The sequence below is a fragment of the Methylophilus luteus genome, from assembly GCF_042676265.1.
Taxonomy (GTDB): Bacteria; Pseudomonadota; Gammaproteobacteria; order Burkholderiales; family Methylophilaceae; genus Methylophilus; species Methylophilus luteus.
On sequence record NZ_JBHTKB010000001.1, the window covers coordinates 498,739 to 728,407 of the forward strand.

Consider the following 229,669-nt stretch of genomic DNA (forward strand, 5'->3'; position numbering starts at 1 on the left):
ATCACCATGGTGAATGGCCGCTTTTCCATACGCGTGCAACCTGAGCAGTTGGCGGCATTCAACAGCATGCAGGCCAAGCGCAGTGAGCTGGCCGTGAATCTGCAGTCGGTAGGGCTGAACCTGGAATCACTGCAGATCACCAGCGAGACGCATGAAGCAGACAGGCAACACTATGCAGCCGGATAAGCCTTTGACCCAGTCGGCCATCGCGCTGGCATACGAAGCAGGTGACCTGGCACCGCGCGTGGTGGCTAAAGGCAACGGCTTGCTGGCCGAGCGTATCATCGCCATCGCCAAAGAACACAATGTCTATGTACATGAATCGCAAGCCTTGCTGGGATTGTTGATGCAGGTGGAACTGGATGCGCATATACCGCCACAGCTCTACCAGGCCATCGCCGAGATCTTGGCCTGGCTGTATCAGCTGGAGCAGGGCGTAGTGCGCGAAGCGCCCGCAGTCTAACTAAAAGGTGCGCGAAGCGCCGCTAGTATGATTTTATGATTTAAGGTGCGCGAAGCGCCTTTGGTGTAGAGGCTAGACCCTAGTTGCGGCTAAGCTGACGCAGGTTTTACACCTGCATATTCATCATATCCTGGTAGGCACTGACCAGTTTATTACGTACTTGCACTGTGGCCTGAAAGGCGATGTTGGCTTTCTGGCCCGAGATCATGACATCAGACAGGCTGACGTTATCGTTGCCCATGGCAAAGTCCTGGCCCAGCTTTTCTGATTGCAGTTGCATATTGTTGACTGAATCCAGCGAGGATTTGAGGGCGTCGCTAAAGCTGACCTGGCTGGTGGGGCTGGCAGCGGTGGGTTTATTGACCGCGTTGAGTGCCTGGGTCGCACCACTGCCCAGACCTTCAGGCTTTTGTGCTGCTGCACGTAATTGTGCCAGCATGGACGAAATGCGTTGTGCATCTATACCGCCTACGCTCATGTTGGTCTCCTTTCCTTAAATCGGGTGTAAGCACCCTTTAATGACAATGGAGCCACTTTAACATTGCGATCTCTGACTCGCTCTCAAAAATAGGCGAGATTAAGCCGTCTTATTTGCCAATTTGAATTTGGCAGTCAGGCGCATAATGTGTTCCATGGGTGAATGCTGTATTTCCGGCATTCAGTTTCAAGACATACGACATGCTGCTGTGCAGGTCGTAAACATGGAGAGTTAGATGGCTGCTGCTGATGCCGCACTGGCGACAAATATAGAACCTGGGAGCGTTGCGCCGAATATGTTCGGTCAACTGGGCCAGAAGTTGATGCTTGTTGCCGGTATAGCCGCTGTGGTTGCGGTCATGGTGGTGTTCTGGCTATGGAGCCAGAAACCGGACTACCGTGTGCTGTTTTCCAACTTTGCCGACAAAGATGGCGGTGCCATCGTTGCCGAACTCGACAAACTGAATATCCCTTATAAATTCTCCGAAGGTGGCAGTGCCATCATGATCCCGGCCGACCAGGTGCATCAGGTACGCCTGAAACTGGCGGCACAAGGTTTGCCTAAAGGTGGCAATATAGGCTTTGAATTGCTGGAGAACCAGAAATTCGGCGTCTCGCAATTTGTAGAACAGGTGAATTTCCAGCGTGGCCTGGAAGGTGAGCTGGAGCGCAGCATACAGTCTATCTCGGCAGTGCAGGCAGCCCGTATCCACCTGGCTATCCCTAAACCCAGCGTGTTTGTACGCGAACAGCAATACCCGACTGCTTCTGTATTATTGAATCTGCATAATGGCCGCCGCCTGGATGGCCAGCAGGTCGCTGCCGTGGTCCACCTGGTGGCCAGCAGCGTGCCTAACCTTTCGGCAGACCATGTCACCGTGGTCGACCAGAACGGCAACCTGCTGTCTGATAATGCCAACAAGGCGAAACAGAACGGGCTGGACCCCGAGCAGATGGCCTATGTGGAAAACATGCAAAGCAGCATCGCCAGACGTGTGGAATCTATCATCACACCTATCGTAGGTGCCAAGAATGTACACGCTGAAGCCAGTGCCGAAATCGATTTTTCAAACACCGAGCAGGCCAACGAAAGTTACAAACCTAACAGCAAGCCTGAAGACATGGCTGTGCGTAGCGCGCAGAATCATGAGTCACAAAGCAGCAGTGGTGCCAACGGTGCTGTGCCTGGTGCTGTGTCTAACCAGCCACCGGGTGAAGCGACCGCGCCTATCAATGCGCCAGGTGCCCAGGTGGATGGTGAGAATGCGCCGCCTGCTGCTGCGCCGGCACCGCCACAAAACACACAAAAAGACACTACCACTAACTACGAGCTGGATAAGACCATCAGCTATGTGCAGCAAGCCAAAGGTGGCGTGAAACGCTTGCATGTCGCTGTCGTGGTCAACCATATCCCGGTCGTCGACAGCACTGGCAAAACCACTTTCCGTGCCCTGAATGCGGCCGAAAAACAACAGGTGAGTGACCTGGCCATGCAGGCCATGGGTTTCAACCGCGAGCGTGGTGACACTATCTCTGTGGTGAACACGCCATTTGTCAGCGAAGCGCAGGAAAAACTGGTCGAACCGCCATTATGGAAAGACCCGATAGCGATAGAGTATGGCAAGGACGCCTTGCGCTTTATCGCTGGCATCATCGTCTTGCTGATGATCTACAAAAAATTGCTCAAGCCTTTGTCCAATAAACTGACAGGCAAAGATAAAAAACAACTTGAACTGGTGGCAGGTGCGCCTGCGCTGCCAGGTGCAGAAGGTGCTAGCGAAGAAGATGCACTGGTGACGCTGAGCGGCGAATCGCCAGCATTACCTGGTGCCAGTACTTTGAACCAGACACTGGAGGCGGCAAAACAGGTGGCGAAAGATAATCCGCGCATGGTAGCCAATGTTGTTTCTAACTGGACTTCGGCGGAGAAATAGTCATGGCGACTGATGGTTTAACAAAAAGCGCTATTCTGATGCTGGCACTCGGCGAGGATGAAGCGGCCGAAGTGATGAAGCACCTGTCGCCCAAAGAAGTACAACGGCTGGGCATAGTCATGGCTTCCATGAAGCCGGTGCCTAAAGAAGAAGTGGAAGAAGTGCTGGAGAAATTCATGCTCGACTTTGCCGGCAGCAGCGACTTTGGCCTGGATTCAGACAGCTATATCCGCTCGGTGCTGGTGAAAGCCTTTGGCGATGACAAAGCTTCCAACCTGCTCAACCGTATCCCGCAGTCACAGGACGCGGCCGGTATTGAGAGCCTGAAGTGGATGGATGCATTCAGCGTGGCTGATTTCATCAAGAACGAGCATCCACAGATCATTGCTACTATCCTGTCACACCTGGAAGCAGAGCAGTCTGCCGAGATCCTCGGCCATTTCACCGAACGACTGCGCCAGGATGTGATCTTGCGTATCGCCACCCTGGATAGCGTCAAGCCTACCGCATTGCGCGAGCTCAACGAAGGCATGCTGAAAATGCTGGCCGGTAACGATAACCTCAAACGCCAGACCATAGGCGGCGTGAAAACGGCGGCCGAGATCATGAACTTCCTCAGCGGCGAGAACGAAGCCAAACTGATGGATGGCCTGAAAAGTTATGACGATGCCATGGCGCAGCAGATCATGGATCAGATGTTTGTGTTTGACAATATCATTGATATTGATGACAGGGGCATACAGGTATTGCTGCGCGAAGTGCAGTCCGATGTATTGATCGTCGCCCTCAAAGGCACCTCTGAAGAGATGCGCGAAAAATTCTTCCGCAATATGTCTTCACGCGCTGCCGATATGATGCGTGAAGACCTGGAAAGCCGCGGCCCGGTCAAACTGTCTGAAGTAGAGACACAGCAAAAAGTCATTCTGCAAACGGTTAGACGCTTGTCCGATGAAGGCCAGATCATGCTGGCCGGCAAAGGTGACAGCGAGCAGTATGTGTAAAGCATTCTTGAAGGAAACTCAACCATGGTAGCCTCTGCAACCCCCAAAGAACAATTGACCGCTTATCAACGCTGGGAAATGGCCAGTTTTGACGATGTGTCTTCCAGCGAGCGTGTCAGGCGTGACCGGGTGCAGGCAGAGGAGAACGCACGCACGGTCAGCCATATCCTCAAGCAGGTCAGGCAGGAAGCCTACGAAGCAGGTTTCAAGACCGGCTATACCGACGGCCTGGGCAAAGCGCAGACTGAGATTGAAACTGAGCGCGCGCAATTGCTGCAATTGTCAGCCAATTTCCAGCAGGCGCTGTCCATGCAGGATGTAGCGATCGCCGAATCGGTGCTGACCCTGGCGCTGGAACTGTCCAAAGCCATGCTCAAAAGCAAGCTGCAAGCCGATGCTAACAGCATATTGCCGGTGGTGCTGGATGCCATGCAATACCTGCCACAGGTCAAACAGCCAGCGCGCGTGATCGTGCATCATGAAGATGCCAAGATCCTGCGTGCCAGCATCGCCGAACAGTTGAAAGACCAGGGCTGGCAGCTGGTGGAAGATAGCCAGATCGAACGTGGCGGCTGTCTGGTAGAAACCGCCGAGAACCAGATAGACGCGACCAACGAGATGCGCTGGAAACGGCTGGTGCAAGGTTTGTCACGCTATGATGACTGGCACAAACCAGTAGCAGGCAATGAGTAACAAACGCATACTAGCCACCCCTGATGTTGTCCCGCACTAAGAGTGATATAAAACATGACCACTGCACCCGATGCTGACCTGCAATCTGAAGTTCCCGCTGCAGTGGACCCTGCCGCCCAGCCTGCCGCTGCTGAAGCCCAGCCTGCCACGCCTGAGGCACCGAACAAAACACCGCAAAGCAACACCGCCAACATAGACCCGGATAATATACACAGCCAGCGCTGGCAAAGTTATCTCAAAGATTGCCGCGAGATCATCAATCTGGTCGAACCGCTGGAAGTCGCCGGACGTATCATCAAAGTCACCGGCCTGGTCATGGTCGCTACCGGCATCAAGATGCCTATAGGCGGCGCCTGTTATATCCCCTTGCAAGATGGTGGCCGCGTTGAAGCCGAAGTGGTCGGCTTTGATGGCGAAAACCTGCTGCTGATGCCACAAACGGCAGTGGAAGGCGTGGTGCCTGGCGCCAAAGTATTCAGTATGGATGTGACCGATACGCTGCCTAAACCGCAGTTCGGCCGTCCGCCGCGTCGCCGTGCGCAAGACCGCGCACGCCACTTTCCGGTCGGGGATGGCCTGCTGGGCCGTGTCGTCGATGCCGCCGGCATTCCGCTGGATGGCTTGGGGCCTATAGTGACTGATATCACCGCACCTTTGAGTGGCCGTGTGATCAACCCGCTGATGCGTGCACCTATAGAAGAAACCATGGACGTAGGCGTGCGCGCCATTAACGCCATGCTGACAGTAGGGCGCGGACAGCGCCTGGGCCTGTTTGCCGGTTCCGGCGTCGGTAAGAGCGTGCTGCTGGGCATGATGGCGCGTTACACTACAGCTGATGTGATCGTGGTCGGCCTGATCGGTGAGCGCGGCCGTGAAGTACAGGAGTTTATCGAACAGATATTAGGCCCTGAAGGCCTGGCCCGCTCAGTGGTGGTGGCTGCCCCGGCCGACGTCTCGGCATTGATGCGCTTGCAGGGTGCGAGCTATGCGACCACCATTGCCGAACGTTTCCGCCAGCAGGGCAAGAATGTTTTGCTGATCATGGATTCACTGACCCGTTATGCCATGGCCCAGCGCGAGATCGCCTTGGCCATCGGTGAGCCACCGGCCACCAAAGGCTATCCGCCTTCTGTCTTTGCCAAATTGCCGGCGCTGGTCGAACGCACCGGTAACGGCGCACGCGGCGAAGGTTCTATCACCGCTTTTTACACGGTGCTGACCGAAGGTGATGACCAGCAGGACCCAATCGCCGATTCTGCGCGCGCCATTCTCGATGGCCACATCGTGCTCAACCGCACGCTGGCCGAGAGCGGGCATTATCCGGCCATTGATATCGAACAGTCTATCAGCCGCGCCATGCACAACATCACCAGCAGCGAGCACCAGCAGCAGGCACGCTTGCTCAAGCAGCTGTACTCACGTTATCTGCGTAACCAGGACCTGATCGCCGTGGGTGCCTACCAGGCCGGTGCCGATCCCATGCTGGATATCGCGATCAAAAAACGTGACCAGATCAATGACTTTCTGCAGCAGGATATACACGAATGTGCAGATATGCAGTTCAGCCTGCAGCATCTGGCGCAAGTGGTGTCTTAAGTAAGCAGCAGCCATGGCCAGACAATCGACACAGACATTGACCCTGCTCAGCCAGCTGGCTGGCGATGAGGTAGAAGCAGCCATGCAGGCCCTGGCCCAGGCCATGAAGCAGCTGGAACAAGGCCAGCAGCAGAAAACATTGCTGGGGCAATATCAGCAGGAATACGAGCAGCAGTGGCAGCACGTCGTGCAAAAAGGACTCAAAGCCGATTTGTACCGCAATTTTCAGGGCTTTTTCTCGCAATTGGAAACGGCGGTGCAGAGTCAAAATGCTCAAATCGAACAATTACAGTCTGTGGTACTGCACCGGCAACAGCTGTTGCAGGAAAAACAGCGTAAACAAAAGTCGTATGAAGTGCTGATATCGCGTGCAAACACCCTGCATGAGAAAGTCGAGCGCAAGCGTGATCAGAAAATGATGGATGAGTTTGCCAGCCGTGCCAAGCGCACGACTTTATAACCTTGCATCGTAGCGGAGAAAACTATGGCATTTTTAAATTCTGCAAGCTTATTGAACCTGGCCGCGGCGGATGCAGCGAAAAAGGCATCCGGCAATACGCCAGTGCAGGAGAATCAGGCAAACCAGTCTGATGAGTTCGCCCAGGCTTTACGCAAGCAATTGCAGCAGGCCAACAAGCCTGCCAGCAACCCGGCGACGCCTGCAGTTGCCAAGAACAACCCGCCGGTAAAAGAGACCATGCATGCGCAATCGGCACAGGAATCTGCCAAGCTGGCCAAAAAAGATGCCTCTAAAGAACCAACTGTCGCTAAAGAGCCAGCCAAAGCCGGCGCTGCCAAAGCAGAAGATAAAAATGCCAAGGACCAGGCTGCGGTTGCCAACGACCCGGTAGACGAGGCGGCTGTCAGCACCGAGACCGTGGCTGCCCTCAATGAACCCCCTATAGATAAAAAACGCCTGATTACCGACCTGCAAGCGACCGACCCGGCTGCGGTAGGCCTGACACCGTGGATGCAGACCATGCTGGCGATGCGCCAGCCTGCAGGCCAGACTGCCGTCAGCGAGCAGAGCGCGTTAACCAGTGTGGCAGATGAAGCCACTTTGCAACCCGCCGAACTGCAACTGGATACAACCGCCAGCGCGGTGACGGTGCCGGCTGATACCAGCGTGGCCACCGGTGTGGCTGCACAGATCAGCCCGGAAACTAAAACAGCAGGCGTAGGCACCGAGCTGCCTGCGGCTGACAGACAATCACAATTCTCTGAAACTCTGGACATCGCCAAATCGGTGGCCGAAGCGGTGCAGGAAACTGTGGCTGCTGATAAAGCGGTCGATAGGGCAGGTAATATAGATACGCAGTCAGCAAGCACGAATAGTATTACCCAGCCAGCGGCACAGGCTTTGCCTAATAGCCCATGGTTGAGTGCAGCTGGCGTGACGCAGACTTCAAATGTGCTGATGTCGCAAGTGGCGACCCCGTTTGGCAACGAGCGCTGGCAGACCGCGATGAATCAGCATGTGCTGAATATGGTCGGTAGCGGCGACGATGTGGCCAGCCTGACCTTGTCACCACCTGACCTCGGGCCTATTCAGGTCGTACTGAAAGTGGATAACCAGTCAGTGAACACCAGTTTTATAACCGATAACCCATTGGTACGCCAGGCGCTGGAAGATGGTATGCAGGATCTGCGTGACCGTATGCAGTCACAAGGCCTGGAACTGGGCAACACCTTTGTTGGCAACGGCCAGCAGGCAGAACAGCATTTTGAACAGCAATCCGCCAGAGGCAACGGCAGGGTGGCCGAGGCTGGTACTGACACTGAAGCCGCAGCCGTTGCGCAGACAGCAGTGAAAACCAGGGTCGCACGCGGCCTGGTCGATACTTTCGCCTGATAGTCATCCAGCAAGTGCGCCAGTCTGCGGGCTGGCGCTGCACAAAGTCTGATTAAGCACCGAATTCTGCCTTTTATTCAGCGATCCCTCCCGCCCGGCCATGGGCATAATGTCACAAACTCTCACGCTATTTTGAAGTTCACATGAAAGGTTTTGTGCAATGGCTCAAGAACCCGCTAAGGCGGAAGCTGCAGCAGCAGCCCCCAAGTCGAAGAAGAAATTAATCGTCATTCTGGCGGTGGTACTGGCATTGGCCGCTGCCGGCGGCGGTGCTGCATTCTTTTTGATGCAGAAAAAGGAAGATCCCCATCACGCCAAAGCTAAACCTGCCCATGAGGGTGAAGAGGCTGAAGCAGAAGCTGGCGAGCATGAAGAGGAAGCCGAGGCTGAAGGCCATGCGGACCCTAAAACCGCTTTGACTTATGTGCAATTTGAAACATTTACCGTGAATCTGTTGCCTGACCCGGATGACAAGTTTTTACAGCTGGACCTGACCGTGGAAGTCAAAGGTGCCGAGCTGGCCGAGAAATTCAAGACGCAGATGCCGGTGTTACGCAACCGCGTACTGTTGTTGCTGACCAGCAAGAAAGCCACCGATATTTCAACACCGGAAGGCAAGACGCAGTTAAGCGCGGAGTTGCTGGCAGAGTTGAAAAAACCGTTGACCGCCAGTGGCAAGCCACTCAAGGTGACGCAGGTGCTGTTCACTTCTTTTGTGATCCAGTAACTAAGCCATTGTTTTTAATGATCAGTTTAAGCCCAGTTTTATAGCGAGTAACCATGTCAGCTGACAAGTTTCTATCACAGGATGAAATCGACGCGCTCCTCAAAGGTGTTGAGGGTGATGACGATAGTGACACGTCGGATAAAGACGAGGCCAGTGTACGTGACTACAACCTGGCGACGCAGGAACGTATCGTGCGTGGCCGCATGGCGACGCTGGAGATCATCAATGAACGCTTTGCCCGCCTGTTGCGTGTGGAGCTGTTCAACTTTTTGCGCCGCACTGTAGAAGTGTCGGTAGGGCCGGTCAGGATCATCAAGTACACCGACTTTATCCGCAACCTGGTGGTGCCCACCAATTTAAACCTGATCCACATGAGCCCGTTGCGTGGCACCGGCGTCATGGTGCTGGACCCTACACTGGTGTTTCTGGTGGTGGACAATATGTTTGGTGGCGATGGCCGCTTTCATACTCGGGTAGAAGGCCGCGATTTTACGCAGACCGAGCAGCGCATCATACAGCGCATCCTGAGCCTGATGTTTGATTCTTATGCCAAGGCCTGGGCACCAGTCTACCCGGTGCAGTTTGAATACCTGCGCTCGGAAATGAATACCCAGTTTGCCAATATCGCCACGCCTAACGAAGTGGTGGTGGCGATCACTTTCAATATCGAGCTGGGGCCGAATAGCGGCGAAATGCATTTCTGCGTGCCGTATTCCATGGTCGAGCCGATCAAGGATCTGCTGACTTCACCGTTGCAGGGCGAAAACCTCGGTGGTGACAAGCGTTGGGTCAAAATGATGACCCAACAGATACAGGCAGCAGAAGTAGAGATAGTCGCCAACCTGGCGACACGCCGCATGACGGTGGCAGATTTACTGGAACTGAAAGCAGGCGATGTGATTCCTATCAATATCAGTGACACCATTGAAGGACAGATAGACAATATCCCGGTGATGGAATGTCGCTATGGGGTATTTAACGGGCAGTACGCCCTCAAAGTTGAAAAATTAATTCGAGCTGACGGTAGTCAAGAGCAATTGCAAGGAGAGTCATAATGGCTATGGATCCCGCCACTGGTAACAGTGCTGATGATGATATGGAAGCAGCGATGGCTGCAATGGGTGTGTCTGATAGCGGTGATGTGCAAACCATCGCCGAAGATGACTGGGGTGCGGCACTGGCTGAGCAGACTCAGGCCGAGTCTTCAGCCCTGCAGGAACAGACCAGCAAGACTGCCGTATTTAACGAATTCAGTGCCAACAATAAACTGGAAGGCACGCAGAATGATATTGATTTCATCCTTGATATCCCGGTACAACTGACGGTAGAACTGGGCCGTACCAAGATCTCGATCAAGAACCTGCTGCAACTGGCGCAGGGCTCGGTGGTTGAGCTCGATGGCATGGCCGGTGAACCTATGGATGTACTGGTCAATGGTTGCCTGATCGCACAGGGTGAGGTGGTGGTGGTGAATGACAAGTTTGGTATCCGTCTGACCGATATCATCACGCCGGCCGAACGTATCCGTAAACTCAACCGTTGATCCTGCAAAATATGAAGCATTACCAGTCATTCGCATACGCCACACTCAGCCTGTTGTGGCCTGCCGCCGTGTTTTCGGCTGAGGCGGTGCAAGCTGCGGCAGCACCTTCTGCCAGCGATAGCCTGGGCCGTATGGTGTTTGGCACCGTGGTCGTGTTGCTGGTGATCGCCGCGATCGCCTGGGTGTTACGGCGCGTGTTGCCGGGGCAGGGTCTTTCTAATTCTGGCGTGATCAAACAGGTCGGCGGCGTACAGCTGGGGCCACGCGAGCGGGTAGTGGTGCTGGAAGTGGCCGGGCGCTGGCTGGTAGTCGGCGTAGGCCAGGGGCAAATGACCGCACTCGGCGAAGTCACGCCATTGTCCAGCGAGCCTGTGGCAGAGAATCAAAGCCATGCGGCAAGCAGCTCACCTGTCGATATGCAAGCCTCATTCGCGGTGCGCCTGCAACAAGCCATGCAGCACACCGTCAAATCCTTCAAAAACAAGCCTTAGAGTCGCTTAGTTCCAGCCTTTGAAACAGCGCAGGCTGGCGTACACTGTCTCCATCTTTTGAATCATGCCAGGCCATGGGCGGCATGACTTAACTCCGGGTGTGCTGATCATGCGTGTAATCTCTGTATTGAAATTCATATTATTCCCCTTGCTGCTGGGCCTGATCTGGCTGTGGCCAGCACATGCCTGGGCGGCAGAAGGCTTGTCCATAGGCTCAGTCACGCCAGCGGCAGGCGGCGGCCAGGATTACACCCTCAGCCTGCAAACCCTGATCCTGCTCACTTCGCTGACCTTTATTCCGGCTGCGATCCTGATGATGACAGGATTCACCCGCATTGTGATCGTACTTTCTTTACTGCGCCAGGCTTTGGGCACGCAGTCGGCACCTTCTAACCAGGTGCTGATCGGGCTGGCGCTATTTATTACCTTTTTCGTCATGGGCCCGGTGTTCGATAAGATTTATGTCGATGCTTACCAGCCTTTATCCGAGAGCAAGATCACCATGCAAGAGGCGCTGGACAGAGGTGCCTTGCCGCTCAAAGGCTTTATGCTCAAGCAGACCCGCGAGAATGACCTGGCCATGTTTGCCAATATGGCGCATACCCAGGCCATCAATAACCCGGAAGAAGTGCCGTTGCGCATCCTGGTGCCTGCATTTATGACCAGTGAATTGAAAACCGCTTTCCAGATCGGCTTTGCCATTTACATCCCTTTTCTCATTATAGACATGGTGGTGGCCAGTATCCTGATGGCCATGGGCATGATGATGGTCTCGCCGGCGATCGTGTCCTTGCCTTTCAAGCTGATGCTGTTTGTGCTGGTTGATGGCTGGCAGCTGATCCTGGGGTCATTGGCGCAAAGTTTTGTCATGTAATGGCGCGTGCTGGCGCGTTCATCGATAGCGATTTAAGGAGTAACCATGAGTCCTGAACAAGTATTAACCATAGGCAGTGAAGCCATGCAGACCACACTGATGGTGGCAGCGCCTATCCTGGGTACCGCACTGGCGATAGGCCTGGTGGTCAGCATTTTCCAGGCGGCGACGCAGATCAACGAACAGACCCTGTCGTTTATTCCCAAGCTGGTGGGGGTGATGGCCATGCTATTGCTGGCTGGTCACTGGATGCTGATGACATTGGTGGATTATATGCACCATGTGTTCACCATGATCCCGCAGCTGGTCAATTAAGCCTGACATTGCTTTAAGCAGCATTCTTACCCGCCCGCAAATCACATCATGCTGACCATCCATGCTTCTGACCTGCAACAATGGATAGTGCAGCTGCTATGGCCTTTGACCCGCATCCTGGCCTGTATCGCAGTGGTGCCGCTGTTCAGCCATCCTTCTATCCCCAATCGCATGAAACTGGGCATAGGTTTCGTCATCACGCTGGCTATCCTGCCTTCTATCAAGGTGCCAGCCATCGATGTCATGTCCTGGCAGGGCCTGCTCTCATTACTGGCGCAAATGCTGATAGGTATCAGCATGGGCTTTGTCATGCGGCTGATGTTCACCGCTGTTGAGATGGCAGGTTTTATGATGGGTATGAGCATGGGGCTGGGTTTTGCCAGCTTTTATGATCCGCAATCCGAAGGCCAGACCATGGCGGTGGCGCAGTTTCTGACCATGTTGACGCTGATGGTATTTATGAGCCTGGACGGGCATCTGATGGTAGTCGCGGTGATGTTGCAGAGTTTTGAAACCATGCCCATCCTGCTCGAACACTGGCAACTGAACAGTCAGGTGATCGCCGAACTCGGCGGCCATATCTTTTCGCAGGGCCTGTTATTGTCATTGCCGGTGGTGGCCAGCTTGCTGATCACCAACATGGCGCTGGGCATACTGACCAAAGCCGCCCCGCAGTTCAATATCTTTGGTATCGGTTTCCCGATCACCATCTCGGTCGGCCTGGTGATGACTTTGCTCAGCCTGCCGTCACTGGTCAGCCCAGTCAACCGCTGGCTCATAGATGCACAGCAACTGATGCTGCAAGTGATACGCTGACGCGGCTGCCGCCGCTGTCACAAACACGCTTTCTCAGCATTCCCCAAGTCATTGTTTCAGCAGGGTTTTATCTGCCATGATAGTGACGTCGCTGCTAGTCAATACGGGTACTAGCTAATCCATATAATGTGTGTCAATATACTCGTCTGCCAGGCATTAGTCCGTTTCGGCAATCGCTCAGTTAATAATGGGGCACCTGTCAGAGTTGCCAGCGATGCACTTTCAATATCAACACGCTGGTACTTCACTATGAAGCACTTTTTCGGGGAGATGTGATGAAAGTTCTTTCAAGCATGATATTGGCTGCCTCTATCAATGCCATAGGCATTGGTTCTGCGTCAGCTGCAGTGGTTTTTTCCGATGATTTTGAGTCTTACAGTGCAGCAATACCTTCCGCAAGTAGTTTTGGTGGTTGGAATGTCACAGGTGGTACAGTGGATATCATAGGGGATACTCCTTATGATTTTTTTCCTAGCAACGGTAAATACATCGATCTGGACGGCTCTAACTCTAGTCCTGGTCTTTTGTCTACCAATGCTATTTTTGCAGCGGGCACCTATGTCATCAAGTTTGATCTCGCCGGCAGTCAAAGAGGCGATTCAAATACTGTGACCGTGAACTTTGGTGGCCAGTCATGGCAATATACCTTGGCAAGTACTGCCGTGTTCCAGCAGTTTTCTCAAACAGTTTCCTTTTTATCACCGACTAATACAGCGCTATCGTTTCAAAATGGTGGCGGTGATAACATAGGGGCTTTGCTGGATAACGTGCTTGTGACCTCAGTACCAGAACCAAGTACTTATGGCATGATATTTGGCGGCCTGATCATGGTTGCCGGCATGGTAGCCAGGAAATCCAGAAACGCTTGAGTCGTATGACTAGCAGCAAACAAAAAAGACCCGCAAGGGTCTTTTTTGTTTTGGGCTACTCGTTTATTTGAGGCTGGGCATAAATTGCTGTTAAATAAAGGCGAACAGCGAAAGCTGCGAGGTCTGCACATATGACTTTTGTGCCGCTTCCAGTATGGTACTGCGCTTGGACAGATCTGACAGTGCTTCGGTGTAATCCAGGTCTTGCAGTTTGGAGATGGAAGCAGTGTATTGCAGGTCCATGTCGCTGCCGGTCACATCGAGGGTGTCTATCTCATTCAGTTTGCTGCCCAGGTCTGCACGTACATTCAATACCTGGTCAAGCACGCCCTGCACCTTGGTGATGGTGTCTGCCAGCCCGTCACTAAAGGTTTTCTGGGTGGTGGCGTCGGTGATAGGGGTCTTTAACAGGGTGATCATGTCTTTCAGGTTGGCAAACAGGTCGTTGCCGTTGGCCTGGAACAGCTCACTGCCGCTATAAGTGATAGGCATCTGGCGTTGTACATCGACTTGCAGCGCGCGTTTTGCGGTGTCACCCTGAAAATCCATGTCACCGGTCCCGGTATTCAACACGAATGGCACGGTGTCGGTCTTGTGACCGGAATACATATAATTGCCCTGTGCGTCTTTGGTATTCGCCAGGCCGATCAGGCTATCCAGGCGGCCTTGCAGCTCACTGGCGATATTCTGGCGTTGCTGGTCGCTATAGGCACCATTACCGGCAGCGACTAAAGAAGCCTGCGCGTCCAGGATCACGTTGGTGATGCTGGTCATATTGGTTTCGTAGGTTTCCAGCGTTGTTTTAGCCACATTGCGCGTGGCAGCATAGGTGTTATTCAGGTTCTGCGAGTTGGTCAGTTCGAGAATACGCGCGGCGGCGACCGGGTCATCTGCCGGAGTGCGCACTTTTTTGCCCGAAGAGATCTGCTCGTTGAGTTTGCTGAGGTCGTTCTGCAGATCCATCAGGCGGTTAGTGCCGGTCTGGTAAATGGTATTGGTGCTGATTCTCATGATTCACTATCCTTCACAATGTTACTGGCCAAGCTGCAACAGCACATCAAACAACTGGCTGGCGATCTGCATCATTTTGCCAGCGGCCTGGTAGGCTTGCTGGTAGCGCAACAGGTTGGCGGCTTCTTCATCAATGTTGACGCCGGATTCAGACTGCATGGCGCTGGTAGCGCCTTCAAGCGCAGACGCATCTGCCTTGCTGGTGACCATCATCTCGTTGGTTTTGGTACCGACTGCGCTGACCATCAGCGCAAACGCCTGCGCATAAGAGCGGTTGGCATTGCTGCCTAGCAGACGCACGCTGGCGGCATCCTGCAATTTGGCCAGGCGCAGACCATTAGTATTGTCACCGGCACCTTTAAAGGCGACCACGTTGCCATTGCTATCTACGCGTTCGGCCAGTGCCAGTTTTTCAACATCATCAAAAGCCAGAGTGATCTTGCTCGCCGCACCCTGGGTAGGGCGTATCATGTACTCGTCACCTTCAGCCGGGGTAGTGGTGTTGACATTGAATTCAATGCCATCGACAGTCACCGGCAAGGTCGCGCTGCTGGTCACCACTTTATCGCTATTGCGGATGATATTGTACTGACCACCGGTATATTTCAGCGTGTAGTCGCTACTGGTCAATTGCTGCGATTGCCCCGGCACAAAAGTCGCGGTGGCCAGCTTGGATTTATCCACGTTATTGGTGCTGCTGGTGGTTTGCGGTTGCGGGATGTTGAACATCGCCACCCCGGCAGTGCCGTTCAGGTCGTAACCATTTTGCTGCATCTCGTTAAACTGTGTCGCCAGCGTGATCGCCAGCTGGCCGATCTGGTTCTGTACCGTATCCAGCGTTTCGTTCCTGAAAGCCAGGATACCGCCCAGTGCACCACCAGCCAGCGTGGAGCTGTCTATGATCTTGGGTGTGCTTTTATCGCCATAAGCGATCTCAAGACGGTTGGGCGAGGTGTAGCTCGATTGCGCATACAGCGGATAGGTATCATCACCCACCACCAGCGGCATGCCGTTGCCTATGAATACATCGTAATTGCCATTGCTCTGCTTGACCACGGTAGTTTTGACCTGCTCGCTGAGCTTGGTCAGCAACAGGTCGCGCTGGTCCATGAGGTCGTTAGGCGGGTTGCCGGTGGTACTCATGGCCTTGTCTATCACCAGGTTCAGTTGCGAGATCTGAGTCGCATAGCTGTTGATGGTGTTCACACTGGCTGAAACCTGTGTATTCAGGCTTTGGCGGATATCATCGAGCCGGTTGTTGACCGCTGAAAAACGGTTCAGCAGCGAGTTAGCTGAGGACAGCACCGTTTGCCGCGTAGCGACATCAGTCGGGTTGGCGGCTGCCGCACTGACCGCACTGAAGAACTTGGTCATGACCGGGCTTAAACCGGCATTCGAGTCGGACAGCAAGCCGTTGATCTCGTTGATGCTGTTGTAATAAGCGCTACTGGCACTGCTGGTAGAAGTAGTATTCAGTAATTGTTTGGCCAGCGTGTCGTTATAGACGCGGTTGATACCGGTGATGTCGGTGCCCTGGCCGACAAAACCGTAGCCAAAGTTCTGCGCTTGTGACGCCGCCTGCACGATCACCTGCCGCGTATAACCCGGGGTGGACGCGTTAGCAATGTTGTGCCCGGTGGTGGAGATGCCGATCTGGGCTGCATTTAAAGCACTTTTGCCGATATTTAATATGTTGGACATACTTGAAAGCCCTCATGTGCCTACGTCCTGCAGAACGGTAGACACCAATGTAAAGTTACAATTAATAAGCCTAACGGCAGTTTTTTCTAATTCTTTAGGAAGCACGGAATAAATGTCTGCGCGAGCGAATTGCTGCGTTACACGCTACTCGTAGCCTCGCCGTATACTCATACTGTGGTTACGGCCGCTACGCTTAACATCGCTACGCGAGTTAGCCTGCACCGCAACACTTCGTTAGTTGTCTCGGCTCCTGCGTTGCGTGCGCCTTGCACTTCATCTCGCTCGCTCAATTATTCCGTGCTTCCTTCATACTAACTTTGCAGATTCTTGAGCACCTGGGTCAGTTTCTTGCCGTATTGCGGGTCAGTGGCGTAGCCTGCACGTTGCAGTGCATGGGCATACGCACTGGCATCGTGGGTATTGTTCATGGCTTGTTCATAGCGCGGATTCTGCGAGATCAGTTTGGCATAATCTTTAAAGGCGTCGCTGTAACTGTCATAGGCACGGAATTTCTCCACCCGTGTCTCCTTGACGCCATTGACATATTCGGTGGTGACGCTATTGGCGACTTTACCTTTCCAGCTGGCATCGGCCTTGATACCGAACAGGTTATGGCTGTTTTGGCCGGTGCTGGTCTTGATCTCGTGTTTACCCCAGCCGCTTTCCAGTGCTGCCTGGCCTACCATGAATTTAGCCGGGATACCTGAACCGCTGCTGGCCGCTTGCGCATGCGGCAACATGCGTTGTATGAATTGCTGGGTCTTGTTGGCGACTTCACGCATGGCGGTGGTCAGCGGTGCTTGCGGTACCACCAGGTTCTGCACGTTCTGTTGTGCTTCTTCTATCAGGGGTGGTAATTCCTGTATGCCACGCGCCCAGGCGGTATCGTCATCTGTCTTGCTGGTGTCCGGCGTGGTGGCGTCCCATTGCTGGTAGGCTTCGCGTATCTTCTGTGCCGCCTGCATCAGTACCGCTTTGCCTGAAGAAGGGTTGCTCGAAGACAGGCCATTCACCAGGTTGTTTTTAGAGTCATGCAGTTGTGTCTTGCTCTTGTCAGCCTCTTCAGCCGGTTTGGGGCTGAACTTGCTCAATTGCCTGACCAGTACTTCGGTCAGGCCCATGCCTTTCTGGCTGAGTTGGGTGGTCAGCTGCTGGTCCAGCATGCCCATGAACATCTTGCTTTGTTCGTTATCGGTGATGCCATCCTGCGGTACGGTGTCGCGCATGCTTTTCAGCATCATGTTCATCAGCACGCCTTCAAACTGGCGCGCGACGGCGCGTATGGCTTCAGGTGAATCGCTCTTCGCGTTCTTCAGGCCGTTTAGCGCGCTGCCATCTATGGCCAGGCTGTTAGGGTCGACACGTGGTTGCATGGCGGACTCGTTTAGATGACCTCTAGCTCGGCGTTCAGCGCACCTGCGGCTTTCATCGCCTGCAATATCGCCAGCAAGTCTTGCGGCGTAGTGCCTATCGAATTCAACGCTTTCACCACGTCTGCCAGGTTGGCACCATTGTTCAACTTGAGTACTTTGCCTGGTTCCTTGTTGATATTGATCTCGGAAATAGCCGTGGAGACGGTCTGGCCATTGGAGAATGGGCCAGGCTGTGAAATCACCGGTGAAGTATTCACCACCACAGACAGGTTGCCATGCGAAACAGCGCAGCTATCCAGCGTCACTGCCTTGTTCATCACCACCGAACCGGTACGTGCATTCATGATGATCTTGGCCGGTGTTGCCGCCAGTGACACGTTGATGGTTTCGAGGTTGGCCAGAAAAGAGACACGGCTCATGGTTTCCGGTGGACGCACCTGGATCACGCGGCCGCTTTCAGCCTGCGCAGTCATAGGGCCGAATTTCTTGTTGATGGCTTCTACCACATTATTGGCAGTGGAGAAGTCACTATCTTTCAGTTCGAGTTTGACCAGGTCCTGATTCAGCAAGGTATTAGGCAGGGCACGTTCAACCGTGGCACCATCTGAAATACGGCCTACACTCAGGTGATTGATCTGTGCCGAGCTGCCATTGGCTGCAGCACCGACGCCGCCTACCACCAGGTTGCCCTGGCCCATGGCATAAATCTGTCCATCAGCACCTTTGAGCGGTGTCATCAGCAAAGTGCCGCCACGCAGGCTCTTGGCGTTACCCATGGATGAAACCGTCACATCCAGCGTCTGCCCAGGCTGGGCGAAGGCGGGCAGGGAGCTGGTCACCATCACGGCAGCCACGTTTTTCAATTGCAGGTTGGTGCCAGGCGGCAAGGTGATACCCATCTGGTTCATCATGCTGATGATACTTTGCACGGTGAAGGGTGTTTGCGTGGTCATGTCACCGGTGCCATCCAGGCCAACGACCAGACCGTAACCGATCAGCTGGTTGGCGCGTACGCCCTGGATATTGCTGATGTCCTTGATGCGTTCTGCGTGCGCCACAGGCGTGGCCAATACCAGGCTGCTAGCCAGCAGCAGGCTGAGCAGGCGCTTGGCAGTACGGGTGTATGTGTTAAACAGGCTAGGCATGTTCAACTCTCCTATAACGGGATCATGCTAAGAAAAAAGCGGGCAAAGATGGAGAAAGCCTCGGCAGCATCCAGTTTGCTGGCGGACCTATACTCGACACGCGTATCTGCCACTTTGGTAGAAAGCACTTCGTTGCCGAGAGTGATGGTGTCCGGGTTAACTACACCGGAGAACCTGACATACTCGGTGGCTTTATCAAAGCCGATCTGTTTTTCGCCGCTGATGACCAGGTAACCGTTAGGTAATACGTCGACCACGGTGGCGGTGACAGAACCACTGAAGTTGTTGCTGGCATCGGCACTGGCTTTGTCTTTGAACGACAGGCCAGAGGTGGCGTTAAAGGCTGATTTTGGTACGTTATGACCAAACAGGCCGGTGATAGAAGCGCCGACTGAACCATCCTTGCTCTGACCGTTGTCAGAAGCCTTGTTAGCGGTGGTGTTCTCGGTGATGCGTACTGTCACGATATCACCGACATAACGTGGTCTGCGGTCTTCAAACAAAGGGCGATAACCGGCAGTATTGAAAATGGCGCCTTCGGTGCGTGCATCGGGTCGTGCCAGCGTGGTGCGTGGGGTTTCCGGTTTTTGCACGATGGTGGAAGGCGTGACTGCGCACCCACCCAGCAGGGAGAGTGCCAGTAAAAACAATACGCTGATAATCGATCTGGGTATCATGGTGCTCGTCTTTAAAAGAGTAATAGCCTTCAAACAAAGATTACATTTGTGACAGTTTTTGCAGCATCTGGTCCGAGGTGGTGATGGCCTTGCTGTTGATCTCGTAAGCACGCTGGGTCTGTATCATGCTCACCAGTTCTTCGACCACATTCACGTTGGATGTTTCCAGGTAGTTCTGTTGCAGCAAGCCTGCGCCGTTAGAGCCAGGGGTGTTGGTGTTAGGGTTGCCCGAAGCGGTGGTCTCTACATAGAGGTTCTCACCTTTAGACTGCAAGCCGGTCGGGTTGATAAAAGTCGCCAGCTGGATCTGACCGATCTGGGTCGAAGCAGTGGAGTCCGCTGTGGTGATAGAAACCACGCCATCACGGCCTATGGACAATGTTTGCGCATTGGCAGGGATAGTGATGGAAGGTTGCACCGGAAAGCCGCTGGAAGTCACCAGCTGGCCCTGGCTATCCATCTGGAAAGAGCCATCGCGCGTATAGGCAGTGCTGCCATCCGGCATCAGAATCTGGAAGAAACCATTACCCTGGATAGCCACATCTTTGCTGTTATCCGTCTGTTGCAGGTTACCCTGGGTAAAGATACGCTCTGTTGCCACCGGTTTTACGCCGGTACCCAGTTGCAGGCCGCTGGGTAACTGGGTCTGCTGTGAGGACTGCGCACCCGGCTGGCGGATGTTCTGGTAGAGCAGGTCTTCAAATACAGCGCGTGATTTCTTGAAGCCACTGGTGCTGACGTTGGCCAGGTTATGTGAGATCACGTCCATTTGCGTTTGTTGCGCATCCAGACCGGTTTTTGAAATCCATAATGAACGTATCATTGTTTGCTCCTTGAGGGGTCACCCATTTTCATACCTGAATAGTAATACAGGCATTAGCCATTCAAACTGAAGAGTTGATCGGCTTTTCCGGCGTTGTTTTGCGCGTTTTCCAGCATCTTCATTTGCATTTCAAAACCACGTGCCAGGCTGATCATATTGACCATGGTTTCCACTACGTTGACATTGCTGCTTTCCAGCGCGCCACCGGCAACTGTGACATTGGCGTCAGCCGGTGCTGCCTGACCAGTGCTGGTCACGAACACGCCATCGTCAGCGCGTTTCATGGTGTTAGGCGGCGGGTTGGTCAGCTTGATCCTGGCGATGATGGTGCTTGGGCTGGGAGTGGTTAAATTGCTGACCGTGGAAATAGTGCCGTCTTTGCCTATGGCAATGGCTGAATCCGGCGGAATGCTGATAGGGCCGCCATCGCCCATCACATTGAGGCCGGTAGAGGTCTGCAGCTGGCCGTTTTCATTGATCTTCAACGCACCGTTGCGGGTATAACCTTCGGAACCGTCGGCACGCTGCACCGCGATCCAGCCTTCGCCGGTGACGGCGACGTCCAGTTCGCGGCCGGTCTGCTGGATGGCACCGGATTTGTAGTCGGTGCCTACCGTGGCATCCACCACAAAAGCGCGGGTAGGCAGGCCGTCGCCGAGTACCGGCACCGCCCTGAAACTATCTACCTGTGCCTTAAAGCCGGTGGTGGTCGCGTTTGCCAGGTTATGGGCAGTCGTGGCCTGTTGCTCAAGAATATGTTTGGCCCCTGTCATTGCAGTGTAAATCAGGCGATCCATACCAGCTCCTCAGTCATTCAATATTAAGATTCAGGGTTAAGTCAGTGTCTAGTTAACGAGTTATCTCAGGTTGACCAGGGTCTGTAATACCTGATCCTGGGTCTTGATCGTTTGCGCGTTGGCCTGGTAGATACGTTGCGCGGTGATCATGTTCACCAGCTCGCCAGTCAGGTCCACGTTAGAGTCTTCCAGGGCAGACGATTGCAGCACACCCATGGTGCTGGTGCCAGGTGCGCCTATCAACTCAGCGCCAGATTCGTTAGTCGCCTGCCATTGGTTGCCACCCAGGGATTTCAAGCCATTTGGGTTGGCAAAGTTGGCCAGCACCACACGACCCAGTTGCTTGGTTTCATTGTTGGTATAACGGCCGAGGATGACACCGTCATCGCCCACGCTAAAGCTGGCGATACGGCCAGAAGTGTAGCCATCCTGGCTTTGTTTGTTGACGCTGAATGTTGCACCGTATTGTGAGCTGTTGGAATAATCCATAGCCACAGTGACCGGGCCTGAACCTGTAGTCGGCGTGAAAGTGATGTTGCCAACCGTGGAGGTGGCAGTGTCATAGACACCGGTGCCGGAGAAGTTCATGACCGGCACAGGGGCAGGGGTGATGTTGGTGCCATCAGCCGTGGTGTATAAACGCCAGCTATTCGATGCAGTTTTCACGAAATAGCTCTGGATATTATGCGCATTGCCGAGGTCATCATAGACTTTAATGGCGGTGGCGTTGGTATAGCTTTGTGGGTCTTGCGGATCAAAAGGGCGCACGGTTTGATCGATGACCGGGCTTTCGGAGTTCAGGTTGAATTGGCCGGTGATCTCGGTGGTGGTCACTGGTTTCAGGTCGCTGGTATCGATCTGCAGTTCGACCGGGGATGAACCGTTCATGCTGCCGGCAGGGTTACCCATCAGGCGGTTGCCATCACTGGTCTGGATAAAACCGTTTTTATCGAGCTGGAACTGGCCGTTACGGGTATAAGACACCGCACCGTTGTTGCTCAGACGGAAGAAACCGCCGCCGTTGATGGCGATATCCAGGGTGTTGTTGGTCGCAGTGATGTTACCTTGGGTAAATTGCTGCGCCACATTGGCCAGCTTGGTACCGATACCGATCTGTGCCGCACCACTGCCTATCAGCGAAGCGGCGAACATATCTGAAAACTCGGCGCGTGACTGTTTAAAACCGACGGTGTTAGCGTTGGATACGTTGTTACCTATGACTTCCAGCTGTTTGGAAGCTGCGTTCAAACCACTTAGACCTTGTTGAAAACTCATGATGTGATCTCCTGGAGAAAGACTAAATTCTGCAAATAAAAATTAAAATATCGATTAGAAGATTTCGACGACGTCAGACACCGCGACTGCCGAGTTGTTACTCAGGTTCAGTTTGATGCCGCTGCTGCTGTTAGACACACTTTGTACCTGCGCCAGGCTCAGAGCGGTGGCGGTGGTGGTAGCGTCGCCTATCTTGGCGGTGATCTCATAGGTGTAGTCGCCACTTGGTGCAACAGTGCCATCGGTGGCCTTGCCATCCCAGCTCAGCGCGTTCACGCCTACATCCTGTTTGCCAAAGCTCAGGGTACGCACGACCTGGCCTGCGCCATCTTTAATATTCACTGATACCGTATCTGCACCGTTAGGCACGTTCACACCAAAGTAGCCGCCTTTGTCGGTATGGCTCAGGCTATTGCCGGAAACCAGTACGCTGTGGCCTATCATGCTGGTCGCCTGGTAAGACTGGCCGAGTTGCACACTGCTGATCAGGCTGCTCATGGTGTCATTCAGTTTGTTGATGCCGGTCACCGTGTTCAGTTGCGCCATCTGGCTGGTCACCTGCGCGTTATCCATAGGGTTGAGCGGGTCCTGGTTCTTCATCTGGGTCACCAGCAGTGTCATGAAGCGGTCTTGCGCTTCATCGACAGTGGTACCCTTGCTGCTGCTTTTTTTGTTGACCGCATCGAGAATGTCCTGCGATACCTGGTTGTTGGTGTTGACGGTTGTCATGTTAAAGAATCCTTATATAAGGTTATTGACCGATATTGAGTGTTTTGAGCAGCATGGACTTGGCAGCATTCATGGTTTCCACGTTGTTCTGGTAGGCACGCGATGCTGAAATCATATTCACCATTTCTTCGGTGACATTCACATTAGGCATGGTGAGGTAACCATCACTGTTAGCCATAGGGTTCTTGGGGTCGTAGACCATCTTGCCGGGCTTGGTATCTTCGATCACGCGGTCTACCCGCACCGTGCTGGTGTTGCTGGCTGCGTCCTGCACCGCTTTAAACACCACTTGCTTGGCCTGATAAGGTTTGCCATCCGAGCTGACCACGCTATCGGCGTTGGCCAGGTTGCTGGCTACGGTGTTGAGGCGCAGCGATTGCGCACTCATGGCCGAGCCGGAAATCTTGAATACATTGAATAAAGACATATGCTTGCTCCTTTAACTTACTGGCCGGTGATCGCCGACAGCATCTTCTTGATCTGGCCAGACATCATGGTCAGGCTGGCTTCATAACGGATGCCGTTATCTACATAGGCATTACGTTCTACGTCCATATCTACCGTGTTGCCATCTACCGAGCCCTGCAGCACAGAGCGGAACAGCACGTCGCTGGAAGACAGGTTGCCATTGCCGCCAGCCGCACCCATATGGCCGTTGCTGGTCTGTTGTAACAGGCCGGCCGGCTGCTGCGCAGGCTGGCCGCCTGTGCTCTGCTGCAATGCCGCCTGCATGGTAGATTTAAAGTCTATGTCGCGTGCCTTGTATTGCGGTGTATCGGCGTTGGCGATGTTAGAAGCAAGCAGTTCCTGACGCTGATTGCGCACGCGCAGGGCCGTCTGGTGAAAACTCAGCGCAGCATCCAGTTTGTTGATCATCGTCTTTTCCTTTCCCCGGGTGTTCCCGAAAAAAACTCTTAAAGTTTTGCCATCTGCCGTCGTTAACCCTGATAAGCGGGCCTGCTTTCACGCACACATGACTTTTACTAGCTGTGCTAAGTGTACGCGGCGAAGACAATAATGATTGTTGGATTAAGAGGGGGAAATAGCCTCTATTTCATGAATGACTTACGCCCGTGATGCGTAGAATGTGTCTCCATGAAACCTCGTCTGCCTAACATTCTTGCTGCAGTGGTCCCTGGCCTGATCTGGCTGTTTGTCAGTGATGCCCAGGCTGCTGAGCGTCTGCCCAACAATGCAGTTGCGACTAACCAGCGCGTGGTGGCTACGGCTGCCAGCGATATGCAGTCGCGTGTCTACCAGACGGTGATGCAGTATGTGCAAGGCCAGACCCAGGGTTATCCGGGTAAAGTGAATATTGAGATCCAGCCGCTGGATAACCGCATCCGCATTGCGGAATGTGAGTTGATGGAAGCGTTTACCGTGCAGGGTGCACGCCTGTGGGGCAAGACCCATATCGGTGTGCGCTGTCTGCAGTCTGCCAGCAAGCCATGGACTTTATATGTGCAGGCTGATGTGCAGGTATGGGGCGAATTCGCCGTCACCGGCTTACCGGTCAGCCAGGGTTCACCCGTGCAGGCTTCAGATGTGGTGATGCAGACCGGTGACCTGACCAAACTACCGTCAGGGATCATTACCGACCTGTCTATGCTGGAAGGTAAAAAAGCTTCATTGAATATGCCATTGGGCACTGTATTAAGACCTGAGCTGCTGAAAGCGATGCCGGTGATCATGCAGGGGCAGATGGTGCAGTTAAACAGCCGTGGTGAAGGATTCGTCATCTCGGCAGATGGCACCGCCATGCAAACAGCCAATGTCGGCCAGGTGGTAGATGTGAAAGTCAGCAGTGGCCAGGTGATCAAAGGTGTGGCGCAGGCTTCCGGAAAAGTCGATGTGCGTTTTTAGATCGTTTGAGAGCCAAAAAATGCTTAGTGATCATAAACTTGAGATAAAAAGTATATTAAGCACTAAAGTTCGCTTAAACTATGTCGTTAGTACTGTTAACAATTGAGGGTTTAGACACCCTTACATCCAGACAAACAGAGACAGAGGTTCGGCATGAATATTTCAGACTCCATTAAGAAACTTGGTACCGTGGATAAACCGGTACTGGATAAAAGCAGCAACAGCAAAAGCAGTGAAAAAACAACGGGCACAGCGGGCAGCGCATCGTCAGATAATGTGACTTTGTCAGCGGCTTCGGTACAGTTGCAATCACTGGAAGCCGGTCTGGCTAACGGTGAAGTCTTTGACACCAATAAGGTGGAAGAGATCAAAGCGGCCATCGCACGTGGTGATTTTTCTGTAGACACTGCCAAAGTGGCGGATGGTTTGCTGCAAACCGTCAAAGATTTGATACAACCGAATAAAGGATGACCTTATGAGTAATGCAAATCGCAGTTCAGTTCCGGCCATTAGTTTTGAAGCCGATGCCACGCTGGTGGCCGAGTTGATACAGGATTTGCATAACGAGCAGACGGCACTGGTCTCTGCTGACCTGGATACCATAGAACAGATGGTAGACAAGCGGGTAGAGCTGCTGCAAGCCTTGGGTGAGGCCGCAAATGTGCGCTATGCCGCGCTGGCAGCTGCAGGCTTTGAGGCGAATGAAAACGGTATGTCCAAATGGCTGGAGCTACGTTCCAGCCCTGTCATGGATGATGCTTGGATCAAATTTCAGAAACAATTGGCACAAGCCAAAGAGCTTAACCGCCTGAACGGCGTGCTGATCAACAAGCATTTTCAGCGCAACCAGGAAAAACTGGATGTATTGCAGGGTAATACCAGCAACAGCACACAAATGTATGGCAAAAATGGCCAGTCACGCGGTGGCAATAGCTCACGCGCCAGTTTTTCTGTCTAAGCCGCTCTGCGCAGCTACTTATCTATTTAATAAAAAAGCCGAATCTATCTGATTCGGCTTTTTTCATGTGGCTCGCTAAATAAGCTGGGCTACAAATATTCCATGTTGTTGCTGGCTTATTGCTGCTTTTCCAGTGCTTCCCAGCGTTCCAGTTTCTGCAAGATCAATGTTTCAATTTCGCTGAGTCTGTCCTGCAAGGTCTTTGCCTGGGCTGGTGCCTGTTTGTAAATATCGCCTTGCGCCAATTGTGTCTGGATAGACGCTTGTTCCTGTTCCAGCAGTTCTATCTCAGCCGGTAACGACTCCAGTTCACGCTGCTCCTTATAGCTCAGCGTTTTGCGCGCGGCGCTTGCAGCAGGCTGTGATGCTGGTTGTGATGCTGGCGCGGCAGCTGCCTTGGGCGTGGCTGCGGCTTTGCTGCTTTTGTCCTGGCTGAATCTCAGCCAGTCATCGTAGCCACCACCGAATTCGGTTAATTTGCCTTGCCCTTCAAACGCGATCACCTGGGTGACGGTGTTTTCAAGAAACGCGCGGTCATGGCTGACCAGGAACAGGGTGCCAGTGTAATCCTGTAGCAGGTTTTCCAGTAACTCCAGCGTATCAATATCCAGGTCATTGGTCGGTTCATCGAGCACCAGCACGTTGGCCGGGCGGGCAAACAGGCGCGCCAGCAGCAAGCGGTTGCGTTCGCCACCAGAGAGCGATTTGACCGGTGAGCGTGAGCGTTGCGGCGGGAAAAGGAAGTCTTCCAGATAGCTGATCACATGTTTGCGTTCATTTCCGATCTCGACAAAATCTGAACCCGGGCTGATGGTGTCGGCCAGCGTAGCCTCTTCATCTAGCTGCTCACGCATCTGGTCAAAGTAAGCGACATTGACTTTGGTGCCGCGCTGGATATCGCCGCTGTCTGCTTCGATATCGCCCAGGATAAGCTTGAGCAAGGTGGATTTGCCTATGCCGTTGGGCCCCAGCAGGCCTATCTTGTCGCCACGCAAGATACGGGTGCTGAAACCTTTGATCAATGCCTTGTCGCCATATGACTTATAGACTTTATCCAGTTCTGCCACCAGCTTGCCACTACGTTCGCCAGCATCCAGGTTGAGCTTGACATCGCCCTGACGCTCGCGCCTGGCGGCACGGTCCAGGCGTAACGCCTCCAGCCTTCTCACGCGCCCCTCATTACGGGTACGGCGGGCCTTGATGCCCTGGCGTATCCAGACTTCTTCCTGGGCCAGAAATTTATCGAATTTGGCGGCATGGGTCTCTTCAACGGCGAGCAGCTCTTCTTTTTTAACCTGATATTGAGAAAAGTTACCGACAAAGTCGGTCAGATTGCCGCGGTCCAGTTCGGTGATGCGTGTGGCCAGCTTGTCCAGAAAGCGGCGGTCATGGGTAATGAACAACACGCTGCCATTAAACCCGAGTAACAGATCTTCCAGCCACTCTATGGCTTCCAGGTCCAGGTGGTTGGTCGGCTCATCCAGTAGTAATACTTCCGGCTCTGCAACCAGCGCACGCCCCAGCGCTACGCGCTTGCGCCAGCCACCGGAGAGTGTGGAGACGAGGACATCTGCATCCAGCTTGAGGCGGCTGAGCACGGTTTCCACGCGTGATTGCGCCACCCAGCCATTCTGCGCATCCATTTCATGCTGCAGTGCCTGCATCTGTTCCATCAGCACTTCGATATTCGCATCCGGCATGCCCATCTCATGGGTGACCTGATGGTAGTCTATGATGGTTTGCTGCAGGCTGCCCAGGCCTTCTGCCACCGCTTCAAATACGGTGTGCGTATCATCCAGCTCAGGCTCTTGTGGCACATAGACCACGCGCACGCTAGGTGCCCGCCACACGGTGCCCTCATCGAGTTTGATGGTGCCGGCGATGGCTTTCAGCAAGCTGGATTTACCAGCGCCATTGCGCCCGATCAAGCCGACCCGTTCGCCCGGGTCTAACTGAAATGAAGCCTGGGCAAGCAAGGCATGATGACCGAATGCTAGGCTAGCATTATCAAGCGTGATATGAGGCATAAAGGCTGTTGGCGCGGTGGTTGTTGATCGGGGGCTACATTGTAAACGACATCAAACCATAGACTACGTTTAATGCGTAAATAAAAGAATATGACAAGGTCTATACATGACTGCTTATGGATGGCTAGTGTGCTGATCATGCAATCGATAGCGCAACAGCGAAAGGCACGAGTCATGTTTCCAACTGGTGTGCCCTGTGCTCTGGGTGCTTGCAAGCCGTTGAGCGTTGGTCTGCGCTAAGCAGGGTGCCGCCGCAAAGCCGGGCAGGGCGGTTTCAGTGATTAAACGAAATCAGTGTATCTGCTGCGAAGGCGAGGGCAGGCTGTCCAGCGACAAGCTATCGCCACGCAATGAAATGCTGGGTGCCGGGCGGGTATCAGGCTGGTATTCTTCAACCCAGCGTTGCAGATCTTGCTTGAGTTGCGCTTCGGTCTGGTGCGGGCTATTGATCAACCATTCCATCAGATTGGCTAACCAGGTACTGTCAGCGCTACGCGCCTGTGCGATGCGCAGCTTTTCATGGCTGGTCGGCAGTGTATTTTCATCGTCTGCCAGTAGCTCTTCATAAAGCTTTTCGCCGGGACGCAGGCCGGTGAATTCTATTCTGATGTCCTGTTCCTGCAACCCTGATAACTTGATCATGTCGCGGGCCAGATCTATGATTTTGACCGGCGTGCCCATGTCCAGCACGAATACTTCGCCGCCTTTGCCCATAGTCGCGGCTTGCAATACCAGCTGTGCCGCCTCGGGGATGGACATGAAGTAACGCGTGATCTCAGGGTGGGTGATGGTGATGGGGCCGCCATGCGCGATCTGCTCGCGGAATTTGGGGATGACGCTGCCGCTACTGCCCAGCACATTGCCAAAGCGCACCGTAATAAAGCGGGTGATGGATTTTTCCCTGTGCTGCAATCCCTGGCAGATCAGCTCGGCCAGGCGTTTGCTGGCGCCCATGACATTGGTCGGGTTGACGGCTTTGTCGGTAGAAACCAGCACAAAGGTAGGTACCCGCGCTGCCTGGCAGGCGGCAGCGATCTGATAAGTGCCATAAGCATTATTCTGTAACGCTTCCACCACATTAAAATGTTCCATCATGGGCACGTGTTTATAGGCCCCGGCATGCAGTACCACGTCTGGCTGATGGTTCTGCAACACACGCTGGATACGCACACGGTTCTTCACATCGGCAACCACGTATACCAGCTCGGTATCCGTGCACAATTGGCTGAATTCCTGTTGCAGCGTATACAGCGAGTACTCGGAAATATCCAGGCAGATCAGCTGAGAAGGATGAAAACTTAAAATCTGGCGACACAACTCTGAGCCTATGGAACCGGCAGCACCGGATACCAGCACCACTTTGTTCGCCAGCATGCTGCTCAGGCCATGTGTATCCAGTTGCACCACATCGCGCCCCAGCAGGTCTTCGACATCGATCTTGCGGATCTGCGACAAACTGACACGGCCGCTGATCAGGTCTGACATGGCCGGCAAGGTCAGGACTTCCATGCCCTCCACCTGGCGCGCCGCTTCAACCGCCAGCCGGCGTACCTCATGGCGGCTGCCCGGCATGGCGATCATGCAATGCAGGGAAGCATGCCGCGCGGCGATCTGCGGAATGTCCTGCAGGTTGCCTTCAACCTTGGTGTGCATGATCTCACGCCCCACCAGCTTGCCATTCGGGTCTATCATCGCCACCACCCGCCATTCCGGGCTCTTGCTTAACTCCTTGATCAAGTTAAGCGAGCTGTCTTCCACCCCAATCACGATGACAGGCTTGCCTTGCGCAGCAACGTTGTTAAATAAACGTCTTTCTTTCCACGAGCGATAAAGAAAACGACTACCGCCCATCATGATCACCAGCAACATCGGGTGTATGAACAACACTGATCGTGGAATGATGACAGCAGGGTGCGCGATCAAAGCAAAGCTGGCGGTGAGCAGCGCACCAAAGGCGATCGCACGTACGATACGCTTCAGATCCGGCAGGCTGGCAAAGCGCCAAAGGCCGCGGTAGAGACCAAACGTTTTAAAACAGATGCTGTAAGCAATAAAGATGGCTGGCAGGCTTGCTAGAAAAAAACCTATGTACACCGGAGGCACAGCAAAGTTAAAGCGCAATAGAAATGCCACCCACCAGGCCAATGCCAGTGCCAGACCATCATGCAGATAGGCGAGTACAGATAAAAAGCGAGCAGGCAGTTTGAGCATTTAAACGTTTGTTAAGGTCGATCAATGCGTGATGTTATCACGTCTTAACACTTTGAGTATGGTCAGCAGGATGATTTTAAAATCCAGCCACAGTGACTGATGCGCAAGATAATAAGCATCCAGTGTCACTTTGGCCGGGATAGGGATCTCGTCCCTGCCATTTATCTGTGCCCAACCGGTAATACCCGGTTTCAGGGTATGTACATTGTTCTCAGTGCGCAGGCTGATCAGGTCATCCTGATTAAACAGGGCCGGGCGGGGCCCGACTATGGACATATCACCTTTCAGCACACTCCATAACTGCGGCAGTTCATCCAGGCTGGTCTTGCGGATAAAGCTACCGACTGGAGTCAAATATGCATCCGGGTCAGCCTGCTGATTCATCAGGTGGGTGGCGATCTGTGGCGTGCCTATGCGCATGGAACGGAATTTCGGCATCAGGAACAGCTGGTTTTCCCTACCTACACGCTGGCTCCAGTACAAAGCTGGCCCGGCAGAGCTCAGTTTCACCAACAGATAAGTGATGGTAATTAACGGCAGTAACACGACTATTCCGCACAGTGTCAGAAATATATCTAGTAGTCTTTTCAACATGGTTATTCTTTTAATGTCCGTACAATACCTTCATGAAAGCTGATTTTTGGTTGCCACCCTAATAATGTTTTCGCTTTAGTGATATCCACCTGCAGCGAACCCATTAATCGCAACGCCAGGCTGGATTTACCGATCAATTTGAATAGCAGCGTCAGCATTCCAACAGGCAAAGGGATAAGCAGTGAATGTTTTTTGCTGACCTGCCGTATGGTTTTAATCAATGTCGCGGTAGAGACATCTTCGCCATCTGAGATCAGAAAAGTCTGGCCCGCAGCGTGGGGATGCCAACTCGATAAAACAATAAAATCGGCAAGGTTATCCACGCTGATAAAACTTCTTTTGTTGTCCACAGCGGCAAAAGGCATAGGAATAGGCAATAAACACAGTTGGATCAATTGCCTGAAGTTAGCTTTAACCCCAGGGCCGTAAATCAGCGGAGGACGAATGATCACTAGCTCCATCTGGTGTGCTGCACAAAATTCTTTCAGCTTGATTTCTGCTTCTAGCTTGGTCTGGCCGTACTCGTCTAAAGGTGCTGGTAAATCTGTTTCGGTGTAAGGCCGGGCAGATGACTCGCCGTTGACTTTTACAGAACTGATAAATACAAAACGCTTTATCTTGAGGCGGCTTGCCAACTCAGCGACTTTGAGCGTGTAGTCAATATTGACCTCGGCATATGCATGATAAATATCCGCTGCCGTCTCGTGCATCACATGGGCACGTCCCGCTAAATGAATGATACATTCATATGTACCCGGATATGATTCCGGATCAAGTGCTTCGCGTTGTATGGCCTTGAAAACACTGCCATTAGCGGATAAATGCTTAGCTAATGTTTGTCCGACAAAACCACTGGCACCTGTGATCAGCAGTTGCATTATCTGAAAACCGCTCTACGAAAAAACTGTGGGATGCGCGAAAGGATTTTTCTGGCTATAAAAAAAGGGCCTACTTCAAGACGGTGCAGTTTGCATGCACGATAGGCTTCTATATTGCCTTTGATAATTCCCCTGATACTATTGTTGGATGCTCCACCAGCGCGCATTCTTACCCAGATTCTCGGGATATAGACTGATTTTAATTGATTGACCTCCAAAAAACGCATGGTCAATTCAAAGTCTGCCTGACGAGGGAAGTCCAGGTTGAAATTACCCCATTGCTCATACACTTCTCGCCGCACAAAGAAAGTGGGGTGCGCTGGCATCCATCCTTTTTTAAATAGTCCTTGCTCAAACGGCCGTGATTGCCAGTAACGGAGAATCCTATTGGTGTTTTTGGCATAGACATACACCAGGTCGGCATAACAAATATCTACTGATGGGTCAGAAAATACATTCGCTACCTGGCTTAATACGGTGTTATCAATATAAAAATCATCTGCATTGAGTGTGCCGACAATATCACCGGTTGCCATTGCAATGCCTTTATTCATGGCATCGTAAATTCCATTATCCGGTTCGGAGATGAATCTTGTCACACGGGATGCAGCTTTCACCATTGCTACCGTGTCGTCTTTTGACCCGCCGTCCACCACGATGTGCTCTACATCTGGATAGTCCTGACTTGCGATGGAGGTGAGGGTGTCCTGAATGGTCTCGGCACTGTTATAGCAAACCGTTATCACTGAAATTTTCATCTGATTTAAATTCCGGGAATACGGTAAAAGCTGAGGAATGACAGGCTATTATTGAACAGGTAGATCGCATGAGTAAGTTTTTTACCTAAACTATCCATAGTCTCAAGTTTCGCGATCAGTCGGGCGAGTGCTTTCAAATAGCGTGACCTGAAAGAACCGTTTCCAAATTTCAGCTCTTCAAAAGCCGCCAGCTCAAATATCCTTTTTGATTTTACTGACATAGACTTGTTTTCTCCATGCAAGCGATAGCCCGCCACCGGCGTTGAGGATTCCAGCCATTGATATTTAAGATAGGCTTGATAAAAAAACACAACATCAAAGACAAAGTGGTAATTGGATGGCCACTCTTCAGGTTTGTAAACATGTTTCAGCCAGAATGTTGCTGGCTGGATGATGGCGGTTCTATAGCGCATCCAGTGAAAGCCATCCATAGGGTGGTAGCGGTAATTGATCCGTTTTATTTTGCTGCCTTCGGCATCCAGATAGTCGCCGCCATAAGTGAGGACGCTGACTTGCGTATGCTTTTTAAAATCATCCACCACTGTGCTGAAAACATCACTATGCAGGAAACAGTCATCTGCATTAAGAAAGCAAAAAATATCGCCGCTGGCATGTGCAAATGCCCGTTTGATCGCATCCGCCTGGCCAGTATCGGAGCGGCTGACGAATTTGAATCTAGGGTCTGCCTGACAGTAGGCCTCTATGATCTCTACCGAGCCATCGCTAGAGCCACCATCTGCAATGAGGACTTCGATGTCTTGATGTGATTGTGTAGCTAAGCTGTCCAGGCATTGCCTGAGAAAACGCGCATAATTGAAAGAGGGCACTGCAATGCTTATCTTCATTGAGGGTTGTCCAAACGCTTATTTACAAACAGCATGTCTGCTTCAAGGATATGACCGGTCTGTTTATCGCGCAGAAGATCCAGCATTTGTATGCATTCGAACCCATGTTCTCGCAAAGCCAGCATCACTTCGTCAGCATGCGCACCGTTGGTATAAGACGAAGAAAAAGACACTTCTGCGAGCACATAGCGGCAATGGCGCAGAAACTCCGCTGAACCTTTTATCACGGCAAGTTCAAAGCCTTGCACATCCAGTTTTAGAAAGGCAGCCTTTGTTTTTGGCAAGCCTGTATGAAGGGTATCTAAGGTGCTACAGTCTACAATGACCTTATCATAAGATTCATTTTCGTTCTGCTCCTGCCTGTTCAAGAATGAGTTGTTCACAGGGTTGGCATAACGACGTAGCTCCAGGCTGGCCTGTTCTGCCCCTAATGCGACATTGTGCGGCTGGCCAGGAATGGCATATTTGGCAAAATTCTTCTGCAAATGCTCAAAGCTGTCTGGGTCAGGTTCAAAACTGTAAATAGGTAGTTGCGGCCAGACACAATGGGCCATAAAGGCAAATTGACCCTGATTGGCCCCGATATCCCAAATTGAATCAATGCCAGAGATTAATTGCCTGCGTTTCATCACATGCAAATTAGCCAGCAACCCGAATGACACCATTTCCCTATGGCAAAAACGCTTCAGCAGCTTGGAGGGGGCAGCTAACATACCCATGTAGCCAGGTAAGAGATTATCTAAGAACATTTAATTTACCAACTCATTAAGGTAATGCCCACGCAGTTTCTCACTCGAATGCGCCTGCCTGAATTTCTCTACTCCCAACAGCAGTTTTGAATATTCTGCGCTAGCCGGCGAAGGCAGGGACTGAAGCAGCGATTCTATATCGGCGTGATTTGCGGGGGCAATTAATCCGTTACCATATTCATTTATCTGCCTGCCACACCAGCCGTTTCCGAAGGCAATCACGGGCCTACCCGCACGTGCCGCCAGGTAAAGCACTGCACTTTCCATCCGGGCATCCCAGTGATCGTAAAGCATGAGCAAGTAGTGTTGTTGTTGTGCAATTGCCAGCATTGTATCATCCGCCAGATACTCATTACGGAAGCCACTGAAGTCCTGTAAAAAAGCCATAGCTTCAGCCTCGCTGGCATTGTTAAATGCGCCTGCGACTAAAAGCTCGCCTAGTTCAGGCCTGCGTGTAAACATGGGCACTAGCCATTCCAGTCCTTTACCCCGACGGATCTGGCCAAGGACGCCGAACTTGATCTGGTCACAAGTAGTGGGTGGCGTGATAGGCAGCAACGGACCAGGCAATTCCAGCGATGACAGATAACGTATGCCATCGGGTGCTACGCGGGTAAATGCCTTTTGCCAGGCAGCCATAAGCTCTTCAGTACGCAGATAGAGCGATACTTCTTTACGCTGCAGAAAACGAGTCACAAACCCTGTAACTATCCGTGAGCGCAATATACGTTCTGGGCCCATAAGGTAGATAAGGCTTAGCCTTTGAGGTTTTAAAACAGCATGAAAAAAAGGCCAAACAAGGGAGAGTAATACCAGATGCGCATCAAAAAAAAACACATGCTGAAAGTGTCTTTTCTGTCTGTTCAGTTTTAAAAGCTTAACCAATGCTTTCAGCGTCCCCTCACGTAGGGAAGGAGTAGCCACCTTAAAGCTTTCTACCTTTGCCAGTTCACGCAACTTATTCAATGGTTCTTCAGAGGTGCCATCTTGCGCAGAAACTAAATAGCTAATGCTTGTAGAACCACACAAGGCTTTAGCTGTATTTAAAATAGATTGAGCGGGGTGACCAACTGCTGTAAACCAGGGCTGTACGATAACAACCTTAGCCATATTATTTGCCTTAAAGGTCTTAGTATTTTAAAACACTGTATTTTACTGTTTTTTTAAGTAAATCGCGGCATCTTCTTAACAACATGAAGAGAGAGATTTTTTCAGGGAAAGAAGGGATATCCATTTGTTGCATATTCAGCAGCTTTAGTTTTTCTTGTAGTGTGCTGATATAAGCCTGATATAAAAGCATACCTGGTTTGCTGATCTGATAGCCTTCATAAAGCCTGACAATTCTTTTACCAGCCAGCCGTAATGAGTGGAAATGATAAAACACAGGCGCTTGAGGTTGATTAGCCATATAAAAGCTGACATTCCATGGTGCCAAAGTTCTATGCACTTGCCCAAGGATATGCACATGCTCTCCGAATAGTCCTGGCCACTGGTTCAGGTACTTTTGATCACCAAAACGATCTTTCTCTATGCGCGCATAACACCAGTCTATGCATGCATCTTGCCACCAGTGCATCACCTTAAATGCCTCGGGGGTGTTGTTGAAGGTGAGAAACTGTACGCAAAACCTGCCACTGGCTTCCTCCCAGTGCGCATATTCCGGGGCAAATCCATGCTCCGTGATCAATACACCTTTATGGCTTTTCTCAAACTCTTCAAAAAAACAGGCTGGATTGTCATAAAAAAACAGGTCAGCATCCAGATAAGTCACGCGTTTAGCTTCAGGTGCCAGCTTGAAGACTATTTCTGGTGTGAATGGGGTCATGGTCCAGCAGTATTCACCTTTGCTTCTGTCTTTTTTAACGGAAAGCAGGCGATCATTCTCAGCCACTTCTAAAGGAATCAGTTTGACCTGTGATAGGTTCAGCTCAGCAAGCTGCTGCTCTACCTTTTTATCCATGCATACTATCCATAAAGTGAAACTGGATGAATGCTGCAAGAGAGAGCTGTGTAAACATAAGCCAGAGGGCAGAAACCCGCTGTCAAAAAGGGTGACGTAATGCTCCATGTATAAATTCTTTCAGCTGGGTTAAATGCTCTGGATTTACTTAGCTAATTCTCCATTGCAAATGTCCATCAGGTGCAATGGTAACCGAAGAAAACAGAGAGGATTTGGGGTTAAAGGTTATCAGGAGATTCTTTCGAACAAGAAACCTTTAACTTCTCCTAGTTCAAAATCATCATCACAACTAAACTCATAGATGCATTTGTATCCTAACTCTTGCATGAGTTTATCAAACTGACTTTCTGAAAAGAACCAAGCAGGATAACTAGCTTTATAAATGGATTCTGGAACGCTCTGTACAGTTAATCTATCTTTTTCTGATTGAATAAAGGGGGTTCTATCAATCAAAATATATTGAAATTCAAACTTGGCAATTTCACTTAATAATTGCCGCGGATTTTCAATGTATGGAAGCACACTGGATAAAAGGATTGCATCTCCTTTGTCACCCCTGACGCCTTCGGCTAAGGTCGAGTGGAATGTTAAATGTTTATTCTGTAATTGTTTTTTTCCGTATTCTACATAGTGAGACTGCTCAACAATAGACCAGTTTACTTCTTGAATCGTACTCAGGAAATCCCTATGCTGATAATACAGGCTGCCTAATGCACCCCCAAAATCAATAATGTTAAGTTTGTTATTTTGTTTATTTGCAATAAATAATAAGCAGGCTAATAAAGGCCAGCGATATGCTGGCTCATAAAAACAAACAGAATCTCTTTCATAAGCCGCTTGTCCAGAAATTACTTTTTGCGTGGACTCTTTAACCTTCTCGAAGATATTGTCGCTGTCATACCCTATGGCTTGATTCTGAGCATCGCTCCAGTGGGCATAATCACCAATAAATCGAATTCTGTTCCCTCGAAAAAATGCAAATACCTTAAGCAGAATTGGAGGGCAGAATGGTTTCAATATTTTTCTTAGAGTCAAAGTCCCAGCTTTCTTTTTATTCTACGTAAAATATTCATTGACTTGTTTTGTTGCGCTTTAAAATATTTTTCAATCAACTTCACTGCTAGCAAATCATCCTCAACTGTCTCGGGGAAATGACTAATCTTGGAATCAGATAAGTTCGATGTGAAAATTTCAGTATTGCTGCAATGCGTACCACTACCATCATTACCAATATTTTCAACAAGGGATTTACCTGGATATAGGGTATACAGGTTGTTCAAGAAAGCGCTAGCATGCCAACGGATAGCCCAGGAATCATTTTTTCCATCTATTTGATCTTTTAACATTTGAGAATACGGGTAGGTATCATTGAAGTTAAAGCGTTTTAAAAGTTTCTGCCTTTTAAGGCCGTCTAAGAGCTGAACTCCGTCGGAGTTGAATAAGCCCCACTTTTCTTTCCAGGTGGCCCAACCCCAGCAATCAGCGCCTCTCAAGAAAAACGTTTCAGGTAAACCTTGAGTCGGATATATATAACCATGAATACTGGCTACCTTTTCGTTATTCTTATAATGATTAAGCGCATCGTTCATATATGTTAAAAAATAGGTGGAAGTGGCAATGTCGTCTTCCAGAACAATCGCTTTCCCAAACTCATTACATACCTTCGTTACTCCATCAATGATGGAGTTCGCTAGACCATAATTGCAATCCCGCTCGATAATCCTGATCGACTTGAAACCATCGATAGACTTTATAAAGCTTCTTACGCTGTCTACTTTTTTACTCTGTTCTGAAGATCGGGGCCCATCAGAGAAAATAATAAGGTCAGTTTCAGAGGATAGATGATTTGCTTTTAGTGCTTGTATTGTATTTTGAGTATGAAGTAGTCTGTTGTATACAAATAGAGCGATAGGCGCGTATTCCAATTAAGCACTCCTAGAGTCTTCATAAACTATAGTATTGTATGTCCGGAATTTTGCCTGATAATCGACAGACTTCATGTAATGATGAATCGGGAAGTTCAAGTTTTCTATGCTCTCCAGCCCCAGCTGTTCTGTAAGCAGGTATTTAGGTCTGAATCTATTCCAGTCATTCGACATTAAAACATTTAGGTCTAATCCCTCAACATCAACTGACATGAAGTCTATTTTCTTATCTTCAGGTACGAACTTTTCAAGCAATTCACTTAAAGGATAAACTTTGATCTGTATCGTTTTTTTGACAAAAAAATCTGTTTTCGCAAGGCGATCATCCACGAGTTCCTTGTCAAAAGTGTTTAATGCAGGCTCATTAAACATGTAATAGTCCAGGGTTTCACTAAAGTTATTTACACCGCAATTTAAATTTATATCTCTTGAGCGGTTTTTTTGAAAAGATACATACATTTCTGGATTGGGTTCTATGTTGATACCTGACCAGCCTTTCTTGTAGAAAGAAAATGTATTGGAAAAGCGGATAGGGTGGTGAGCTCCAATATCTACATAAAAGCCTTCTTTTAATCCGGAAAACAACCTCTGTAATAAGATATCTTCACCTTCCTGACCATAAGAGTTATTAAGGTATTTTATTGAGTCAGGTAGGAACTTTATAAGTTTATGGAGTATTCGCATCAATTTTAAATGTATGAACTTGGAATTGAACAATCGGTCATCTTAGCAGTGCTGAAACTATCGAGAGTTTTAACTTGTTAATTGTGTATGGTACATCGTCTTATAAAGGTTGCATGATACTAGCAATGACTCATGCACCCCAGAATCTATGATTGTGCCTTTATCCATTACGTAAATATTGTCACAATCAGTGACGTTAGACAGCTTGTGAGACACAATGATAGTCGTTACCACCCCATGAAGCTTTGCAATGTCAGCGATAAAAGCTTTTTCGGTAATGGAATCTAATGCACTGGTCGGCTCATCAAAAACCAGAATTTTAGGCGCTTTGTAAATTGCTCTGGCAATTGCCAGCCGTTGCTTTTGCCCGCCAGACAAATTAATTCCGCCTTCACCGATTTTAGTCGCCTCTTTATCTTGTAAGGACTCAATAAAGTGATCCAACTTTGATATCTCGATTGCCTGTTTTAAACGGGTTTTATCTGGATGAGCTTCAAATGTGATGTTGTAAGAAATACTTTCATCAAACAATGTGATGGATTGTGGAACATAACCTAGGATTGAGGAAAATGATTTACTGCTAAAAGGCTCAATCACCTGGTTATCGAGAGAAAAAACGCCTTGTTTAGTTTCCAAGAGACCAGTGATGATATCAAGCAGCGTTGATTTTCCGGAGCCTGACGGGCCTACGATGCCTACTGACGAGCCTTTCTGGATCGTCATGGAAATGCTTTTCAGCGTTGGTTTGTCACCATAGCTAAAGTATAGATTGTCAATGCAGAGTTGCTGATCAAAACTCAAAGAATCATCTCGTTTTAATTGTTGATTACTATCTAGTTGTATCGATGTATCAAGTAGGTGCTGAACGAAACGGCATGAGTATTTATAAGCGTTAATTGATGATATAAGTTTAGCTAGGGAGGGTAATGCCTTTAACGCAGCCAATGTGGCTAATGCGATTAGCGGGGTGGCTTTCTGTATATCAGAACCATGAGAAAGAAATAATATGATTGATATCACAATCCCGATTAACATTAATGTTTCAAGATAAATTCTTGTTAATCCTTGAGTCGTTGCAAACATCCAGTTTGATTCAGCGAATTTGCTTGAAATGTCACGACTGTATGACTCTATCGTCGGGCCAAGGCTCATAATTTTTATGTCACGAATCGATGCGGCCAAAGAGTGTAGCACCCTGTGCCTGAGGTTTTCGATGTTATTCTGTAACACGCCTAAATAAGTAACTTTTTTACTAATCGGTTTGTATAGAAAAACAAAATATAGAAGTGAAATGAAAATGATGCCTAATGCCACAAATGGCATAGACACAATAAAAGTTATCAGCAGAAGTAATAAGAAAAATAACTCTGTCAAAATGCTAAGCATCATCTGCAGGGTAATGGATGCATGAATAGTATTGGAGAATGCTATTCCAGCCAGTCTGGAAGTTGAAAGTTTGCTAAAAAACTCATATTTGGCATTAATCGTTTTATGCAGGAAATCATCAGTTAAGTCCTTTGTAAATCCTGCAATAATTTCATTTTGACTTCTAAGCACCTTTTGGTGGAGTCGAGCTTTAACTAAATAAGCTACGATTAATGAAATGCCTGAATATATGATCAATTCACCGTGAGTTAAATCTGTAAAAAAAAATGTCAGAAATTGATGGCTTTGAATATAGTCTGGATTCATTGCCAGCGATACAAATGGAAAGATAAGCAATATGCCAGCCAGGTCTGATATAGCCAGGAACACACTCATGAGCACTAAGCGAGTGAAAACAACCTGTTGAAGAGCGTCAATGATGTACGCCGGAATCGGTAAACGTTTTTTAAAACTAGCAATCATTTTATTTGCCTGAAATCTGGATCAATTGTTAAGTCGGCTAGTAACAGATCATCTGTCAGTGGTGCGTTTCCGATCAACCCTGAGTCATAAAGTGAATCCGCATCAGTTTCAAAGAGTTTTAAAAAGCGTTTTTCTTCTTCAGCATTCTTGAATCCTTTACTCAAGTCCATTTTCATCCATAAACGCCTAAATATTTTGTTTAGCAGGCGTTTCGAAATCTTATTAATTAAGGAAGGCTGCCAGTTTTTTCCTACCTCTGTCATTTGGGCTAGCTGCACAGTCCCCATAGAAAAACTCACAGCTAACCATCTAAATGCATGCAGCACCCGTTGAATTTTATTTTCATCATTAAGCGCATTTTCAATATTTGCAAAATAGCTTTGCAAATTATCTCCAGTGAAATGAATATCCGCCGGATACGATGGCAGATTAAAGTCATAGGTCACTACAGGCACACCATGCAACAATGCTTCGACTCCTGTTGCCGACCAACCGGTGATTACAAGGTTGACTTGATCCAGGATGTCATAGATTGATAGGCCTTCATTTGGCATGTTGGCAGCGACATTGGATGGTAGATTCGAGAGTATAGACTCCCATTTCTTTGATTGTTCCGACTGTATCAACTCTCGCTTATTTGGATAGTCTCTTGGGTGAACGCGGATGATCAAAAATAGATTTTCATGTTTTGAGATATATTCAATCGTATTTTGAATCCATATGAACTGGTCCCTAAACACAGAACTATTCACTTTTTTTTCTGGAAAAGCACCAATGACAAAGGCTGAATAAGCTTCATCATAACTACTTAAACTCGCCAGTATGATTTTAGAGTCCTTGGGGATCTTGTAGTGGTCCCTAAGATCTAAATTTCCTTTTTTTGCATTTGAAAATACTGCAAAAGAACTGGCCTTATACAGTTCAGATAAATGACCATGAATTCTGTTGATATCTTGTTTTGTAACAAACTGCTTAACTTGATCCCAGTGTGCAAGTGCCGGGTTAACTAGTTTATGTTTACCCCAACTCCAAACTCGCAGAGCACTGTAGCGTTCCGAGTTGCTAGAACTACCTTCAATAAAATAAACTTTACTGCCGTGTCGAATTGCGTATTCTGCGCAAACCCCATTTGTTCCATATTGGGGGCTGTAGATAAAGATTTTACTGGGATTCTCTTGAGCATAAATTCTTGAAAAGCCCAGCAGGGATATTAGGCAGCTTTCAATATGTTGGAGATAAGCTTTCCATTGTGCATCATCTAGCACGGTAGTCATTTTTTTGAATTTTAGGTAGGGTTCATATGTTGCGATCCTGCCAACGGGAACGCCCAGGTATTCAAAATCAAGATAATTATCCTGAGTTAATTGCGAGACAAGTTTTTTTACTTCACTCACATGCTCATTGGTTACATATGAGGATAGGTTCAAATGTTTATTACTAGCAACCTTGGCTATTTGAGCTGCATTTTTATTGCATTGTTTACAAATGTTTCGCTTTAAGGAGTCATCAGAAGATGGCTCCAAGCCAAAAGCACTCATGCTTGTACAATAGTCTGGAAACGCCTGATTGCATGAAACATAAGTGATTTCATGGCCTCTTTTCTTTAGGGTCTTCGCTAATATACTTTCTGGTAACGCATGTAACCAAATTGCAGCATTCAAGGAAAAAAACATTGTTTTCATAATGGTTGGATTTTTCTCTTGAAAATACTATAGAACACCTTCTTGAAGGTTTTTGTGTCTTCAAGATGGCTTGCGACTGATCTGCTGAATTGCATAATCAGGAAGAATAAGGTTGTTGAGAAAATTAACCGCATGTAAATGTCATGGTTATCAATAAGTAACAAATACAAAGAATATACAAATAACGTAATTGGAAAATGGATGATGTAAAGGCTATAAGAGTAGTTCGCGATTTTTTTCATGAAGCTACCGAGCAGCCAGCGTGTATTCATTGCTATTGCAAAAACTGTAAAAATAAAAAAGAATGCAAGAATGGTGTCGCTTACTTTTTCTTGAGTAGAAAAAATTATTGTTCCAAATAAAATGGCTATTGAAATAGCGGAAATTAATTTTACACGGGGTGTGGAAGATTCGTAGCCAATAAAAAAGGCTGAACCAACCAGCCACCATGATGCATAGTGGATAGTGACGGGATTTTGGATAAAGGATCTAGCTAAAACCAAAAATAAAAGAGTACTTGAAATCTGTTTAAAAGACCCGCGGCCGGAATTAATGATTAAAACTAGAAGGCCAGCAAAAATATACATCCTGACTTCAATGTACAGACTCCACAAAGGTCCGTTCATTTGTTCTAAACCATTCAGCAAGGCGAATGCAGTGAGGATTTCCCTAAAATTTAGAGTGAAATATTCGCGCGCCTGATATACATCCATAGCGGTAGAAAGAGGACTTGTTGTACCAGGTAATTTCAGCACATTCACAATAATGTATATGAAAACTACTAGAAGAATTGAAAAGATAAATGGTGGGTAAATCCTGATAATACGGCTTACGAAATATTCGGTTTCGTGAAATTTGCCATTATTGATCCCAAGATTCCTATTCAGACTCATGGCAATGACATATCCGCTAAGTACGAAGAAAGTCAGCACTGCAACAACGCTTGCATGGTGCATTAAGTGGCTTAATGGATGGTCACTCCCGACAACAGGCATCCAAAAAATCTGAAATAGATGGCTGATGAAAACAACTACAGCAGAAATAGCTCTTAAATAATCAAAGTTGCTGTAATTCTTGATTGTTGCTTGGTTCACGACTTAAAGTTATCTGGATTTTGGATTTGTATGTGATTAGTTTGTAGCCAAACACTAATCTCTGAAATCGCCTGATCTAATGATTTTTCTATGTTTAGTTTTACATTTGAAATTTCAGATGCAAGCTGATCGGATTCGGTCATTTCGGTTATTAAATCCATGATTTTTTTAGAAAATGTGTGTTCTTTAACATTGACTAAGTATTTTGACATATTGATTTCATCATACAAACCTTGAATCTGTTTGTAACTATTTAAACCTATTGTAGGAATGTTATTTCCCAAGGCGACAACGTTAGAATGAAATCTACTTGCTAAAAATATGTCGCATTTTTCATATTCCATGAATGAGGATGCTTCAAATGGGCAATTTGAATCATATGTAGCTAAAATTAAATCATTCCTGCGGATATGGTCTGGCAACATGAACATAAGGTCGGAAAAGACTTTAATGTCACTGAATATATGTGGAAACAGGATGAATTTTGTATTTGACCATTTTTCGGATATATCCCGTAGCAGGTTGCTGAACTCGTTCAAAAAGCTATTGTAATCATGGTGTTCCTTACCTGGAAATCGCACATCAAGCATATCGCCTGCAAGATTGATCCCAACCGTCAAACCATTTTCCTTATTCTTGGACGATGTCTGAGGTAGCTTAGTAAAAAAGCCGCCATCTGGTAATTTTACGACTTTTGCTAAGTTGTTTTTATTCTTTACATGTTTCGACAGGGTTGAGAATGCGCCGTCATTCCTTACACTAACGAGATAGCGCATAGGTTCGTGAGTAAGCTTCTCAAAAAAAGCATTGAATTTATCAATGGTAGAAGCGCTGTAGCCCATGCCATCATCAACACCTAAGGCATTGAAGAAAACGGGAGTTTTTATTTTATTGAAAATCTCATCTTCTATTGAGATAGAAGTTCCAGTCGGCGAGTTTTCTACCCAAAGCTCGAAAAAATTTCCTCCACCGAAAATAACCAGATCCGAAGCGTTGGCCAAAGCAACGAATTGTTCGTCAAACCTTTCTGTTCTGCGGTAAACGTTTCTGATCTCAAATTCATTCCACTCAATCTCATCTGAGATCAACTTTTCGAACCATGCTCTAAAACCATAATGATTGGCGATATCGCCTATATTTCCACTAAAACTTGCTACATGTAGAATTTTCATAAATCAATACACAGTATGTTTTAAAGTCCAGGCACCATCGCGCCGTTCCCACAGATGAGGTGACCTGAATTTATCAACTGTCTGGTGAAACTCTTCCTCAGTAATACTTAGATAGCTTAAAAACTCTTTAAAGTATTTTTTGGGGAATTCGTGGTCATATTTTTGAACTAGAGCAACTCCCTCCTCACGAGTGATTTTGCCATTTCTAATCTCTTGCGCAGCGTCATAAGTTGCACGACCAATCCCAAATTTAGCTAAAGTCGTATAGTAATGAAACATATCGATCTTATCGTCAATGCTGCTGTATTTTGAGTAAGTTCCTTCTGTTCTCTCCGTGTTCGCCTGGAAACCAGTATGTTCGGTTGCATAGTAATAACATTCTTGAGGGTCCCATTTCAAGTAATACCCAAGATAGTGAACTTCTACACCTTTACTATCCAAATATTCGGCACTCGGCGGGATATATGGAGCGAAGTCATTGAGCGTGAATTCAGTTTCTTCTAATATTTCTTTTACTTTTTTCCCACCAAGAATCATTTCCTCTGGATTGCTGGAAGAAAAGAACTTGTTGTCCATGGTGGGCTTGTAATTTTCCTTGGGATTGTTCCCGTATTCGGCCTGATTCTCACCATACATAACCAGTTTTATACCAAACTTTGCTGCCATTAAAGGACCAATGATTCTTTGGCCTACGATAAATGGTTGAAAGGGGTGAAGCAGGTTCAGGAATGCCTGTCTAGTGAGATATCTGTGTAATTTACCGTTAGGCGTGAAGAGAATATTATCCAAGCCACCCATGTGTACCCAGTTTTCAAAATTCTTCCAACCGATGTCGGTATAGAGATGTGGAGCCCACGTCACAGTTAAAGGGTTCATCCCATACTTGTATTTCAGGATATGCGAAGTATAGGCACTGTCTTTGCCGCCACTACCAGGTACAACGATGTCATAACCACCGTCGGTTCTTTTATGCTGATTAAGCAATTCTACAAGCTGATCTTCACGCTCTTGCCAATCAATATTTTCATTTTTAACCTCATTGTAGAGGCAAGCATCGCAGATACCATCTTCATTAAATCCAATGGTAGATTTTTTTTCATTGCGTTCATGCTTGAATTCAACAGTGGAACTAGGTCGCTGGTTGGAGATGACACATTTTTTACAAAATCTGACTTGTTCAGGCAAACCAAATAGGGTCTTGCTCATAAATTTCCTTATAACTTGTTAGCACTTGCTAATGAAATTGCTTATCAACTGTAATCCACTAATGCCACTTTTTTCAGGGTGGAACTGCACTCCCCAGATATTGCCGCTCTGTACCGAAGCAACAAAATTCAAATCGTGGTAACCCGCATAGGAGGTGATTGAACTTGCTGAAACATTCGTCGCAGCATAGCTATGAATAAAATAAAATCTTCTTTCGGGAGCAGGAATATGATTAAACATATCCTGCTCTCCGAGTGAGGTGCATGACACATTAGCCCAACGTATATGCGGTAGTCTCGCACTCTCTAAATGAGACAGATCTATTTTTTTTACATCACCATTGATCAGACCCAGGCCATCGACTTCCTCGTGTTCGTATCCTTTATCAAACAGCAATTGCATTCCTAAACAAATGCCTAGAATAGGCTTTTGCGATGCCGAAAAATCTTTGATCGTTTGAATTAAGTTTTTCTTTTCAAGATTATTCATGGCATTGGGGAAAGCACCGACACCCGGAATAATAAGACCATCACTTTCGAGGATGCTATCTCTTGTATCAGTCAATAATGCATTTGCGCCAGAAGCATGAAGCGCATTACTGATACTTCTGATATTGCCAAGCCCGTAATTGAGGATAGCTATATTTTTAATGTTGCTCATACTTGTTTTTTATGTGCTCTTTGATATTTATTATTTCAATATTTTTGTAATGTAACGCAGATGCAAAACAGAGTCCGCTTAAATTTGTTTTTTCACACAGTGCGTCTATATGTTCAAGCTTTCCAAATCCACCACTTGCTAAAACTGGAATTGTCACAGAGTTGTTAACCATCTCCATGAGTTCTACATCGAATCCTAACTTAGTGCCATCTTTATCAATCGAAGTAATAAGCAATTCTCCGGCACCTAAATCTTGAAGCTGTTTGCACCAGGTTTCTACTAAGATATCAGTCTTCTCCCGGCCTGACTCTGTATAAGCTTCCCAACCATTCTGAGTGTGTTTTGCTTGTATCGAAGCAACCACACACTGGCTACCGTATTTAGTAGCGATCTCTTCAATAAATGCAGGGTTCTGAATTGCTGAGGTGTTGATTGCAACTTTGTCTGCACCTGAGTCTAAAGCTTCTTCAACATCTGATAGTTTCCTCAATCCGCCACCGATTGTGATTGGAACAAAAACTTTCTCAGAGGCGGCTCTGATCACTGAAAATATATTATTCCGATTGTATAAACTCGCAACGCTATCCAGGAAAAGCAATTCATCTATCCCCTGCATGTAGTAATCCATTGCCATATCAAGGGGATTGCCTACTTTTCTGAGCCCTTCAAGATGAATTCCTTTGATAACATGTTCATTCTTTATATCCAATCTGGCAATTACTCTCAATTCACTTCCAATCCACAAAATGCTTTTGTTTATCTATGTTCCAAAATTTTGAAGAATCAAGAATTTCACAAAATTGATTTGCGCTGTTTCCATTACCAAATAATGCTTGAGGCGTGCGTACGAGTTGATCGCTCCAGGCTATGGCTTCTTTAATTTGAATACTATCGAATGCAGTATCAATAACCAATGAACATTTAACTCTGTTCTGCTGCCTGGTTCCCAAGTTGATGGCGGGAACTCCAAAGTGTGGAGCTTCACGGACACCGGCGCTGGAGTTGCCAATGATGTAGTCAGCATTTTTTAGGAGTGTAAGGAAGTACTCAAACCTCATCGATGGGAATATTTTGATATTCTCTAACTTTTCCAAGCGCGCATATTCACGCAAAATGATATTTGAGCCATGATCATTATTAGGGTAAATAACAATATAGTTTTTTTCTGATGCAATGACTTCATCAACAACGGTCTTTATCTGGTTATGTAGTTCTTTGACCTCTGTTGTCACTGGGTGAAACATTAAAATGGAATATTTATCATAACAAAGCCCATATCTTGATCTGACTTCGGCAATAGAAGGCAACGAATCCGAGTTCATCACATCAACATCGGGCGAGCCAATGATATGAATGCTATCGGGTATTTCACCAAGCTGTATGATTCTTTTCTTGGCCAGATCATTGGCAACAAAATGAACATGGGATAATTTAGAAACTGAATGTCTGATCAGTTCATCAACCGTTCCAGATACTTCCCCACCCTCAATGTGACCGACTAAGATATTATTCAATGCCCCCACAGCTGCGCCAGCCAATGCTTCAACTCTATCACCGTGCACAATAATCAAATCAGGGGAGATTTCTTTTACATAGTCTGATAGCCCTGTAATTGTTTTCGCCAGTACACACTCCATGGTGTCATTGGCACTTTGGTTAATATATTTATAAATATTTTTGATGCCGATTCTCTCTACCTCAGTGCAAGTGTATCCATATTTGGAAAGCATATGCATGCCAGTGATAAAGACATGTATTTCAAATTTCTCTTTAGAGTCAAGTTTGAGCATCAGGGCTTTTAATTTGCCAAAGTCTGCTCTAGTCCCCGTAAGAAATATTATTTTTTTTATTGCTGAATCAAGCGCCATGTTCAATGCTGCCTAAAAGATCAGTTTTCTTGATCTGTTGTCCCTTTTTGATTGCGCGAACGGTGCTCCTTCCGAGCAGACTCTCATAATCGTCGGCGCTGAAGTCGCCACCACTTGGTCTTTTTACCCAGATATTTTTATCGGATAAGGTTTCTCCGGCATTAATGTCGGCAATGGAGACGACAGAAGCGAATGCAAAAGAAATCGTTGCTGCTTCCTCTTTGATCGGCTCTCTTTTGCCGCCTCTTGCCTGGAATATGATCTTGGATCCATCAATTAATTGGCTCAGTGCATTTTTATCCATTGAGCAAACAATATCAGGACCTGGTCTTGACATGCTGTCGGTAAAGTGTCGCTCCAGAATGGATGCACCAAGTGCTACGGCCCCTAAACAGGTGTAGTTAGATGTCGTGTGGTCGGATAAGCCGACTACGGCATCCGGAAACTCTTCTTTTAGCTGAGTTATCCCACCTAGCCTGACTAGTTCAGGCGGAGTAGGGTAAATATTGGTGCAATGCAAAAGCGCAAATGGGATATTTTTTTCTTTTAAGATATTCACTGATTTACGAATGGACTCGATGGTGTTCATTCCAGTGCTTAAAATAACCGGCTTTTTGAATTGCGATATATATCTGATCAACGGGTAGTTATTGCATTCACCAGAGCCAATCTTGAAAGCGGGAATATCAAAGCTGACCAATCTATCTACCGCAGCGCGAGAAAAAGGGGTGCTGATGAAGATTGCATTGCGACTTTTTACATAGTCCATGAGCTTTCTTTCATCGGCTTCATTCAGTGCACAACGATTCATGATCTCATAGATTGAAACGTCCGCATTCCCTGGAACGACCTCTTTTGCTTCATTGGACATTTCGTCTTCAATAATATGCGTTTGATGCTTGATGATTTCAGCGCCTGAGTTGATCGCAGCATCAGCCATTTCTATCGCGACATCAATTGAGCCTTCATGATTTATGCCTATTTCAGCTATCACTAATGGAGGATGGTTATCTCCAATTAGGCGACCGGCAATACTAAATTCTGCCATTCATTACCTCCAATAATCTTTCTGCTTCAAAAAAGTCATCCTGAGTGTCAATATCTACACTATCTTCTTTGCTCATAATAAACGGTAAGCCCCCGTTAGAAGGAAAACCACCTAATCTTTCAAAATCCTGGACTCTAAATATATAGATTGCGCCATTTGCCAGGTATGTTTTCGGCAGCGTTTGGCGAGAGGCATTGGTCAGATGCTCCGAAAAGAGTGATTCTAAAGTGCCCTGGTTATTAATTTTAAAGGATTTATAAGGCGACGATTCTAATTCAACAATACTTGTTAGGCTATGTAAGCCACTTTTGAACATTGAGGAAATTGCATTATCCAGAATGACAGAGTTCCTCAATGGTGATGTAGGTTGCAAGTAGGCAATGTAAGTGTTGGAATCCAAGGATTGATGTTTAATGAAATGCGATACAACTTCAACAGCAGTTGATGTATCTAGTGCAAGTTCATGCGGCCTTTCTATTAAGCAGATTTCTCTTTTTTTTCCATAGTTTAAAATTTCAATATTTTCAGACGACAAGAAAACATTATCGACATAAACTGAATCTAATGCAGCCTGGATGGTGTAATCAATTAAAGGCTTACCATTCAATATTTTTAAGTTCTTCTTTTCTAAACCCTTGGACCCTCCGCGTGCAGGGATAAGAGCTAGCAGTTGATTATTTTCAATCATATCGTTTCGTATATTGAAATTTAAAAAATGCCTGAAAGCAGTGATAGACCTGGCTTAAAACTTTTTTATGATTGAGCTTATCTGCTCAATATCATTGAGTGTATGACCAAACGATATTGGAAGACTTAATTCTGTTTCATGTAGCATGTCTGCAATAGGGTGATCTCCTTGCAGTATTCCTTGCATAGCTTGTTGTCGATGTGGTGGGATAGGGTAGTGAATTTCAGTCTTCACACCTTGTTCCAGCAACCAAGATTTCAATCTATCTCTTTCTTCATAACGGACACCAAAAATATGGAATACATCATATTCATCCTCTTTTTGGCGAGGCAGAGTCAGCCAGGGAGGCAAATTTTCAAAGTAAGTTTGAGCCAGAGTTCGTTTATGCTCTGTCATCTTATCAAGATGGCGCAACTTGACTCTAAGTAGTGCTGCTTGTATTTCGTCCAGCCTGGAATTCACACCTGCGTATTTATTGACGTATTTTTGTTTAGAGCCATAGTTACGTAAATGACGAAGGCGGTCAGCGATTTCGTCATCGTCTGTGACTACTGCGCCGGCATCACCAAGTGCGCCCAGGTTCTTGGTCGGGTAGAAGCTGAAACAGCCTGCATCACCAAATGTGCCAGTCATACGCCCCGCCAGTTTTGCACCGTGGGATTGAGCACAATCCTCAATCAGCTTTAAGCCGTGTTCATTGGCAATCGCGCATATAGCATCCATACGGCAGGTCTTGCCAAACAAATGTGTGACACAGATAGCACGAGTGGAAGCTGTAATAGCCGATTTAATTTTGAGCGGATCAATGTTGAACGTTGCCGGGTCGGGTTCTACAAGTACGGGGTTGTGACCCGCACGAATAATAGCCAGTATGGTTGCAATGTAGGTATTTGAAGCCACTATTATTTCGCTGCCTTTAGCCAGCATGAGTGCTTCTATCGACAGGATTAATGCATCCAAACCGTTGGCGACACCGATGCAGTGGCGCGAGCCTACCCAGGTTGCGAATTCTTTTTCAAACTCGGCAACTTCGTGACCTAAAACATACCAGCCTGAGCGAATGACATTGGTAGCGGCGGCTTCCAATTCCTGCATGAATTGCTTATTCGAGTCAGCAAGACTTTCGTATTCAATCATTTATTTGGCAGCTCGTAAGGCGTGTCAATGTATTCACTTCTGTCATAGATATGCGATGCCATGACAAACAGCACGCTACCTGTGCCAAAAGTCATTGTGTGCCAATCTTTAGGCTCAACAAGCAGGCATTGAGAAGGGGAATCCAGAGTGATGGTTTCTTCGGAAATGCCATCATTCATATATATTGCAATGCTTCCATGTAGCGCAATCAAGGCCTGTCTGGTGCTGACATGCCTGTGACCACCGCGCGTCTGTCCATCTGCCCCATAAATCCAGTACGTACGGACAGCTGAAAATGGTAAGGCCTTTTCAAGTACTGTCAGCGAACCACGCGTGTCTGAGAATGTAGGTAGATTTAGGATTGTGAAGTGTGACATAACGTAATCTTAATGAGCGATCTTTTAAATGGTCACTATCAGGCCATTATATTTGTTTTAAAAAGTCGTGATATGCGACTTCTAAACCCGTTTCAATCGATACCTTAGGTTGCCAGCCAGCCTGATGCAGGATAGTAGAGTCCATCAGCTTGCGCGGACTACCATCCGGCTTAGAGGTGTCAAATCGAATCTTACCCTCATATCCAATCACTTTCTGGACAGTTTCTGCAAGCGTTTTGATGGTGATGTCACTGCCGTACCCAAGATTGACCAGGGGAGGCTGGAATTTTCCTGATGCAGACTCATCACTGCCGAGTAATTGATTGAACTGACCCTCGTTTAGCTGCATTAAAAACACGCATGCATCTGCCATGTCCTGATTGTACAAAAATTCGCGTTTAGGTGTGCCCGTACCCCAAACAGTGACTTCAGCCTGTTTGCTAACTTTGGCTTCATGGAATTTTCGTATCAATGCCGGAATCACATGGCTATTTTCAGGGTGATAGTTATCACCAGGCCCATAAAGGTTGGTAGGCATAGCAGCCAAATATTTAGTGCCATATTGGCGGTTATAACTCCAGCACATTTCTATACCAGCTATCTTAGCCAAGGCATAGGGTCTGTTTGTAGGTTCAAGTGCACCCGTTAGCAAATGCTCTTCCTTCATTGGCTGCGGTGCAAATTTAGGATAAATGCAGCTGGAGCCTAAAAACAGTAAGCGCTTTACACCATTTACATACGACTGATGAATCACATTTGTCTGAATGGCTAAATTTTCGTGAATAAATTGGGCTGGGTAGGTGTTATTGGCATGAATGCCACCCACTTTGGCCGCAGCCAAAAAAACATATTCAGGTTTTTCTGCAGCGAAGAAATCCGTCACTGCTGTTTGAGAGGTCAAGTCTAATTCAGCATGGGTTCTGGTCAGCAAGTTTGTGTAGCCTTGCGCTAGCAATGCTTTCACAATGGCAGAGCCTACTAAGCCTCTATGGCCAGCAACATAGATTTTTGCGTTCTTATCCATGGATTTACTCGTGATAGTCCATGGCCTGGTAGCCATGCTGTTTGATCAATTCGTCGCGCTGGGCAGATTTATAATCTTCGCGCACCATTTCTGATACCAGCTCCTCAAAGCTGGTTTTAGGTACCCAGCCCAGTTTTTCTTTGGCTTTTGTTGGGTCGCCCAGCAATGTGTCGACCTCAGTAGGGCGGAAGTAGCGTGGGTCAACTTGCACGATACATTTATCGTTCCAGTAGCCTTTTTCTTCTACCCCGTTACCACGCCAGGTAACGGTGATATCTAACTCCTGGGCGGCGGCATTGACGAAGTCACGCACGCTGTATTGTTTGCCGGTGGCGATCACAAAATCTTCTGCCTGATCTTGTTGCAACATCAGCCATTGCATTTCGACATAATCTTTGGCATGTCCCCAGTCGCGTAACGAGTCCAGGTTGCCGAGGTAGAGGCATTCTTGCAAGCCTAGTTTGATACGCGCAAGAGCCCGCGTGATCTTGCGGGTGACGAATGTCTCGCCGCGGATCGGACTTTCGTGATTAAACAGGATGCCATTGCAGGCGTATATGCCATAAGCCTCACGGTAATTGACTGTGATCCAGTAAGCGTACATTTTGGCTACTGCATAGGGGCTGCGGGGGTAAAACGGGGTGGTTTCTTTTTGCGGTGTTTCTTGCACCAGGCCATAGAGTTCAGAAGTGGATGCCTGGTAAAAACGTGTTTTCTTCTCCAGGCCCAGTATACGTATCGCCTCAAGGATACGCAAAGTACCTATGCCATCGGCGTTCGCGGTATATTCAGGGGTTTCAAAGCTGACGGCTACGTGGCTCATCGCTGCCAGGTTATAGATCTCGTCTGGCTGAACTTGCTGGATGATCCTGATCAGGTTGGTCGAGTCAGTTAGATCACCGTAGTGCAGAATGAAATTTTGATTATCAATATGCGGGTCTTGATATAGATGATCAATCCTGTCGGTATTAAATAGAGAAGCTCTGCGCTTTATGCCATGCACGATATAGCCTTTATTAAGCAGAAGCTCGGCTAGATAAGCACCATCCTGACCAGTGATGCCGGTGATTAAAGCGACTTTTTGTGACATGTCTTAGAATTGTTGAGTTAAAAAGTGTTCGGATTATAACATGGGCTATATTGGCCTTAAACGAGGCGGGCGAAGTTATTTGCTTGCCAGCATCGCCTTAATATTCGCCATCTTGCTCTTGCCATAATCTTTGCTGGCCGGTTCACCGTTGCTGTTGAACGGGTTGCCGAAGTGTTTGACGTCGTCTTTTGGCAGTTCTGCGATAAAGCGGCTGGGTTCGCAGGCTTGCATTTCGCCGGCGCGTTTGCGTTTTTTGCACCAGGTGATATTGAGGGATTTTTGCGCGCGGGTGATGCCTACGTACATCAGGCGGCGTTCTTCTTCTATCTGGTCGTTATCTATAGATTCACGGTGTGGCAGTATGCCGTCTTCGCAGCCGATCAGGAACACGTGGCCGTATTCCAGGCCTTTGGAGGCGTGCAGGGTGGAGAGTTTTACGGCGTCCTGTTCTTCGCCATCTTTGCCTTCCAGCATGGTGATGAGGGCGACCAGTTGCGTGAGTTCCAGCAGGTTTTTGCCGGGTGACTCGTTGCCGTATTCAGTCGAGGCTTCGCCTTTTTTACTGAGCCAGGAAACGAACTCGAGGACGTTGCTCCAGCGTGATTCTGCCGCGCGCGCTTCTTCGCCGTCGTATAGATAGGTTTCGTACTGGATGGCGGTCAGCAGGTCGTTCAGTACCTCGTTGGCCGGGTCTTTGGTGGCGCGGCCTTGCAGGTTCTGGATATAGCGGCAAAAGGTCAGCAGGTCGTCCAGTTGTTTGGCGCCGACGTCGTGCTGGAAACCGCCTTCAAAAGCGGCGGCGAACAATGACAGCTTGTGCGCGCTGGCGTATTCGCCCAGCCTTTCCAGCGTGGTGTTGCCTATGCCTTTTTTCGGTGTGGTGGCGGCGCGGATAAACGCCGGGTCGTCGTCTTCATTGGCGATCAGGCGCAGGTAGCTGGTGATGTCCTTGATCTCGGTTTTATCAAAAAACGATTGTCCGCCAGAAATGGTGTAGGGGATCTTCTGGTTGCGCAGGAATTTTTCCATCACGCGTGCCTGGTGGTTGCTGCGGTAGAGCACGGCGTAATCTTTATAGGTGGTCCTATGCTCGAATTTGTGCGCTTGCAGTTTCATCAGCACGGTTTCGGCTTCGTGCTCTTCGCTTTGCGTAGCAGTGACGTGTATCAGCTCGCCGGTGCCTAAGTCGCTCCACAGTTTTTTCTCGAACAATTTGGGGTTGTTGGCGATCACGCTGTTGGCGGCGCGCAGAATGCGCACGGTAGAGCGGTAGTTCTGCTCCAGCTTGATGACTTTGAGTTTGGAGAAGTCTTTGGTCAGCTGACGCAGATTCTCGACGTCGGCACCGCGCCAGCCGTAAATGGCCTGGTCATCGTCGCCCACGGCAGTGAACTGGCCGCGTACACCGGTCAGTTGCTTGATCAGGCGGTATTGGCAGGCGTTGGTATCCTGATACTCATCGATCAGCAGATATTGCAGCTTGCGTTGCCATTTATCCAGCGTGTCGCGGTGCTGGTCAAACAGCTCTACCGGTACTTTGATCAGGTCATCAAAATCCACCGCCTGGTAAGCGCGCAAGGTTTGCTGATACAGCTGGTACACGCGCGCCGCGGCATGGGTCAGCTCTTCATCGGCCTGCGATTTTGCCTGGTCCGGGTTGATGAAGGCGTTTTTCCAGCCGGAGATCTGCCATTGGGTCTTGCGTAACAATTGCTTGTCTGTGGTGGCCAGGATGTCGCTGAGTATCTTGAAACTGTCAGAGGCATCGAGGATGGAGAATTGCGGTTTATAGCCGAGCAGGGCCGATTCCTGGCGCAGCATCTGCAGGCCCAGCGAGTGAAAAGTGGTCACGGTCAGGCCTTTACCACTTTTGCCTTCGAGCAGGGGGGCGACACGCTCCTGCATCTCACGTGCAGCTTTATTGGTAAAGGTGATGGCGGCGATCTGCGAGGCCTTGTAATTGGCCTCGTTGACCAGGTAGGCGATCTTCTGCGTGATCACACGGGTTTTGCCACTGCCGGCACCCGCGAGTACCAATAATGGTCCGTCGAGGTAGTGTATGGCTTCGCGCTGGGGAGGGTTTAAGAGATGTTGCATGGGAACTTCTACTGTTTGCTGGAGACAATCAAAGGAGAGGAATTAGCCTGTATGGACTATTTAACCCCTTAATTTATATGGGTATAGTCGCGATACCATAGTATTATGCCCTATAGGTAAACTAAAACTTTGACCTTTCCTGTGCTAGATCTCAATAGTGTCATTCTATCATCAATCGGCCTTACCTTTACTCTGGTTCTGGTTCTGTTGATTTTTGGCGTTTATCAGCAAAAGGCGCTGATCATGCATTGGGTGCGCGGGCTGGCCATGATGGGGCTGGGCCTGTGCATCTATTTCATCCCGCTGATCACGCCAGATGACAACCAGCGTAGCGTCTATGTCGCGACTTCTATGACGATGTTCGCGCTGGGCGTCAGTATCTATGTCAATGGCATACGTATGCTGCGTGGCTACCGTATCTACCGCTACCGCACCCTGCTGGTGATGACGACTTTGCTGGCGTGTAATGCGGTCATGCTCAATATGCACGCGGCAGACAAATGGATCATTCTTTCTAACCTGCTGGTGCTGGTCTGGGTGTTCTCTTATGGCAGCCGCAGCCTGACCGGGCATGGCCGTGATTTTGTCGCGCAGGTGTTCTGGCTGTGTTGCAGCCTGTTTGGCGGCATCAGCCTGATGCTGGGGCTGTTCGCCATTGAGGTCGGGCTGTCCGATGAAACCACCCTGGTCACCTTTATCCATTGGCCGGTGCATGCTTACCTGACCACCGCCATCATGCTGGTCCTCACCATTGTCACCAGCCTGCTATTGCTGGTGATGAATGTGCGCACCCAGGCCGGATTGCAAGCAATTGCGACTCTGGATGGCCTGACCGGTGTCTTGAACCGGCGTGGCTTGCAGGAAGCAGCCAACCGCATGCAGGCGGTTTCACAGCGTATCAGTTTGCCTATGGGCATGCTGATCATAGACCTGGATTACTTCAAGAAGGTCAATGATGTTTACGGCCATCTGGTGGGTGACGTGGTGCTGAAATCGTGTGCCGGCAATATACGCGGGGCTTTGCGTGGTGGCGATGTGATAGGCCGTTACGGCGGTGAGGAGTTTTGTATCTTGCTGCCTAATACCGGCGAGCAGGAAGCCATGGTGCTGGCTGAACGTATCCGCAGGACCATAGAGGTGACGCCGGTGAGCATTGCTGGTGTAGAAAGCATGAGTGATGATACACATGCCATCAAATGTACCGTCAGTGTCGGTGCGGTGAGTTCTGAAACGGTGGGTTATGCCTTAGACGGCATGTTTGCCGCGGCTGACCAAAACCTCTATAAAGCCAAGCAGAATGGCCGTAACCGGGTAGCGAGCAATATAGAGTTGTTGATGACGCAACCGCCAGCCACAGGCAAACCGGTCAAACGCAATGCCAGCGTAATCGCCTGACCGGCGGCATTTCAGTGCGGCCAGGTTTCAATAGAGCTTAAGGATTTCAATACAGCTTAAGGCGCATCCGCTGCTGTGGTCGTTTCTGGCTGTTCATCGGCGGTCTTGGGTTTGGCCGCTGCCAGCGCTATCATCTCGGCACGGCTTTTGGGCGATTCCAGGCTGACCCTGCCTATGGCTCCCCCGCGATAATCAGTCAAGAAAGCCATCGCTGTCCGCTCCATATCCCATTGCCCGTCATTACGTTTGTAGGCGCGGCGTTTGGCGATGGCCTGCAACAGGTCTATGCCATCTATCTGTTGTACATCCAGCTTCATGGCATCCAGTTTGTAACGGCTGTTGATCAATGCCGGATATTGTTTTAACAGCAGGTTGCCGAGAAATTCCGCCACGTCTTCATCTATTACCGCATTGCGGCCTATGGCGTGGCTGGCAGCCAGCATATAGCCATCTGATTCATGTTCTATCTTGGGCCACATCATGCCTGGTGTGTCGGTGATGCTCTGGTTATCGCCAAGGTCAAAGCGTTGCTGGCTTTTGGTCACTGCCGGCTCATCACCGACTTTGGCAGCGCGGCGGTTGAGCAGGGCGTTCATCAAGGTCGATTTACCGACGTTGGGGATGCCCATGATCATCATGCGTAAAGGCTTGAGCGGGGTGCCGCGATGCGGAGCCAGCTGGCGGCACAAGCCGGGGATCTTTTTCGCGTCGCCGGCTTTTTTACACGAAAGCGCTACGGCCTTGGTATTCGGCTGGCTGTTAAAGTAGTTGAGCCAGGCCTGGGTGATCTGCGGGTCGGCCAGGTCAGCCTTGTTGAGTATCTTCAGGTTGGGGCGCTGGCGAAAATTGCGCATATCCTCGATCATGGGGTTATGGCTGGCGGCAGGCACGCGCGCATCGAGTACTTCGATCACAATATCGATATGTTCCAGGGTCTCCTCTGCCTTTTTTCGGGCTGAGGTCATGTGTCCCGGGTACCATTGTATCGCCATATTTTTGCTCCATGTTCAATCAAAAAAATACGGTTTTACGTGCAGTGCCGTACTCCAACTCTCGCTGCGGCACATTTTTCTGATCGTGAATGTTGCAATGGCCAACGCTAGGTCTGGCCATTTTAACATTCAAGCGCCCAAGTCGCTAAATTTCGCAAACGGCTTAAAACTGACTTCCGATTAAAATTTACTTCCAGGTATAGCCCAGTGTGAACAGGGCGCGCGTATCGCCTTTTCTTCTGTCATCTGCCGGGCGGCTATCCAGGTTGTAATCCAGCTGGGTGGTCGCGCTCAGGCCGAGGATAAACGGGAAACGCAAGCCGGTGGAACTATAGAGCAGGATCTGCGAAGGTGCGCGCGGTGTATATAACACCTCGTGCCTGTGGAAAGCCTGCACAAATGAATCAAACAGGTACTGGTTGTAGTTGACCGCCCAGCGCAATGCGCCGTGGCTCTCGTCATCCTCCTGATAATAATCCTGCTTGATCCAGGACAGACCGCCTTCCAGCGACAGGTTGAGTTTTTCACCTTCAAATATCTGGTAACCGGTACCCACACCGTAAGTGCTACGCAACCTGATATCACGGAAGCGGTCTTTCTCCTGGATGGTGTTCAGGTAAGTAAACCATTTTTTTGTGAAGAAATGGTCATACTGGCCGCGCACACGCATATTGTTCTGCGTCTGCTCATCGTTATCTTCGGCCCAGTAGGCATAGCCTTGCACCGTATACCTGTCTTCCAGGCCGCGGGTGATGGATTCACCGTTGAACTGCATGTTGCGGTTCTTGCTATTGCCGTTGTTGAAAGTGCCGCCCAGGTTCAGGTTGCCGGTCCAGACATAGCCTTCGCCTATCAGGTCTTTGGAAGGGTTTATATACTGGATCTCTGCCAGTTCGGTATCCACCAGCTCGGTTTTGCCGTCCTCATCGAGTATGGCTTGCCCGTTCTCGCCGTGTTTGAGAAAACCAGTCACTACCGTCTGGTCAGACAGCATCATGGTGTAGGGTTTTTCGGCGTCTATGCTGAGGATATCCGACCAGTTGAGTTTGATTTCGCCAGCGTATGAGGTGCTGATAACGACTTTATCTGTGACTTTGACCACCAGGGTGCCGGTGATCTTGTCGCCGTTCTTCATCCACACACTGTCTGCGGCAGCGCTGCCTGAAAACCAGGTGAGCATTGCAATCAAGCCATACAAAAGCTGTTTTAACCGGTTTTTATTAAGGGCCTTGCAGGCTACATTAAAAAACATTGATACTCCCTTATTAAATTTGAATAAGTGCGAAATCCGCCGCATTGAATACAGGCCCGCCAGCCGGTCAACGTTGCCAGGTGGTTTAGTAAAGCCTGAAAGCGCATAGCGCTTAAGATTTGAGCAACTGATAGGGTAGTCAGCAAAAAAACGCATGAGTTCCCAAAAGCTGAGAGCGCTAAACGGCTGCTGCCAGCCATACGCCTATGCTGCTACACGCATCTATGCTGTTAAACTAGCATATCGCTATTTTAAAGCAGCAGGACGCATGGTCAAAACAATATTGCCGCCCGAAGTAAAGCCGGGCCAATCCATCCCATTATTACAAGCGCTGCATATCCTGACGCGGGATGGCAAACTCAACCAGGATAGTCGCCGTAAACTCAAACAGGTGTATCACCTGGTGAATTTCATAGAGCCGTTGCTGCAGACGGTGATGGCCGCGCAGTCTGACCCGGTACTGGTCGATCACGGCGCCGGCAAGTCATACCTGGGCTTTATCCTGTACGACTTGTTGCTCAAGCAGCATGCCGGCGGCCAGGTCATAGGCATAGAAAACCGCGCTGAGCTGATAGAAAAATCGCGGCAACTCGCCAGCGAATGCGGTTTTGACCGCATGCAGTTCGAGCCTTTAAGCGTGGCTGACGCCATGCAATCACAGCAGCTACCAGCCAAGGTGGATATCGTCACTGCATTGCATGCCTGTAATACTGCCACTGATGACGCTATCCAGTTCGGCCTGCAAAAGCAGGCGCAATATATGGTGCTGGTGCCTTGCTGCCAGGCCGAAGTCGCCGAGACCATGCGTGCGCATAAAGCGGAATCACTGGCCAAAACACTGCTGGGCGAACTGTGGCGCCATCCTATCCATACCCGTGAATTTGGCAGCCATGTGACCAATGTATTGCGTTGCCTGGAACTGGAAGCGCACGGCTACCAGGTCACGGTGACCGAGCTGGTGGGCTGGGAGCATTCGATGAAAAACGAACTGATCATCGCCAAATATACTGGTCAGAAAAAGCGCAGTGCGCTGGAGCGCGGGCAGCAACTGCTGGAGCAGCTCAATCTGGGCAGCCTGGGCGCAAGATTCAACTTGAATGGCTGAACAGAATTAAAAGTTGATACAGGATCAAAAGTTGAAAACACACTGAAAAAAACCTCTGCTACCGCAAAGTAGCAGAGGCCGAATGGAGCGTTAAAACTCCAGGGAAGAGACTTTAATCAGCAGTTAAAAGCGTTTGCCTACGCCTATGCTCAATACCCACGGATTCACATCCAGTGAATCTATCTTGCTCCAGCCACCCGCTGTTTTCAGTTTTACGTCAGTATCTATCCACAGATACTTGACGTCTGCATTGAGCAGCCAGCCATCTTGCAGGTTGACGTCAAAGCCAGCCTGCAATGCCGGGCCAAAGCTGCTCCTGTCGATTTTGATATCGGTACCGGCCAGCGGGCCCTGGCTCAGTTCCAGTTTGCGGTCCAGCATAAAAGTCGCATTGATGCCGGCACCGACATAAGGGTCAAACGTCTGGTCAGGGTTAAAGTGCCATTGCACTGTCAGCGTCGGCGGCAATGCATCTATGCTGCCCAGTTTCTGGTTAGGTACGACTGCACCTGGCTCTTTGGAAACGCTCACATCGTGCTTGGAACCAAGTGCCAGTATCAATTCTGTCGCTATATTCTTGGTCCAGTAGTAGCTGATATCCAGTTCGGGTATGGTGTTGCTGTCGACTTTAAGCTCGGCGCCGTTGGACATGGCACCGGCAGCCACGTTTTTATTCACGTATTTGCCGAGGTCGCTGCTTTCATTCGGGCTGATATTGGTGGCACGCAGGCGTACTACCAAGTCACCTTTTTCGGCGTGGCTATGCATGGCTGGCAACAGGGCTGCCAGCATTAAACTGATTGCGGTTTTTTTCATTATCATCACTCCATCTAGTGCATTGAACTTGATGGCATTGTAGGAGTGGCTGGGCCAGGCCGTATTGACCCAGGTCAACTGACTTGCATCAGTGTTCCGGGTCTACGGTGTGGTGTACGGGCAATGGTGTACGGGTGGTTGATCAGTGCTGGTGTTGAAGGCTGGGTAGGGGAAACCCAGCTGGCAGCTTTAGTAGTTGTTACGGCTCTTCCAGGCTTCGTCCAGCGCTTTGGATTTTTGCTCAAATACTGCTTTGCGCGATTCCAGGTCTTGTTCGGTCTGCGCTTTTTCATTCTGGTATTGCTTTAGTCTTTCCTGCTCTTTGGCGATCAGCTCTTCCTGCGATTTGATACGCTTGTCCAGGTCTTGCAGTTTGCTCATGGAATCGCCGACCGCATCACGGGCAGAAGCAGCTTCACTCTGCTCCGGCAATATGCTGCGCGCAGATGCTGACTGGCTGTGGCTGGCGATTGCCAGCGTGATCAAAAGAAGTGCAACCATCAAAGGAGTAGCGATGGCTGGTTTGACCGAGAGTTTTCGTACTTGCATGTATGACTCCGTGAGTATGAACAGATGATGGAATGCCTTGTGCTGAATTGTACTAGTGTATAGCGCCTTGGCAAGCCATTGTTTTTTAGTAAACCGCATTGGCATAAGGTTCCGGGCTGCAGGTCTCAGCAGAGCAATAAAAAACCCGCCAGTGGCGGGTTCTTGTTTCAGCCTAAGGTACAAACTGATTATTTGTTCATGACGTACATGGTCACTTCAAAGCCAAAACGCATTTCAGTAGCAGCTGGTTTAGTCCACATGATAATCTCCTTTTGGTTGTTAAGTGCATCTCAGTGATGTACTTGTATGACTCTCACTATACGCAGGTGTTTCAATCTGAGCCTGCGGTGATCACGTAAATCCACCTCATGATTTTACTTAGTTTGCATCTGCGTTTTTCAGCTGTTCAGGCACAGTTTCAAAGGCTGGCAGCCTGGCAAACGCTTCCGCAGTAAACGGTTTTTCTTCAAACAGGTAGGGGTAGGCCGCATGCCGCAGCTGCGTGTGCAGGGCGGTGATGCGTTGCCTGTGCGCCAGCAGGTCGGCGACATTGCTGTGTGCGATGCCTTCCAGGCTGCGCTGCACCCATACGGCCGGTAAAACATAGCCTAACAGGCTGGTGGCGTGGTCGCGTTGCAGCAAGGCCTGCTCGCGCGCCCGGACTTGTGGCGCCAGCTTGACGTCTGCCATATGTTGAAACGCGTAATACCATTTCCAGTGAAAGCGGTCGACCACCGGTGCTGAGTCCTGCCATTGCGGATAGAGCGCATAAAACGGTGTCAGCGTGGCGCTTTTGGGCAAGTCCCAGGCGCTGTGCACGGCCTGGCGGTGTTGCAGGGCGATCTGGCTGCCGTCCTGCACCGGGTAGTGCTGATGCAGCCACAGTTGCCCCAGGTTAGGCAGCACTATGCAAGACACCAGCCACAGGCTGGTTAAAGCCAGGGCATTCAAATTGGCATTCAGTGCGCGTGCCCGCAGGCTGAAGGCGGCGCATAGCGCTGTCCACAGCAGGGTATATAACAGCGTGATCAGCAGCACCTGTAGCAGCGGGCCGCTGCTCAGGCCGTGCATGACGCTGAATGTCAGCACCGGCAGCGAGAAGGTCAGTGCGATCAGCAGCCAGCGGCTGAGCACGCGTTGCCACCAGAAACGGCCAGGACTGGCCGTCAGGCTTTGTAAAAACAGAAGCCGTTGCGCCTGGTGCTCACTGGCTTTGAGATCATGTAACAGCGCGATGCAGAGCAGCGGCGCAAAAAACACCAGCCAGAACGCATAATCGAACCCGCCCAGCATCACATATTCTGGGTGGTGCGATTCGCCATCATAAAGCTGCCCCTGCAAGCCCAGCAGGCGTATGCGTTGCACATAAGGCGTCACCAGCCGGTTGCCCAGTGCGATAAAACTCCATTCGTCTGGGGTGTGGTAAACATTGTGGAACACATAGTAGCCGACCTCGCCTACATCCAGCGTGGCTTGCTGGCTGTGTTGGCTGAGGTAGTCCTGCTTGCGCAGAGTTTCTTCCTGTTTGGCGTGGCCTATCTGCGCCTGGATATGGCTGATATTCTGCCAGCCATTAAACAGGCTGAATCCGGTCAACAACAGGTTGAGCAACAGCAATAGCAGTATGCTGCGCTGTTTGAGTAATAAGATGAGTTCTTGTTTCATGTGCGTTTTGCAATCTTAGTCAGCAGTGCGCCTGGCACCAGTATCCAGCCCAGCAACACCAGCAGCGCTGCCACTATACTTTGCTGGCTCACAGCAACCGGGGCCAGGCTGATGACAGGGCGCGGGGCGTTCTTCCAGAAATCGGCAGACACGCGGGTGTCGTGATCGTGGTGCTGGTCGACTTTCATGGTGTGGATCTGGTTCAGGTATTTGATCAATTGATAGCGGCGGTCTTCGGCCTGGCGTATAAAGGCCTGGTGATGTGCCAGGTCATTGCCGCTGCTGGCCATCTGCACATATTGCAAGGCCAGTGCCGGTGTCAGCCACAGCCAGTGCCGTATGCTGGCATTCTGCCGGTTGAGCTGCGCATCATGCAGGGCTTGCTGTTCACGGTAAACGGCGGTGGTCAGGCGTTCACCTTCCTGCATCAGCAGGCCGTGATAATTGACTGGCAGCTCCTCAACGCTGCTGACCTGGTATTTTTTCAGGACATCTGCTTTAAAAGCGGCAAAGTGGGCATCGTCCGGGTTGTGGCTGTCACCCAGCGCCTTTAGTTTGACCTCTGCATGATGCTCGGCCTCGGTGCGTGGCTGGGTCGGGTAGCTGGTCTGCGCCAGATTGGCCAAACCACGCGGGAAAATAATGCACACGCATACCCAGCACAACAGCAAGGTCAGCAACGCGCCATGCAGTTGCCGGCTGAACCATGAAACCGTGAGCACCAGCAGGCACCAGCCGGCGATATACATGGCTTGCGCCAGCAGCATCAGTGAAAGCCGAAACCCGGCCTGGTCACTGCCCCAGCTCCAGGCCAGCGTCAGCACGCCTTGCAGGCACAGCAGCATAAATAGTGGCAGGAATAGCGCCAGCCATTTGCCGCTGACTATCACCCATAGCGGCGTGCCGTTGCCGCGCATGAATGCCAGCACGCCGGTGATCTTTTCAGCAGTGATGGTGGCATAGGCGATCATGATCAGAAACAGCGGCATCCACCATTGCACTATCATGGCCGGCGTGATCAGCGGGAACCGCCCCAGGCTGGTGGCCTCGGTGGCCGGATTGAAGTTGGCACTGTTCAGGCGGTGCGCCTCCAGGTAAACCAGATGGCCTGACTGATCGAGTATGCCCGGTTCTATCACGCTGAGAGGGTGCAGCGGTTTAGGCACAAAGTCACCAAAATGCGAGACCCGGTGCGGGTGACGGTCAGGTTGCGATTGCCAGTCCTGCTGGCTGCGCTGCGTGACTTCTGCCACCGTACTGGCGTGGTCTTGCCAGTGGTGATGGGCGGCGAGGGCGGCAATCGCCCACAGCACGACTAATATCAGCAGCAGCAAGGCAGGGATACGCGCATGCCACAAGCGGCGCCATTCGTTGCTGGCGACTTTCCACACCAGTGTCGTCATGCCTGCCCCTGATACAGTTTTTTCAGGCTATCCAGCGTCAGCGATGACTGGTCTATGGCCACAGGCTGCAATTGCCCGTTGGCCAGCATCAGCAGACGATCTGAGAACGCCATCGCCGATAATACGTCATGCGTGACGACCAGTACGCCCATGCCGCGTGCCTTGCACTGAATGATCAACTGGTTCAGTTCTTCTGTCGCCTGCGGGTCCAGCCCTGAATTAGGCTCATCCAGCAGCAACAGTTTGGCCTGTTTTGCCAGCGCAAATGCCAGCATCACTTTTTGTTTCATGCCTTTGGAATATTCAGCACAGGGGCGGTGCCAAGCCTGCTCAGGCAAGCCGGCCATGCTTAAACAGCTGTCTATGGCTGCCGTGTGGCTGATAGAGCCCAGGCTCAGAAAATAGCGGATATTCTCTATCGCAGACAGGTGGCCGTACACTGCAGGCTGCTCAGGCACATAAGCCAGCTGTGAGAGCGCCTGCTGGCGTGACTGCGCCAGGTCTACGCCGGCAATGCGTATGCTGCCGCTCTGATCTGCCCCTGTATGCAAGGCTAGTATGCTTTTGAGCAGGGTAGATTTACCTGCCCCGTTGCTGCCCAATACAGACACCACTTCACCGGCTGCTAAACTGAAATCTAGTTGTTTGAGTATTTCGCGCCCGGCAAAACGCAGGCTGAGTTGTTGTATGGAGAGTAAAACGGTCATTTGAAGTCCACTGTTGCGGTGAGCATAAAGTTACGGCCGGCGCCAGGCGCAAAATTCAGCTGGTTTAAAGCGCCGCTGCTGCTAAAGTCGTACACGTATTCATAGTATTTATCGAAAATATTGTTGGCCAGCAAGCTGACCCGGCCCCAATTGGTTTTGTAATCAATATTGGCATTGGTCAGCGTATAAGCGCCATATTTGCCGCCATTATTGCTTTCGTTGACGTAGTACGCTCCCTGGCGGTCTATATGTAAACGGGCGATCCACAGCGGATCAGGGGTGAACTGCAGACCCAGCGAGGCGGTGTGGTCCGGGATGCCGCGTATGCTATGCCCTTTGAAACCTGGGTTTTGCGGGTTGGGCTGTTCTATTTTTGCATACACCTTGGAGACATTGCCCCAGAAGCTGAAATAGTCATTCAAACGGTAATCAAAACTGGCATCCAGGCCTTGCCTAAGGGTCTCGCCTATCGGGCGGCGGATATTGTCGATATTGATAAATTCATCTTTGGCTTTTTGCTGCCAGTAGGAAACACGCGTGTTGAGATCACTGTTCCAGCCACTTTTAAGGCCTATTTCCCAACCATCATTCGTCGCTACATCGATTGATGTTCTGGCACCGGTCGTTGCATCAAACTGGTTCAGGTTAATACCCGTAGGTGTCTGGAAACTGCGGCCAGCATTTGCAAACAGGGTGTGCTGCGCATTCAAATTGGCAAATACATTGAATTTGGGTTGCACAATCGTGGATGAGTCGTACAAATCTGTATTGATTTGTCTGGCAGGGACTGCATTCGTACCCATGATAATCGGGTCATTCGCTTTTGCATCCAGCCGGTCTGCGCGCAGGGCAAAGTTCCAGCGCAGCCATTCAACCGGCGTATTTTCCAATTTGGCATAAATGCCCTGCGCAGTAAAGTCGTAGTCAGCTTTGATACGAGTGACGTTCACCCCTAGCGCATTAACCCGTTGGTTAAACTGGTTGACTTGCTGGTGCTCAATATCATAGCCAGTCTCAAAGCCCCACTGCGGGTTGATCTTCCAGTTTAGTTTTGCGATCAGCCCTGTTGAAGTTTGGTCATCCAGCCTATTTTCCACATTGGGCGAACCGACAAAGCGCACATTGCGCTCGCGGTCAAAATTCTGCCAGTAGGTTTTCAGGCTCAGGTCCAGGTCATCATTAAAGAAATAGTCATAATGCAGGCTCAGGTGTTTGAATTCTTTTTCGCCACTGTCATTGCGAGCGATATCTGCAACACCGGTGCGGTTGCTGCGTGCCTGCGCTTTGGGCATATAGCCAGGGGCTTCCGGTGAGTTGTATTTCCCATATTTGGCACTCAAAGCCAGGGTAGATTTATCAAAATCCAGCTGCCAGCGGCCGGATAAGGCGATCTTTTCATTCTCGGTATGCTCGCGGAAACCATTGCCTTTGCGGTAACCAACTGCATAGTTCTGGGTAAAGTCGCCCTGCTTTTCACCAAAGTAACCCTGCATTTCACGGGTATTAAAACTGCCATAGCCAAATTGCAACTGCTTGCCTGCATCTTTACGTGTCTCCACCTTGTAATTACCGGCAGTGGCAAACAGACCGGTGGTGGCGTCACTGGTGCCTTTGAACACCTGTATGCTCTGGATATTGGTGGGGAACAGGTAATCCAGCTCGCTCAGGCCGGAAAACAGGTTGGAAGGAATGCCATCCACCAGCAGTTTGGCATTCGGTGTTTCGCCATCGCCACTAAAGCCGCGGATAGATAGTTCGGTATTGACGATGCCCTGGCTGTAGCGTGACAGCACCACGCCTGGCGTTTTAGTGAACAGCTCCAGGGTGTCGGTCACATGCTCGTATTCCAGCTCATCGCGCGTGATGACATCGACAGAGCCGGCCAGGCTTTTATCGCTGACCGAGACCTGCTCCTTTTTGCCCAGCACCACCACGCTATCGAGCTCGACGCTAACGGTTTCTTTAGCCTTGCTTTTCTGCGTGCTGTTGGCTTTTTCTTCTGCCATCACTTCTTCGGCAGCGGCTGACACTGCCGGTATCAATATCAGTGCCAGCAGGCTGGCTATCTTTTTTTGTTGCAACATGGTTTCTTCCCTGGAGTGATACGTTTTATTCTATTGGCCCTATCAGGCATTGCTGTTTATGCGCAAGCTGGTCAGCACGCTCACCTCGATCTAGTCAGCATGATTATAAAGGCGTCCGTTTGGCTTGATCAGTAAAAGCCAGCATTCCATCAACAAAAAAACAGCAGATGGACGCTGAGTCGCTTTTATGTGGTCGCGTGTCACTTTTATGAGCATTCCTGATATGAGCATTGTCATCGCCGCTTTTACAACATGGTTACCAGATCGCATCCAGTGCCAGTAGCACACGACTCGCGGCGCTGGCGGTCTGTGGCGAACGGTGGACAATGCCGGCCTGCTGGTTGCCTTGCCATAAACTGCCTTTAAGCAGCACCAGTGACTGCGCCGGTGCCTGGCGTATGCCTTGCGGGTGCAGGATCAATGCCTGGTGAAATGCATCTATGTCTGCATAGCTGGTTGTCAGCGCTGCTCTATTGCAAAACCCTTCATCCAGCCATTCGGTGCCCGGCCCCAGATAAGTACACAGCAGCCGTATGCCGGTGCGGTCTATATGGAATTTAGGGCACATGGCGCCAGTCAGCACCTCCAGCCTGATGCCGACCTTGCGGCAATCCAGCAGGTCGGCATACAGGCTGACCAGCGCACTGATATCCGCCAGCAAGGCATGTTTGCCCGTGGCGTCAGGCACATCCGGCAGGCGCATCTCGCTATCCAGCCGGGCCGGCGTGGCAAGTTCTGGTCGCAACGTCAGCCTGTAGCCTGCGCCCATACGACCACACACTTGCTGCAAGTAGCTGATGACAGCTGCCTGAACTGGCCTGGCGATGACGTTGATCTGTCTGTCTGGCTCAAAAATGCGCAGCAAGTCCATGGCATTGAAATCGCGTGGCCGGCAATGGGTATCTACCGGTTTGAGTGGCATAGTCGCAGTGCTCAGCATGCTTAAACGGTCTCTTCGGCCAGCAGGCTGGACGGTTGCACTTGACTGGCGACAGACCAGCGTGGAAACGGGTCAGGCAGCTCACGCCAGGCCGGCATGCCCATGGCGACTTCGCTTTCGCTCAGCAGGCAGGCGTCGAATGCGGCAGTCAGTGCGGCTTTGTCCATAGCCATGCCTATGAGCACCAGCTCCTGCTGGCGGTCGCCATACGGGGCTTGCATGCGTGAGTGTATGTATTGCTGGCTGTCGTGGTCTTGTGGCCAGTCTGTGGCCGGGGTCGCCGCCCACCATACGCCTGCCAGTTCGGTGCGGGTGACGGCGCCGGCCTGCGACCACATGGCGCAGAATTCAGGTTGCGAGGCTATCCAGTAACGGCCTTTGGAGCGCACCACGCCTGGCCATTCGCTATTTAGCCACTGCCATAAGCGTTGCGGATGGAAAGGCTTGCGCGCGCGGTAAACAAAGCTGGAAATACCATATTCTTCGGTCTCGGGCAGGTGTTCGCCACGCAATTCTTGCAACCAGCCGGGGGCATCGGCGGCCTGGTCAAAATCGAACAAACCGGTGTTCATGATGCGATTGAGCGCTACTTTGCCAAAACTGCTGTGCAAAACCTGCGCACGCGGATTCAAGGCTTTGAGTATGCCTTCCAGCCGCGCGATCTCATCCAGCGTCATCAGGTCGGTCTTGTTCAGCACCAGCACATCACAGAACTCGATCTGCTCTACCAGCAGATCCACCACTGTGCGCTCATCCTCATCACCGAGTGACTCGCCGCGTTCGCTGAGCAAGGCCTGTGAACTGTAGTCTTTGAGAAAGTTGTAGCCATCGACAACGGTGACCATGGTATCCAGTTGTGCGACATCCGCCAGGGTAGTGCCATTTTCATCGGCAAAGGTGAAGGTTTCGGCGATCGGTAAAGGCTCGGAGATGCCGGTGGTTTCTATCAGCAGGTAGTCAAAACGGTTTTCTTGCGCCAGCCGGGTGATCTCTACCAGCAGGTCTTCGCGCAGCGTGCAGCAGATGCAGCCATTGCTCATTTCCACCAGTTTTTCTTGCTGGCGCGAGAGTTCAGCGCCACCTTCACGCACCAGTTGTGCGTCTATGTTCACCTCGGACATATCGTTGACGATCACCGCTACCCGCAGGCCTTCACGATTATTGAGGATATGGTTGAGCAGGGTGGTTTTGCCAGCGCCGAGAAAGCCGGACAGTACAGTGACAGGGAGTTTTTTCATGGCGGGTTCTTTCATGCTTGCTGTTAATGGTTGAATTGCCGTTCGCGGCGCTCATGCCGCTCCTGCGCTTCCAGGCATAGCCTGGTGGCGGGTCTGGCGATCAGGCGCGCCAGGCCTATGGCTACACCGGTTTCTTCGCAATAGCCATAGCTGCCTTGTGCAATGCGCAACAGGGCGGCCTGTATGGTTTTAATATGTTTAAGCTCCCGCTCGCGCGCCCGCAGTTCCAGCCCATGCGTTTCTTCACGGCTGGCACGGTCGGCCGGGTCTGCAGTCTCTTCGTGTGCATGCAGGTGCAGGCTGGTTTGCTGCATATTGGCCTGTAGCGTATCCAGCTGCTGTTGCAGCAAATGTTTGAAAAATGCCAGTTGCGCCTGGTTCATATAGGCATCTTCCGGCATGGCCAGCATTTCAGAGGGAGTGAGCAGTTCAGTAGGAGTCAACATTAAAACGCAACTTTATTGCAATGCAATTTTGTTGCATTCTAGTGCAATGGCTTGATAATTGCAACTAAGTTGCAAAATTGGTGCTGACGAGATCGGGTGTGAAGTACGCTGAGATTTAAAAACTGCGTGATTTAAAACTACGTGATTTAAAACTGCTAGATTAAAAACTGATTGATTAAAAATTAGTAGTTTCAGGTTTTCTGGCAATCTGGGCACAGCCCTTTCAGGCTGATCTCGATATTAGAGACCCGGTAGGTATCAAATAGCGATTGCGGGATATGTGCCGCCAGCTCGTGTATGCACAGCACGGTGCCGCATTGCTGGCAGTGCAGGTGGGCGTGGCCGTGGTTGTTGAGCAGGCCCAGGTGTTCGCTACGCCCGCTGTCTGTCGCCCGGTAGCTGCGTTTGGGCGCATTGAGCTGGAATTTCCAGGCGCGGTCATCGCTGGAGATCTTATGGATCAGCGTGTTTTCCAGTAACCAGTCCAGCACGCGATAAACGGTGACGCGGTCTATCTCCACCCCCTGCAGTGCGGCCAGGATATCGGTGTGGCTTAACGCGGTGGTGGAGTTGAGCAGGGTGTTTAAAACGGCAGTCCTGGCTTTGGTAGGGCGCAAGCCTGCGTCTGTGATCAATTGTTCGGCGGTCAGCATGTTTTTTATTATGAGCTACACGACAGCATGGAGCAACCCGCTTTGTTGCGCGCCCAGTCCGGCCGTTTTTGGGCGAACTGCTGCATGCCTGCCTGTTCTGTATAAGGCTGACGCAGCACTTGCAGCAGGGTGAGCAGGCGTGAGTTATCGCCTTGCGCCGCCAGGTCTATCGCTTCCTGCGCCAGGTAGTTACGCAATACATAGACCGGGTTGCTGGCTGACATGCGCTGCTGACGCTGTTCGGCAGACAGGGTTGATTGCTGAACACGTAGGCTATAACGCTGCAACCAGGCCTGTATATCATCACCAAACTGCTGCAAACCCTGCTCGGTATAAAAAGCCTGCTGCAGCACAGACAGTTGCGGGTTGGAGATATCCAGTTGCCTGAGATGGGTGAAAAATAAAGTCTGGTCTACCTCTGCCCGCTGCATCAGCTCAAAAATATCGTTGATGGCCTCGCCATCGCCTGCCTGCCAGCTATCCAGCCCGAATTTGCCGGCCAGCGCGCTGGTCAGCGCGTCAAAATACACCGTATCAAAGTGGCTCAGACCTTGTGACAAACCGTTGCTTTCGGGCAGCAGGGTGGCGAATGCTTCTGCCAGCCGTTCCAGGTTCCAGCGCGCAATATCCGGCTGGCGGCCATAACAGTAGCGGCGGCCTTGCGCATCGGTGGTATTCGGCGTCCAGCTTGGGTCAAAATTATCTATCCAGCCATACGGGCCGTAGTCTATGGTCAGGCCGAGGATAGACATATTGTCGGTATTCATCACGCCATGCACAAAACCCACCCGCATCCAGTGGGCGACCATGATGGCGGTGCGGGCGCAAATTTCGGTGAACCAGGCTTCTATCATGCCTTGCCCGGGGTTATCCACGTCCAGCAGCAAGCCGGTACCTGGCCACCATTCGGCAAAATCACGGTCTATGGTGAAACCGATAAAGCGCTTGAGCAAGGCAGACTCGTTGCGGCTGGCGAGCAGTTCAAAATGGCCGAAGCGGATAAACGAGGGTGCAACCCGGCAGACGATGGCACCCGGTTCAAACTCAGGGTTGCCGTCATAAAACATATCGCGCACTACGGGCTCGCCGGTGGTGACCAGGCTGAGGGCGCGCGTGGTCGGTATGCCTAAGTGGTGCATGGCTTCAGAGCAGAGAAACTCGCGCAAACTGGAGCGCAACACGGCGCGGCCATCAGCTCGGCGTGAATAAGGCGTTTCACCGGCGCCTTTTAGTTGTAGCTCGAAGCGCCGTTGCTGGTGCACCAGTTCGCCCAGGTAAATGGCGCGGCCATCGCCGAGTTGCCCGGCCCAATTTCCAAACTGATGGCCACCATAACGCGTGGCATAGGTGAACATGCCGGGCAGGGCGCCGTTGCCGCCCAGGGTCTGCACCAGGTCTGGGTCATGCATGTCCTCATCACTCAAGCCCAGCAGGCTGGCGACTTCCGCGCTGTAAGCGAGCAGGCTGGGCTGCTTGACCGGTGTCGGCTGTACAGCTGACCATAAACAGTCACTGACCTGGCGCGTGTAGTTGTCGGTGATGCGGTCACCGGGCAGTTCGCGGATAAAGCGGTTATCAAAAACTAGTGGTTTCATCATGTGTATTCTAGAGGCTTACTACAGTTATGGCATGCTATTTATGGCTGTGCCTGTAAGCAGCCAGACTTAGTTTAGGTCATGCAAAGGCCTAAAGTTCAATCTGTGCCAGAAAAGTACAGGCTTCTCGGGTAAAATAGCGTTTTGAATTCTATCCGTGTGTCATCCACACTCAAAATCTCCCGCAATGAATGTTTTTTACGAAGAAGACGGTGGCTTCAAGGTCGCTTCCATTATGTCCGAAGCGGACAGCAGCATGCAGGTCGAGGCCAGCAGCGGCAAGCGCAGCAAGATCAAAACCGCCAATGTGCTGATGCGGTTTGAAGGCAGTCTGGCCGGGTTTCTTGAAACGGCACAGGCCGAAGCCGAAACGCTGGACACCGATTTTTTGTGGGAATGCAGTGGCGAGTCTGAATTCGGTTTTGAAAGCCTGGCTGAAGAATACTATGGCGGCAAACCCAGCCGTCAGCAAGCGGCAGCGATCGCCCTCAAACTGCACGGTGCGCCCATGTATTTTTACCGCAAGGGTAAAGGCCAGTACAAGGCGGCGCCGGAAGAAACGTTAAAGGCCGCGCTGGCGGGGGTTGAGAAAAAACGCCAGCAAGCCGAATTGATGCAGTCTATGGCCGCGCAGCTCACTGCCAAACAGTTACCTGACAGTTTCACGGCCAAGCTGGACCAGTTGCTTTATGCGCCTGATAAAAACGCCATGGAGTGGAAAGCACTTGAGCAGGCTGCCGGCGAGCTTAAAAAATTGCCGGTGCAGGTATTGCATGAAGCCGGCGCTATCCCGTCTATCCATGATTACCACCTGGGCGCTTTTTTGCGTGAGTATTTTGCGCATGGCACTGATTTCCCCGATTATGCACTGGCGCCTATGGAGCAGGAGTTGCCGCTGGCAGCAGTGCAGGCATTCAGTATCGATGACAGCACCACTACCGAGATCGATGATGCGCTATCGGTGACCCCGCTGCCCAATGGCAATACCCAGGTCGGTATCCATATTGCCGCGCCAGCGCTGGGTATCGCACCGCGCGAGGCCCTGGATCACGAAGTGATGAAGCGCCTTTCTACCGTGTATATGCCGGGTCATAAGATCACCATGCTGCCGGAAACCGCTATCCGCCCGTTCAGCCTGGACGCCGGTGAAACCAAGCCGGCCTTGTCTTTGTATCTTGAGGTCGCCGCTGACTACACTATCGTGCAGCAGCACAGCCGCCTGGAGCGCGTGCAGATCGCGCATAACTTGCGGCACGACACATTAGAGCCTTACTTCAACGAAAATACCCTGGAAACCGACAGCGGCCATCCGTTGTGGCAGCCGCTGGTGTTCCTGTTTCGCTTTGCCGAAAGCCTGGAAAAAGCGCGTGGCAAATACGACCCTAGCAAGCCACAGCCGGTGGATTACAATTTTTATGTCAGCGATGGCCTGGTCAGCATCGTCAACCGCCAGCGTGGCTCGCCCATGGATAAACTGGTGGCAGAGCTGATGATAGCCGCCAACAGCCAGTGGGGCTTATTGCTGGCCGAGCACGATGTGTCCGGCATCTACCGCGCGCAAAATGGCGGCAAAGTGTATATGACCACCAAGGCCGAAGGCCACCAGGGCCTGGGTGTGGCGCAATATGCCTGGTGTACCTCGCCTTTGCGTAGGGCGGTCGACCTGATCAACCAGCGCCAGATCATCAGCGTACTGACCATGCAGCCAGCTGTGTATGCTGCCCATGGCGACGAGATCGTTGGCCATATGCGCAATTTTGACCAGACCTATAATGCCTATAACGAATTTCAGACCCGTATGGAACGTTACTGGTGCCTGCAATACCTGGTGCAGGAAAACATACAGGAAGTGGAAGCTACCGTCTGGCGCGAAAATCTGGTGCGCCTGACTGGCATGCCCTATATGACCAAAGTACACGCCTTGCCGGTGCTCAAGCCTGGCAGCAAGGTGCAATTAGCGGTGCAAAAGATAGACACCTTGCTGATGGAACTGGAATGCAGGTTTGTGCGCGTGGTTGAAGAGACCGTAGCCGAAGAAACCGTAGCTGACGAAACCGCCGCCGAAGAAATCGCAACCAATGGCGCAACCCCAGAAACCGGTGACACGGCCGCAGATGTGGTGGAAAACGCATAATGTTCAAACTTAACCGTAAAATCCATAAAGCGATCTCCGAGCTGGAGATGGTAGAAGTCACCGAAGTCGATGGCGTGCGCTCCATGCACCTGGGTTCACCCACCATACAGAGCAGCATGAAAGTGAAAGACCCGTTTGCGCTGGTGCTGGCTTACTCCTGGGGCATGCTGAGCAGCCTGTTGTTCAAGCCGGATATCCACAATACCATACTGGTAGGGCTGGGCGGCGGCTCTATCGCCAAATACGTCTGGCAAGCCTGTCCGCAGATCAAACAGACCGTGATCGAGCTCAACCCGCAAGTCATACAGGTCGCGCGCAGCCATTTTTTTGTACCAGACGATGATGAGCGGCTGAGCATAGTCGAAGGCGATGGCATCGCCTATATCCAGCAGCATCCCGGCAGTTGCGACTGGCTGATGATGGATGCATTTGGCAGCAACGGTTTGCCGCCCGACTTTTGCACACAGGCTTTTTTTGATGATTGTGCCGAAGCCCTGACGCCGGATGGCCTGTTCGCCATCAATCTGTGGGGCTCAGACAAAAAATTCGATATTTACATGCAGCGCATAGAGCAGACCTTTGAGCAGCGCGTATTGATGATGCCCACCGGCAAGCCGGGCAATATCATCGTGTTCGGCTTTATGCCAGAACTGGCCATGCCTGATCTGATCACCTTGCGCAAACGCGCGCAGGAAGCCATGCAGACCCATGCGATCCAGTTCCTGGATCTGATAGACCGTCTGCAAGGTGCAAACCCCAACGACGGCAAAGCTTTTACCCTGGGCAGAGATAGCTAGCCATGGCTGGCGTATAGCCGTCAGCCTTGCCCAACCATTAAGTTGATATTCAACTAGAAAATCAGAGAAAACATGCGTAACCATTATTTTGCGACCTGCCCACGCGGGTTGGAAACACTGTTAACCGAAGAGCTCAAACTCAGCGGGGCCAATGACATCAAACCTACCGATGGCGGCGCCAGCTTTAGCGGTGACCTCGGTGTGTGTTACCAGATCAACCTGCATTCGCGCGTGGCGACCCGTGTGCTCATGCAGGTAGGCAATGGCCAATATGCCACTGAAGAAGATATTTACCAGGGCGCATTGAAGGTCAACTGGCCAAACTGGTTCAATGTCAAATACAGCATGATGGTGAAAGTCACCGCGGTACGCAGCCCGCTGAAAAGCCTGGAATTCATCACCTTGCGCGTCAAAGACGCCATTTGCGACAAATTCCGCCAGGCGGTGGGCAGCCGTCCCAATATCGATACGCGTGAGCCGGATATCAGGGTGCACGTCTATCTGACCAGCGACCGTTTCCTGCTCTATGTGGATACCTCGGGTAACCCCTTGTATCAGCGCGGCAACCGCAAAAACACCATAGAAGCGCCGCTGCGTGAGAACCTGGCCGCGGGTATCCTCAAGCTTTCAGGCTGGCAGCCAGGCCAGGCATTGCTGGACCCCATGTGTGGCAGCGGTACTTTCCTGCAGGAAGCCGTAATGATGGCGCTCAATATCGCCCCTGGCCTCAACCGCAATTTCGGCTTTGAAAAACTCAAAAACTTTGAATCAGACACTTTCAAAAAGATACGCAATGCGGCAGCCAAAGCGGTCAAGCCGGTCAGCTTCCAGAAGATCTATGGCTCGGACATGGATCTGCGCGCGGTACGCGTCACCAAGCAGAACCTGGAAATGGCGGGCTGGAGCGACGCCGTGCAACTGAGCCACGTTGAATTCACCAAGCTCGCGCCACCGGCCGACAGCGGCGTGCTGGTCGCCAACCCGCCTTACGGCGTGCGTATAGGCGAAGACGAAACGCTGGCCGAGCTATACCCGCAAATGGCGGTCACGCTAAAGCAACAGTTCAGTGGCTGGAACACCTATTTCCTGACCAACGACTTGCGTATGCCCAAGCTGATGCGTTTAAGCCCCAGCAAAAAAACACCCTTGTTCAACGGCCCGCTCGAATGCCGTTTGTTTGAGATCAAAATGGTGGCCGGCAGTAACCGCCGCGAAAAACCTGACTCAACTGAGGCCAAGCCTCAAGCTAAAGAATAAGGGCTATATCCAGTTCAACACTTTTACGATAGGCAACTATGGCAGATTCAATTGATGCATTACGCACACGCGTGAATAATTTCGTTGAGGAACGTGAATGGGCACAATTCCATTCGCCGAAAAACCTGGCCATGGCCATGATCGTAGAAGCGGCAGAAGTGGTAGAACATTTCCAGTGGATGACCGAAGCGGACAGCCGCCAGCTGGATCAGGCCACCAAAGAGAAAGTCGGCCATGAGCTGGCCGATACTTTCGTCTATCTGATGCGCATCGCCGAAGTCTGCGGTATAGACCTGATCGCCGCGGCCAATGCCAAGATCGACCTCAATGCACAAAAATACCCGGTAGATAAATGCAAAGGCAGCAACGCCAAATACACTGAATACCAGTAAAGCGGTAGCGCTGGCTATGACTTTGCCCAAGTGAGTTTGACTTGATAAATGTATCGCTGGGTCAGCGGTTTACTGTCTTTTGCTTGTCGCACATTGTCGACAGCAGCAGGTGAGTGGTATGATGAGAATAATTATCATTTGCCTGCTTATCTCCATGCTGACCCCGGCACAATCTGTAGAATTCGACCAGCTCTATCTTGATCATCATGCCTGGTTGCAAGGCTGGTTCTGTAAAAAACTGGGCGGGCAGTTCCATGCCGATGACTTTACCCAGGATGCGTTTGTGCGCTTGTTGTTAAAGCGTGTAGAGCAGCAGCCGTTCACTACGCCACGTTTCTATCTGTTGCATATTGCCAGGGGCTTGTTGATCGATCACTGGCGCCGGCAAGCGATAGAGAAAAACTACCTGGAAACCCTGCAGCAGTTAGCACCGGAAGTCGTACCTTCAGTAGAGTTGCAGGCTATCCTGCTGGAAACGCTGGTGCAGATCGATGCCATGCTGGCAAAGCTGCCTGTCAAGGTCCGCAGCGCCTTCTTATCGGCACAGATTGATGGCTTAAGCTACCGACAGATCGCCGCAGAACTCTCAGTATCCGAGCGCATGGTGAAAAAGTATATGGCGATCGCCATGCTGCATTGCCTGCAGTTCAAACAAGCATGACCAGCCATACAAACAGCATGAAGGTGCCGCCAGCAGCAAACAGCGACAGCCAGGCTGATGCATTGCAGCAAGCCGCTGAATGGTTTGCGGTGTTGCGCAGCGAGCAGGCGGATGCCGCGGATCATGCCGAGTGGAAACTGTGGCTGGATGCACATCGTGCACATCAGGACGCCTGGCTGCAGGTGGAATCCATCAAAACCACTCTAGACAGCCTGGCCAGATCCGGTCATCCGCATGCTGCCAAAGCTGCGCTGTTAAAACCCACAGATACTACACGCCGCCAGGCACTTAAACTGTTAGGACTGGCTGGCCTGGGCCTGTGCTCCGGCGCCATGTTCAAGCGCTATAGCCCATGGCGCGACTGGGTGACCGACCTGGCGGCCAGCCACATCAACTATAGGGTCAACGTCGGCCAGGCCAGGCTGTTCACCCTGACGGAAGGCAGCAGGATGTGGTTGAACACCGATAGCCAGGCGCAGGTGAGTTACAGCCTGGCCTTGCGCCGCATCACATTGCTAGGCGGTGAACTGCTGATAAGCACCGCCAGGGAAACCCCGCTGTTTGACCGGCCTTTGGTGGTCGACACTGACCATGGCAGGATGACAGCACTGGGCACGCGCTTTACCGTGATGCACAACCGGCATGAAACCTATATCGCTGTGTACGAAGGGGCGGTCACCATACTGACCGCCACTAGCGGGCAGCGCCAGCTGGTCAACGCAGGAGAGCAGTGCCGCTTCGATGCGCAAGCCATACAAGCACTGCAGCCTGCAGAAAAAGCACGCGAAGCGTGGACGCGCGGCATTCTGCTGGCAGATGACAGGCGGCTGGATGATTTTGTGGCAGAAGTATCGCGTTACCGTCAGGGAGCTATCACTGTCGCGCCCGATATCGCCCATATGCGCATCATGGGTGCTTTCCCTGCTAACGATACCGATGCCATCCTGGCCTCCCTCACTGAGACGCTACCGGTAAAGATCCAGCGCTACGGCAACGCCGATATTCGGCTGGTCAAAAAATAATTTCAAATTGAGTTCCCTTTTTCTAAACCTGTCCGGTTTAGCTTATGAAGAAACATTTTTATAAAAGGGAATACCATGCAAGCGCACTTAATAAAACCTGTCCGCAAAGTGATACAGGTACTGTTTGTAGGCCTCACTTTCACCACGCTGTATCAGGCAGGCATCAGCCAGGCACAGGCCGAAACAGCTGCCCCGGCCAGAAAGACCTTTCAGATCGCACCTGGCCCTTTGGCCAAGGTGCTGAGCGAGTTTGCGGCAGAAGCGGGCGTGCTGATGTCTGCCAGTGCCAGCCTGGCTGATGGCATGCACAGCCAGGGTCTGCAGGGCAGTTATAGCGTGGAAGAAGGCTTTGCCGCGCTGCTTGCCACGACCGGTCTGGTAGCCTCAAAAAATGACAGCGGGCGCTACACCATTACCCGCAAGCCGGTGGACAGGGCATCGCCGGACGTATTGCCTGAGGTTCAGGTACAGTCGGCTAAAGAGACCAGCAACAGCAACGCTTATGCCGGTGGCATGATAGCCAGGCGAAACCGGCTGGGTATGCTGGGCGATATTGATGTGCAGGACGCTCCCTTTAATGTCACCGGCTTTACTGAAGAAGCCATCGCCAACCAGCAGGCAAGCACTATCGCCGATGTGGTTGCCAGAGACCCTTCAGTACGCAGGACCGCACCCAGTGGCGATGTCGCCGATGCGTTTTTCGTGCGCGGTTTTCCGATAGGGGACAATAATATCGGTGAGATCGCCTTTGATGGCCTGTTTGGCGTCGCCCCTAACTATCGCCTGATGACAGACTATGCAGAACGCGTAGAAGTACTCAAGGGCCCGGCCGCCATGCTTTATGGCATGTCACCCAACAGCGGGGTCGGTGGCAGTATCAACCTGGTGCCTAAACGGGCGGGCAATGACCTGACGCGGGTGAGGCTAGGCTATACCAGTGGCGGCCAGCCTAACGGGGCGGTCGATGTCAGCCGCCGGCTGGGGGATGCACGCCAGTTTGGCATACGTTTCAACGGCAGCCATCGTGACGGCGACACGCCTATAGATCACCAGTCACAACGCGCCACGCTGGGCGCACTGGCCCTGGATTATCAGGGCGAGCGCCTGCGTGCAACGCTGGACCTGATAGACCAGGTGGAGAAAGTGGATGGGCCATCCCGCCGCCCGTTCCTGACGGCCGGCGTTGCCGTCCCTGGCGCGCCGGATAACCGCACTAACATCACGCAGCGCTGGGAGTGGTATGACAGCCATGAGCGATCAGCATTGTTGCGTGGCGAATACGAACTGCATGATCAGTTAGCCGTGTTTGGCAGCTATGGCCTGGCACATTCCATTGTAGACCGCCTGTTTAACACCCCGGTGATCGCCAACACCGCCGGAAACACCAGTGTCACGCCCGCGCGGGCAGAGTTTGAGGTAGACCGTCATTCTGCCGAGGCAGGTGTGCGAGGCAAGTTCGACACTGGTCCGCTGAAACATCAGGTGACATTGCAATTCAGCCAATATGAAGACAAATATTCGCTGGGCAGTGTCAACGGGCAGGCTTATAGTTCCAATATCTATACGCCTATCGCGCAGCCGGCCCAGTATGTCGCTGCGCCTGCCAGCGTGACCCGACGCTCGGAAAATACCCTGAGCGGGGTCGCGGTGTCAGATAGGCTGTCCATACTTGATGAGCAGTTGCAACTGACGCTGGGCCTGCGCCGGCAGCAGGTGCAGTCTGATACTTACAGCCCGACCACCGGTGCCAGGACCGCCAGTTACGATCAGCATGCAGTGACGCCTATGGCCGGGCTGCTGTTCAAGCCCTGGCAGCATGTGTCGCTGTATGCCAACTACAGCGAAGGCCTGAGTAAAGGTGATATCGCACCGGCCGGCACCAGCAATGTAGGCGAAGCCTTTGCCCCTTACAAGGCAAAGCAGCACGAAGTCGGTGTCAAGGTCGACCATGGCCAGATCATGACCACAGTGAGCGTGTTTCAGATCGAACGTCCTGCCAGCCAGACCAGCAATGGCCGCTTTGCCGTAGACGGCGAACAGCGTAACCGCGGACTGGAGTTAAGCGTATACGGTGCGGTGGCTGAAGGTGTGCGCCTTTACAGCGGTGCGACCTTTATTGATGCCGAACTGACTAAAACCAACAATCCGTTGACCCGTGGTAACAATGCCGTTGGTGTACCAAGGATGCAACTGTCGTTGAATGCAGAGTGGGACATTCCTTTACTGTCCGGTTTTACCCTGACCGGTGGCTTGTTTCACAGTGATGACCAGTATGTGAACCAGGCCAATACGCAAAGTCTGCCATCGTGGACCACGTTCGACCTCGGTGGACGCTACCGCACCCAGCTGGCTGGCAAACCGCTGGTACTGCGCGCAGACCTGCGTAACGTGACGGATAAAGATTACTGGGCCGGCGCTTCCACCTATGGCACCTTGTCCCTGGGTGCACCGCGCACGCTGCTACTGTCTGCCACTATGGACTTCTGATCCGGACCATTACCTGAGCCCTGTCAATATCGCGAAATCATAAAAACGTAGTTATAGAAAGTAGTTAAATGCGTCAACTCTTTGTCATCTGGCACCGCTATATCGGCCTGGTCATGACCCTGTTTCTGCTGGTAGCTGGTGTCACTGGTACTATGCTAGCCTTTTATGGCGAGCTTGAAGCGCTGCTACATCCGCATATCATGCGCATCACGCCTGCCTCCGGCCAGCAGCTGATAGATCCCATCGCTCTGGCGGAACAGGTAGAGCAACGTTATCCGCATGCCGTGCTTAACCGTATCCCGCTGCATTATGAATCAGGTAAACCCATGCGCTATTTTTTGCAGCCGCTGCCGTCAGCATCGGCAGAGAGCCTGCAAAATAACGAGATATTCATAGATCCATACACCGGGGCAGTGCTGGCTGAGCGTAAATGGGGCGATATCTCGCAAGGGCTGATCAATCTGCTGCCTTTTATCTACCGCCTGCATTTCTCGCTGGCAGTTGATAAATGGGGGCGTACCCTGTTTGGCATCATTGCGCTAATGTGGACCCTGGATTGTTTAGTCGGCGCTTACCTGACCTTTCCGCCACGGCAAGTATCTGCCAGATCTAGGCCTGGCGGTGCGGTCACTGGTGGTATGGTGTCTGCTATGGCGAACTGGTGCCGGCGCTGGAAAAAAGCATGGCAGGTGCGCTGGGGCAGCGGGTTTTATAAAGTCAGTTTTGATCTGCACCGGGCAGGCGGCTTGTGGGTGTGGGCCATGCTGTTTGTGTTTGCCTGGAGTGGGGTCGCTTTTAACCTGGCCGAAGTATACCGTCCGGTCATGACGCAGCTGTTTGCCAGCCAGCAGACCGAGAGCGAATTAGCTGCTATTCAACCAGCTCCGGCACTACCTGGCTTGAACCGGCAACAGGCTCTGGCTCGCGGCCAGCTATTGATGCAGCAAGCAAGCGCAGACAAGAAATTCGCTATCCGCTTTGAAAACCGGCTGACCTATCTGCCTAACAAAGGTATCTATAGTTATGCTGTGAATTCCAGCCTGGATGTCTCAGACGAGGTCGCCAATACCAGGGTCATGTTTGATGCACAGGATGGCCGATTGCTGGCATATTATTATCCGAGCAGCGTCGCCAGCGGCAATACCGTGACTGAATGGCTGCTTGCTTTGCATACCGCGCGCATGGGCGGTGTGCCCATGCAGGTTTTTGTTTCGCTGATGGGGATGACAGTCGTCGGCTTGTCTCTGACTGGCGTCTATCTTTGGTGGCGTAAACGCAAGGCGAAAATGGCGGCTAAAGGCCAGGTCTCACGCCTGCAAAAATCAGCAGTGACAGCCGCGGGTTAAAAAACAGGCGTGCGGGTTCAGAGCTGGGTTTAGACCTGGCTTCAGACTTGGCAGTACAATACTGGCATAGATTCCTAACCAGGTTAAAGACATATGCAGACCCAGATCACTTCTCCAGTCACAGAGCTACTTAGCCAGCACGCTTATGATTTCCAGGTCATAGAGATCCCGCTGAGCGAAGATAAAAAGCCTATCCGTAGCCTGGAGGAATTGCTGACGGCACAAGGTCTGCAGCCACAGTCTGTGGTGCGCAGCGTGGTGTTCAAAGGTGAGAACAGTGGCTACAGCCTGCTGGCGGTGGCCGGTGGCGGCCGTGCCGATTGGGCCTTGTTGCGCCAGCACCTGGGCGAGCGTAAATGCCGCATGGCTGAATACGACGAAGTGCCTGAAGCGACCGGTTATGTGGTGGGGGCAGTGCCACCGCTAGCCTTGCCGCCCGGCTTGCGCGTGCTGGTAGATAACAGTGTTGCCGACTATGAAACAGTGGTCATAGGCAGCGGCGTGCTCGGTTATGCGCTGGCACTTAAATCAGTAGATCTGCTGGCTTTGCTGGCAGATAAGGAAAAGGGTCATTTTGTGAAGGTGGAAGCTTAAGGGCAGGGGCTGGGGGCTAGTTAGCTTAGCCTCCCAGCATGGTTTTTATCGAAGCATTTTTCGCTTTTTCTACCATCACTGCGGCTTTTTCTGGGTTGTTACTTATTTCGCCAGCCCAGTCTGCACTCTCGCCATCCTGTTCAGAATCACTGTCACTAACACTAAGACTGTCACTGGCACTAAGACTGTCACTGGCACTAAGACTGTCACTGGCACTAAGACTGTCACTGGCCATCATGCCCAGTAAACCACTGCTATCCTGATTAGATTCATCATCATTGCCAAACAGCATCATGCTGTTGCTGAGCTGTATCTGCCGCATTTGCTGTAACAGGCCTTGCGCGGTATAGATCTCTGTGGTGTTGCCGCTCTGGCCCAGCGTGACTTGTGCGCTGGCCGAGGCGTTATCTTTCGCCTTGTTATCTTTGGCAGGGGCAACTGCTTTTTCTGCAGTCTGCGCCGCAGCGGCTGTGCTAGCGCTGGCGTCGGCGCTGTAAGCCTTGTTGATCATGGCTGCCAGGTTGCTCTGGATACTGGGAAGTGACATGCATGCCTCCGGTAAAAGTGCAGCTACAATAGCTGATAACCTGTTAACGGCATCTGAACATTAAACTTTAGAAAATTGTTTAATTCTGGCTACACTATTTTTGGCCAGGCTGATCGGCGAGCGCCAGTGTGCAATTTCTGTCGCCGATTTCTGCCTTAGGCTGCGTGGTTGCAGCGGTTTTATGGTAAGGTTTCAGCCTTATTCAGGTACATGCATTTTCTCCTCTAACATGACGACTGTCCGCTATTGTGTAAACGGCAAACTGGTGAACGGCATTGCTCCCACCAATCGCGGCTTTGCCTATGGCGACGGCGTTTTCCGCACCATGCGCCTGCTCAATGGCGAGTTGCAGGACTGGCCGCTGCATTACCAGACCCTGGTCGCCGACTGCAGCAAGATACAGATCGTGTGCCCCTCAGCCGAGTTGCTGATGCAGGAGTTCAAGTACTTTATGGCTAGCGCCAGCGAAGCAGAAGTGCAGTTCAGCATCCTCAAGATCATCATCACGCGTGGCGAAGGTGCGCGTGGCTATGCGCCACCGGCAGTGAGTGAGCCGACGCGGGTGCTGATCCTGAGCCCGTTGCCGGCATATCCGGCCGAGATCTATGCGCAGGGCATCGCGCTGTATACCTGCCAGACGCGGCTGGCGCATCAGCCGCTGCTGGCCGGTATCAAGCATTTGAACCGCCTGGAGAACGTGCTGGCGCGCGCCGAACTCAAAGACCCGCGCTTTTTTGACGGTTTGCTGCGCGATTATGATGACCATGTGATAGAGGCAGTCAGCGGCAACCTGTTTATCCGCAAGGACGGCCTGGTGATGACGCCGGTGCTGGAGAGTTGTGGCGTGGCCGGGGTGATGCGGCAAAAGATACTGGACTGGTACAAAACGCAACGGCAGACCGTGCTGGTGACAACACTCACCATGCAGGACCTGCTCAGTGCCGAGGCCATCGTCATCGTCAACAGTGTCTATGGAGTGTTGCAGGTCTCGCATATAGACGAGCAGGCGGTTTCGACCAATCACTGGGCGAAAGAGCTCAGGTCACAGTTGCATTATGTGACGCATTAGAAAACGGTTTGATCAGGCACTATGTTGAAGAAAAGTTTTAAATACGCGCTGGCGATAGTGGGCTCATCCGGGCTGGCGCTGGCGTTGTGGATAGTCATTTACATGATACGGCCATTGCCCATGGCGGCTGAAACCATAGGCATGCAGATCCCGGCCGGTGCCAGTGTGCGCGGCATTGCCGACCAGCTGGTGTCGGCGGGTGTGCTCAGCGAGCCTTACAGCTTTCTACTGGTGGTGAAACTGACAGGCAGCGGCAGCCGGCTGCAGGCGGGCGATTATGCGCTGAACGCGCCGCTACAGGTGCTGGGTCTGATAGATCTGCTCAAACATGGCACGTTTGACCAGTTCAAGCTGCAGCTGACCGAGGGCAAGACCTTTGCCGATTTTAGGCAAAAGCTGGCGCAGATGCCGGGCATACGCCATGAAACACTCAATCTGTCTGATATGGAGTTGATGCAGCTGGTCAGTGGTGAAGCGGTCGCCCCTGAGGGCTGGTTCTTCCCCGACACCTATTTTATCGACAGCAATAGCAGTGATATCGATATGTATAAACGTGCTTACCAGAAAATGCAGAAATACCTGGCTGCCGCCTGGGAGACACGCCAGTCAGGGCTGCCCTATAAAACCCCGTACGAAGCCCTGGTGATGGCTTCTATCGTCGAAAAAGAAACCGGTGTCGAAGTCGAGCGCCCGCAGATCGCCGGTGTTTTCGTCAACCGTTTACGGCTGGGCATGCGCCTGCAGACCGACCCTACCGTGATCTATGGCATGGGCAGCCGTTACCAAGGCAATATCACGCGACGCGACCTGCTCACGGATACGCCGTATAACACTTATACGCGCAGTGGCTTGCCGCCTACGCCTATCGCCTTGCCTGGCCTGGCTTCGATACAGGCGGCATTGCACCCTGCCAATACCAGGGCGCTGTATTTTGTGGCTAACGGGCAGGGCAGGCATGTGTTCACCAGCACGCTGGAAGATCACAACAAGGCAGTCCGTGCCTATCAGTTAAAAAAGCATTAATCAATTCAAGCACAATGATGTGGGAAAGTAAGTAATGGCAGGTTTGTTTATCACTCTGGAAGGCATGGACGGCGCGGGCAAAAGCACGCATATCCCCACTATGCTGAACTTGCTGGCGGCATCAGGGCGCGAGGTCGTTGCTACCCGTGAACCAGGCGGCACCCCTTTGGGCGAACAGTTGCGTGAGCTGCTGCTGCATCAGGAGATGCATGTAGAAACCGAATCGCTGCTGATGTTTGCGGCCAGGGCCGAGCATCTGCAACAGCTGATCCTGCCGGCGCTGGCACGCGGTGCCATCGTCGTGTCTGACCGCTTTACCGATGCTTCCTACGCTTATCAGTGCGGTGCCCGCGGATTGCCGCTGGCCAAGATGCAGGCGCTGGAAAGCTGGGTGCAGGGTGATCTGCAACCTGACCTTACCTTGCTGTTCGACGTGCCGGTTGAAGTCAGCCTGCAACGCCTGGCCGGCGCACGCACACCAGACAAGTTTGAAGCGCAGGGCGCTGAATTTTTTGCCAGGTTGCGTGCCCAATACTTAGCGCGTGCGGCTGAGTTTCCGCAGCGTTTTCGCGTCATAGATGCCAACCGTAGCCTGGAACAAGTAAAGAAATCAGTTGAAGAAATCATTCTATCATTATGATTAATAATGTTTATCCGTGGCAAGAATCGCTGTTTGCGCACTGGGTGCATGCAGGCGAGGGCAGGCATCATGCCTTGCTGTTTCATGGCAAGACCGGCATAGGTAAACTGGCGTTCGCACAAACGCTGGCAGCAGGCTTGCTATGCTCACAGCCGCAAGCCAATGGCATCGCCTGCGGGCAATGCCAGTCCTGCCACTGGTTGGCAGAAGGTGCGCACCCCGATTTCAGGGAGATCACGCCTGAAGACGATGACGCGGCTGATAGCAGCAAAAAGAAGACCCGCAAGCGGCAGCAGATCGTCATTGACCAGATCCGTGCCTTGCATGATTACCTGGCCCTGACCAGCCACCAGGTGGGTGGCATGCGTGTGGTGCTTATACATCCGCTGGAAGCAATGAATGTGGCGGCTTCCAATGCTTTATTGAAACTGCTGGAAGAGCCGCCGCAGCGCACGCAGTTCCTGCTGGTTTCGCACCAGCGCCAGGCCTTGCTGCCTACCATTCTTAGCCGTTGCATGCAGGTGGATATGCCGGTACCCAGCCATGCGCAGGGTTTGCAATGGTTGCAGGCGCAGTCTGTCGCGCAGGCAGACTGGGTGTGGCACTATAGTGGTGGCGCGCCGACCACGGTATTACAGGATGACCTGGACTGGCATGGCTGGTATCAGCAATGGAGCCCGCACCTGACACGCGGCGCGGCCATGGATATTGCGCTGGCGGGTGGTGTGCTGATCAAGCAGGGCATGGCGGCAGCCATCCAGGTGTTGCAGAAATGGTTGCTGGATCTGTGGCTGTCGCGCCACCAGCTGCCCTTGCGTTACCACCCTGACGCAGCGGCTACTTTACAAACACTTGCAGCTAAACTCGAATTGTCACGCCTGCTGGCATTTCAACAGCAGCTGAATCGCTTTAAAATGACTGCACAGCATCCCTTGAATCAGGAGCTGCAATTGGAGCAATTATTGCTTCAATACAAGAAAATGTTTGGCTGACCGGCACTGACAGGAAAAACAGGCCGCAAGGCTCAGGAGCGCATTGCATGACAGACACCCAACCACCTTCGACCATTAACCCTGCCGGGCCGGCCAAGCCCGGGGTATTGTCATTGGCGATCCGTGAAAAAGCCGCCTTGTTCGCGGCTTATATGCCGTTTGTCAAAGGCGGTGGCTTGTTTGTCCCTACCAGCAGGCCGTTCAAAATGGGCGAAGAAGTATTCATGTTGCTGACCCTGCTTGATGACCCGCACAAGCTGAAGATAGTCGGTAAAGTGATCTGGGTCACGCCGCAAACGGTGAACAATAAACCGCAGGGTATGGGCATACAGTTCAGCGACAAGGATGGTGGCATAGAGGCGAAAAAGCGCATAGAGACTATACTAGGCGCAGCCCTCAAATCCAGCCGGCCTACGCATACGTTTTAGCGCACAGGCTGCGATGCTACGCCCGGATAGCAGCGCCGCGATACAGCAGTACACTATAGCTAACCTATAGAGCTACCCTATAGCAACCCAAATGGATTTTTCATGCTTGTAGATTCACATTGCCACATCAATTTTCCCGAGCTGGTCCAGAATATGGATCAGCTGCGTGCCGATATGCAGGCCAACCAGGTCGGGCATGCGCTATGCGTGTCTGTGACACTGGATAAGTTTCCCGAAGTACTGGCGATCGCAGAGCAGTACCCGAATATCTATGCATCAGTCGGCGTGCATCCTGATTATGAAGACTTGCAGGAGCCTAGCGTAGAGCAACTGGTGGCGCTGGCAGATAACCCGCGCGTGGTGGCCATAGGCGAAACCGGCCTGGATTATTTCAGGCTCACCGGCGACCTCGAATGGCAGCGTGAACGTTTTCGTACCCATATCCGTGCCGCAAAAGCTACCGGCAAACCGCTGATCATACACACCCGCAATGCGGCAGCAGACACTATCCGCATTATGCAGGAAGAGGGCGCGGCTGAAGTCGGCGGGGTCATGCATTGTTTTACCGAAAGCTGGGAGGTGGCGCAGGCGGCGATAGCGATGGGGTTTTATATCTCGTTTTCTGGCATAGTCACGTTCAAGAATGCGCTGGCATTGAAAGAAGTCGCGCAAAAAGTGCCACTGACCTCCATGCTGGTGGAAACCGACTCGCCTTACCTGGCGCCTATCCCTTTCCGTGGCAAAACCAACCAGCCCGCCTATGTCAGGCATGTGGCAGAAGAGATCGCCCGCCTGCGCGATATTCCATTGCAAGCCGTGATGGATGCCACCACCGCTAATTTTTTCAAGCTGTTTAAACACGCGCAGCCATGCAACTGACCATACTGGGTGCCGGTTCAAGTGCAGGCACGCCCGCCCTGGGCTGCACCTGCGCGACCTGTGTCTCCACTGACGCGCGCAATAAACGCACGCGTTGTTCCAGCGTAGTGACGCTGGACGATGGCCGCGTGATCCTCATCGATACCTCACCTGATCTGCGCCAGCAGGCGCTGCGGGAAAAGCTGCTGCGTGTCGATGCCGTGCTGTATACCCATACTCACGCCGACCACCTGCACGGCATTGATGACTTGCGCGCTTTCTGCCAGATCAACCGCTCCCAGATCCCGCTCTACAGCTACCCGGAAGCCATCAGCCATATACAGGACAAGTTCGGCTATACCCTGCGTGAGCCTAGTCATTACTGGGATCTGCCGGTGCTGGCCGCCCACGTTGTAGAAGCGCCTTTTAGTGCCGCCGGGGTGCAGGTGACCCCGATACCGGTCATGCACGGCAAGATACGCATCTATGCCTACCGCATAGGCGACCTGGTCTATATGACCGATGTCTCCGCTATCCCGGAATCCTCGTTCGATTTATTGCAAGGGGTGGATGTGCTGCTGATAGACTGCCTGCGCGAAACGCCGCACCCCACCCATGTCAGTGTCAGTGAATCTCTGGCCCTGATAGAGCGCATAGGTGCCAGACGCAATGTGTTGATCCATATGACACATGAGCTGGAATACCATGCCTTGCAGGCGCGCCTGCCTGCGCACGTGGCTGTCGGTTACGATGGCTTGCAATTATCGCTGTAACTGCCAGTGCCAGCTTTTTTGGCGGCTTTTTGCCTGGTTGTAGTCAACCAGAATGGTCCATAAACAGTTATACTTTCACAAATAAAATAATTGTTAATAGATTTGATTTTGGGACACAGGAAATAAACATGAAGTTTTACGCAAAAATCTCAGCCGTGATCATCGCTTTTGCCGTGTTATTCAGCGCCACCTCTGCGTTCGCAGCTAAAGCTTATGACGAAAACGCTTTTATCAATGGCTTTAGTGGCAAGTCGAAAAAAGTGGTGCTAGAAAAACTAGGCCAGCCTTTCAAAAAACAGCAATCGGTAAAACCTAGCAACGCCGGCAATATGATCGCAGGCATGGGCAAGGGTGAGCAGAACAGCAAGCCGGTGCAGGTAGAGATGTGGTACTACAAAAACCTGGTCAAATATGACGCCAAAAACACCTACAAAGAAACAGAAATGACATTCGTCAATGACAAGGTCGTCAATATCGGATTCTTCAATAATCGCTGATAGACGCAAGTCGTCAACCGGCGCATTCAACAAGCTGTGTCTGATGACACAGCTTTTTTTATGGCGCTGCTAGTGTGTGATATTCAACATTTGCGCCATATATACATGTTTGTATGGCAACATTTAAATCATAAGTTATTGATTATAAATGCATAAAAATATGGCATTTAATTTGCTATTCCTAAGTCTGACTTATTTATACTAGGAAAATAGAAATGCCAAGAATCGTTGGGGTATCCGGAAATATCACTGCACCTTCAAGAACACTTTCTTTAGTGGATGCTGTCGTGGCCAAAGCCAGTCAGAAGTTTCATAGCCCGGGTGAGGTGATCGATATCTCCAGGCTGACTGCAGACCTGGGCCCTACGGTATCTTTCAACAACTTTCCGCCGGCGCTGACCCAGGCCTATGACAAGCTGCACCAGTCCGACCTGATCGTGATCGGTACCCCGGTGTACAAGGCCTCTTACACCGGCTTGCTCAAACACTTTTTTGACCTGGTAGACCCGAAGAAGCTAACCGGCAAAGTCGCCATCCTGGTGGCGACCGGCGGCAGTGACAACCATGCCCTGGTGCTGGAATCACACTTGCGTAGCCTGGCCAGTTTCTTTGGTATTTACACCATCCCGACCACCATTTATGCCAAGGACATCGAGTTTAAGGATTACCAGCTGGAAAGCCCGCTGATAGAACAACGTATAGACCAGGCGCTGGAGCAAGCCGGCGTGCTGATCAAGCAACACCTGCCTGAGACACTGGTTGCCTGAACATAAGCTAGCAGTCAGCAAAGAAACAATCAGTGCACAAATAAAAAGGGGATTTACATCCCCTTTTTTATGCTTTGCCGCCTTCTTAAAACTAAGGCGCTAGCTAGCCGATCACAGTTTATATGCGGTTGAGCTCAGGATTGCCCCAGTCACTCTGGAATCGACGTGTATCTTCATCATTCCTTGAGTTGAGACCGATTAGAATCCCGCCATCTTTTACATCAGTTTCGTATTTTTTCAATGTGTCTTCCGGTATACCCCAACCGATCAGGGCGCCGACCAAACCTGCGGTCACACCACCAGCACCCGCGCCTGCAATTCCAGCGGCTAATGGGCCAGCGATCACCAAACCTAAACCTGGAATAGCCAGTACAGTACCAGCGGCCGCGATCGCAGCAGCAATGGCACCCGCAGTTGCACCAAGCGCACCACCGACGGCAGCACCCTCAGCGGCTTTTGTGCCGACTTCTGTTTCCAGGGTGGCATGTTTGCCGTAATAACGCTCACGGGTTTCCTCAGACATGATCACATTGATTTCATTTGCGCTATATCCCGCTTCAGTCGCTGAAATATAGGCGCGCTCTGCGCTATCCTGATCCTTAAATAAACCTGTCACTGTAGTCATCTCTATCTCCAAATTGATTTTTTATTCGAGCAGCCAGTGTATGCAGTGGTGCAGAGTGTTGCGAGTGTGATTAGTCTGATATGGATGTAGGATAGGTCGCACGTCACTCAAATACCTTTTGCAGAGCAGAATTTTTGTAGAGCTGAGTTTCAAGCACTTGTAAGGTATGTCCTACAAATAAGCTAGCAATCGTCTGATGATTAAAATCATCATCATCTATTACCATTTTGTTCAACCAGCCATACCCGTACCTGCTCTGTCTTGAGCTTCCTCAGTATTCAACTGCAGGGTTAGATTCCGCGAGTTCATGCAGAATTTCCTTGAACATAAAGGCCAAGGAATATTTCTTATAGAAATTTAATTGATTTGGAGATTGCTTTGATTGCAAAAGAAAATCCTGAAAACGATAGCCGCATAGAAAGTAGTCTGAACCCTGATATCACGGTGTCTATAGATACTGAAGAAACTGATATTGATCCAGACTCTGCAGATTACGAAGCCGACCCCAGCCAGGCAGACACCATAGACCCGGATATCATTAATTCATCCACACAGGGAATTAATGTAGGACCAACGGTCTCTCACTCTTCGGAATCTGATGCTTCTGAACCGAATGACGAAGTGGATGCTGATGAAGAACTGGATGCAGAAGAAATAGATCCGGACAAGATCAATATTGGTACCAGTAATCCTAACGTTGGATTCTGAAGTGATTTGCAATCGATGAATAGATATTAAAACTGCCAAGGCATTGCAGTTTTTTATTCATCCATGTTTTGAGGAATGAGAATGGCGGAATTCGATCCACACAGGCGTAAATTCATAAGAAATACTGCAGCTTCAAGTGGAGCGATAGCGATAGCAAAAATTGGTAGCGAGGCTGAAGCCAAGTCCGTGATCCAACCCTCACAGAGCGCTGAACCTTCCAAGGTGAATGTGTTGTTGCGTGTGAATGGCACTGAGCACCAGTTGCTGGTCGATTCCCGCACCACGCTACTTGACGCATTGCGCGAACGCCTGCATCTCACCGGTACCAAAAAAGGCTGTGATCAAGGCCAGTGCGGTGCCTGTACAGTCATCGTCGATGGGCGACGCATCGCCTCTTGCCTTACGCTTGCAGTGATGCAAGAAGGGCATGACATCACCACCATTGAAGGCTTAGGCACGCCAAATAATCTGCACCCCATGCAGAGTGCTTTTATCAAACATGATGGCTATCAATGCGGGTTTTGTACGCCTGGCCAGATCTGTTCCGCGGTCGCTATGCTGGATGAGGTCAAAGCTGGGATTCCCAGCCATGTGACTGCAAACCTGACCCGTCCCATCAAAATAAGCAGCGATGAGTTCAGAGAGCGTATGAGTGGTAATTTATGCCGCTGCGGTGCCTACTCTAATATCCAGGAAGCCATTGCAGAAGTGGCCGGGAACAAGCTATGAAAGCATTCACCTACGAGCGGGCAAATCTCCCTGTTGAAGCTGCGGTAAAAGCGGCACGTATCCAGAATTCAAAATTTATCGCCGGCGGTACCAACCTGCTGGATCTGATGAAGCTGCAGCTTGAGACCCCCAGCCATCTGATCGACATCAATGACCTCGGATTAGACAAGGTTGAACCCACTAAAGAAGGTGGCTTAAGGATAGGTGCCCTGGTGCGCAATACAGATCTTGCCGCGCATCAATTGGTACGGCGCGATTACGCTGTGCTTTCCCGAGCCTTGCTTGCCGGTGCTTCCGGCCAGTTGAGAAATCAGGCGACTACCGCTGGCAATCTATTACAGCGTACCAGATGTCCGTATTTTTACGATACTAACCAGTCGTGTAACAAGAGAGAGCCCGGAACGGGCTGTCCGGCAGTGGGCGGTTTCAGCCGCCAGCATGCCATCGTAGGGGTGAGTGAGCATTGCATCGCCACGCATCCCAGCGACATGGCGGTCGCTATGCGGCTGCTGGATGCCAGCGTAGAAACACTGCGTGCCAATGGCACAACAAGAACCATACCGATTGCTGAATTACACCGGCTGCCTGGCAATACACCCCATATAGAACATACACTTGAGAATGGCGAGTTGATCACTGCCGTGACACTGCCACGGCCCTTAGGCGGCGTGCATATTTACCGTAAGGTCAGGGACAGGGCATCTTATGCTTTTGCACTGGTCTCTGTTGCGGCCGTTATTCAGGCAGATGGGTCAGGCCGGGTGGCATTAGGCGGCGTGGCCCATAAACCATGGCGATCAGAAGAGGCTGAACGGGCGCTGCCCGCAGGTGCCAGGGCGGTAGCAAGCAAGTTGCTGGCTGATGCACGTACCACGCATGACAATGCATTTAAAGTGAGCCTGGTAGAACGCACACTTGCCTCAGTAATAAATGAAGCGAAAGCATAACCATGAAATTCGATACCCCTGCCAAGAACAACCCTATCGATCAGATGAAGGTCGTGGGTCAGCCCATATCCCGCATTGATGGACCGCTCAAAACCACAGGCACAGCCCCTTATGCCTATGATAGATATGACGTAGTCTCTAACCAGGCTTATGGCTATATTCTCGGCTCTGCGATCGCAAAAGGCCGCATCACATCTATCAACCTTGCTGCCGCCAAGGCTTATCCTGGTGTGATCAGCATCGTGACTTACCAGAACGCAGGCAAGCTCGGCAAAGGCAAGTTGAATACTGCGCATTTGTTAGGCGGGCCAGAAATACAGCATTATCACCAGGCGATCGCGATTGTGGTGGCAGAAACCTTTGAACAGGCGCGGGCAGCCGCCCACCTGATCCAGGTGAAATATGAGCGTGCCAAAGGTTACTTTGATCTGCAGGCAGAAAAGCACAAGGGTGTCGCCAAGGGGGATTCGGGTGGCCCGGGCGAAAGTGCCGTAGGCGATTTCGAGACGGCGTACACTGCAGCAGCTTTAAAGCTGGATGCGACATATTCCACTGCTCATGAATCGCATGCCATGATGGAACCGCATGCCACCATTGCAGCCTGGGATGGGGGTCATCTGACGCTATGGACTTCTAACCAGATGATAGACTGGGCCGCGGATAGTATAGCCAAGACGCTAGGCATCAACAAAGAAAAAGTACGCGTCATCTCTCCTTATATTGGTGGCGGGTTCGGCGCCAAATTGTTTTTACGCACCGATGCCTTGATGGCTGCACTGGCAGCCAGGGCAGCGCAACGGCCGGTCAAGGTGTCCTTGCAGCGCGCTTTGATCCCCAACAATACCACGCATCGTTCTGCCACCATCCAGCGCATACGCATAGGCGCTCAAGCGGATGGATTGATCACCGCTATAGGCCATGAAAGCTGGTCGGGCAATTTGCCTGAGGGTAGGTCTGAGGCCGGCTCGCAGCAGACGCGCTCGCTGTATGCAGGCGCAAACCGCATGACAGCTAACCGCGTATCCATACTGGACTTACCCGAGGCGAATGCCATGCGGGCACCAAACGAGGCTTCCGGCCTGGCTGCGCTGGAAATCGCCATGGATGAAATGGCAGAAAAACTAGGCATGGACCCGATAGAGTTCCGCATCAAGAATGACACGCAGATCGTGCCTGATGCCACTAAACCGTCCGCCGATAAAAAAGCCACCAAAGCGGATGAGAAAGATCAGCCTGACGCCAATCCGCCATTCTCCTTGCGGCAGTTGGTCAAATGCTTTCAGGTCGGCGCAAAAAAGTTTGAATGGAACAAGCGAAAAGCCAAGCCTGGCGAGCTGCGTGACGGCCGCTGGTTGATAGGCTTAGGCATGGCCACCGCTTATCGGGATAACGTAGTGACTAAATCAGCTGCACGCGTACGTCTGGATAAACGTGGCAATCTGACGGTTGAAACCGACATGACAGATATAGGCACCGGTAGCTACACCATCATTGCCCAGACCGCTGCGGAAATGATGGGTATCCCTATGTCCAAGATCAACGTCAGACTGGGTGATTCCACTTTTCCGGTTTCGGCTGGCTCAGGTGGTCAGTGGGGCGGTAACAGCTCTACTTCCGGCGTATACGCTGCTTGCGTCAAGTTGAGGGAAGCCATTGCGCAAAAAGCAAACTTCCCGATTGACGATGCGGTATTTGCTAATGAGAAAATCAGCCATCAATCACAGAGTTTCACACTGGCTGAATTGGCCGGTCACCAGGGTATCGCCGCAGAAGATATGATTGAATTTGCCGGTCTTGATAAAAAGTACAAACAGTCAACCTTTGGCGCGCATTTCGTAGAGGTAGCGGTGGATGCGTACACCGGCGAAACGCGCATACGGCGCATGCTTGCCGTCTGTGCAGCCGGGCGCATCCTTAATCCAAAAACGGCACGTAGCCAGGTCATAGGCGCAATGACAATGGGCGTGGGTGCTGCCTTGATGGAATCCCTGGAAGTCGATAAACGCTATGGCTATTTCGTTAATCATGACCTTGCCGGTTATGAGATCCCGGTCCATGCCGATATTCCTCACCAGGAAGTGATTTTTATTGAAGAAACAGATCCCATCTCATCGCCTATGAAGGCGAAAGGGGTAGGTGAGCTCGGTATTTGCGGGGTGGCAGCGGCGATCTCAAATGCCATTTACAATGCTACCGGGGTAAGAGTGCGTGATTATCCTGTCACACTGGACAAGCTGATAGTCAACATGCCGATCAGGCTGTGATTTGAGATGGCTGTGATTTGAGCCGACAAGGATCTGCTAGTAAATCTTAGGATTTTTCCTACAACGATTTCAGCGCAACCACGCTATATGCAGTACTGCAAAAAATCGATGATGTATGCTCGCGATCATCATCGAAAGTCTTCATATGTCACGCCCGATCTGGAAAGGTGCCATTAGCTTTGGTTTAGTGCATGTGCCTGTGGAATTACATTCAGCAAGTACTTCTTCGGGTATAGACCTGGACTTGTTGGATAAGCGTGATTTTGCGCCGGTAGGCTATAAAAAATACAACAAATCCACAGGTAAAGAAGTCACCCAGGAAGATATCGTCAAAGGCTATGCTATTGAAAAAGATGAATACGTTGTTTTGACAGATGCTGATCTGCGTAAGGCTAACCCGGAAAGTACTCAGACCATAGATATTCTGTCCTTCGTAGAAGCGAGTGACATCCCCGTTATTTTCTTTGAACAACCTTATTACCTGGTTCCGTCTAAAGGCGGTGAAAAGGTTTACGCACTGCTGCGTCAGACTTTGGAGCGCTCTGGAAAACTCGCTCTGGGTCAGGTTGTGATCCGCACCAAGCAACATCTGGCTGCCTTGATGCCGCTGCAAGAGGTGATCGTGTTGAACCTGCTGCGTTATCAGGAAGAGATCCGCGAGTTACCCGAGATCCCTTTACCAAAATCAGGCAAACAGTCTTTAGTCTCGGCCAAAGAAGTGGAGATGGCCTTATCGCTGGTGAAGGATATGACAGAGAGCTGGAACCCAGAGCAATATCAGGACACCTATCGTCAGGATATTCTTAAGTTGGTGCAGAAGAAGGTCAAGGCCAAGCAAACGCATTTCCTCACTGAACCCGACAGCGATGCTGTTAAAACTAAAGATGCAAAACCAAGCAATGTAGTGGATCTGCTGCAACTGCTTAAAAACAGCCTGGGCGACAAAAGTGGCAAGTCTAAATCAGCCAAACCTAGATCAGACAAACCTAGCAAAACAGCTGACAAGCAGTCTGCCTAGCAGGAGCGCGAGATGAGTTTGCAGAAGTATTGGGCAAAGCGAGATTTCACTATCACCCAGGAGCCCAGAGGGCAGCTTGAAAACGCTGGTGCGCAGCTAAGGTTTTACATTCAAAAGCATCATGCGCGCAATCTTCACTATGACTTCAGGCTCGAAATCGGCGGCACGCTAAAGAGCTGGGCCGTGCCCAAGGGGCCGAGTTTGGATCCTGATGACAAAAGGCTGGCGGTCGAAGTTGAGGACCACCCATTGGCCTATGGCAGTTTTGAAGGGTCCATACCCAAAGGGCAGTATGGCGCAGGCCATGTCATTTTGTGGGATAAAGGGACATGGGAAGCCATAGGTGATGCTGAGCAGGGTCTTAAAAGCGGATCTTTGAAATTCCAACTCCATGGCCATAAACTACATGGCAAATGGGCATTGGTACGCATGAAAGGCGCCAGTGCTGCGGAAAGCAAAAACAATTGGTTATTGATCAAAGAAAAAGACGCAGAATCTCGTAAGGGCAAAGACGCAAAAATCACTGAATCTTCATCTGAGTCAGTGAATGGTTTACCTGATCTGGAACAGCCAACAGCGAAAACGGATACTGAGAACGAGCTGGCAATCACTCAAACCTCAACGCCTATCCCCGATACTTTCAAACCACAATTAGCGACATTGGCAGCGCGTGCTCCGGCAGGTGAGCAATGGTTATCAGAGCTTAAATACGACGGCTACCGGGCCTTGAGCCGTATCGATGAGGGTGCAGTTAAAATGCTCACGCGTAATGGCCACAACTGGACAGACAAATGGCCCAGGCTGGCAGAAGCGCTTTCTGAATTGCCAGTAAACTCTGCCTGGTTAGACGGCGAAGTCGCGGCCATTGATGACGATGGCAATATCAGTTTTCAACTACTCCAGAATGCCATGAAGCAAGGCCAGGACGCCAAGCTTGTTTATCTGGTTTTCGATCTGATGTATCTCAATGGCTATGATCTTACTGACATGCCGCTGATAAAGCGTAAAGAGCTGCTGCAAACGCTTTTAGCCAGCCAGCCTGAAACTAGCGCAATCAAATACAGCCATCATGCTAGCGGGCCAGCACATGAGGTTTTCAAACAAGCCTGTCTGCAAGGGCAGGAAGGGATAGTCGTCAAAAACGCTCAAGCGCCCTATGTACAGGCACGCACGCATGATTGGCTAAAGGTTAAATGCGGAATGCGCCAGGAATTCGTGGTCGCTGGTTATACAGACCCTGCCGGCAGCCGTGAAAAGTTTGGCGCGCTGTTGCTAGGTACTTATGATGCAGCAGGAAAGTTGATCTATGCCGGCCGCGTAGGTACTGGCTTCAATCAGGACAGCTTGAAGCAAGTGGCAGATCATTTTCCAGCATTAACGGTGTCAAAAACCAGTTTTTTAAATCCTCCCACAGGCCGCGATGCTGTTGGCGTACATTGGCTTAAACCTAAATTAGTGGCAGAAGTAAAGTTTGCGCAGTGGACTGAAGATGGGTTGATACGCCATTCAAGTTTCGTCAGTTTACGAAGTGATAAACCAGCAAAAAACATCTTCAGGGAAGTATCACAAGTGCCTGATGATGAATTTCAACCCGTTGTTTCGACGCTGCCTAGCTCTACGAATCGTAGAGCCGAACTAGCCGGTGTGAAAATCAGCAATCCAGCCAAAATACTGTTTATAGACCATGGCTACACCAAGCTGGATATCGCCCGGCATTATGTGAACATGGAGCAATGGATATTGCCCTATCTACAAGACCGGCCACTTTCTATCGTGCGTTGCCCGGATGGCTACGATCATGAGTGCTTCTTTCAAAAGCATGTGGCGATCGGCAAGCACAGCCATTTAAAGCCCATCAAGCTTGATGCAGAAACTAACAAGAGCGAATATTTTATCGCCAATGACTTGTCAGCCATCATTGAGCTAGTGCAATTAGGCGTTTTAGAGTTACATACCTGGGGGTCGCAATATCCGATATCAGCGTTGGCAGACAGGCTGATATTTGATCTTGACCCGGCACCTGACGTCGCTTGGGACAAAGTGACTGAAGCGGCTGTTTTGCTTAAAGGTTTGCTGCAAGAGATAGGGTTACAGAGTTTCGTTAAAACGACCGGTGGCAAAGGGCTGCATGTAGAAGTGCCGATCACCGCGTCTTACCCCTGGGATGTGGTCAAACCGTTTACTCAGGGGATCGCACAATATCTGGAAAAACATATTCCAGACCGGTTTACCGCCAGTATCTCCAAGAAAAAAAGAGCAGGCAGGATTTTCATCGACTATCTTAGAAATGCGGATGGGGCTACGGCTATCGTTCCCTATTCAACTCGGGCCAGGAAAGGCGCGCCGGTGGCTACGCCTTTGCATTGGGATGAAATCGGCGATCGCATTCAGGCTGATTCATTCAATATTAAAAATATCGGCGATAGATTAAAACATCTGCAAGCCGACCCCTGGGCAGACTATCTAAAAATCAAACAAGGCCTGAATGCTGACATCATTAAATTATTTTCTACCGCTGTATAGATTCAAGCATGCCTGCTATCGGCTAGCTGGGTTCAGCTAAAAGCTGTCGCCAGGCAAGCCACAGGTCACAGTGGCAGGCCTTTAGGCGATCAGGTTGAGTTCTTTTAACCTGGCGCGCAGGATATTCCTGCTGATACCCAGCAACTTGGCGGTATGTACCTGGTTGTTCTTGCTGTGCTCAAACGCCTTGCTCACGGTAGTGCCGTTGATCAGCTCATACAGGTTATCCGCGCCTTGTTCAAACAGTTCTTCCAGCACGCTTTCCAGCTTGTACAGCGAGCTCTGCTGCTCGTAGCTGATCTTGCCTGAAGCTGGCGTCGACGCCACAGAATAATGTTCATCCGTAATGACGTGCGAGGCGTTAAAGCTGATCTTGGGCAGATTGAGGTCTTTAGGCGACAGGGTATCGGTGGTGCTGACCAATACCGCCCGGTGGATCACATTCTCCAGCTCGCGGATATTGCCTGGCCATGGATATTCCATCAGCAACGAGATGGTTTCCGGCGAAAGCTTATGCTCGGAAGTATTCAGCTTGCTGCGGTAAACATTGAGAAAGTGCTCGACCAGCGGCAGGATATCGCCCCTGCGTTCGCGCAATGGCAGCAGTTCCACCGGCACCACTTTGATACGGTAATACAGGTCTTCGCGGAAACGGCCGGCTTTCACCGCTTCTTCGAGGTTGACGTTGGTCGCCGCGATCAGCCTGACGTCTATAGGGATAGGCTTTCTGGAGCCTACACGCACGACTTCACGCTCTTGCAGCACGCGCAGTAATTTGACCTGGGTCGATTGTGGCAGGTCGCCTATCTCGTCCAGGAACAGGGTGCCGCCATTGGCGGTTTCAAACCAGCCTATCTTGGACATATTGGCGCCGGTAAAAGCGCCTTTTTCGTAACCAAACAGCTCGCTCTCTACCAGTGTTTCAGAGAACGCGCCGCAATTGATGGCCTGGAAAGGACCGTTTTTTCTATTGCTGAGCGAATGTATATGGCGCGCGATCAGTTCTTTCCCGGTGCCGGTCTCGCCTATGATCAATGCCGTGGCATTGCTGGTGGCTATCCGTTCGATCAGGGAAAGCAGGTTTTGCGATTTGGGGTCGCTGAAGACCAATGCGCTGGCACGTACAGATAAACTGACAGCGGATGGGTTAGGATGAGTGATCACGTGATCGGCTCGTTCGGTGTACGAATCACGGATATCCCAGCGTTGTGCGCTCATAATTGACTTCCTCACTTAACAGGCGTGTCAATATAATGTATTTATCATTAAGAAGTCAAAGTTCTATAAATTATATTTATATAGTAACTGGTTATATGTTGAACTAGCTTTAACACCCCTCATAATTCAACAATTCACTGTGTCGCTTTAAACACTTGTTGCATTTGCAACACAGGTTTTTCGTACCCGCCAGCGCTAATTATCTAGCTAACATTCTGATTATTAATCATTAATCCTTTATTTCTCAAAATGGCATGCAACTTGCAAATAGTGTTGCGAGGAATCTCCAGACCAAATAAGAAAGGGTAAAACATGACGGTTGCGACCATCAACACAGAAATCGATTTAGATCTTTATATCGCCGAGACAGTGGCTGAAGCCAAACTGGCTTTTGAAGTATTCAGAGAAACAGACACCATCACCGCCAATGGTACGGTAGGTTTTGTGCACAGAGTGCCAGGCCAGGAAAAGCTCATCATCGTCAATGATCCGGGCCCGTTCAACAAGCACCAGCCGATCGAAGCATTGGTGGCGGGTTTTGATGGCGTGGTCTATTCCGGCAAAGGCAATGGCGCAGCGGTGAACCGTTATCTGAAACTGTTCCAGGCACACCCTGAAGTCACCACTATTTCGCACATACACTCGGTATACCTGGGTGCATGGGCGCAGACTCACCGTACTTTGCCTATCCGCTATGTGCCGGTACAACGCTCTAACCTGATCAAAGAATTGCCTATCTATATAGACCGCCGTCAGCAGGAAGTGGATTTCATCCTCGACCAGATCGCGATCAATCCACATAACACAGCCATCCTGGAAGCCAACGGCGGTTCCACCGTCTGGGGCAAGCAAGGTTTGCGCAAACTGGCCGAGTTCACTTTGTTGCTGGAAGAGGGCGCTAAGTTGCAGACACTGGCAGAGTCACTGGGTGGTTCGCGTGATTACGGCCCGGGCGTGCTCAAGCAACAATGGAAAATGGCCAAACTGTATGACCAGGCCCAGGCAGAAGGCCTGCTGCGTCCTTCTGATCTGTAAACCCTTGTCATCGCCGGAGAAACCAACGTGACCATTCAGCAAAATCCCGTTTCACAGCCTATAAGCTCGCAAACTACAGCCTCGCAATCTATAGATCAGATCTGGTTCACCCGCTGCCCGGTGCCTACGGCTACGGGCCTGGCCTACAAGCTGGGCTGGCTGACTGAAGAGTTCGCCCGTGACCATATCCAGATCAACACGCTGCAAGAAGCGCCCCGGGAGTTATCCAGACATCATTACGATCATGAGCTCAACAGCCTGATCCGTGAAGGTGGCAACCTGCTGGCGCTGGCGGCCAGAGCGCAGGGCGCGCCTACCAAGCTGATAGGCCTGACCTGGATAGATGAGTGGCAAGCCATACTGGTGCGTCCGGACAGTGGCATCACCGAGCCGCAGCATTTAAAAGGTCTGCGCCTGGCATTGCCGCAATTCATAGATCACCCTATCCCTAGCCATGTGCGTGGCAGCAGTATTGCGCGCGGCATGAGCCTGCAAGGCTATAAAGGCGCGCTGAAGATCGCCGGGCTGACGCTGGATGATGTGAAGCTGGTTGAAGTCGCTTCGGGTCGCGGTAACCGTAACGGCCTGGGTGAGTTGTGGGCCGGTCTCGATGCCCTGGTGGCAGGCGAGGTCGACGCCGTCTACGTAAAAGGTGCCTCGGCCGTCGATGCCGCCAGACGTGTCGGTGCGGTGGTTGGTATAGACCTGGATAGCTTTCCGGAACTCTCTACCCGCGTCAACAACGGCACACCCCGGCCTATCACTGTGCACCAGCACCTGCTGGATAACCACTTTGATTTGGTGGTGAGATTTCTCTACCAGACCCTGCGTGCTGCGGACTGGGCGAAAAGCAATCTTAAAGGTGTGCGCGATATCCTTGAGTCCGAGACCCGTTCCGGCGAAGAGGGTGTGGCAACTGCTTATGGTGAAGACTTTCACCTGCAGCTGGCACCTGACCTCTCCGCTGAACGCATAGAGCTGTTCAGGCAGCAAAAGAATTTCATGCTGGTGCATGGTCTGCTCGACCAGGACTTTGACCTGGATAGCTGGGTGGATGACAGGCCGTTGCGTGAAGCCGAGCAATTGCTGCACAAATATGCAGCGGTGGCCTAGGCTTTACAGCACAAGCAGTCGTGATGTTTTCAAAGTCGTCAGCCACTTCGGTTGATGGCAGCAAGTAACAGGAGTAAGTGTGATCAAATTTTTAAAACTAGTCTTTACCGCCGCCGTGCTGGTGCCTTTTATCAATGTACCGGAAGCCAGCAGCGCTGAAGCCAAGCCCGCGGCCAATGAACCCAAGGTAGTGCGTATCGCCACGGTCGCCTACAACCTCAATGGCAAAACCCGTTACCTGGGCAGCACCGAGCTGGTGACTGATACCGGGCTGGATGCAGAGCTGGCCAAACGCGGTGTCAAAGTCGAGTGGGTGCCGGCCGCCCACGCCATGGTCGGCCCTATCATCAACGAAGCGTTTGCCAATAAAACCATAGATTTTGCAGCTTATGGCGATCTGCCGCCTATCATACTCAATGGTTCCAAACCACGCGTACAACTGGTCGCGCCCTGGGGCCGCAGCGGTAACTCATATTTAGTGGTGCCAACCAACTCCAGCGCCAAGACCATCGCCGACCTCAAGGGCAAGCGCATCGCCCTGCACAGAGGCCGCCCATGGGAGATCGCATTTGCCAACCTGGTGCAGAAAAACGGTTTCAAGCTGACCGATTTCAAGATCGTCAACGTCAATCCGCAGGTCGGTGCTGCCGCACTGGCGAGTGGTTCTGTCGATGCTTTCTATGCCCTGAATGATGCTTATAACCTGGTGGATAAAGGAGTAGGCAAGATCATCTGGTCAACCAAGACCGCACCGCCGGACTGGAAGCTGATGGGTGGTTTGTGGGCGCGTAACGACTTCGTGCAGCAATACCCGGAACTGACACAGGCGATAGTGACTTCATTTATCAAAGCCAACCACTGGGCCGCGCAGGAAGCACACAAGGAAACCTACCTGAAAGACTATGCCAGCCTGGTGCAACCGGAGAGTGTGGTCAGGCGTGATTATGAAGATGACGTGGTCAGCTGGCGTGACCGCTGGTCACCGCTGTATGACCAGGCACTGGTAGAGCACTACAAACGTGCTGCGTCTTATGCGCGCGAGTCAGGCCTGATCCGCAAGGATATCGATATCAACCAGTTGCTGAACTCCACTTTTGTCGATAAAGCATTGAAAGAACTCAATTTAGAAACTTTCTGGGCGCCATCCCAGATTGCTGCAAAACAATAACATTTTATTGCCTGCTGGCAATCACTCCCTAGACAGATGGTTTCCCGCCATCTGTTTTTTTTGTCTGTTGCTATGCCAGCAACAGTTCATATCCAGATGACTCATAGCCAACATCCTTGCCAGGCATAAACTCACCGGTTATTCATAACTTACTGTTTCTAAACATAAAAATAATATTTTCAAACTTGGCACACGGTTTGCCTATAGATACCTAGTTATTTTGTACAGGAATAAACATGGGTAGGACCAAAGCCGCTTTAAATTACATAGACCAAGAGAGTGTCAACGATCTTGATCCCGCTTCAGCACCAGCTGCGCAACCAATAAGTGGTTCATCAGGTAGCTCCAAACGTTTGTCCCTGGCAAGTGAGGCTGCAGTGCTGGCAATAGAAGGTGTTTCCAAGACTTTCCAGCTCAACGGCAAGTCACTGCAGGTGTTGTCGGATTTCTCGCTGCAGGTCGCCAAAGGCGAGTTCATCTCCATCGTCGGCAGCAGCGGTTGCGGCAAATCGACTTTGCTGCGCCTGATCGCCGGGCTGGATACCAGTTATGACGGCAGCATAGTCTGGCTGGGTGAGCATGTGGCAGCGACCTCGCTGGACCGCGGGCTGGTGTTCCAGGAACACCGTTTGTTCCCGTGGTTGACTGTGCAGCAGAACGTGGCGCTGGCACTGGAGTCATCCGGTCTCAGCCAGGCAGAAATCAAGGCGCGCGTGGCTCACCAGATAGAACTGGTCGGTTTGAGCGGCTTTGCCGATGCCTACCCACACCAGATCTCGGGTGGCATGTCGCAGCGTGTGGCGATCGCCCGCGCACTGGTACTGAAACCCAGGCTGTTGCTGCTGGATGAGCCGTTTGGCGCACTGGACGCATTGACCAGGCTGAAGATGCAGCAAGAGCTGCAACGCCTGTGGGAATCTGAAGAAACCACTTCTATCCTGGTGACCCATGATGTGGAAGAAGCTGTGTTTCTGGGTGACCGGGTAGTGGTGATGGAAGCCAACCCCGGCCGTATCAAACGTATCGTCGAAGTCGACTTGCCCAGACCCCGGCATAGGGCTTCAGCGAAATTTCAGCAGATCAAGGACGATGTGCTGAGTGATTTCATCGAGATTAGTTAGAGTTATTAGGAGTTTGTATGTCAACAACGGCACTGAAATCGCCTGCCGAGCATTCCACGATCTGGGATACCCTGACTGATAAAGGTCGCAGCAGAAAACAGCTGATCGCAAACGGGGAGGATTTTAATAAGTTATCCAAACGACTGGTAGCCAGCCTTAACGCGGTAGAGCATGTGATCCCGCGTAAAAAGCTGGCCACGCTGATCGTCGCAGTGGTGGTGGTGCATGTGTTGGGTATCGCCGGTTTTCTGAGCGCGCTGAACGAGCCCAGTATCGTCAAGCCAAAAAAGAAAGAAGTCATTGTTGAGTTTGTAAAACCAGAGGTCATGCCGCCGCCGGTGATAGAGCCGCCAAAACCGCCGCCACCGCCAGTCAAGCGCGTAGAGCCACCGCCGCAAGCGGCCAAGCCACCGCCAGCATTGCGGACCGCTCCGGCATCACAGAATATCAGCGCCGATGACATCGTCATCCAGGAGAACACCGAAGCGCCTAAGAGCACTGCTCCGGTAGTGGCAGCGCCACCGGCACCAGAGCCACCACCGCCGGCACCAGTGGTGAAAGAAGAACCGCTGGTCGAGGCTAAAGGCGGCGTAGGGCATTTAAATAACCCGGCGCCAGAATACCCTGAATTCGCTGCCGACCAGGGGGCTGAAGGTACCGTGGTCTTAAGAGTAAAAGTGTTGCCGAATGGCAAACCAGGTGAAGTAAAAGTCAAGAAGTCCAGTGGGCATAGTTTGCTGGATGATGCTGCGGTTACTGCAGCGAAACGCTGGGCGTTCACCCCGGCAAAACGAGGGAATACGCCGGTTGAAGGTTGGGCGATATTCCCGGTTGAATTCAAGCTGCAGTGATTTTTTAATTTGAAAGAGAAGGAAAGACCATGTTTAGTTTAGAAACTTATCAAAGTGCATCTCCAGTGGTGCTTGGCGTACTGATCACGTTGCTGATCGCATCCGGCGTCACCTGGACCATTATCCTGGCCAAATCATTCCAGGTCTGGCTGATCCGCAAACAGAACGTTAAATTCAGAGCTGCTTTCTGGGGCGCCAAAAGCCTGCAGGAAGCCGCCACTCTCGAAGGCCACAACGGCCCGGCATACCGCGTGGCACAAGTGGGTTTTGAAACCCTGAAAGACCTGGATGTGGAATCTGCCGATGACCTGCGTCATAGCGGTGACCGCCAGGAAGTGCTGGAGCGTGCATTGCGCCAGCAGATCCAGAAAGAACGTGTGTTGCGTGAAGCCGGCCTGGTGGTGTTAGCCAGTATCGGTAGTACCGCACCGTTCGTCGGCCTGCTGGGTACGGTATGGGGCATTATGCACGCACTGACAGACATCAGTAAACTGGGTACTGCCAGCCTGGAAGTAGTGGCCGGCCCTATCGGTGAAGCACTGGTCGCGACTGCCATCGGTATCGCAGTGGCGGTGCCTGCAGTGCTGGCTTATAACTTCTTCCTGCGCCGTTTGAAAACCAGCAGCAACAACCTGGATGATTTTGCCGAAGACCTGATCAAGGTTTCACGCCGCGTGACTTTCAAAAAACCTGCAGATGCGAGCAAGCCTGGTGAATTCGTTTCTTCAGCATCCGCCTCTGCTTCTGTAGTGCGTAACCTCAAGGGAGCAACTGCATAATGGCTATTTCTACAAATGCTGATGATGATGTATTGAGTGAGATCAACGTCACGCCACTGGTCGATGTCATGCTGGTGTTGCTGGTGGCCTTTATTGTGACGGCACCGTTGATGACCAACTCTATCCAGGTCAATCTGCCCAAGACCTCAGCCACCAAGACCACTGAGCAGAAAAAGCCGGTGACCGTGTCTGTAGATGCCGCGGGCAAGCTGTTCATTGACAAGCAGGAATATCCGCTGGAAAACATAGAGCCTGAGCTCAAGCGTATCCACGACAGTAACCCGGATGTGACCCTGCACCTGAGCTCGGACGAAGCCGTGAACTACGGCAAAGTCGCCAAGGTCATGGCTGCCATTGAACGCGCGGGCATCTCACGCGTGGCTGTGCTGACCCAGGCCGAGTGATTTAACACAATGGCTATCGATAGGACTTGAGGTTTTAGTGTGATGACGCGCAATTGGAAGTCTGTATTACCTTTTTTGATCTCGCCGCTACTGGTGCTTGCCATCTGGTGGTGGGTGTCAAACGCGGGCCACTATTCTGAGGATATCCTGGTCACGCCACAGCAGGTGTTTGCCACGCTGGGCGAGTTGAGTGATAACGGCGAATTGTGGCTGCATCTGCAAGCCAGCTTTAATCGCTTGCTGATAGGTTTTAGCCTGGGTGCGGTGGTGGGTGTGCTGTTTGGTATCTGGATGGCGATCTCGCCGCGGGTAGAAGCCTATGCCTTGCCGTTGTTCCAGGGCTTGCGCCAGGTGCCTACCATTGCGCTGATCCCTATCCTGATCCTGCTACTGGGTGTGGATGAGATCTTCAAGGTCATCATCGTGTTCAAGGCGGCTTCATTAACAGTGGCCCTGGCCGCCTATGAGGCGACCAAAGGTGTGTCTAAAAGTTATTTTGAAGTGGCCAGTATCTACCAGCTGCCGAAAACCACTTTGTACCGCAAGCTGATCATTCCCGCCATCACGCCGCCGGTGTTCACCGGCCTGCGGATCGCATTCTCGCGCTCGTGGACCATACTGGTGGCCGCTGAATTGCTGGCTGCCGACAGTGGCATAGGCCAGATGATGCAACTGGGGCGCGAAATGTTCCGGCTCGATGTGGTCATGGTCGGCGTGGTGATCACCGGGCTGGTCGGTTTCAGCATAGACAAGTTGTTTAAATGGGGCGAATTACGCCTGATCCCCTGGCAGCACAATGTGAGAGCGTAAACAAGATCATGAATTTTCTATCGACTAAATGGATCCCTGACTGGCGCGGCTGGGTATTGCCGCTGCTGATCGTACTGGCCTGGGACTGGATGTCACGGCTGGATGCCAACCATGCTTATGCGTTTGCCTCGCTGAGCGAGATCGCGGCCGGCGTCAGCCAGCTATGGCAGAGTGGCGAGCTGATGATTAACGTCAATGCCAGTGTGGCACGTGCGCTCACCGGTCTGCTGATAGGCGCCAGTGCCGGTTTTATCATAGGCTCACTGGTGGCGGTGTCACGCATCGCCAATATCCTGATCACCCCGGTCTATCACGCTATCCGCCAGGTGCCGCTGCTAGGGCTGGTGCCCTTATTCGCGCTGTGGTTCGGCAATGGCGATACTTCAAAACTCATCGTCGTCAGCCTGTCGGCTTTTTACCCGGTGGTGTTATCCACCTTTGAAGGCATGTTGCAGGTCGATGGCAAGTACAAAGAAGTCGGCCACATCTACAAACTGAGCCCGTGGCAGGTGTACCGCAAGATCATATTGCCGGCCTCATTGCCGCAGATCTTCACCGGTTTTTCGCTGGCGCTGGCTTTTGCCTGGTTATCCACCATAGGTAGCGAGCTGCTGTTCACCGCCGGTGCCGGCCTGGGCAACCTGATGATGAATGCACAGGAAGCGTCCCGCATGGATATCCTGATCATTGTCACCTTTGTCATAGGCATACTCGGCTACCTGATGTCGCTGTTGATCAAACTGGCTGGTAACAGCCTGTTCAACTGGCGTAATACGCGTTGATCCGCAGCCTGCCGAGCCCGTTAATCCGTGGCCTTGCAGGCCAGCAGCACACAATAAGAATAGCAAAGCTACACACAATCAACCATGTCTGACCCTAGCACACATAAACAGCCGGATACGCTCTGGTATACCCGTTGCGCGGTACCCACGCCTTTGAGCCTGGCGGTACAGAGCGGCTGGATAGAGAACGAGTTTGCGCCGGATGGCATCACCATCCAGTCTCTACGTGAATCTGCCAGCCCGGCCGATTTCCAGTCACATTTCGACCACCACCTGCCGCACTCATTCCGGCAGGGTGGCAGTGTGCCGGCCATCTGGGCCAGGGCCAGCGGACAGCAGACACGTGTCATCGGCCTGACCTGGACAGACGAGTACCAGTCCATCATCAGCCTGCCTGCTTCCAGGCTGCGTAACATCAGGGATCTGAAGGGTTGCCGCATAGGCATCCCCAAACATGATGTCAGCATAGACCATCACCGCGCTTCGGCCTTGCGTGCATTCGTGGTGGCGCTAGCCACCGTAGGCCTGAGCCTGAAAGACGTCGAGCTGGTCGATCTGCCCGATACGCCTATAGAAGCGAATCCTGCGACTGGCGGGCCGGACTGGGGCCAGGGCAGGCATAGCTATGTCAATGAACTGTATGCGCTGGTCAAACACCAGGTCGATGCCATTTATGTCAAAGATGTGCGCGGCGCCGAAGTGACGCATCTGCTGGGCGCACAGGTGCTGTTCGACCTGGGTTTTCACCCGGACAGCTGGGTCAGGATCAGTAATTGCACCCCCAGGCCGCTGACCGTCAATGCCGACACCATAGAACACCATCCGCACATCGTCAGCCGCTTTTTGCGGCGCGTGGTCAACGCCGGCGACTGGGCCAAAAAACACCCGCAACAGACCCTGCAGCTGATCGCCAGGGAGACCGGCTGGGCAGAGCCCTGGGTGCAGCGCGTGTATGGCCAGTCCGTACACCAGCAGTTGCGGCTGGAACTGTCGCCACACGCCATCAAAGGCCTGGAAGTGCTCAAGGATTTCCTGTTTGAGTATGGTTTTCTCAAGCAGGATTTCAACATCATGGACTGGGTAGATCATGCGCCGCTAGATACGCTCAAAGCGCCTGTACTCAGTCTCCACCGCTAGTTTTCCCAGAATTGATCCGTTTTGAGCCTACGCCATTACCCGCTTATCCGTTGTTTATTGCTGTATCGCAGAACGCCCATCAGGTTCTGGATCTGTACCGGGCTGTTTGCGGCAGCCAATTTCATGCTCGCCCTGCAACAGGGGCTGATCGCCAGGGCCATCGATGACGTACAGCATGGCAGAGCCATCTACCTGGAGGCCGGCGGCACGCTGAACAGTGATGCCGCCTGGCACTGGCTGCTGATCATTGTCGCCGTCGCCCTGGGCCGCGCTTTGATCCTGTATTTTGTCGGCTGGCTGTCACTCATCATCCAGCAGAACCTGATAGGCCATATCCGCGAGCGTATCCTGATCCAGGTGCAGCGACTGGACCAGAGCTATCACTGGGCGCATGGCGCCGGTGAGTTGGTGACGCGCACCACGCGTGATTCCGACAAGTTGCGCGACGCGCTGATCAGCTTCTGGCGCCAGGTGGTGGATACCGGGCTGGTCATCGCCGCCGCTATGGGTTTTTTGTTCTGGTACGACTTCTGGCTGGGCCTGGTGCCTTTGCTGTTATGCCTGGTCGGTTTCAGTATCCTGCTGCTGCAGACCGAACACCTGGTCAAACTGGATAGGGCAGTCGGTGAAGCTTACGACGCCGTCAACCAGGACCTGACCGAAGGCGTGAATGGTGTGCGCGTGATCAAGGCGTTTGCGCTGGAATCCAGCCGTATCAACAAATTCGAGCAGCATGTGCAAAGCTTTATGTCGCATGCGTTTGCCGCGTTGACTTTCTATACATCGCGTATCCCGTTGCCGCAATTCGTGGTCGCGCTGGGGCAGGTGTGGGTGCTGGGTTTCGGCAGCCAGCTGGTCTATGCCGGTGTGCTCAACCTGGGCCAGCTGATCGCGGCGCTGTTAATGGTCAACACCCTGGTGTTCAGGGTGGAAGGCGTAGGCCGCGTCATGCAGATCTTTGCCGATGCCCGTTCTTCCGCCGCCAGGATATGGGATCTGCTCGATGCCGAACCCGAGATCAAAAGCGGCAGCACCGCCTTGCCGGATGGCCCTTTATCGCTACGCTTCTCGCAGGTGGCGGTGCACCCGCCTGAAGGGGGTAACCCCATACTGGCCAGCTGCAGCTTTGAGATCGCTGCCGGTGAGATCGTGGCACTGGTAGGTACCACCGGCTCAGGCAAGAGCACACTGGCCGGGCTGGTACCGCGGCTGGCCGATGTCACTCATGGGTCAGTAGAGATCGCCGGCGCAGAAGAGATCGCAGCCGGGGACGGCCACTGGGTCAATGTCAAAGACCTGGACCTGGCCGATCTGCGCAGGCAGGTACATACCGTGCCGCAAGAAGCTTTCTTGTTCTCGGACTCGCTGGCGGCCAATATGCGCCTGTCAGCGCCAGCCGCCACCGAAGATGAACTGGAATGGGCGCTGCAGATGGCCAGTGCTTCAGAGCTGTTGTTCAGTTTGAGTGACGGCCTGGAAACCAGGATAGGTGACCGGGGGGTGACGCTGTCCGGCGGTCAGCGCCAGCGTGTCTGCCTGGCGCGGGCCTTGCTCGGCCAACCACGCATACTGGTGCTCGATGACGCCACCAGCGCGCTGGATGCGGTGACCGAACGCAATGTGCTGAACAATATCCGTGCCCTCAAACAGCAGGACAAAGCCACCACCGTGCTGGTGATCGCCAGCAAACTGTCTACCATTCTGCTGGCAGACAAAGTGCTTTTCCTGTCTGAAGGCAATATCGTGGCTGCCGGCAAACACACGGAACTGGTTAAGAGCAATAGACGCTATAGGGAATTGATGGGGTTGGATGATGGCCGCTGAACGTAATAGCAATCTCAAAGTGCTGTCGGATATAGAGCTGGAAGAAAAATTCGCCAACCAGCAGCTCAACCGCAATATGTTCTGGCGCTTGTTACCACTGCTCAAACCGGTTAAAAACTATATTCTGACGGCGGTGGTGATGGAGATCATCCTGGTCGGTTTTGTTTTTCTGCGACCATATTTTATCCAGCAGGCCATAGACCATGGCTTGATCTACCAGGCCCTAGATTTGCAGGCCGGAGGTGTGCAGGCCGGTGGCGCAGCTGCGGCCAGCCAGAAACTGGTGACAGGCATAGACTGGCAGGTGATAGGCTGGGCGCTGGCAGGTCTGGCCGGCATGTGGGCGGCGCGCTTTGTGTTTGCCGGCCTGTCGCAATACTTTTCCGGCACGGCTGCCATTCGCATCCTCAACCAGTTGCGCGTCAATCTTTTCAGCCATGTGCAGCAACTCAGCGTGGCCTATTTTGACCGCACCAAGTCCGGCCGTATCGTTTCACGCATAGACCGTGATATAGACGCGCTGGAACCGCTGCTGATCCAGGGGCCACCAGAAATATTCTCTGCCTTGCTCCGGTTTGTGATGGCCGCTGCCATACTGCTGTGGGTATCGCCGACCTTGTTCTATCACTTGGTGCTGGTGATCCCCTTGCTTATTCTTTCCAGCTTGCTGTTCCGGCGGCTTTCCGGCCACCATTTTGCCCGCGTGGCTGAAAACCGCGCCCGCTTTACCGCGCACCTGGTCGAAACGGTGGCCGGGGTGCGCATCATCAAGCAGACAGTGCAAGAAGACAGCAACCTCAAGCGTTACCGCGGCCTGGTCGATGCGTTCATCCACTCGCTGGTACAAAGCAATATCGCTTCTGGCTGGTTCACGCATTTTACCGGTGTGCTGACCATACTCGGGCTCATGCTGCTACTGGTGGCTGGCGGGCAGGAAGTCACCCTGGGCCACCTGACGCTGGGCCAGTTCGCCGCCAGCCTGTTTTATGTCTATATGTTTTTAGGCCCGTTGCAGGAGCTGGGCGACCTGGTCGAGCGCTACACCAATGGCGTCGCCTCGGCGCAACGTATCTTTCTGCTGCTGGATACCAGGGCAGAAGTGGTCGATAGCGCAGATGCCAGCAGCCTGCCCAGCATCAAAGGCGAAGTGGAATTCAGCAATGTGCTGTTCTCCTATCTGCCTGACCAGTCCAAGCCGGTGATCAAACACCTTAACCTGAAAGTGCCCGCCGGGCAGGTGCTGGCCATCGTCGGACCTACCGGCCATGGTAAAAGCACGCTGATACAGCTATTGACGCGCTTTTATGACGTACAGCAAGGCCAGGTGCTGATCGATGGCGTAGATATCCGGCAGCTGACCCAGCGCAACCTGCGCCAGCATGTGGGGGTGGTGTTGCAGGATAACGTGCTGTTCAGCGGCAGCATCATAGACAACCTCAAGCTGGCCAAACCGCATGCGCAACAGGCCGAGTTTGAACAAGCGGCTGCCGAGTTGGGCATAGATGACCTGATCAGCCGCCTGCCGCACGGCTACCACACCGAAGTCGGCGCCATGGGCTCGCACCTCAGCCATGGCCAGCGCCAGCTGGTCTGCCTGCTACGCGCCTATCTTGCCAACCCGACCATACTCATACTCGATGAAGCGACTTCGGCGGTGGATATCCAGACCGAGCGCAGGATACAGCATGCGCTCAGGCGCTTATGTGAAGGCCGTACCGCCATCATTATCGCCCACCGACTGGCGACCATACGCGACGCCGACCTGATCGCCGTCATCCATCATGGCGAGCTGGCCGAGCTGGGCCCGCATAGCCAGCTGATACAGAACAATGGCAAATATGCCGACCTCTACCATGCGTATGAGGCCGGGGAACAGCTTTAACACAGAGCCTTCAGCCACTTGAATTGCTGAAATGATGCGTAGACCATCATATGGAGTTTGAGATGAAAAAACAGTTGATCGCCTCCCTGCTGCTAATAGGGGCAGGGCTGGCCCATGCGGCAGATACAGTGAAAGATGTCTGGATCAGCGACGACAAAGGCTGCAAGTTCTATTCGCGCTTTAAAAACCCTTTCCATAGCATAGAGTGGGCTGGCGCGTGCAAGGATGGCTATGTGGATGGGGCAGGCGTGCTCAAGGTGTTTGAGAGCGGCGTGCACAAAGCCACCTACAGCGGCAACTTTGAGCAGGGCAAGCTGATGGGCAAGGGTGTGGTCGAATACTTTAACAGCGGTAATCATGGCGTACGCCTGGAAGGTGTGTTTTTCAATAACCTGCCGCATGGCCCTGGCATACAGAGTTTTGCTGACGGACGTCGCTTTGAAGGCAATTTTGAAAAAGGTTGCCCGCAGTCTGGCATCACCAGCTGGCCGAATGGGGTCAGTTACCAGGGCGAGTATAAGAATTGCCACCTGCCTGATGAGGTGGCAAGCTCACCTGCGGTGACGATAGACGGCAAGGCGATTGCTTACCCTGCGAGCTTGATCCGCTATGGCAGCCAGGGCAATGTGCTGGCGACTATGGATGTGACTGAGAACAACCAGTTAAAAAACATTGAAGTCACGCAGTCGAGTCATCCCTTATTTGAACAGGCGGCTATCCGCAGCCTCAGGCAGGCAAAGGTAAAAGCCGCACTGGTCCAGGGGCAGCCTGTGCTGACGCCTATCTTGCAATCATTTCCCTTCAGGATCACCCGTTCAAGTGAGGCCTTGCCCTTGCATAACCCTTACCCTGAAAAAGCCAGCCCGGAAGAACCGGAGATGCTGCAATACGATCAGCCGCCAGCAGATAAAGTGGTCGCGCCGCTGGTTTATCCGCTAGAGCTGCTCAAGCAGAATGTACGCGGCACGGCGACCGTGTCTGTGGTGATAGACCCTACGGGCGCACCGCAACAACTGAAGATCGTTGAAAGCTCAGAGCCGGCCTTTGGCCAGGCACTCAAGGCCATGCTGGCATCTTCCAGTTTTTTCCCGGCGCGCAAAAACAAACAGTTTTCCTGGTCGGCTTTCAATATCAAAAGGACATTCACCCAGCATGGCACGCATGACATCGCTATTGATGCGCACGGTCTGCGCATATTGGACGAGTTGCGTAAGCCCCAGCCCGCTATTGCGCCTGTCAGCAGCCTGGATCACGCGCCTAAACCTTTTTACACCCCGCCGCCGCTGTATCCACCCGAGCTGGCAGATAAAGGCGTGAGCGGCACGGTGCTGGTCGAGTTCTATATCGATAAAGAAGGCTCGGTGCAGTTCCCGCATGCGCTGAAAAGCAACAACGAAGAACTGGCCTGGCTGGCGCTGACGGCAGTCGCGCGCTGGCAGTTTTATCCGCCGCTGGTCAAGGGCGTGGCGGTAGATACCGTGGTGACGGTACCGGTGGCATTCAATCTGAATAATTAAGCTTTTAACTGGCGCCAGCTATTGATGCTGATAAGTAACATTCAACTGTTGCAAGCCCATCAGCGCTTTGCTCAATAGCAAACAGCGCTGCAGGTAGCAGTTGGCTGGATAAGATGTAATTCATTGATTTTTATGGGGTATTTAAATTTCTTTGCATTTGGCATATTTCCTGCAGATATACATACTGATTTGTTAAGTAGCTGCACTGTGAGTGTGGCGAGGTCATGATGCCAGGCCCAAATCGCTGGCATAGCGTTAACAAACAAGCAGTAACCGATCGCGGTTGATCACAGTGTCATAGCGCTTGGACAGAACAGTTAAATTTTAATTAATCAAAGGAATGTATCATGAGTAATCAACAACAGCTTCCTGACAATACGCTCTGGTTCACCCGTTGCGCGGGCAATGGCCAGGGTGGTGTACCTACAGCATCCGGCATTGCCTTTAATCTTGGCTGGCTGCAGGATGAATTCAGTAAAGACAACGTCCGCCTGCGCGCTTTGCAGGATGACGACAGCGCCGATTTCAGGCATCACCACTACGATCACGGTCTGCAGACCCTGATCCGCGAAGGTGGCAACCTGTTCGCTATCCCGGCCAAAGCCCAGGGCGCAGACACCGTGCTGATAGGCCTGACCTGGATAGAAGAATCGCAATCCATCATCGTGCGTCCGGATTCAAATATCCGCAAGCCGGAAGACCTCAAAGGCAAACGCCTGGCATTGCCTGGCTACAACCCCAAGGATATCACCGAGAACAAGCGTGGCCGTACCATCACGCGCCACAGCAGCCTGCATGGCTACAAAGGGGCACTGGCTTCAGTCGGCCTGACCCTGGATGATGTGCAGCTGGTTGAAGTAGGCCAGAACGAGGTCAGTGCCAGCGGCCGCCGCTACGGTGGCTGGCAAGCCAGCTTTAATGCCTTGCTGTCAGGCAAGGTAGATGCCATTTATGTGAAAGGCGCTGCTGCACAAGATGGCGCGCGTGACCAGGGCCTGGTAGTAGGCATAGACCTGGATACCCTGCCGGAAAAACGTTTCCGCGTGAATAACGGTACCCCACGCCCGGTGACAGTACACAGATACTTGCTGGAAAATCATTACGATGTAGTGGTGCGCTTTCTGACCCAGACCTTACGCGCTGCAGAATGGGCGAAAACCAATCTTGCCGGTGTGCACGAGATCCTGCAAAACGAAACCGGCGGCACCGCCGAAGGCGTGGCTGCGGCTTATCGTAATGGCTTTCATCTGTCACTAGCACCAGACTTGTCCGCTGAACGCCTGGAGCTGTTCCGCCAGCAGAAAGACTTTTTGCTGAGCTATGGCATCCTGGATAAAGACTTTGATTTTGACGCCTGGGTAGACCACAGACCGATACAAGATGCACAAAAAGCCTTGCAAACCCTGCTTGCCAATGAGCAGGGCGGCAAGCTGGCAGCGTAATTAACCGGTGGAGCCAGTGCACAAGCACGCTCCACAACCATTTTTTCTGGAGTAAGCATGGCTTTTACTATTGATGCTGTCGCACAACAGGTGCGCAACTTTCTGCTGCAAGACCAGGGTCCGGCAGGTCGCGAGCGCGTGCGTGTCTATTTGCAGGACGTGGTCTCCGACCAGGAATTTGCTAACCAGTACCTGGATGATGCACAACCGCAACGCCGGGTGTTGTACGAAGATGCTGATCTTGGCTTTGCCATCCTCGGCCATGTGTTCAAGGAAGCCAGGAAAGCACCGCCGCATGACCATGGCGTTTCCTGGGCGATTTATGGCCAGGTGGCAGGTGTCACCACCATGGATGGCTGGGATGTGGTTGAAGCTGGCGAAGGCACGGTCAGGTTGCGTGATTCCATAGAGTTGACGCCCGGTAATGTGCGCGTTTATAACGAAAACGAGATCCACTCACCCAGACGCGAAGGCCCGGCCAAACTGATCCGCATTGAAGGAAACCCCAGCCAGAATCCACCAGGACGCGTCTGGCAGCCTGTACAATAAAATGGCAGGCAAACCCCTTCAATTGCATAAAGGAAATAACGATGTCAGAGCATATTTATAAAGTGGTTGAGTTGGTAGGTTCTTCTACCGTGAGCAGTGATGACGCGATCAAGAATGCCATAGAGCGTGCAGCCAAAACGCTGAATCACCTCAACTGGTTTGAAGTGGTAGAGACGCGCGGCCATATTGCAGACGGCAAGTTAGCGCATTTTCAGGTCACGCTTAAAGTAGGTTTCAGAATCGAAGATTAAAACAACAATATCCAGTGTAGTGCTTGAACGGCCCGGGCCTGTACCCCGGGCCATTTTTTTATCTAAGTTCTGGAGGTGTGCAATGAGATTCTTCTTAGAGCAAGTTTGCGCATCTGGTCATGTAGTCCCATGTTCAGTAGGCCTTAAATTGATTGGCTATCGTTCAGATGCAGTTTTTAACAGATCCAGCTTAAGCTTTTTCACTCGTAGCAAACACTCATCGAAGCTCAAATTAAAATCGATTTTTTCAATACTGTCGAACGCTGGCAGCATGATGGCTTTACGTGACTCGCATTGATCTATGAATACTTCAATGTTTTTCAGGAATACGTCGCAATGATCCAATATCTCAGCGTAGTGATGGTCTATGACTACGGCGAGGTCTATCAGGTCACGTGGCATTGCTCTATCACCGCGATACCATAGCTTCTTGGCCACTATCTCAAGCGATGTTTCTAATAATATGTTTCTGTCTAGCACTTGATGTTGTGCAAAGGGATTCATGGTCAGCGTAGAAGAAGCTACGAAATCGATCTCTCCCTCGGGTAGGAACAACTTCACGTATTCAGCGGTATCTTTGTATTCGGACGTAACATCACCGCCGCGGCCACCCAGTCTAGGATTGATATAACCCAAAAACTGCGGGTCAGGAACAAAGATATCGATATCTTTGCTCTTGCGATGGTTATAGTAGAACATCAACACAGTGCCCTCACCAAGGCTCAAACGCGGAATGGTGTATCCATCGGCAGCAATAGCGTCAAGCAGGCTGTATGTTTTCTCCAGCAGGCTTACCCATGGGCCATCAGGAAAGTTTAGTGCCTGCTTAGCCAATAGCATTCCAAAATTTATTTGGTGACTTGATCTCGGTTGCGACGTGCGCCAGGTTCTTCCAGATCAACTTGGCATTGAGCTCCTTTTTAGAAGCAAGTTGCTTGACGGCCCCGGCAACAATAGAGATCGGTGTTTCGTCAATCAGATGCATCACTTGCCCTTCAATACCAGGTTCAATTTTTCCGCTCTGCATGAGTTTTTCCAGATCAGACGCTGACATCGAATCTTTGTAGCTTGTATTGATATTGCCTAGCGTGATCTTAATGAAGTCCATCTTTTTCCCAGTTGAAAACATGGGTGTACCGACAATATCGGCAATCTCAGATAGCTTGATGGCACCTATGTCACCTAGCTTACCTTTTTCCAGATTCACTATGGTGACTCTTGAGACATGGGAGGCAGCGGCTAGCGCCTTTTGACTCAAGCCGCATGCCGTTCTCTCTTTTTTAATGATTGCGCCAATTGTTAAGATATCCATAGCTGAACTATAAGGATTTCCTTTAAAAAAGTAAACTATGCTTTACTTTTATGGCGGTTTGGCTAAGTTTAGCATGTCAGCCATGCACTGTTAGCGACATCCAAGTTAAGACTTTCTTTTTTGTAGCGCAAGCCTGCAGATACGGTCACAGAGTTCAGCAAAAGTGATTCCAGACACCTGTGCCGATTGCGGCATCAGGCTGGTAGAGGTCATGCCTGGCAAGGTGTTGGTTTCCAGGCACCATAGTTTGCCATTTTCATCCAGCCTGAAATCCGAGCGGCTATAGCCAGCTAGTTTTAATGTCTTGTGCGCCAGGGCCGCCAGGCGGTGCGCTTCGGCATAGATATCTGCCGGTAATTCTGCCGGAAAGATCTCGCGTACTTTGCCGGCCTGATATTTGGCTGCATAGTCAAAGATCAATGCCTGATCGAGCACGATCTCGCCCACGCCTAGCGGTTCACCGTCCAGTACGCCCACACTTAATTCCCTGCCGGCAATGTATTGTTCCAGCATGACTTCGTCACCAAACTGGCGGGCGAGGGTGATGGCCGCATCCAGCGCGTCCAGGTCATGGATAATGGATAGCCCGACCGTAGAGCCCTGGGCGTTCGGTTTGATCACCAGCGGCAAACCCAGGGTCTGCAGTTCTCTTTCTGTGTAGTCCGGGGCCATGCGCCAGGCCGGGGTGCGGATATTGGCCAGTGTATATAGCCGCTTGGAAATATCCTTATCCATAGCCATGGCACTCGCTAGCGCGCCGCTGCCGGTATAAGGCATATTTGCCATCTCCAGCATGGCCTGTATGTGGCCATTCTCGCCGCTACCGCCATGCAGGGCGATAAAATACACATGCACATCGGCCACTTGCCGCTCAGGCAGGATATGGGTCTGGCTGATCAGGGCCAGGGCGTCGCTATCTGGCGGCAGTGCCGCGACTTTGCCCGTCAACAATAGCGCTTCTTGCGTGCTGCTGAGTACGCCAGTGGCGGTGTCGATGGCGATCACTTCATGGCCGATTTCGCGCAGGGCCGGGATGACCTGGGCCGCACTGGCGATAGAGACATCGCGCTCCTCGCTGACCCCGCCAAACAACACAACGATTCTTAGATTAGGCTTCATATGGAGTATGGTTAAACAGGTAGGTTGGCTGACAGCTCAGGTGCTTAGTCTTTGTATTTTTTCAATATCATGCTGCCGGCCACTGTCCACACCAGCTCCCGCTCTTCTTTGAATTCGCAGTCGTGGTTGTTCACCGTTCTGTAGTAATAAGCTTTCACTGTATTGCTATCCAGCTTGGTCAGGTTCAGGTTCCAGGTTTCAACCCATGCACAATCGTTATCTGTACCTGACACCGTCTGGTACATGACAGCATTGGTCTCTACCGAGGCAACCGTGAATACCACATTTCTGATGCCCCAGAATCTCTGCCAGTGATCGGTCTTCCACTCAGAGATAATGCCCTTGGCACCGTTGATATCTACCCTGAGTTTTTTCTTGACCGGCGGTGCGGTGCTTGGGCTGAGGTTGGCGCCGCTGATACGCTCAGGTTCGCCCACCCAGGCACCGTCAAACTCTGCTGAAATTAAATCAGGCTGGGCCTGTGCTGCGGCATGAAAAAGCATGAACACGGCTAGCAATAGAGTGGTGGATAAGCGCATTGAAGTTATTCCGTTAAAAGTAAAAAGGTCCGGCGCTATGCTCCGGACCATGTTGCTATTATTTATTCGGCTGCGGTGTGAGTCGCAAATAAGGCTTCACCGCCTTGAAGCCTTTGGGGAACTTGGTTTTGAGCACTACGGGGTCGGTGATGGATGGCAGGATGACCACGTCCTGGCCGTCTTCCCAGTTGGCGGGGGTAGCCACGCTGTGGTATTCGGTCAGTTGCAATGAGTCGATCACGCGCAACAGTTCGTTGAAGTTGCGGCCGGTGCTGGCCGGGTAGGTGAGGGTGAGGCGTATCTTTTTGCTGGGGTCTATCACGAATACCGATCTCACCGTTGCCGTGGCGCTGGCGTTCGGGTGTATCAGGTCATACAGCTCAGACACTTTTCTATCCGCATCGGCAATGATGGGGAAGTTGACTTCGGTAGACTGGGTCTCGTTGATGTCTTTGATCCAGCCATGGTGTGACTCTACCGGGTCGACTGACAGGGCGATGGCTTTGACGTTGCGCTTTTTAAACTCGCCTGCCAGCTTGGCGGTCGCGCCCAGTTCGGTGGTGCATACCGGGGTGTAATCAGCCGGGTGTGAGAATAATATGGCCCAGCTATCGCCCAGCCACTGGTGGAACGAGAGCGGACCTATGCTGGAATCCTGTGTGAAATCAGGGGCGATATCACCTAATCTTAAACTCATGTTGAAGCTCCTCTAAAAGGTAGTTTTATATGGATGGCGCCGGCTTATGCATGACGCCTGCTTATGTGTGACAGTGGGCCTGATGCAATGCCAGGCCGCCCTTGTTCAGCAGCAACTCGACCTGGTTGAATCCGGCTGCCTCCAAGGCGCTGCGTTGTTCGGCCACCGACATAAACAGCTCGGTGTTTTGCATGCCGCCGGCATCGGTATGGTGGTCGCAGAGCAAATAAAAACCATCGCCCTGCAGCAGGTTTTTGACTTGCTGGTGCAGCGCAGTGGCGCGTGTCTTGTGGCGCAGCTCATGCACGGCCTGCATGGTGACGACCACATCAAATACACCCAGACCCTGCCACCAGTCGGCGCTGAGAAAGTCTCTTTCCAAAAACTGGATATGTTCCTGGCCCAGGCCTATGCGTTGCCTGGCCAGCGCATGCATGGCAGCAGAAAAATCCAGCGCCAGATATTGGCTTTTTGGCAATGCCTGCAATAAATGCTGGGCCAGAAAACCTGGCCCTGAACCCAGTTCAAGGATGCGCACCGCGCCAGCCGGAAAGTGTTTGAGTATGCTGTCGGCAAAAGCCTGAAAAAACTCGGGACGCCACGGGCGTTTGAGCAGGGCTGAATCTGCCCAGTCTGCTGCAGTGGCAGGGTCTCGTAAATCGATAGGGCTGGGGATCTCAGGCTGCATGTTTTTCTGTCAGTTAAAAATAAAAGTGGCAGGTGCCAAGGCGTACCTTGAGCAGCTGCCACATCAGTGCTAAAAATTAAGCAGCTTTTTTCTTCAGGCGTTGTACTTCTGCCAGGGCTGTTGGGTCTATCCAGGCCTGTACATCAAAGTCTTCCTTGATAAAACCCCACTCCAGCAAGAAGTTCTTATAACCTTCCAGCGCGGCGATAGATTCAGGGTTGAGGTCTGTGCCCTGGTGCAGGTGCACGTCGTGACCATAGGCTTCGCGTACCCATTGGTCGGTAGAACCGGATTCTTTGGCGATATAAGCCACAGTTTCTGCTTCGTGCTTGGCTGCCCAGTCAGAGACTTCTACGATCTGGCTCAAAAAGCGTACCACCAGGTCAGGACGGTCGCGCAGTAAGGCGGCGTCTACCGTGATCGGGCGTGGTGCGCCGTTGTTGGCTCTGACTTTTGGGTCCGGATGCTGACGCACATCATAAACAATGGTCACGCCGTGTTCATTAGCGCTCTCATAGCCACGCGCACCTTTAACGAAGATCGCATCGACCTCGCCGTTTTTCAGCGCTGCGTATTCAGCGGCATAAGCTGCGCGCTTGCCAGATTGCCATCCTATGGTAGGCGGTTGTCTTTCAACGGCCACATCGACCAGTTCTACATCTTTAGGGGTCAGGCCGCCGACTTCCAGCGTGACGACGATACCGCGCAAAGCGCTGGCACGTTGATGGTCTATGCTGATCACATGCTTAGGCACGGCAATGCGCTTGCCTTTCAGGTCTGCCGGGCTTTTGATGCCGGAGTTTGGCAGGGTGACGATCAGTTGCGCTTCGTCTACCCAGTTCAAACCGATCACTTTAGTGTCGGTGCCTCTGGACTTGGCCCAGATAGCCGGTACGTTACCGCCCTGGCGGAAAGAGTGCGGCAAGCGGTGGTCGTAGTGTGACTCCAGCAATTCCGGGTCTTGTGTTTCTTGCAAGGTGTTGATGGTGATGCCATCTTGTGCAAATTCCTGGCTGATCCAGCCTTCACGTGCGGCCAGTCCCAATGGGGTAGGCACCGGGCAGCGTGTGTACCAAATGCTATCAATCTTGTCTTGTGCAGACATATCATCTCTCCTGATGAGTTAAATTAGTTTGGAACTCCCTGTATTGCAGGAAGCATGCCAGTATGTTTAATTGTTTATAATCAAACGGATAGGATATTTATGTGTTGCCGGGCTCGCATTTTTTGTTTGCCCAGCAACATCCGTTTCAAGCTAACTGTTGTTCTGCCAGCATCAGGCCGCTATGCTGGCCTCTGAGGCTTCCTGATAGGCTTTATACAATCCTGAATAATGGCCGTTCAGGTCTATCAGTTCGCTATGCGAGCCTTTTTCAACGATCTGGCCATCGCGTATCACGGCGATGGCATCGGCGTCGCGTATGGTAGACAGCCTGTGGGCGATGATGATGGCGGTGCGGCCTTCGCTCAGTCGCCGGAAAGCGTTCTGTATCTTTCTTTCCGTGTGCAGGTCGACCGCAGAAGTGGCTTCGTCCAGCACCAGGATGGCAGGGTCAGCCAGATAGGCGCGGACTATACACACCAGTTGCCGCTGGCCATGGCTGAGAAAAGCACCCAATGGGCCGACTTCGGTGTAATAGCCTTGCGGCAGTCTTTCCAATATCTCATCGGCACCCAGTTCCTGCACTGCTTGTATCAGCGCCTGGTCAGATGCTTCAGGCGCGGCCAGGCGCAGGTTATCCAGCACACTGCCGCTGAATAGCACGTTGTCCTGCAACACCAGGCCGACCTTACGCCGCAGCAGGGTCTGCTGGTAGTCTTTGACATTGACGCCATCAACCAGCACTTCGCCTGCATTCACCTCATAAAAGCGCGTCAATAACTGCACTATGGTGCTTTTGCCGTGCCCGGTGGGGCCGACGATGGCCAGTACCTGGCCGGCAGGGATCTCCAGGTTAAGGCCCTGGATCACCAGTTTGGCTGCATCCGGGTTGTATTTGAAATGCACATTGTTAAACGCGACGTGGCCACGCACTGGCGGCAGCTGCGGTTGCGGCGGGTCTATGATCTCGGGCTCGGTATCCAGCAGCAAAAAGATGCGCTGCGCTGAAGAGGCGCCGGTGGAATAACGTTCAAACAAGTCATTCAACTCTTGCAATGGCCCCAGGAACAGTTGCACGTAAAACAGGCTTTGTGCGATCTGGCCCACGGTCAGTTGCTGCTCGACGATGCCCAGCGCGCCGGTACCCAGCAGAAACGCCATGCCTACCGTGCTTAACACCTGGGTGAACGGCAGGAACCAGCTGGTGCGGATATTGCCCTTGATCAGCGTGGTGTTGAAGTCGTGCAACAGGTTGCGGTAACGCTGCGCGTTGTCTGCTTCGGTCACGGTCTGCTTGATGATGCGCACGCCGGATACGGTTTCGACCAGGTGGGCGGTAAACCTGGCCCTGGCTTCAGCGACTTTGGCCCAGTTTTTTTCCGAGATGCGCTTGAACAGCCAGGTGGCGGCAAACAGCGCCGGCACTATGCTGGCCAGCGCCAGCAACAGCTTGGGCGATATCCACCACAGGGCGACTGCGGCGACCACAAAGCGTAGCAGGGCAGATAACAGCTCCGGTGGACCCTGGATCAGCAAGGGTTCCAGGGCGTCTATATCGCGGTCGGCCCGCGAAATGATGCGCCCGGCCTTGGTCTGGTCAAAATAACGCATGCTCAGGTGTTGCAGGTGCGCGAACACCTGCACGCGCAAGCTGTTCAGGATATGCACCGCCGCACTGCCGGACAGGTATTGCGATAAACCGGAGATGCCGAAACGCACCACCCAGCTCAGTGCCATGCCTATGCTCATCCAGGTCAGCAGCGGCGTATTCAGCACTATGCCTTGCGCGGTCTGGATAAAGCCATTGTCTATCACCTCGCGCAAGAACCAGGGCCGGATAAAGATGACACCGACCAGCACCGCTTCGAGCAGGATAACGGTGGTGACTTGCTGCCACACCTGTTTTAGCAGTGGTAGCAGGCGCCAGAACATATTACGGTCCAGGCTTTTTTTCGCCAGCGCCTGTTCCAGCTCAATATCATTGAGTGCGCGTTCTTGTCTTAATTTTTCAGCCATGTTGAACTCCTACCAGATCGCGATATGCAAAATGCGCCTTGATTAATGTGTCATGCGTACCTTCTGCCACGATCTTGCCATCAGCAAGCATGGCGACACGGTCGGCCAGCAGGATGGTGGAAAGCTTGCTGGCGATGATGAGCACCGTGATGTTCTTGCCGGTGTGCTCGCGCAGATGGCGGATGTTATCCAGCACCGTGCGTTCGGTGATCGCATCCAGCGCGCTGGTAGAATCATCCAGCACCAGGATAGAAGGCTCAGACAGGAATGCCCTGGCCAGGCTGATGCGCTGGCGCTGGCCGCCAGACAGGGTGATACCTCTATCACCTATCTTGGTGTGCAGGCCATCACTGAGTTTTTCCAGCACCTCGTCAGCGGCGGCCAGGTGCAGAGCCTGTAACAGCTCCTCATCAGTCGCATCCGGTTTGGCCAGGCGTAGATTGGCCGCCAGCGTATCCGAGAATAAAAAGCTTTCTTGCGGCACTACATGCACCAGTTTGCGTAACTGGTGCAGGTCCAGCGTCTTCACATCGTGCCAGCCTGCCCAGGCCGAGCCGACTTCTACACTGCCTTGCGCTGCGTCGAGCAGGCGGGGTAGCAAACCTGCCAGCGAGCTTTTGCCGGCACCGGTGGCGCCGACGATGGCGATGGTTTCGCCGGGGCTGACTTCCAGGCTGCAATGCTGCAGTATGGCTTTATCGCTGTTAGGCGCTTTGGTGGTGATATCCAGCAAGCGAAAACCCAGCGCCTGTGGCTGTATCCCGGTCTTGCCGGAAAGTATCTTAGGTTGTTCGTCCAGCAGTTCCCATATCCTGGCGGCTGAGGCGCGCGCATCGGCAAACACCTGCATCACCCTGCCTATGCCTTCTACCCTGAATACCAGCGCATTGGCGATCAGCAACGCTGGCACCAACTGGCCGACATTGAGCTGGCCTTTGCTGACCAGGTAAGCACCCAGGGCCAATATCCAAACCTGGCTGAAACCGATGACGATCTGCGGTAATGGGATGCGTTTTGCGGCGTAAGCCAAGGCCGCTCTGGCATGGCTGACAAAAGTATCTACCAGGCGGGTGAAATGCGCGGTACGTTGTGTTTCCAGGCCGAATGCCTTGATCACGCGTATGCCGTTCACGCCCTCACTGAGCTCCTGGTTAACCTGGTCATAGGCGCTGCCCACTTCACGGTCCAGTAATACCAGCGCATTGGTGTGCCTGACGAACAGCAGCATGCCGGCCACCACCAGCAGTAATGTGCCTATGCCTATCAGCGGATGGTAAATGCTGAGCACGCTGACAGAGATGACTACCCAGATGCTGGCTTCAAACACCTGGCGCCAGAAGTTGATCAGCGCATCGCGCACTTTGTCTGCGTCACGCGTGGTGCGGGTCACGATCTCGCCTATGCCATGTTGCCAGTGGTAGGCCAGGTCCAGTCGCTGTACCTGGTAGAGGATGCGCTCACGCAATATATACAGCAGCTCCTGGCCTATGATCAGCGACATCACGCCGCCTATGTATTGCAATACCGCCCGGCCTATGGCGACACCTATCAACAGGGTCAGCCAATAGCGGGCGTTAGAAAAGTCGAGTATGCCCTGGGCATTACGCGTAATGAATTCACCTATATGTATCGATTGGATCACCTGGCCGACCAGCCATAATTGCCAGGCCATGCCGGCGTTCACCAGTATGAACAGCAGGGCGGTGATGCTGAATTGCCATGGCATGTAGGCGTACAGTGTCAGGCATCGTATCAGTGGGTGTGTGCGCTGGAAATCAGCAAAGCGTGACGCTGCTTGCGTCTGCCCTTTGATTTCGGTCTCTATATAGGACTTCAACAGGCGCTCCTTTAACTATAATCAATATCAAAAAAGCGCCAGAACACACGAGGTGCCCTGGCGCTATCACTAGGGTTTAGCGATTAGAATGCAGCGGTGAATGAAGCACCAACCACTCTTACGCCACCTTGGATGATGTTGTCACCAAAGATACCTTGGCCAGCGTTATAAGAGGGGGTTGAGTGTTGCAGGTATTCTTTGTCGAACAGGTTGTTCGCATACGCTGTCAGCGTGTACTTGTTGCCTGGTGTGACATAAGAGATACGTGCATTCACGATAGTGAAACCACCTTGTTCCAAACCGGTACGGTTCACGCCACTGGCATCAAAGCCTTGCGGTGTCACATAGTAGTATTGCTGGGAAAGATAACGCGCATCAGCACCCAGCACCACTTTGGCACCATTATCAACGTGGAAAGTGTAGTTGGTCAGGATGTTGGCTGTGACGTTAGGTGAGCGTACCAGACGGTTGCCATCAAAGTTACCACCGTTGTTCAGGATCTCGGCATCTTCAAATTTGGTGCTCAATAAGCCCAGGCTACCGCTGATGAACCAGTCATTGGTTGGCAATGCCTGGATCTCGAGTTCCAGACCGTAGGTTTTTGCCTTGTCCACGTTTTGCAGGTAAGAAACGGTTTGGCCTGCCAATGCGTTAAAGCCCACCACGTTTACCTGTGCGTCCTGGTAATCATAGTAGAACGCGGTGGCGTTAAAGTTCAGGCGACCAGCCAGCCATTCTGATTTGTAACCCACTTCGTAAGAATCGAGTTCTTCCGGTTTCACCGTATTCACTGCCGCAAGGTTGGTCGCAGCGGTGTTGAAACCACCAGACTTGATACCATGTGCGTATTTAAAGAACACGCGGTCACTTGGGCTTAATTTGTATTCAGGGGTGAAGTCGTAGCTCCAGCGATTCCAGGTAGCTGAATCACTTGTGCTGAATGTGCCTGAACCCAAAGTACCGGCAGGTGTAAAGCCAGCGCCTGATGGCGTAAATGAGTTCCACCATTGTGCCAGGTTAGAGAAACTGCCGTTCACACCAGTGTTGCCCGTGCCTCTGCGATTCAAGTCATAATCTTTTTTCTCACGGCTCCAGCTCAAACCTGCTGAAGTCGCAAAGTCGTCGGTCCAGTTGTAAGTGGTGTTACCAAACAATGAGAAGCTGGTTGTTTCATGCTTGAGATCGGTCGCGTTGTAAGTCACCGCAGGGCCAGAGTCGGTAGGGCTTGAGTTAGCTACCTGGCCGGATGGCAATTTCGCGTTCTGGCTATTCAGGTCCAGTGTCTCTTTAAACAAATGCACACCGCCCAGCCAGTTCCATTGGTCTTCACGCGGTGAAGTAATGCGGAACTCTTGCGATACCTGGCGCGATTGGCTATCGGTATGGCTGCGGGAAAGTTCCAGCGGCGAGTTATCACCATCGCTTAAACCTTCATTCTTGAAACCTTCGAAACCAGTGATCGATGTGAAGGCCAGTTTGCCCACGTTCCATTTCAGGTTCAGGTTAGCGCCGGTTTGAGAAGAATCAGTCCAGTTGTCTGCGTTGGTGCTGACATCGTTATAACCAGTGCTAGGTCTGTAGTTGGCACGCAACACGCCATCGGCTCGGTAGCTGTTGGTGTTGGTGATGGCACCATCGGTTTTGTATTTACGGTAGTGCACATTCAGCAAGGCTTCAAAGTCATCGGTGATCTTGCCCAGCAACTGGCCGCGCAGAGCGCCATCTTGCAAGCCACCATCTTTAGTGCCTTTGAACTGGTTGCGGAAACGGCCATCGGTATCTTCGTTGTAGAAAGAGATACGGGCGCCCAGTCTATCCTCGATCAAAGGAATATTGACGCCACCTTGCAAGATCTTGTCGTTGAAAGTGGCATATTCTGCTTTCACGTAATCATCGGTTTTGCCTTCTTTCAATGAAGGTTTTTGCGAGATGATATTCACTGCACCACCGGTGGTGTTCTTGCCGTATTTGGTGCCTTGTGGGCCACGCAGCACTTCTACGCGCTCCAGGTCAAACAGCGGGAAACCAGTCGCGTTGGCGTTACTGATATACACATCATCGAGGTAAAAACCGATAGGGCTGGCCAGATCCTGTTGTTGCTGGCCGGCGCCGATACCACGTATCCACCAGCGTGGACGGCCATGTTGTTGACCAACCGCAGTCGCGTTCGGCACATAGTTAAAGATCTCTTGTGATGAGCGGCCTACGCCTTGTTGCAGCAAATCCTTGCCTTTGAGCACCGTAATAGGGGTGGCGATCTTTTGCGCGTTTTCTTTACGTCTGTTGGCGGTAACCGTCACGCTACCCAGTGAAGACTCTTGTGCCTGGGTTTCATCGGCGGTTTTCTTGGTCTCATCGCTGGCCGCAGCTTCTGACACTTGCGCTTCCTGGCCTTCAGCGGCTTTTTCCTCTTCGGCAGCCCAAGCCGGGTTTAATACCAGTGACCCGGCGAATGCACTCAGCACGGCTACTTTAACTGTTCTTAGTTTCCATAAATTTCTCGGCTGCTCTGCGCCCGAGATCTGACTCGTTCTTTTCATAATGTTCCCTTGAGTTTGAGATGAAGCACTTATAAAAGTGTTGCAAGCTCAAGGGCACGAATCATGCCAATCGAAAAATATGTTGTTAACTATATGATTATTATTGGAAATTTAAATTAAAGGCTGAATTTTTAAATCGCCTGAATTGTTTTGTCAGCAACATTAGCGGGGATAACTGTTTTGCCGGAATGTTGCTGAATAAACACTTTTAAGAAATGTTCACCGCTTTTTCAAACGATAATCTGGGCCCGCGTTTCTGGCTGCTTGGCTGCGCCAGATAGCCGATATTCAGCAGTAAAAAAGCCTTGTACTGGTCGTCAGCGAAAAAGCTGGCGTTAATCTGCTCGGCGTTAAAGCCCGACATAGGCCCCACCGATAAACCCAGTGCTCTAGCCGCAATGATCAGATAGCCTGCCTGTAATGCTGCATTCAATCTGGCGGTAGGCTCTATCCAGTCCGGTGACTTCTCAAAAAAGCTGCGTGCATCATAGGCAGGAAACTGCTCGGTCAGCTGATGATGAAACTGCGTATCGTAAGCGACGATCAGGTTGACCGGGGCTGCCAGGGTCTTGTCGCGATTAGCTGATGACACATGCGCCACCAGTTTCTCCTTTTGTGCCAGGCTGCGGATAAACAGGTATCTGGCCGGTTGTGCATTAAAGCCGGTAGGGCCGAGCTTGGTTAATTCATATAACTGGCGGATGACTTCATCTGAAACACTGGCGTCACTGAAGTGATGTTCGGTGTGCGCCTCGGTGAACAATTGTGCCAGGGCTTGTTCTGTGACGGCTTGTTCCTGGGTGGCTTGTTCCAGGGTGGCTTGTTCTGGATTTGCTGACATGTGCTGGCTTCCTTATTTTATATGTGAATGATTGTTGAAAGCGTAGTGAGAGCAAATGGCATACCAGCCTGTTTGCCGGTTTTTTTGTTGCAGCAGCAACAAAAAAGGCGCTCGCTGTTGCCAGGCCAGCAGCAAGATGTTGTTGCTGGCACTAGCTATTGGCCGTTAAGCAGATAGCCACAGGCTGGCAATCTTATTAAATATCAAGCACATACCTCATGCATGCCGCAGGTGGCAACTGCCTGAACCAGAGTTGGCATGCCGTTTGCCAATACATAGCTGTTTATGCAGTTCTTATTCAGACAAGATCAAAGGGGTAGGGTATGAGTTCACATTCTTCAGTCTCTAATCAGGTAGTCAATCTGTGGTACACCCGCTGCGGCGCGGCGACAGCTTCTGCACTGGCTATACGTCAGCAGTGGTTGCAGCAGGAATTTGCAGGCAATGGCACGCAGTTGCATTCATTGCGCGATTCCGAAAGCCTGGAAGTCAGAAACTCGCATTTCCACCACAAGCAGTCCGGCATGTTCAGAGAAGGCGGCAATATCCCGCCTATCTGGGCCAAAGGCCTGGGCCACGATACCGTGGTGGTCGGCATCACCTGGCTGGATGAATACCAGGGCATCATTGTGCGCGAAGACAGCAATATCCACTCTGTCAGCGACCTGAAAGGCAAGCGCCTGGGTATCCCTGACCATGCAAATGCGGTGATCGATTTTCAGCGCGGCGCTGCCCAGCATGGTTTCGCCACTGCGTTTGAGCTGTATGGCCTGGTGCCTGCCGATGCGAAATGGGTAGATATCGCTGCCCCAAGTTATGACCTGACAGACGGCCCAAGACGCGAGCGCTCAGAGTACAAGCATGTAGAGCTGGAAGCGCTCAACGAAGGCCACGTCGATGCCATCTTTGTACGTTTTGCCCGCGGCGTGCGCCTGGCGAATACGCCTGGCTACCGCCAGCTGATCAATATCAACGAACACCACGACCCGTTTGTACGCGTCAACAATGGCACGCCACGCCCGGTCACGGTAGACCGTGCTTTCCTGAACAAGCACCCGGATGTGGTGGATCGCTACCTGGCAGTATTGTTGCGTACCGCCGCCTGGGCAGCCGCCCATCCGCAAGAAGTGGTGCAGCTGCTGGCACCAGAAAACCAGAGTAGCAGTGAAGCCGAAGTTATTGCTTCGCACGGGGCCAATGTGCACCTGTCATTCACGCCTGCGCTGAGCAATCAGTATGTCAAAGGGCTGGAGATCCAGAAGAACTTCCTGCGTGACTGGGGCTATGTGAAACAGGACTTCGATATCCAGGACTGGATAGACCCGGCACCGCTGGCCAGGGCAGAAAAACTGGTCAAACAACAACCCGAATTTACCGTTTTTGCGGCAGCACAAGCTGCCTAACCACCTTAAAACAGGAGACTTATCATGAGCGATACTTTTACCGAAGCAGAATTAGTGAAATATGTAGAGCAAGCCAAGGCTGATGCTTTGCATTCATTCAACTTTTTGAAAGAAACCGGCACCCTGTCTGCCACCTGGACTTATCACATCACGCACAAGATCCCGGGCCAGGACAAACTGCTGAACATCCGTTTCCCATGGCCATGGGAGAGATCACGTGACCCGGTGGTCAGCATAGATACTTTCTCTGAAAAGAAAGACCATATCCTGCAAGAGTCACGCATTGATGCAGATACCGTGATCCACGCCCATACGCCTTACCTGGCAGCCTGGTCACTGGCACAGATCAATTTCCCTATCCTGTATGTGGCTGCACAACGTCACCTGCTGGCCCGCGAGATCCCTAACCACCTGGACCGCACGCGCAGCATCCTTTCCATCATTGCCGAGCGCCTGGACAACCACCCTGAACTGGCACCACCGCCAGCACTGCTGGAATCTAACGGCGGCGCCAATATCTGGGGCAAAGGCATTATCGGTACCTCGCAACTGGTGCTACTGATAGAAGAAGCCGCACGCTTCCAGTCACTGGCTGAACAAGTCGGCGGCGCCAAGGATTACACCCCGGGCGCACTCGAAGTGCAGTGGAAACGCACTGGCCTGGTGGAAAAAGCCAAGCAATACACAGGCCGCTTTATTGCTGACCTGCTGAAAACGGAAGACAAGCAAAAGGCTGCCTAAAGCCATAGGCTTGTGAAGTTTTGACCTTATGTCGGGGCAAGTTTTTCTTGCGCCCGACTTTTTATTGAAAGTGTTGATGATGAGTCAGAGCAAAAAAAGACAATTGGCCCTTAATGTATTTTTGTTACGTTATGGGCATCACCCGGCGGGCTGGTTACACCCGACATGGACAGAGAACGGACGTCCGGACCTGCAATGGTGGATACGCGCGGCAAAAATTGCCGAAGCAGCCAAGTTTGATACTTTTTTTGTGGCTGACTTTATCGGCCGTTCAGGCGTGATCGATAAACAATCGGTCAAAAACCCGAACAACTTTCATTTTGAACCGTTCACTTTGCTGTCCGCCATTGCTGCGCAGACTAAAGACATAGGCCTGGTGGCCACGGTGAATACCAATTTTTCCGACCCTTACAATGTCGCGCGCCAGTTCACCTCGCTAGACCATCTGAGCGGCGGCCGTGCCGGCTGGAACGTGGTGTCGTCCCTCAACCCGGTGACAGCCAAGAACTTTGGCATAGAAGCGCCTATCACGCATGAAGAGCGCTATGAGCGTGCCAGTGAATTCATACAGCTGACCAAAGCATTGTGGGATAGCTGGGATGACGACGCCTTTGATCACCCTGACCGCCACAGCGGCCAGTTCTACGACCCGGCTTCCGGCCATCCGGTCAATTTCAAGGGTGAGTACTTCAAATCAGAAGGCCTGCTCGATTTCCCACGGCCCATCCAGGGCTATCCGGTGTTTGTGCAGGCAGGCAACTCCGAGACCGGACGTGAGTTTGCCGCGCGCGAAGCAGAAATGACCTACAGCTCCGCCACCTCGCTAGAAGTCGCCAAAGCCTATTATGCCGACGTCAAATCACGCATGGCGAAATATGGCCGTGATGAAGACCAGCTGAAAATCACTCCCGGACTCAACGTGGTGGTGGCCGAGACTGACCAGGAAGCCCAGGACAAATATGGCGAACTGCAGGCGCTGGTCGATTTCTCCGAACTGGAGTTCGGCGGCCAGGACCTGAGCAAATATCCGCTGGATGGCCCATTGCCAGACCTGGATTATGACCCCGGCGAAAATGGCCGTGGCCGTTTCCAGCAACAACTGGAACTGGCCAGGCGCGAAAACCTGACCATACGCCAATTAGTGCTTAAATTCCGCGTCGCACGCGGTCATCTGCAGGCCATAGGTTCCGCTAAATCGGTGGCCGACACCATAGAACAATGGTTCGTAGAAAAAGGCGCCGACGGCTTTAACGTAGTGCCACCATACTCGATCAAAGGCCTGGAAGACTTCACCCGCCTGGTGGTGCCTGAACTGCAACGCCGCGGCATATTCCGTAAAGAATATGAAGGCAAGACCTATAGGGAGAATCTGGGTTTAAACAGACCGGAAAATCCGAATACAGCCCAGAAGAGCAAACTGAAAATCGCGTCTTAGTTCACCGCTGAATTGCATGCCCGTCATGTCACCAGCTGACATGACGGGCAGTTGACGCTATATATTGAAAAATGCCGCCGCGTAGTGGTGTTGACCTTGGGCCCCTATCTGACGCGCCGAGTAGCGCAGTCAAAATAAGGAGTAAGGGAGCGGCTGTGTGAGCTCCGCAACAAGCCACGTTTTGTGTGGCTTGTCAGGGCGAGTTTCGCGACCGCTTATTTTGACGAGCAACGCAGGGAAAAAGCGGAAGCTAGGGTGCATTTCTTTTGGTTACGTTTTCTTTGTGCAAGCAAAGAAAAGTAACTCGCCTACAGGCGAAACGCAAGGCAGCAAAATGCAAGACAGTGAAACCCAACCTAACAACGCGTAACAAACAGTCACTAAACGATATTACTAAATCAAAATAACAAGCTGCCCCAAGCAGTAGTTTCATTTAAATTCAGATCAGGAACCCCCATGGCCAGTACTCCCCGCCAACTTATTTTAAACGTCTTCTTCCAGCGTTTCGGCCACCATCCCGCAGGCTGGCGTCACCCCAGCTCAAAAGATGATGGCCGGCCCAACCTGGCCTGGTGGCTGCGCGCTGCCAAACTGGCTGAAGATGCCAAGTTTCACACTTTTTTCCTGGCCGACTTTATCGGCCGCTCAGCGGCAGTGGATAAGCAGACCGGCCGCAGTGGCCTCAGTTACCAGTTTGAACCGTTGACCCTGCTTTCGGCGATTGCCACGCATACGCAACACATAGGCCTGGTCGGCACCGTCAATATCAATTTTTCTGACCCCTATAACATCGCGCGTGAATTCACCTCGCTGGACCATTTAAGCGGTGGCCGGGCTGGTTGGAATATCGTGTCTTCATTTAACGAAGCGACGGCCAAAAACTTTGGTATAGAAGCGGCGCGCGGGCATGACGAACGTTATGCCAGGGCCGCAGAATTCCTGGACCTGACCAAGGCCTTATGGGATAGTTGGGATGATGATGCGTTTGATACCCCTGACCAGCACACTGGCGTTTATTTTCAGCCCGAAAGCGCACACCCGGTGAACAAGCAGGGCGTTTATTACAAATCTGAAGGCCTGCTGGATTTCCCCAGGCCGATCCAGGGCTATCCGGTATTCGTACAGGCGGGCAACTCTGATACCGGTCGCGAATTTGCCGCCCAGCACGCAGAAATGACTTATTGCTCCGCCACCTCACTCAAAGTCGCGCAGGAATACTATGCCGATGTCAAAGGCCGCATGGCGAAATATGGCCGTGACCCCGATCAATTGAAGATCTCCCCCGGGCTGTCTGTAGTGGTCGGCGAGTCTGATCAAGAGGCGCAGGACAAATTTGGCGAACTGCAGTCGGCTGTCGATTTCAGCCATATTGAGTTCGGTGGCTATGATCTAAGCCAATACCCGCTGGATGAGCCGCTGCCTGATCTCCCTTACCAGCCTTCTGAAAACGGCAAAGGCCGCTTTTTGCAACAGCTCGAGCTGGCGCGCCGCGAGAACCTGACCATACGCCAATTAGTGCTTAAATTCCGCGTGGCACGCGGGCATCTGCAAGCCATAGGCTCAGTGAAAACCGTCGCCGACCTCATAGAAGAATGGTTTGTTGAAAAGGGGGCTGACGGTTTCAACGTCGTGCCGCCATTGCTGCCGCAGGGGTTTGAAGACTTTACCCGCCTGGTCGTGCCCGAATTGCAACGCCGGGGCATCTTCCGCAAGGAATATCAGCAGGGGACGTACAGAGACAATCTTGGACTGAATCGCCCCGCCAATCCAAATACACCATGACATCGACAACCAAACACAAGATAGCGTTCGTGATATTCGATTGCGACGGCGTGCTGGTAGACAGCGAGCCGATTGCAAACCGGGTATTTATGGAAGCACTGAATCGGGCAGGCGTAGCCATCACGCTCAGCGAATTGTTTGCGAATTATGTCGGGCTGTCACTAGAGCAAGGCCTGGCCCGCATCAACCAGAACTATGGTGTTTTGCTGGGAAATGATTTTTTAGTCGACTACAAAGTAGCACGTGATGCGGCATTGGCAGAGGAGATCAAGCCGATTGCAGGCGTAACGGATGTCATCAGCCAGTTAAGCCTGCCATATTGCGTCGCCTCGAACAGCGAAGCCAGCAAGGTAGAAAAAATGCTCAGTTTGACCGGGCTGCTTGCCTACTTTGAGGGACGCATCTTCAGTGCGGCTGACCTGGGCAAACCCAAGCCTGCGCCAGATGTTTATTTGAAGATTGCCGCGCAGTTTGGGGTAAACCCGGCGGCTTGCCTGGTGATCGAAGATACGACAACTGGCGTGAGGGCAGGGGTTGCGGCTGGCATGAAGGTCATAGGCTATGCAGCCACCACCTCTGCACAGGCATTGACTGAAGCCGGCGCATTTCAGGTCTTTAAAACAATGCCCGAGATACAACAATCAATTATTCAGCTTTCAGCAGGTACGCAATCAATCAGTGAACGAGATGGCGTGCTGTAGACGCCGCGATTAAACAGCTGCATTCAGCAATGCCCGAGCAAACCAGTCACTCGCCCGCCTGGCTATTTATACGTGTTATTTCATATTTAATAAAGGATAAATGCATGTCGAATGCAAGCCCACAACGTTATAACAACACCGCCATCCTGCTGCACTGGGGCTTGGCGATCCTGATCATAGGCTTATTGGTCATAGGCTACTTTATGCCTGACCTGCCGAAGACGCCGTTGCGTAAACTGATCTACAACACGCACAAGTCGTTTGGCCTGATCGTGTTCGCGCTGGTACTGTTCCGTATCTACTGGCGGCTCAGTTCTGTTGTACCTGCACACGTACCTGGCTCGCCATTGCAGGTGAAGTTAGCCCATTATGCGCATATTTTCATTTACGCCCTGATACTGGTCGTGCCCGGGGTAGGGCTGCTGGCCAGCTCATTTAATCATGGTTTTAACCTGTTTGTGTTCCACTGGGAGCCATTGTTTCCTGTCGATAAAGAACTGGCGCATGCCATTATGGGCTGGCATGGGGTGACAGCCTATGTGCTGGCGGGATTGCTCGCTTTGCATGTGGCGGCATTTGCATGGCACCAGTTTGTGAAGAGAGATGGGTTGATACGCAGGATTTGGTTTGGGGTAGCGCAATAGGTTGTCACAGCTTAACCGGCTGTGTGTTGCTTAAATGCATAGTTGCTGATTGTGGGATCGCCTTTCACCACGCAGCGAGTGTCTTTTCTTTGCGTGCTCATACTTGTGGAGCACTCAGCGTGAGTGATGCACTATCTGTCTGTGAAGTTCTAATCGGTATTTCTTTGGATGGTTTAGTGCTTTGATTCAGCCTTTTATTTCGCCCCTCGGCGAGTTACTTTTCTTTGCTTGCCCAAAGAAAACGTAACCAAAAGAAAGGGCACCCTAGCATCCGCTTGTTTCCTGCGTTGCTCATCAAAATAAGCGGTCGCGAAACTCGCCCTAGCGGCCTGCACAGGACGCAGGCCACCGCGGAACTCAGACAGTCGCTCCCTTCCTCCTTATTTTGACTCCGCTACTCGGCGCGTCAGATAGGGGCCCAAAGTCAACACCACCACGATGGGCCATTAGTGAACCACCAAAAGCAGCGAGCCGCTTAGCAACCGTGTATTTGGTTTTGTTTTGTTACGCTGGTCGAGCGGGATACGATTTGAGAAAGACCCACCTCACTCACCGCGTAGTGTCTTTCCGGGTTCCCTATCTGACGCGCCGAGTAGCGCAGTCAGCGTGGGAGTATTCGGCCAGCGTCTGTTCGAGTTCCGCAACAAGCCACGGTTTGTGTGGCTTGTCAGGGCGAGTTTCGTTGGACGCCCACGCTGACGAGCAACGCAGGAAACAAGCGGATGCTAGGGTGCCCTTTCTTTTGGTGCCTTTTCTTTGGGCACGCAAAGAAAAGACACTCGCCTAGAGGCGAAATAAGATGCTAAATCAGATCACTAAACCAGATCACTAAACCATCCTAAGAAATACCTAATCACATCTTCCAGTATGCACATCACTCACTCTGCGCGAGTCCGCCAGTGGGCAAGCAAAGAAAAGGAGCTCGCCAAGTAGCGAAACGCAAGCCGGCGAAACACAATCTCTCTTATATTGCAGTCCCTGCGCCGTGAGCGCATCCCATCCGCCAGTGTCTGCTGAATGTTTTCTTAAATGTCCTTCCTGCAACAGCAATCAGTGTTCGCTGTTGTCCACGCATCACACACCCCACAAAGTTTATTTAAGTGAATGATTTAATTGTTTTTATAAGCTATTGATATTAAACGGTTAAATATTATTTACCTGAAAAAAATCCCACTTTGTCACAGTTGGTACGGAATCTGCAGTACTACGCCAGGCAGTCAACCCTGGTGTGGCGGCATGCCAGCACCTAACAACCTGAAAAATACAACAATATGTGGCATTACTTATTAAAGCGCCTGCTGATCATGATCCCCACCCTGGTTGGGGTGATGACCTTAACTTTCCTGGTGACGCAGTTTGTGCCTGGTGGCCCGGTAGACAGTGCGATCGCGCAACTGGATTCGCAGGATAGTCGCTCAGGCACGGATGGTTCCTCCGGCTCGGGTGGCTGGAGCTACAGCGGCAGGCAGGGCATAGACACGCAACAGGTGGAGCAGCTCACTGCCTTGTATGGTTTTGACAAGCCGGTGCTGGAGCGTTACTGGCAGATGATCACGCAATATGCGCAGTTCGATCTGGGTGATAGCTATTTCCGTAACCAGAGCGTGCTGGAGCTGATCAAGGACAAACTCGGTGTTTCTATCGCGCTGGGTTTCTGGACTTTTACCCTGACTTATCTGATCGCCGTGCCGCTGGGTGTGGCCAAGGCGGTGCGGGCAGGCACCAGTTTCGATTTTTTCACCAGCCTGGTGGTGTTGGTTGGTTATGCGATCCCCGGTTTTGTGCTGGGGGTGTTGCTGATCGTGCTGTTTGGCGGTGGCTCGTTCTGGGATGTGTTCCCGCTGCGTGGGCTGACTTCGGATAACTGGGCAGAGTTGAGCACCTTGGGCAAGATCACTGATTACTTATGGCATATCACCTTGCCGGTGACTGCTTCGGTGGTGAGTACTTTCGCCTTTAAAACCCTGCTTACCAAGAATACTTTTCTGGAAGAGATACGCCGCCAATATGTGCTCACCGCACGCGCCAAAGGCTTATCCGAACGGCAAGTGCTGTGGAAGCATGTGTTCAGAAATGCCTTGCTGCCGCTGATCACCGGCTTTCCGGCCACATTTATTACGGCGTTCTTTACCGGCAGCCTGCTGATCGAGACCTTGTTCTCGCTGGATGGCCTGGGCCTGCTTTCTTACGAGTCTATCAACAGCCGTGATTACCCGGTGGTGCTGGGCACGCTGTACCTGTTTACCCTGATCGGTTTGCTGATCAAGTTGCTGGGCGATTTTGCCTATGTGCTGGTCGATCCCCGAATCAAGTTTGATGCTCAGGAGTCATAAAAGTGAGTCAAGTCATTCCCCATCTTTCTCCTGCCCGCCGCAACTGGCAGCGCTTCAAGCGTAACCGCCTGGGTTACTGGAGCCTGGTCGTGTTCGTGCTGCTGTACCTGATCAGCCTGGCGGGGGAGGTGATCTCCAACGACAAGCCATTGATAGTGCGCTATGAGCAGCAATGGTATTTCCCGTTGTTCAGTGATTACCCGGAGTCGGTATTTGGCGGCAATCTGCCTATCAAGGCCGATTACCATGACCCTTTCATCAAGGCGCAGCTGGCTAAATCCGGCAATTTTGCCTTATATCCGCCTAACCCTTATTACTACGATACGCTGAATTATTTCTCCAAGGCTGAGCATTACCCGGGCCGGCCAGACGATGAGAATGTGCTGGGCACCGATATCGCCGGTTATGACATCCTGGCGCGCCTGATCTATGGTTTCAGGGTGTCGGTGACGTTTGCACTGGGGCTGACTGTGGTGGGTGTGGTGCTGGGCATATTCTTTGGCGCTATCCAGGGCTATTTTGCCGGTAAGGTCGACCTCATCACCCAACGGCTGATCGATATCTGGGGCTCCATGCCCGAGCTTTACCTGCTGATCATATTCGCATCTATCTTTGATCACAGCTTGTTGCTGTTATTCGGCCTGCTGGCGCTGTTTGGCTGGATCACCTTGTCTGACTATGTGCGTGCTGAATTCTTGCGTAACCGCCAGCTGGAATATGTGAAATCGGCCCGGGCGCTGGGTTTGTCCAATTTTCAGATCATCTGGCGGCACATCCTGCCTAACAGCCTGACGCCGGTGATCACCTTTTTACCTTTCCGCATGAGTGCCGCCATCATGGCACTCGCCAGCCTGGACTTTCTCGGCCTGGGTGTGACCGCACCGGCACCCAGCCTGGGCCAACTGCTATTGCAGGGCAAGGAGAACCTGGATGCATGGTGGATAGCTGTTTCAGCTTTCAGCGTGCTGGTGTTGACCTTGCTGCTGCTGACTTTCACCGGCGAGGCGCTACGCAATGCGCTGGATACCAGGATCTCTGATGCCAGACAAGGCGGAGCACTGTAATGACGCAGCCATTATTATCCATAGAAAATTTCTCGGCCAGCTTTGAAGCTAAAACGGTGGTCGACCAGCTCAATCTGAGCATCAACAGCGGCGAACGGCTGGCACTGGTGGGCGAATCCGGCTCAGGCAAAACGGTGACTGCCTTATCTATTCTAAAACTGGTAGAAGCGGCCAAACTGAGTGGCAAGATCCTGTTTCAGGGGCAAGACCTGCTGCAAAAATCGGCGCAGGAGATACAGCGCGTGCGCGGTGCCGATATCGCCATGATATTCCAGGAGCCGATGACGGCACTGAACCCGCTGTTCACCATAGGCGAGCAGATCATAGAGACCCTGGTGGCACACCAGGCATTATCACGCACGGCTGCGCGTGAAAAAACGCTGGAACTGCTGACCCGCACCGGCATACGCCAGCCGGAAAAGAATATCAATAGCTATCCGCACCAGTTGTCTGGGGGCCAGCGCCAGCGCGCCATGATCGCCATGGCCCTGTCATGCAAGCCCAAACTGCTGATCGCCGATGAGCCAACCACGGCGCTGGACCTGACCATACGCGCGCGTATCGTCAAATTGCTGATCGATATCCAGGAAGAAGAAGTGCGCAAAGAAGGCGCGCAGGGCATGGCTATCCTGCTGATCACGCATGACCTCAACCTGGTGCGCAAGTTTGCCCACCGCGTGGCGGTGATGGAGCGCGGCAAACTGGTAGAAACCGCCGATACGCAGACCCTGTTTGAACAACCGCAACACCCTTACACCATCAAACTGATCAACAGTATCCCGGTGCGTAATGTGTTGCCGGTGGCCAGCGATGCCAGGACCCTGCTCGAAGCCAAGCAGCTGCGCGTCGAATACCCGCTGCCAAGAAAAGGCTGGCGCGGATTATTCGAATCGCACGCATTCACCGCGCTGCATGGTGCGGATGTCGTGCTGCGTGAAGGCGAGACCGTAGGCATAGTCGGTGAATCCGGTTCCGGTAAATCAACGCTGGCGCAAGCGGTGCTCAACCTGATCAAGGTCAAGTCTGGCGCAATAGAAGTAGAAGGCGCGCCGGTTTACAGCCTGAGCAAGCGGCTGCAACGCGAGCTGCGGGCCAGGCTGCAAGTGGTGTTCCAGGACCCGTTCGGTTCGCTTTCACCACGGCAGACCGTGCGCCAGATCGTCGGTGAGGGGCTGGCGCTGCATTTTCCTGACCTGACTGAAGAACAGCGTTACCAGCGCATTGTGCAGATACTGTCTGAAGTGGGCTTAAGCGCCAATGTGCTGGATTCTTACCCGCATGAGTTTTCCGGCGGCCAACGCCAGCGCATCGCCATCGCACGCGCCTTTGTGCTGTCACCCAAGGTGGTGATCCTGGATGAGCCCACCTCGGCGCTGGACGTGTCTATCCAGAAACAGGTGCTGGAATTACTGGTGTCGCTGCAGAAGAAATTCGGCCTCAGTTATTTGCTGATCAGCCATGACCTCACCGTGATTCAGGCACTGGCACATAGAGTCTATGTGCTTAAAGACGGCGAGATCATAGAGTCCGGCGATACCGAACAAGTGATACAGCAACCCAACCATCCTTATACCCAAGCCCTGGTACAAGCTTCTCTCTAGTGAACCCACATGACTGATCGTTATAAAAATAAACCTGACCTGACCCGACCTGCTTACCCATGGTTGCTGTTGCTCGTTTTGTCCTTTGTTTCCGGCATATTATGGCCAGGTCAGAGTGCGCTGGCGGCGCATGCGGTGGCCCAGTTCGGCGAGCCTAAATACCCGGCCGATTTCAGCCATTTCGACTATGTGAACCCGGCCGCGCCCAAGGGCGGCCAGATCAGGTTTGCCATTATCAGCCAGAACAGCGGCTTTGATAAATTCAACCCTTTCAGCCTCAAGGGCAAACCGGCACCGGGCCTGATAGAGCAGATGTTTGAAACGCTGACCGTGTATAGCCTGGATGAGATCAACACCCAGTACGGCTTGCTGGCGGATGATATCAAACTGGCACCTGATTTCAGTGCGGTGACGTTTCATATCAACCCTGCGGCCAGGTTCTCCAATGGCGACCCGGTCACCGCTAAAGAGGTGAAATACTCATTTGATACGCTGACCAACAAAGACGGCAATCCGCGCTTTAAAGCCTATTTTTCCGAGATCAAATCGCTGACGGTCATCGATGCGCAAACCGTGCATTTTGAATTCAAGCGCAAAGGCCGTGACCTGTCGTTTGTAGCCGGCAGCCTGCCGGTGTTTTCGCCCAAGTGGGGCTTAAAGGCAGATGGCACCCATGTGCCGTTCAACAAGATAGGCCTGGAAGTGCCGGTGACTTCCGGCCCTTATGTGATAGACCGTGCGGTCAGCGGCCAGGCAGTCACTTACCGCAGAAACCCGCAGTACTGGGGTGCACAGATCCCTTCGCGCGTAGGCAGTTACAACTTTGAACGCGTGGTTTACCGCATATATAAAGATACCGACACCATGGTGGCGGCCTTGCGTGCCGGCGATTTCGATTTTCTCAGTGAAAACAAGATGCGCTACTGGTGCTGCCAGTATATAGGCAAGCGTTTTGACGAAGGCGAGCTGGTCAAAGAGCTGGTGCCGCACCAGAACCCGGTCGCCATGAACGGCTGGATAGTCAACCTGCGCCGCGATAAGTTCAAAGACCCGCGTGTGCGCCTGGCGCTCAACTACGCCATGGACTTTGAGTTTATGAACCAGAAGATCTTTGATAGCGAGTTCACCCGCGTCAACAGCTATTTTGCCTATAGCCCGCTGGCGGCCAAGGGCCTGCCCAGTCCCGAAGAGCTGGAAATACTGGAACCCTACCGCGATCAATTACCGCCTGAAGTGTTCGGCCCCATGTTTGAACAACCGAATACCAAACCACCCGGCAGCATACGCAACAGCCTGACCAAGGCGCTGGAGCTATTTGCCCAGGCTGGCTGGCACAACCGCGATGGCGTGTTACGCAACGCCAAGGGCGAACCTTTTGTGATAGAGGTGACCACGGCACGCGGCCAGAACCCGTACATGGACCCTATCTACCTGAATATGAGCAAGCTGGGCATAAAGGTGGTCAAGCGCGTTTCAGACGCGGCGACGGCGCGTAGCCAGTTGAAGACCTTTGATTACGACTACACCACCATCGCCCTGCGCGAAGGCCGCATGCCGGGTGCTGAGCTGTGGCGCAGCTTTAACAGCAAGGACGCCGATAAACCTGGTTCCGAGAATTTCATAGGCACCAAGTCGCCGGTGATAGATGCGCTGATCCAGAAGTTATTGAATGCCGACAGCCAGCAAGAACTGGAACTGGCCGCCCATGCGCTGGACCGGGTATTGGTACACGGCCATTATGTGACGCCCTGGCGCTACCTGACCAAACATTACCTGATCTATCACCACAGGCTGCAGCGGCCGCAGGTGCTGCCCAAATATTACGGCGCACAGGAATGGGCGCTGACCTACTGGTGGGACAGCCAGGCTGACAAAAAAAACTCTAAAACTAATTAAGTGTGATGCAGATGCAATTGCAGAAAAAAATATTAATCGTGCTGGCAGGGGTGGTGTTATTTGCCGGGGTAGGCAAAGGCTGGAGCGAGTTGCGTAGTGATACGCAAAAGGGTGAGGCTGCGTCAGCAGAGGGCGACTATAAACATGCCGCAGATAAAAACCATGACGACAAAGGCCCAGGCGACAATAGTCCTGGCGATAAAGGACAGAGCGATAAAGGACAGAGCGATAAAGGACAGAGCGATAAAGGACAGAGCGATAAAGGCCCTGGCAAAAAAGGCGGCAAACCTTTATTCGTGGCGGTGGAGCAGGTCAGACCAGGCACTATCCATGTGTATCACCAGGCACTGGGCACGGTGACTTCTTTCGCCACCGTGGCGGTAAAAAGCCGGGTCAACGGCCAGCTCACTGCCATCAATTTCAGGGAAGGGCAGCTGGTCAAGGCCGGTGATGTGCTGGCCAGGATAGACGCCAGGCCGTTTGAAGCGCAGTTGTCGCAGATCCAGGGCCAGCATATCAAAGACAAGGCCTTGCTGGCGAATGCGGTCGCTGACCTGGACCGTTACCAGACCCTGCTGAAACAGGATTCTATCGCCGGCCAGCAGGTCGATGCCCAGGCTTCACTGGTGCAGCAATATAAAGGCACGGTGCTCTCAGACAGCGGCGCGGTGGAAAATGCACAACTGCAGGTGGCCTATACCAGGATAGTTGCGCCGGTGAGCGGCAGGATAGGCCTCAGGCAAATAGACGCCGGCAACAATATCACCACGGCAGATACGGTGGCGGTGATCAACCAGATATCACCTATCGCGGTGACCTTCACCTTGCCGGAGAACATGGCGCAGGAGATCAGCCGCCTGCTGGACCAGCGTGCTGCGCATGGCCTGCCGGTGCAGGCACTGGATAAAGGCAATACCCGACTACTGGCAGAAGGCAAACTGCTGACGCTGGATAACCAGATAGACCCGGCCACAGGCACCATCAAACTGAAAGCGCAGTTCGCTAACGCTGATAGCGCCTTGTTTCCTAACCAGTTCGTCAATATCAAGATATTGATGAATACGCTGCAACAGGTGAATGTATTGCCGCAAGTGGCGATACAGCATGGCAGCCAGGGGCATTTTGTCTACCTGGTCGATGCGCAGGACAAACTGCATATACAGCCAGTCACCACCGGCCCTGCCGATGGCGATAGTGTGGCGGTGCTGAAAGGCGTGAATGCCGGTGACCGCGTGGTGGTCAGCGGCCTGGATAAATTGCGCGATGGTGCCAAGGTGGTCATTGCCGGTGCTGGTAAAGATAAAGGTGCCGGCAAGGATAAAGCCAAGCACTCCAAAAGCGGTGAATCCAGAGCGCGTCAATCGTAAGCCGGGATAAACCATGAATCCCTCACGCATATTCATAGAGCGTCCGGTAGCGACCCTGCTGTTGATGCTCGCCATTCTGCTGTCCGGGCTGATGGCCTACAGGTTGCTGCCGCAATCGGCGTTGCCGCAGGTCGATTACCCGACCATACAGGTAGTCACCCTGTATCCTGGCGCCAGTCCGGATGTGATGGCGACGGCAGTCACCGCGCCGCTGGAACGCCAGTTCGGCTCCATGACCGGCCTTAGCCAGATGTTTTCTTCTAGCTCGGCTGGCGCTTCGGTGATCACCTTGCAGTTCGCCCTGCACCTGAGCCTGGATGAGGCCGAGCAGTATGTGCAGGCCTCTATCAATGCCGCCGACAACTACCTGCCTGCCGACCTGCCGGCGCCGCCGGTGTTCAATAAAGTCAACCCGGCCGATGCTGCGGTGCTGACCCTGGCGGTCAGTGATGAGACGCTGGCCTTGCCGGAGCTGCAGGACCTGGTGGAGACCCGTTTGGTACAAAAGATCTCGCAGGTCGGCGGGGTAGGGTTGGTCAGTGTCAGTGGTGGCAACCGCCCGGCAGTGCGTGTGCGCGCCTATCCGCAGGCACTGGCTGCCTATGGCATCAGCTTTGAAGCCTTGCGCCTGGCTATTGCCGCCTCTAACTCCAACCAGGCCAAAGGCAATATCGATGGCAGTTTGCTGTCTATCGCGCTGGATGCCAATAGCCAGCTGAAAAAGGCCAGCGAATACCGTACGCAGATCATCGCCATGCGCAATGGCACGCCGGTACGCCTGAGTGACGTGGCTGAGGTGACTGACGATGTCGAGAACTCTTATCTGGGTGCCTGGGTCAATCAGCGGCCGGTGATACTGCTCAGCATACAGCGCCAGCCTGGGGCCAATGTCATTGATGTGGTCGACAGGGTGCAGGCGCTGCTGCCGGATCTGCAGGCCAGTATCGCATCTGATATCAAGATAGAGGTGATTTCAGACCGCACTACCAGTATCCGTAGCGCTATCCATGATGTGCAGTTCGAGCTCATGCTGGCGATAGGGCTGGTGATCATGGTGATCTTCCTGTTCCTGCGTACGCTGTCCGGCACGCTGATCCCCAGCCTGGCCGTGCCTTTGTCACTGCTGGGTACGTTCACGGTGATGTATTTTGCCGGGTTCAGCGTCAATAATCTAACCCTGATGGCGCTGACCATCGCCACCGGCTTTGTGGTGGATGATGCCATCGTCATGATAGAAAATATCTCGCGCCATATCGAAGAGGGCGCCAGCCCCATGCAGGCAGCGCTGGTCGGCTCACGTGAGATAGGCTTTACCATTATCTCGCTGACGTTTTCGCTGATCGCGGTCCTGATCCCGCTGCTGTTCATGCAGGACGTGGTCGGGCGGCTGTTCAGGGAATTCGCCAGTACGCTCGCGATCGCTATCCTGATCTCGGGCATAGTGTCACTGACGCTGACGCCTATGCTGAGCGCCCGTCTGTTAAAACCGCTGCAGCCCGGTCGCAACCAAGGCTGGCAATTTGCTATAGAACAGCGTTTTAACGCGCTGACCGATGCCTATGGCCGTTCACTGCGCTGGGTGCTGGCTCACCAGCCGCTGGCGCTGGCGGCTACATTGGTCACGGTGCTGCTGACTTTCCTCCTGGTGTGGACTATCCCGAAAGGATTTTTCCCGGCACAGGATAACGGGCTGATACAGGCGGTGATAGAAGCGCCACAAAGCTGGTCGTTCCGCCAGGTGTCTGAAAAACACCATGCCATGGTAGCCAGCATCATGCAGGACCCGGATGTGGCGAATGTTTCTTCGGTGGTGGGTGTGGATGGCGTCAACAAGACGCTGAATGAGAGCCGCCTGCTGATCGCACTCAAGCCGATAGCGCAACGCAAGGCGCGCGTGCCGCAGATCATAGCGCGCTTGCAGCAACAGGTGCCTGATGACCAGGGCTTCACTATCAGCATGCAGCCGGTGCAAGACCTGACGGTAGAGACCCGCACCGGCCCCACCAGCTACCAGCTGACCGCAGTGAGCCTGGATGCGGATATCCTGCAGCAGACTATCCCCAGGCTGGTAGAGGCACTGGAGAAATCACCGGCACTCAGTGATGTCTCCAGCAGTGATAAGAGCGCCGGCCTCAAAGCCTATGTAGAAGTGGACAGGGATGCCGCCAGCAGGCTAGGCATCAGCATGGCGGCCATAGATGACGTGCTCTACAGCGCTTTTGGCCAGCGTTTTATTTCCACTATCTTCACTCAGACCAACCAGTACCGGGTGGTGCTTGAAGCCAGCAGTGATGCGGATGGCGGCGTGCACGCACTGCAACAATTATATGTGACCAATGCCGCTGGTGAAGCTATCCCGCTGTCTGTGATCGCCAGTCTCAGCGAGCGTACTGGCAGCCTGGTGGTGCACCGGCAAGACCAGTTTCCGGCGGCTGTGGTTTACTTTAACGTTGCCAATGGTGTTTCGCTGGGCGAGGCGGTGACGGCGATCGAATCAGCCACCACCCGGCTGGGGTTGCCATCCAGCGTGCAGATCGGTTTTCAGGGCGCGGCACTGGCTTTCAGGGCGGCGCTGGATAACGAATTGCTGCTGGTGATCGCCGCCATCATCACCATGTATATCGTGCTGGGCGTGCTGTATGAGAGTTATGTGCACCCGCTGACCATACTTTCCACCTTGCCATCTGCCAGCGTGGGCGCTTTGCTGGCGCTGTTTATCAGTGGCCATGCGCTGACTATCATTGCCATTATCGGCATCGTGCTGCTGATAGGCATAGTGCAGAAGAACGCCATCATGATGATAGATTTTGCGCTGGACGCCGAGCGCCAGCATCAAAGCCAGGCGCCCCAGGCGATCTACCAGGCGGCGCTGTTACGCTTCAGGCCTATCCTGATGACCACTTTTGCCGCCTTGCTGAGTGCCTTGCCGCTGATGTTCAGCCATGGCACCGGCTCTGAGTTACGCCAGCCGCTGGGCATAGTCATGGTCGGTGGTTTGCTGTTCAGCCAGGTGCTGACGCTGTATACCACGCCGGTGATCTACCTGAGCTTTGACCGCCTGGCACGCCGCTTTAAACGCGGGCAGCCGGCGCCTGCCGTAGCTACGCAGCTGGAAAAATCATGAGTATGCTCACTGTATTTATCCGCCGCCCGGTGGCCACCTCGTTGCTGACACTGGCGATCGCCTTGCCCGGTGTGCTGGCGTTCAATGCCTTGCCTCGCGCCGCCTTGCCGCAGGTCGATTACCCGACCATCAACGTCTCCGCCAACTTGCCCGGGGCCAGCCCGGAGACCATGGCCGCTACTGTGGCCACGCCGCTGGAACGCGCTTTTGGCCGCATCGCCGGCATAGAGGAAATGACCTCGACCAACACTCAGGGTGCTACGCGTATCAATCTGCAATTCGAGCTGGACCGCAATATCGATGGTGCTGCCAGAGATGTGCAGGCTGCGATCAATGCCGCCCGTGCCTTGTTGCCGCGCAATATCCCCTCCAACCCCAGCTACCGGCGTATCAATGCCTCTGCGGCGCCTATACTGGCGATCTCGCTGACTTCGCCTACGCATACCAAAGAGCAGCTGTATGACTATGCCTTTTCTATCCTTGGCCAGAAGATCTCCCAGGTCAAAGGTGTAGGGCAGGTCAGCATCAATGGCAGCGCCTTGCGCTCGGTGCGGGTAGAGGTGAACCCTAATGCCCTGAACCAGTATGGTGTCAGCCTGGAACAGCTGCGCACGGCCATCGCCGCCGCCAACCAGAACCGGCCCAAAGGCCAGATCCAGTCAGCTACGCGTGCCTGGCAGATCGAAGTCAACGACCAAGCCAAACGGGCGGTGGATTACCAGCAGCTGATCGTCGCCTATCGCGGCCAGTCGCCTATCCGGTTATCCGATGTGGCGACGGTGCGAGATTCAGTGCAGGAACTGCGCAATGCAGGCTCCGCCAACGGCAAATCTACCGTCATGCTGGTGGTGCTCAGCCAGCCGGGAGCGAATGTGATTGAAACGGTGGATGCCATACACGGCATGCTGCCCAAACTGAAAACGCTGATCCCCAGTGCGATAGACCTGGATGTGATCATAGATAGAAGTACCACGGTGAGGAAATCTATCACCGAGGTGCAGCACACGCTGTATATCTCCATCGCCCTGGTGATACTGGTGACTTTTGTTTTTTTGCGTAATGCGCGCGCGACCCTGATCCCGACCATCGCCATCCCGGTGTCATTGCTGGGTACGCTGGCAGTGATCTACCTGCTGGGTTACAGCCTGAACAACCTTTCGCTGATGGCGCTGATCATTTCTGCCAGCTTTGTGGTGGATGACGCCATCGTGGTGGTGGAAAACACCATACAGCATCTGGAAAAAGGCGAAGCTCCGGTGGATGCCGCTATCCGCGGCATGCGTGAAGTCGGTTTTACCGTGCTGGCGATGAGCCTGTCACTGGTGGCGGTGTTTGTGCCCTTGCTGTTTATGGATGGCATATTAGGCCGCCTGTTCAGGGAGTTCGCCGTGACTTTGTCAGTTGCGGTGCTGATCTCGCTGGCGGTGTCACTCACCACCACGCCTATGCTTTGCGCCAGGTTTCTCAAAGCACATCCGGCGAAAAACAGTGATGCCAGGCCGGGCTGGTTTGCCCGCCTGGCTGACCTGCCTTTTAAAGTCTACAGGCGCAGCCTGGGTTGGACGCTGCGCCATGGCTGGCTGATGCTGATACTGCTGCTGGGCGTGATAGCGTTTAATGTGCATTTGTACCGCATCATCCCAAAAGGTTTTTTCCCGCAACAGGATACCGGCCGCTTGCAAGGTTCTTTTCAGGGTGACCAGAGCCTGTCGTTTGCCGAGATACGCAAGCGCATAGATAAACTGATGACTATCGTCAGCCAGGACCCGGATATCAAGACCTATTATGAGTACACCGGCGGCGCTGGCGGTGGGCAGACCAATACTGGCACCATGTTTGCCAGCCTGCGGCCCGCAGATGAACGTGAGGCCACCGCTGCCGATGTGGTCGCCAGGTTGCGGCCAAAATTAATGAAAGTGCCTGGTGTGTCGCTGATGGTGATGTCGCAACAGGAGCTCAGCATAGGGGCCAGGCAGGGCGGGGCGCAGTTTCAGTACACTTTGCTGGCGGATGATATCGCCACGCTGGAAAAGATCACCCCCAAATTGCGCGGGGCCATGAATCGCCTGCCTGAGCTGACCGATGTCAACACCGATTTCCAGACCCAGGGCTTGCAGCTGCAGCTGCAAGTCGACCGCCATGCGGCTGCGCAATTGGGTATCACCGCCGCGCAGCTGGATGCTACCTTGAATAATGCCTTCAGCCAGCGCCTGATCTCGACCATTTACGAACCGCTCAACCAGTATTACGTGGTGCTGACACTGGCGCCGGAATTCACCAAAGGGCCGCAGGCGCTGGATCAGATATATCTTAACGGGCTCAACAATAGCCGCGTGCCATTATCTGCCATCAGCCGCTGGCAGCTGAAAAGCGCGCCGCTGGCGGTCAATCAACAGGGGCAGTTCGTGGCCGCCACACTCTCGTTCAATGTGGCAGAAGGTTATGCACTGGAGCAGGCCACCGCCGCCATCGAGCAGGCTTTCCAGCGCATAGGCGCACCTGATCATGTCTATGGCACTTTCTCCGGCGCGGCCAAAATGTTCAAGGCTTCGCTGGATAGCCAGCCCTGGCTGATCCTGGCCGGATTGCTGACCGTGTATATCGTGCTCGGTATCTTGTATGAGAGCTTTATCCATCCGCTCACCATCCTTTCCACCTTGCCTTCGGCAGGCATAGGCGCTTTGCTGGCATTGATGGTGTGCGATAGCGAATTTTCCATCATCGCGCTGATAGGCGTCATCCTGCTCACCGGCATCGTCATGAAGAATGCCATCATGATGATAGATTGCGCCTTGCAACTGGAGCGCGAATCCGGCTTTTCGCCTTATGAGTCTATCCGGCAGGCCTGCCTGTTACGTTTCCGGCCTATCCTGATGACCACGCTGGCCGCCATGCTGGGCGCCTTGCCGTTGGCGCTGGGCTCGGGCGATGGTGCCGAGATACGCCAGCCGCTGGGCATCGCTGTGGTCGGCGGGCTGGTGTTCAGCCAGTTGCTGACGCTATATACCACGCCCACCGTCTATCTGGCGCTGGACCGCATGCGGCATTACTTTATCCGTCGTTTTAACCTCAACTCTTATTCGCATTTAAAACAGGCTTGATATGCATCATTCACTACAACGTCTCGCGTTGATCCCCTTGTTGCTGCTAGGTGCATGCTCGCTGTGGCCAGAATATGAAAAGCCTGCCGTCGCCATTCCGCAGGCGTTCAAGCAGGCCGATACAGTGAATGGCTGGAAAACCGGCCAGCCTGGCGATGAGCAACTACGCACGGCCTGGTGGGAGAGCTACCATGATGCGCAACTGAACAGCCTGGTCACGCAAGCCATCAACGCCAACCAGAACCTGGTGCTGGCTGAAGCCAATTTCCGCCGCGCGGCTGCTGCCTCGTCGGTCAACCGTTCGGCACTGTGGCCTACGGTGACTGCCAACGGCTCTGCCACACGCGCCAAACGCAGTACCAACGCGGTCAGGATAGGCGCTGACCCTATCATTGAAACCTATAACCTGAGCCTGAATGCCTCGTGGGAGCCGGATATCTGGGGCCGCATCCGCAAACAGATAGAATCCGGCGACGCCCTGTTGCAGGCCAGCAAAGCCGATATCGAGGTCAGCAGGCTATCGCTGATCGCCAGCCTGGCACAGGAATACTTTCAGTTAAGGGTGCTGGATACGCAACTGCTGTTGCTGGATGACACGCTTAAGGCGCTGGACCGTTCCAAACAGGTCACTCTCAACCGCTATCGTGCCGGGGTGGCGACTAAAACCGACGTCAACCAGGCCGACGCCCTGCACAAAAATACCCTGGTAGTCGCGGCTGAAACGCGGCTGCAACGTGCGCAAAGCGAGCATGCGATCGCCTTGCTGCTAGGCAAAGCCCCAGCCGAACTCAATATAGCCGCCAACCCTTTCAATATGCAGACGCAACTGACGCCGCCTGCCGTGCCAGTCAGCCTGCCTGCAGCCTTGCTGGAAAGGCGGCCGGATATTTCTGCCGCCGAGCGGCGGGTCGCTGCAGCCAACGCCGAGATAGGCATCGCCAAAACCGCCTACTTTCCCTCACTAAACCTGACCGCCGGGGCCGGCTACCAGAGTAACGCCTTCAGCAACCTGATCTCCACCCCCAGCCGCATCTGGTCTATAGGGCCACTGATCGCGCTCAATGTGTTTGATGGCGGCTTGCGCAAGGCGCAGACCGATGCCGCCATCGCCGGTTACGACGCCACGGTGGCCCAATACCGGCAAACCGTGCTGACTGCCTTTCAGGAGGTCGAAGATCAGCTGGCCGCCATCAGCCTGCTGTCCGAACAGGCCGGATACCAGCAGGCCGCGATCAAAGCCTCCAGTGATGCCTTGCAGGAATCTACCAACCGCTACAAAGCCGGCACGCTGGATTACCTCAACGTCATCACCTGGCAGACCAACACCCTCAATAACCAGCGCAACCTGATCGCCATCCACGGCAGGCAACTGCAAGCCAGCGTAGCACTGGTCAGGGCCATAGGCGGAGGCTGGAGTAATCAGCTCAATGCCGGCAGTGCGCTGAATAGTACCAGCCAGCCGGAAAACACCAGCGGGCAACATCCGCAAACCACTCATTAATCATCAGGAGAATGAAATGACACAAGCGACAAGCAGAAATGCACAACACACCATAGAACCGATTTTCATAGACCGCTGGTCACCACGCGCCTACACCGGCGAAGCCATAGATGACACCACCTTGCGCAGCCTGTTTGAAGCGGCAAGATGGGCACCTTCTGCCAACAACTCGCAACCGTGGCGCTTTATCTACGCCAAAAATGGCTCAGCACACTGGGATACCCTGTTTGCATTGCTCAATGAGAACAACCAGCGCTGGGTCAACCGTGCCGCAGTACTGATCGCACTGGTCTCCAAGAAAACCCATGTACGCCAGGGCGAAACAGCGCCATCCCCATTAAAGAACCATTCCCTGGATGCAGGCGCTGCCTGGGCCAGCCTGGCTTTCCAGGCCTATCAATCCGGCTGGCGCACGCGTGCCATAGGCGGCTTCAACCGCGACGCAGCCCCCGCAGCCCTTGGTGTGCCAGAAGGCTACCAAGTAGAGATACTGATCGCTGTTGGCAAACAGGCGGATAAATCAGTGCTGCCGGAAGACTTTCACGAACGCGAGCAACCCACACCGAGAAAAGCGATAGAGCAGTTTGTGGCAGAGGGTAGTTTCACGTTTTCCGAGTGATGCAAAAAGTGATTGAAACGGCTCAGGAAGTAAGCATGCGTTCAAATTCAAAGTTTGCCAGCATGCCTGCCCTGGCGAAAAACTTTATGCGCCTGGCGCAGCTTGAAGGCCGTAAAGCGTTGCCGAAATGCTTGCCCAACCCACCTGTAGGCTGTGTCTTGGTCAAGGATGGACAAGTCATTGCCAGCGGATATACGCAATCACCAGGGCAACACCATGCTGAGGCGATGGCTCTTTCACAAATAGAGGGCGATTTATCCGGCGTTGTTGCCTATGTCACGCTGGAGCCATGTTCATTTCATGGCAGAACGCCATCTTGTGCTAAAGCGCTGGTGGCCAGGGGGATCAGCCAGGTTGTGGTGTCTGCGCTTGATCCTGACCCGCGTAACGCTGGCGCTGGTGTTGAAATCCTTAAAGCAGCGGGGGTTGAGGTGACAGTGGGTATGCTAGAAAAAAGCGTATTGAAAGATATTGCTCCTTATTTAGCGTCGTCCCATGACCATCGCAAAGGCCGTCATGTTTTAGATAGCTGATCTCATGAATCTTAGAAACCTAACACAGCATGATTTGCCGGCACTATTGCGCTTGTACGAACATTTGCATGTTGTCGACACGCCTATGCCATCTGCCACTGAGGTTGAAGCGGTGTGGGCCGAGATACAGGCCAATGATCGCATCCGTTGTTTCGGTGTTTTTGTTGATGATGAGTTGGTTGCCAGCTGCACCATCGCCGTCATTCCCAACCTGACCAGAGGCTGCCGCCCATATGCGGTGGTTGAAAATGTGGTGACACATGCTGCACATCGCAAACATGGCTACGGCAATGCAATGCTGCAATCAGCGCTGAGTTATGCGTGGTCGGTGGGTTGTTACAAAGCCATGCTGCTCACCGGACGCAAGGATGAAGAAATATTGCGTTTTTATCAGTCTGCCGGGTTTGATCCCAACAGCAAGCAGGCATTTGTTGCAAAGCCTGATGATGCCGCAACTGCATTAGAAAAGCGATCCTTGTAATGCGCGCAGTGTTGTTTGACCTGGACGGGACGCTACATGATCGCGCCTCAGGACTTGCGGCATTCGCCAGGGATCAGTTCAGGCGTCTGGGCAGTGACCTTGATCAGTTGGATAAGTTTACAAGTCGTTTTCTGGAATTGGATGCCAGCGGCAAGGTATGGAAAACAGAAGTCTATGCCCAACTTAGCAAAGAATTCGAGTTTAAGCGGGAGCTTGGCGGAGATGACTTAGTTGATGAATTGGTTGATGACTACCTTAGGTTTTACCCAGGCTTCGCCGTGCCCATGGCGGATGCACTGCATGTGCTTGAAACATTAAAAGCGCGCCAGATTAAGGTGGGCATTTTGAGCAATGGCCGCAGTGATCTGCAGCGGGCTGTGATTACGGCGCTGGGGTTTGATAGGTTAGTGGCTGCGATTGTCATTTCGGAAGAGGTGGGGGTTCGTAAACCGCAACGCGCTATCTTCGATATAGCGCTTGAGCAACTGGCGGTTAACGCTGCAGAAACCATATTCGTCGGCGACGACCCGGTTGCAGATGTTGAAGGTGCCTTGCAGGCTGGCCTTTATCCGCTGGCATTTAATTGTTTGGCGGCTGCGGGTGTCATCAGGGTGAGTGCTTTAAAGCAAGTGTTAGAGGTGCAACTTATGAAAGGGGTTATATGAAGTTTAAATGCATAGAATTCTCGTGGCGTGCGGCCTTTATCGGCTTTTATCTCACTCCTGAGCGCGACCGGCTCTGGGTGGCTATCATCCCTTTCTTTCCGCTGTATTTTAAGAAAACCTGATGCAGAGAGGTCAACCGTGATGAGTTTTATCCAGCAACTGCAGGCGGCCTGGCAAAGCAGCGACTCTTTGCTTTGCATAGGCCTGGACCCTGACCTGGAGCGCTTTCCGCAGGCGGTGGCGTCAGGGAATGACAGCATCTTCAGTTTTAACCGGGCTATCATCGACGCCACTCACGATCTGGTATGTGCCTACAAGCCGCAGATCGCTTATTTTTCTGCGCTTGGCGCTGAGCGGCAGCTGGAGCAAACCATCACCTATATTAAATCTACTTATCCGCATATCCCGGTCATCCTCGATGCCAAACGCGGCGACATCGGTAGCACGGCGGTGCAGTATGCCAGAGAGGCTTTTGTCCGTTACCAGGTGGATGCCGTCACAGTGAACCCCTATATGGGCTTTGATTCAGTGCAGCCGTTCCTGGAGTATCAGGATAAGGGCGTGATCATACTGTGCAAGACCTCCAATAGCGGGGCGGCGCAATTGCAGGAGGTCGAGCTGCAGGCACAAGCGCAGGAGGTCCAAGCGCAGCAATCTGGCCAGAAGGGCGAGCCAGTGTATGAATATATTGCGCGACTGGTGGCTGAAAAGTGGAATTTTAATCACAATTGCCTGCTGGTGATGGGCGCGACCTGGCCGCAGCAGGTGGCCAGGGTACGCAGCATAGTCGGCGATATGCCTTTTCTGGTGCCTGGTGCCGGGGCGCAGGGCGGGGATATCGCCAGTATCGTGCAGGCTGGTCAAACCGCACAGGGTAACGGGCTTATCATCAGTGCCTCGAGGAGTATTTTGTATGCCAGCGCCAAACACGATTTTGCCGAAGCAGCGAGAACGCAGGCTGCAGCCTTAAAAAATGCGATCAATCAACACAGAACCAAGCATGCAGCCGCTTTATGACAAGATAGGCGCTAGCTACAGCCGCACGCGTTGTGCGGATGCGGCTATCACCGCCACACTGGCGGAGTTGCTGGCCGTGCATGCAGAGGGCAACTACCTGGACCTGGCCTGCGGCAGCGGCAATTACACGCTGGCGCTGGCCGCCCTGGCAGGCACCTGGCATGGCGTGGATCTCTCGGAAACCATGATACGGCAGGCCAGGGTGCAACGTCCCTGGCACAAGCATGCGCAGGATGCCAGCGTGTACTGGCAACTTGGCACAGTCAATGCGCTGCCGTACAAGAATGCTTTTTTTGATGGCGTGCTGTGCACACTGTCTATCCATCACTTTTCCAATCTGCACAGGGCTTTCAGAGAAGCCTATCGCGTCATGCGGCAAGGGCGCATTGTGTTGTTTACGGCTTTTCCCAAGCAAATGCGCGGCTACTGGCTGTGCCATTACTTTCCGCAGATGATGAAGCGCGCCATCGCGCAGATGCCGACCGAAGCCAGGGTCACGGCTGCATTACAGTCTGCAGGTTTTGAGATTGAGCGCATCGTGCCATTTTGTGTGAACAATAGCCTGACAGACCTGTTCCTCTATTCAGGCAAAGCGCGGCCAGAACAATACCTGGACCCCGAAGTGCGCGCCAATATCTCCAGTTTCAGTGAGTTATGCAGCAGCAAAGAGCTAGCCAGCGGCTTGCAACGTCTGCAGCAGGATATCGCTAGCGGTGCCTTTGCGCAGGTGGCCGAGAGCTACCGCATAGGGCAGGGCGATTATGCCTATGTGGTGGCACGTAAGTCGCTGTAGCTGCAGTTCACACCCCCAGCCTAAAGTTGCCTGACCAACACCTTTGATGGTGCTGTTGTTGCTCAGGCAACACCTGGGTCGCCGTATTCATTATTCCGCTAATTAATATTTAAAATATCCCTTTAAATACATTGGGTTATTTTATAGTCTTCAAGTGATAGCTTGCTGTTGATGTTGGCACGGAAACTGCAATGTAAGCCTTAGCCCGTAATTGAAAAGCACAGATCTGTGTTGACATCATGAAGGAGAAAACAATGGCGAATCAATTTTATTGGCAGCTTCCTACCTCTGGCGATGCACGCTATGGCGATGCCACCAAACAGCGTCGCGGTGAAGCTTCTGACCCGCATTACCCGGTATTCGGCAGTGGCGTGACCGATCCGCGCAAAAACGCATTCAACTATTACGACTATATCCACCAGGTCACCAAAGCGGCAGATATCTCTGGCTTTACCGGTGTATTTATTCCGGATGATCCTGATGGCGAAGAGCCATGGATAGTCGCCGGTTATATCGCGAGAAGCACACAGCGCCTGCGCCTGCTGACGCAGTTTGATGCTTCGCGTGGCTCTGCCGTCTATGCCGCCAAAAATGCAGTGAGTTTTCAGCGTTATACCGGTGGCCGCTTTGCCTGGCACATTACCGAAGGCAGCAGCGACGAGCATACGCGTAAACAGCTGGGCGACTTTGTGCCTAAAGAGGATATCCTGGCGCGTATCGATGAATTCATCACCGTCGCCAAAGGCGTACTCACCACTTACCCGTTTAACTTTGTCGGCCGCTTTTTTGAGGTGCAGGATGGTGGCTTTCAGGGTCCGCTCTCCAAGCGTGATGTGCCACGCGTTTACCTGGGCGGCAACGCGCCTGAACAGCTGGCGCTTTCAGCCAAACATGCCGATGTGCATGTGTTGCAAGCCGCCGATCATTCGCAGATAGAGCAGCAGATCGCGCAATACCGGCAAGCCGGCACGGGTGACACCGAATTCGCATTGCGCATCGATGTACTGGCGCGTGAAACACGCGAAGAAGCGCTGGCTGATGCCAAACGCTTTATCAGCCAGACCGATGGCGCGACCCCTGAAGATGAGTCTGCCGTGCTGTGGCCAGGTTTTGCCGAGAGCTTCACCGGTGCCAGGGCTTCTTTGATCGGCAGTTATGACGAAGTGGCGGTGGCACTGGCCGCTTATGCCAACCTGGGCGTGACGCAATTCGTATTGGCCGCCGTGCCGCATTTTGAAGAAGCCTACCGCGTGGGCAGCTATGTGTTGCCATTGGTACGACAGTTAACCGATCCGGCACAAAAGCAGGCTGCCTAGGATTATTGAGGAGATAAAATGACAATAGATGTTTTCTGGAGAATTCCAACCCACGGCGAACCCACATCACACCGTGCCCGTTCACCTTTCCGTGGCGACTGGTTCCCCGGTAATGATAACCAGACCCTTAGCGGTTTAAGCGGCGGTGGCGATGATGGCTTCACCTATATCGATTACCTGGCAGAGATTGCGCGCGCCGCAGAGATCTCCGGTTTTCAGGGTGGGCTGATCCCTTCTTTCCCTAATACCGACGAGCCGTGGGTGATTTCAGCCTTTTTGGCGCGCGAGACCAAGAACTTCCGCTTTATGATCCCGTTCCAGCCTGGTTTTCTCAACCCGGTGACAGCTGCGCGCATGACCGCCAGCCTGCAACGTGCCACAGGTGGCCGTGCGCTGTATAACGTGATCACCGGTGGCGGTGGCCCATCACAATTGTGGTGGGGTGACCCGGTCAAACACGACGACCGCTATGGCCGTACCACTGAGTTCCTCGATGTGCTGAAAGGCATCTGGGCAGGTGGCCCGTTCTCTTACAATGGCCAGTTCTACCAGGTGGAAGATGCCGGCCTGCCAGACCCGCTGTCAAAAGAAGAATATCCCGAGATCTACTTCTCAGGCTCTTCCGACGCGGCGCTGGCTTCGGCTTCCAAACATGCGGATTACTACCTGACCTGGCTGGAACCATTTGAGCAGATCAAAGAAAAATTCGCACGCGTCAAAGAACGTACTGATGGTCTAGGCCGCAAGATCAAGTGCTCTATCCGGGTAGACATCGTGGCCCGGCCAACGGAAGAAGAAGCCTGGCGTGAAGTCAGCCGTGGCTTTGATAATATCCCGCGCGAAGTGCTGGAGCGCTACAAAGCGCAAAACGCCGGTGATTCAGTCGGTGCCAGCCGCCAGCGCGGCCTGAGACCGCAAACCATCAACAGCTACAAAGACTTTATTCTGGCACCTAACATCTGGACCGGTTTCAGCCTGTTGCGCGGCGGCCAGACCTTAGGCATCGTCGGCAGCTACGAAAACGTGGCCGCCAGGCTCGATGAACTGGTGCAACTGGGTACGGATGCCTTTATCCTGGCCAGCACGCCACACCTGGAAGAAGCTTACCGCGTGGGTGAAGAAGTCCTGCCACTGGTACGCGGCAAGACCGGTGCGGGTAATTTACGCGCGGTCGCCTAGATTAAATCATAGTTCCCGGCCCTCATGAAACCTTGCTTCATGAGGGTTTTTTATTGCCTTGACGCAAACGCAATGAGTCAGGCAGGCAGCTGTATGCTTTAACAATCATTAAAACGATGGCTGACTGCAGTGGTCTATGCATACACATTCCGTTGTATCCGCCCTAGGCGTGATTGACGATCCAGGCATGGAGCTAAGCCTGACAAAGCGTTTGCTGCAGGCGGCACTTTCAACATCATGGAGCATTCAAATGGCTAATAGTCTCAAATACACAGCAAACGATTTTCACCCTGAAGTGCTGCGCCTGTTCGACAAGCTGGTGCACGGCGATATTGACAGACGCGAATTCATAGCCAAAGCCACCAGGTTTGCCGGTGCATTTACCGCAGTCGGGTTGCTGGATGCACTGAACCCGAAATTCGCACATGCGCAGAAAGTTGCCAGCCAGGATGTCAGGCTGCAATCGCATTATGTGGAGATAGCTTCTCCCAAAGGCTATGGAAAGGCTAGAGGCTACCTGGTCAAGCCAGCCGAGATCAAAGGCACGCTGCCGGTGGTGCTGGTCATACACGAAAACCGTGGTCTGAATCCGCATATTGAAGATATCGCGCGCCGCATCGCACTGGAAAACTTTATCGTGTTTGCGCCTGATGCTTTATTCCCGCTAGGTGGTTACCCCGGCGATGAAGATGCAGCGCGTGAGCTGTTCAAACAGCTGGAACAGCCCAAAGCGCATGAGGACTTTGTCGCTGCTTTCCACTGGCTGCAACAGCTGCCTGAAGGGAATGGTAAGGTCGGCGTGATCGGTTTTTGCTATGGCGGCGGCATTTCAAACCTGCTGGCGACACGCCTGCCTGAGCTGGGGGCTGCCGTGCCTTTTTATGGCAGTGCGCCACCATTGGAGCTGGTGCCCAACATCAAGTCGCCGCTGTTGATCCATTTTGCCGAAAATGACGAAAGGGTGAACGCCAGCTGGCCGCCTTATGAACAGGCCTTAAAGGCAGCCAAGATCCCCTATGAAACGCATATCTATCCAGGCACCCAGCATGGCTTTAATAATGACACCACACCGCGCTTTGATGAAGCCGCGGCAGCACTGGCCTGGCAACGCAGCATCGCATTTTTTAATGCACATTTGAGAAAGTGAAGGTCGCGCTTTCGATTGCCAGTGACGATACACTGGGTCAGACTTACCCTATAGACGTTTCTGCGGTTTTGTAGACCACCAGATGCAGGCTAATAGCGCCAACTGTAGCGGTAAGCGCAGGGTGAGCGCCCAGTAAGGGACTTCTGGAAACAGGTGGGGGTTTTGCCACATGAAGATATTGGCAGGCGTTACTGCTATGGTGAGCAATATCAGCCCCCAGCCAGCGATACGCCGGGTAGGGGTGAATAAAATGCCTAGCGCACCTAGCAGCTCGAATGCTCCGCTCACCAGCACCAGCAGCCTTGGTTCAGGTAGTGAGGGCGGTACTATCTTCATTTCGAGGTCAGTGAACACAAAATGGGCGATGCCGCCAACAAAGAACCATATAAAAACCACAGCCAGGCCTAAGGTTCTTGCAAGACCGGGCTTGTTGCTGCCTGCTTTTTCCATGTTCATGGCGGATGTGTCACAAGTGGGAATGTCAATTTGTGACACGGCAGGCGCGTTTTAGTGCGCGCCTGCCTGGTTAGTGGCATCAAGCTCTACCCAGAAAATCCTGTTTGCCCACATCTACGCCTATATGCCTTAACACCGCATAAGCCGTGGTCAGGTGGAAATAGAAGTTAGGCAGGATGTTGTTGAGCAAATGCGTCTGACCTTGTACCACTCTGACCTCAGTGCCGCGCGGGATGGAGATCTCGCGTTGTTCCTGGCCGTCGATCTGGTTGGCTTGCAGGCCGGTCAGGAAATCGATTGAGGCTTTGATCAGGGCTTGATAGTCGGCGATGGTGGTTAACGGAAGATCAAAGACAGGCGGTGGCAGCCCGGCCAGTCTGGCGGAGTAGCTGGTGGCGTGATCGGCGACGCGTTGCAGCTGACGGCCGAAGGTGAACATATTGGGGTAGAGGCGGGTTTCGAGTAACACGCTTTGTTCTATCTTTTTCTCGGCGGCAAAAGCGCTGGCTTTGTCGAGGATTTGGAATAAGTTGCCCAGGAACTTAATAAACACCGGCACGGATACTTGGTAAAGAGAAATGCTCATATTGAAATCACCATTCACAGTTAAAGTTAAGATTTAAATTGAAATCTGGCCTAGGCGACTGCCAGATGGCCTTTGGATTGCAGGGAAAATAGCCGGGCATAGAGGCCGTGTGCGGCCAGCAGTTCATCATGCGCGCCGCGCTCTATCACGTGCCCGTATTGCAGCACCAGGATGATATCTGCGTTCATCACGGTGCTGAGTCTATGTGCAATGATCACTGAGCTACGGCCTGAAACCAGTTGTTCCAGCCCTTGCTGTACCAGGTGCTCGGATTCGGAATCCAGCGCGCTGGTCGCTTCATCGAGTATGATCAGTTGCGGGTCTTTGAGTATGGCGCGGGCGATGGCGACGCGTTGTTTTTCGCCGCCAGAGAGCTTAATGCCGCGCTCGCCGACCAGGGTTTCGTATTGCTGGTCCAGGTTCAGGATGAACTCATCTGCATGTGCCGCCTTGGCTGCGGCGATGACTTCATCTGTGGTTGCGCTGGGCCGGGCAAAGGCGATGTTCTCGCCTATGCTGTCGTTGAACAGGGCGACATCCTGCAGCACCACCCCCATCACGGCGCGTATGCTGCGTTGCTGGTAATCCCTGAGGTCTATGCCGTTGATCAGTATGCGGCCTGCGCTAGGGTCATAAAAGCGCATCAGCAGTTTGACGATGGTGGTTTTGCCGCTGCCACTGGTGCCGACCAGCGCCAGCGTTTGCCCGGCCGTGATATGGAAAGAAACGTCCTGCAGCGCGCTGATCTCTTTGCCCGGGTAACGGAAAGTGACATTGTCAAAGGTGATGGTTTCCAGCTGTCTGAGCACGATGGCGTCTGCTTTGTCGTGATGTTCCGCTTCTACGTCCAGCAGTTCTATCAGGCGTTCTGCGCTGCTCTCTATCTCGCTGGCCTGGTTCACCTGTCTGGCGATAGGGGCGATGGTGCTGATCAGGTTCTGGCTCAGGGTCAGCACCAGCAGAATGTCGCCTGTGGTGTACGCGCCTTTAAGGGCACCATGCACGGTGAGGGCGACGGCTGCGAATACGCCAAAAGTATTGACCACATTCAGGACCTGTTCAGACTTCCACTGTGTTTTGTGCAGGTTGTCGCGCACTATGCGCCACTCGGCCTGTGTCGTGTCATAGCGCTGTTTTACCGCTGGCTCGCCACCAAAACTTCTCACCGTGGCGATATTGCCTACCATTTCTGCCAGCAAGCCTGTCATTCTGCCCGCCAGTGCCTGCCAGCCGCGACGGTATTTGTGGGTCCAGCCTACTGTGCGGTATGAGACCCAGAAGTTGATGCCCAGCACTACGGTCATGATCAGGCCTATCACCGGCGCTTTGATCAAAAGCACAGTCAGGATAAACAGCATCTGCAAGATACCGGACAAGGTGCCCTCAGTCAGCGATGATAACCACATGGTGATACTGGTGATGGTGCCAAACCTGTCCATGATCTCGCCGACGCGGGTCTTCTCGAAATAGTCGATAGACTTTTGCGTCATATTGTCGAACACGCGCTGGCGGAAAGTGCTGACGGTGTCCAGCCACAAGTCATCCGCCTGCTTGTTTTGAATGGCGCCAAAGATCACCACACCAAGGCGCAAGGCGAAAAATATGCCTAGTAAAACCGTGACACTCCAGGTGGCTTGTGCCTGCGTGATGGCGCCGGAAAACATGCGCGAGATGACATCTACGATGAATTTGTAGATATAAGGCGTGGCGGTATTGATGAACCCGAGCGCTGTGCCTACCAGAATGACACCAACGACTTTCCCTTTATATTCGGGAATAAACTGAATGGCGCGCCATACGTTTTTCATAATGATCTCTTTCAAACTGCTTTAATGAAAAGGGTTGTCCCTAATCCAACCGTAAGCCATATCAAACTTCGTGCCATGTTTTTTTCTGAATGAAATCAGCATGGCTATGTTTTACGGCGGGGGCAAAATGTTGCTGCTTGAACACTGGTTGATTTTCAGCTGTTGCTTTTGCAGCAGTGCGCCAGAAAATATTTGTTCTGCAAAAAGGCTTAATGACTGGCTGACAGCAGGGAGGAATATGCCTGCGGCAGGTTTGCAACCGCAGGCTATAAAGGCAGTAGAAGAGGGAGGTTGAGCGCTAGCTGATGGCGATATTACTTTTGATCCTGGCCAGCAGCGTCAGCAGCGTTTGATACTCTTCTTCCGTCAAACCTTTTACCGCTAGTTCAGACAATTCCCTTTCTGCGGCCTTCAGGCTTTCAAATACCTTGCTGCCTGCAGGCGTCAGCTTGAGTCTGCTGATGCGTTTGTCCGATGCATCCGCCTGGGCATCCAGCAATCCCTTGCTGCGTACTTCAGTGATCAACCTGGCGATCTGCGCTTTGTCCTTGCCTGTATACGACACCATATCGCTGAGGGTGGCATTAGGGTGACGGGCGAAAAATCCCAGTACCTTGTGTTGCATATGTGTCAGGTCCACGCCGCTTTCCTGGATCAAACGATACTGGCGTGCGCGGAAGTGATGCATCAGGCGATGGATGGTTTCAAACACCTGGTGCTTATCATCCGGATTATTGTTGACTTTGTCTACTATTTTATTCATCATAGTTGATATTATCAACCAAATAATTGCAAATGGAAACTTAAGATGAAAGAACGTAATTTTTCAAGAGTCCGCTATGAGCTGCAACAAAGACCGGTAGTCGTTTCGCGCGTAGAGCAAACCAGTGAGGGCTTTATCAACATTGTGTTCAGCGGTCCCTTGCTGGCACAGTTCAACAGCTTGTCGTTTGATGACCATATCAAATTCATCTTTACTAACGCGGCTGGTGAAACGGTCAGGCGCGATTACACGCCGCGCAGTTTTGATACGGCGAGACAAGAGTTAACGATAGCGTTTGCATTGCATGCGCATGGGGATGCTTCGGGTTGGGCTAGAAATGCCAGGCCAGGCGATAGCGCAGTGATCGCCGGACCTAAAGGCTCTATGGTCATCCCTGACGATTTTGATTGGTATCTGCTGATCGCCGACAGTTCAAGTTTGCCGGCACTGGCGCGCAGGCTGGCCGAACTGCCTGCAGATGCCACAGTGATCGCATTGATCCAAGTCGAATATGACAGCGACCGCAGACAGCTTGAAACTACCGCTAATCAGCAGATCAGCTGGGGGCAGACACATCAGGAGATACTGGGGCAGCTAGAGACGTTGGTGCTGCCTGCCGGTGAAGGGTTCAGCTGGGTGGCTGGCGAACATGCGTTTGCTTTACAGGCCAGGGAGATGCTGTTGGAAAAAGGTCAGCCGCAAGCGCTGATGAAAGCCGCCGCTTACTGGAAAAAAGGCGCGGCAGACTTTCACGAAAAGATCTAGTTTAAAGGACGTAGCGGACAGTGTTTGCAACACGCCCAAAAGCATGGTGCGAGTAGCGTGTATCAGGCTGTACTCAGGAGTCGTAAGGTGCGGAATCGTTTAACTTATTCAGTTCGTTGATGTTTTCTGCGGTGTGGCATTCCAGTATTTCCACATCCTTTTCCTTAAAGTTCAGCTTCTCTACGGTATTGATATTGCTGGCGAATTTGTTGTGCAGCTCGCCACATTTGTGCGTTCTTTTGTTCACAAAAGTCAGGTATTCTTTTTTCCTGGCATCGACGATGGCGGGTGGGGCAGAGCCATCATTGATCAGCTTGGTGAAAGTACCACGCAAGCGCAGTTCAGACAGGCTCCAGATATTGAACACCAGGATATTTCTCGAAGGCTCTTTTTGCAGCGTATGCTCAGTTTCCGCTCTGGGGTTGTTTTCCGGGGTGGCCTCTGCATTGCTGGCCGGGCTGCCGGCGGCTAATTCTGCAGGTCTGGAATGCTCGACCACAGGGCTAGCGGCTTCTGGCTTTTTACGTGGTTTGGCCGGCGTTTTTAATTCGCTTTTAGCCGGTTCTGGCTGTGCCACTGGTTCGGGCGTAGTGTCTTGTGGTTCTAGTGCGGCAATTTCTGGTGTAGTAACGGTTTGTACCCGTACTTCCTGACTGGCTAACGGTGAGCTAGTCACATCCTCTTTTGCGATCAGGGTGATCAGTATGATCACGATCAGGCCGATCAGAACGATATTCAGTTTGCCGATTTCCATCAAACCTTTTTGAAAAAAAGCCGGCTTCAGCATAGCGCTGTTAACGTTAGCTTGCGCGGTTTTATTTCGCGTGACACAGGTTTTTTCGGGGTGATGCGTGCTACTCATTCATTTATCTCAATAAATTGGGATGCTGCCAATTGCGTTCAGTCGCCCACAATGCCTTAAAAGTCGACATGACTCAAGTATTTTACCGCTTGTCAGGACTTGTAAGCTGGCTTGCCAGTTGGAAAAATCATCACTGCAGATACAATTTGATAGTGTTTATTGTAAACTCATGTTAGAAAATTGAAGCCGCAAATAAGCATGGTAAAAATGCTTTGCGCTACTCAATTGCACTACTTACTAGCACTACTTAATTGCGCTAGAGTACAACAAAAATAAAAAAGGTTTAATCATGGCATTTTCTTCAGGTCTGCTACCGCAGCGCTTAACGCTGTATGCTTTATGCACACTTCTGGCTACTCCCGGTTTAGCTGGCGCTGCCAGTGATAGCGCCCGTGTGATCACCACCCAGCCTGAGAAGGCTGCCAGCAGGCCTGCAACCAGCGGCAAAGCAGCGCCAGACAAAGCGAATGTGGTGGCCTTGATCAATCTGGAAGAAGTGCTGCCGGATTGTCAGCAGCAGGTGGCTAAAGTCAAAATCAAAAGCGTGCAACGCAGCGAGAGTGGCATCACCACCGAGAGCATCACTTTCAGCGTGTCCAATGGCAATATCACACTGCCCACGCACATGGGGGATAACCCGGTATTAACGCTGGATGATCTGCAGGATGCGACCAGGTTCATCAAGGTCGGCAATAGCTACTTTATCCATTTCCAGACCTGCGAGCATACGCAAGAGCGCAGCCTGATCAACATTTACGCTTTATAGGTCGGCATGCACGCATCCGGGTTTAACCGGCCTGGAGCAAAAAACAGATTATTTGTTGGATAGCAGCAGTTCGACACCACTGGCTTCAGCCAGGCGGACCACGGAAACATGCTCGCGCTCAAAAGCGCTAATCAATTCTTTGAGGGTAGTATTAGGCAGATTGCTCTCAACATTAAATGCCAGGAACTCAAGGTCGGCCAACACCCCGAGCACGACCAGGGAATGACGCTCCTTGAAGTTGATGCGGTCTATAAAGATAGCCTGGATATTTTTGACAGAGTGACAAGCGCGGCCTACGGCTGAGATCAGGTCCCAGCCTACTTCACGGATAGCAACATCGTAATTGGCACCATCGGCGATCGCTTGTGTTTCGGCGTGATCGGTAAATAAATAATCGACACTGCGGAATTTACTGGAGAATGCGACATGCGGGGTGGGATTGACTTCGCCCGCCAGCGGGCTCTGGGTCAGCAACAGACCGCTCACCATTAAAACGATAGTAGCCAGCCTTTGCACCAGGGTAGCCTCAGCGGGATCGGGCGTTAGGCAAAAACGTGGTTGCCTTTAATGGTCAGCTTGGGCTGTTGTATGACTTGCTCACTGGTAGGCGTAGGCAAGTGATGAGAGTCCTCACGCAGGACAGCATCAATATAGAAACTCTTTTCGCTTCTTTTGATCGATTTTTTAACTTGCTGAAAATGGCTGCGGTCAGCAGTATAGCTGTTAGCGGCAATCACAGTTGTGTGTGAATCATTTAACATGGCGGTCGCGGTCTGCATGCCAGTGTTGATGGAACTACCGATGGAAATGATCGTCACAATAGAACCTATAGACATGATCACTACGGCAGCGGCAACTGCACCGGCAGTAATGGCGGCCAGGGATATCGCACTGGTAGCCTGTGGGCGCTCTTTGGCGTTAGCTGCGCTTAATTGAGTCATGGTTAGTCCTCCCTCGTTTTGCATTGCTGGTAATGTTTTTTAGTAGGCTCAATCATGCTGTCTTCTCATTCTCATCTCCATACAACATTTTCTGAATCTCTTGTAGGAATATTCGTACAAGGTGCAGCTGGATAAATTGCGTTTTTACTGCTTCATCAGTGATTTAATCAGCCATAAAATGCCTGATCAGCTGGCAGACACTGGCAAAAGACGGGTGCTGGTCAGCGCTCAACTGAGGGGCGCTATCCTGCAGCCGTTGCACTTGCACCGGCACTCCTGCCAGTAACAGCTTGGCGGCATAAGCTTCGGCCTCATCGCGCAGCGGATGCTGATGGCTGGTGATGACCAGGGCAGGCGCCAGCCCGGCCAGCCGGCATGAGTTGACCGGCGAGGCATATGGATGCGTGGCATTACTGTGGCTATGGATATAATCGGCCCAGGCGCGCCTGCATGGTGTATCGCTGCTCGCACCCATGGATTTCGAGGTTTGCAGGGCATCGAGCATGGGGTTGATCAGTATCTGCCCTGACAGCTGCAGGCTGGGTATTCCGCGGTCACGAAACAGCATGGCCAGTACCGCAGCCAGGTTGCCACCGGCCTGTTCGCCCGCAACAAATACCTTTTTCGCATCAACCCCCAGCTGTTGTGCATGCTGGCCTAACCAGGCCAGGCATTCGTAAGCGACCTCTATGGTGTCTGGGAAATGCATGCACGGCGCCAGTGGATAATCCACACAGACGACCACAGCCTGCCCACTAAGTGCATTCGCCATTGCATAAGCGTCTTCAACCTTGCCACAGTTGAATAGCCCGCCGTGAAAGTAGATCAGCACCGGCTGGCGGCGCTTGCCTTCACGTTTGCCAAAAACCTGCAGCGCGATAGCCTGCCGGGTTTTTGAATATTCAAAGCTGGTACTCCACATGGCGTTCAGTAGGCAAGCATCAAAGCTTGGGGATAGCCATACCACGCTGCACGGCCGGCCGCGCACCGACTTGCTGTAACCAGCGCTGGATGGCAGGCTTAGCCGCTAAGCTGTCCTTAAGCACTTGTTTGAGATAGGCGGTCGCCGCGAGCACCCAGGGGTAACAAGCCATATCGGCAATGCTGTATTCGTCGCCCGCGACATAGGCATGCGCCTGCAACTGGTTTTCCAGCACGTTCAGCAGGCGATCGGCCTCTTCACTAAAACGGCTAATGGCTAGCGCTGATTTTTCCTCGCTCCTAACCGCGAAAAAACCCAATTGACCTAACATAGGCCCCAGGCTGCTGGTTTGCCAGTGCAGCCAGGCCAGCGCGTTGTAACGTGCCTGGCCGTGGGCAGCTAAAAACTGCCCGCTCTTATCCGCCAGGTAAGTCAGGATGGCACCACTTTCAAAAATAGTGATGGGTGCACCTTCAGATCCGCTATCGACGATGGCCGGGATCTTGTTGTTGGGCGAAATCGCCGTGTACGAAGCAGAGAATTGTGCCAGCTGGCCCAGATCAACCGGGCTCACCGTATAGTCCACGCCTAACTCCTCCAGCATGATGGAGATCTTTCGACCATTGGGTGTCGCCCATGTATATAAGTTGATCATGATGCTTGCTTTCTATAGGGGTTGTGGATGGTGATTAACGTAAGCCGCCGCCAGCCAGCAATTGCTCGCCAGTCAGCCAGTAAGCGTCATCCGACGCCAGGAAAGCGGCGATAGAGGCGATATCATTCGGCTGGCCGCTGCGGCCTAGCGGCGTTTGTGCCACATAGCCGGTTTCAGCTTCTGAGCCTATGACGCCTGCGGTATGCGTACCTTCTGTTTCAACCAGGCCAGGGTTCAATGCGTTGACGCGTATCTTGCGTGGCCCAAGTTCTCGCGCCAGCACGCCGGTGATGGCATCCACCGCGCCTTTGGTCGCGGTATAGACTACAGCGCCAGGAGGCGTGAGGCGGCTGATGACCGAGCCTATATTAATGATGCTGGCGCCTTCACCCAAATGTTTCACTGCCGCCTGGGTAGTCAACAACAAGCCCAGCACATTGATATCGAATTGCTTGTGGAAATGTTCAGGGGTGATTTCTTCAATACTGCCAAACTCATAGATACCGGAGTTGTTTACCAGGATATCCAGCTTGCCATAGTGGCTGATGGCCGTTTCTATAATGGCTTGCGCTTCGCTGGCTACACTCACATTGCCTGCGACCGCAACCGCTTTGCCGCCAGCGGCAACGATTTCGGCGACGACTTTATCCGCGCCTTGTTTGCTGGATAAATAATTGACGACCACAGCCGCGCCATCCCTGGCAAAGCGTTTCGCGATCTCTGCGCCTATGCCTTTGGATGCGCCGGTGACTACAGCGACTTTACCGTTTAATTTTGTGCTCATGTGAATCTCCTAAATAAGAATAATGGAAGTTGTTTAAATCTGATGAGCACTATAAATAAATAAAAAATTCAGATAAATAGCCTAAATATGTAATCACTGTGCTAATTTATTGCACAATAAAACCATATAGGCCTGATCATGGACCGTTTTGACACCATGCTGGCGTTCACGCGGGTAGTAGAGCTGGAAAGCTTTACCAAAGCTGCGCTGTCATTAAACCTGCCCAAGACTACGGTTTCGGCACAAGTGCTGGCGCTGGAAAAACGCCTGCGCGTCAAACTGCTGCACAGAACCACCAGGCGTATCAGTGTGACCACCGATGGCGCGGCTTATTACGAGCGGGCCATCAGGTTGCTGAACGAGCTGGAAGAAACAGAAGCCGCCTTGAACCAGGCGACCGTGAATGTAAAAGGGCGCTTGCGGGTAGACGTGCCGGCACCTCTGGGCAGGCTGGTCATCATTCCGGCACTGCCGGACTTTTTTAAGCGCTATCCCGATATCCAGCTGGAGATAGGCTGCGACGACAGGCCTATAGACCTGCTGGAAGAGGGCGTTGATTGTGTGATACGCATAGGTAATCCCGTGGATTCTACCCTGGTCGCCAGGCGTGTGGGCACCATGCAGTTCATGCTAGTGGCCTCGCCTGCATACCTTGAAACATATGGCCGGCCAGCCAGCCCTGACGATCTGCCACATCACCAGGGCGTGCATTTCTTTTCTTCCAAAACCGGCAAGGTATATCCTTTTTTGCTGACCCAGGAAGGCGTCAAACTTGAAGTCGCCACCACGCGCCAGCTGGCGATCAATAATGGCGATGCCATGGTGTCTGCCTGCCTGGCCGGCCTGGGCATCTGCCAGCTACCCAGCTTTATGGTGCAGGCGCTGTTAGCCAGTGGTGAGATGGAGAGCGTGCTGACCGATTTTGGCGCTGAGGGTTTTCCCATGAACGCGCTCTACCCGCAAAACCGCCATCTTTCATCCAAAGTGCGCGCATTTATCGAGTGGGTCGCCGAGCTGTTTTCTGTTTGCCCGTTGCTGCAAGCCATCAGGCCCGCCTGATGTGTGGTATATTTTTTTCCATTCAAAGCAACTTCCTGATCGCAAAAGCGTCATCTGCTTAGTCTATGCTGCAATCTATTAATTGCAGATGGCCAGGCCGCAGCAGCGATCACCCGCAAAACAGTCAACAATCAATAAAGAGCAAAAAAGGCATTCAACATGTTAGGCAAAAAATCGATATTTTCTCTCTCAACCACGCTGGGTATTTGCGGTGCGCTGTTTATCAACCCCTGTGCCATGGCCGAGAGCAAGATAGACCGGCAGACAGAAACCGCCATGCCACGGCAGAAAAACATGTACGGCATAGGCGTAGGGGTGATCCCGAAAACCTCTGGCTCCAAAGACCAGCGTATGCTGATACTGCCGGTGATCAACGCCAATTATGGCGAACGGTTTTATATCAATGGCTTGCAGGCAGGTGTCTGGTTGCTGGAGTCGGATGATAAACGTATACGCCTGGGCCTGTCGGCCGATGCCAGATTTGGCTGGGATGCCAGTGACAGCAGCCGTACCAAAGGCATGCACGATAGAGACTTTTCAGTAGATGTAGGCCCGGTGTTGCGCTGGCAGACCGATCTGGGCACCATTAATGCACAATGGGGCTTCGATGCCGGCGGCGCCAGCAACGGCCAGAATGTACAACTGCAATTTATCCGCAGCCTTTACCGTTCAGAGCGCTTCCGCGTCAATGGTCTGGTGGGTGTGCAGTGGAATAACCGCAAATTCAACGATTATTACTTTGGTGTAGATGCCGATGAAGTCAGGCCAGACCGCCCCGCCTATCAGGCCAAAGCCGGTACCCAGCTGCAGCTTGGCATCAATGGCATTTACAGTGTCAGCGCAGATCAGGCGGTATTTTTCGGCTTGATCGCCAATCGTTTGGGCAACCAGCAAGCCGATAGCCCCATCGTGGAGACACGCTTTCAACCTCTGGGTTACGTAGGCTATTCCATAGGTTTTTAAAAGCGCAGCCCAGCATAGTGTTTCAAAGATAGCCCGCCGGGTGATGACGTAACTGTCGCCATCACCCGGCGGGCTTTTTTATGTGCGGCGAGCTATGCGATCAGCCATGTTATGGCTGCCGTGACTGCCCTGGGCTGGTTTCATTGTTGCTGGCGGCATTCTATGGAATAATCAAACGCAGCACTGGCGCCAGCGCCAGCAACTATTCATTGCCCGGGAGAGTGTCATAGACCAGATTCACCTTATGCGCGTGTTTGTCACGGTAGAAGAACAGGGTGGCTTTGCCGCAGCTTCGCGCAAACTGGATATTTCTCCCGCCGCCGTCACGCGCGCCATTGTGGCGCTTGAACAACAACTGGGTGTCAAGCTGATCCAGCGCACTACGCGCAATACCCGTTTAACCGATGCCGGCCACCAGTATTACGAGGATAGCAAGGCGATACTTGCCAGTATCGCTGCCGCCAACGAGGCGGTGGCTGGCGCCAATGCTGAACCGCACGGCACGCTCACGGTGACCGCCTCTGTGCTGTTCGGGCGCATGTATGTGATGCCCAGCATCGTAAATTACATGCAAAAATACGCCAAAGTGAAGGTGGTCGCCCATTTTGTAGACCATGTCACCAACCTGGTCGAAGAAGGCATAGATGTGGCTATCCGCATAGGCGAGCTGCCGGATTCGTCATTGCGCGCCATCAAGGTCGGCCAAGTGCGGCGCGTGTTATGCGCCTCGCCCGCCTATCTGCAGCAACATGGTGTGCCGCAGCAACCGGCAGATCTGCTCAAGCATGCCATTATTTCTGCCAGCGCGCTGTCGCCCAAGGTTGAGTGGCGTTTTGGCGCAACTGCAAGCGCAGAAAAACTAGCCATGCAACCCAGGCTGATGGTCTCCAGCATAGACGCGGCCATGGCCGCAGCCATAGGCGGGCTGGGCATCACACACTTGCTGTCTTACCAGGTGAAAAGTGAAGTGGAGCGGGGCACGCTGGCGCTGATACTGGAAGATCACGAACAACCGCCGTGGCCTGTCCATGTCGTACACCGCGAAGATAAATTAGGTTCTTCAAAAGTACGTGCTTTTATCGATGACATCGTGCATGACTTGCGCAATCACCCTAATTTGAAATAGCGTTGTTGCGTCAGACGAAATAATCAATTTCCCGGCGCTTGGTTTTTCGGTTGTGGGCGGGTTTGTAGAATGCAGCTGTCAAGTTGATGACATCGCATACAACCCGCTTTACCAGGAGAACCACCATGAAAGCAGCCATTATTATTTACTCTGACCCCAGCCATGGCGGCGAGGAAGCTTTAGGCCGTGCATTTAACGGCTTGGCCGCTGCCTATGATTTCAAGCAGCAGGGCACTGAAGTCGCCATCTATTTTCAGGGAACAGGCACGCGCTGGGCTGGCGAGATCAGCCAGCAGGGCCATGCCTTGCATGCGTTGTATACTGCTGTTTCTGACAGCATTGCTGGCGTATCATGCGGCTGTGCCGATGTGTTCGGCGCACGTGCAGCTGCCGAGAACAATGGCTTTGCGCTGGTCAGCGATAACCGGGTGCCAGGCACTTCTGGCCTGCCCAGTATCGCCCAGTTGTCGGCGCAGGGTTACACCATATTCAATTTTTAGGATTTAATTTTTAGATTTAACTTTCAGGAGATCGCTATGACCACTAACGCATCTGTACGTCCGCCGCTGCCACCGTTCACGCGCGAAACCGCGATTGAAAAGGTGCGGCTGGCTGAAGATGGCTGGAACTCGCGCGATGCGGCCAAAGTCGCGCTGGCCTATTCGCTGGATACGCAATGGCGTAACCGCGCCGAGTTTGTTAAAGGCCGTGAGCAGGCGCAGCAGTTTCTTGAGCGCAAGTGGAACAAGGAGCTGGAGTATAGGCTGATCAAAGAGTTATGGGCATTCAGCGAAAACCGCATCGCCGTGCGTTATGCCTATGAATGCAGAGATGATTCCGGTAACTGGTTCAGAGCCTATGGTAACGAGAACTGGGAGTTCGGCGCCGATGGCCTGATGATCAACCGTTTTGCTTCTATCAATGACTTGCCGATCAAAGAGAGCGAACGCTTGTTCCGCTGGCCACTGGGGCGGCGTCCGGATGATCACCCCGGCCTGAGTGAGTTAGGCCTTTAGCAAAAAACAAAGCCCGCTCAATATAGCGGGCTTTGTTTATGTTATGCCTGCAAACTGATCACATGCCTTCAGAGATCTTCTTCAAGTTATCGAGGCCAGCGCGGTAAACCACGGTCATGGTCTTGATGGCGTCATTATCTGTCTGGTTGGCGACCGGTTTGTCGGAGAGGTCTTTACGCTTGAAATCACCACTCCAGGTGACTTTGCTTTTACTGTCTGACAGCGCTTTCACCGTGATGGTAGAACGATAGTTACTCACCGGAAACACGCCTTCGAGTATCTTGTAACTGAAAGTCTTTTGCGCCGGGCTAAAGGTCAGCAACTCTTCTTTGACCTGGCTGTTATCCTGCAAGGTCAGCAGGCGGATAGCGCCTGGCAGGTTAGGGGTGCCGCTCAGGATATGCGTGGTTTTGACCGCTGGATGCCACAAGCCTAGATCGCCAAAATTGCTGACATTGGCCCAGACCGTATCGGCCTTGGCATTGATCTCGACCGACTCCTCCAGTTTCAGTGTTTCTGCCGCCGCATGACTGGCGGCGGGGATCAGCCCGGCCAGTAATATAAACGATGTGAATAGTGCCCTCATTCATTTCTCCTTTAAACGTTATTGTTGATTTATGGCCATTCTTATGAATGAGAGACTGTTTTGGAGAATAAATTCATAATAACTACGCCAGCCACAATAAAAGACATACCGACCAGGGCCGCTGTATCCAGTTGCTGATCATAAAATACCCAGCCGACGAGGGCCAGCAGCACTATGCCCAGCCCGGCCCAGATGGCGTAGGCGATGCCTATGGGGATCACTTTCAGGGTCAGAGACAGAAAATAAAATGACAGTGCATAGCCTATGACCACCACTATCGATGGGATGACGCGGGTAAAGCCTGCGCTGGCTTTTAAACTCGAGGTGGCGGTGATCTCGGAAATGATTGCGATCGCTAAAAAAAGCCAGTACTTCATGCTGCTCTCCTAATAAAAAGGGGGGTGTGCCAGTGGTGGAATATAAAAAGTGATGGGAATATAAAACAGTCGGGGCAATATAAAAAAAGGACTCCTCAGTCCTATATTATCCCGGCTAGTCAAAATTAAACGTATATTGTGCAGACTGCTTGCTGGGCGGCGCATCCGGGCGTTCCAGGCCGCTGGCTTTCACACCCAGCAGGCGTATGCTGCGGTCCAGTTCTATCCTTTTCAAGCACTTGCCGGCCGCCCGGCGTATCGCTTGCGCATCTGCCACCGCTTTAGGCAGGGTGATGTCGCGGGTCACGGTGGTAAAGTCATCAAAACGCAGTTTCAGGCCTACCTTGCGGCAGACATAACCTTTGCGCTGCAGATCATCGGCTACCCGCTCGCATAAATGCGTGAATGTGGCGCCCAGCGCCTGCTTGTCGCGCACGGCATGCAGGTTACGCTCAAAAGTTGTTTCGCGGCTCATGGAAACCGGTTCGCTTTCGGTCACCACCGGCCTGTCATCCTGCCCGCGTGATACCTGGTACAGCCATTTGCCGTAACTTTGCCCAAAATGCTGGGTCAGCCAGGCCTGGTGCAGCGTGGCGATCTCGCCTATGGTGCGTATACCCAGCGATTCAAGCTTGGCACTTGCCTTGGGGCCTATGCCGTTGATCTTGCGCGCAGGCATGGGCCAGATGCGGCTAGGCAGGTCTTGCATGCTGATGATGGTGATGCCATCCGGCTTTTGTATCTCTGAACACAACTTGGCCAGCAGCTTGTTAGGCGCGATGCCGACCGAGCAAGTGAGGCTGGTCGCCTCGAATACCGCTGCCTTGAGCTTTTGCGCAATAGTTAAGGAATCTTCTTCCAGCGTGGTGATATCCACATACACTTCATCTATGCCTATATCCTGCATTAGTGGGCTGATAGTGCGTATGGCTTCTTTAAACAGCCTTGAATAGCGCCGGTATAAATTGAAATTGACCGGCAACAGGATAGCGTCCGGTGCCAGCTTGGCAGCACGCATGGTAGGCATGGCCGAGTGCAGGCCCAGTGCGCGGGCTTCATAAGTAGCGGTGGTCAATACGCCACGGCCCACATAATCACGGAGCCGCGCAAAAGCATGGCTGCCATCTGCATTCAGTTGCGGCGTATCCGCAGCACGGCCACCCACTACCACAGGCAAACCGCGCAGTTCCGGATATTGCGATAACTCGCAGGAGGCAAAAAATGCATCCATATCGATATGCGCGATGCGCCGTTCGTTCACATTGCACCTGTAGAATTAAAACTTGCTGGAATCATGCTTGGAATTGTAGCGGTTTAAAAACCTGGCTCATGTAAAAACTGGTTAACGCAGGCATGATGTACTGTAAAAAGGGTAGTCCGCGCAGAAAAGTCTCAGTTGGACACTATTTCGGTTCAAACTCGCGTTTGTCTTTTTGTGCGCGCTCGTTCACACGTATGGCAAGCAGAGAGCCGCCGGTGATGATTACTGCAGTGATGGCCTTGTAATCAGGCGCTACCAGCACCCAGATAATGGAAGCCAGTAATAGCGTGATCAGAAATAATTTTAAAACTAACATGCAATCTCCTCCGGCGCTAAGTGAAGTATATAAACGCTTTACCATGGATCGATTCTTAAATCGGGTCAAAGTTTCGGATAATTGTATGTAGAGTGGAAGTTAAATCTGAATCAAAACTAAATAGTGATAAACTGACCCCATGTGGTACCAGATCAGTCGGGATGAGGGTTGTACGGGTAGTTTTATGGACGCTATAAAACAAAAAAATCCTAAGTTATTTCTAACAAAGGATTGTTTTATTCTTTATGGTGCCCAAGAGAGGACTCGAACCTCCACGTCGTTAAACACTAATACCTGAAACTAGCGCGTCTACCAATTCCGCCACCTGGGCTAAAGAAGCTGTGCATTTTAAAGGAAGAATAAATATTGTCAACAAAAAAAACGAAACAAAACCTGCGTATGAATGACCCGCAGGCGCAACGAGAAGCCGAGTTATACCAGACTCCATTACCTAGCCGTGAGTTAGTGCTACAACTTCTGTCTGACCAGGGGGTTCCCCTCAGTGCAGACCAGATCTATTTATTGCTCGATATCAGCAGTGACGAGCGTGATAACTTTAACCGTCGCCTGGGTGCGATGGAGCGTGACGGGCAGCTGATGCGTAACCGCAAGGGCGCGTTCTGCCTGCCGGATAAGATACATCTGATCGCCGGGACCGTGTTCGGCCATACCGATGGTTTCGGCTTTCTGCAGCCCGATGATAAAACCAAACACCCGGAAGATATTTTTCTTGGCCCCAAAGAAATGACCATGGTTATGCATGGTGACCGCGCCATGGTGCGGCTGGCCGGGCTGGATAGACGTGGCCGGCCTGAAGGCAAGCTGGTCGAAGTGCTGGAACGTGCCAATAAGACCCTGGTAGGCCGCGTGATCCGCGCCCAGGGCGTGACCATAGTGGCGGCAGAAGACAAGCGTATCAGCCAGGACATCCTGATCCCCTATCACCTGGATATGGATGCCCAGGTAGGGCAGGTGGTCACCATAGAGCTGACTGAGTACCCTTCGTCACATTCGCGCCCTATGGGTAAAGTGGTGGAGATCCTCGGTAACTATGCCGATAGTGGCATGGAGATAGAGATCGCCCTGCGCAAACACCATTTGCCGCATCAGTTTGACCCGGCAGCCATCAAGCAGGCTGAAGGCTTTGCAAAAACGGTGCAGCCTAAGGATTACAAGGGCCGCAAAGATTTACGCGACCTGGCGCTGATCACGATTGATGGTGAAACGGCACGCGACTTTGACGATGCCGTGTTTGCCGAACCGCAAGGCAAAGGCTGGCGTCTGGTTGTGGCGATCGCCGATGTCAGTTTTTATGTACAACCTGGCGATGCGCTGGATAAAGAAGCTTTTGACCGCGGCAACTCGGTGTATTTTCCGCGCCGCGTCATCCCTATGCTGCCAGAGGCTTTATCCAACGGCTTGTGCTCGCTGAACCCCGAGGTCGAGCGCTTGTGCATGGTCTGTGACATGCAGATCGATGGGCAGGGGGTGGTCAAGCAATACCAGTTTTACCCTTCTGTCATGCTCTCCAAAGCCCGCATGACCTACACCAAAGTGGCTGCATTGCTGCAAGAAGAAGACCCGGCACTGGCTGCAGAGTACCAATGGCTGCTGCCACATTTGAATAACCTGAACGGGGTTTTCAGAACAATGCTGACGCAACGTGAGAAACGCGGCGCGGTCGAGTTTGAATCCACCGAAACCATGATGGTGTTCAATGACAACGGCAAGATCGACAAGATCGTGCCGGTAGTGCGTAACGATGCGCACAAACTGATTGAAGAGTGCATGCTGGCCGCCAATGTCTGTGCCGCTGACTTTTTGCTGAAGAATGAACAGGCTTGCCTGTACCGTATCCACGAAGGCCCGACGCCGGAAAAACTGGAAGCTTTGCGCCTGTTTATGGGCGAGTTCGGCTTTGGCGTAGGGGGTGGCGAGCAGCCGCAGGCCAAGGATTACGCCAAGCTGATGCAACGCATCAAATCGCGCCCGGACGCGCAGTTGTTGCAGACCGTGATGCTGCGCTCTATGCAGCAGGCAGTTTACAGCCCGGATAATGTAGGCCATTTTGGCTTGGCATATGATGCCTATACGCACTTCACTTCACCTATACGCCGCTACCCGGACCTGCTGGTGCACCGCGCCATCAAGGCCGTGGTGGAGGGTAAGCGTTACCAGGCCAAAGACTGGCATCAGCTGGGCACACATTGCTCCATGACCGAACGCCGTGCCGATGATGCCACGCGTGACGTCACCAACTGGCTGAAATGCTTTTACATGCAGGACAAAGTCGGTGAAGTGTTTGCCGGCACCGTGGCTGGCGTGACCAGCTTCGGCCTGTTTGTCGCGCTGGATGAAGTGTATGTCGAAGGCCTGCTGCACGTCACTGATCTAGGCAATGACTACTTTATCCACGATAAAGCCAGGCATGAGATGGTAGGCGAGCGCACCGGTGTGCGTTATAGACTGGGTGACCGGCTGACCGTGAAAGTGGTCCGGGTAGACCTGGAAACCGCGCGCATAGACTTTACCCTGGCCGGCAAGGCTGACGCTGCCGGCGACGAGGACGCAGACAGCGAAGTGGCGGCTGAAGCCGGCAGCGGCACACTGCGAAGATCGCAGGTAACTGACGCCCGTGCCAGGCCTGCCAGCCCATACAGTGCTGGCAGTAAAACAGCCAGGACAACCGCAGGCAAAGGCGCTGGCAAGGCCAACCCGGCGACAGCCTCTGCCAGCTCAGGCAAAGACGGCGCTGGCAAACCACGCACCGCCAAACAAAAAAATCGGCGCTCAGTGCAAAAAAATAAAGGCAAACCCAAGGCGAAAGCCCGATAATAGCGCCTGTGCACATTTCGCCAGGTGGTGAAACATCCCTGGTGGAAGAGACAAATCGATCCGCGCATGCCTGTGCATTGCGCGGATTGCATTTGCAGTCAGAATAAAATTAATTAGGAGTCACTATGTCAGAAACCCGCATTCTGTTTGGTTTTCATGCGGTGTTGAGTCGCATGCGTCAGCATGGCAGCAGCATACAGGAAATCATCATTGATCAAGACCGGGTAGACGCGCGCATGCGCGATCTGCTCGAGATGGCAAAATCGCAGAATATCCGTGTCATCCAATCCGAGCGTAACCGCCTGGATGGCTTTATAGGCGCACATGGCCGTCACCAGGGCGTGATCGCCAGGGTGGTTGAAACACCCATGCCTTACAAAGACATACACGATATCCTGGAATCAGACCTGGATGAACCGCCGTTCTTTTTGATCCTGGACGGCGTGCAGGACCCGCATAACCTGGGCGCCTGCCTGCGCGTGGCGGATGCCATGGGCGTGCATGCCATCATTGCACCCAAGGATAGGTCTGTCGGCCTGAATGGCACAGTGCGCAAGGTCGCCAGCGGTGCTGCAGAAACGGTACCGTTTATTTCGGTCACCAATCTGGCGCGTACCATGCGTGAGCTGAAAGAAGCGGGCGTATTCGTGGTCGGCACCACCATGGATGCCCCCAGTGAACTGCACACCACCAAACTTGAAGGGCCTATTGCACTGGTGATGGGCGCTGAGGGTGACGGCCTGCGCCGCCTGACGCAGGAGACCTGTGACGCGCTGATCACTATCCCCATGTTCGGCTCGGTGCAAAGCATGAATGTCAGCGTCGCCAGCGGCATCGCTCTATACGAGATCCGTCGCCAGCGCGTATTAGGCAACAGCCAGAAATAAATTCAACACTGATGATCACTCTAGCAGGCCTGTGGCAGCAGTTGCGCCAGCAGTCAAAACGTTTGTGGTTAGGCCAGTGGCTGGCATTTTTCGGTGCCGCGGCAGCGGTGCCTATCCCTTTGCTGATGCCATTGCTGGTCGATGAAGTGCTGTTGAAACAGCCAGGCAAGCTCACACAGACCATGGCGACCTTGCTACCGCCAGCCTGGCTGGGGCCTATCGCCATCATCATCTGTGTCACGCTGCTCACCATCAGTTTGCGATTGGGCAGCCTGTTACTAGGAGTAGCCACCACGCGTATTTTTGTTGGCTTATCCAAGCAGGCGACCCTGGGCGTGCGGCAGACACTGCTGGACAAGCTGGCACGCATACGCATGCAGGTCTATGAAAGCCTGGGGGCAGGGCAGATCACGGCGCGCCTGCTCACCGATATCGAAACGCTGGATAAATTCCTCGGTGAAACCGTCGCCAAGGTGCTGGTGGCGGTGTTGAGCGCGATAGGCGTCGCCGTGGTGCTGTTGTGGATGCACTGGCAACTGGCACTGATCATCCTGCTGCTGAACCCGTTTGTAATCGCGCTGACCATGGTGCTGGGCAAGAAGGTCAAACTGTGGAAGCAGCGTGAAAACAACGCGTTTGAAGTGTTGTCGCAATCAGTGAGCGAGACGCTGGAAGTCATGCAGCAGCTACGCGCCAGCAACAGTGACAAACGCTTTCTGCAAAAAGCCAAACAGGCGGCTGAGGAGGTGCGGGTAGCCGCCACCGCTTCAGGCTGGAAATCAGATGCCTTATCGCGTCTGTCATTCGGCATCTTCCTGTTCGGTTTTGAGATCTTCCGCGCTGTTGCCATGCTGATGGTGGTGTTCTCTGATCTGTCAGTCGGGCAAATGATCGCCGTATTCGGCTACCTCTGGTTCATGATGGGCCCGGTGCAGGAATTGCTAACGGTGCAGTATTCCTATTACGCCGCCAAAGCAGCGCTGGCGCGTATCAACCAGGTGCTGGAAGCGGAAGAAGAACCGCATTACCCGGCACTGGTGCAGGGCTTTAATAGCCAGCAACCGGCAGCGATAGACTTAAAACAGGTGACATTCGCCTATGGCGAAGGTGACCCTATCCTGGACCAGGTCAGTCTGACTATTGCGCCGGGCGAACAGGTGGCCCTGGTCGGTGTTTCCGGCGCTGGTAAATCCACCCTGGTGCAGTTATTGCTGGGTTTATACGCGCCTAACCAGGGCGAGATCCTGTTTAACGGACAAGCGATCGCACAGCTGGGTTATGCCCAGGTCCGCGAACATGTGGGCGTGGTGTTGCAACACCCCATGCTGTTCAACGATAGCGTGCGGCAGAACCTGGCCATGCAACAAGCTTATTCTGATGACGCCTTGTGGCAAGTGCTGCAAGTGGCGCAGCTGGCACAGTTTATCCGCGATCTGCCCGACGGGCTGGATACCCAGCTGGGCCGCAGCGGCGTACGCCTGTCTGGTGGCCAGCGTCAGCGGCTGGCGATCGCGCGCATGATGCTCAAGCAACCGCAAGTGGTGATACTCGATGAGGCGACTTCCATGCTGGATACGCACACCGAAGCCTTGCTGCATGCCGCCATGCATGACTTTTTGCGTGGTCGCACCACCATTATCATCGCCCACAGGCTGTCGGCGGTGAAAGAGGCTGACCGCGTACTGGTATTTGATGGCGGACGCATTATCGAGGAAGGCCAGCACGCAACGCTGGTACAGCAGGCTGGCAGTGTTTACCAGCGTTTGTACGGGCAGCAGACCGCCTAATCTAGCAAATTCAATAGCCGTACGGCCAATTTCTACAGGCATTATTACGTTTAGCGAAACAGTGTATTGATCTGCCGCTAATTCTTGCCACATCTTTATCCGGTTACATTGCGTCATACCGAGTTTGTTCGGTTTTTAACTTCAATGACAAAGGATAAATGATGAACTACACCACATTAAAACTCGCGGTTCAAATGCCAGTCATGCTGGCGGCGCTGATGACTGCACTGGTTTTGCCTGTGACACAGGCCACGGCGGCAGAGACTGCCAGCCACACCAGCAGCAAGGAAACGGCGGTCTCTTATCACACGGTAGTGATAGATGGCGTGAAAGTGTTCTATCGCGAAGCCGGCCCTAAGAATGCCCCTGCCGTGCTGCTACTGCATGGCTTTCCCAGCTCGTCACATATGTTTCGCAACCTGATCCCGCAACTGGCCGACCGTTACCATGTGATCGCGCCTGATTATCCCGGTTATGGTCAAAGTGGCCAGCCAGCAATGGACAAATTCACTTATAGCTTTGATCACCTGGCGGCAGTGGTGGATAAACTGACTAGCGAGATCGGTTTGAACAGATATGCCCTCTACGTGCAGGATTATGGCGCACCTGTAGGCTATCGCCTGGCGGCGGCGCACCCGGAAAGAATCAGTGCCATCGTGGTGCAGAACGGCAATGCATACCAGGAAGGCATAGACAATCCGTTCTGGGACCCGGTCAAAGCCTACTGGAAGGATAAAACGCAAGCGAATGCCGCCAAATTGCGCCCAGTGCTGGAGTTGGACGCGACAAAATGGCAGTACAGCGAAGGCTTTCGTGATCCGGCCCTGCATGTGAGCCCGGATGCCTGGATGCTAGACCAGGCCTATCTGGACCGCCCTGGAAACAAGGATATTCAGATCGAGATGTTTTACAGCTATGGCAGCAACCCTCCGCTTTATCCGGCATGGCAGGCGTATTTCCGTAAACATCAGCCGCCCATGCTTATCGTCTGGGGCAAGAATGACAAAATATTCCCGGCTGCCGGTGCCACGCCTTACCTGAGGGATCTGCCACAGGCTGAGTTGCACCTGCTGGATAGCGGCCACTTTGCATTAGAAGAAGAGGGCGACCAGATAGGCCGGCTGATGCACGACTTTCTTGATCGTAAAGTGCAGCGCTAAATTTATTAAGTGAAACGCTAAATTTATAAAGTGCAACGCCAGATTTCTAGTGTGCAGCGCTAAAAGCAAGAGCCGAAAATGGGTATCATTTTCGGCTCTTTGTCGTCCTAAAAGGCTGGCGATTTTCGCCAGGCCAGCTTTACTGACTGATCATCCTGGACACATAGTTTTTGTCATAAGCTCTTTCACCCTGCTCATTCAGCACATGGGTGATCTCGCCAGTACCACCCAGTGACACACTGGTGATATGGTCAAAGTGTATATCCGGGCCGCTAGGTGCTTCGATCGCACTATGCAGCTTGACGCTGGTATTGGTATCAAAGAAACAGTAAACGCCCATGCCTATGGCTTTGTGATGTTGCACATGGTCAGCGACCTTATATGAGGCATAGCCATTGGTACTGCCATTCATCCAGCTTTGCTGATCCGGCACATCGTAAGGTGCCTCACTCTGGTAGAAGTAGACCTCACCATATTCACCATTCCATAAAGTCTGGTAATCGTGGAAATGCTCTACAAACAAGCCATACATGGTGACATTGTCGCCATTGACGATAATGCCATGCTTGGTTTTATTGGTGGCCCAGCCTATGCCGTTGCCGTGGTCACCGCGCCACACCCACAAGTTGTCACCGATGACATGGTTGCTGTTGATGATGACACTATGCGTCGCGTTGCCCACCGCGGCACCACCCACCCTGAAAAACACATCGTGCAGGGCGATAGGGTTTTGTGCGTGGCTGGTGGCAGATTTTTTGTCACCGACCTGCAGCAATACCTCAGAGTTTTTCTCACCGGCGTCAAACAGCACACCGCTGATCTTTACCCCATCGACATCCGCCACTGTCAGCGCCACATTGCCGGCAGTCGGCAGCAGGGTGGCGATGCCCAGGCCCAACACCACGGTATCAGGGTTTTTCACCTGCACTGGGGCATCCAGCTTGTAAATGCCCGGCGTCAGCAACAGATGTTTGCCTGCGTCGAGCGCGGCATTCAGCGTGGCGGCGCTGTCAGTTGCCGCCTTGGCGATATAGAATTTATCCAGCGGCAGCTTGGCCCCTGGCACATGCGTCTCCTGCCAGCTGACGCCCTGAGTGTTTTTACGCAAGGCGGGGACGAACACGCTGTACTGGCCGCTGCCATCTATGGTTAAAAACGGTTTTTCACTGACCAGCGGTGTTTGTTCGACCACGGTATACGGCGGGGTAGGCCAGTTTTTTGATTCAGGCGCGTTTTTAACGCCTACAAACACCATATTCCAATTCTCGTTAGTCCAGCTACCTATGCTCGCGTTGCGGGTCAGCCATTGTTGCTGGGTGCCGGAGTTGATCTGCTGATCGACCAGGCTGTCAGCGATAAAGCCGCCGCTGGACCAGCCGCCATTGTCATCGAGCAGCATATTGCCGCGTACATGGATACGGCGCAAAGGTGAGGCTTGCGAGACTGCCCACTGCATGGTGCCGTTATCCGGCGTCACCGACAGGTTCTCTACACTGCGCCAGAAGTTCTGTGTGGCATCCCCGTCATGCCAGGAGGCTTCTACCTGGATGCCGCCTTGCAGCATGACGTCATCGGGAAACTGCCCCAGCCCTAACAGCTGGGTATAAAAACCCAGCCTGACTTTATTGTGGTAAACGCCGGGTTTAAACAGCACGGCGTAGCGCTCCGGACCAAACTGGTTGCTTTCCTGCAGCTTGAAGATAGCGTCCAGCTTGTTTTGCACCTCAGCCGCCGGCATGGTTGGGTCCATGATGATCACGTGCTCGCCAAAGTCCGGCGTTTGTATAGGCTTGTTCTGTGCCTCAGTCGCCTGACAGCCGGCCAGAGCCCAGCTTGCCAGGGTCAGGCTCGCCAGCAGGGAACTGGCTTTAGGCAAGCCCAGGCTGGCCAGGTTAAAACGGAGCGTGTGACGGTGTGCAGAAGCAAAGTAAGACATAAACAAAGGCTTTCAGTTTTTTAAATATTTGTAGGCTGGACCATACTTTTGCCGGTGAAATTCAATTTTTTTGTTGTTGCTATGCGTTGCTGTTGCGCAAGAATTCTAATTTTTAACTATAAAATCAATTGTTTATGACGCTAAATTTAATGTGCTTAAAGTGTCGCGGCGTACCCGCGCCAGCAGGGCGGCATCGTCTATCAGTGATTCGCCATAAGAGGGGATCAGCGCTTTTAATGATTCTTGCCATGCCTGGCTTTGCATGCGGCTGCCAAAACAGCGCTCCAGCACGTCCAGCATAGCTTTGACGCTGACCGATGCGCCGGGTGAGGCGCCGAGCAAGGCCGCCAGGCTGCCATCGGCAGCAGACACGATCTCGGTGCCGAATTCCAGTTTGCCCCAATGCTGGTGACAGCGCTTGATGATCTGCACCCGTTGCCCGGCATGTGCCAGGTGCCAGTCCTGGCTGTTGGCTTCAGGCAGGAATACGCGCAAGGCCTGCATGCGCTGCTCATGGCCTTGAAACACTTCCTTGACCAGGTATTTGGTCAGGTCGACATTGTGTCTGCACACGCCGAGCAGGCTTTTGATGTTTTTGAATTTGACTGATTTAGCCAGGTCAAAACGCGAGCCCTGTTTGAGAAAGCGCGTAGTAAAGCCGGCATAGGGGCCAAACATCAGCGCCGGTCTGCCTTGTATCATGCGCGTATCCAGATGCGGTACCGACATGGGCGGGGCACCCACCGCTGCCTGGCTGTAAACTTTGGCATGATGTTTTTCTATCAGCGCCGGGTTATCACAGATCAGCCATTGCCCGCTCACCGGAAAACCGCCATAGCCCTGGGCTTCGGCAATGCCCGATTGCTGCAGCAGCGGCAAGGCGCCGCCGCCAGCGCCTAGAAACACAAAGCCGGCGTTGTAAGCTTGTGACTTGCCTGAAACCAGATTCTGTATATGCACTTGCCATTTAGGCTGTTTGGCTTGCTGTTTCAGTTTGCTGACACGTGATTGCGTCAGCAGGCTGAAGTTAGGCTGCGTTTTCAGATACGCCACCAGTTGCCGGGTCAGCGCACCAAAATTCACATCCGAACCGTGCGCAACACGGGTAGCCGACATATGATCCGCCTGCTGGCGGCCTGCCATCATCAATGGCATCCAGTCGTTCAGCGTGGCTGGCTTGTTACTCCACTGCATTTCGGCGAATAGCGGATGCGCTTTCAGCAATGCATGGCGCTGGCGCAAAAATGCACTGTTGTGCTCGCCCCACACCGCACTCAGGTGCGGCACCCGCTGAATGAAGTCGGCGTTCAGTACACCTTCTTTTACCAGCGTAGACCAGCATTGCAGCGAGACTTCAAAGGCGGCGTTGATTTCAAGCGCGCGGCGTATCTCAATGCCGCCATTCTTGTTTTTTGGCGTGTAGTTCAGCTCACAGTAACCGGCATGGCCGGTGCCTGCATTATTCAGGGCATCTGAACTTTCGAGGGCGACATCATCGAGTTTTTCTACCATGCAGATATGCAGGCCGGGGTCCAGCCGGTGCAGCAGTATCGCCAGTGTGGCGCTCATGATGCCGCCGCCAACCAGCAGTACATCGATATCGGTTGTTGCCATGGTGTGTGTATTCCCTCAGAGTGAGGCGCTTGAATCTCAAACGCACATTCATAATGCCGCCGCGCATTATAAAACGAAAAACAGCAGCCATCATCTGTGTAAGCGTCTATGAGGTGCTCAGTCTGCCCTGCAAACTTGTCAAATAAACACTTTTGCGGTAATCTCCAGCATTCGCCAATATTGTGATTTCACTATAAAAATCCCGCTTGAGAGCAGGTGAAATCACTACAGCGTGCACCGTAAGACTTAGCGCTGACGCGTGCTTATTTGGCGACATACATGAGGGGGAACGCATGAAAAATCCATTGGAATCTATTGCAGGCACCATTATTGCAGGCGTGTTATTGACGCTGGCACTGGTGTTTTTCCTGAAGAATTTTATTGTGGCCGGGAGCTGACCATGGAACTGGTACCGGCACTGGCGCGTTGGATACACCTTCTGGCAGGCATTACCTGGGTAGGCCTGCTTTATTATTTTAACCTGGTGCAAATGTCGGCTTTGAAAGCGGCTGCCGCTGATGGCACGGCTGCCGGCATCAGCAAACATGTGGCCCCCAGGGCCTTGTTGTGGTTCCGCTGGTCTGCGGTGGTGACCTGGCTGGCCGGCGCGGCTTTGCTGGGCGCACATATGCATGATGCGTTTATGCTGCGTAACGGCTATGAAGCCATAGGCATAGGGGCCTGGCTGGGTACTATCATGCTGATCAATGTCTGGGTATTGATCTGGCCTAACCAGAAAAAGATACTGGGCCTGGTGGCGGCGGACGATACCGCCAAAAACAAGGCGCGACGTGTGGCGATGCTGGCATCGCGTACCAATATGATGCTGTCTATTCCCATGTTGTTTTTTATGGCGAATGGCCTGAGCCATAGGGCGGTATTAGGGTTTTAAACGGTTTAAGACGGTTACGGCGGCTTGAGCCGCCGTTTTTGTTTTTTGATAAAGGGTTTTGAAATGCATTCCGAACATTTAATGAACACCTATGGCAGGCAGCCTGTGACTTTTGTCCAGGGCGAGGGTGTCTGGTTGACAGACACTGCCGGTGATCGCTATCTGGACGCGCTGTCTGGCGTAGCCGTCAATGGCCTCGGTCATGCCCACCCGAAATTTGTCGCCGCACTTAATGCGCAGATCGCCAGGCTGATCCATGTTTCGAATATTTACCAGATTGCCGAGCAAGCAGCACTGGCCGATAAACTGGCCGAGATTTCCGGCATGGACAGGATATTCTTCTGCAATTCCGGCTGCGAAGCGAACGAGGCGGCGATCAAGCTGGCGCGTCTACACGGACATAACAAGGGCATAGACCATCCTGAGATCATCGTCATGGACCAGAGCTTCCATGGCCGGACCATGGCAACTTTGTCAGCCACCGGCAACCGCAAGGTGCAAGCCGGATTTGAGCCGCTGGTGAGTGGCTTTTTACGGGTGCCGTTTGATGACCTGGAAGCGATCAAAACCATAGCCAGCCATAAAAACAATGTGGTGGCTATTCTGGTTGAGCCTATACAGGGCGAAGGTGGTGTGCATATTCCGGCCAGCCTGAAAAGCTATTTCCAGGGCTTGCGCGAGATCTGTGATGCTAATGGCTGGCTGCTGATGCTCGATGAAGTACAGTCCGGCATCGCCAGGACAGGCACCTGGTTCGCTTTCCAGCATACCGGCATCGTGCCTGACGTGATGACGCTGGCCAAAGGCCTGGGCTCAGGTGTACCTATAGGTGCTTGTGTCGCGCGTGGCGTAGCGGCTGAAACTTTCACCCCAGGCAAGCATGGCTCCACTTTTGGTGGCAACCCGTTGGCGACTGCCGCCGGCCTGGCGACACTGAATATCATCGCCGAAGAGAACCTGCGCGAGAATGCACAGGTGATCGGTGACTATATCAACCAGTCGCTGACTGCCGCACTCAAAGGGCAGGCCGGTGTGGTGCAGATACGCAATGCCGGTATGATGATAGGCATAGAACTGGCCAGGCCGTGTGCTGATTTGGTAAAACAGGGCCTGGAAGCTAAATTACTGATTAATGTGACTTCTGAGAAAGTGATACGGTTGTTGCCGTCACTGGTGATGAACAAGCAAGAGGCCGAAGAGCTGGTGAACAGGCTGGCCCCACTGATTTTGAACTTTTTAAAGGCAAGCGCGTGAGTTAACTGCGCCGAATTATCATGAGTATCAAACATTTTTTGCAATTTAATGATCTGGAACGGGATGAGATAGAGCATATTTTTGCCCGCGCCAAATGGATTAAAGCGCAGTTTAAAAACTACAAACAATACTGGCCGCTGGTAGACCGTACCCTGGTCATGATCTTTGAAAAAGCCAGCACGCGTACGCGTCTGTCTTTCGAGGCCGGCATGCAGCAACTGGGTGGCTCCGCCATTTACCTGAATACGCGCGACTCGCAGCTGGGGCGTGGCGAACCGGTTGAAGACGCGGCACAAGTGATCTCGCGCATGAGCGACATCGTGATGATACGTACCTTTGAACAAAGCATCATTGAACGCTTTGCCCAGAATTCGCGCGTGCCGGTGATCAATGGCCTGACCAACGAATACCACCCGTGCCAGATACTGGCCGATATTTTCACTTTTATCGAGCACCGTGGCCCTATACAGGGCAAAACCGTGACCTGGATAGGCGACAGCAACAATGTCTGCAATACCTGGCTGCAAGCGGCAGAAGTGCTGGATTTCAACGTGCATGTATCTACGCCGCCGGGCTATGAAGTCGAGTTTGAGCGTGCCAACCTGTATGGCACCGATCATTTCGAGTCATTTGCCGACCCTATGGAAGCTGCACGTGACGCTGACCTGGTGACCACGGATGTGTGGACCAGCATGGGTTTTGAGGCCGAGAATGAAGAACGGCGTAAAGATTTCGCCGACTGGCAAGTCGATGCCGATATGATGCGCGTCGCCAAAGCCGACGCCGTATTCATGCATTGTCTGCCGGCCCACCGTGGTGAAGAAGTGGCCGCCGAAGTGATAGATGGCAAGCAAAGCGTGGTGTGGGATGAAGCTGAAAACAGATTGCACACGCAGAAGGCACTCATGGAGTACCTTCTGCTTGGGAAGGTAATATAAGCGTCAGCTTATATGTGCAAACTGTTTCGGCGCAGGCTAACCTTCAGGTTAAGTGAAACGGCCGTAGCCAAAACCGTCTGCACACGCAAAAAGCATTGATGGAATATTTGTTATTGGGCAAAGTTGATTGACCTTGTCGGCCCGGCAGCACAGGAGATGGCCTGTGGCTGCGGCCTGTTTGGTAAACGTTTTTAAGGAAACAAGCATTAATGAGCGATATTAAAAAAGCAGTCCTGGCCTACTCCGGCGGGCTGGATACTTCGGTGATCTTGAAGTGGTTGCAAGACACCTATCAATGTGAAGTGGTGACTTTCACCGCTGACCTGGGCCAGGGCGAAGAGCTGGAGCCGGCGCGTGAAAAAGCGCAAAAATTCGGCGTCAAGGAAATCTATATCGATGACCTGCGCGAAGAATTCGTACGCGACTTCGTGTTCCCTATGTTCCGTGCCAATACCGTGTATGAAGGCGAATACCTGCTGGGTACTTCTATCGCGCGCCCGCTGATCGCCAAGCGCCTGATCGAGATCGCCAATGAAACCAAAGCCGATGCCATTTCGCATGGCGCGACCGGCAAAGGCAACGACCAGGTACGTTTTGAACTGGGCGCTTATGCACTCAACCCGAATATCCAGATCATCGCGCCATGGCGTGAGTGGGATCTGTTGTCGCGTGAAAAGCTGCTGGCTTATGCCGAAAAACACGCTATCCCGGTTGAAATGAAACACAAGCAGGGCGGCAGCCCGTATTCCATGGATGCGAACCTGCTGCACATCTCTTACGAAGGCCGCCATCTGGAAGACCCGTCTGCCGAAGCCGAAGAAGATATGTGGCGCTGGACTGTGTCACCGGAAAAAGCACCTGACGCAGCCGAATACCTGGATATCGAATTCAAGAACGGTGACATCGTGGCATTGAATGGCAAAGCCCTGAAAGCACACGAGATCCTGGCTGAGCTTAACCGCATAGGCGGCAAGCACGGCATAGGCCGTCTGGACCTGGTAGAGAACCGCTATGTAGGCATGAAATCACGCGGCTGCTATGAAACACCTGGCGGTACCATCATCCTCAAGGCGCACCGTGCCATCGAAAGCATCACGCTGGACCGCGAAGTCGCGCATCTGAAAGATGATTTAATGCCACGCTACGCCAGCCTGATCTATAACGGCTACTGGTGGAGCCCGGAGCGTCTTGCCCTGCAGACACTGATAGACCACACACAAGCGACAGTCAATGGCTGGGTGCGCGTCAAACTGTATAAAGGCAATGTGATCATCGTTGGCCGTGACAGTAAAACCGACTCACTGTTTGATTCGACCATTGCTACCTTTGAAGATGACAAAGGCGCGTATGACCAGAAAGACGCAGGCGGCTTTATCAAGCTCAACGCTCTAAGAATGCGTATTGCGGCGAACCTGCATAACCGCAAAAAATAAACCTTATGCCCGGGCAACGTGTGATTGCTTATGATTCTACCCTGCGCGATGGAGCACAAGCGCAGGGTGTTTCATTTTCAGTTGAGGATAAACTGAAGATCGTACAGCGCCTGGATCAACTAGGCATAGGCTATATCGAAGCCGGCAACCCCGGCTCCAACCCCAAAGATTTAGAGTTTTTCGCCCGCGTGGGTGAACTCGATCTACAGCACGCCAAAATCATCGCCTTTGGCAGCACACGGCGTATCGGTATCACAGCTGCAGAAGACAAGAATCTGCAATCCTTGCTGTCGGCCAATACGCAGGCAGTCGCCATCTTCGGCAAGAGCTGGGATTACCAGGTCACCGATATTTTGCGCACCACGCTGGCTGAAAACCTGGCCATGATAGGCGACACTATCGCCTACTTGAAGTCGCAGGGCAAAGAAGTGGTGTTTGATGCCGAACATTTTTACGATGGCTATAAAGCCAATGCAGAATACGCTCTCAGCACCTTGCAGGCGGCCGCCGATGCCGGTGCCGATGTGCTGGCTTTGTGCGATACCAATGGCGGCACCTTTCCTGACGAGATCTTAACCATCACCCGTGCCGTGGTTGAACGTTTTGCACCGCTGGCCATAGGCATACATTGCCATAATGATTGCGAGATGGCGGTGGCCAATTCCGTCGCCGCCGTGCAGGCCGGTGCGGTGCAGGTACAGGGCACCATTAACGGCATAGGCGAGCGCTGCGGCAATGCCAACCTGGTGTCTATCATCCCTAACGTGCAACTCAAGCTGGGGCTGGAATGTATCTCTGCCAGCCAGCTGTCTGAACTGACGGCGGCGGCCCGCTTTGTCAGTGAGGTGGCGAACGTCACTTTCAATGATAAAGCGCCTTATGTCGGCCATGATGCGTTTGCACATAAAGGCGGCATGCATATCGATGCGGTGAATAAAAACCCCAGGTCTTACGAGCATATCAGCCCGAATGTGGTCGGTAATGAGCGGCATATCCTGGTGTCTGAGGTGGCGGGGCGCGGTGCTATCCTGAATAAACTGCAGCAGATAGATCCTACACTCACCAAAGAGTCCCAGGCTGCCATCCAGATACTGGAACATTTGAAAGCGCTGGAGCACGAAGGCTACCAGTTTGAAAGTGCAGAAAGCTCGTTTGATCTGCTCATGCAAAAGCTGCTGGGCAAGTTTCAGCCTTACTTCCGGCTCAAACAATATAGCGTGTATATCCATGAGCCTTCTATCAATGGCATCAATTCTGCGGTCACCGTGCAGCTGTTCGTCAACGAGCAGGAATCAGAAGCTACCGCCTATGGCGACGGCCCGGTGTATGCGCTGGATAAGGCCATGCGCAAGGCACTGGAGCCGTTTTATCCTGTGATCAAAGACATCAAGCTGGTCGATTACAAGGTGAGGGTGCTGGACTCTAATCAGGCCACGGCAGCCAAAGTACGCGTGATGATAGAGTCTACAGACCAGCACAGCAACTGGACCACCATAGGCGTGTCGTCAGATATTATCGAAGCTTCGTGGCTGGCATTAAAAGATGCCATCGAGTACAAGCTGGCAAAAACGCAACCATCACAGGCTTAAACCGGCTGCAACAACACCAGTTTAAGTTGTTCCTGTTCTACCAGGCGTAGTGTGACTTGCTGAAACTGGATCAGTCCGGCTTGCGGGTGCTGAAACTCCCGTTGCCCGCCTTGCCTTTCCAGCACGTCATGCTGTTTCCAGAACCTATCAAACTCAGGGCTGCTGCTACTGAGTTCGTCGACTAACTGTTTGACTTCGGGCTCTTCCAGGCGTGAACGGCAATCTGCCCTGAACTCTGCCACCAGGCGCCGGCTGCGCATCTCCCAATTGACCACGAATTGGCGGGCGAGCGGGTTGGCAAACACGAATCTGAGCAGGTTGGGGTGCTGGCCTGTTGGCCAGTCTATATCCAGCAAACCGCTAAACAGGGTGGACGCCGCATCATTCCAGGCCAGCAGGTCCCAGGTACGGCCCATGATATAGGCGGGCACTTGTATCTGGCTCAGTATGCTGACTAAAGTCTCAGGCGCGGTATCGACTTCGCTTTGATGCGCTTGCGGGTCGCGCCTGTCTGCCATATCAAACAAATAGCTGCGTTCGGTCTTGCTGAGTTTTAACGCTGTGGCCAGCCGGTCCAATGCGTCGGGTGAAACATTGATCTCGCGTGCCTGCTCTATCCAGGTATACCAGGTGGCACTGATGCCGGCCAGTTGCGCGACTTCTTCACGGCGCAGGCCTTGCGTACGCCTGCGTGAGCCAGAGGGGAAGCCAAATGCTTCCGGGCTGCCACGCTGGCGCATGGCCTGTAGAAATTCGGCAAGCTCCTGACGTCGCGTATCCATTTGATTTCATTATCCTATTAGTCTTGATACTAGTATAAATCATATTCTTGTAAGGGTATTAAAATTTAGGTATTCTGCGCGTGTTTTATCATTTGTATGATTTGATAGCTAAGATTTGAAAGGAACGGTCATGGCAGGCAAAACACTGTACGACAAATTATGGGATACCCATGTAGTGCGCGAGGAGGCAGACGGAACCTGTCTGATCTATATCGATCGCCATCTGGTGCATGAAGTGACCAGTCCACAGGCGTTTGAAGGCTTGCGTCTTGCCGGGCGCAAACCGTGGCGTAACAGCTCCATCGTGGCCAACCCTGACCATAACACGCCGACCAAAGACTGGGATAAGGGCATTGAAGACCCTATCTCACGCCTGCAGGTTGAAACCCTGGATAGCAATATCAAGGAGTTCGGCGCACTGGTGTATTTCCCGTTTAAAAACAAAGACCAAGGCATTATTCACGTCATTGGGCCTGAAAACGGCACCACGCTGCCAGGCATGACCGTGGTCTGTGGCGATAGCCATACCTCTACCCATGGTGCATTCGGCGCGCTTGCCCATGGCATAGGTACCTCAGAGGTAGAGCATGTGATGGCGACACAGACACTGGTGGCCAAAAAATCCAAACGCCTGCTGGTCAAAGTCGATGGCCAGCTGGGCAAAGGCGTCACGGCTAAAGACGTCGCACTGGCTATCATAGGCAAGATAGGGACCGCTGGCGGTACCGGTTATGCGATCGAATTCGGTGGCGAAGTGATCCGTGGCCTGTCCATGGAAGGCCGTATGACGCTGTGTAATATGGCGATCGAAGCCGGTGCGCGTGCCGGGATCGTTGCACCGGATGAGAAAACCGCTGCTTACCTGCAGGGCCGTTTGCATGCGCCTAAAGGCGAAAACTGGGATAAAGCCGTGGCTTACTGGAAGACACTGCAATCGGATGCCGATGCCGTGTATGACGCGGTTGTCGAACTGCAAGGCGCTGACATCGCGCCACAGGTGACCTGGGGAACCTCGCCGGAACAAGTGCTGCCTATAGGCTCTAACGTGCCTGATCCTGCGCTGGAAGGCGATGCCACCAAGCGTACCAGTATAGAGAATGCACTGAAATACATGGGCCTGAATGCCAATACGCCACTGGAGCAGATTCAGCTGGACAAGATATTCATAGGCTCGTGTACCAACTCACGTATCGAGGACCTGCGTGCCGCCGCCGGTGTCGCCAAAGGCAAGAAGATCGCCGGCAATATCAAGCTGGCCATGGTAGTGCCTGGTTCTGGCCAGGTGAAACGCCAGGCCGAAGCAGAAGGGCTGGACAAAGTATTTATCGATGCCGGTTTTGAATGGCGCGAGCCGGGCTGTTCCATGTGTCTGGCCATGAATGCTGATCGCCTGGAGCCGGGTGAGCGTTGCGCCTCTACCTCTAACCGTAACTTTGAAGGTCGCCAGGGCCCAGGCGGGCGTACCCATCTGGTGAGCCCGGAAATGGCCGCGGCGGCAGCGATCGCCGGGCATTTCGTCGATGTACGCAGCGTATAAAGGAGCACACTATGAGAGCATTTAGTACTTTAAACGGTTTAGTCTGTCCGCTGGACAGGGCCAACGTCGATACCGATGCGATTATTCCCAAGCAGTTTCTCAAATCGATCAAGCGCTCGGGTTTTGGTCCTTATCTGTTTGATGAATGGCGTTACACCAATTACGGCGAGCCAGGCATGGATTGCAGCACACGTCCTTTAAACAAGGATTTCGTGCTCAACCAGCCACGCTACCAGGGTGCGCAAGTGCTGCTGGCACGCGATAACTTCGGCTGTGGTTCCTCGCGTGAGCACGCGCCGTGGGCGATTGAAGACCAGGGCTTTCGCGTGCTGATCGCGCCCAGCTTTGCCGACATCTTCTTCAACAACTGCTACAAAAACGGCATCTTGCCTATCGTCGCCAGTGCCGAACGAGTGGATGTGCTGTTCAAAGAGTGCCAGGCAAACGAAGGCTACATGCTGAACGTGGATCTGCAGGCGCAAACGGTGACTACACCTTCCGGCCAGTCATTCACTTTTGACATCACGCCCACCCGCAAACACAACCTGCTTAATGGCCTGGATGAGATAGGGCTGACGTTGCAGCATGCGGATGAGATCAAGGCGTTTGAGCAAAAGCATCAGGCCGCCCAACCCTGGCTATTCGCATAAAACCTGCTGCGCGCTTTATCTTCTGCGTTGCGCGGTGCTCTGAAACTCGCCGTACTTATCGTACTGTCTCGTTTCATGCGCTCCGTGCGCCTTGAATATAAAGCGCTCGCGACGGTTTGCAGTCTGACAATTTTTAAAAAGGAATCCTTAGAACATGGCATTGAATATCGCAGTTTTACCCGGTGACGGCATAGGCCCGGAGATCGTTGCCCAGGCCTTGCGCGTGCTGGAAGTATTGAAAAAAGACGGTCTGGACATGACCTTTACCGAAGCGCCTCTGGGCGGCCAGGCTTATGACCAGTACGGTCATCCTTACCCTGAGTTCACGCAAAAGATCTGTAGGGCGGCTGATGCGGTATTGCTGGGTGCCGTTGGCGGCCCGCAATACGACACGCTGGAGCGTCCTTTGCGCCCGGAGCGCGGTTTACTGGCTATCCGCAAGGATTTGGGCCTGTTCGCCAACCTGCGTCCGGCTGTGTTGTTCCCCGAACTGGCTAATGCTTCAACCCTGAAGCCGGAAGTGGTGGCCGGGCTGGACATCATGATAGTGCGTGAGTTGACCGGTGATGTGTATTTTGGCCAGCCGCGCGGTATACGCACCAACGATGAAGGCGTGCGCGAAGGTTTTAACACCATGATCTACAGCGAGCCGGAAGTGCGCCGCATTGCGCATGTGGCGTTTGAGATCGCCATGAAGCGTGGCAAAAAACTGTGTTCAGTCGATAAAGCCAATGTGCTGGAAACCACCGAATTCTGGAAAGAGATCGTCATCGATGTCGCCAAGGAATATCCGGAAGTTGAGTTAAGCCATATGTATGTGGATAACGCCGCCATGCAGTTGATCCGTAACCCCAAACAGTTCGATGTGATGGTGACCGGCAACATTTTTGGCGATATCCTGTCCGATGAAGCTTCCATGCTCACCGGCTCCATCGGCATGCTGGCATCTGCTTCGCTGAACGAAAGCAAGCAGGGCCTGTACGAACCTTCACACGGTTCAGCGCCGGATATCGCCGGTAAGAACCTGGCTAACCCGATTGCGACTATCCTTTCTGCCGCCATGATGTTGCGTTACAGCTTTGATAATGAAGCCGCCGCTACGCGTATTGAAAACGCAGTGAAAAAAGTGCTGGCGGCCGGTTACAGGACCGGGGATATTTACGAAGAGGGCACCAAGCGTGTCTCCTGTTCTGAAATGGGCGACCAGATCGTCGCCGCTATGTAAAACAGGCTGCGCGGGCGACTTGCAATCAGGCACGCTCGCACAGTTTTCTTGTGTGATATAGTCGCGCTTTTATTGGCGACGCATTGAAATTAATCAGGGATTTAAAAATGGCACAATTTGATCATGTCAGCGTAAAAAAGAAAGCAAACATTTATTTTGATGGCAAGTGCGTCAGCCACACCGTGCTGTTCCCTAATGGCACGCGATGTACCGTGGGGGTGATCTTCCCCAGCACATTGACCTTTAATACCGGCTCGCCAGAGTTGATGGAGATCAACGACGGTGTCTGCAAGGTGCGCCTGAAAGACGAAGAGAACTGGACGACTTATAAGGCAGGCGAGAAATTCACGGTGCCGGGTAGTTCGTCTTTTGACATTGAAGTGACCGAAACAGTAGACTACGTCTGCCACTTCGAATAATTGAGTTGGCTCGGCAGGGCTGCGTTGCGAGCGCTTGTCGTACTGAATGTACTTCCTGCGCGCTCACGCCTTGCCCTGCCATCGCTTGAAAGGTTTTTAAAATGCCAAGTTTTGATATCACATCCGAAGTCGACATGGTCAACCTGAAGAATTCGATTGATGCTTCGATCAAGCAGATCACCAATCGCTATGACTTCAAAGGTACATCCGCCAAAGTCGAATTTAACGAAAAAGACAAAGTGATCACCTTGTTTGGTGACAATGATTTTCAACTTGACCAGATAAAAGATATTTTGCTGCCAGCAATGGAAAAGAAAGAACCTGAATCATCTAAGCGACTGGAACACAAGGATGTACAAAAAGTCTCAGGTAATAAGGTGAAGCAGGATCTGCGCGTGCAAGATGGTATTGATAGCGACTTAGCCAAAAAAATCACCAAGCTGATCAAAGACAGCGGAATGAAAGTACAAGCCACTATTCAAGGCGATACAGTGCGGGTCAATGGTGCTAAACGCGATTTATTGCAGGAAGCGATTGCGTATGTTAAAAAGAATGTGACGGATTTTCCGTTGAAATTCGGTAATTTCAGAGATTGATTTTTTAAGGAGAAGAAAATGTCAAAGTTAATGATGCTGGTAGTAGTAGCGATGGTGTTGGCAGGTTGCAACACAATGAACGGCGTGGGCAAGGATATGGAAAAAGCGGGTGAAGCCGTACAGAGAAAGTCCTCTCAATAATATTTTTATGCCGGAATGACCGGCGAGAATAACGAGTTAACATGTTAAAAGTAGGGTTTGTAGGTTGGCGCGGGATGGTTGGCTCAGTGCTCATGCAACGTATGGTGCAAGAGAACGATTTTGCCGATATCGAGCCGCAGTTTTTCACCACATCACAAGCGGGAGGTGCTGCGCCTAAGGTGGGCAAGGAGTCGCCTGCGTTAAAAGACGCCAGGGATATTGCAGAGCTGAGCAAGATGGATGCGATCGTCTCCTGCCAGGGCGGTGATTACACCAGCGAGATTTTCCCGCAATTGCGCAGCAGTGGCTGGAATGGTCACTGGATAGATGCGGCTTCAACTTTGCGTATGGAAAAAGACGCGGTGGTGATCCTCGACCCGGTCAATATGCATGTGATCAAGGATGCGCTGAGCCAGGGCGGTAAAAACTGGATAGGCGGCAACTGTACGGTTTCGCTGATGCTGATGGCCTTGAACGGTTTGTTCAAGGCTGACCTGGTGGAATGGGCAACCTCCATGACTTACCAGGCAGCTTCAGGTGCCGGCGCACAAAACATGCGTGAACTGATCGCGCAGATGGGCGTTATCAATGCATCTTCAGCGCAGTTGCTGGCAAACCCGGCTTCTGCCATCCTCGATATAGACCGTCAGGTGGCTGACACCATACGCAGCGAGACCATGCCTACCCAGAACTTTGGCGTGCCGCTGGCTGGTAGCCTGATCCCCTGGATAGACAAAGATCTGGGTAACGGCCAAAGCAAAGAAGAATGGAAAGGCGGCGCAGAAACCAACAAGATACTGGGGCGCGAAGCTGACCCTATCGTGATTGATGGTTTGTGCGTGCGCATAGGCGCCATGCGTTGCCATTCACAGGCACTAACCCTCAAGCTGCGCCAGGATGTACCGCTGGATGAGATCAACCAGATGCTGGCAGAAGCCAACCAGTGGGCCAAGGTCATTCCTAACGAGCGTGAAGCCAGCATACGCGAGCTGACCCCGGCCGCGGTGACCGGCACATTGACCACGCCAGTAGGCCGCTTGCGCAAATTGGGCATGGGCGGTGAATACCTGTCGGCCTTTACCGTTGGCGACCAGTTGTTATGGGGTGCCGCCGAGCCTTTACGTCGCATGTTGCGTATTCTGGTCGAAGCTTAAGTAATTGTTTAGAATACAGCCCGTAAAGCCATGATTTGTCAGTGAAATCATGGTCTTTTCGGGCTTTTGTTTTTCATGCATTAAGATTTAATGGATGATAGAGTGTTATTTAGGCTGGTTTGTAGCATACAGGCAGGCGGTTGGCGCGCTTGCGTGGCTTACTGATTGATGCTATGTTCACAGACGCCATGAATTGATAAGGGTTAACCAGGGTGCATAAATTTAAATTAAAAAAATTAGCCTTAACCTTGAGTTTGAGCGCAGTCATCACTGCACACGCGGCTGGTCTGGGGACCATGACGTCCAGCTCAAAACTCGGGGAGCCACTGAACGCAGAAATTGAACTGCTGGCGGTTAATCCTGGCGAGTTAAGCACTATCCAGGCAGCTTTGGCGGCTGACCAGGTCTACCAGGACCAGATGCTGGAAAAGCCTGCTTCTTACCCTTATATCCAGATCGCGGTCGGCAACAATAGCAAAGGCCAGCCCATACTCAAACTCACCAGTTCACAACCGATCACCGAAGCTTTCCTGGACATGCTGATCCAGGTGGATTGGCCGACCGGAAGACTGGTCAAAGAATATACCTTGCTGCTGGACCCGCCCGGTTTCAATTCAAACTATGTCTCGGAATCTGCAGGCTTGCCGGTCACCGGCCAGCCGCAACTGCCGGCAGAAGCGCCTAAAGCGGCTGCCGCACCTGTGCCTGAGACCGAAAAGCCTGAGCCCGCAACATCAGAGGCCAGCAAACCTGCTGCCAAAAAACCGGCAGCGGCTAAACCCAGCGGAGCCGCCAAGCCAGCCGCTCCGATTGAGCCAGCGGCAGATAGCAACGTCACCGCTGATCCGCTGACCACTGAGCGCGGTGATACTCTGTATGCGATCGCCAGGCAGATGAAACCGGACAATGTCAGTGTGGAGCAAATGCTGGCTGCGCTTTACCGCTCCAACCAGGATGCGTTCGACGGTAAAAACATGAACCGCCTCAAAGTAGGCAAGATCATACGCATGCCGGATCAGGCCACCTTGAATGCCATCAGCAATCAACAGGCGAAAAACCTGGTGGCTGAGCACAACACCAACTGGATGGCTTACAAGAATGCCTTGTCCAATGTAGTGAAGAATTCTGCTGCCAGTGAAACCGGCGGCAACACACAGCAGTCCGCCGGCAAGATAGGCAGCGCGCAGGAAAAACCCGTGCCGCAGGCCCCGGCAGGTAAAGATGTGCTCAAACTCTCTGCAGGCGATGAGAAATCCGCTACGCAGACCGATAAAGCAGCAGCGGCCAAGGCGGCAGCAAATGCCGCTCAGGAAGAAGCCACTGCCAGAGAAAACGCCATCAAGGAAGAGCAAGCTCGTGCCGCAGCGCTGGAAAAGCAAGTCGCGGACATGAAAAAGCTGATGGAATTGAAGAATAATTCCTTGGCACAGGCTGAGAACAACGCTGCGCAAGCGACGGCTGAATCTAAAGCTGCACAAGCCCAGGCTGAGACACCTGCTGCCAAAGCAGCGGAAATACCGCCGGCACCGGCGGCAGAACTGGCACCAGCCGTACCTGAAACGCCAGCTGTGCCGCCAACGGTAGATCCGGCAACAGCAGAACCAACAGTGCAGGCTGAGCAACCTTCATTTATGCACATTCTGCTGCAGCGCCTGAAGAACATCAGCCCGCTATTGCCATGGGCACTGATCGCTCTTCCTATCCTGATCTGCGTGTGGGCATTGATACGGATACGCCGCAAAAAAGAAATCGATACCTTTGAAGACGCGATCCTGACTGCACCTGCCACTGAAATGCAGAACAATACCGTGTTTGGCGATACGCAGGCCGCTTCCGGCGACACCTCTTTCCTGACCGACTTCTCGCAAAGCGGCGTCGGCGGCATGATAGATTCACATGATGTGGACCCTATCGCCGAAGCTGAAGTCTATATGGCCTATGGCCGCGATGCGCAGGCGGAAGAAATACTCAAAGATGCGATCCAGAAAGACCCGGAACGCCAGGAGCTCAAGCTGAAATTGCTGGAGATCTACCAGACCACCAATAACAAGGCTGCGTTTGAGTCGCTGGCAGCTGACGTGTATGCCAATGTAGGCCCTAACGACCAGACCTGGTCTAAAGTGGTCGCCATGGGGCAAAAGCTGGACCCTGAGAACTCACTCTACCAGATGCCTGCGCTGGATGACCCGGCAACTGTAGCCCCGGTGGCTGAGGCCGACGATGCCGAACACGGGTATCACTTTAATTTTGAAGCGCCTGCGCTTGAGTTCGAGTCATCAGACAAGCCTGCCAGAAGTGTGAGCGAGCCTGCCATCGTGGACGATACGGCTGCAGAAACAGTGACTGAGCCTGAAGCAGAAAAATTCGCAGAATTGCAGACGGATTTCAGCGTGCCTGCTGATGCAGAAGCGAATGATGAGCCGCTAGAAAAGCCAGAACAGCAAGTTCAGGCTGAACGAAAAGACGAAATGCTGGCGTTTACTCAGCCATCACTGGCAGAGCCTTTGCCTGAACTGGTTGAAGAGTCCAAGCCGGAGACAGAGCCACTGCAAAGTGATTCCGTGCTGGATGTGCCTGGTGAGAGCGATTTTGAGATTGCGCCGGCGACGACAGCAGAAACACCGGCAGCCACCACTACGGCTGATAGCGCGAATGATGCCGAGCTGACCCCCAAGGCATTAGACCTGCCTTCACTGAACCTGGATGAAGCGCTGGCCGATACTGAAACCCGTCGTCCTGACAGAACACAGGCCACCACCGGCGAACAGACACTTTCATCTGATGATGCCGTGTTTGAATCCTTGCCTGAGCTGTCACTGGAGCTGGGTGGGCCGAATGACACGTCATTTAATGCCACGCCGGAAGAAGATGATGCGCTGACGCTGGAAGAGATCAGCCTGGATACCAGTGATGACGACAAACTTAGCCGTGTGCCTGAAGATAGTTTGAGCAGTGAAAACGCTTTCCCCGAGATTTCACTGGACCTGGGCGCCGGGCCTGAAGGCAGCAGTCCGCAAGACACAGCAATCGAGTTCGATGGTGAGCCGGAAGAGGTGAACACCAAGCTGGATCTGATCCAGGCCTATATCGATATGGAAGACATCATAGGTGCCAAAGAGCTGATAGAAGAAGTGCTCAGTGAAGGCGGCGAGCGCCAGCGACAGCGTGCCAGCGAATTACTGGCAAAAGTAGCATAATCACAGGCCGGGTAACCGGCCTTTTTCTTTTGCATGGCGCAACCAAGTAGCTGATGGCAGGCATAGTCTTAGCCCGCCGCTGGCCAAGACGGCTAAAAGCCATATCTGCAGCAAAATGCGTGCTTAAGGCTGGCCGGCATTAGGCGTTATGCCAGACAGCCCTTATACTATGCGCCATGAAAATTGCGATTGGCATTGAATATCATGGTGCTTATTTTCAGGGATGGCAAAGCCAGCCGAATGGCCGCGGAGTTCAGGATGCGCTGGAACAGTCTATCGCCAGGGTCGCCGGGGAGAAAGTAAGACTGCATGCCGCTGGCCGTACCGATTCCGGCGTCCATGCGTTGATGCAGGTCGCCCACTTTGAGACCACGGCACAGAGGCCACAAACCGCTTGGGTGCGTGGCACCAATGCACACTTGCCGCCCTGGGTGCGGGTGCGCTGGGCCTGTGTAGTCGCTGACGACTTTCATGCTCGTTTCAGCGCCAGGGCGCGTAGTTACCAGTATGTGCTTTATAACCATGCGGTAGCGCCCGCCAGCCAGCATGGGCGCGTGGGCTGGTATCACCGGCCCTTGAATATCGTACCCATGCAACAGGCAGCGCAACTGCTATTGGGTGAACATGATTTCAGCGCCTTTCGCGCCAGCGAGTGCCAGGCCAGTTCCCCCATACGCACCATGCACAGCGTCGGGGTGACACAGCAAGGACAGTATATTGTTTTCAGCTTTAAGGCGAATGCCTTTCTGCAACACCAGATCCGTAATGTGGTGGGGGCGTTAGTCTATGTAGGGCAGGGTAAGCTGGATGTGGCTGCATTTGGCGCATTATTGCAAAACAGGGACAGGACGCTTTCGCCACCTACCTTTATGCCTGACGGCCTGTACTTTACCGGCGTGACTTATGATGCCAGCTGGCAGCTGCCTGCGTGTGACGCTGAATGGAATTAAGCGAGTGAGACAGATGAAAAGAACCAGGGTTAAGATTTGCGGTATCACCCGCCAGGAGGACGCATGGGCCGCCATAGATGCCGGTGCTGACGCGCTGGGTTTTGTGTTTTATGCCCCCAGCCCGCGCGCAGTGACGGCGGCGCAAGCACAAGCCATCATCGCAACCTTACCGCCGTATATCAGTAAAGTAGGCTTGTTTGTAAATGCAGCTGTGGCCGAGGTGCAGCAACTGGTGGCAACGACTGCGCTGGACTGCCTGCAGTTTCACGGTGACGAGCAGGCAGACTATTGCGAGAAATTTAATCTGCCATATTACAAAGCGATCCGCGTTAAACCTGAACTAAATTTGATACAATGCGAGCTTGATTTTGCGTCGGCCAGCGCCTTGTTGCTGGACACTTTTTCCGAAAAAGCAGTCGGCGGCACCGGGCAGACATTTGACTGGAGCCTGATTCCAGCAGGGTTGCAAAAACCTGTCATATTGGCGGGTGGATTGAACCCAGACAATGTCGCGCAGGCGCTACAGCAGGTTCAGCCCTATGCCGTGGATGTCAGCGGCGGGGTAGAAGCACAAAAGGGGATCAAATCCCCGCAAAAAATAGCCGCATTCATGCAACGGGTGGTAGAGCATGATGCGCAACGCAATAGGGCGGTTTGAATAACAGAATGATATACGGAGTAGCGCATGCAAGTGTATGACATGCCAGACGAGCGGGGCCATTTTGGCCCATTTGGCGGAGTGTTTGTTGCAGAAACCCTGGTAGAAGCCCTGGAAGAATTACGGGTGATGTACGAGAAATATCGCCACGACCCCGAGTTTCTGGCGGAATTCGCTTACGACCTCAAACATTTTGTAGGCCGGCCCAGCCCGATCTACCATGCCAAACGCCTTTCCGACAAGATAGGCGGCGCACAGATTTACCTCAAGCGCGAAGACCTGAACCATACCGGCGCGCACAAGATCAACAACACCATAGGCCAGGCTTTGCTGGCTAAACGCATGGGCAAACCACGGGTGATCGCTGAAACCGGCGCTGGCCAGCATGGCGTTGCCACTGCAACCATTGCCGCCAGGCTGGGCCTGGAGTGCGTGGTGTATATGGGCGCAGAAGATGTCAAGCGCCAGGCACCCAATGTGTTCCGCATGAAACTGCTGGGTGCGACCGTGGTGCCGGTGGAAAGTGGTTCCAAAACCCTCAAGGACGCATTGAATGAAGCCATGCGTGACTGGGTCACCAATATCTCCAATACCTTTTACATTATCGGCACCGTCGCCGGCCCGCATCCTTACCCTATGATGGTACGCGATTTTCAGGCGGTGATAGGCATAGAAGCCAAGCAGCAGATGCAGGAAATGATAGGTCGCCAGCCGGATGCGGTGGTGGCCTGTGTAGGCGGCGGTTCGAATGCCATGGGCATTTTTTACCCGTATATAGACGTGGACGGTGTGCGCCTGATAGGCGTGGAAGCAGCCGGCCACGGTCTTGAGACCGGCAGCCATGCCGCGCCACTCACGGCCAACAGCCCTATCGGTGTATTACACGGCAACCGCACTTACCTGATGCAGGACGCAGACGGCAATATCGTAGAGACGCATTCTATTTCGGCTGGCCTGGATTACCCTGGCGTAGGCCCTGAGCATGCCTGGTTAAAAGATATCAAACGCGCTGAATATGTCGCCATCACTGACGACGAAGCCATGAATGCTTTTCACCAGCTGTGTCGTACCGAAGGCATTATTCCGGCAATGGAATCCAGCCATGCGCTGGCCTATGGCGAGAAACTGGCGCGAACCATGTCACCCGACCAGGCGGTGCTGGTGAACCTGTCCGGCCGCGGTGATAAAGACATCAATACCGTTGCGAAACTCTCCAATATCACGCTGTAGCCACAGCCATTAAAAAAAGAATTCTTGCTATGTCTCGCATCCAATCTGTTTTTGCTGAACTCAAGGCGCAAGGTAAAAAAGCGCTGATCCCCTACATTACGGCGGGTGACCCTAACCCTGAGCAGACCGTGCCTTTGCTGCATGCCCTGGTGGCTTCAGGTGCCGATGTGATCGAGCTGGGGGTGCCTTTTTCTGACCCTATGGCCGATGGCCCGGTGATACAGCGTGCCAGTGAGCGTGCCCTGGTACACAAAATGGGCTTGCGTAAAGTGCTGGCCATGGTCAGGGATTTTCGCGAGACCAACCAGACCACGCCTATCGTGCTGATGGGCTACGCCAACCCGATCGAAGCCATGGGTGCCGCGCAATTCGTTGAGCTGGCCAAAGATGCCGGTGTGGATGGCGTGCTGACGGTTGATTATCCGCCGGAAGAGTGCGAGGATTTTAATCAGCAACTGGCGCAGGCGGGTATAGACAGTATCTTCCTGTTGTCTCCGACCACCGAGCCAGCGCGTACCGAATTGATCGTAAAGCAGGCCACAGGCTTTCTTTACTATGTCTCGCTCAAAGGCGTCACCGGTGCCGGTAACCTGGATATCGTTGAAGTGAAGAAACGGGTGACCGAGATCCGCAACAGCACCAGCCTGCCTATAGGCGTGGGTTTTGGTGTGAAAGATGCAGCGACAGCGCGCGAAGTATCCGTGATCGCGGATGCGGTAGTGGTGGGTAGCCGTATGGTGCTTGCCATTGAACAGTCAGATGCCGATAACCTGATCCCTAATGTGCAGGCCTTGATGAAAGAATTACGTACTGCGATAGACTCTGTCTAGAGTCATCCCCAGATACAAGCAGGAGAAACTATGAGCTGGTTAGATAAAATTCCTCAAAAAATCAAACGCGCGGTCAGTGGCGAGCGTCGCAATATGCCGGAAGGGCTGTGGCATAAGTGTGATGCCTGCCAGACGGTGTTATACCGTACCGACCTGGATGCCAACCTGGAGGTGTGTCCGCAATGCGGGCATCATCACCGCCTAGGTGCGCGTGCGCGTCTGAATGTTTTCCTGGATGCGGAAGCCAGGGTTGAGATAGGCGCCGATGTGACGCCGGTAGATGCCCTGAAATTCAAGGATAGCAAGACCTATGCCGAACGTATGCGCAGTGCGCAGCGCGACGTCAAGGAAAAAGATGCGCTGATAGTCATGCGCGGTACAGTAGAGCGCGTGCCGGTAGTGGTGGCTGCATTTGAATTTAAATTCATGGGCGGCTCCATGGGTTCTGTAGTGGGTGAGCGCTTTGTGCGTGGCGTACAAGCCGCCATAGAACACAAGTGTGCGTTTATCTGCGTGTCTGCCAGTGGTGGTGCCCGTATGCAGGAAGGCCTGTTGTCATTGATGCAAATGGCTAAGACCAGCGCTGCATTGACCAAATTATCTGAAGCCGGTCTGCCTTATATCTCGGTGCTGACTGACCCGACCATGGGTGGCGTATCCGCCAGTTTTGCCATGCTGGGCGATGTGATCGTGGCCGAACCGAATGCGCTGATCGGCTTTGCCGGCCCGCGCGTGATTGAGCAGACCGTGCGTGAAACCTTGCCTGAAGGGTTCCAGCGCGCCGAGTTCCTGCTCACGCATGGCGCGATCGACATGATCGTTGACCGCCGCGAGATGCGTGTGAAGTTAAGCCAGCTGCTCGCCAGTTTTATGAACATTTCTAAAGTTGCCTGATGTCGTCACCCTTGCCCGAGCTGCCGGTCACGGTTGAAGCTTGGCTTAGCTATATTGAATCACTACATCCCAAAACCATAGAGATGGGATTGTCGCGGGTGCAGGCAGTCGCCGACCGCCTGCAGCTTGAGTTTCCTTTTACCGTGATCACTGTGGGTGGCACCAATGGCAAAGGTTCGACCTGCGCCATGCTGGAAAGCATTTACGCCACCGCAGGCTACCGTGTCGGCTGCTATACCTCGCCGCATCTGGTGCAATACCATGAGCGCGTGCGGTTGCTGGGCGAGCTGATCAGCGATGAGGTCTTGTGTGCGGCTTTCACCGCCGTGGAGCAGGCGCGTGCCGAGATCGCCCTGACTTATTTTGAGATGGGCACGCTGGCGGCACTATGGGCGTTTGAGCAACAAGCGCTGGATATCGTCATCCTCGAAGTAGGGCTGGGCGGCCGTCTGGATGCGGTCAATATCGTAGACGCGGATTGTGCCATAGTCACCAATGTCGATCTTGATCATATGGAGTTTCTCGGTGATACACGCGAATTGATAGGCCATGAAAAAGCCGGCATCTACCGGCAACAGCAGATCGCTATTTGCGGCGACGCACAACCTCCGGCCTCACTGCTGCGCTATGTCGAAACACTGGGCGTGCCTTTAAAGCGTTTTGGTGTGGATTACAGCATAGACGTCAGCGACACGCAACAGGCACAATATCAGGATGCTCAGGGCGCACTGGCGATAGGCTCGTTAAAGTTGTTCGGCGATTATCAATGGCAGAATGCAGCCAGTGTCATCTATGCCGTGCGTGCGCTGCAAGCCCGTTTGACTGTCAGTGTAGATGACTTGCGGCAGGGGTTGGCGGCGACAGAAGTGGTAGGCCGTTTCCAGTACTGGAAACGCGCGCCGGATGTGATCCTGGATGTCGCCCACAACCCGCATGCAGCACGGGCCTTGCGCCATAACCTGCAACAGCTGAGTGCAGATGGCAGCCGGGTGTTGGCGGTTTTTTCCATGCTTTCCGACAAGGATATCGCCGGTGTGGTCGAGATCCTGCATGATGTGATCGATGAATGGCATATCGCGCCTATACAGCACCCGCGTGCAGCCAGCGTTGACTATCTGCAGCAATGCCTGGCAGACAGGGTTTCCGGACGGCAACTGCAAACCCATGCCGACCTGCCTGCAGCATTGGCAAGCTGTTATAAAAAAGCGGCAAAAAATGATAAAATCATCGTGTTCGGCTCGTTCTTCACTGTGGCTGCTATTCTGGAAATAACACCTGAGCGATGGATTTCACCAAATTAGGGATTTCACCAAATTAGCTAGCTGGCGCTAGTGGCTTGATAGATGCGAAATGATCCGAGTGAGAATTTAAAAAGATATGGCAAGAGATAGTTTGACAGACAAGGAACTGGTACTGAAGAAAACGGCCCGCAGACGGCTGGTGGGTGCCATCACCCTGGTCATTCTGATGCTGATCGTATTGCCTTTCGTATTGAAAGACCGCGTAGTAGAACCTGCACATGACGATGTCGAGATCACTGTCGTCAACCAGCAGGCCAGCCGCGAACCTATCCTCGAATTGCCGGATGACGATGTCGAACTCGATGTAGATGCGACCTCGCCTGCCAGCGCCTCAGCAAAAACAGCCTCTGCCGCAGAAACCCCGGTCGCACATATAGAAGAAGTCCCCACCACAGCCGCTGCCACAGCTGCAGCGCCTGCCAAACCAGCACAGTCAGCAGCGACCCAGGTCGCTGAAGCCCAGGCAGCAAAACCTGCCCAAACACCAGAACCCAAAGTTGAACCCAAAGTTGAACCCAAAGTTGAACCCAAAGTTGCGCCGGCTAAACCGGTGGCTAAAGAAGAGCCGGTTTCTTCCGATAAAACCTCAGGTAAGTTTTATGTGCAGTTTGGCGTGTTTTCTGACCCCAGCAATCTGGAAAAACTGCAAACCAGGTTGAAGCAGGCCGGGTTTGATGCGGCCACCGATAAAGTGGATGCTGCCGGGCAAAAGTTACGCTTGCGGTCGCGTACCTACGCCACGCGTAACGAAGCAGCCGCCGCGCTGAAAAAACTGGAAGCCGCCGGTTTTAGCGGCATTGTGGCAAGCAGGTCCTGAATCAGGCAATGACCATTTTTGATTATATAGTCCTGGGCATCATTGGTTTTTCCATACTGGTTGGATTGATGCGCGGTGCTATCCGTGAGTTTTTTTCAGTGATAGGCTGGGTGCTGGCGTTTTACCTGGCCACCAAATTTAACAGCCAGGTGATCACTTATATTCCGGAACAAGTGCCTGGCGAAGCAGTAAAAGCTATTGCGGCCTTTTTGTTCATATTTTTAGCGGTGCTTTTTTTATGCACCCTGCTGGCACTGCTGCTGACCACCCTGATCAAGGCTGTGGGTCTGGGCGGCCTGAACCGGGTGCTGGGCGGCCTGGCTGGTGCAGCCAAAGGCGTGCTCATCGTCTGTATACTGGCGATGCTGGCTGCAATGACGGATATACCCAAGGACGCACGCTGGACCAACGCCATGTTGAGTGCACCAGTTGAGGTCTTGGTCTTGAATTTGCTGCCGTGGGTACCATCTAGTATTGCTGAACATGTGCATTTGGAACATCAGCAGGCGGATGAGTCTCTCATTTAATTTGTAATCTAGTCTTGGATAGGATGTCGCTATGTGTGGAATTATCGGTATTGTAGGTAAAAACCCGGTGAACCAGTTGTTGTATGACGGGTTGCTGGTGCTACAGCATCGCGGGCAAGACGCTGCAGGTATCGTGACTTGCGATGGTAATACTTTCCATATGCATAAGAATAATGGTCTGGTAAAAGATGTTTTTCATACCCGCCATATGCGCAACCTGGTCGGCAACGTCGGTATCGCGCATGTACGTTATCCTACCGCCGGCTCATCCAGTGCGGCGGAAGCGCAACCGTTTTATGTGAACTCACCATTCGGTATCGTGCTCGGCCACAATGGCAACCTGACCAACTCCGAACAGCTGAAATCAGAAATGTTCAGGCAGGACCTGCGCCATATCAACACCAGTTCTGATTCTGAAGTGCTGTTGAATGTACTGGCACATGAGATAGAAGCGACCTCCAAGAGTGCTTTGCTCAACAGCGATATGGTCTTTGATGCCGTAGCCGGTGTGCACAGACGTTGCAAAGGCGCTTATGCAGTGGTCGCCATGATCGCCAACTTCGGCCTGCTGGCTTTCCGTGATCCGTACGGCATACGCCCGCTGGTCATAGGCAAACAGGAGACCAGCAAAGGCACCGAATACATCGTGGCTTCTGAAAGCGTGGCCCTGGATGTGCTGGGTTTCAAATTGTTGCGTGATGTCGAGCCTGGCGAAGCCGTGTTTATTGATATGGATGGCAATCTGTTCAGCCGCCAGTGCGCCACCAATCCTAAACTGACTTCCTGTATTTTTGAATATGTTTACCTGGCGCGCCCTGACTCAGTGATTGATGGCGTGTCTGTCTACCAGACCCGCCTCGACATGGGCACTTTGTTAGGTGAAAAGATCAAGCGTGAATGGGCAGACAAGCAGATCGATGTGGTGATCCCCATCCCCGACACCAGCCGCCCAAGTGCTTTGCAATTAGGTATTTCGCTAGGCCTGGACTACCGCGAAGGTTTTATTAAAAACCGTTATATAGGCCGTACCTTTATCATGCCGGGTCAGGCGCTGCGTAAAAAATCAGTGCGGCAAAAACTCAACCCTATCGGCATTGAGTTCAAAGGTAAAAACGTGTTGCTGGTCGATGATTCTATCGTGCGTGGCACCACCTCGCAGCAGATCGTGCAAATGGCGCGTGATGCAGGTGCCAATAAAGTCTACTTCGCTTCTGCCGCACCGCCGGTACGCTACCCGAATGTGTATGGCATAGATATGCCTAGCCGCGATGAGTTGCTGGCGACCAACCGTACCGATGAAGAGATCTGTGCCGAGATCGGTGCCGATGCGCTGATCTACCAGGACCTGGATGCCTTGCGCGAAAGCATCACCAAATCCAATCCGCACCTGACCGAATTCGACTGCAGCTGCTTTGATGGCAAGTATGTGACCGGTGATGTCGATGCTGCTTACCTGAACCGTATCGAGGCTGCGCGTAGTGATTTCAATAAAAAACAGCCACCGCCAAACTCGACTACCCAGCTCGATTTGAATTTGCTGTCCACTGATCTGGTAGGGGTGGAGTAAGGGTTGACAGGCGCCTGCAAAAGGCGTTTAATGAAATTGCGCTGATTTGAGTGGCGAACTTTAACCGAAGCCGAACTCAGCTTGCGAGCGCATTATAAATCCTGCTAAAGCGAGAGCCCAAAAACCCGTTTTAGCGCAATGCTGAAGCGGGTTTTTTATTACCTGTGGCAGCTGTTGCTAAGGTGACCTTAAAAAAAGCTAAGCTAGTTGGAAGATCAAGAAAATGAACGATGAATACCATTTGGAAACGCTGGCGGTGCGCGCTGGCACATTGACCACTGAGTTTGGTGAGAACTCAGAAGCGCTGTTCCTCAACTCCAGTTTCCGTTTTAAAAACGCCGCCCAGGCGGCTGCCAGGTTTGGCGGTACCGAGCCCGGTAATATTTATTCGCGCTTCACCAACCCGACCGTGACCATGTTCCAGGACAAGCTGGCCGCGCTGGAAGGCGCAGAGCAATGTGTGGCGACTGCCAGTGGCATGGCGGCCATCCTCGCCTGCATCATGGGGATTTGCAGTGCCGGTGACCATGTCGTCGCTTCGCGCAGTGTGTTTGGTACCACAGTGCAATTGTTCTCCAATATCCTCAAACGCTGGGGCCTGGAGGTGACACTGGTGCCACTGACCGATATTGCAGCCTGGAAAGCGGCTGCCAAACCGAATACCAAGTTGTTTTTTGCCGAAACGCCTTCCAATCCGCTCACAGAAGTAGGCGATATCGCCAAACTGGCAGAAGCTGCCCATGCGGCAGGTGCTTACCTGGCGATAGATAACTGCTTCTGCACACCAGCCTTGCAACAGCCTTTGAAGCTGGGCGCGGATATCGTCATCCACTCGGCGACCAAATATATCGATGGTCAGGGCAGGGTGCTGGGCGGTGCGGTGCTGGGCAATAAAACATTGATGGAGCCGGTATATGGCTTTCTGCGCACTGCCGGTGTCACCATGAGTGCATTCAATGCCTGGGTGTTCGTCAAAGGCATGGAGACCTTGCAGATACGCATGGAAGCGCACGCAGCGCGCGCACTGGCTATCGCGCAATGGCTGGAACAGCAGCCACGCGTGGCACGCGTGCATTACCCTGGTTTGCCGTCTCATCCGCAATATGCGCTGGCACAACAGCAGCAAAGGCTGGGAGGTGGTATCGTCACCTTTGAAGTCAAGCCGCGCGCCGGGCAGAGTGAGCAGGAAGCCGCCTGGGAACTCATAGATGCCACCAGGCTGATCTCCATCACCGCCAACCTGGGGGATGCCAAATCGACCATCACCCACCCGGCCACCACTACGCATAGCCGTGTCACAGCCGAGGCGCGGGCCGAAGCAGGGATCAGGGATAACCTGGTGCGTATTGCGGTAGGGCTGGAGCATGTGGAAGATCTGAAAAACGATCTGCAATTGCTGTCCAAGGCTTAATTCTGTCCCAAGAATTGCGGTTTATCGGATTGCCAGTGACTGGCATGACGATAAACCGTTTTCATTTATACGCAGTTTTATATCGGAGCTTCCCAGGCTGACAAAGCCCGGGATTCCAATTCTGCTTTCCCTCCGCCTTTTTCTTGCCCGCAGGCAACATACAGGCCAGTTCGCCGCGTTTAAGTCAGCCAGGTTCAGCTAAATATGCTAGAATCGCGAGATAACTTTTAACTATAAAATGGGTCAAGAATGAGTCAGTCTCCCGATCAGTTTGCTAAAGAAACCCTGCCTATCAGTCTCGAAGACGAGATGCGCCGCAGTTATCTTGATTACGCCATGAGCGTGATTGTTGGTCGTGCTTTGCCAGATGTGCGTGACGGCCTGAAACCGGTGCACAGGCGCGTGCTGTTTGCCATGCACGAGCTTTCCAATGACTACAACAAGCCATACAAAAAGTCTGCGCGTATCGTCGGTGACGTCATCGGTAAATATCACCCGCACGGTGATACTGCGGTGTATGACACCATAGTGCGTATGGCGCAGCACTTTTCGCTGCGCTATATGCTGGTCGACGGCCAGGGTAACTTTGGTTCTGTGGATGGCGATAACGCGGCGGCCATGCGGTATACCGAGATCCGTATGTCCAAGATCGCGCACGAACTGCTGGCAGATATCGAGAAAGAAACCGTCGATTTTGGCCCTAACTATGACGGCAGCGAGCAAGAGCCGCTGATCATGCCTACCCGTATCCCTAACCTGCTGATCAACGGCAGTTCGGGCATTGCGGTGGGTATGGCAACCAACATTCCGCCACACAACCTGAATGAAGTACTCAACGGCTGTTTTGCGCTGCTGAAAAACCCTGAGATCAGCATTGATGAGCTGATCGAATACATTCCGGCACCTGACTTTCCGACTGCCGGCATCATTTACGGCACCGTAGGCGTCAAAGAGGGTTACCGCACCGGCCGTGGCCGTGTCGTCATGCGTGGCCGCACCCACTTTGAAGACCTGGATAAAGGCGGCCGCCAGTCCATCATCATTGATGAACTGCCATATCAGGTGAACAAGAAGACCCTGATAGAAAAAATCGCCGAGCTGGTCAACGAGAAGAAGATAGAAGGTATTTCTGACCTGCGCGATGAGTCGGATAAATCCGGCATGCGAGTGGTGATAGAGCTTAAACGCGGTGAAGTGCCTGAAGTCATCCTCAACAACCTCTACAAGCAAACCCAGCTGCAAGACACCTTCGGCATGAACATGGTGGCCCTGATGGATGGCCAGCCACGCCTGCTCAACCTCAAGCAGATGCTGGAAGCTTTCCTGCGTCACCGCCGCGAAGTCGTCACCCGGCGCACTGTGTTTGAACTGCGCAAAGCGCGCGACCGCGGTCATGTGCTGGAAGGCCTGGCAGTTGCGCTGGCCAATGTGGACGAGATGATCGCCATCATCAAGGCGGCACCAACGCCGCCGGAAGCGAAAAAAGAATTGATGGCGCGCGACTGGCATTCCACCGTGGTGGAAGAGATGCTTAAACGTGCTGCCATGGAAGCCTCGCGTCCGGAAGGCTTGTCGGTAGACTTTGGCCTGACGCCTAAAGGTTACCGTTTGTCAGATATCCAGGCGCAAGAGATCCTGCAGATGCGTTTGCAACGCCTGACTGGCCTGGAACAGGACAAGATAGTTACCGAATACAAAGAAGTGATGGATATCATTGCCGATCTGCTGGATATTCTGGCCAAGCCCGAGCGTGTCACCGCCATTATTGTGGAAGAACTGAACGAGATCCAGAAACAGTTCGGCGACAAGCGCCGTTCCGAGATCGAGCACAATACGCAGGACTTGTCGCTGGAAGACCTGATCACGCCACAGGATGTAGTAGTGACCTTGTCACATACCGGCTATGTGAAATCCCAACCGCTGGATGAATACAGGGCCCAGCGTCGCGGTGGCCGTGGCAAACAGGCAGCAGCGACCAAGGAAGATGACTTCATAGACAAGATGTTTGTGGCGAATACCCATGACTACATCCTCTGTTTCAGCAGCCGTGGCCGTGTCTACTGGCTCAAAGTGTATGAAGTGCCGCAAGGCAGCCGCGTCAGCCGCGGCAAGCCTATCGTCAACCTGTTCCCGCTGGAAGAAGGCGAGAAGATCAATGCCATCCTGCCGGTGAAAGAGTTTGACGAGAACCATTTCGTGTTTATGGCGACCTCCATGGGTACGGTGAAGAAAACCGCGCTGACCGAGTTCTCCAACCCGCGTAAATCCGGCATCATCGCCATCAATCTTGATGATAATGACTACCTGGTCGGTGCCGAAGTGACCAATGGCAAGAATGATATCGTGCTGGTTTCCAACGGTGGTAAAGCAGTCTGGTTCACCGAGGATGATGTGCGTCCTATGGGCCGTGCCACCCGTGGTGTGCGTGGTATGAAACTGGCCGCCAAACAGCGCGTACTTTCCTTGCTGATCGCCGAGAATGACCAGCAATCGGTACTGGTAGCGACTGAAAACGGTTACGGCAAACGTACCGTGCTGTCAGAGTTCCGCCATTCCGGCCGCGGTACGCAGGGTGTGAAAGCCATTGCCATCAGCGAGCGTAACGGCCTGGCGGTTGCAGCCAGACTGGTCACTGCCGATGATGAGATCATGCTGATCACTACCGGTGGCGTATTGATACGTACCCGCGTCAAGGAGATCCGCGATATGGGCCGCGCCGCACAAGGCGTGACGCTGATCAACCTGGGTGAAGGTGAAAAACTATCCGGTCTGGAGAAAATCGTAGAGACCGATGACGTTGAAGACGAAAACGAAGAATAAATGAGACATGACTAAGATTTATAATTTTTCTGCAGGCCCGGCAGTGTTGCCGAAATCCGTACTCGAACGCGCCCAGGCTGAAATGCTGGACTGGCATGGCAGCGGCATGAGCGTGATGGAAATGTCACACCGTGGCAAAGAGTTCACCAGCATCCTGGAAAAAGCAGAAGCGGATCTGCGCCAGCTGCTGGCGATCCCGGCCAATTATAAAGTGCTGTTCTTACAGGGCGGTGCCATTGCAGAGAATGCCATCATCCCCATGAACCTGCTCAATGGCAAATCGGCTGACTATGTAGTCACCGGTTCCTGGAGCAAGCGCAGCGTGAAAGACGCCAAAGCCTACGGCCAGATCAATATCGCCGCCTCGGCTGAAGCAGAGGATTTCACGCATGTGCCGGCATTTGCTGACTGGCAGCTGAATCGCGATGCCGCTTACGTACACTATTGCACAAACGAAACCATCAACGGTGTAGAGTTTGTCGATGTGCCGGAGACGCACGGCGTGCCTATCGTTGCCGATATGTCCTCACATATCCTTTCGCGTCCTATCGATGTCTCCAAATACGGCGTCATTTATGGTGGCGCGCAAAAGAATATCGGCCCTGCCGGCCTGTGCCTGGTGATAGTGCGTGAAGACCTGCTGGAACAGGCTTCACCGCTCACGCCAGCGGTCTTCCACTGGAAGACTCAGGCAGAAAACCAGAGCATGATCAATACACCGCCTACCTACAGCATTTATATTGCCGGGCTGGTGTTTGAATGGTTGCTGGCACAGGGCGGGGTAGAGGCGATAGAAAAACTCAATATCGCCAAGGCCAGATTGTTATACGACTACGTCGATCAAACCGATTTTTACTATAACCCTATCCAGCCAGCTTACCGTTCACGCATGAATATTCCATTCCGTTTGCGTGACGAGAGCCTGAACGATGCTTTCCTCAAGCAAGCCGGCGCACGTGGTTTGTTACAGTTGAAAGGCCACCGCTCAGTCGGCGGTATGCGCGCCAGCATTTATAATGCCATGCCTATCGAAGGCGTACAGGCACTGGTGGCTTTCATGCAGGAATTCGAAAAGAATAATTCTTAATTAACATTAAGTATAAGTTTTAAATGTCTGATTTATTAAAACAATTTAGAGATAAAATTGATGCCATCGATGCACAGCTGCTGGCATTGGTGAACGAGCGCGCCAAACTGGCACGCGAGATCGGGCATTTAAAGAATGATGGTGTCATCTATAGACCTGAGCGCGAGGCGCAGATCATACGCCGTATGCAGAGCGAAAATGACGGCCCGCTGTCAGCTGAGGCGGTGAGCTATATTTTCCGCGCCGTGATGTCTAACTGCCGCGCATTGGAAAAAGAGCTGGCGATCGCGTTTTTAGGGCCTTTGGGTACTTATAGCGAAGAAGCCGCACTCAAGCAGTTTGGCGAAGGCCGCCAGGCAGTGGTCTGCGCCAGTATAGATGAAGTATTCCGCACCGTGGAAGCAGGCCAGGCAGACTACGGCATAGTGCCGGTGGAGAACTCGACCGAGGGCGCAGTCGGTATCACGCTGGATCTGTTGCTGGGCAGTGCCTTGCAGGTGGTCGGTGAAGTGACTTTGCCTGTGCATCACTGCTTATTGTCCGCACAACAGGATATCACGCAGATATCACACGTTTTCGGGCATGCGCAGTCACTGTCGCAATGCCATGAGTGGTTGAACAAGATACTGCCTAACGTAGAACGCGAGGCCGTGATCAGCAATGCGCGTGCGGCACAGATGATACATGAGCTGGTTGCCAGCCAGGGCACGTTTGCCGCGGCCATCGCCAGCAAACGTGCCGCTGAATTATTCGACCTGCATATACTGGCCGAGAATATAGAAGATGACCCCAAGAACACCACGCGCTTTCTGGTGCTGGGTAGCCATGCGGTGGCACCGTCAGGGCAGGATAAGACTTCGCTGGTCATGAGTGCTCACAATAAACCGGGCGCAGTACTGCAGTTGCTGGAGCCACTGTCACGCCATGGTGTGAGCATGACCAAGCTGGAATCCAGGCCTTCGCGTCAGAACCTGTGGAACTACGTCTTCTTTGTTGATATCGAGGGCCATCAGCAAGCGCCTAATGTGCAAGCGGCACTGGCTGAGCTGGCTGACCGCTCGACTTTCCTCAAAGTGCTGGGCTCATACCCGACCGCTATTATTTAACCGTCCCATCTTTAACTGTACACACTATGTCTGATGCATCACGCCTGTCCGAGTTGTCACAATTAGCTCCTGCCAATATCCGCGCCATTGCGCCGTATCAGGGTGGCAAGCCTATCAGCGAACTGGCGCGTGAAATGGGCCTGAACGAAGCAGATATCGTCAAACTGGCGTCTAACGAGAACCCCTTAGGCATGAGCCCTAAAGCGCAGATGGCGCTGGAAGAAGCTATTTACGACATCGCGCGCTACCCTGATGGCAACAGTTTTGCGTTGCGCGATGCAGTCAGCCACAGATATGCGGTGCAGCCGCAACAGATCGTGTTCGGTAACGGTTCTAATGACATTCTGGAGTTGGCGGCGCGGGCTTTTCTGAGCACAGGCGATGAAGTGATCTATTCGCAGCATGCGTTTGCGGTCTACCCGCTGGTGACGCAGGCCGCTGGTGCGACTGGCGTGGTGGTGCCTGCGATTGACTTTGGGCATGATCTGGCCGGGTTTTTAAAAGCCATTACGCCCAAAACAAAACTGATCTTTGTCGCCAACCCGAATAACCCGACCGGCACCCTGATAGACAAGGCCCAGTTAAAAGGTTTTTTACAAAAAGTACCCAGCCATATCGTGGTGGTACTGGATGAAGCCTATGATGAGTACCTGTCCGCTGACGATAAGTCTGCAGCCGTCAGCTGGCTAGCTGAGTTTGAAAACCTGATCATCTCACGCACTTTTTCCAAGGCTTATGGCCTGGCTGGCTTGCGGGTAGGCTTTGGCCTGATGCATGCGGCGTTGGCCGACCTGATGAACCGGGTACGCCAGCCTTTTAATGTGAACAGCCTGGCACAGGTAGCCGCTACGGTGTCGTTGCAGGATGAGGATTTCGTGTCGCGCAGTTATGCTGCCAACCAGGCCGGGATGACGCAAATCACGCAAGGCTTAACAAAGCTGGGCCTGAGTTTTATCCCATCCTTTGGCAACTTTGTCAGTTTTAAGGTGACCAATGCTAGCGCCGTGAATCAGGCTTTGCTGAAGCAGGGTGTGATAGTGCGGCCAGTGGCCAATTATGAAATGCCGGATTACCTGCGCGTGAGCATAGGTTTATTTAGTGAGAATGCACGTTTTCTACAGGTGCTGGAACAGATTTTACAGTCATGAACGCTTACGAAAAACTAGCCACTGACGACGTCAGGGTGCTTGAGATCAAACCACTGGTCAAACCAGCGGAGTTATTGTCGCGCCTGCAGGAAAGTACAGCCAGCACGCAGAATATCCTGAAAACGCGTACTGCCATCCATCACGTACTGCACCAGGGCGATGACCGCCTGGTGGTGATCGTCGGGCCGTGCTCTATTCATGACACAGAGGCGGGCATGGAATATGCCAAACGCCTGCAGGAAGTGCGCAACCGCCTGGGTAACGAGTTGCTGATCGTGATGCGGGTGTATTTTGAAAAACCGCGCACCACTGTCGGCTGGAAAGGCCTGATCAATGACCCGCACCTGGATGGCACTTACGACATCAATGCAGGGCTGGAAAAGGCGCGCCGCTTCCTGCTGGAAGTGAACGAGATCGGCATGCCGGCAGCGACCGAGTTCCTGGATGTGGTCTCGCCGCAGTATACCGCCGACCTGGTCAGCTGGGGCGCCATAGGCGCACGCACCACTGAGTCACAGATACACCGCGAACTGGCTTCAGGCTTGTCCTGCCCGGTCGGTTTCAAGAATGGCACCGATGGTGGCGCCAAAGTCGCTATTGATGCGATCAAAACCGCTGCCAGCCCGCACCATTTCCTGTCGGTGACCAAAGAAGGTACGTCTGGCATTTTTGCCACCAAGGGTAACGAAGATTGCCATGTGATTTTGCGCGGCGGGAAATTACCCAATTTTGACGCAAAAAGTATTGCCGAGGTGTGTGACCAGCTCGCTGATGCTGGCCTGGCTCCGGTGCTGATGGTCGATTGCAGTCATGGCAACAGCCAAAAGCAATACAAAAACCAGATTGCGGTGATTGACGATATTTCAGCGCAAATTGCCAATGGTGACAGCCGGATTATCGGTGTCATGCTCGAATCCCATTTGAATGAAGGTCGCCAGGACCATACTCCCGGTTGCACACTAAACTACGGCCAGTCGATCACCGATGCCTGTCTGGGTTGGGATGATTCCGTCACAGTGCTGGAAAAGCTGGCCATCGCTGTCAAAATGAGACGTGAAAAAATTGCCGAGCGTGAATAGCAAATAAACGCATTGTCATAGAAAAGTCGTCATAGAAAAGCCGCATCTCAGATGCGGCTTTTTTGTTTTATCGCCGCTTAGCGTCTGTGCTCATGAAAATCATGAGCAGGGAATCATTGTCAGTAGCAGGGTGTTATTGCAACCCATGCGTATGATGCCAGTCATACCAGAGAGAGGGTGGTGATGTGGCAAGAGTGTGTTTCTGACCTTGAAGAGTTCACCACGACGATCAGGTAATTATTGTATGATGACCTGCTAGGTCTATAACCATTAAAACAAGAAGCGATTATGTATATACACGTGTTGGGTGCTGGTGCTGGCGGGGGTTTCCCGCAATGGAATTGTAACTGTGAGAACTGTGATGGCTTGCGTAAAGGCACGATCAAGGCCACCCGGCGTACACAGTCTTCTATCTGTGTCTCAAGCAATGGCGTTGACTGGGTGTTATTCAATACCTCGCCTGATATCCTGCAGCAGATCCAGGAATTCCCGGCCCTGCAACCTGGCCGCGCCATACGCGACAGCGGCATACAGGGCATTATTCTGATCGATGCACAGATAGACCATACCACCGGCCTGTTCATGCTGCGCGAAGGCCAGGTGAAACGCGAGATCTACTGTACCAAGATGGTGTATGAAGACCTCACCAGTGGTAACCAGATACTGAATATCCTTGGCCATTATTGCGGCGTCAATCATCACGAGATCGCCATCGATGGCAATGATGTCAGCCGCGCCAGCAGCTTTGAGATCCCCAATGTGCCCAACCTGCGCTTTACCGCGGTGGCACTCAAGAGCGCCGCGCCACCATATTCTCCCCACCGCAATGACCCGCACCCGGGCGACACCATAGGCGTGTTGATAGAAGAGATCTCCACCGGCAAGAAATGCTGGTATTCGCCTGGCCTGGCTGAGATAGAGCCGCATTTGCCACCGTTGATGAACCAGGCGGATTGCATCATGGTCGATGGCACTTTCTGGACCAATACCGAGATGCTGGATATGGGCCTGATGAGCAAAACTGCGCGCAGCATAGGGCATAACCCGCAATCAGGGCCAGGCGGCATGATAGAAGAGCTGGATAAATTCGGCAGCGAAAAACCAGTGCGTAAGGTGCTGATACATATCAACAATACCAACCCGATTTTAAGGGAAGATTCCGCCGAGCGCGCGATACTCAACGATCACCAGATCGAAGTCGCGTATGACGGTATGGATATCATTCTTTAGGAGAGCGAGATGAACGCAGTGACACAGGCAAAATTACCCTGGACCCGTGAGGAGTTCGAAGCCAAACTTCGTGAAAAAGGGCAGGGCTACCATATCTATCATCCTTTTCATGTGATGATGTATGAAGGCAAGCTGACTAAAGAACAATTGCAGTGCTGGGTGGCCAACCGTTTTTATTACCAGATCGCCATCCCGATGAAGGACGCCGCCATCCTATCCAACTGCCCGGATAAAGAGGTGCGTAAACAATGGATAGTGCGTATTACCGACCACGACGGTGTAGATGACCAGATCGGTGGCATTGAGGCCTGGATCAAGCTGGGCGAAGCCGTAGGCCTGACGCGGGAACAAGTGACCAGCCTGGAGCTGGTATCACCAGGTGTGCGATTCGCGGTGGATGCCTATATCAATTTTGCCAAGCAGCGTAGCTGGCAGGAGAGTGTCTGCTCCAGCCTGACCGAACTGTTCGCACCGCATATCCACCAGCAACGCATCAGCTCCTGGCCCAGCATGTACCCGTGGGTGAAAGAAGAAGGCCTGATGTACTTTAAAAAACGCCTGACCGAAGCCCGCAGAGATGTGGAGCAGGGTTTGAGCGTGACTCTGGATTACTTTAGCACCTCGCGCGAGATGCAGTTGAAAGCGCTGGATATCCTGCAATTCAAGCTGAATATCCTGTGGGTGATCGCCGACTCTATCATGCTGGCCTCGACCGAGATCAAGACCGAAGGCCGCGATTACCTGCGCCAGCCAGTGATCAAGATAGAAGACTGACTTTAATCCGGAAATGTGGAAAGTTTAATGATGGAAAACAATATTCAACACGCCGATATCTATGCGATCGCTTTTCACCACCGCTTTCAGTGGGAAGAAGCGCAGCAGAGCTACGTTGTCCTGTTTCCCGAAGGCATGGTCAAACTGCATGGCGGCGCTGGCGAGATCCTGAAGCGCGTGGATGGCAAGGCAAGTGTGGGTGATATCGTGGCAGAGCTGAAAACGGCTTTTCCTGACGCAGAAGGTATAGAAGCCGATATTCTCGGCATGTTTGACCTGGCCGTAGGTAAAGCCTGGTTACGCAAGGTGAATTGATCCGCAAGGAGAACAGCATGGCACAATTAAATAATGGCGTGGCAGCAAATGTGACACAGAAACAACCGCTATGGTTGTTGGCAGAAGTGACTTACCGTTGCCCGCTGCACTGTGCTTTTTGCTACAATCCTACCGATTATGACAAGCACACCAAGAACGAGCTCAGCACAGAGCAGTGGATCAGTGCCCTGCGCGATGCACGTAAAATGGGCGCTATCCAGCTGGGCATCTCCGGTGGTGAGCCTTTGCTACGTGACGATATTGAAGAGATCGTGGCCGAAGCGCACAAACTGGGCTATTACAGCAACCTGATCACTTCTGGTGTCGGCCTCACCGAAAAACGCATACAGGCGTTTAAAGAAGGCGGCCTGGACCATATCCAGCTCTCCATGCACGATGTGACTGAAGATATCAGCAACTTTATCACCGATACGCGTACTTTCGAGTTGAAGAAAAAAGTGGCGGCCATGATCAAGGCGCATGGTTACCCTATGGTGCTGAATGTGGTGATACACCGCTACAACATCGACCAGGTGGGCAAGATACTGGAGATGGCAGAAGCACTGGGGGCCGATTATGTAGAACTGGCGAATACCCAGTATTACGGCTGGAGCCTGGTCAACCGCGACCAGCTCATGCCTAGCCGTGAACAGCTGGACCGCGCTGAAGCTGCCACTAATGCCTTCAGGGAACGTGTGGGCAACAAAATGAAAGTGTTTTTCGTGGTGCCGGATTATTTTGCCGACCGTCCGAAAAAATGCATGAACGGCTGGGGCGAGGTATTCATGATAGTCACTGCCAATGGCGATGTCTTGCCGTGCCACTCGGCCCGCGTATTGCCCGGCATGACTTTCCCCAATGTGCGTGAGAACGGCCTGGAGTGGGCCTGGAAAGAATCGCCGGCATTTACCAAATACCGTGGCAAAGACTGGATGAAAGAGCCTTGCCGTAGCTGCGATGAGCAGGATAATGATCTGGGCGGTTGCCGTTGCCAGTCCTATCTGCTGAGCGGAGATGCAGAAATGGCCGACCCGGTGTGTACCAAATCACCTAATCGGCATTTGATCGATGCAGCCTTGCTCAACTCGCAAAACCCGCAACTGCGCGAGCAACCGATTATTTTCCGCACCGACAAGAACTCCAAGAAATATGTGGCCGGTGACAAGGAAAGAGTGGAGCAATTTCACGCCTTGCCCTGACCGTTGCAGGCATATGCTTTATAATCAGCAGGCGCAGTGTGCGCCTGTTGTTTTTTAACATGCCTGATTGATAGCCGTTTTTTCTGGCCGCAAATAACACATCCCTTTTTTGACACATCAATAGTGAAAGAGTCTTAGTGCAGCATTCGGTATTACTGGTCTATGTATTGGCAGCCCTGGCGGCTCTGGCACCTTTCGCCATAGATACTTATCTGCCGGCTTTTCACGTCATGGCCGATTCATTGCAGGCCGACCCGCTCTCCATACAACAGAGCCTGACCTTTTACCTGCTGCCATATGCGGTGATGACTTTGTGTCATGGCGCAGTCTCGGATGCGGTCGGCCGCATCACCACGATCAAATGGGGGCTGGGTATTTTTGTACTGGCCAGTATAGGTTGCGCATTTGCGCCCAATGTACAGACCTTATGGCTGTTCCGCGCCTTGCAAGGCATGAGTGGCGGGGCAGGCAACACGGTGGCCCGCGCCATGGTGCGCGATCTGTTTGATGGCCCGCAGGCACAGCGGGTGATGGCCACCATGCAGATGCTGTTCGGCATTGCCCCCGCCATCGCGCCTATCCTCGGTGGCGTGCTGCTGGGTATACACTGGCAGGCTATTTTTATTTTCCTGGCTTTGTATGCCGCCATGGCTTTATGGGCAGCGGTGCGCTACCTGCCGGAAACGGTACCTGCCGCGCAACGCGTGCGTTTTTCAGTGCAGAACATCGCCCATACTTACGGCAAGATGCTGGGGAACCGCCAGTTTCTAATCCTGACTGCCTGCGTAGGCCTGAACTTTTCCGCTTTTTTTATCTATGTACTCGCCAGCCCGGTGTTTCTGGTTGAGCATCTGCATTTAAGCAGCCAGCAATTCGGTTTTTTATTCGTGCCCACCGTTGCCGGCATGATGACAGGCTCGTGGCTGGCGCGGCATACCGCCGGTAAATTGTCACCTGCCAGCACCATACGCTGGGCGTTTGCCTGGATGGTGCTGGTCGCCAGCATTAATGTCGGCATACAGACGATTTATGCCGGTGAACCGGTGTGGTGGATGGCGATATTGCCTATCGCCCTGTTTAATGTGGGAATGGCGACGGTGGTGCCTATACTGTCTATCGCGGCGCTGGATTTCTACCCCAAATCACGCGGTACTGCCGCCTCTGCCCAAGCTTTTATACAAATGGTGTGTTCTACCCTGAGCTCGGCCGTGGTGGTGCCTCTGGTTTGGCATTCAACGCTGAGCATGTCTATGGCCATGCTAGGCATGACGCTGGTCAGCGCGCTGTTGATGCTGATGATACACCGCCGCTTTAAATCCATTTGAGTACATTTGCCACGCACTCAAACTGTGCAAATGTCGCGCCTTTATTGATTTAATCGCCTATTTGAATGCCTGCCTGCTGCTTTAACATAGTAGTGTAAATAACTGTTGCAACAACAGTATCAACTAAAAAAGCAGATGGGAGTCACCTATGGAAATATCCAGAGAAGAAGAAGCACTAAAGGCCTACGTTAAACTGCTGACCGGGCAGGGTGTCAGTCAACGCATGTTGATACAGCGTGAGTTCACCATTATCCGCCTGAGTGCATTTTTAAAAGATATCCCATGTGCCGGCACTGAATATCGCCAGGCGGTAGACCGTTTTATCGCCAGTATAGATACCGCCGAGATCCCTATGGTATTGCCGGTGGTGCGTGAGTTTTTCTCGTTCTGGGTGCGTGATATCAAAGCGATCGCTGCCATGAGCCAGGCTAAAGTGTTTAACGGCAACGCGCCTATGGTGACCACCACGCAAGATGAACTGTTCAAGCACTGGTATGACCTGGACAAGACTTTAATGTCCAGCGCCGAGAAGGCGGTGATGGAAGCTTTCCTGAGTGCTTCCGAGAACAAGGGTTTTGACCAGGCAGCGTTTAAAGAGCGCATGCGCATGGCCAAGTGCCTGTTGGTAGCGCTGCGTCAGGTGCCGCACAAGCAGTCACATAGTTACCGTCAAATGGTGGATAGAAACCTGCCACTGTTCAATGCACTGGGGACACAACATGTGTTTCTGAGTGTTGCGCGTGAGTTTTATTATTTCTGGCGGGGCGATATGTTGAAACCGCAGCCGCTGCCTGCAAACAACAAGCCGCAACTTAAAACGCCAGCAATGGCAATGGCGGCCTAAACAGCCAGCCTGCGTCTAGCCCACTTCGTCTAGTGAGGGACGCAAAAGCAGATAAAACCGCCAGCCTTAGCGCTGGCGTATTTTTTGCAGGATCAGCGCAGAAAGCTCTTCGATAGAGCGGCTGGTAGAATCGGCCCAGGTGATGCCATAGCGGCGCATCATGTTTTCGGCCTTTTCTATCTCTTTACGGCAGTTATCCAGCGAAGCATAGAAACTGTCAGGTCTGCGCTCGCTACGCACCGAATGCAGGCGTTCGGGCTTGATGGTCAGGCCAAAAATCTTGTCTATGTTTTTTTCTACCGCAGCGGGAAATGAACCGCGCTCAAAATCTTCCGGAATCAAGGGATAGTTGGCCGCTTTAATGCCGAACTGCATGGCCAGGTAAATGCTGGTTGGCGTCTTGCCACAGCGGGAAACGCCTATCAGGATCACCTCAGCTTCATCCAGCCCGGTATTGGTCATTCCATCATCATGGTTGAGCGTGAAATTGATCGCTTCCATACGCTCGTGGTAGCTGTTACCCATAGAGCTGTAAGCGATGCTGGCACCGGTCAGCGGCTCCTGGTTGAGCTCAGAGCCCAGCGGATAGATAAAGCGGTGGAACAGATCGATAAAGTAGGCATTGGCCTGTTTCAGGCGGTTTCTGTGCTCGCCGTTACCGACCGACATGATCACGATAGGGCGTATGCCGTCCTGATCTGCCACTTTCTGGATATGCTCGAAACCAGCCTGTACCTTTTCATCATTATCGGTGAAAGGCAGGCGGGTGGTGGTGAATTTGGTGTTGGGGAAATGCTCCAGCAGCTTGCTCAAGGCACCCGCCGTGATCCCCGTACCATCAGAAATAATAAATACAGAACGGTGATTCATGCGATTGCCTTGAGTGTAAGAGCTTAAAGGAGTTTATTTCTTGGTCAGGCGCTGCCAGGTCGCAACCACGGTATCCGGGTTCAGCGACACAGACTGTATGCCTTCAGCGACCAGCCATTCAGCAAAGTCTTCATGGTCAGAAGGGCCCTGGCCGCAGATACCCACGTATTTGCCCAATCGGTTACAGGTGCTGATAGCCATTTTCAGCAAGACTTTAACCGCGTCGTTACGCTCGTCAAAGCCATCTGCCAGAATGCCGGAGTCGCGGTCCATGCCCAATGTCAGCTGTGTCAGGTCGTTAGAACCAATGGAGTAACCATCGAAGTATTCCAGGAACTGTTCAGCCAGCAACGCATTGGATGGGATCTCGCACATCATGATCAGGCGCAGGCCGTTCTCACCACGTTTAAGACCGTTTGCCGCCATGATCTCTGTCACAGCTCTGGCTTCATCCAGTGTGCGCACGAACGGGATCATCAACTCAACGTTGATCAGGCCCATTTCATCACGGACTTTCTTCATCGCCTGGCATTCCATGGCAAAGCACTCTTTGAAGTCTTCTGCCATATAGCGCGCTGCGCCACGGAAACCTATCATCGGGTTTTCTTCATCCGGCTCGTAAATGTCGCCACCTACCAGCTTTTTGTACTCGTTAGACTTGAAGTCTGAGGTACGCACGATCACCGGTTTCGGGTAGAACGCGGCCGCGATTGTTGCCACGCCTTCAGCTACTTTATCAATGTAGAACTGTTTAGGGCTGGCGTAGCCACGCGCACGGTTGTGTATGGTGGTCTGTATCGCTTTAGGCATGGCATCCACATTCAGGATCGCTTTCGGGTGTATGCCTACCATATTGTTGATCACAAACTCCAGACGCGCCAGGCCGACACCGTCGTTAGGTGTTTGCGCAAACGTGAACGCCATATCCGGGTTGCCTACGTTCATCATGATCTTGCACGGTGGTTTGGACAGGGCAGCATTGGACTGGGTAGAAACTTCAAAATCCAGCGCGCCATGGTAAACAAAGCCGGTTTCGCCTTCAGCACATGAAACCGTCACGATCTCACCGTCACGCAGCAAGTCAGTCGCATTGACTGAACCGACAATGGCCGGAATGCCTAATTCACGCGCAATGATAGCGGCGTGACAGGTACGGCCGCCACGGTTGGTGACCAGGGCGCTAGCGCGTTTCATCACCGGCTCCCAGTTAGGGTCTGTCATATCGGCGACCAACACGTCACCTGGTTGCACTTCATGCATTTCCGCCGGGTCGAGCACGATACGCACCGGGCCTACGCCGACTTTCTGGGTCACGGCACGGCCGGCAACCACAGGCACAGCAGAGTGTTTCTGCAACTTGAATGTCTCGGTGACATTTTTGGCTGCTTCCTGCGATTTCACCGTCTCAGGACGCGCTTGCAGGATGTAGAGTTTGTTATCCAGACCGTTTTTACCCCACTCGATATCCATAGGGCAGCCATAATGCTGCTCAATGGTGATGGCGTAACCAGCCAGTTCCAGGATATCGGCGTCGTTTAGTGAATAGCGGTTGGCTTCAGCGGCATCTACAGGCACAGTATGGGTAGATTTACCCGCCTGCGTCGCGTCAGAGAAAATCATCTTGATCAGCTTGGAACCCATGGTGCGACGTACGATCGCCGGTTTGCCCTGGTTGAGCAAAGGCTTGTGCACGTAGAATTCATCAGGGTTGACCGCACCCTGTACCACGGTCTCGCCCAGGCCATAAGAGGCGGTGATAAAGGCAACATCCTTGTGGCCGGATTCGGTATCTATGGTAAACATCACACCGGCACAGCCGATATCAGAACGTACCATCTGCTGTACGCCAGCTGACAGTGCCACATCGGCATGCACAAAGCCTTTGTGTACACGGTATGAAATAGCCCTGTCGTTATACAGAGAAGCAAATACTTCTTTAATGGCGTGGTTGATATTATCCAGGCCATGGATATTCAGGAAGCTTTCCTGCTGACCGGCGAAAGAAGCATCTGGCAAGTCTTCTGCAGTAGCGGATGAACGTACGGCAAAGGTCGTGCCTGGTGCCGATCTATCTATCAGTTTTGCATAGTTCTGCGCAATGGCGCTCTGCAAGGCCGGCGGGAACTCCGCTTCCATGATCCACTGGCGGATCTGGCTGCCACACTTTGCCAGCTCTTGCGTATCATCAGCATTCAATTTGTCGAGCAAGTCATTGATTTTTTTATCCAAACCGTCCTGGGATAAAAATTCACGGTATGCATCGGCAGTGGTTGCAAACCCGGTAGGTACGCGTACACCTTTGGCACTGAGCTGAGAGATCATTTCACCTAAAGAAGCATTTTTGCCACCAACGGACGGCACATCGCTATTTCTGAGATTCTCAAATGGAATAACATGACTTACCATATAAAACCCTTAATTGTTTTAAATCAGATGAAATCTATCGCGGGAAGCAATGGATTGAATTCGAAAGTGAGGCTTAATATTGAGCTTAACCTGTTTCTGGAATTACTTTTCTCCCAGCATTATGCCAAAATCATGTTTTAATGTCACGTCAGCATCACGCTGACATTCCATATTTTTCAGCTTCAGTTAAATTTACCTCATGAATGCAGTGATATCCGCACAACGTTCGGTCAGCGTGGCCACGCATGGCCGCTTACATCTGGGTTTTTTTGACCTGAGCGGGCAGCCGGAGCGACGTTTCGGCAGCGTGGGTGTGTCGATAGCTGCTTACCAGACTGCACTGACTGTGACAGCACAGGCCCAGCATCATACTTTAGACCCCTGGGCAGCCACTATACTGCAACGGCACCTGCAATCCCTGGCACTGGAGACAGCGCTGGACCTTCACATAGAGCAGGCTATCCCGCGCCACAGTGGCCTGGGCTCAGGCACGCAAATGGCGCTGGCGGTGGGGGCAGCGGTGAATACTTTACTCAACCAGCCGGTCAACAGCGCGCAGATCGCAGCTGCTCATCAGCGCGGGGCACGTTCTGGCATAGGTATAGCGACGTTTGATCATGGCGGCCTGGTGGTCGATGGTGGCCGTGGCGCCACTACCATAGT

General features: G+C 52.5%; 218 protein-coding genes and 1 tRNA gene (2 of these 219 running past the window's edge). 132 read left to right on the forward strand and 87 right to left on the reverse strand.

Annotated elements, in window-relative coordinates; genetic code table 11:
• A protein-coding gene (gene fliK, locus ACFQ1Z_RS02135) for a flagellar hook-length control protein FliK (RefSeq protein WP_379055168.1) crosses the window boundary here: on the forward strand, window positions 1-186 show its 3' portion. 918 nt of this gene lie to the left of the window's left edge; 186 of the gene's 1,104 nt are visible here — the last part of the coding sequence; its start codon lies beyond the left edge, outside the window; its stop codon occupies window positions 184-186.
• Window positions 173-463 carry an EscU/YscU/HrcU family type III secretion system export apparatus switch protein gene (locus tag ACFQ1Z_RS02140; RefSeq protein ID WP_379055170.1) on the forward strand — a complete coding sequence of 97 codons (291 nt, stop codon included), beginning with the start codon at window positions 173-175 and terminating at the stop codon, window positions 461-463. Before fliK ends, ACFQ1Z_RS02140 begins: the two co-directional genes overlap by 14 nt.
• A gap of 106 nt (window positions 464-569) precedes the next feature.
• On the opposite strand, the gene fliE is transcribed toward ACFQ1Z_RS02140, so the two are convergent.
• Window positions 570-941: a flagellar hook-basal body complex protein FliE gene (fliE, locus tag ACFQ1Z_RS02145; protein ID WP_379055172.1), complete on the reverse strand. Its 372-nt coding sequence runs from the start codon at window positions 939-941 to the stop codon at window positions 570-572.
• Between the two features lie 235 nt (window positions 942-1,176).
• Between fliE and fliF the strand changes: the two genes are divergently transcribed.
• The 14 genes from fliF to ACFQ1Z_RS02215 all read left to right on the forward strand — a co-directional run bounded on the left by fliF (window position 1,177) and on the right by ACFQ1Z_RS02215 (window position 13,651).
• Window positions 1,177-2,874 carry a flagellar basal-body MS-ring/collar protein FliF gene (gene fliF, locus ACFQ1Z_RS02150; RefSeq protein ID WP_379055174.1) on the forward strand — a complete coding sequence of 566 codons (1,698 nt, stop codon included), beginning with the start codon at window positions 1,177-1,179 and terminating at the stop codon, window positions 2,872-2,874.
• A 2-nt stretch (window positions 2,875-2,876) separates the two neighbouring features.
• Entirely contained in the window at window positions 2,877-3,875 is a 999-nt protein-coding gene (gene fliG, locus ACFQ1Z_RS02155) for a flagellar motor switch protein FliG (RefSeq protein WP_379055176.1), read from the forward strand.
• Between the two features lie 24 nt (window positions 3,876-3,899).
• Entirely contained in the window at window positions 3,900-4,568 is a 669-nt protein-coding gene (locus ACFQ1Z_RS02160) for a FliH/SctL family protein (RefSeq protein WP_379055178.1), read from the forward strand.
• 54 nt (window positions 4,569-4,622) lie between these two features.
• On the forward strand, window positions 4,623-6,164 hold the full coding sequence (gene fliI / locus ACFQ1Z_RS02165) for a flagellar protein export ATPase FliI (protein WP_379055180.1): 1,542 nt from the start codon (window positions 4,623-4,625) through the stop codon (window positions 6,162-6,164).
• 13 nt (window positions 6,165-6,177) lie between these two features.
• Window positions 6,178-6,624 carry a flagellar export protein FliJ gene (gene fliJ / locus ACFQ1Z_RS02170; protein ID WP_379055182.1) on the forward strand — a complete coding sequence of 149 codons (447 nt, stop codon included), beginning with the start codon at window positions 6,178-6,180 and terminating at the stop codon, window positions 6,622-6,624.
• A 24-nt stretch (window positions 6,625-6,648) separates the two neighbouring features.
• On the forward strand, window positions 6,649-8,016 hold the full coding sequence (locus ACFQ1Z_RS02175) for a flagellar hook-length control protein FliK (protein WP_379055184.1): 1,368 nt from the start codon (window positions 6,649-6,651) through the stop codon (window positions 8,014-8,016).
• Between the two features lie 160 nt (window positions 8,017-8,176).
• Window positions 8,177-8,743, forward strand: coding sequence for a flagellar basal body-associated FliL family protein (locus ACFQ1Z_RS02180; protein WP_379055186.1), 567 nt, complete (start codon window positions 8,177-8,179; stop codon window positions 8,741-8,743).
• 53 nt (window positions 8,744-8,796) lie between these two features.
• Entirely contained in the window at window positions 8,797-9,798 is a 1,002-nt protein-coding gene (gene fliM, locus ACFQ1Z_RS02185; protein WP_379055188.1) for a flagellar motor switch protein FliM, read from the forward strand.
• Window positions 9,798-10,286, forward strand: a complete 489-nt coding sequence (gene fliN / locus ACFQ1Z_RS02190; RefSeq protein WP_379055190.1) for a flagellar motor switch protein FliN — start codon at window positions 9,798-9,800, stop codon at window positions 10,284-10,286. Before fliM ends, fliN begins: the two co-directional genes overlap by 1 nt.
• Before the next feature lie 11 nt (window positions 10,287-10,297).
• Window positions 10,298-10,777, forward strand: coding sequence for a flagellar biosynthetic protein FliO (gene fliO / locus ACFQ1Z_RS02195; protein ID WP_379055192.1), 480 nt, complete (start codon window positions 10,298-10,300; stop codon window positions 10,775-10,777).
• A 109-nt stretch (window positions 10,778-10,886) separates the two neighbouring features.
• On the forward strand, window positions 10,887-11,651 hold the full coding sequence (fliP, locus tag ACFQ1Z_RS02200; protein ID WP_379055194.1) for a flagellar type III secretion system pore protein FliP: 765 nt from the start codon (window positions 10,887-10,889) through the stop codon (window positions 11,649-11,651).
• A 45-nt stretch (window positions 11,652-11,696) separates the two neighbouring features.
• Window positions 11,697-11,966 (forward strand): flagellar biosynthesis protein FliQ, encoded by a 270-nt coding sequence (fliQ, locus tag ACFQ1Z_RS02205; RefSeq protein ID WP_379055196.1) that lies wholly within the window; start codon window positions 11,697-11,699, stop codon window positions 11,964-11,966.
• 48 nt (window positions 11,967-12,014) lie between these two features.
• Window positions 12,015-12,782, forward strand: coding sequence for a flagellar biosynthetic protein FliR (gene fliR / locus ACFQ1Z_RS02210; RefSeq protein WP_379055198.1), 768 nt, complete (start codon window positions 12,015-12,017; stop codon window positions 12,780-12,782).
• Window positions 12,783-13,057: 275 nt separating this feature from the next.
• On the forward strand, window positions 13,058-13,651 hold the full coding sequence (locus ACFQ1Z_RS02215; RefSeq protein ID WP_379055200.1) for a PEP-CTERM sorting domain-containing protein: 594 nt from the start codon (window positions 13,058-13,060) through the stop codon (window positions 13,649-13,651).
• A 90-nt stretch (window positions 13,652-13,741) separates the two neighbouring features.
• Here ACFQ1Z_RS02215 and flgL read toward each other — a convergent pair whose 3' ends face one another.
• The 11 genes from flgL to flgB form a co-directional block, all read right to left on the reverse strand.
• Entirely contained in the window at window positions 13,742-14,662 is a 921-nt protein-coding gene (gene flgL, locus ACFQ1Z_RS02220) for a flagellar hook-associated protein FlgL (protein WP_379055202.1), read from the reverse strand.
• A 21-nt stretch (window positions 14,663-14,683) separates the two neighbouring features.
• Window positions 14,684-16,363 (reverse strand): flagellar hook-associated protein FlgK, encoded by a 1,680-nt coding sequence (gene flgK, locus ACFQ1Z_RS02225; protein ID WP_379055204.1) that lies wholly within the window; start codon window positions 16,361-16,363, stop codon window positions 14,684-14,686.
• A gap of 311 nt (window positions 16,364-16,674) precedes the next feature.
• Window positions 16,675-17,736, reverse strand: a complete 1,062-nt coding sequence (flgJ, locus tag ACFQ1Z_RS02230; RefSeq protein ID WP_379055206.1) for a flagellar assembly peptidoglycan hydrolase FlgJ — start codon at window positions 17,734-17,736, stop codon at window positions 16,675-16,677.
• Between the two features lie 11 nt (window positions 17,737-17,747).
• On the reverse strand, window positions 17,748-18,881 hold the full coding sequence (locus ACFQ1Z_RS02235) for a flagellar basal body P-ring protein FlgI (RefSeq protein ID WP_379055208.1): 1,134 nt from the start codon (window positions 18,879-18,881) through the stop codon (window positions 17,748-17,750).
• 11 nt (window positions 18,882-18,892) lie between these two features.
• Window positions 18,893-19,558 carry a flagellar basal body L-ring protein FlgH gene (locus tag ACFQ1Z_RS02240; protein ID WP_379055210.1) on the reverse strand — a complete coding sequence of 222 codons (666 nt, stop codon included), beginning with the start codon at window positions 19,556-19,558 and terminating at the stop codon, window positions 18,893-18,895.
• 40 nt (window positions 19,559-19,598) lie between these two features.
• Window positions 19,599-20,381 carry a flagellar basal-body rod protein FlgG gene (gene flgG / locus ACFQ1Z_RS02245; RefSeq protein WP_379055212.1) on the reverse strand — a complete coding sequence of 261 codons (783 nt, stop codon included), beginning with the start codon at window positions 20,379-20,381 and terminating at the stop codon, window positions 19,599-19,601.
• Between the two features lie 53 nt (window positions 20,382-20,434).
• Window positions 20,435-21,178, reverse strand: a complete 744-nt coding sequence (gene flgF / locus ACFQ1Z_RS02250; RefSeq protein ID WP_379055214.1) for a flagellar basal-body rod protein FlgF — start codon at window positions 21,176-21,178, stop codon at window positions 20,435-20,437.
• Window positions 21,179-21,238: 60 nt separating this feature from the next.
• Complete coding sequence (gene flgE / locus ACFQ1Z_RS02255; RefSeq protein ID WP_379055216.1) at window positions 21,239-22,453, reverse strand: flagellar hook protein FlgE; 1,215 nt, start codon at window positions 22,451-22,453, stop codon at window positions 21,239-21,241.
• 54 nt (window positions 22,454-22,507) lie between these two features.
• Window positions 22,508-23,182 (reverse strand): flagellar hook assembly protein FlgD, encoded by a 675-nt coding sequence (locus ACFQ1Z_RS02260; RefSeq protein WP_379055218.1) that lies wholly within the window; start codon window positions 23,180-23,182, stop codon window positions 22,508-22,510.
• A 22-nt stretch (window positions 23,183-23,204) separates the two neighbouring features.
• Window positions 23,205-23,609: a flagellar basal body rod protein FlgC gene (gene flgC / locus ACFQ1Z_RS02265; RefSeq protein ID WP_379055220.1), complete on the reverse strand. Its 405-nt coding sequence runs from the start codon at window positions 23,607-23,609 to the stop codon at window positions 23,205-23,207.
• Window positions 23,610-23,626: 17 nt separating this feature from the next.
• Window positions 23,627-24,058 carry a flagellar basal body rod protein FlgB gene (flgB, locus tag ACFQ1Z_RS02270; RefSeq protein ID WP_379055221.1) on the reverse strand — a complete coding sequence of 144 codons (432 nt, stop codon included), beginning with the start codon at window positions 24,056-24,058 and terminating at the stop codon, window positions 23,627-23,629.
• Window positions 24,059-24,277: 219 nt separating this feature from the next.
• Here flgB and flgA point away from each other — a divergent pair, with 219 nt between their 5' ends.
• From flgA to ACFQ1Z_RS02285, 3 genes are all read left to right on the forward strand, one after another.
• Window positions 24,278-25,045, forward strand: coding sequence for a flagellar basal body P-ring formation chaperone FlgA (gene flgA, locus ACFQ1Z_RS02275; RefSeq protein ID WP_379055223.1), 768 nt, complete (start codon window positions 24,278-24,280; stop codon window positions 25,043-25,045).
• 153 nt (window positions 25,046-25,198) lie between these two features.
• On the forward strand, window positions 25,199-25,516 hold the full coding sequence (gene flgM / locus ACFQ1Z_RS02280) for a flagellar biosynthesis anti-sigma factor FlgM (protein ID WP_379055225.1): 318 nt from the start codon (window positions 25,199-25,201) through the stop codon (window positions 25,514-25,516).
• A gap of 4 nt (window positions 25,517-25,520) precedes the next feature.
• Window positions 25,521-26,003 (forward strand): flagella synthesis protein FlgN, encoded by a 483-nt coding sequence (locus ACFQ1Z_RS02285; RefSeq protein WP_379055227.1) that lies wholly within the window; start codon window positions 25,521-25,523, stop codon window positions 26,001-26,003.
• Between the two features lie 116 nt (window positions 26,004-26,119).
• On the opposite strand, the gene ACFQ1Z_RS02290 is transcribed toward ACFQ1Z_RS02285, so the two are convergent.
• The 27 genes from ACFQ1Z_RS02290 to ACFQ1Z_RS02420 form a co-directional block, all read right to left on the reverse strand.
• Window positions 26,120-28,030 (reverse strand): ATP-binding cassette domain-containing protein, encoded by a 1,911-nt coding sequence (locus ACFQ1Z_RS02290; RefSeq protein WP_379055229.1) that lies wholly within the window; start codon window positions 28,028-28,030, stop codon window positions 26,120-26,122.
• A gap of 291 nt (window positions 28,031-28,321) precedes the next feature.
• Window positions 28,322-30,241, reverse strand: coding sequence for a polysaccharide biosynthesis protein (locus ACFQ1Z_RS02295; protein ID WP_379055231.1), 1,920 nt, complete (start codon window positions 30,239-30,241; stop codon window positions 28,322-28,324).
• A gap of 21 nt (window positions 30,242-30,262) precedes the next feature.
• A complete protein-coding gene (locus ACFQ1Z_RS02300) occupies window positions 30,263-30,835 on the reverse strand; it encodes a sugar transferase (protein WP_379055233.1) in 573 nt (190 codons plus the stop codon).
• Window positions 30,836-30,837: 2 nt separating this feature from the next.
• Complete coding sequence (locus ACFQ1Z_RS02305; protein ID WP_379055235.1) at window positions 30,838-31,713, reverse strand: NAD-dependent epimerase/dehydratase family protein; 876 nt, start codon at window positions 31,711-31,713, stop codon at window positions 30,838-30,840.
• Window positions 31,713-32,471, reverse strand: a complete 759-nt coding sequence (locus tag ACFQ1Z_RS02310) for a glycosyltransferase family 2 protein (RefSeq protein ID WP_379055237.1) — start codon at window positions 32,469-32,471, stop codon at window positions 31,713-31,715. Before ACFQ1Z_RS02310 ends, ACFQ1Z_RS02305 begins: the two co-directional genes overlap by 1 nt.
• 5 nt (window positions 32,472-32,476) lie before the next feature.
• Window positions 32,477-33,316: a glycosyltransferase gene (locus ACFQ1Z_RS02315; RefSeq protein WP_379055239.1), complete on the reverse strand. Its 840-nt coding sequence runs from the start codon at window positions 33,314-33,316 to the stop codon at window positions 32,477-32,479.
• The gene (locus ACFQ1Z_RS02320; protein ID WP_379055241.1) at window positions 33,313-34,065 is read right to left on the reverse strand and encodes an FkbM family methyltransferase; all 753 of its coding nucleotides are present in this window, start codon (window positions 34,063-34,065) and stop codon (window positions 33,313-33,315) included. Before ACFQ1Z_RS02320 ends, ACFQ1Z_RS02315 begins: the two co-directional genes overlap by 4 nt.
• Complete coding sequence (locus ACFQ1Z_RS02325) at window positions 34,066-35,175, reverse strand: hypothetical protein (RefSeq protein WP_379055243.1); 1,110 nt, start codon at window positions 35,173-35,175, stop codon at window positions 34,066-34,068.
• 19 nt (window positions 35,176-35,194) lie between these two features.
• Entirely contained in the window at window positions 35,195-36,025 is an 831-nt protein-coding gene (locus ACFQ1Z_RS02330) for a hypothetical protein (protein WP_379055245.1), read from the reverse strand.
• A 228-nt stretch (window positions 36,026-36,253) separates the two neighbouring features.
• Complete coding sequence (locus ACFQ1Z_RS02335; RefSeq protein ID WP_379055247.1) at window positions 36,254-37,042, reverse strand: methyltransferase, TIGR04325 family; 789 nt, start codon at window positions 37,040-37,042, stop codon at window positions 36,254-36,256.
• A gap of 14 nt (window positions 37,043-37,056) precedes the next feature.
• On the reverse strand, window positions 37,057-37,950 hold the full coding sequence (locus ACFQ1Z_RS02340; protein ID WP_379055249.1) for a glycosyltransferase family 2 protein: 894 nt from the start codon (window positions 37,948-37,950) through the stop codon (window positions 37,057-37,059).
• Window positions 37,951-38,634 (reverse strand): FkbM family methyltransferase, encoded by a 684-nt coding sequence (locus ACFQ1Z_RS02345; protein WP_379055251.1) that lies wholly within the window; start codon window positions 38,632-38,634, stop codon window positions 37,951-37,953. It lies immediately after the preceding gene.
• 69 nt (window positions 38,635-38,703) lie between these two features.
• Window positions 38,704-40,482: an ATP-binding cassette domain-containing protein gene (locus tag ACFQ1Z_RS02350; RefSeq protein ID WP_379055253.1), complete on the reverse strand. Its 1,779-nt coding sequence runs from the start codon at window positions 40,480-40,482 to the stop codon at window positions 38,704-38,706.
• A complete protein-coding gene (locus tag ACFQ1Z_RS02355; protein ID WP_379055255.1) occupies window positions 40,479-42,164 on the reverse strand; it encodes a hypothetical protein in 1,686 nt (561 codons plus the stop codon). Before ACFQ1Z_RS02355 ends, ACFQ1Z_RS02350 begins: the two co-directional genes overlap by 4 nt.
• Window positions 42,161-43,258: an acyltransferase family protein gene (locus tag ACFQ1Z_RS02360; RefSeq protein ID WP_379055257.1), complete on the reverse strand. Its 1,098-nt coding sequence runs from the start codon at window positions 43,256-43,258 to the stop codon at window positions 42,161-42,163. The genes ACFQ1Z_RS02355 and ACFQ1Z_RS02360 overlap by 4 nt, the downstream gene beginning before the upstream one ends.
• Window positions 43,255-44,430, reverse strand: coding sequence for a polysaccharide pyruvyl transferase family protein (locus ACFQ1Z_RS02365; RefSeq protein WP_379055259.1), 1,176 nt, complete (start codon window positions 44,428-44,430; stop codon window positions 43,255-43,257). Before ACFQ1Z_RS02365 ends, ACFQ1Z_RS02360 begins: the two co-directional genes overlap by 4 nt.
• Window positions 44,431-44,433: 3 nt before the next feature.
• Window positions 44,434-45,636, reverse strand: a complete 1,203-nt coding sequence (locus ACFQ1Z_RS02370) for an N-acetyl sugar amidotransferase (RefSeq protein ID WP_379055261.1) — start codon at window positions 45,634-45,636, stop codon at window positions 44,434-44,436.
• Between the two features lie 18 nt (window positions 45,637-45,654).
• Window positions 45,655-46,296: an imidazole glycerol phosphate synthase subunit HisH gene (gene hisH / locus ACFQ1Z_RS02375; RefSeq protein ID WP_379055263.1), complete on the reverse strand. Its 642-nt coding sequence runs from the start codon at window positions 46,294-46,296 to the stop codon at window positions 45,655-45,657.
• On the reverse strand, window positions 46,283-47,023 hold the full coding sequence (hisF, locus tag ACFQ1Z_RS02380; protein WP_379055265.1) for an imidazole glycerol phosphate synthase subunit HisF: 741 nt from the start codon (window positions 47,021-47,023) through the stop codon (window positions 46,283-46,285). The genes hisH and hisF overlap by 14 nt, the downstream gene beginning before the upstream one ends.
• A 1-nt stretch (window position 47,024) precedes the next feature.
• Window positions 47,025-48,164, reverse strand: a complete 1,140-nt coding sequence (neuC, locus tag ACFQ1Z_RS02385) for a UDP-N-acetylglucosamine 2-epimerase (protein ID WP_379055267.1) — start codon at window positions 48,162-48,164, stop codon at window positions 47,025-47,027.
• Complete coding sequence (locus tag ACFQ1Z_RS02390) at window positions 48,154-49,212, reverse strand: N-acetylneuraminate synthase family protein (RefSeq protein ID WP_379055268.1); 1,059 nt, start codon at window positions 49,210-49,212, stop codon at window positions 48,154-48,156. Before ACFQ1Z_RS02390 ends, neuC begins: the two co-directional genes overlap by 11 nt.
• Window positions 49,199-49,900 (reverse strand): acylneuraminate cytidylyltransferase family protein, encoded by a 702-nt coding sequence (locus ACFQ1Z_RS02395; protein WP_379055270.1) that lies wholly within the window; start codon window positions 49,898-49,900, stop codon window positions 49,199-49,201. The genes ACFQ1Z_RS02390 and ACFQ1Z_RS02395 overlap by 14 nt, the downstream gene beginning before the upstream one ends.
• A gap of 54 nt (window positions 49,901-49,954) precedes the next feature.
• Window positions 49,955-51,037, reverse strand: coding sequence for a DegT/DnrJ/EryC1/StrS family aminotransferase (locus tag ACFQ1Z_RS02400; RefSeq protein ID WP_379055272.1), 1,083 nt, complete (start codon window positions 51,035-51,037; stop codon window positions 49,955-49,957).
• A complete protein-coding gene (locus tag ACFQ1Z_RS02405; RefSeq protein ID WP_379055274.1) occupies window positions 51,034-51,414 on the reverse strand; it encodes a sugar 3,4-ketoisomerase in 381 nt (126 codons plus the stop codon). The genes ACFQ1Z_RS02400 and ACFQ1Z_RS02405 overlap by 4 nt, the downstream gene beginning before the upstream one ends.
• A 46-nt stretch (window positions 51,415-51,460) precedes the next feature.
• On the reverse strand, window positions 51,461-52,438 hold the full coding sequence (locus tag ACFQ1Z_RS02410; RefSeq protein ID WP_379055276.1) for a GDP-L-fucose synthase family protein: 978 nt from the start codon (window positions 52,436-52,438) through the stop codon (window positions 51,461-51,463).
• Between the two features lie 4 nt (window positions 52,439-52,442).
• Window positions 52,443-53,528, reverse strand: coding sequence for a GDP-mannose 4,6-dehydratase (gene gmd / locus ACFQ1Z_RS02415; RefSeq protein WP_379055278.1), 1,086 nt, complete (start codon window positions 53,526-53,528; stop codon window positions 52,443-52,445).
• 75 nt (window positions 53,529-53,603) lie between these two features.
• A complete protein-coding gene (locus ACFQ1Z_RS02420) occupies window positions 53,604-55,625 on the reverse strand; it encodes a UvrD-helicase domain-containing protein (RefSeq protein ID WP_379055280.1) in 2,022 nt (673 codons plus the stop codon).
• 243 nt (window positions 55,626-55,868) lie between these two features.
• On the opposite strand from ACFQ1Z_RS02420, the gene ACFQ1Z_RS02425 reads away from it, so the two are divergent.
• Window positions 55,869-57,020, forward strand: coding sequence for a GGDEF domain-containing protein (locus ACFQ1Z_RS02425; RefSeq protein ID WP_379055282.1), 1,152 nt, complete (start codon window positions 55,869-55,871; stop codon window positions 57,018-57,020).
• Window positions 57,021-57,076: 56 nt separating this feature from the next.
• On the opposite strand, the gene ylqF is transcribed toward ACFQ1Z_RS02425, so the two are convergent.
• The gene (gene ylqF, locus ACFQ1Z_RS02430) at window positions 57,077-58,012 is read right to left on the reverse strand and encodes a ribosome biogenesis GTPase YlqF (protein WP_379055284.1); all 936 of its coding nucleotides are present in this window, start codon (window positions 58,010-58,012) and stop codon (window positions 57,077-57,079) included.
• A gap of 187 nt (window positions 58,013-58,199) precedes the next feature.
• Complete coding sequence (locus tag ACFQ1Z_RS02435) at window positions 58,200-59,192, reverse strand: DUF481 domain-containing protein (protein WP_379055286.1); 993 nt, start codon at window positions 59,190-59,192, stop codon at window positions 58,200-58,202.
• A 340-nt stretch (window positions 59,193-59,532) separates the two neighbouring features.
• Between ACFQ1Z_RS02435 and ACFQ1Z_RS02440 the strand changes: the two genes are divergently transcribed.
• A complete protein-coding gene (locus ACFQ1Z_RS02440) occupies window positions 59,533-60,369 on the forward strand; it encodes a class I SAM-dependent methyltransferase (RefSeq protein ID WP_379055288.1) in 837 nt (278 codons plus the stop codon).
• 123 nt (window positions 60,370-60,492) lie between these two features.
• On the opposite strand, the gene ACFQ1Z_RS02445 is transcribed toward ACFQ1Z_RS02440, so the two are convergent.
• The 12 genes from ACFQ1Z_RS02445 to ACFQ1Z_RS02500 all read right to left on the reverse strand — a co-directional run bounded on the left by ACFQ1Z_RS02445 (window position 60,493) and on the right by ACFQ1Z_RS02500 (window position 72,468).
• Entirely contained in the window at window positions 60,493-61,185 is a 693-nt protein-coding gene (locus ACFQ1Z_RS02445; protein ID WP_379055290.1) for an OmpW/AlkL family protein, read from the reverse strand.
• Window positions 61,186-61,374: 189 nt separating this feature from the next.
• Window positions 61,375-61,734 carry a hypothetical protein gene (locus ACFQ1Z_RS02450; protein WP_379055292.1) on the reverse strand — a complete coding sequence of 120 codons (360 nt, stop codon included), beginning with the start codon at window positions 61,732-61,734 and terminating at the stop codon, window positions 61,375-61,377.
• Between the two features lie 188 nt (window positions 61,735-61,922).
• Window positions 61,923-61,994: a pyrroloquinoline quinone precursor peptide PqqA gene (gene pqqA, locus ACFQ1Z_RS02455; protein WP_081624291.1), complete on the reverse strand. Its 72-nt coding sequence runs from the start codon at window positions 61,992-61,994 to the stop codon at window positions 61,923-61,925.
• A gap of 118 nt (window positions 61,995-62,112) precedes the next feature.
• Window positions 62,113-63,399 carry a DUF3526 domain-containing protein gene (locus ACFQ1Z_RS02460; protein ID WP_379055294.1) on the reverse strand — a complete coding sequence of 429 codons (1,287 nt, stop codon included), beginning with the start codon at window positions 63,397-63,399 and terminating at the stop codon, window positions 62,113-62,115.
• Window positions 63,396-64,802, reverse strand: coding sequence for a DUF3526 domain-containing protein (locus ACFQ1Z_RS02465; protein WP_379055296.1), 1,407 nt, complete (start codon window positions 64,800-64,802; stop codon window positions 63,396-63,398). Before ACFQ1Z_RS02465 ends, ACFQ1Z_RS02460 begins: the two co-directional genes overlap by 4 nt.
• Window positions 64,799-65,509, reverse strand: coding sequence for an ABC transporter ATP-binding protein (locus ACFQ1Z_RS02470; RefSeq protein ID WP_379055298.1), 711 nt, complete (start codon window positions 65,507-65,509; stop codon window positions 64,799-64,801). The genes ACFQ1Z_RS02465 and ACFQ1Z_RS02470 overlap by 4 nt, the downstream gene beginning before the upstream one ends.
• Complete coding sequence (locus tag ACFQ1Z_RS02475) at window positions 65,506-67,593, reverse strand: TonB-dependent receptor (RefSeq protein ID WP_379055300.1); 2,088 nt, start codon at window positions 67,591-67,593, stop codon at window positions 65,506-65,508. The genes ACFQ1Z_RS02470 and ACFQ1Z_RS02475 overlap by 4 nt, the downstream gene beginning before the upstream one ends.
• A gap of 256 nt (window positions 67,594-67,849) precedes the next feature.
• The gene (locus ACFQ1Z_RS02480) at window positions 67,850-68,533 is read right to left on the reverse strand and encodes a DUF1826 domain-containing protein (RefSeq protein WP_379055302.1); all 684 of its coding nucleotides are present in this window, start codon (window positions 68,531-68,533) and stop codon (window positions 67,850-67,852) included.
• A gap of 2 nt (window positions 68,534-68,535) precedes the next feature.
• Window positions 68,536-69,771 carry a zinc metallochaperone GTPase ZigA gene (gene zigA / locus ACFQ1Z_RS02485; RefSeq protein ID WP_379055304.1) on the reverse strand — a complete coding sequence of 412 codons (1,236 nt, stop codon included), beginning with the start codon at window positions 69,769-69,771 and terminating at the stop codon, window positions 68,536-68,538.
• 23 nt (window positions 69,772-69,794) lie between these two features.
• Window positions 69,795-70,217 (reverse strand): RNA polymerase-binding protein DksA, encoded by a 423-nt coding sequence (dksA, locus tag ACFQ1Z_RS02490; protein ID WP_379055306.1) that lies wholly within the window; start codon window positions 70,215-70,217, stop codon window positions 69,795-69,797.
• A 191-nt stretch (window positions 70,218-70,408) separates the two neighbouring features.
• Complete coding sequence (locus ACFQ1Z_RS02495) at window positions 70,409-70,870, reverse strand: Fur family transcriptional regulator (RefSeq protein ID WP_379055308.1); 462 nt, start codon at window positions 70,868-70,870, stop codon at window positions 70,409-70,411.
• Window positions 70,871-70,878: 8 nt separating this feature from the next.
• On the reverse strand, window positions 70,879-72,468 hold the full coding sequence (locus tag ACFQ1Z_RS02500; RefSeq protein ID WP_379055310.1) for a protein adenylyltransferase SelO: 1,590 nt from the start codon (window positions 72,466-72,468) through the stop codon (window positions 70,879-70,881).
• A gap of 184 nt (window positions 72,469-72,652) precedes the next feature.
• On the opposite strand from ACFQ1Z_RS02500, the gene ACFQ1Z_RS02505 reads away from it, so the two are divergent.
• The 9 genes from ACFQ1Z_RS02505 (at window position 72,653) to ACFQ1Z_RS02545 (ending at window position 83,155) form a co-directional block, all read left to right on the forward strand.
• Window positions 72,653-74,599 carry a ribonuclease catalytic domain-containing protein gene (locus ACFQ1Z_RS02505; RefSeq protein WP_379055312.1) on the forward strand — a complete coding sequence of 649 codons (1,947 nt, stop codon included), beginning with the start codon at window positions 72,653-72,655 and terminating at the stop codon, window positions 74,597-74,599.
• Window positions 74,599-75,396 carry a polyamine aminopropyltransferase gene (locus tag ACFQ1Z_RS02510; RefSeq protein WP_379055314.1) on the forward strand — a complete coding sequence of 266 codons (798 nt, stop codon included), beginning with the start codon at window positions 74,599-74,601 and terminating at the stop codon, window positions 75,394-75,396. The genes ACFQ1Z_RS02505 and ACFQ1Z_RS02510 overlap by 1 nt, the downstream gene beginning before the upstream one ends.
• A gap of 72 nt (window positions 75,397-75,468) precedes the next feature.
• Entirely contained in the window at window positions 75,469-76,653 is a 1,185-nt protein-coding gene (locus ACFQ1Z_RS02515) for a THUMP domain-containing class I SAM-dependent RNA methyltransferase (protein WP_379055316.1), read from the forward strand.
• A 38-nt stretch (window positions 76,654-76,691) separates the two neighbouring features.
• A complete protein-coding gene (locus ACFQ1Z_RS02520) occupies window positions 76,692-77,045 on the forward strand; it encodes a nucleotide pyrophosphohydrolase (protein WP_379055318.1) in 354 nt (117 codons plus the stop codon).
• Window positions 77,046-77,163: 118 nt separating this feature from the next.
• Window positions 77,164-77,706 carry a sigma-70 family RNA polymerase sigma factor gene (locus ACFQ1Z_RS02525; protein WP_379055320.1) on the forward strand — a complete coding sequence of 181 codons (543 nt, stop codon included), beginning with the start codon at window positions 77,164-77,166 and terminating at the stop codon, window positions 77,704-77,706.
• Window positions 77,703-78,728: a FecR domain-containing protein gene (locus ACFQ1Z_RS02530; protein WP_379055322.1), complete on the forward strand. Its 1,026-nt coding sequence runs from the start codon at window positions 77,703-77,705 to the stop codon at window positions 78,726-78,728. Before ACFQ1Z_RS02525 ends, ACFQ1Z_RS02530 begins: the two co-directional genes overlap by 4 nt.
• Before the next feature lie 75 nt (window positions 78,729-78,803).
• Complete coding sequence (locus ACFQ1Z_RS02535) at window positions 78,804-81,215, forward strand: TonB-dependent siderophore receptor (RefSeq protein WP_379055324.1); 2,412 nt, start codon at window positions 78,804-78,806, stop codon at window positions 81,213-81,215.
• A 68-nt stretch (window positions 81,216-81,283) separates the two neighbouring features.
• Complete coding sequence (locus ACFQ1Z_RS02540) at window positions 81,284-82,561, forward strand: PepSY-associated TM helix domain-containing protein (protein ID WP_379055326.1); 1,278 nt, start codon at window positions 81,284-81,286, stop codon at window positions 82,559-82,561.
• A 93-nt stretch (window positions 82,562-82,654) separates the two neighbouring features.
• Window positions 82,655-83,155: an aminoacyl-tRNA deacylase gene (locus tag ACFQ1Z_RS02545; RefSeq protein WP_379055328.1), complete on the forward strand. Its 501-nt coding sequence runs from the start codon at window positions 82,655-82,657 to the stop codon at window positions 83,153-83,155.
• A gap of 25 nt (window positions 83,156-83,180) precedes the next feature.
• On the opposite strand, the gene ACFQ1Z_RS02550 is transcribed toward ACFQ1Z_RS02545, so the two are convergent.
• Window positions 83,181-83,702 (reverse strand): hypothetical protein, encoded by a 522-nt coding sequence (locus tag ACFQ1Z_RS02550; RefSeq protein ID WP_379055330.1) that lies wholly within the window; start codon window positions 83,700-83,702, stop codon window positions 83,181-83,183.
• A 229-nt stretch (window positions 83,703-83,931) separates the two neighbouring features.
• On the opposite strand from ACFQ1Z_RS02550, the gene pabC reads away from it, so the two are divergent.
• From pabC to ACFQ1Z_RS02595, 9 genes are all read left to right on the forward strand, one after another.
• Window positions 83,932-84,771 (forward strand): aminodeoxychorismate lyase, encoded by an 840-nt coding sequence (gene pabC, locus ACFQ1Z_RS02555; RefSeq protein WP_379055332.1) that lies wholly within the window; start codon window positions 83,932-83,934, stop codon window positions 84,769-84,771.
• Window positions 84,772-84,792: 21 nt separating this feature from the next.
• A complete protein-coding gene (mltG, locus tag ACFQ1Z_RS02560) occupies window positions 84,793-85,794 on the forward strand; it encodes an endolytic transglycosylase MltG (protein WP_379055334.1) in 1,002 nt (333 codons plus the stop codon).
• Window positions 85,795-85,828: 34 nt separating this feature from the next.
• Entirely contained in the window at window positions 85,829-86,434 is a 606-nt protein-coding gene (gene tmk, locus ACFQ1Z_RS02565; RefSeq protein ID WP_379055336.1) for a dTMP kinase, read from the forward strand.
• On the forward strand, window positions 86,431-87,426 hold the full coding sequence (holB, locus tag ACFQ1Z_RS02570) for a DNA polymerase III subunit delta' (RefSeq protein WP_379055338.1): 996 nt from the start codon (window positions 86,431-86,433) through the stop codon (window positions 87,424-87,426). The genes tmk and holB overlap by 4 nt, the downstream gene beginning before the upstream one ends.
• 47 nt (window positions 87,427-87,473) lie before the next feature.
• The gene (locus ACFQ1Z_RS02575) at window positions 87,474-87,854 is read left to right on the forward strand and encodes a PilZ domain-containing protein (protein ID WP_379055340.1); all 381 of its coding nucleotides are present in this window, start codon (window positions 87,474-87,476) and stop codon (window positions 87,852-87,854) included.
• Window positions 87,855-87,956: 102 nt separating this feature from the next.
• Window positions 87,957-88,733, forward strand: coding sequence for a TatD family hydrolase (locus ACFQ1Z_RS02580; RefSeq protein WP_379055342.1), 777 nt, complete (start codon window positions 87,957-87,959; stop codon window positions 88,731-88,733).
• A complete protein-coding gene (locus tag ACFQ1Z_RS02585; RefSeq protein ID WP_379055344.1) occupies window positions 88,724-89,485 on the forward strand; it encodes an MBL fold metallo-hydrolase in 762 nt (253 codons plus the stop codon). Before ACFQ1Z_RS02580 ends, ACFQ1Z_RS02585 begins: the two co-directional genes overlap by 10 nt.
• Before the next feature lie 128 nt (window positions 89,486-89,613).
• Complete coding sequence (locus ACFQ1Z_RS02590; RefSeq protein ID WP_379055345.1) at window positions 89,614-89,982, forward strand: hypothetical protein; 369 nt, start codon at window positions 89,614-89,616, stop codon at window positions 89,980-89,982.
• Window positions 89,983-90,197: 215 nt separating this feature from the next.
• Window positions 90,198-90,749, forward strand: a complete 552-nt coding sequence (locus ACFQ1Z_RS02595; protein WP_379055347.1) for an NAD(P)H-dependent oxidoreductase — start codon at window positions 90,198-90,200, stop codon at window positions 90,747-90,749.
• Between the two features lie 118 nt (window positions 90,750-90,867).
• On the opposite strand, the gene ACFQ1Z_RS02600 is transcribed toward ACFQ1Z_RS02595, so the two are convergent.
• Window positions 90,868-91,374 (reverse strand): hypothetical protein, encoded by a 507-nt coding sequence (locus ACFQ1Z_RS02600; RefSeq protein ID WP_379055349.1) that lies wholly within the window; start codon window positions 91,372-91,374, stop codon window positions 90,868-90,870.
• A 378-nt stretch (window positions 91,375-91,752) separates the two neighbouring features.
• Here ACFQ1Z_RS02600 and ACFQ1Z_RS02605 point away from each other — a divergent pair, with 378 nt between their 5' ends.
• From ACFQ1Z_RS02605 to ligD, 6 genes are all read left to right on the forward strand, one after another.
• Complete coding sequence (locus ACFQ1Z_RS02605) at window positions 91,753-92,082, forward strand: hypothetical protein (protein ID WP_379055351.1); 330 nt, start codon at window positions 91,753-91,755, stop codon at window positions 92,080-92,082.
• Between the two features lie 81 nt (window positions 92,083-92,163).
• Window positions 92,164-92,811 carry an aldehyde dehydrogenase iron-sulfur subunit PaoA gene (gene paoA / locus ACFQ1Z_RS02610; protein ID WP_379055353.1) on the forward strand — a complete coding sequence of 216 codons (648 nt, stop codon included), beginning with the start codon at window positions 92,164-92,166 and terminating at the stop codon, window positions 92,809-92,811.
• Window positions 92,808-93,758 carry an FAD binding domain-containing protein gene (locus ACFQ1Z_RS02615; protein WP_379055355.1) on the forward strand — a complete coding sequence of 317 codons (951 nt, stop codon included), beginning with the start codon at window positions 92,808-92,810 and terminating at the stop codon, window positions 93,756-93,758. The genes paoA and ACFQ1Z_RS02615 overlap by 4 nt, the downstream gene beginning before the upstream one ends.
• A 2-nt stretch (window positions 93,759-93,760) precedes the next feature.
• Window positions 93,761-96,022, forward strand: coding sequence for an aldehyde oxidoreductase molybdenum-binding subunit PaoC (paoC, locus tag ACFQ1Z_RS02620; protein WP_379055357.1), 2,262 nt, complete (start codon window positions 93,761-93,763; stop codon window positions 96,020-96,022).
• 145 nt (window positions 96,023-96,167) lie between these two features.
• Window positions 96,168-97,040 carry a non-homologous end joining protein Ku gene (gene ku, locus ACFQ1Z_RS02625; protein WP_379055359.1) on the forward strand — a complete coding sequence of 291 codons (873 nt, stop codon included), beginning with the start codon at window positions 96,168-96,170 and terminating at the stop codon, window positions 97,038-97,040.
• 12 nt (window positions 97,041-97,052) lie between these two features.
• Window positions 97,053-99,563 carry a DNA ligase D gene (ligD, locus tag ACFQ1Z_RS02630; protein ID WP_379055361.1) on the forward strand — a complete coding sequence of 837 codons (2,511 nt, stop codon included), beginning with the start codon at window positions 97,053-97,055 and terminating at the stop codon, window positions 99,561-99,563.
• A gap of 81 nt (window positions 99,564-99,644) precedes the next feature.
• On the opposite strand, the gene ACFQ1Z_RS02635 is transcribed toward ligD, so the two are convergent.
• A complete protein-coding gene (locus tag ACFQ1Z_RS02635) occupies window positions 99,645-100,781 on the reverse strand; it encodes a sigma-54 interaction domain-containing protein (protein WP_379055363.1) in 1,137 nt (378 codons plus the stop codon).
• 312 nt (window positions 100,782-101,093) lie between these two features.
• Between ACFQ1Z_RS02635 and ACFQ1Z_RS02640 the strand changes: the two genes are divergently transcribed.
• The 16 genes from ACFQ1Z_RS02640 to ACFQ1Z_RS02715 all read left to right on the forward strand — a co-directional run bounded on the left by ACFQ1Z_RS02640 (window position 101,094) and on the right by ACFQ1Z_RS02715 (window position 117,446).
• Window positions 101,094-101,816, forward strand: coding sequence for a class II aldolase/adducin family protein (locus ACFQ1Z_RS02640; RefSeq protein ID WP_379055365.1), 723 nt, complete (start codon window positions 101,094-101,096; stop codon window positions 101,814-101,816).
• Between the two features lie 27 nt (window positions 101,817-101,843).
• The gene (locus ACFQ1Z_RS02645) at window positions 101,844-102,929 is read left to right on the forward strand and encodes an ABC transporter substrate-binding protein (RefSeq protein WP_379055367.1); all 1,086 of its coding nucleotides are present in this window, start codon (window positions 101,844-101,846) and stop codon (window positions 102,927-102,929) included.
• Between the two features lie 79 nt (window positions 102,930-103,008).
• Entirely contained in the window at window positions 103,009-104,097 is a 1,089-nt protein-coding gene (locus ACFQ1Z_RS02650; protein WP_379055369.1) for an ABC transporter substrate-binding protein, read from the forward strand.
• 236 nt (window positions 104,098-104,333) lie between these two features.
• Entirely contained in the window at window positions 104,334-105,218 is an 885-nt protein-coding gene (locus ACFQ1Z_RS02655) for an ABC transporter ATP-binding protein (RefSeq protein WP_379055371.1), read from the forward strand.
• Between the two features lie 17 nt (window positions 105,219-105,235).
• The gene (locus tag ACFQ1Z_RS02660) at window positions 105,236-106,069 is read left to right on the forward strand and encodes an energy transducer TonB (RefSeq protein WP_379055373.1); all 834 of its coding nucleotides are present in this window, start codon (window positions 105,236-105,238) and stop codon (window positions 106,067-106,069) included.
• 29 nt (window positions 106,070-106,098) lie between these two features.
• Complete coding sequence (locus tag ACFQ1Z_RS02665; RefSeq protein ID WP_379055375.1) at window positions 106,099-106,848, forward strand: MotA/TolQ/ExbB proton channel family protein; 750 nt, start codon at window positions 106,099-106,101, stop codon at window positions 106,846-106,848.
• Window positions 106,848-107,252, forward strand: coding sequence for an ExbD/TolR family protein (locus ACFQ1Z_RS02670; protein WP_379055377.1), 405 nt, complete (start codon window positions 106,848-106,850; stop codon window positions 107,250-107,252). The genes ACFQ1Z_RS02665 and ACFQ1Z_RS02670 overlap by 1 nt, the downstream gene beginning before the upstream one ends.
• A gap of 42 nt (window positions 107,253-107,294) precedes the next feature.
• On the forward strand, window positions 107,295-108,062 hold the full coding sequence (locus tag ACFQ1Z_RS02675) for an ABC transporter permease (RefSeq protein WP_379055379.1): 768 nt from the start codon (window positions 107,295-107,297) through the stop codon (window positions 108,060-108,062).
• Between the two features lie 8 nt (window positions 108,063-108,070).
• Window positions 108,071-108,844, forward strand: a complete 774-nt coding sequence (locus ACFQ1Z_RS02680; protein WP_379055381.1) for an ABC transporter permease — start codon at window positions 108,071-108,073, stop codon at window positions 108,842-108,844.
• A gap of 84 nt (window positions 108,845-108,928) precedes the next feature.
• Window positions 108,929-109,981 (forward strand): ABC transporter substrate-binding protein, encoded by a 1,053-nt coding sequence (locus ACFQ1Z_RS02685; protein WP_379055383.1) that lies wholly within the window; start codon window positions 108,929-108,931, stop codon window positions 109,979-109,981.
• Between the two features lie 21 nt (window positions 109,982-110,002).
• On the forward strand, window positions 110,003-111,805 hold the full coding sequence (locus tag ACFQ1Z_RS02690) for an ABC transporter ATP-binding protein (RefSeq protein ID WP_379055385.1): 1,803 nt from the start codon (window positions 110,003-110,005) through the stop codon (window positions 111,803-111,805).
• Window positions 111,792-113,687: an ABC transporter ATP-binding protein gene (locus ACFQ1Z_RS02695; RefSeq protein ID WP_379055387.1), complete on the forward strand. Its 1,896-nt coding sequence runs from the start codon at window positions 111,792-111,794 to the stop codon at window positions 113,685-113,687. Before ACFQ1Z_RS02690 ends, ACFQ1Z_RS02695 begins: the two co-directional genes overlap by 14 nt.
• 62 nt (window positions 113,688-113,749) lie before the next feature.
• The gene (locus tag ACFQ1Z_RS02700) at window positions 113,750-115,204 is read left to right on the forward strand and encodes a TonB family protein (RefSeq protein WP_379055389.1); all 1,455 of its coding nucleotides are present in this window, start codon (window positions 113,750-113,752) and stop codon (window positions 115,202-115,204) included.
• Window positions 115,205-115,551: 347 nt separating this feature from the next.
• Window positions 115,552-116,646, forward strand: a complete 1,095-nt coding sequence (locus ACFQ1Z_RS02705) for an ABC transporter substrate-binding protein (RefSeq protein ID WP_379055391.1) — start codon at window positions 115,552-115,554, stop codon at window positions 116,644-116,646.
• 57 nt (window positions 116,647-116,703) lie between these two features.
• Window positions 116,704-117,195: a hypothetical protein gene (locus ACFQ1Z_RS02710; RefSeq protein WP_379055393.1), complete on the forward strand. Its 492-nt coding sequence runs from the start codon at window positions 116,704-116,706 to the stop codon at window positions 117,193-117,195.
• Window positions 117,196-117,236: 41 nt separating this feature from the next.
• Window positions 117,237-117,446, forward strand: coding sequence for a dodecin (locus tag ACFQ1Z_RS02715; RefSeq protein WP_379055395.1), 210 nt, complete (start codon window positions 117,237-117,239; stop codon window positions 117,444-117,446).
• A gap of 156 nt (window positions 117,447-117,602) precedes the next feature.
• Here ACFQ1Z_RS02715 and ACFQ1Z_RS02720 read toward each other — a convergent pair whose 3' ends face one another.
• The 11 genes from ACFQ1Z_RS02720 to ACFQ1Z_RS02770 form a co-directional block, all read right to left on the reverse strand.
• Window positions 117,603-118,280 (reverse strand): nucleotidyl transferase AbiEii/AbiGii toxin family protein, encoded by a 678-nt coding sequence (locus ACFQ1Z_RS02720; RefSeq protein WP_379055397.1) that lies wholly within the window; start codon window positions 118,278-118,280, stop codon window positions 117,603-117,605.
• Window positions 118,273-118,758 carry a helix-turn-helix domain-containing protein gene (locus ACFQ1Z_RS02725; protein ID WP_379055399.1) on the reverse strand — a complete coding sequence of 162 codons (486 nt, stop codon included), beginning with the start codon at window positions 118,756-118,758 and terminating at the stop codon, window positions 118,273-118,275. Before ACFQ1Z_RS02725 ends, ACFQ1Z_RS02720 begins: the two co-directional genes overlap by 8 nt.
• Window positions 118,759-118,863: 105 nt before the next feature.
• Window positions 118,864-119,877, reverse strand: coding sequence for a D-alanine--D-alanine ligase family protein (locus tag ACFQ1Z_RS02730; protein WP_379055401.1), 1,014 nt, complete (start codon window positions 119,875-119,877; stop codon window positions 118,864-118,866).
• Window positions 119,878-119,921: 44 nt separating this feature from the next.
• Entirely contained in the window at window positions 119,922-120,416 is a 495-nt protein-coding gene (locus ACFQ1Z_RS02735; RefSeq protein ID WP_379055403.1) for a hypothetical protein, read from the reverse strand.
• A gap of 58 nt (window positions 120,417-120,474) precedes the next feature.
• Window positions 120,475-121,113 carry a peroxiredoxin gene (locus tag ACFQ1Z_RS02740; RefSeq protein ID WP_379055405.1) on the reverse strand — a complete coding sequence of 213 codons (639 nt, stop codon included), beginning with the start codon at window positions 121,111-121,113 and terminating at the stop codon, window positions 120,475-120,477.
• Between the two features lie 61 nt (window positions 121,114-121,174).
• A complete protein-coding gene (locus ACFQ1Z_RS02745; RefSeq protein WP_379055407.1) occupies window positions 121,175-121,801 on the reverse strand; it encodes a class I SAM-dependent methyltransferase in 627 nt (208 codons plus the stop codon).
• A gap of 76 nt (window positions 121,802-121,877) precedes the next feature.
• On the reverse strand, window positions 121,878-122,906 hold the full coding sequence (locus ACFQ1Z_RS02750) for an ABC transporter substrate-binding protein (RefSeq protein ID WP_379055409.1): 1,029 nt from the start codon (window positions 122,904-122,906) through the stop codon (window positions 121,878-121,880).
• A gap of 171 nt (window positions 122,907-123,077) precedes the next feature.
• Window positions 123,078-124,919: an ABC transporter ATP-binding protein gene (locus ACFQ1Z_RS02755; RefSeq protein ID WP_379055411.1), complete on the reverse strand. Its 1,842-nt coding sequence runs from the start codon at window positions 124,917-124,919 to the stop codon at window positions 123,078-123,080.
• Window positions 124,912-126,756 (reverse strand): ABC transporter ATP-binding protein, encoded by a 1,845-nt coding sequence (locus tag ACFQ1Z_RS02760; RefSeq protein ID WP_379055413.1) that lies wholly within the window; start codon window positions 126,754-126,756, stop codon window positions 124,912-124,914. The genes ACFQ1Z_RS02755 and ACFQ1Z_RS02760 overlap by 8 nt, the downstream gene beginning before the upstream one ends.
• 83 nt (window positions 126,757-126,839) lie before the next feature.
• Window positions 126,840-129,296, reverse strand: coding sequence for a TonB-dependent receptor (locus ACFQ1Z_RS02765; RefSeq protein ID WP_379055415.1), 2,457 nt, complete (start codon window positions 129,294-129,296; stop codon window positions 126,840-126,842).
• A gap of 208 nt (window positions 129,297-129,504) precedes the next feature.
• A complete protein-coding gene (locus ACFQ1Z_RS02770; RefSeq protein WP_379055417.1) occupies window positions 129,505-130,137 on the reverse strand; it encodes a malonic semialdehyde reductase in 633 nt (210 codons plus the stop codon).
• 323 nt (window positions 130,138-130,460) lie between these two features.
• On the opposite strand from ACFQ1Z_RS02770, the gene ACFQ1Z_RS02775 reads away from it, so the two are divergent.
• From ACFQ1Z_RS02775 to ACFQ1Z_RS02890, 24 genes are all read left to right on the forward strand, one after another.
• Window positions 130,461-131,540 (forward strand): ABC transporter substrate-binding protein, encoded by a 1,080-nt coding sequence (locus ACFQ1Z_RS02775; RefSeq protein WP_379055419.1) that lies wholly within the window; start codon window positions 130,461-130,463, stop codon window positions 131,538-131,540.
• A 24-nt stretch (window positions 131,541-131,564) separates the two neighbouring features.
• Window positions 131,565-132,281 carry a class II aldolase/adducin family protein gene (locus tag ACFQ1Z_RS02780; protein ID WP_379055421.1) on the forward strand — a complete coding sequence of 239 codons (717 nt, stop codon included), beginning with the start codon at window positions 131,565-131,567 and terminating at the stop codon, window positions 132,279-132,281.
• Between the two features lie 79 nt (window positions 132,282-132,360).
• Window positions 132,361-133,716 carry an LLM class flavin-dependent oxidoreductase gene (locus tag ACFQ1Z_RS02785; protein WP_379055423.1) on the forward strand — a complete coding sequence of 452 codons (1,356 nt, stop codon included), beginning with the start codon at window positions 132,361-132,363 and terminating at the stop codon, window positions 133,714-133,716.
• 456 nt (window positions 133,717-134,172) lie between these two features.
• Window positions 134,173-135,498 carry an LLM class flavin-dependent oxidoreductase gene (locus ACFQ1Z_RS02790; RefSeq protein ID WP_379055425.1) on the forward strand — a complete coding sequence of 442 codons (1,326 nt, stop codon included), beginning with the start codon at window positions 134,173-134,175 and terminating at the stop codon, window positions 135,496-135,498.
• The gene (locus tag ACFQ1Z_RS02795) at window positions 135,495-136,199 is read left to right on the forward strand and encodes an HAD family hydrolase (protein ID WP_379055427.1); all 705 of its coding nucleotides are present in this window, start codon (window positions 135,495-135,497) and stop codon (window positions 136,197-136,199) included. Before ACFQ1Z_RS02790 ends, ACFQ1Z_RS02795 begins: the two co-directional genes overlap by 4 nt.
• A gap of 104 nt (window positions 136,200-136,303) precedes the next feature.
• Window positions 136,304-136,843: a cytochrome b gene (locus tag ACFQ1Z_RS02800; RefSeq protein ID WP_379055429.1), complete on the forward strand. Its 540-nt coding sequence runs from the start codon at window positions 136,304-136,306 to the stop codon at window positions 136,841-136,843.
• 1,271 nt (window positions 136,844-138,114) lie between these two features.
• A complete protein-coding gene (locus tag ACFQ1Z_RS02805) occupies window positions 138,115-139,176 on the forward strand; it encodes a microcin C ABC transporter permease YejB (protein WP_379055431.1) in 1,062 nt (353 codons plus the stop codon).
• Window positions 139,177-139,178: 2 nt separating this feature from the next.
• A complete protein-coding gene (locus ACFQ1Z_RS02810; protein ID WP_379055433.1) occupies window positions 139,179-140,240 on the forward strand; it encodes an ABC transporter permease in 1,062 nt (353 codons plus the stop codon).
• Window positions 140,240-141,841, forward strand: a complete 1,602-nt coding sequence (locus ACFQ1Z_RS02815; protein ID WP_379055435.1) for an ABC transporter ATP-binding protein — start codon at window positions 140,240-140,242, stop codon at window positions 141,839-141,841. Before ACFQ1Z_RS02810 ends, ACFQ1Z_RS02815 begins: the two co-directional genes overlap by 1 nt.
• Window positions 141,842-141,850: 9 nt before the next feature.
• Window positions 141,851-143,737, forward strand: a complete 1,887-nt coding sequence (locus ACFQ1Z_RS02820; protein WP_379055437.1) for an extracellular solute-binding protein — start codon at window positions 141,851-141,853, stop codon at window positions 143,735-143,737.
• Between the two features lie 11 nt (window positions 143,738-143,748).
• Window positions 143,749-145,104 (forward strand): efflux RND transporter periplasmic adaptor subunit, encoded by a 1,356-nt coding sequence (locus ACFQ1Z_RS02825; protein WP_379055439.1) that lies wholly within the window; start codon window positions 143,749-143,751, stop codon window positions 145,102-145,104.
• A gap of 13 nt (window positions 145,105-145,117) precedes the next feature.
• Window positions 145,118-148,228, forward strand: a complete 3,111-nt coding sequence (locus ACFQ1Z_RS02830; RefSeq protein WP_379055441.1) for an efflux RND transporter permease subunit — start codon at window positions 145,118-145,120, stop codon at window positions 148,226-148,228.
• Entirely contained in the window at window positions 148,225-151,329 is a 3,105-nt protein-coding gene (locus ACFQ1Z_RS02835; RefSeq protein ID WP_379055443.1) for an efflux RND transporter permease subunit, read from the forward strand. Before ACFQ1Z_RS02830 ends, ACFQ1Z_RS02835 begins: the two co-directional genes overlap by 4 nt.
• Before the next feature lies 1 nt (window position 151,330).
• A complete protein-coding gene (locus ACFQ1Z_RS02840; RefSeq protein WP_379055445.1) occupies window positions 151,331-152,830 on the forward strand; it encodes an efflux transporter outer membrane subunit in 1,500 nt (499 codons plus the stop codon).
• A 16-nt stretch (window positions 152,831-152,846) separates the two neighbouring features.
• Window positions 152,847-153,449, forward strand: a complete 603-nt coding sequence (locus tag ACFQ1Z_RS02845; protein ID WP_379055447.1) for a nitroreductase family protein — start codon at window positions 152,847-152,849, stop codon at window positions 153,447-153,449.
• Window positions 153,449-153,982 carry a bifunctional diaminohydroxyphosphoribosylaminopyrimidine deaminase/5-amino-6-(5-phosphoribosylamino)uracil reductase RibD gene (locus ACFQ1Z_RS02850; protein ID WP_379055449.1) on the forward strand — a complete coding sequence of 178 codons (534 nt, stop codon included), beginning with the start codon at window positions 153,449-153,451 and terminating at the stop codon, window positions 153,980-153,982. Before ACFQ1Z_RS02845 ends, ACFQ1Z_RS02850 begins: the two co-directional genes overlap by 1 nt.
• 4 nt (window positions 153,983-153,986) lie before the next feature.
• Entirely contained in the window at window positions 153,987-154,463 is a 477-nt protein-coding gene (locus ACFQ1Z_RS02855) for a GNAT family N-acetyltransferase (protein WP_379055451.1), read from the forward strand.
• Window positions 154,463-155,128, forward strand: coding sequence for an HAD family hydrolase (locus ACFQ1Z_RS02860; protein ID WP_379055453.1), 666 nt, complete (start codon window positions 154,463-154,465; stop codon window positions 155,126-155,128). The genes ACFQ1Z_RS02855 and ACFQ1Z_RS02860 overlap by 1 nt, the downstream gene beginning before the upstream one ends.
• A complete protein-coding gene (locus ACFQ1Z_RS02865; protein WP_379055455.1) occupies window positions 155,125-155,250 on the forward strand; it encodes a hypothetical protein in 126 nt (41 codons plus the stop codon). The genes ACFQ1Z_RS02860 and ACFQ1Z_RS02865 overlap by 4 nt, the downstream gene beginning before the upstream one ends.
• A 19-nt stretch (window positions 155,251-155,269) precedes the next feature.
• The gene (gene pyrF, locus ACFQ1Z_RS02870; RefSeq protein WP_379057155.1) at window positions 155,270-156,145 is read left to right on the forward strand and encodes an orotidine-5'-phosphate decarboxylase; all 876 of its coding nucleotides are present in this window, start codon (window positions 155,270-155,272) and stop codon (window positions 156,143-156,145) included.
• A complete protein-coding gene (locus ACFQ1Z_RS02875; protein ID WP_379055457.1) occupies window positions 156,129-156,938 on the forward strand; it encodes a class I SAM-dependent methyltransferase in 810 nt (269 codons plus the stop codon). Before pyrF ends, ACFQ1Z_RS02875 begins: the two co-directional genes overlap by 17 nt.
• Before the next feature lie 254 nt (window positions 156,939-157,192).
• Complete coding sequence (locus ACFQ1Z_RS02880; protein WP_379055459.1) at window positions 157,193-158,254, forward strand: LLM class flavin-dependent oxidoreductase; 1,062 nt, start codon at window positions 157,193-157,195, stop codon at window positions 158,252-158,254.
• A gap of 18 nt (window positions 158,255-158,272) precedes the next feature.
• Window positions 158,273-159,433, forward strand: coding sequence for an LLM class flavin-dependent oxidoreductase (locus ACFQ1Z_RS02885; RefSeq protein WP_379055461.1), 1,161 nt, complete (start codon window positions 158,273-158,275; stop codon window positions 159,431-159,433).
• Window positions 159,434-159,683: 250 nt separating this feature from the next.
• Window positions 159,684-160,580 carry a dienelactone hydrolase family protein gene (locus tag ACFQ1Z_RS02890; protein WP_379055463.1) on the forward strand — a complete coding sequence of 299 codons (897 nt, stop codon included), beginning with the start codon at window positions 159,684-159,686 and terminating at the stop codon, window positions 160,578-160,580.
• 48 nt (window positions 160,581-160,628) lie between these two features.
• Here ACFQ1Z_RS02890 and ACFQ1Z_RS02895 read toward each other — a convergent pair whose 3' ends face one another.
• From ACFQ1Z_RS02895 to ACFQ1Z_RS02905, 3 genes are all read right to left on the reverse strand, one after another.
• Window positions 160,629-161,036, reverse strand: coding sequence for a DoxX family protein (locus tag ACFQ1Z_RS02895; RefSeq protein WP_379055465.1), 408 nt, complete (start codon window positions 161,034-161,036; stop codon window positions 160,629-160,631).
• A 79-nt stretch (window positions 161,037-161,115) separates the two neighbouring features.
• The gene (locus tag ACFQ1Z_RS02900; RefSeq protein ID WP_379055467.1) at window positions 161,116-161,622 is read right to left on the reverse strand and encodes a DUF1993 domain-containing protein; all 507 of its coding nucleotides are present in this window, start codon (window positions 161,620-161,622) and stop codon (window positions 161,116-161,118) included.
• A 50-nt stretch (window positions 161,623-161,672) separates the two neighbouring features.
• Complete coding sequence (locus tag ACFQ1Z_RS02905) at window positions 161,673-163,430, reverse strand: ABC transporter ATP-binding protein (protein ID WP_379055469.1); 1,758 nt, start codon at window positions 163,428-163,430, stop codon at window positions 161,673-161,675.
• 100 nt (window positions 163,431-163,530) lie between these two features.
• Between ACFQ1Z_RS02905 and ACFQ1Z_RS02910 the strand changes: the two genes are divergently transcribed.
• Window positions 163,531-163,725 (forward strand): hypothetical protein, encoded by a 195-nt coding sequence (locus ACFQ1Z_RS02910; protein ID WP_379055471.1) that lies wholly within the window; start codon window positions 163,531-163,533, stop codon window positions 163,723-163,725.
• Between the two features lie 3 nt (window positions 163,726-163,728).
• Here ACFQ1Z_RS02910 and ACFQ1Z_RS02915 read toward each other — a convergent pair whose 3' ends face one another.
• A complete protein-coding gene (locus ACFQ1Z_RS02915) occupies window positions 163,729-164,196 on the reverse strand; it encodes a MarR family winged helix-turn-helix transcriptional regulator (RefSeq protein WP_379055473.1) in 468 nt (155 codons plus the stop codon).
• 42 nt (window positions 164,197-164,238) lie between these two features.
• Between ACFQ1Z_RS02915 and ACFQ1Z_RS02920 the strand changes: the two genes are divergently transcribed.
• Window positions 164,239-164,958, forward strand: a complete 720-nt coding sequence (locus tag ACFQ1Z_RS02920; protein WP_379055475.1) for a siderophore-interacting protein — start codon at window positions 164,239-164,241, stop codon at window positions 164,956-164,958.
• Between the two features lie 73 nt (window positions 164,959-165,031).
• Here ACFQ1Z_RS02920 and ACFQ1Z_RS02925 read toward each other — a convergent pair whose 3' ends face one another.
• A complete protein-coding gene (locus tag ACFQ1Z_RS02925) occupies window positions 165,032-165,712 on the reverse strand; it encodes a hypothetical protein (protein WP_379055477.1) in 681 nt (226 codons plus the stop codon).
• A gap of 397 nt (window positions 165,713-166,109) precedes the next feature.
• Between ACFQ1Z_RS02925 and ACFQ1Z_RS02930 the strand changes: the two genes are divergently transcribed.
• Complete coding sequence (locus ACFQ1Z_RS02930; RefSeq protein WP_379055479.1) at window positions 166,110-166,586, forward strand: hypothetical protein; 477 nt, start codon at window positions 166,110-166,112, stop codon at window positions 166,584-166,586.
• Between the two features lie 48 nt (window positions 166,587-166,634).
• On the opposite strand, the gene ACFQ1Z_RS02935 is transcribed toward ACFQ1Z_RS02930, so the two are convergent.
• From ACFQ1Z_RS02935 to ACFQ1Z_RS02955, 5 genes are all read right to left on the reverse strand, one after another.
• Window positions 166,635-167,102 carry a hypothetical protein gene (locus ACFQ1Z_RS02935; protein ID WP_379055481.1) on the reverse strand — a complete coding sequence of 156 codons (468 nt, stop codon included), beginning with the start codon at window positions 167,100-167,102 and terminating at the stop codon, window positions 166,635-166,637.
• A gap of 26 nt (window positions 167,103-167,128) precedes the next feature.
• On the reverse strand, window positions 167,129-167,527 hold the full coding sequence (locus ACFQ1Z_RS02940) for a hypothetical protein (RefSeq protein WP_379055483.1): 399 nt from the start codon (window positions 167,525-167,527) through the stop codon (window positions 167,129-167,131).
• A gap of 163 nt (window positions 167,528-167,690) precedes the next feature.
• Window positions 167,691-168,449, reverse strand: a complete 759-nt coding sequence (locus ACFQ1Z_RS02945; RefSeq protein ID WP_379055484.1) for an alpha/beta hydrolase — start codon at window positions 168,447-168,449, stop codon at window positions 167,691-167,693.
• Window positions 168,450-168,468: 19 nt separating this feature from the next.
• The gene (locus ACFQ1Z_RS02950; RefSeq protein ID WP_379055486.1) at window positions 168,469-169,104 is read right to left on the reverse strand and encodes a glutathione binding-like protein; all 636 of its coding nucleotides are present in this window, start codon (window positions 169,102-169,104) and stop codon (window positions 168,469-168,471) included.
• Between the two features lie 34 nt (window positions 169,105-169,138).
• Entirely contained in the window at window positions 169,139-169,888 is a 750-nt protein-coding gene (locus tag ACFQ1Z_RS02955) for a glucose 1-dehydrogenase (RefSeq protein WP_379055488.1), read from the reverse strand.
• A gap of 138 nt (window positions 169,889-170,026) precedes the next feature.
• Between ACFQ1Z_RS02955 and ACFQ1Z_RS02960 the strand changes: the two genes are divergently transcribed.
• From ACFQ1Z_RS02960 to ACFQ1Z_RS02980, 5 genes are all read left to right on the forward strand, one after another.
• Window positions 170,027-170,947, forward strand: a complete 921-nt coding sequence (locus ACFQ1Z_RS02960; protein WP_379055490.1) for a LysR family transcriptional regulator — start codon at window positions 170,027-170,029, stop codon at window positions 170,945-170,947.
• A 159-nt stretch (window positions 170,948-171,106) separates the two neighbouring features.
• The gene (locus tag ACFQ1Z_RS02965) at window positions 171,107-171,910 is read left to right on the forward strand and encodes a MipA/OmpV family protein (protein ID WP_379055492.1); all 804 of its coding nucleotides are present in this window, start codon (window positions 171,107-171,109) and stop codon (window positions 171,908-171,910) included.
• Between the two features lie 244 nt (window positions 171,911-172,154).
• Window positions 172,155-173,036, forward strand: coding sequence for a LysR family transcriptional regulator (locus tag ACFQ1Z_RS02970; RefSeq protein ID WP_379055494.1), 882 nt, complete (start codon window positions 172,155-172,157; stop codon window positions 173,034-173,036).
• A 125-nt stretch (window positions 173,037-173,161) separates the two neighbouring features.
• A complete protein-coding gene (locus ACFQ1Z_RS02975) occupies window positions 173,162-173,536 on the forward strand; it encodes a DsrE family protein (RefSeq protein WP_379055496.1) in 375 nt (124 codons plus the stop codon).
• A 36-nt stretch (window positions 173,537-173,572) separates the two neighbouring features.
• Window positions 173,573-174,052 (forward strand): nuclear transport factor 2 family protein, encoded by a 480-nt coding sequence (locus ACFQ1Z_RS02980; RefSeq protein ID WP_379055498.1) that lies wholly within the window; start codon window positions 173,573-173,575, stop codon window positions 174,050-174,052.
• Window positions 174,053-174,110: 58 nt separating this feature from the next.
• Here the strand turns inward: ACFQ1Z_RS02980 and ACFQ1Z_RS02985 are convergent, their stop codons facing one another.
• The 5 genes from ACFQ1Z_RS02985 to ACFQ1Z_RS03005 form a co-directional block, all read right to left on the reverse strand.
• Window positions 174,111-174,638 carry an SRPBCC family protein gene (locus ACFQ1Z_RS02985; RefSeq protein ID WP_379055500.1) on the reverse strand — a complete coding sequence of 176 codons (528 nt, stop codon included), beginning with the start codon at window positions 174,636-174,638 and terminating at the stop codon, window positions 174,111-174,113.
• Between the two features lie 41 nt (window positions 174,639-174,679).
• Complete coding sequence (locus ACFQ1Z_RS02990; protein ID WP_379055502.1) at window positions 174,680-175,015, reverse strand: DMT family transporter; 336 nt, start codon at window positions 175,013-175,015, stop codon at window positions 174,680-174,682.
• A gap of 115 nt (window positions 175,016-175,130) precedes the next feature.
• Window positions 175,131-176,276 (reverse strand): DNA polymerase IV, encoded by a 1,146-nt coding sequence (gene dinB, locus ACFQ1Z_RS02995; protein ID WP_379055504.1) that lies wholly within the window; start codon window positions 176,274-176,276, stop codon window positions 175,131-175,133.
• Window positions 176,277-176,418: 142 nt separating this feature from the next.
• Window positions 176,419-176,592: a hypothetical protein gene (locus ACFQ1Z_RS03000; RefSeq protein ID WP_379055506.1), complete on the reverse strand. Its 174-nt coding sequence runs from the start codon at window positions 176,590-176,592 to the stop codon at window positions 176,419-176,421.
• Between the two features lie 246 nt (window positions 176,593-176,838).
• Window positions 176,839-176,923: transfer RNA gene (locus ACFQ1Z_RS03005), tRNA-Leu, on the reverse strand.
• 68 nt (window positions 176,924-176,991) lie between these two features.
• Here ACFQ1Z_RS03005 and rnr point away from each other — a divergent pair.
• From rnr to ACFQ1Z_RS03025, 4 genes are all read left to right on the forward strand, one after another.
• Window positions 176,992-179,427: a ribonuclease R gene (rnr, locus tag ACFQ1Z_RS03010; RefSeq protein WP_379055508.1), complete on the forward strand. Its 2,436-nt coding sequence runs from the start codon at window positions 176,992-176,994 to the stop codon at window positions 179,425-179,427.
• A 125-nt stretch (window positions 179,428-179,552) separates the two neighbouring features.
• Window positions 179,553-180,314: a 23S rRNA (guanosine(2251)-2'-O)-methyltransferase RlmB gene (gene rlmB / locus ACFQ1Z_RS03015; RefSeq protein ID WP_379055510.1), complete on the forward strand. Its 762-nt coding sequence runs from the start codon at window positions 179,553-179,555 to the stop codon at window positions 180,312-180,314.
• An 11-nt stretch (window positions 180,315-180,325) separates the two neighbouring features.
• On the forward strand, window positions 180,326-182,101 hold the full coding sequence (locus ACFQ1Z_RS03020) for an ABC transporter ATP-binding protein (RefSeq protein WP_379055512.1): 1,776 nt from the start codon (window positions 180,326-180,328) through the stop codon (window positions 182,099-182,101).
• A 161-nt stretch (window positions 182,102-182,262) separates the two neighbouring features.
• Window positions 182,263-183,261 (forward strand): alpha/beta fold hydrolase, encoded by a 999-nt coding sequence (locus ACFQ1Z_RS03025; RefSeq protein WP_379055514.1) that lies wholly within the window; start codon window positions 182,263-182,265, stop codon window positions 183,259-183,261.
• A gap of 139 nt (window positions 183,262-183,400) precedes the next feature.
• On the opposite strand, the gene ACFQ1Z_RS03030 is transcribed toward ACFQ1Z_RS03025, so the two are convergent.
• The gene (locus tag ACFQ1Z_RS03030; protein ID WP_379055516.1) at window positions 183,401-185,197 is read right to left on the reverse strand and encodes an adenylyl cyclase; all 1,797 of its coding nucleotides are present in this window, start codon (window positions 185,195-185,197) and stop codon (window positions 183,401-183,403) included.
• Window positions 185,198-185,329: 132 nt separating this feature from the next.
• Window positions 185,330-186,811 (reverse strand): malate dehydrogenase (quinone), encoded by a 1,482-nt coding sequence (gene mqo, locus ACFQ1Z_RS03035; protein WP_379055518.1) that lies wholly within the window; start codon window positions 186,809-186,811, stop codon window positions 185,330-185,332.
• 400 nt (window positions 186,812-187,211) lie between these two features.
• Here mqo and ACFQ1Z_RS03040 point away from each other — a divergent pair, with 400 nt between their 5' ends.
• The 5 genes from ACFQ1Z_RS03040 to cimA all read left to right on the forward strand — a co-directional run bounded on the left by ACFQ1Z_RS03040 (window position 187,212) and on the right by cimA (window position 192,917).
• On the forward strand, window positions 187,212-187,703 hold the full coding sequence (locus ACFQ1Z_RS03040; RefSeq protein ID WP_379055520.1) for a urate hydroxylase PuuD: 492 nt from the start codon (window positions 187,212-187,214) through the stop codon (window positions 187,701-187,703).
• A 63-nt stretch (window positions 187,704-187,766) separates the two neighbouring features.
• The gene (locus ACFQ1Z_RS03045; RefSeq protein ID WP_379055522.1) at window positions 187,767-188,957 is read left to right on the forward strand and encodes an aspartate aminotransferase family protein; all 1,191 of its coding nucleotides are present in this window, start codon (window positions 187,767-187,769) and stop codon (window positions 188,955-188,957) included.
• Window positions 188,958-188,977: 20 nt separating this feature from the next.
• Window positions 188,978-189,895 (forward strand): ornithine carbamoyltransferase, encoded by a 918-nt coding sequence (gene argF / locus ACFQ1Z_RS03050; RefSeq protein WP_379055523.1) that lies wholly within the window; start codon window positions 188,978-188,980, stop codon window positions 189,893-189,895.
• Between the two features lie 209 nt (window positions 189,896-190,104).
• Complete coding sequence (locus ACFQ1Z_RS03055) at window positions 190,105-191,328, forward strand: argininosuccinate synthase (RefSeq protein ID WP_379055525.1); 1,224 nt, start codon at window positions 190,105-190,107, stop codon at window positions 191,326-191,328.
• A gap of 5 nt (window positions 191,329-191,333) precedes the next feature.
• Window positions 191,334-192,917 carry a citramalate synthase gene (gene cimA / locus ACFQ1Z_RS03060; RefSeq protein ID WP_379055527.1) on the forward strand — a complete coding sequence of 528 codons (1,584 nt, stop codon included), beginning with the start codon at window positions 191,334-191,336 and terminating at the stop codon, window positions 192,915-192,917.
• Here cimA and ACFQ1Z_RS03065 read toward each other — a convergent pair.
• A complete protein-coding gene (locus ACFQ1Z_RS03065) occupies window positions 192,914-193,699 on the reverse strand; it encodes a helix-turn-helix transcriptional regulator (protein ID WP_379055529.1) in 786 nt (261 codons plus the stop codon). The genes cimA and ACFQ1Z_RS03065 overlap by 4 nt on opposite strands.
• Before the next feature lie 130 nt (window positions 193,700-193,829).
• On the opposite strand from ACFQ1Z_RS03065, the gene leuC reads away from it, so the two are divergent.
• The 29 genes from leuC (at window position 193,830) to ACFQ1Z_RS03210 (ending at window position 225,730) form a co-directional block, all read left to right on the forward strand.
• On the forward strand, window positions 193,830-195,236 hold the full coding sequence (leuC, locus tag ACFQ1Z_RS03070; protein WP_379055531.1) for a 3-isopropylmalate dehydratase large subunit: 1,407 nt from the start codon (window positions 193,830-193,832) through the stop codon (window positions 195,234-195,236).
• 11 nt (window positions 195,237-195,247) lie between these two features.
• The gene (gene leuD, locus ACFQ1Z_RS03075; RefSeq protein ID WP_379055533.1) at window positions 195,248-195,886 is read left to right on the forward strand and encodes a 3-isopropylmalate dehydratase small subunit; all 639 of its coding nucleotides are present in this window, start codon (window positions 195,248-195,250) and stop codon (window positions 195,884-195,886) included.
• A gap of 154 nt (window positions 195,887-196,040) precedes the next feature.
• Window positions 196,041-197,111, forward strand: coding sequence for a 3-isopropylmalate dehydrogenase (gene leuB / locus ACFQ1Z_RS03080; RefSeq protein WP_379055535.1), 1,071 nt, complete (start codon window positions 196,041-196,043; stop codon window positions 197,109-197,111).
• A 107-nt stretch (window positions 197,112-197,218) separates the two neighbouring features.
• On the forward strand, window positions 197,219-197,530 hold the full coding sequence (gene ppnP, locus ACFQ1Z_RS03085) for a pyrimidine/purine nucleoside phosphorylase (RefSeq protein ID WP_379055537.1): 312 nt from the start codon (window positions 197,219-197,221) through the stop codon (window positions 197,528-197,530).
• Between the two features lie 101 nt (window positions 197,531-197,631).
• Entirely contained in the window at window positions 197,632-198,126 is a 495-nt protein-coding gene (locus ACFQ1Z_RS03090) for a YajQ family cyclic di-GMP-binding protein (protein ID WP_325241701.1), read from the forward strand.
• 18 nt (window positions 198,127-198,144) lie between these two features.
• Window positions 198,145-198,267, forward strand: coding sequence for an entericidin A/B family lipoprotein (locus tag ACFQ1Z_RS03095; RefSeq protein WP_379055539.1), 123 nt, complete (start codon window positions 198,145-198,147; stop codon window positions 198,265-198,267).
• A gap of 41 nt (window positions 198,268-198,308) precedes the next feature.
• The gene (gene asd, locus ACFQ1Z_RS03100) at window positions 198,309-199,421 is read left to right on the forward strand and encodes an aspartate-semialdehyde dehydrogenase (protein WP_379055541.1); all 1,113 of its coding nucleotides are present in this window, start codon (window positions 198,309-198,311) and stop codon (window positions 199,419-199,421) included.
• Window positions 199,422-199,633: 212 nt separating this feature from the next.
• On the forward strand, window positions 199,634-202,618 hold the full coding sequence (locus ACFQ1Z_RS03105; protein ID WP_449288883.1) for a FimV/HubP family polar landmark protein: 2,985 nt from the start codon (window positions 199,634-199,636) through the stop codon (window positions 202,616-202,618).
• A 176-nt stretch (window positions 202,619-202,794) separates the two neighbouring features.
• On the forward strand, window positions 202,795-203,568 hold the full coding sequence (gene truA / locus ACFQ1Z_RS03110; RefSeq protein ID WP_379055545.1) for a tRNA pseudouridine(38-40) synthase TruA: 774 nt from the start codon (window positions 202,795-202,797) through the stop codon (window positions 203,566-203,568).
• Between the two features lie 13 nt (window positions 203,569-203,581).
• Window positions 203,582-204,226, forward strand: coding sequence for a phosphoribosylanthranilate isomerase (locus ACFQ1Z_RS03115; RefSeq protein ID WP_379055547.1), 645 nt, complete (start codon window positions 203,582-203,584; stop codon window positions 204,224-204,226).
• 27 nt (window positions 204,227-204,253) lie between these two features.
• Window positions 204,254-205,456: a tryptophan synthase subunit beta gene (gene trpB / locus ACFQ1Z_RS03120; RefSeq protein ID WP_379055549.1), complete on the forward strand. Its 1,203-nt coding sequence runs from the start codon at window positions 204,254-204,256 to the stop codon at window positions 205,454-205,456.
• A gap of 29 nt (window positions 205,457-205,485) precedes the next feature.
• Window positions 205,486-206,286 (forward strand): tryptophan synthase subunit alpha, encoded by an 801-nt coding sequence (gene trpA / locus ACFQ1Z_RS03125; RefSeq protein WP_379055551.1) that lies wholly within the window; start codon window positions 205,486-205,488, stop codon window positions 206,284-206,286.
• A gap of 30 nt (window positions 206,287-206,316) precedes the next feature.
• Entirely contained in the window at window positions 206,317-207,180 is an 864-nt protein-coding gene (accD, locus tag ACFQ1Z_RS03130; RefSeq protein ID WP_379055553.1) for an acetyl-CoA carboxylase, carboxyltransferase subunit beta, read from the forward strand.
• On the forward strand, window positions 207,180-208,481 hold the full coding sequence (folC, locus tag ACFQ1Z_RS03135) for a bifunctional tetrahydrofolate synthase/dihydrofolate synthase (protein ID WP_379055555.1): 1,302 nt from the start codon (window positions 207,180-207,182) through the stop codon (window positions 208,479-208,481). The genes accD and folC overlap by 1 nt, the downstream gene beginning before the upstream one ends.
• Before the next feature lie 76 nt (window positions 208,482-208,557).
• On the forward strand, window positions 208,558-209,298 hold the full coding sequence (locus ACFQ1Z_RS03140; RefSeq protein ID WP_379055557.1) for an SPOR domain-containing protein: 741 nt from the start codon (window positions 208,558-208,560) through the stop codon (window positions 209,296-209,298).
• A gap of 8 nt (window positions 209,299-209,306) precedes the next feature.
• On the forward strand, window positions 209,307-209,825 hold the full coding sequence (locus ACFQ1Z_RS03145; RefSeq protein ID WP_379055559.1) for a CvpA family protein: 519 nt from the start codon (window positions 209,307-209,309) through the stop codon (window positions 209,823-209,825).
• A gap of 31 nt (window positions 209,826-209,856) precedes the next feature.
• On the forward strand, window positions 209,857-211,392 hold the full coding sequence (purF, locus tag ACFQ1Z_RS03150) for an amidophosphoribosyltransferase (RefSeq protein ID WP_379055561.1): 1,536 nt from the start codon (window positions 209,857-209,859) through the stop codon (window positions 211,390-211,392).
• A 223-nt stretch (window positions 211,393-211,615) separates the two neighbouring features.
• Window positions 211,616-212,803, forward strand: a complete 1,188-nt coding sequence (locus ACFQ1Z_RS03155) for an O-succinylhomoserine sulfhydrylase (protein WP_379055563.1) — start codon at window positions 211,616-211,618, stop codon at window positions 212,801-212,803.
• A gap of 249 nt (window positions 212,804-213,052) precedes the next feature.
• Window positions 213,053-215,623: a DNA gyrase subunit A gene (gene gyrA / locus ACFQ1Z_RS03160; RefSeq protein WP_379055565.1), complete on the forward strand. Its 2,571-nt coding sequence runs from the start codon at window positions 213,053-213,055 to the stop codon at window positions 215,621-215,623.
• 7 nt (window positions 215,624-215,630) lie between these two features.
• Complete coding sequence (gene serC, locus ACFQ1Z_RS03165; RefSeq protein ID WP_379055567.1) at window positions 215,631-216,710, forward strand: 3-phosphoserine/phosphohydroxythreonine transaminase; 1,080 nt, start codon at window positions 215,631-215,633, stop codon at window positions 216,708-216,710.
• 23 nt (window positions 216,711-216,733) lie between these two features.
• Entirely contained in the window at window positions 216,734-217,816 is a 1,083-nt protein-coding gene (gene pheA / locus ACFQ1Z_RS03170) for a prephenate dehydratase (protein ID WP_379055569.1), read from the forward strand.
• Between the two features lie 26 nt (window positions 217,817-217,842).
• Entirely contained in the window at window positions 217,843-218,964 is a 1,122-nt protein-coding gene (gene hisC, locus ACFQ1Z_RS03175) for a histidinol-phosphate transaminase (protein ID WP_379055571.1), read from the forward strand.
• Window positions 218,961-220,043, forward strand: coding sequence for a 3-deoxy-7-phosphoheptulonate synthase (locus tag ACFQ1Z_RS03180; protein WP_379055573.1), 1,083 nt, complete (start codon window positions 218,961-218,963; stop codon window positions 220,041-220,043). The genes hisC and ACFQ1Z_RS03180 overlap by 4 nt, the downstream gene beginning before the upstream one ends.
• 288 nt (window positions 220,044-220,331) lie before the next feature.
• Complete coding sequence (pqqB, locus tag ACFQ1Z_RS03185; RefSeq protein WP_379055575.1) at window positions 220,332-221,273, forward strand: pyrroloquinoline quinone biosynthesis protein PqqB; 942 nt, start codon at window positions 220,332-220,334, stop codon at window positions 221,271-221,273.
• A 9-nt stretch (window positions 221,274-221,282) separates the two neighbouring features.
• Window positions 221,283-222,047 (forward strand): pyrroloquinoline-quinone synthase PqqC, encoded by a 765-nt coding sequence (pqqC, locus tag ACFQ1Z_RS03190; protein ID WP_379055577.1) that lies wholly within the window; start codon window positions 221,283-221,285, stop codon window positions 222,045-222,047.
• Between the two features lie 30 nt (window positions 222,048-222,077).
• Entirely contained in the window at window positions 222,078-222,362 is a 285-nt protein-coding gene (gene pqqD, locus ACFQ1Z_RS03195; protein ID WP_379057157.1) for a pyrroloquinoline quinone biosynthesis peptide chaperone PqqD, read from the forward strand.
• Window positions 222,363-222,379: 17 nt separating this feature from the next.
• Window positions 222,380-223,561 carry a pyrroloquinoline quinone biosynthesis protein PqqE gene (gene pqqE, locus ACFQ1Z_RS03200; protein WP_379055579.1) on the forward strand — a complete coding sequence of 394 codons (1,182 nt, stop codon included), beginning with the start codon at window positions 222,380-222,382 and terminating at the stop codon, window positions 223,559-223,561.
• 137 nt (window positions 223,562-223,698) lie between these two features.
• Window positions 223,699-224,886 (forward strand): multidrug effflux MFS transporter, encoded by a 1,188-nt coding sequence (locus tag ACFQ1Z_RS03205; protein WP_379055581.1) that lies wholly within the window; start codon window positions 223,699-223,701, stop codon window positions 224,884-224,886.
• Between the two features lie 148 nt (window positions 224,887-225,034).
• Window positions 225,035-225,730: a hypothetical protein gene (locus tag ACFQ1Z_RS03210; RefSeq protein ID WP_379055583.1), complete on the forward strand. Its 696-nt coding sequence runs from the start codon at window positions 225,035-225,037 to the stop codon at window positions 225,728-225,730.
• A 66-nt stretch (window positions 225,731-225,796) separates the two neighbouring features.
• Here ACFQ1Z_RS03210 and ACFQ1Z_RS03215 read toward each other — a convergent pair whose 3' ends face one another.
• Together ACFQ1Z_RS03215 and ppsA are read right to left on the reverse strand one after the other, a co-directional pair.
• Window positions 225,797-226,600, reverse strand: coding sequence for a pyruvate, water dikinase regulatory protein (locus ACFQ1Z_RS03215; RefSeq protein ID WP_379055585.1), 804 nt, complete (start codon window positions 226,598-226,600; stop codon window positions 225,797-225,799).
• 33 nt (window positions 226,601-226,633) lie between these two features.
• Window positions 226,634-229,006: a phosphoenolpyruvate synthase gene (gene ppsA / locus ACFQ1Z_RS03220; protein ID WP_379055587.1), complete on the reverse strand. Its 2,373-nt coding sequence runs from the start codon at window positions 229,004-229,006 to the stop codon at window positions 226,634-226,636.
• Between the two features lie 199 nt (window positions 229,007-229,205).
• Here ppsA and ACFQ1Z_RS03225 point away from each other — a divergent pair, with 199 nt between their 5' ends.
• Window positions 229,206-229,669 carry the 5' portion of a beta-ribofuranosylaminobenzene 5'-phosphate synthase family protein gene (locus ACFQ1Z_RS03225; protein ID WP_379055589.1) on the forward strand. 511 nt of this gene lie beyond the right edge of the window, so 464 of the gene's 975 nt are visible here — the first part of the coding sequence; the start codon lies at window positions 229,206-229,208; the stop codon falls past the right edge of the window.

What these genes read in the sequence shown, in the direction of transcription:
- ACFQ1Z_RS02140 (WP_379055170.1), top strand. Translation starts at nt 173, where the DNA reads ATGCAGCCGGATAAGCCTTTGACCCAGTCGGCCATCGCGCTGGCATAC.
- fliE (WP_379055172.1), bottom strand. Translation starts at nt 941, where the DNA reads ATGAGCGTAGGCGGTATAGATGCACAACGCATTTCGTCCATGCTGGCA.
- fliF (WP_379055174.1), top strand. Translation starts at nt 1,177, where the DNA reads ATGGCTGCTGCTGATGCCGCACTGGCGACAAATATAGAACCTGGGAGC.
- fliG (WP_379055176.1), top strand. Translation starts at nt 2,877, where the DNA reads ATGGCGACTGATGGTTTAACAAAAAGCGCTATTCTGATGCTGGCACTC.
- ACFQ1Z_RS02160 (WP_379055178.1), top strand. Translation starts at nt 3,900, where the DNA reads ATGGTAGCCTCTGCAACCCCCAAAGAACAATTGACCGCTTATCAACGC.
- fliI (WP_379055180.1), top strand. Translation starts at nt 4,623, where the DNA reads ATGACCACTGCACCCGATGCTGACCTGCAATCTGAAGTTCCCGCTGCA.
- fliJ (WP_379055182.1), top strand. Translation starts at nt 6,178, where the DNA reads ATGGCCAGACAATCGACACAGACATTGACCCTGCTCAGCCAGCTGGCT.
- ACFQ1Z_RS02175 (WP_379055184.1), top strand. Translation starts at nt 6,649, where the DNA reads ATGGCATTTTTAAATTCTGCAAGCTTATTGAACCTGGCCGCGGCGGAT.
- ACFQ1Z_RS02180 (WP_379055186.1), top strand. Translation starts at nt 8,177, where the DNA reads ATGGCTCAAGAACCCGCTAAGGCGGAAGCTGCAGCAGCAGCCCCCAAG.
- fliM (WP_379055188.1), top strand. Translation starts at nt 8,797, where the DNA reads ATGTCAGCTGACAAGTTTCTATCACAGGATGAAATCGACGCGCTCCTC.
- fliN (WP_379055190.1), top strand. Translation starts at nt 9,798, where the DNA reads ATGGCTATGGATCCCGCCACTGGTAACAGTGCTGATGATGATATGGAA.
- fliO (WP_379055192.1), top strand. Translation starts at nt 10,298, where the DNA reads ATGAAGCATTACCAGTCATTCGCATACGCCACACTCAGCCTGTTGTGG.
- fliP (WP_379055194.1), top strand. Translation starts at nt 10,887, where the DNA reads ATGCGTGTAATCTCTGTATTGAAATTCATATTATTCCCCTTGCTGCTG.
- fliQ (WP_379055196.1), top strand. Translation starts at nt 11,697, where the DNA reads ATGAGTCCTGAACAAGTATTAACCATAGGCAGTGAAGCCATGCAGACC.
- fliR (WP_379055198.1), top strand. Translation starts at nt 12,015, where the DNA reads ATGCTGACCATCCATGCTTCTGACCTGCAACAATGGATAGTGCAGCTG.
- ACFQ1Z_RS02215 (WP_379055200.1), top strand. Translation starts at nt 13,058, where the DNA reads ATGAAAGTTCTTTCAAGCATGATATTGGCTGCCTCTATCAATGCCATA.
- flgL (WP_379055202.1), bottom strand. Translation starts at nt 14,662, where the DNA reads ATGAGAATCAGCACCAATACCATTTACCAGACCGGCACTAACCGCCTG.
- flgK (WP_379055204.1), bottom strand. Translation starts at nt 16,363, where the DNA reads ATGTCCAACATATTAAATATCGGCAAAAGTGCTTTAAATGCAGCCCAG.
- flgJ (WP_379055206.1), bottom strand. Translation starts at nt 17,736, where the DNA reads ATGCAACCACGTGTCGACCCTAACAGCCTGGCCATAGATGGCAGCGCG.
- ACFQ1Z_RS02235 (WP_379055208.1), bottom strand. Translation starts at nt 18,881, where the DNA reads ATGCCTAGCCTGTTTAACACATACACCCGTACTGCCAAGCGCCTGCTC.
- ACFQ1Z_RS02240 (WP_379055210.1), bottom strand. Translation starts at nt 19,558, where the DNA reads ATGATACCCAGATCGATTATCAGCGTATTGTTTTTACTGGCACTCTCC.
- flgG (WP_379055212.1), bottom strand. Translation starts at nt 20,381, where the DNA reads ATGATACGTTCATTATGGATTTCAAAAACCGGTCTGGATGCGCAACAA.
- flgF (WP_379055214.1), bottom strand. Translation starts at nt 21,178, where the DNA reads ATGGATCGCCTGATTTACACTGCAATGACAGGGGCCAAACATATTCTT.
- flgE (WP_379055216.1), bottom strand. Translation starts at nt 22,453, where the DNA reads ATGAGTTTTCAACAAGGTCTAAGTGGTTTGAACGCAGCTTCCAAACAG.
- ACFQ1Z_RS02260 (WP_379055218.1), bottom strand. Translation starts at nt 23,182, where the DNA reads ATGACAACCGTCAACACCAACAACCAGGTATCGCAGGACATTCTCGAT.
- flgC (WP_379055220.1), bottom strand. Translation starts at nt 23,609, where the DNA reads ATGTCTTTATTCAATGTATTCAAGATTTCCGGCTCGGCCATGAGTGCG.
- flgB (WP_379055221.1), bottom strand. Translation starts at nt 24,058, where the DNA reads ATGATCAACAAACTGGATGCTGCGCTGAGTTTTCACCAGACGGCCCTG.
- flgA (WP_379055223.1), top strand. Translation starts at nt 24,278, where the DNA reads ATGAAACCTCGTCTGCCTAACATTCTTGCTGCAGTGGTCCCTGGCCTG.
- flgM (WP_379055225.1), top strand. Translation starts at nt 25,199, where the DNA reads ATGAATATTTCAGACTCCATTAAGAAACTTGGTACCGTGGATAAACCG.
- ACFQ1Z_RS02285 (WP_379055227.1), top strand. Translation starts at nt 25,521, where the DNA reads ATGAGTAATGCAAATCGCAGTTCAGTTCCGGCCATTAGTTTTGAAGCC.
- ACFQ1Z_RS02290 (WP_379055229.1), bottom strand. Translation starts at nt 28,030, where the DNA reads ATGCCTCATATCACGCTTGATAATGCTAGCCTAGCATTCGGTCATCAT.
- ACFQ1Z_RS02295 (WP_379055231.1), bottom strand. Translation starts at nt 30,241, where the DNA reads ATGCTCAAACTGCCTGCTCGCTTTTTATCTGTACTCGCCTATCTGCAT.
- ACFQ1Z_RS02300 (WP_379055233.1), bottom strand. Translation starts at nt 30,835, where the DNA reads ATGTTGAAAAGACTACTAGATATATTTCTGACACTGTGCGGAATAGTC.
- ACFQ1Z_RS02305 (WP_379055235.1), bottom strand. Translation starts at nt 31,713, where the DNA reads ATGCAACTGCTGATCACAGGTGCCAGTGGTTTTGTCGGACAAACATTA.
- ACFQ1Z_RS02310 (WP_379055237.1), bottom strand. Translation starts at nt 32,471, where the DNA reads ATGAAAATTTCAGTGATAACGGTTTGCTATAACAGTGCCGAGACCATT.
- ACFQ1Z_RS02315 (WP_379055239.1), bottom strand. Translation starts at nt 33,316, where the DNA reads ATGAAGATAAGCATTGCAGTGCCCTCTTTCAATTATGCGCGTTTTCTC.
- ACFQ1Z_RS02320 (WP_379055241.1), bottom strand. Translation starts at nt 34,065, where the DNA reads ATGTTCTTAGATAATCTCTTACCTGGCTACATGGGTATGTTAGCTGCC.
- ACFQ1Z_RS02325 (WP_379055243.1), bottom strand. Translation starts at nt 35,175, where the DNA reads ATGGCTAAGGTTGTTATCGTACAGCCCTGGTTTACAGCAGTTGGTCAC.
- ACFQ1Z_RS02330 (WP_379055245.1), bottom strand. Translation starts at nt 36,025, where the DNA reads ATGGATAAAAAGGTAGAGCAGCAGCTTGCTGAGCTGAACCTATCACAG.
- ACFQ1Z_RS02345 (WP_379055251.1), bottom strand. Translation starts at nt 38,634, where the DNA reads ATGCGAATACTCCATAAACTTATAAAGTTCCTACCTGACTCAATAAAA.
- ACFQ1Z_RS02350 (WP_379055253.1), bottom strand. Translation starts at nt 40,482, where the DNA reads ATGATTGCTAGTTTTAAAAAACGTTTACCGATTCCGGCGTACATCATT.
- ACFQ1Z_RS02355 (WP_379055255.1), bottom strand. Translation starts at nt 42,164, where the DNA reads ATGAAAACAATGTTTTTTTCCTTGAATGCTGCAATTTGGTTACATGCG.
- ACFQ1Z_RS02365 (WP_379055259.1), bottom strand. Translation starts at nt 44,430, where the DNA reads ATGAAAATTCTACATGTAGCAAGTTTTAGTGGAAATATAGGCGATATC.
- ACFQ1Z_RS02370 (WP_379055261.1), bottom strand. Translation starts at nt 45,636, where the DNA reads ATGAGCAAGACCCTATTTGGTTTGCCTGAACAAGTCAGATTTTGTAAA.
- hisH (WP_379055263.1), bottom strand. Translation starts at nt 46,296, where the DNA reads ATGAGCAACATTAAAAATATAGCTATCCTCAATTACGGGCTTGGCAAT.
- neuC (WP_379055267.1), bottom strand. Translation starts at nt 48,164, where the DNA reads ATGGCGCTTGATTCAGCAATAAAAAAAATAATATTTCTTACGGGGACT.
- ACFQ1Z_RS02390 (WP_379055268.1), bottom strand. Translation starts at nt 49,212, where the DNA reads ATGGCAGAATTTAGTATTGCCGGTCGCCTAATTGGAGATAACCATCCT.
- ACFQ1Z_RS02395 (WP_379055270.1), bottom strand. Translation starts at nt 49,900, where the DNA reads ATGATTGAAAATAATCAACTGCTAGCTCTTATCCCTGCACGCGGAGGG.
- ACFQ1Z_RS02400 (WP_379055272.1), bottom strand. Translation starts at nt 51,037, where the DNA reads ATGATTGAATACGAAAGTCTTGCTGACTCGAATAAGCAATTCATGCAG.
- ACFQ1Z_RS02405 (WP_379055274.1), bottom strand. Translation starts at nt 51,414, where the DNA reads ATGTCACACTTCACAATCCTAAATCTACCTACATTCTCAGACACGCGT.
- ACFQ1Z_RS02410 (WP_379055276.1), bottom strand. Translation starts at nt 52,438, where the DNA reads ATGGATAAGAACGCAAAAATCTATGTTGCTGGCCATAGAGGCTTAGTA.
- gmd (WP_379055278.1), bottom strand. Translation starts at nt 53,528, where the DNA reads ATGTCACAAAAAGTCGCTTTAATCACCGGCATCACTGGTCAGGATGGT.
- ACFQ1Z_RS02420 (WP_379055280.1), bottom strand. Translation starts at nt 55,625, where the DNA reads ATGCAACATCTCTTAAACCCTCCCCAGCGCGAAGCCATACACTACCTC.
- ACFQ1Z_RS02425 (WP_379055282.1), top strand. Translation starts at nt 55,869, where the DNA reads ATGCATTGGGTGCGCGGGCTGGCCATGATGGGGCTGGGCCTGTGCATC.
- ylqF (WP_379055284.1), bottom strand. Translation starts at nt 58,012, where the DNA reads ATGGCGATACAATGGTACCCGGGACACATGACCTCAGCCCGAAAAAAG.
- ACFQ1Z_RS02435 (WP_379055286.1), bottom strand. Translation starts at nt 59,192, where the DNA reads ATGCTCACCTGGTTTTCAGGCAGCGCTGCCGCAGACAGTGTGTGGATG.
- ACFQ1Z_RS02440 (WP_379055288.1), top strand. Translation starts at nt 59,533, where the DNA reads ATGGTCAAAACAATATTGCCGCCCGAAGTAAAGCCGGGCCAATCCATC.
- ACFQ1Z_RS02445 (WP_379055290.1), bottom strand. Translation starts at nt 61,185, where the DNA reads ATGAAAAAAACCGCAATCAGTTTAATGCTGGCAGCCCTGTTGCCAGCC.
- ACFQ1Z_RS02450 (WP_379055292.1), bottom strand. Translation starts at nt 61,734, where the DNA reads ATGCAAGTACGAAAACTCTCGGTCAAACCAGCCATCGCTACTCCTTTG.
- ACFQ1Z_RS02460 (WP_379055294.1), bottom strand. Translation starts at nt 63,399, where the DNA reads ATGAAACAAGAACTCATCTTATTACTCAAACAGCGCAGCATACTGCTA.
- ACFQ1Z_RS02465 (WP_379055296.1), bottom strand. Translation starts at nt 64,802, where the DNA reads ATGACGACACTGGTGTGGAAAGTCGCCAGCAACGAATGGCGCCGCTTG.
- ACFQ1Z_RS02470 (WP_379055298.1), bottom strand. Translation starts at nt 65,509, where the DNA reads ATGACCGTTTTACTCTCCATACAACAACTCAGCCTGCGTTTTGCCGGG.
- ACFQ1Z_RS02475 (WP_379055300.1), bottom strand. Translation starts at nt 67,593, where the DNA reads ATGTTGCAACAAAAAAAGATAGCCAGCCTGCTGGCACTGATATTGATA.
- ACFQ1Z_RS02480 (WP_379055302.1), bottom strand. Translation starts at nt 68,533, where the DNA reads ATGCTGAGCACTGCGACTATGCCACTCAAACCGGTAGATACCCATTGC.
- zigA (WP_379055304.1), bottom strand. Translation starts at nt 69,771, where the DNA reads ATGAAAAAACTCCCTGTCACTGTACTGTCCGGCTTTCTCGGCGCTGGC.
- dksA (WP_379055306.1), bottom strand. Translation starts at nt 70,217, where the DNA reads ATGTTGACTCCTACTGAACTGCTCACTCCCTCTGAAATGCTGGCCATG.
- ACFQ1Z_RS02495 (WP_379055308.1), bottom strand. Translation starts at nt 70,870, where the DNA reads ATGCTGACCGCCGAACAATTGATCACAGACGCAGGCTTGCGCCCTACC.
- ACFQ1Z_RS02500 (WP_379055310.1), bottom strand. Translation starts at nt 72,468, where the DNA reads ATGATGAAACCACTAGTTTTTGATAACCGCTTTATCCGCGAACTGCCC.
- ACFQ1Z_RS02505 (WP_379055312.1), top strand. Translation starts at nt 72,653, where the DNA reads ATGAATGTTTTTTACGAAGAAGACGGTGGCTTCAAGGTCGCTTCCATT.
- ACFQ1Z_RS02510 (WP_379055314.1), top strand. Translation starts at nt 74,599, where the DNA reads ATGTTCAAACTTAACCGTAAAATCCATAAAGCGATCTCCGAGCTGGAG.
- ACFQ1Z_RS02515 (WP_379055316.1), top strand. Translation starts at nt 75,469, where the DNA reads ATGCGTAACCATTATTTTGCGACCTGCCCACGCGGGTTGGAAACACTG.
- ACFQ1Z_RS02520 (WP_379055318.1), top strand. Translation starts at nt 76,692, where the DNA reads ATGGCAGATTCAATTGATGCATTACGCACACGCGTGAATAATTTCGTT.
- ACFQ1Z_RS02525 (WP_379055320.1), top strand. Translation starts at nt 77,164, where the DNA reads ATGATGAGAATAATTATCATTTGCCTGCTTATCTCCATGCTGACCCCG.
- ACFQ1Z_RS02530 (WP_379055322.1), top strand. Translation starts at nt 77,703, where the DNA reads ATGACCAGCCATACAAACAGCATGAAGGTGCCGCCAGCAGCAAACAGC.
- ACFQ1Z_RS02535 (WP_379055324.1), top strand. Translation starts at nt 78,804, where the DNA reads ATGCAAGCGCACTTAATAAAACCTGTCCGCAAAGTGATACAGGTACTG.
- ACFQ1Z_RS02540 (WP_379055326.1), top strand. Translation starts at nt 81,284, where the DNA reads ATGCGTCAACTCTTTGTCATCTGGCACCGCTATATCGGCCTGGTCATG.
- ACFQ1Z_RS02545 (WP_379055328.1), top strand. Translation starts at nt 82,655, where the DNA reads ATGCAGACCCAGATCACTTCTCCAGTCACAGAGCTACTTAGCCAGCAC.
- ACFQ1Z_RS02550 (WP_379055330.1), bottom strand. Translation starts at nt 83,702, where the DNA reads ATGTCACTTCCCAGTATCCAGAGCAACCTGGCAGCCATGATCAACAAG.
- pabC (WP_379055332.1), top strand. Translation starts at nt 83,932, where the DNA reads ATGACGACTGTCCGCTATTGTGTAAACGGCAAACTGGTGAACGGCATT.
- mltG (WP_379055334.1), top strand. Translation starts at nt 84,793, where the DNA reads ATGTTGAAGAAAAGTTTTAAATACGCGCTGGCGATAGTGGGCTCATCC.
- tmk (WP_379055336.1), top strand. Translation starts at nt 85,829, where the DNA reads ATGGCAGGTTTGTTTATCACTCTGGAAGGCATGGACGGCGCGGGCAAA.
- holB (WP_379055338.1), top strand. Translation starts at nt 86,431, where the DNA reads ATGATTAATAATGTTTATCCGTGGCAAGAATCGCTGTTTGCGCACTGG.
- ACFQ1Z_RS02575 (WP_379055340.1), top strand. Translation starts at nt 87,474, where the DNA reads ATGACAGACACCCAACCACCTTCGACCATTAACCCTGCCGGGCCGGCC.
- ACFQ1Z_RS02580 (WP_379055342.1), top strand. Translation starts at nt 87,957, where the DNA reads ATGCTTGTAGATTCACATTGCCACATCAATTTTCCCGAGCTGGTCCAG.
- ACFQ1Z_RS02585 (WP_379055344.1), top strand. Translation starts at nt 88,724, where the DNA reads ATGCAACTGACCATACTGGGTGCCGGTTCAAGTGCAGGCACGCCCGCC.
- ACFQ1Z_RS02590 (WP_379055345.1), top strand. Translation starts at nt 89,614, where the DNA reads ATGAAGTTTTACGCAAAAATCTCAGCCGTGATCATCGCTTTTGCCGTG.
- ACFQ1Z_RS02595 (WP_379055347.1), top strand. Translation starts at nt 90,198, where the DNA reads ATGCCAAGAATCGTTGGGGTATCCGGAAATATCACTGCACCTTCAAGA.
- ACFQ1Z_RS02600 (WP_379055349.1), bottom strand. Translation starts at nt 91,374, where the DNA reads ATGACTACAGTGACAGGTTTATTTAAGGATCAGGATAGCGCAGAGCGC.
- paoA (WP_379055353.1), top strand. Translation starts at nt 92,164, where the DNA reads ATGGCGGAATTCGATCCACACAGGCGTAAATTCATAAGAAATACTGCA.
- ACFQ1Z_RS02615 (WP_379055355.1), top strand. Translation starts at nt 92,808, where the DNA reads ATGAAAGCATTCACCTACGAGCGGGCAAATCTCCCTGTTGAAGCTGCG.
- paoC (WP_379055357.1), top strand. Translation starts at nt 93,761, where the DNA reads ATGAAATTCGATACCCCTGCCAAGAACAACCCTATCGATCAGATGAAG.
- ku (WP_379055359.1), top strand. Translation starts at nt 96,168, where the DNA reads ATGTCACGCCCGATCTGGAAAGGTGCCATTAGCTTTGGTTTAGTGCAT.
- ligD (WP_379055361.1), top strand. Translation starts at nt 97,053, where the DNA reads ATGAGTTTGCAGAAGTATTGGGCAAAGCGAGATTTCACTATCACCCAG.
- ACFQ1Z_RS02635 (WP_379055363.1), bottom strand. Translation starts at nt 100,781, where the DNA reads ATGAGCGCACAACGCTGGGATATCCGTGATTCGTACACCGAACGAGCC.
- ACFQ1Z_RS02640 (WP_379055365.1), top strand. Translation starts at nt 101,094, where the DNA reads ATGACGGTTGCGACCATCAACACAGAAATCGATTTAGATCTTTATATC.
- ACFQ1Z_RS02655 (WP_379055371.1), top strand. Translation starts at nt 104,334, where the DNA reads ATGGGTAGGACCAAAGCCGCTTTAAATTACATAGACCAAGAGAGTGTC.
- ACFQ1Z_RS02660 (WP_379055373.1), top strand. Translation starts at nt 105,236, where the DNA reads ATGTCAACAACGGCACTGAAATCGCCTGCCGAGCATTCCACGATCTGG.
- ACFQ1Z_RS02665 (WP_379055375.1), top strand. Translation starts at nt 106,099, where the DNA reads ATGTTTAGTTTAGAAACTTATCAAAGTGCATCTCCAGTGGTGCTTGGC.
- ACFQ1Z_RS02670 (WP_379055377.1), top strand. Translation starts at nt 106,848, where the DNA reads ATGGCTATTTCTACAAATGCTGATGATGATGTATTGAGTGAGATCAAC.
- ACFQ1Z_RS02675 (WP_379055379.1), top strand. Translation starts at nt 107,295, where the DNA reads ATGACGCGCAATTGGAAGTCTGTATTACCTTTTTTGATCTCGCCGCTA.
- ACFQ1Z_RS02680 (WP_379055381.1), top strand. Translation starts at nt 108,071, where the DNA reads ATGAATTTTCTATCGACTAAATGGATCCCTGACTGGCGCGGCTGGGTA.
- ACFQ1Z_RS02685 (WP_379055383.1), top strand. Translation starts at nt 108,929, where the DNA reads ATGTCTGACCCTAGCACACATAAACAGCCGGATACGCTCTGGTATACC.
- ACFQ1Z_RS02695 (WP_379055387.1), top strand. Translation starts at nt 111,792, where the DNA reads ATGATGGCCGCTGAACGTAATAGCAATCTCAAAGTGCTGTCGGATATA.
- ACFQ1Z_RS02700 (WP_379055389.1), top strand. Translation starts at nt 113,750, where the DNA reads ATGAAAAAACAGTTGATCGCCTCCCTGCTGCTAATAGGGGCAGGGCTG.
- ACFQ1Z_RS02705 (WP_379055391.1), top strand. Translation starts at nt 115,552, where the DNA reads ATGAGTAATCAACAACAGCTTCCTGACAATACGCTCTGGTTCACCCGT.
- ACFQ1Z_RS02710 (WP_379055393.1), top strand. Translation starts at nt 116,704, where the DNA reads ATGGCTTTTACTATTGATGCTGTCGCACAACAGGTGCGCAACTTTCTG.
- ACFQ1Z_RS02715 (WP_379055395.1), top strand. Translation starts at nt 117,237, where the DNA reads ATGTCAGAGCATATTTATAAAGTGGTTGAGTTGGTAGGTTCTTCTACC.
- ACFQ1Z_RS02725 (WP_379055399.1), bottom strand. Translation starts at nt 118,758, where the DNA reads ATGGATATCTTAACAATTGGCGCAATCATTAAAAAAGAGAGAACGGCA.
- ACFQ1Z_RS02730 (WP_379055401.1), bottom strand. Translation starts at nt 119,877, where the DNA reads ATGAAGCCTAATCTAAGAATCGTTGTGTTGTTTGGCGGGGTCAGCGAG.
- ACFQ1Z_RS02735 (WP_379055403.1), bottom strand. Translation starts at nt 120,416, where the DNA reads ATGCGCTTATCCACCACTCTATTGCTAGCCGTGTTCATGCTTTTTCAT.
- ACFQ1Z_RS02740 (WP_379055405.1), bottom strand. Translation starts at nt 121,113, where the DNA reads ATGAGTTTAAGATTAGGTGATATCGCCCCTGATTTCACACAGGATTCC.
- ACFQ1Z_RS02745 (WP_379055407.1), bottom strand. Translation starts at nt 121,801, where the DNA reads ATGCAGCCTGAGATCCCCAGCCCTATCGATTTACGAGACCCTGCCACT.
- ACFQ1Z_RS02750 (WP_379055409.1), bottom strand. Translation starts at nt 122,906, where the DNA reads ATGTCTGCACAAGACAAGATTGATAGCATTTGGTACACACGCTGCCCG.
- ACFQ1Z_RS02755 (WP_379055411.1), bottom strand. Translation starts at nt 124,919, where the DNA reads ATGGCTGAAAAATTAAGACAAGAACGCGCACTCAATGATATTGAGCTG.
- ACFQ1Z_RS02765 (WP_379055415.1), bottom strand. Translation starts at nt 129,296, where the DNA reads ATGAAAAGAACGAGTCAGATCTCGGGCGCAGAGCAGCCGAGAAATTTA.
- ACFQ1Z_RS02770 (WP_379055417.1), bottom strand. Translation starts at nt 130,137, where the DNA reads ATGTCAGCAAATCCAGAACAAGCCACCCTGGAACAAGCCACCCAGGAA.
- ACFQ1Z_RS02775 (WP_379055419.1), top strand. Translation starts at nt 130,461, where the DNA reads ATGAGTTCACATTCTTCAGTCTCTAATCAGGTAGTCAATCTGTGGTAC.
- ACFQ1Z_RS02780 (WP_379055421.1), top strand. Translation starts at nt 131,565, where the DNA reads ATGAGCGATACTTTTACCGAAGCAGAATTAGTGAAATATGTAGAGCAA.
- ACFQ1Z_RS02785 (WP_379055423.1), top strand. Translation starts at nt 132,361, where the DNA reads ATGAGTCAGAGCAAAAAAAGACAATTGGCCCTTAATGTATTTTTGTTA.
- ACFQ1Z_RS02790 (WP_379055425.1), top strand. Translation starts at nt 134,173, where the DNA reads ATGGCCAGTACTCCCCGCCAACTTATTTTAAACGTCTTCTTCCAGCGT.
- ACFQ1Z_RS02795 (WP_379055427.1), top strand. Translation starts at nt 135,495, where the DNA reads ATGACATCGACAACCAAACACAAGATAGCGTTCGTGATATTCGATTGC.
- ACFQ1Z_RS02800 (WP_379055429.1), top strand. Translation starts at nt 136,304, where the DNA reads ATGTCGAATGCAAGCCCACAACGTTATAACAACACCGCCATCCTGCTG.
- ACFQ1Z_RS02805 (WP_379055431.1), top strand. Translation starts at nt 138,115, where the DNA reads ATGTGGCATTACTTATTAAAGCGCCTGCTGATCATGATCCCCACCCTG.
- ACFQ1Z_RS02815 (WP_379055435.1), top strand. Translation starts at nt 140,240, where the DNA reads ATGACGCAGCCATTATTATCCATAGAAAATTTCTCGGCCAGCTTTGAA.
- ACFQ1Z_RS02820 (WP_379055437.1), top strand. Translation starts at nt 141,851, where the DNA reads ATGACTGATCGTTATAAAAATAAACCTGACCTGACCCGACCTGCTTAC.
- ACFQ1Z_RS02825 (WP_379055439.1), top strand. Translation starts at nt 143,749, where the DNA reads ATGCAATTGCAGAAAAAAATATTAATCGTGCTGGCAGGGGTGGTGTTA.
- ACFQ1Z_RS02830 (WP_379055441.1), top strand. Translation starts at nt 145,118, where the DNA reads ATGAATCCCTCACGCATATTCATAGAGCGTCCGGTAGCGACCCTGCTG.
- ACFQ1Z_RS02835 (WP_379055443.1), top strand. Translation starts at nt 148,225, where the DNA reads ATGAGTATGCTCACTGTATTTATCCGCCGCCCGGTGGCCACCTCGTTG.
- ACFQ1Z_RS02840 (WP_379055445.1), top strand. Translation starts at nt 151,331, where the DNA reads ATGCATCATTCACTACAACGTCTCGCGTTGATCCCCTTGTTGCTGCTA.
- ACFQ1Z_RS02845 (WP_379055447.1), top strand. Translation starts at nt 152,847, where the DNA reads ATGACACAAGCGACAAGCAGAAATGCACAACACACCATAGAACCGATT.
- ACFQ1Z_RS02850 (WP_379055449.1), top strand. Translation starts at nt 153,449, where the DNA reads ATGCAAAAAGTGATTGAAACGGCTCAGGAAGTAAGCATGCGTTCAAAT.
- ACFQ1Z_RS02855 (WP_379055451.1), top strand. Translation starts at nt 153,987, where the DNA reads ATGAATCTTAGAAACCTAACACAGCATGATTTGCCGGCACTATTGCGC.
- ACFQ1Z_RS02860 (WP_379055453.1), top strand. Translation starts at nt 154,463, where the DNA reads ATGCGCGCAGTGTTGTTTGACCTGGACGGGACGCTACATGATCGCGCC.
- ACFQ1Z_RS02865 (WP_379055455.1), top strand. Translation starts at nt 155,125, where the DNA reads ATGAAGTTTAAATGCATAGAATTCTCGTGGCGTGCGGCCTTTATCGGC.
- pyrF (WP_379057155.1), top strand. Translation starts at nt 155,270, where the DNA reads ATGAGTTTTATCCAGCAACTGCAGGCGGCCTGGCAAAGCAGCGACTCT.
- ACFQ1Z_RS02875 (WP_379055457.1), top strand. Translation starts at nt 156,129, where the DNA reads ATGCAGCCGCTTTATGACAAGATAGGCGCTAGCTACAGCCGCACGCGT.
- ACFQ1Z_RS02880 (WP_379055459.1), top strand. Translation starts at nt 157,193, where the DNA reads ATGGCGAATCAATTTTATTGGCAGCTTCCTACCTCTGGCGATGCACGC.
- ACFQ1Z_RS02885 (WP_379055461.1), top strand. Translation starts at nt 158,273, where the DNA reads ATGACAATAGATGTTTTCTGGAGAATTCCAACCCACGGCGAACCCACA.
- ACFQ1Z_RS02890 (WP_379055463.1), top strand. Translation starts at nt 159,684, where the DNA reads ATGGCTAATAGTCTCAAATACACAGCAAACGATTTTCACCCTGAAGTG.
- ACFQ1Z_RS02895 (WP_379055465.1), bottom strand. Translation starts at nt 161,036, where the DNA reads ATGAACATGGAAAAAGCAGGCAGCAACAAGCCCGGTCTTGCAAGAACC.
- ACFQ1Z_RS02900 (WP_379055467.1), bottom strand. Translation starts at nt 161,622, where the DNA reads ATGAGCATTTCTCTTTACCAAGTATCCGTGCCGGTGTTTATTAAGTTC.
- ACFQ1Z_RS02905 (WP_379055469.1), bottom strand. Translation starts at nt 163,430, where the DNA reads ATGAAAAACGTATGGCGCGCCATTCAGTTTATTCCCGAATATAAAGGG.
- ACFQ1Z_RS02910 (WP_379055471.1), top strand. Translation starts at nt 163,531, where the DNA reads ATGGCTATGTTTTACGGCGGGGGCAAAATGTTGCTGCTTGAACACTGG.
- ACFQ1Z_RS02915 (WP_379055473.1), bottom strand. Translation starts at nt 164,196, where the DNA reads ATGATGAATAAAATAGTAGACAAAGTCAACAATAATCCGGATGATAAG.
- ACFQ1Z_RS02920 (WP_379055475.1), top strand. Translation starts at nt 164,239, where the DNA reads ATGAAAGAACGTAATTTTTCAAGAGTCCGCTATGAGCTGCAACAAAGA.
- ACFQ1Z_RS02925 (WP_379055477.1), bottom strand. Translation starts at nt 165,712, where the DNA reads ATGGAAATCGGCAAACTGAATATCGTTCTGATCGGCCTGATCGTGATC.
- ACFQ1Z_RS02930 (WP_379055479.1), top strand. Translation starts at nt 166,110, where the DNA reads ATGGCATTTTCTTCAGGTCTGCTACCGCAGCGCTTAACGCTGTATGCT.
- ACFQ1Z_RS02940 (WP_379055483.1), bottom strand. Translation starts at nt 167,527, where the DNA reads ATGACTCAATTAAGCGCAGCTAACGCCAAAGAGCGCCCACAGGCTACC.
- ACFQ1Z_RS02945 (WP_379055484.1), bottom strand. Translation starts at nt 168,449, where the DNA reads ATGTGGAGTACCAGCTTTGAATATTCAAAAACCCGGCAGGCTATCGCG.
- ACFQ1Z_RS02950 (WP_379055486.1), bottom strand. Translation starts at nt 169,104, where the DNA reads ATGATCAACTTATATACATGGGCGACACCCAATGGTCGAAAGATCTCC.
- ACFQ1Z_RS02955 (WP_379055488.1), bottom strand. Translation starts at nt 169,888, where the DNA reads ATGAGCACAAAATTAAACGGTAAAGTCGCTGTAGTCACCGGCGCATCC.
- ACFQ1Z_RS02960 (WP_379055490.1), top strand. Translation starts at nt 170,027, where the DNA reads ATGGACCGTTTTGACACCATGCTGGCGTTCACGCGGGTAGTAGAGCTG.
- ACFQ1Z_RS02965 (WP_379055492.1), top strand. Translation starts at nt 171,107, where the DNA reads ATGTTAGGCAAAAAATCGATATTTTCTCTCTCAACCACGCTGGGTATT.
- ACFQ1Z_RS02970 (WP_379055494.1), top strand. Translation starts at nt 172,155, where the DNA reads ATGCGCGTGTTTGTCACGGTAGAAGAACAGGGTGGCTTTGCCGCAGCT.
- ACFQ1Z_RS02975 (WP_379055496.1), top strand. Translation starts at nt 173,162, where the DNA reads ATGAAAGCAGCCATTATTATTTACTCTGACCCCAGCCATGGCGGCGAG.
- ACFQ1Z_RS02980 (WP_379055498.1), top strand. Translation starts at nt 173,573, where the DNA reads ATGACCACTAACGCATCTGTACGTCCGCCGCTGCCACCGTTCACGCGC.
- ACFQ1Z_RS02985 (WP_379055500.1), bottom strand. Translation starts at nt 174,638, where the DNA reads ATGAGGGCACTATTCACATCGTTTATATTACTGGCCGGGCTGATCCCC.
- ACFQ1Z_RS02990 (WP_379055502.1), bottom strand. Translation starts at nt 175,015, where the DNA reads ATGAAGTACTGGCTTTTTTTAGCGATCGCAATCATTTCCGAGATCACC.
- ACFQ1Z_RS03000 (WP_379055506.1), bottom strand. Translation starts at nt 176,592, where the DNA reads ATGTTAGTTTTAAAATTATTTCTGATCACGCTATTACTGGCTTCCATT.
- rnr (WP_379055508.1), top strand. Translation starts at nt 176,992, where the DNA reads ATGAATGACCCGCAGGCGCAACGAGAAGCCGAGTTATACCAGACTCCA.
- rlmB (WP_379055510.1), top strand. Translation starts at nt 179,553, where the DNA reads ATGTCAGAAACCCGCATTCTGTTTGGTTTTCATGCGGTGTTGAGTCGC.
- ACFQ1Z_RS03020 (WP_379055512.1), top strand. Translation starts at nt 180,326, where the DNA reads ATGATCACTCTAGCAGGCCTGTGGCAGCAGTTGCGCCAGCAGTCAAAA.
- ACFQ1Z_RS03025 (WP_379055514.1), top strand. Translation starts at nt 182,263, where the DNA reads ATGAACTACACCACATTAAAACTCGCGGTTCAAATGCCAGTCATGCTG.
- ACFQ1Z_RS03030 (WP_379055516.1), bottom strand. Translation starts at nt 185,197, where the DNA reads ATGTCTTACTTTGCTTCTGCACACCGTCACACGCTCCGTTTTAACCTG.
- mqo (WP_379055518.1), bottom strand. Translation starts at nt 186,811, where the DNA reads ATGGCAACAACCGATATCGATGTACTGCTGGTTGGCGGCGGCATCATG.
- ACFQ1Z_RS03040 (WP_379055520.1), top strand. Translation starts at nt 187,212, where the DNA reads ATGGAACTGGTACCGGCACTGGCGCGTTGGATACACCTTCTGGCAGGC.
- ACFQ1Z_RS03045 (WP_379055522.1), top strand. Translation starts at nt 187,767, where the DNA reads ATGCATTCCGAACATTTAATGAACACCTATGGCAGGCAGCCTGTGACT.
- argF (WP_379055523.1), top strand. Translation starts at nt 188,978, where the DNA reads ATGAGTATCAAACATTTTTTGCAATTTAATGATCTGGAACGGGATGAG.
- ACFQ1Z_RS03055 (WP_379055525.1), top strand. Translation starts at nt 190,105, where the DNA reads ATGAGCGATATTAAAAAAGCAGTCCTGGCCTACTCCGGCGGGCTGGAT.
- cimA (WP_379055527.1), top strand. Translation starts at nt 191,334, where the DNA reads ATGCCCGGGCAACGTGTGATTGCTTATGATTCTACCCTGCGCGATGGA.
- ACFQ1Z_RS03065 (WP_379055529.1), bottom strand. Translation starts at nt 193,699, where the DNA reads ATGGATACGCGACGTCAGGAGCTTGCCGAATTTCTACAGGCCATGCGC.
- leuC (WP_379055531.1), top strand. Translation starts at nt 193,830, where the DNA reads ATGGCAGGCAAAACACTGTACGACAAATTATGGGATACCCATGTAGTG.
- leuD (WP_379055533.1), top strand. Translation starts at nt 195,248, where the DNA reads ATGAGAGCATTTAGTACTTTAAACGGTTTAGTCTGTCCGCTGGACAGG.
- leuB (WP_379055535.1), top strand. Translation starts at nt 196,041, where the DNA reads ATGGCATTGAATATCGCAGTTTTACCCGGTGACGGCATAGGCCCGGAG.
- ppnP (WP_379055537.1), top strand. Translation starts at nt 197,219, where the DNA reads ATGGCACAATTTGATCATGTCAGCGTAAAAAAGAAAGCAAACATTTAT.
- ACFQ1Z_RS03090 (WP_325241701.1), top strand. Translation starts at nt 197,632, where the DNA reads ATGCCAAGTTTTGATATCACATCCGAAGTCGACATGGTCAACCTGAAG.
- ACFQ1Z_RS03095 (WP_379055539.1), top strand. Translation starts at nt 198,145, where the DNA reads ATGTCAAAGTTAATGATGCTGGTAGTAGTAGCGATGGTGTTGGCAGGT.
- asd (WP_379055541.1), top strand. Translation starts at nt 198,309, where the DNA reads ATGTTAAAAGTAGGGTTTGTAGGTTGGCGCGGGATGGTTGGCTCAGTG.
- truA (WP_379055545.1), top strand. Translation starts at nt 202,795, where the DNA reads ATGAAAATTGCGATTGGCATTGAATATCATGGTGCTTATTTTCAGGGA.
- ACFQ1Z_RS03115 (WP_379055547.1), top strand. Translation starts at nt 203,582, where the DNA reads ATGAAAAGAACCAGGGTTAAGATTTGCGGTATCACCCGCCAGGAGGAC.
- trpB (WP_379055549.1), top strand. Translation starts at nt 204,254, where the DNA reads ATGCAAGTGTATGACATGCCAGACGAGCGGGGCCATTTTGGCCCATTT.
- trpA (WP_379055551.1), top strand. Translation starts at nt 205,486, where the DNA reads ATGTCTCGCATCCAATCTGTTTTTGCTGAACTCAAGGCGCAAGGTAAA.
- accD (WP_379055553.1), top strand. Translation starts at nt 206,317, where the DNA reads ATGAGCTGGTTAGATAAAATTCCTCAAAAAATCAAACGCGCGGTCAGT.
- folC (WP_379055555.1), top strand. Translation starts at nt 207,180, where the DNA reads ATGTCGTCACCCTTGCCCGAGCTGCCGGTCACGGTTGAAGCTTGGCTT.
- ACFQ1Z_RS03140 (WP_379055557.1), top strand. Translation starts at nt 208,558, where the DNA reads ATGGCAAGAGATAGTTTGACAGACAAGGAACTGGTACTGAAGAAAACG.
- ACFQ1Z_RS03145 (WP_379055559.1), top strand. Translation starts at nt 209,307, where the DNA reads ATGACCATTTTTGATTATATAGTCCTGGGCATCATTGGTTTTTCCATA.
- purF (WP_379055561.1), top strand. Translation starts at nt 209,857, where the DNA reads ATGTGTGGAATTATCGGTATTGTAGGTAAAAACCCGGTGAACCAGTTG.
- ACFQ1Z_RS03155 (WP_379055563.1), top strand. Translation starts at nt 211,616, where the DNA reads ATGAACGATGAATACCATTTGGAAACGCTGGCGGTGCGCGCTGGCACA.
- gyrA (WP_379055565.1), top strand. Translation starts at nt 213,053, where the DNA reads ATGAGTCAGTCTCCCGATCAGTTTGCTAAAGAAACCCTGCCTATCAGT.
- serC (WP_379055567.1), top strand. Translation starts at nt 215,631, where the DNA reads ATGACTAAGATTTATAATTTTTCTGCAGGCCCGGCAGTGTTGCCGAAA.
- pheA (WP_379055569.1), top strand. Translation starts at nt 216,734, where the DNA reads ATGTCTGATTTATTAAAACAATTTAGAGATAAAATTGATGCCATCGAT.
- hisC (WP_379055571.1), top strand. Translation starts at nt 217,843, where the DNA reads ATGTCTGATGCATCACGCCTGTCCGAGTTGTCACAATTAGCTCCTGCC.
- ACFQ1Z_RS03180 (WP_379055573.1), top strand. Translation starts at nt 218,961, where the DNA reads ATGAACGCTTACGAAAAACTAGCCACTGACGACGTCAGGGTGCTTGAG.
- pqqB (WP_379055575.1), top strand. Translation starts at nt 220,332, where the DNA reads ATGTATATACACGTGTTGGGTGCTGGTGCTGGCGGGGGTTTCCCGCAA.
- pqqC (WP_379055577.1), top strand. Translation starts at nt 221,283, where the DNA reads ATGAACGCAGTGACACAGGCAAAATTACCCTGGACCCGTGAGGAGTTC.
- pqqD (WP_379057157.1), top strand. Translation starts at nt 222,078, where the DNA reads ATGGAAAACAATATTCAACACGCCGATATCTATGCGATCGCTTTTCAC.
- pqqE (WP_379055579.1), top strand. Translation starts at nt 222,380, where the DNA reads ATGGCACAATTAAATAATGGCGTGGCAGCAAATGTGACACAGAAACAA.
- ACFQ1Z_RS03210 (WP_379055583.1), top strand. Translation starts at nt 225,035, where the DNA reads ATGGAAATATCCAGAGAAGAAGAAGCACTAAAGGCCTACGTTAAACTG.
- ACFQ1Z_RS03215 (WP_379055585.1), bottom strand. Translation starts at nt 226,600, where the DNA reads ATGAATCACCGTTCTGTATTTATTATTTCTGATGGTACGGGGATCACG.
- ppsA (WP_379055587.1), bottom strand. Translation starts at nt 229,006, where the DNA reads ATGGTAAGTCATGTTATTCCATTTGAGAATCTCAGAAATAGCGATGTG.